Origin of the sequence: Phytohabitans maris (assembly GCF_031085175.1) — a bacterium.
GTDB lineage: Bacteria > Actinomycetota > Actinomycetes > Mycobacteriales > Micromonosporaceae > Phytohabitans > Phytohabitans maris.
Genome location: NZ_JAVHUY010000002.1, coordinates 1 through 226389 on the forward strand (window position 1 = coordinate 1; position 226389 = coordinate 226389).

General features: G+C 71.3%; 215 protein-coding genes, 4 tRNA genes, 7 pseudogenes and 1 riboswitch (1 of these 227 only partly in view). Of the genes and pseudogenes, 62 read left to right on the forward strand and 164 right to left on the reverse strand.

Annotated elements, in window-relative coordinates; translation table 11 throughout:
* Positions 1-521 precede the first annotated feature (521 nt).
* The 6 genes from RB614_RS01735 to RB614_RS01760 all read right to left on the reverse strand — a co-directional run bounded on the left by RB614_RS01735 (position 522) and on the right by RB614_RS01760 (position 8027).
* The gene (locus RB614_RS01735) at positions 522-1769 is read right to left on the reverse strand and encodes a CysS/YqeB C-terminal domain-containing protein (RefSeq protein WP_308710526.1); all 1248 of its coding nucleotides are present in this window, start codon (positions 1767-1769) and stop codon (positions 522-524) included.
* A complete protein-coding gene (locus RB614_RS01740; protein ID WP_308710527.1) occupies positions 1766-2596 on the reverse strand; it encodes an alpha/beta hydrolase in 831 nt (276 codons plus the stop codon). The genes RB614_RS01735 and RB614_RS01740 overlap by 4 nt, the downstream gene beginning before the upstream one ends.
* A 57-nt stretch (positions 2597-2653) precedes the next feature.
* Entirely contained in the window at positions 2654-3691 is a 1038-nt protein-coding gene (gene galT / locus RB614_RS01745) for a galactose-1-phosphate uridylyltransferase (protein ID WP_428982900.1), read from the reverse strand.
* A gap of 5 nt (positions 3692-3696) precedes the next feature.
* On the reverse strand, positions 3697-4467 hold the full coding sequence (locus RB614_RS01750) for a DeoR/GlpR family DNA-binding transcription regulator (RefSeq protein ID WP_308710529.1): 771 nt from the start codon (positions 4465-4467) through the stop codon (positions 3697-3699).
* Positions 4467-6455, reverse strand: coding sequence for a beta-galactosidase (locus RB614_RS01755; RefSeq protein WP_308710530.1), 1989 nt, complete (start codon positions 6453-6455; stop codon positions 4467-4469). The genes RB614_RS01750 and RB614_RS01755 overlap by 1 nt, the downstream gene beginning before the upstream one ends.
* Before the next feature lie 357 nt (positions 6456-6812).
* Entirely contained in the window at positions 6813-8027 is a 1215-nt protein-coding gene (locus tag RB614_RS01760) for an NADP-dependent isocitrate dehydrogenase (protein ID WP_308710531.1), read from the reverse strand.
* Between the two features lie 177 nt (positions 8028-8204).
* Here RB614_RS01760 and RB614_RS01765 point away from each other — a divergent pair, with 177 nt between their 5' ends.
* Together RB614_RS01765 and RB614_RS01770 are read left to right on the forward strand one after the other, a co-directional pair.
* Positions 8205-8978: an MBL fold metallo-hydrolase gene (locus RB614_RS01765; RefSeq protein WP_308710532.1), complete on the forward strand. Its 774-nt coding sequence runs from the start codon at positions 8205-8207 to the stop codon at positions 8976-8978.
* Between the two features lie 103 nt (positions 8979-9081).
* Positions 9082-10587 carry an alkaline phosphatase D family protein gene (locus RB614_RS01770; protein WP_308710533.1) on the forward strand — a complete coding sequence of 502 codons (1506 nt, stop codon included), beginning with the start codon at positions 9082-9084 and terminating at the stop codon, positions 10585-10587.
* Positions 10588-10642: 55 nt separating this feature from the next.
* On the opposite strand, the gene mdh is transcribed toward RB614_RS01770, so the two are convergent.
* Both mdh and RB614_RS01780 read right to left on the reverse strand, forming a co-directional pair.
* Positions 10643-11593, reverse strand: a complete 951-nt coding sequence (gene mdh, locus RB614_RS01775) for a malate dehydrogenase (protein WP_308710534.1) — start codon at positions 11591-11593, stop codon at positions 10643-10645.
* A 55-nt stretch (positions 11594-11648) separates the two neighbouring features.
* Positions 11649-12692, reverse strand: a complete 1044-nt coding sequence (locus tag RB614_RS01780; protein ID WP_308710535.1) for a peptidoglycan DD-metalloendopeptidase family protein — start codon at positions 12690-12692, stop codon at positions 11649-11651.
* Positions 12693-13029: 337 nt separating this feature from the next.
* Here RB614_RS01780 and RB614_RS01785 point away from each other — a divergent pair, with 337 nt between their 5' ends.
* Positions 13030-14019 (forward strand): alpha/beta fold hydrolase, encoded by a 990-nt coding sequence (locus tag RB614_RS01785; protein WP_428982902.1) that lies wholly within the window; start codon positions 13030-13032, stop codon positions 14017-14019.
* Here RB614_RS01785 and fxsT read toward each other — a convergent pair.
* From fxsT to RB614_RS01815, 6 genes are all read right to left on the reverse strand, one after another.
* A complete protein-coding gene (gene fxsT / locus RB614_RS01790) occupies positions 13969-17886 on the reverse strand; it encodes an FxSxx-COOH system tetratricopeptide repeat protein (protein WP_308710537.1) in 3918 nt (1305 codons plus the stop codon). The two genes, RB614_RS01785 and fxsT, sit on opposite strands and share 51 nt — an antisense overlap.
* 48 nt (positions 17887-17934) lie before the next feature.
* Positions 17935-19104: a TIR-like protein FxsC gene (locus RB614_RS01795; RefSeq protein ID WP_308710538.1), complete on the reverse strand. Its 1170-nt coding sequence runs from the start codon at positions 19102-19104 to the stop codon at positions 17935-17937.
* Positions 19101-19742: a TIR-like protein FxsC gene (locus RB614_RS01800; protein WP_308710539.1), complete on the reverse strand. Its 642-nt coding sequence runs from the start codon at positions 19740-19742 to the stop codon at positions 19101-19103. The genes RB614_RS01795 and RB614_RS01800 overlap by 4 nt, the downstream gene beginning before the upstream one ends.
* 73 nt (positions 19743-19815) lie before the next feature.
* The gene (locus RB614_RS01805; protein WP_308710823.1) at positions 19816-22086 is read right to left on the reverse strand and encodes an FxsB family cyclophane-forming radical SAM/SPASM peptide maturase; all 2271 of its coding nucleotides are present in this window, start codon (positions 22084-22086) and stop codon (positions 19816-19818) included.
* A gap of 14 nt (positions 22087-22100) precedes the next feature.
* Positions 22101-22283 carry a hypothetical protein gene (locus RB614_RS01810; protein ID WP_308710540.1) on the reverse strand — a complete coding sequence of 61 codons (183 nt, stop codon included), beginning with the start codon at positions 22281-22283 and terminating at the stop codon, positions 22101-22103.
* 269 nt (positions 22284-22552) lie between these two features.
* Positions 22553-23413: a bifunctional methylenetetrahydrofolate dehydrogenase/methenyltetrahydrofolate cyclohydrolase gene (locus RB614_RS01815; RefSeq protein WP_308710541.1), complete on the reverse strand. Its 861-nt coding sequence runs from the start codon at positions 23411-23413 to the stop codon at positions 22553-22555.
* Between the two features lie 46 nt (positions 23414-23459).
* Here RB614_RS01815 and RB614_RS01820 point away from each other — a divergent pair, with 46 nt between their 5' ends.
* Positions 23460-25100 carry a peptide ABC transporter substrate-binding protein gene (locus RB614_RS01820; protein WP_308710542.1) on the forward strand — a complete coding sequence of 547 codons (1641 nt, stop codon included), beginning with the start codon at positions 23460-23462 and terminating at the stop codon, positions 25098-25100.
* 82 nt (positions 25101-25182) lie between these two features.
* Here the strand turns inward: RB614_RS01820 and purH are convergent, their stop codons facing one another.
* Entirely contained in the window at positions 25183-26742 is a 1560-nt protein-coding gene (purH, locus tag RB614_RS01825; RefSeq protein WP_308710543.1) for a bifunctional phosphoribosylaminoimidazolecarboxamide formyltransferase/IMP cyclohydrolase, read from the reverse strand.
* Between the two features lie 76 nt (positions 26743-26818).
* The gene (purN, locus tag RB614_RS01830) at positions 26819-27430 is read right to left on the reverse strand and encodes a phosphoribosylglycinamide formyltransferase (protein WP_308710544.1); all 612 of its coding nucleotides are present in this window, start codon (positions 27428-27430) and stop codon (positions 26819-26821) included.
* Between the two features lie 108 nt (positions 27431-27538).
* On the opposite strand from purN, the gene RB614_RS01835 reads away from it, so the two are divergent.
* Positions 27539-28093, forward strand: coding sequence for a DUF4190 domain-containing protein (locus RB614_RS01835; protein WP_308710545.1), 555 nt, complete (start codon positions 27539-27541; stop codon positions 28091-28093).
* Between the two features lie 100 nt (positions 28094-28193).
* Entirely contained in the window at positions 28194-28424 is a 231-nt protein-coding gene (locus RB614_RS01840; protein ID WP_308710546.1) for a hypothetical protein, read from the forward strand.
* Positions 28425-28486: 62 nt separating this feature from the next.
* Here the strand turns inward: RB614_RS01840 and RB614_RS01845 are convergent, their stop codons facing one another.
* Entirely contained in the window at positions 28487-29788 is a 1302-nt protein-coding gene (locus RB614_RS01845) for a cell division protein PerM (protein WP_308710547.1), read from the reverse strand.
* A 162-nt stretch (positions 29789-29950) separates the two neighbouring features.
* On the opposite strand from RB614_RS01845, the gene RB614_RS01850 reads away from it, so the two are divergent.
* Positions 29951-30187, forward strand: a complete 237-nt coding sequence (locus tag RB614_RS01850; RefSeq protein ID WP_308710548.1) for a hypothetical protein — start codon at positions 29951-29953, stop codon at positions 30185-30187.
* Positions 30188-30239: 52 nt separating this feature from the next.
* On the opposite strand, the gene sucD is transcribed toward RB614_RS01850, so the two are convergent.
* From sucD to icmB, 4 genes are all read right to left on the reverse strand, one after another.
* Complete coding sequence (sucD, locus tag RB614_RS01855; RefSeq protein WP_308710549.1) at positions 30240-31121, reverse strand: succinate--CoA ligase subunit alpha; 882 nt, start codon at positions 31119-31121, stop codon at positions 30240-30242.
* 2 nt (positions 31122-31123) lie between these two features.
* The gene (gene sucC, locus RB614_RS01860; protein WP_308710550.1) at positions 31124-32302 is read right to left on the reverse strand and encodes an ADP-forming succinate--CoA ligase subunit beta; all 1179 of its coding nucleotides are present in this window, start codon (positions 32300-32302) and stop codon (positions 31124-31126) included.
* Between the two features lie 132 nt (positions 32303-32434).
* The gene (locus RB614_RS01865) at positions 32435-32974 is read right to left on the reverse strand and encodes a hypothetical protein (protein WP_308710551.1); all 540 of its coding nucleotides are present in this window, start codon (positions 32972-32974) and stop codon (positions 32435-32437) included.
* Between the two features lie 422 nt (positions 32975-33396).
* Positions 33397-33801 (reverse strand): coenzyme B12-dependent isobutyryl CoA mutase small subunit, encoded by a 405-nt coding sequence (icmB, locus tag RB614_RS01870; RefSeq protein WP_308710552.1) that lies wholly within the window; start codon positions 33799-33801, stop codon positions 33397-33399.
* A 420-nt stretch (positions 33802-34221) separates the two neighbouring features.
* On the opposite strand from icmB, the gene RB614_RS01875 reads away from it, so the two are divergent.
* The gene (locus RB614_RS01875) at positions 34222-34935 is read left to right on the forward strand and encodes a M23 family metallopeptidase (protein WP_308710553.1); all 714 of its coding nucleotides are present in this window, start codon (positions 34222-34224) and stop codon (positions 34933-34935) included.
* 269 nt (positions 34936-35204) lie between these two features.
* Positions 35205-36011 (forward strand): M23 family metallopeptidase, encoded by an 807-nt coding sequence (locus RB614_RS01880; RefSeq protein ID WP_308710554.1) that lies wholly within the window; start codon positions 35205-35207, stop codon positions 36009-36011.
* A gap of 200 nt (positions 36012-36211) precedes the next feature.
* On the opposite strand, the gene pcrA is transcribed toward RB614_RS01880, so the two are convergent.
* Complete coding sequence (gene pcrA / locus RB614_RS01885; protein ID WP_308710555.1) at positions 36212-38647, reverse strand: DNA helicase PcrA; 2436 nt, start codon at positions 38645-38647, stop codon at positions 36212-36214.
* 195 nt (positions 38648-38842) lie between these two features.
* Here pcrA and RB614_RS01890 point away from each other — a divergent pair, with 195 nt between their 5' ends.
* Positions 38843-40723 (forward strand): bifunctional metallophosphatase/5'-nucleotidase, encoded by a 1881-nt coding sequence (locus tag RB614_RS01890; RefSeq protein WP_308710556.1) that lies wholly within the window; start codon positions 38843-38845, stop codon positions 40721-40723.
* Between the two features lie 236 nt (positions 40724-40959).
* Positions 40960-41274: a chorismate mutase gene (locus RB614_RS01895; protein WP_308710557.1), complete on the forward strand. Its 315-nt coding sequence runs from the start codon at positions 40960-40962 to the stop codon at positions 41272-41274.
* Between the two features lie 258 nt (positions 41275-41532).
* Here RB614_RS01895 and RB614_RS01900 read toward each other — a convergent pair whose 3' ends face one another.
* The 5 genes from RB614_RS01900 to RB614_RS01920 form a co-directional block, all read right to left on the reverse strand.
* Positions 41533-42579: an ABC transporter ATP-binding protein gene (locus RB614_RS01900; RefSeq protein ID WP_308710558.1), complete on the reverse strand. Its 1047-nt coding sequence runs from the start codon at positions 42577-42579 to the stop codon at positions 41533-41535.
* Complete coding sequence (locus RB614_RS01905; protein ID WP_428982903.1) at positions 42572-43609, reverse strand: ABC transporter ATP-binding protein; 1038 nt, start codon at positions 43607-43609, stop codon at positions 42572-42574. The genes RB614_RS01900 and RB614_RS01905 overlap by 8 nt, the downstream gene beginning before the upstream one ends.
* Before the next feature lie 9 nt (positions 43610-43618).
* Entirely contained in the window at positions 43619-44608 is a 990-nt protein-coding gene (locus RB614_RS01910) for an ABC transporter permease (protein ID WP_308710559.1), read from the reverse strand.
* Complete coding sequence (locus tag RB614_RS01915) at positions 44601-45527, reverse strand: ABC transporter permease (protein WP_308710560.1); 927 nt, start codon at positions 45525-45527, stop codon at positions 44601-44603. Before RB614_RS01915 ends, RB614_RS01910 begins: the two co-directional genes overlap by 8 nt.
* A gap of 150 nt (positions 45528-45677) precedes the next feature.
* A complete protein-coding gene (locus tag RB614_RS01920; RefSeq protein WP_308710561.1) occupies positions 45678-47333 on the reverse strand; it encodes a peptide ABC transporter substrate-binding protein in 1656 nt (551 codons plus the stop codon).
* A gap of 450 nt (positions 47334-47783) precedes the next feature.
* Here RB614_RS01920 and RB614_RS01925 point away from each other — a divergent pair, with 450 nt between their 5' ends.
* Positions 47784-48521 (forward strand): PIG-L deacetylase family protein, encoded by a 738-nt coding sequence (locus RB614_RS01925; RefSeq protein WP_308710562.1) that lies wholly within the window; start codon positions 47784-47786, stop codon positions 48519-48521.
* Positions 48522-48697: 176 nt separating this feature from the next.
* On the opposite strand, the gene RB614_RS01930 is transcribed toward RB614_RS01925, so the two are convergent.
* Entirely contained in the window at positions 48698-49366 is a 669-nt protein-coding gene (locus RB614_RS01930; RefSeq protein WP_308710563.1) for a response regulator, read from the reverse strand.
* On the reverse strand, positions 49363-50658 hold the full coding sequence (locus tag RB614_RS01935; protein ID WP_308710564.1) for a PspC domain-containing protein: 1296 nt from the start codon (positions 50656-50658) through the stop codon (positions 49363-49365). The genes RB614_RS01930 and RB614_RS01935 overlap by 4 nt, the downstream gene beginning before the upstream one ends.
* Positions 50659-50786: 128 nt before the next feature.
* Here RB614_RS01935 and RB614_RS01940 point away from each other — a divergent pair, with 128 nt between their 5' ends.
* The 3 genes from RB614_RS01940 to RB614_RS01950 all read left to right on the forward strand — a co-directional run bounded on the left by RB614_RS01940 (position 50787) and on the right by RB614_RS01950 (position 54342).
* Entirely contained in the window at positions 50787-52643 is a 1857-nt protein-coding gene (locus tag RB614_RS01940) for a PspC domain-containing protein (RefSeq protein WP_308710565.1), read from the forward strand.
* On the forward strand, positions 52640-53041 hold the full coding sequence (locus RB614_RS44215) for a hypothetical protein (protein WP_428982904.1): 402 nt from the start codon (positions 52640-52642) through the stop codon (positions 53039-53041). The genes RB614_RS01940 and RB614_RS44215 overlap by 4 nt, the downstream gene beginning before the upstream one ends.
* Before the next feature lie 80 nt (positions 53042-53121).
* Positions 53122-54342, forward strand: coding sequence for a phosphatidylserine decarboxylase (locus RB614_RS01950; protein ID WP_308710566.1), 1221 nt, complete (start codon positions 53122-53124; stop codon positions 54340-54342).
* A gap of 450 nt (positions 54343-54792) precedes the next feature.
* On the opposite strand, the gene RB614_RS01955 is transcribed toward RB614_RS01950, so the two are convergent.
* The 3 genes from RB614_RS01955 to RB614_RS01965 all read right to left on the reverse strand — a co-directional run bounded on the left by RB614_RS01955 (position 54793) and on the right by RB614_RS01965 (position 57057).
* Positions 54793-55683, reverse strand: coding sequence for a CDP-alcohol phosphatidyltransferase family protein (locus RB614_RS01955; protein WP_308710567.1), 891 nt, complete (start codon positions 55681-55683; stop codon positions 54793-54795).
* Between the two features lie 236 nt (positions 55684-55919).
* The gene (locus tag RB614_RS01960; RefSeq protein WP_308710568.1) at positions 55920-56054 is read right to left on the reverse strand and encodes a hypothetical protein; all 135 of its coding nucleotides are present in this window, start codon (positions 56052-56054) and stop codon (positions 55920-55922) included.
* A gap of 58 nt (positions 56055-56112) precedes the next feature.
* On the reverse strand, positions 56113-57057 hold the full coding sequence (locus RB614_RS01965; protein ID WP_308710569.1) for an NUDIX domain-containing protein: 945 nt from the start codon (positions 57055-57057) through the stop codon (positions 56113-56115).
* A 144-nt stretch (positions 57058-57201) separates the two neighbouring features.
* Here RB614_RS01965 and RB614_RS01970 point away from each other — a divergent pair, with 144 nt between their 5' ends.
* Positions 57202-57444, forward strand: a complete 243-nt coding sequence (locus RB614_RS01970) for a PspC domain-containing protein (RefSeq protein ID WP_308710570.1) — start codon at positions 57202-57204, stop codon at positions 57442-57444.
* Here RB614_RS01970 and guaA read toward each other — a convergent pair whose 3' ends face one another.
* The 5 genes and pseudogenes from guaA to RB614_RS01985 all read right to left on the reverse strand — a co-directional run bounded on the left by guaA (position 57445) and on the right by RB614_RS01985 (position 62216).
* Complete coding sequence (gene guaA / locus RB614_RS01975; protein WP_308710571.1) at positions 57445-58998, reverse strand: glutamine-hydrolyzing GMP synthase; 1554 nt, start codon at positions 58996-58998, stop codon at positions 57445-57447.
* Between the two features lie 3 nt (positions 58999-59001).
* A pseudogene (locus tag RB614_RS44220) lies at positions 59002-59101 on the reverse strand (hypothetical protein); the annotation flags it as partial.
* A gap of 24 nt (positions 59102-59125) precedes the next feature.
* Positions 59126-59485 (reverse strand): annotated as a pseudogene (locus RB614_RS44225) (DUF4276 family protein); the annotation flags it as partial.
* Positions 59430-60479 (reverse strand): AAA family ATPase, encoded by a 1050-nt coding sequence (locus tag RB614_RS01980; protein ID WP_308710572.1) that lies wholly within the window; start codon positions 60477-60479, stop codon positions 59430-59432. The gene RB614_RS01980 and the pseudogene RB614_RS44225, both read right to left, overlap by 56 nt.
* 36 nt (positions 60480-60515) lie before the next feature.
* Positions 60516-62216: an FAD-dependent oxidoreductase gene (locus RB614_RS01985; protein ID WP_308710573.1), complete on the reverse strand. Its 1701-nt coding sequence runs from the start codon at positions 62214-62216 to the stop codon at positions 60516-60518.
* Positions 62217-62278: 62 nt separating this feature from the next.
* Here RB614_RS01985 and RB614_RS01990 point away from each other — a divergent pair, with 62 nt between their 5' ends.
* Positions 62279-63391 (forward strand): LCP family protein, encoded by a 1113-nt coding sequence (locus RB614_RS01990; protein ID WP_308710574.1) that lies wholly within the window; start codon positions 62279-62281, stop codon positions 63389-63391.
* 6 nt (positions 63392-63397) lie between these two features.
* Here the strand turns inward: RB614_RS01990 and RB614_RS01995 are convergent, their stop codons facing one another.
* Genes RB614_RS01995 through guaB form a run of 3 tightly spaced genes read right to left on the reverse strand, consistent with a single transcriptional unit; the run spans position 63398 to position 67486 of the window.
* The gene (locus RB614_RS01995) at positions 63398-64819 is read right to left on the reverse strand and encodes a M1 family metallopeptidase (RefSeq protein ID WP_308710575.1); all 1422 of its coding nucleotides are present in this window, start codon (positions 64817-64819) and stop codon (positions 63398-63400) included.
* 45 nt (positions 64820-64864) lie between these two features.
* Entirely contained in the window at positions 64865-65983 is a 1119-nt protein-coding gene (locus tag RB614_RS02000) for a GuaB3 family IMP dehydrogenase-related protein (protein WP_308710576.1), read from the reverse strand.
* A 9-nt stretch (positions 65984-65992) separates the two neighbouring features.
* The gene (guaB, locus tag RB614_RS02005; RefSeq protein WP_308710577.1) at positions 65993-67486 is read right to left on the reverse strand and encodes an IMP dehydrogenase; all 1494 of its coding nucleotides are present in this window, start codon (positions 67484-67486) and stop codon (positions 65993-65995) included.
* 184 nt (positions 67487-67670) lie between these two features.
* Between guaB and RB614_RS02010 the strand changes: the two genes are divergently transcribed.
* Positions 67671-68069, forward strand: a complete 399-nt coding sequence (locus RB614_RS02010; RefSeq protein WP_308710578.1) for a DUF5319 domain-containing protein — start codon at positions 67671-67673, stop codon at positions 68067-68069.
* Here RB614_RS02010 and RB614_RS02015 read toward each other — a convergent pair.
* Positions 68066-68923, reverse strand: coding sequence for a response regulator transcription factor (locus RB614_RS02015; RefSeq protein WP_308710579.1), 858 nt, complete (start codon positions 68921-68923; stop codon positions 68066-68068). The two genes, RB614_RS02010 and RB614_RS02015, sit on opposite strands and share 4 nt — an antisense overlap.
* Before the next feature lie 170 nt (positions 68924-69093).
* On the opposite strand from RB614_RS02015, the gene RB614_RS02020 reads away from it, so the two are divergent.
* Positions 69094-69513 carry a WhiB family transcriptional regulator gene (locus RB614_RS02020; RefSeq protein ID WP_308710580.1) on the forward strand — a complete coding sequence of 140 codons (420 nt, stop codon included), beginning with the start codon at positions 69094-69096 and terminating at the stop codon, positions 69511-69513.
* 27 nt (positions 69514-69540) lie between these two features.
* On the opposite strand, the gene RB614_RS02025 is transcribed toward RB614_RS02020, so the two are convergent.
* The 3 genes from RB614_RS02025 to groES all read right to left on the reverse strand — a co-directional run bounded on the left by RB614_RS02025 (position 69541) and on the right by groES (position 73210).
* Positions 69541-71043, reverse strand: a complete 1503-nt coding sequence (locus RB614_RS02025; protein WP_308710581.1) for a molybdopterin-dependent oxidoreductase — start codon at positions 71041-71043, stop codon at positions 69541-69543.
* A 141-nt stretch (positions 71044-71184) separates the two neighbouring features.
* Entirely contained in the window at positions 71185-72825 is a 1641-nt protein-coding gene (groL, locus tag RB614_RS02030) for a chaperonin GroEL (RefSeq protein ID WP_308710582.1), read from the reverse strand.
* A gap of 70 nt (positions 72826-72895) precedes the next feature.
* Positions 72896-73210, reverse strand: coding sequence for a co-chaperone GroES (groES, locus tag RB614_RS02035; protein ID WP_089012574.1), 315 nt, complete (start codon positions 73208-73210; stop codon positions 72896-72898).
* 274 nt (positions 73211-73484) lie between these two features.
* Between groES and RB614_RS02040 the strand changes: the two genes are divergently transcribed.
* From RB614_RS02040 to RB614_RS02080, 9 genes are all read left to right on the forward strand, one after another.
* Complete coding sequence (locus RB614_RS02040; RefSeq protein ID WP_308710583.1) at positions 73485-73673, forward strand: DUF1918 domain-containing protein; 189 nt, start codon at positions 73485-73487, stop codon at positions 73671-73673.
* A 27-nt stretch (positions 73674-73700) separates the two neighbouring features.
* Complete coding sequence (locus RB614_RS02045; protein ID WP_308710584.1) at positions 73701-74882, forward strand: THUMP-like domain-containing protein; 1182 nt, start codon at positions 73701-73703, stop codon at positions 74880-74882.
* A gap of 78 nt (positions 74883-74960) precedes the next feature.
* Complete coding sequence (locus RB614_RS02050) at positions 74961-75857, forward strand: type IV toxin-antitoxin system AbiEi family antitoxin (protein ID WP_308710585.1); 897 nt, start codon at positions 74961-74963, stop codon at positions 75855-75857.
* A gap of 11 nt (positions 75858-75868) precedes the next feature.
* A complete protein-coding gene (ybaK, locus tag RB614_RS02055; protein WP_308710586.1) occupies positions 75869-76345 on the forward strand; it encodes a Cys-tRNA(Pro) deacylase in 477 nt (158 codons plus the stop codon).
* A gap of 261 nt (positions 76346-76606) precedes the next feature.
* On the forward strand, positions 76607-77713 hold the full coding sequence (locus tag RB614_RS02060) for a sugar ABC transporter substrate-binding protein (RefSeq protein WP_308710587.1): 1107 nt from the start codon (positions 76607-76609) through the stop codon (positions 77711-77713).
* 87 nt (positions 77714-77800) lie between these two features.
* Positions 77801-78604 carry an ATP-binding cassette domain-containing protein gene (locus tag RB614_RS02065; protein WP_308710588.1) on the forward strand — a complete coding sequence of 268 codons (804 nt, stop codon included), beginning with the start codon at positions 77801-77803 and terminating at the stop codon, positions 78602-78604.
* Positions 78601-79860 (forward strand): sugar ABC transporter permease, encoded by a 1260-nt coding sequence (locus RB614_RS02070; RefSeq protein WP_308710589.1) that lies wholly within the window; start codon positions 78601-78603, stop codon positions 79858-79860. The genes RB614_RS02065 and RB614_RS02070 overlap by 4 nt, the downstream gene beginning before the upstream one ends.
* Before the next feature lie 33 nt (positions 79861-79893).
* On the forward strand, positions 79894-81078 hold the full coding sequence (locus RB614_RS02075) for an ROK family transcriptional regulator (protein ID WP_308710590.1): 1185 nt from the start codon (positions 79894-79896) through the stop codon (positions 81076-81078).
* Between the two features lie 171 nt (positions 81079-81249).
* Positions 81250-81543: a DUF1707 SHOCT-like domain-containing protein gene (locus tag RB614_RS02080; protein ID WP_308710592.1), complete on the forward strand. Its 294-nt coding sequence runs from the start codon at positions 81250-81252 to the stop codon at positions 81541-81543.
* 223 nt (positions 81544-81766) lie between these two features.
* On the opposite strand, the gene RB614_RS02085 is transcribed toward RB614_RS02080, so the two are convergent.
* From RB614_RS02085 to RB614_RS02095, 3 genes are all read right to left on the reverse strand, one after another.
* The gene (locus RB614_RS02085) at positions 81767-83506 is read right to left on the reverse strand and encodes an ABC transporter ATP-binding protein (RefSeq protein WP_308710593.1); all 1740 of its coding nucleotides are present in this window, start codon (positions 83504-83506) and stop codon (positions 81767-81769) included.
* Positions 83503-85197, reverse strand: a complete 1695-nt coding sequence (locus RB614_RS02090; RefSeq protein WP_308710594.1) for an ABC transporter ATP-binding protein — start codon at positions 85195-85197, stop codon at positions 83503-83505. The genes RB614_RS02085 and RB614_RS02090 overlap by 4 nt, the downstream gene beginning before the upstream one ends.
* Before the next feature lie 122 nt (positions 85198-85319).
* On the reverse strand, positions 85320-86750 hold the full coding sequence (locus tag RB614_RS02095) for a serine/threonine protein kinase (RefSeq protein ID WP_308710595.1): 1431 nt from the start codon (positions 86748-86750) through the stop codon (positions 85320-85322).
* A gap of 181 nt (positions 86751-86931) precedes the next feature.
* On the opposite strand from RB614_RS02095, the gene RB614_RS02100 reads away from it, so the two are divergent.
* On the forward strand, positions 86932-88701 hold the full coding sequence (locus tag RB614_RS02100) for a substrate-binding and VWA domain-containing protein (RefSeq protein ID WP_308710596.1): 1770 nt from the start codon (positions 86932-86934) through the stop codon (positions 88699-88701).
* A 470-nt stretch (positions 88702-89171) separates the two neighbouring features.
* On the opposite strand, the gene RB614_RS02105 is transcribed toward RB614_RS02100, so the two are convergent.
* From RB614_RS02105 to tsaB, 4 genes are read right to left on the reverse strand one after another with little or no spacing between them, the layout of a single operon-like run.
* Complete coding sequence (locus RB614_RS02105) at positions 89172-89426, reverse strand: hypothetical protein (RefSeq protein WP_308710597.1); 255 nt, start codon at positions 89424-89426, stop codon at positions 89172-89174.
* An 11-nt stretch (positions 89427-89437) separates the two neighbouring features.
* Positions 89438-90481: a tRNA (adenosine(37)-N6)-threonylcarbamoyltransferase complex transferase subunit TsaD gene (gene tsaD / locus RB614_RS02110; protein ID WP_308710598.1), complete on the reverse strand. Its 1044-nt coding sequence runs from the start codon at positions 90479-90481 to the stop codon at positions 89438-89440.
* On the reverse strand, positions 90474-90917 hold the full coding sequence (gene rimI / locus RB614_RS02115) for a ribosomal protein S18-alanine N-acetyltransferase (RefSeq protein WP_308710599.1): 444 nt from the start codon (positions 90915-90917) through the stop codon (positions 90474-90476). Before rimI ends, tsaD begins: the two co-directional genes overlap by 8 nt.
* Positions 90914-91630, reverse strand: coding sequence for a tRNA (adenosine(37)-N6)-threonylcarbamoyltransferase complex dimerization subunit type 1 TsaB (gene tsaB, locus RB614_RS02120; protein WP_308710600.1), 717 nt, complete (start codon positions 91628-91630; stop codon positions 90914-90916). The genes rimI and tsaB overlap by 4 nt, the downstream gene beginning before the upstream one ends.
* Positions 91631-91842: 212 nt before the next feature.
* On the opposite strand from tsaB, the gene RB614_RS02125 reads away from it, so the two are divergent.
* Both RB614_RS02125 and RB614_RS02130 read left to right on the forward strand, forming a co-directional pair.
* On the forward strand, positions 91843-92238 hold the full coding sequence (locus RB614_RS02125) for a DUF7718 family protein (protein WP_308710601.1): 396 nt from the start codon (positions 91843-91845) through the stop codon (positions 92236-92238).
* Positions 92225-92647, forward strand: a complete 423-nt coding sequence (locus RB614_RS02130) for a hypothetical protein (protein ID WP_308710602.1) — start codon at positions 92225-92227, stop codon at positions 92645-92647. Before RB614_RS02125 ends, RB614_RS02130 begins: the two co-directional genes overlap by 14 nt.
* Positions 92648-92657: 10 nt before the next feature.
* Here the strand turns inward: RB614_RS02130 and ung are convergent, their stop codons facing one another.
* The 7 genes from ung to glmS all read right to left on the reverse strand — a co-directional run bounded on the left by ung (position 92658) and on the right by glmS (position 99884).
* Positions 92658-93323 (reverse strand): uracil-DNA glycosylase, encoded by a 666-nt coding sequence (gene ung, locus RB614_RS02135; protein WP_308710825.1) that lies wholly within the window; start codon positions 93321-93323, stop codon positions 92658-92660.
* A gap of 11 nt (positions 93324-93334) precedes the next feature.
* Entirely contained in the window at positions 93335-93805 is a 471-nt protein-coding gene (gene tsaE / locus RB614_RS02140; RefSeq protein ID WP_308710603.1) for a tRNA (adenosine(37)-N6)-threonylcarbamoyltransferase complex ATPase subunit type 1 TsaE, read from the reverse strand.
* Complete coding sequence (locus tag RB614_RS02145) at positions 93802-94938, reverse strand: alpha/beta fold hydrolase (RefSeq protein ID WP_308710604.1); 1137 nt, start codon at positions 94936-94938, stop codon at positions 93802-93804. The genes tsaE and RB614_RS02145 overlap by 4 nt, the downstream gene beginning before the upstream one ends.
* Positions 94935-96053: an alanine racemase gene (gene alr / locus RB614_RS02150; RefSeq protein WP_308710605.1), complete on the reverse strand. Its 1119-nt coding sequence runs from the start codon at positions 96051-96053 to the stop codon at positions 94935-94937. The genes RB614_RS02145 and alr overlap by 4 nt, the downstream gene beginning before the upstream one ends.
* A gap of 47 nt (positions 96054-96100) precedes the next feature.
* Positions 96101-97534: an NAD(P)H-hydrate dehydratase gene (locus tag RB614_RS02155; RefSeq protein ID WP_308710606.1), complete on the reverse strand. Its 1434-nt coding sequence runs from the start codon at positions 97532-97534 to the stop codon at positions 96101-96103.
* Between the two features lie 61 nt (positions 97535-97595).
* Complete coding sequence (locus tag RB614_RS02160; RefSeq protein WP_308710607.1) at positions 97596-97988, reverse strand: holo-ACP synthase; 393 nt, start codon at positions 97986-97988, stop codon at positions 97596-97598.
* A 24-nt stretch (positions 97989-98012) separates the two neighbouring features.
* Positions 98013-99884, reverse strand: a complete 1872-nt coding sequence (gene glmS / locus RB614_RS02165; protein ID WP_308710608.1) for a glutamine--fructose-6-phosphate transaminase (isomerizing) — start codon at positions 99882-99884, stop codon at positions 98013-98015.
* A gap of 175 nt (positions 99885-100059) precedes the next feature.
* Here glmS and RB614_RS02170 point away from each other — a divergent pair, with 175 nt between their 5' ends.
* Both RB614_RS02170 and RB614_RS02175 read left to right on the forward strand, forming a co-directional pair.
* Positions 100060-100692: an MmpS family transport accessory protein gene (locus RB614_RS02170; protein WP_308710609.1), complete on the forward strand. Its 633-nt coding sequence runs from the start codon at positions 100060-100062 to the stop codon at positions 100690-100692.
* A 90-nt stretch (positions 100693-100782) separates the two neighbouring features.
* Positions 100783-101919, forward strand: a pseudogene (locus RB614_RS02175) (pyridoxal phosphate-dependent aminotransferase); the annotation flags it as partial.
* Positions 101920-101969: 50 nt separating this feature from the next.
* Here RB614_RS02175 and glmM read toward each other — a convergent pair.
* The 3 genes and pseudogenes from glmM to rplM form a co-directional block, all read right to left on the reverse strand.
* Positions 101970-103316 (reverse strand): annotated as a pseudogene (glmM, locus tag RB614_RS02180) (phosphoglucosamine mutase); the annotation flags it as partial.
* 89 nt (positions 103317-103405) lie between these two features.
* Complete coding sequence (rpsI, locus tag RB614_RS02185) at positions 103406-103873, reverse strand: 30S ribosomal protein S9 (RefSeq protein ID WP_308710610.1); 468 nt, start codon at positions 103871-103873, stop codon at positions 103406-103408.
* 20 nt (positions 103874-103893) lie between these two features.
* Entirely contained in the window at positions 103894-104337 is a 444-nt protein-coding gene (gene rplM, locus RB614_RS02190) for a 50S ribosomal protein L13 (protein WP_308710611.1), read from the reverse strand.
* A 230-nt stretch (positions 104338-104567) separates the two neighbouring features.
* Between rplM and RB614_RS02195 the strand changes: the two genes are divergently transcribed.
* Positions 104568-105932 (forward strand): MFS transporter, encoded by a 1365-nt coding sequence (locus RB614_RS02195; protein WP_308710612.1) that lies wholly within the window; start codon positions 104568-104570, stop codon positions 105930-105932.
* A 589-nt stretch (positions 105933-106521) separates the two neighbouring features.
* Here the strand turns inward: RB614_RS02195 and RB614_RS02200 are convergent.
* A complete protein-coding gene (locus tag RB614_RS02200) occupies positions 106522-106815 on the reverse strand; it encodes a type II toxin-antitoxin system PemK/MazF family toxin (protein WP_308710613.1) in 294 nt (97 codons plus the stop codon).
* Positions 106805-107050, reverse strand: coding sequence for a hypothetical protein (locus RB614_RS02205; protein WP_308710614.1), 246 nt, complete (start codon positions 107048-107050; stop codon positions 106805-106807). Before RB614_RS02205 ends, RB614_RS02200 begins: the two co-directional genes overlap by 11 nt.
* A gap of 366 nt (positions 107051-107416) precedes the next feature.
* Between RB614_RS02205 and RB614_RS02210 the strand changes: the two genes are divergently transcribed.
* From RB614_RS02210 to RB614_RS02250, 9 genes are all read left to right on the forward strand, one after another.
* A complete protein-coding gene (locus RB614_RS02210) occupies positions 107417-107788 on the forward strand; it encodes a hypothetical protein (RefSeq protein WP_308710615.1) in 372 nt (123 codons plus the stop codon).
* Between the two features lie 5 nt (positions 107789-107793).
* Positions 107794-108222, forward strand: coding sequence for a hypothetical protein (locus RB614_RS02215; RefSeq protein WP_308710616.1), 429 nt, complete (start codon positions 107794-107796; stop codon positions 108220-108222).
* Between the two features lie 25 nt (positions 108223-108247).
* Entirely contained in the window at positions 108248-108829 is a 582-nt protein-coding gene (locus RB614_RS02220; protein WP_308710617.1) for a hypothetical protein, read from the forward strand.
* A 27-nt stretch (positions 108830-108856) separates the two neighbouring features.
* Positions 108857-109270, forward strand: coding sequence for a roadblock/LC7 domain-containing protein (locus RB614_RS02225; protein WP_308710618.1), 414 nt, complete (start codon positions 108857-108859; stop codon positions 109268-109270).
* Positions 109271-109396: 126 nt separating this feature from the next.
* Positions 109397-111478, forward strand: coding sequence for a molybdopterin oxidoreductase family protein (locus RB614_RS02230; RefSeq protein ID WP_308710619.1), 2082 nt, complete (start codon positions 109397-109399; stop codon positions 111476-111478).
* Entirely contained in the window at positions 111475-112914 is a 1440-nt protein-coding gene (locus tag RB614_RS02235) for an FAD-dependent oxidoreductase (protein ID WP_308710620.1), read from the forward strand. Before RB614_RS02230 ends, RB614_RS02235 begins: the two co-directional genes overlap by 4 nt.
* The gene (nirB, locus tag RB614_RS02240) at positions 112911-115454 is read left to right on the forward strand and encodes a nitrite reductase large subunit NirB (RefSeq protein WP_308710622.1); all 2544 of its coding nucleotides are present in this window, start codon (positions 112911-112913) and stop codon (positions 115452-115454) included. The genes RB614_RS02235 and nirB overlap by 4 nt, the downstream gene beginning before the upstream one ends.
* A complete protein-coding gene (gene nirD / locus RB614_RS02245) occupies positions 115451-115792 on the forward strand; it encodes a nitrite reductase small subunit NirD (protein ID WP_308710623.1) in 342 nt (113 codons plus the stop codon). The genes nirB and nirD overlap by 4 nt, the downstream gene beginning before the upstream one ends.
* Positions 115792-116880: a uroporphyrinogen-III synthase gene (locus RB614_RS02250; RefSeq protein WP_308710624.1), complete on the forward strand. Its 1089-nt coding sequence runs from the start codon at positions 115792-115794 to the stop codon at positions 116878-116880. The genes nirD and RB614_RS02250 overlap by 1 nt, the downstream gene beginning before the upstream one ends.
* A 294-nt stretch (positions 116881-117174) precedes the next feature.
* On the opposite strand, the gene RB614_RS02255 is transcribed toward RB614_RS02250, so the two are convergent.
* From RB614_RS02255 to RB614_RS02270, 4 genes are read right to left on the reverse strand one after another with little or no spacing between them, the layout of a single operon-like run.
* Positions 117175-117801 (reverse strand): GTP-binding protein, encoded by a 627-nt coding sequence (locus tag RB614_RS02255; protein WP_173056622.1) that lies wholly within the window; start codon positions 117799-117801, stop codon positions 117175-117177.
* Positions 117782-118150 (reverse strand): DUF742 domain-containing protein, encoded by a 369-nt coding sequence (locus RB614_RS02260; protein WP_371872125.1) that lies wholly within the window; start codon positions 118148-118150, stop codon positions 117782-117784. The genes RB614_RS02255 and RB614_RS02260 overlap by 20 nt, the downstream gene beginning before the upstream one ends.
* Positions 118151-118207: 57 nt before the next feature.
* A complete protein-coding gene (locus tag RB614_RS02265) occupies positions 118208-118615 on the reverse strand; it encodes a roadblock/LC7 domain-containing protein (protein ID WP_173158484.1) in 408 nt (135 codons plus the stop codon).
* A complete protein-coding gene (locus RB614_RS02270) occupies positions 118615-121803 on the reverse strand; it encodes a sensor histidine kinase (protein WP_428982905.1) in 3189 nt (1062 codons plus the stop codon). Before RB614_RS02270 ends, RB614_RS02265 begins: the two co-directional genes overlap by 1 nt.
* 470 nt (positions 121804-122273) lie before the next feature.
* Between RB614_RS02270 and RB614_RS02275 the strand changes: the two genes are divergently transcribed.
* Positions 122274-123443 carry an ABC transporter substrate-binding protein gene (locus RB614_RS02275; protein ID WP_308710626.1) on the forward strand — a complete coding sequence of 390 codons (1170 nt, stop codon included), beginning with the start codon at positions 122274-122276 and terminating at the stop codon, positions 123441-123443.
* Between the two features lie 58 nt (positions 123444-123501).
* Here RB614_RS02275 and RB614_RS02280 read toward each other — a convergent pair whose 3' ends face one another.
* Entirely contained in the window at positions 123502-124326 is an 825-nt protein-coding gene (locus RB614_RS02280) for an ABC transporter permease (RefSeq protein ID WP_428982906.1), read from the reverse strand.
* Between the two features lie 75 nt (positions 124327-124401).
* Positions 124402-125427, reverse strand: a complete 1026-nt coding sequence (locus tag RB614_RS02285; RefSeq protein ID WP_308710627.1) for an ABC transporter substrate-binding protein — start codon at positions 125425-125427, stop codon at positions 124402-124404.
* A gap of 229 nt (positions 125428-125656) precedes the next feature.
* Between RB614_RS02285 and RB614_RS02290 the strand changes: the two genes are divergently transcribed.
* The 3 genes from RB614_RS02290 to RB614_RS02300 all read left to right on the forward strand — a co-directional run bounded on the left by RB614_RS02290 (position 125657) and on the right by RB614_RS02300 (position 129303).
* Positions 125657-126604, forward strand: a complete 948-nt coding sequence (locus RB614_RS02290; protein WP_308710827.1) for an LLM class F420-dependent oxidoreductase — start codon at positions 125657-125659, stop codon at positions 126602-126604.
* A 125-nt stretch (positions 126605-126729) separates the two neighbouring features.
* Positions 126730-127551 carry an ABC transporter ATP-binding protein gene (locus RB614_RS02295; RefSeq protein WP_308710629.1) on the forward strand — a complete coding sequence of 274 codons (822 nt, stop codon included), beginning with the start codon at positions 126730-126732 and terminating at the stop codon, positions 127549-127551.
* Between the two features lie 93 nt (positions 127552-127644).
* Entirely contained in the window at positions 127645-129303 is a 1659-nt protein-coding gene (locus RB614_RS02300; protein ID WP_308710630.1) for a hypothetical protein, read from the forward strand.
* 190 nt (positions 129304-129493) lie between these two features.
* On the opposite strand, the gene RB614_RS02305 is transcribed toward RB614_RS02300, so the two are convergent.
* The 12 genes from RB614_RS02305 to RB614_RS02360 form a co-directional block, all read right to left on the reverse strand.
* Positions 129494-130510, reverse strand: coding sequence for a methyltransferase (locus tag RB614_RS02305; RefSeq protein WP_308710631.1), 1017 nt, complete (start codon positions 130508-130510; stop codon positions 129494-129496).
* 62 nt (positions 130511-130572) lie between these two features.
* The gene (gene thiC, locus RB614_RS02310) at positions 130573-132156 is read right to left on the reverse strand and encodes a phosphomethylpyrimidine synthase ThiC (protein ID WP_308710632.1); all 1584 of its coding nucleotides are present in this window, start codon (positions 132154-132156) and stop codon (positions 130573-130575) included.
* Positions 132157-132173: 17 nt separating this feature from the next.
* Positions 132174-132965 carry a bifunctional hydroxymethylpyrimidine kinase/phosphomethylpyrimidine kinase gene (gene thiD, locus RB614_RS02315; RefSeq protein WP_308710633.1) on the reverse strand — a complete coding sequence of 264 codons (792 nt, stop codon included), beginning with the start codon at positions 132963-132965 and terminating at the stop codon, positions 132174-132176.
* On the reverse strand, positions 132962-133585 hold the full coding sequence (locus tag RB614_RS02320) for a thiamine phosphate synthase (protein WP_308710634.1): 624 nt from the start codon (positions 133583-133585) through the stop codon (positions 132962-132964). The genes thiD and RB614_RS02320 overlap by 4 nt, the downstream gene beginning before the upstream one ends.
* Complete coding sequence (locus RB614_RS02325) at positions 133582-134349, reverse strand: thiazole synthase (RefSeq protein WP_308710635.1); 768 nt, start codon at positions 134347-134349, stop codon at positions 133582-133584. Before RB614_RS02325 ends, RB614_RS02320 begins: the two co-directional genes overlap by 4 nt.
* Before the next feature lie 2 nt (positions 134350-134351).
* The gene (thiS, locus tag RB614_RS02330; RefSeq protein ID WP_308710636.1) at positions 134352-134552 is read right to left on the reverse strand and encodes a sulfur carrier protein ThiS; all 201 of its coding nucleotides are present in this window, start codon (positions 134550-134552) and stop codon (positions 134352-134354) included.
* Entirely contained in the window at positions 134549-135574 is a 1026-nt protein-coding gene (thiO, locus tag RB614_RS02335; protein ID WP_308710637.1) for a glycine oxidase ThiO, read from the reverse strand. The genes thiS and thiO overlap by 4 nt, the downstream gene beginning before the upstream one ends.
* Positions 135571-136194, reverse strand: coding sequence for a thiamine phosphate synthase (thiE, locus tag RB614_RS02340; RefSeq protein WP_308710639.1), 624 nt, complete (start codon positions 136192-136194; stop codon positions 135571-135573). The genes thiO and thiE overlap by 4 nt, the downstream gene beginning before the upstream one ends.
* Positions 136188-136296: riboswitch (TPP riboswitch) on the reverse strand. It overlaps the preceding gene by 7 nt.
* A 54-nt stretch (positions 136297-136350) precedes the next feature.
* Complete coding sequence (locus RB614_RS02345) at positions 136351-136974, reverse strand: Uma2 family endonuclease (RefSeq protein WP_308710641.1); 624 nt, start codon at positions 136972-136974, stop codon at positions 136351-136353.
* 81 nt (positions 136975-137055) lie between these two features.
* Positions 137056-138828: a copper resistance CopC/CopD family protein gene (locus RB614_RS02350; protein ID WP_308710642.1), complete on the reverse strand. Its 1773-nt coding sequence runs from the start codon at positions 138826-138828 to the stop codon at positions 137056-137058.
* Between the two features lie 32 nt (positions 138829-138860).
* The gene (locus RB614_RS02355; protein ID WP_308710643.1) at positions 138861-140459 is read right to left on the reverse strand and encodes an ABC-F family ATP-binding cassette domain-containing protein; all 1599 of its coding nucleotides are present in this window, start codon (positions 140457-140459) and stop codon (positions 138861-138863) included.
* Between the two features lie 32 nt (positions 140460-140491).
* Positions 140492-141091, reverse strand: a complete 600-nt coding sequence (locus RB614_RS02360; RefSeq protein ID WP_308710645.1) for a class I SAM-dependent methyltransferase — start codon at positions 141089-141091, stop codon at positions 140492-140494.
* 108 nt (positions 141092-141199) lie between these two features.
* Here RB614_RS02360 and RB614_RS02365 point away from each other — a divergent pair, with 108 nt between their 5' ends.
* Complete coding sequence (locus RB614_RS02365; RefSeq protein WP_308710646.1) at positions 141200-142003, forward strand: hypothetical protein; 804 nt, start codon at positions 141200-141202, stop codon at positions 142001-142003.
* A 61-nt stretch (positions 142004-142064) separates the two neighbouring features.
* On the opposite strand, the gene truA is transcribed toward RB614_RS02365, so the two are convergent.
* The 55 genes from truA to RB614_RS02640 all read right to left on the reverse strand — a co-directional run bounded on the left by truA (position 142065) and on the right by RB614_RS02640 (position 183552).
* Positions 142065-142874: a tRNA pseudouridine(38-40) synthase TruA gene (truA, locus tag RB614_RS02370; RefSeq protein ID WP_308710647.1), complete on the reverse strand. Its 810-nt coding sequence runs from the start codon at positions 142872-142874 to the stop codon at positions 142065-142067.
* A gap of 67 nt (positions 142875-142941) precedes the next feature.
* Positions 142942-143499, reverse strand: coding sequence for a 50S ribosomal protein L17 (gene rplQ, locus RB614_RS02375; RefSeq protein ID WP_308710648.1), 558 nt, complete (start codon positions 143497-143499; stop codon positions 142942-142944).
* A gap of 33 nt (positions 143500-143532) precedes the next feature.
* Positions 143533-144555: a DNA-directed RNA polymerase subunit alpha gene (locus tag RB614_RS02380; protein ID WP_308710649.1), complete on the reverse strand. Its 1023-nt coding sequence runs from the start codon at positions 144553-144555 to the stop codon at positions 143533-143535.
* Between the two features lie 90 nt (positions 144556-144645).
* Positions 144646-145272 carry a 30S ribosomal protein S4 gene (gene rpsD / locus RB614_RS02385; protein WP_308710650.1) on the reverse strand — a complete coding sequence of 209 codons (627 nt, stop codon included), beginning with the start codon at positions 145270-145272 and terminating at the stop codon, positions 144646-144648.
* A 16-nt stretch (positions 145273-145288) separates the two neighbouring features.
* Positions 145289-145696: a 30S ribosomal protein S11 gene (gene rpsK / locus RB614_RS02390; protein WP_173077318.1), complete on the reverse strand. Its 408-nt coding sequence runs from the start codon at positions 145694-145696 to the stop codon at positions 145289-145291.
* A 71-nt stretch (positions 145697-145767) separates the two neighbouring features.
* Positions 145768-146148, reverse strand: a complete 381-nt coding sequence (gene rpsM / locus RB614_RS02395) for a 30S ribosomal protein S13 (protein ID WP_308710651.1) — start codon at positions 146146-146148, stop codon at positions 145768-145770.
* A 157-nt stretch (positions 146149-146305) separates the two neighbouring features.
* Positions 146306-146419: a 50S ribosomal protein L36 gene (gene rpmJ / locus RB614_RS02400; protein WP_043965539.1), complete on the reverse strand. Its 114-nt coding sequence runs from the start codon at positions 146417-146419 to the stop codon at positions 146306-146308.
* A gap of 43 nt (positions 146420-146462) precedes the next feature.
* Positions 146463-146684: a translation initiation factor IF-1 gene (infA, locus tag RB614_RS02405; protein WP_007073013.1), complete on the reverse strand. Its 222-nt coding sequence runs from the start codon at positions 146682-146684 to the stop codon at positions 146463-146465.
* A gap of 197 nt (positions 146685-146881) precedes the next feature.
* A complete protein-coding gene (locus RB614_RS02410) occupies positions 146882-147379 on the reverse strand; it encodes a DUF1707 SHOCT-like domain-containing protein (RefSeq protein WP_308710655.1) in 498 nt (165 codons plus the stop codon).
* Positions 147380-147422: 43 nt separating this feature from the next.
* On the reverse strand, positions 147423-148265 hold the full coding sequence (map, locus tag RB614_RS02415) for a type I methionyl aminopeptidase (RefSeq protein ID WP_308710656.1): 843 nt from the start codon (positions 148263-148265) through the stop codon (positions 147423-147425).
* A gap of 45 nt (positions 148266-148310) precedes the next feature.
* Entirely contained in the window at positions 148311-148964 is a 654-nt protein-coding gene (locus tag RB614_RS02420; RefSeq protein WP_308710657.1) for an adenylate kinase, read from the reverse strand.
* On the reverse strand, positions 148965-150293 hold the full coding sequence (gene secY, locus RB614_RS02425; protein WP_308710658.1) for a preprotein translocase subunit SecY: 1329 nt from the start codon (positions 150291-150293) through the stop codon (positions 148965-148967).
* 247 nt (positions 150294-150540) lie between these two features.
* Positions 150541-150984 (reverse strand): 50S ribosomal protein L15, encoded by a 444-nt coding sequence (gene rplO / locus RB614_RS02430; RefSeq protein ID WP_173158456.1) that lies wholly within the window; start codon positions 150982-150984, stop codon positions 150541-150543.
* The gene (rpmD, locus tag RB614_RS02435) at positions 150984-151166 is read right to left on the reverse strand and encodes a 50S ribosomal protein L30 (RefSeq protein ID WP_308710659.1); all 183 of its coding nucleotides are present in this window, start codon (positions 151164-151166) and stop codon (positions 150984-150986) included. The genes rplO and rpmD overlap by 1 nt, the downstream gene beginning before the upstream one ends.
* Entirely contained in the window at positions 151166-151786 is a 621-nt protein-coding gene (gene rpsE / locus RB614_RS02440; RefSeq protein WP_308710660.1) for a 30S ribosomal protein S5, read from the reverse strand. Before rpsE ends, rpmD begins: the two co-directional genes overlap by 1 nt.
* A 13-nt stretch (positions 151787-151799) precedes the next feature.
* A complete protein-coding gene (rplR, locus tag RB614_RS02445; RefSeq protein WP_308710661.1) occupies positions 151800-152189 on the reverse strand; it encodes a 50S ribosomal protein L18 in 390 nt (129 codons plus the stop codon).
* Between the two features lie 55 nt (positions 152190-152244).
* On the reverse strand, positions 152245-152787 hold the full coding sequence (rplF, locus tag RB614_RS02450) for a 50S ribosomal protein L6 (protein ID WP_308710662.1): 543 nt from the start codon (positions 152785-152787) through the stop codon (positions 152245-152247).
* Between the two features lie 16 nt (positions 152788-152803).
* A complete protein-coding gene (rpsH, locus tag RB614_RS02455; RefSeq protein ID WP_308710663.1) occupies positions 152804-153211 on the reverse strand; it encodes a 30S ribosomal protein S8 in 408 nt (135 codons plus the stop codon).
* Positions 153212-153282: 71 nt separating this feature from the next.
* Positions 153283-153468, reverse strand: a complete 186-nt coding sequence (locus tag RB614_RS02460; RefSeq protein WP_173041252.1) for a type Z 30S ribosomal protein S14 — start codon at positions 153466-153468, stop codon at positions 153283-153285.
* A gap of 4 nt (positions 153469-153472) precedes the next feature.
* Positions 153473-154042 (reverse strand): 50S ribosomal protein L5, encoded by a 570-nt coding sequence (gene rplE / locus RB614_RS02465; RefSeq protein ID WP_308710664.1) that lies wholly within the window; start codon positions 154040-154042, stop codon positions 153473-153475.
* Positions 154042-154356 (reverse strand): 50S ribosomal protein L24, encoded by a 315-nt coding sequence (gene rplX / locus RB614_RS02470; RefSeq protein ID WP_308710665.1) that lies wholly within the window; start codon positions 154354-154356, stop codon positions 154042-154044. The genes rplE and rplX overlap by 1 nt, the downstream gene beginning before the upstream one ends.
* Positions 154357-154358: 2 nt before the next feature.
* Complete coding sequence (gene rplN, locus RB614_RS02475) at positions 154359-154727, reverse strand: 50S ribosomal protein L14 (protein WP_089244879.1); 369 nt, start codon at positions 154725-154727, stop codon at positions 154359-154361.
* 74 nt (positions 154728-154801) lie between these two features.
* Positions 154802-155092, reverse strand: coding sequence for a 30S ribosomal protein S17 (gene rpsQ, locus RB614_RS02480; protein WP_308710666.1), 291 nt, complete (start codon positions 155090-155092; stop codon positions 154802-154804).
* The gene (gene rpmC / locus RB614_RS02485) at positions 155089-155325 is read right to left on the reverse strand and encodes a 50S ribosomal protein L29 (protein ID WP_173158447.1); all 237 of its coding nucleotides are present in this window, start codon (positions 155323-155325) and stop codon (positions 155089-155091) included. The genes rpsQ and rpmC overlap by 4 nt, the downstream gene beginning before the upstream one ends.
* Complete coding sequence (gene rplP / locus RB614_RS02490; RefSeq protein WP_308710667.1) at positions 155325-155750, reverse strand: 50S ribosomal protein L16; 426 nt, start codon at positions 155748-155750, stop codon at positions 155325-155327. The genes rpmC and rplP overlap by 1 nt, the downstream gene beginning before the upstream one ends.
* Positions 155751-155753: 3 nt before the next feature.
* The gene (gene rpsC, locus RB614_RS02495) at positions 155754-156617 is read right to left on the reverse strand and encodes a 30S ribosomal protein S3 (RefSeq protein WP_308710668.1); all 864 of its coding nucleotides are present in this window, start codon (positions 156615-156617) and stop codon (positions 155754-155756) included.
* Positions 156617-157087, reverse strand: coding sequence for a 50S ribosomal protein L22 (gene rplV / locus RB614_RS02500; protein ID WP_308710669.1), 471 nt, complete (start codon positions 157085-157087; stop codon positions 156617-156619). The genes rpsC and rplV overlap by 1 nt, the downstream gene beginning before the upstream one ends.
* A 40-nt stretch (positions 157088-157127) precedes the next feature.
* Positions 157128-157409 (reverse strand): 30S ribosomal protein S19, encoded by a 282-nt coding sequence (gene rpsS / locus RB614_RS02505; protein ID WP_308710670.1) that lies wholly within the window; start codon positions 157407-157409, stop codon positions 157128-157130.
* A gap of 96 nt (positions 157410-157505) precedes the next feature.
* Complete coding sequence (gene rplB / locus RB614_RS02510; RefSeq protein ID WP_173056657.1) at positions 157506-158345, reverse strand: 50S ribosomal protein L2; 840 nt, start codon at positions 158343-158345, stop codon at positions 157506-157508.
* A 15-nt stretch (positions 158346-158360) separates the two neighbouring features.
* Positions 158361-158663: a 50S ribosomal protein L23 gene (rplW, locus tag RB614_RS02515; protein WP_173056658.1), complete on the reverse strand. Its 303-nt coding sequence runs from the start codon at positions 158661-158663 to the stop codon at positions 158361-158363.
* Positions 158660-159316, reverse strand: a complete 657-nt coding sequence (gene rplD / locus RB614_RS02520; protein ID WP_308710671.1) for a 50S ribosomal protein L4 — start codon at positions 159314-159316, stop codon at positions 158660-158662. The genes rplW and rplD overlap by 4 nt, the downstream gene beginning before the upstream one ends.
* Positions 159313-159975 (reverse strand): 50S ribosomal protein L3, encoded by a 663-nt coding sequence (gene rplC / locus RB614_RS02525; RefSeq protein WP_308710672.1) that lies wholly within the window; start codon positions 159973-159975, stop codon positions 159313-159315. Before rplC ends, rplD begins: the two co-directional genes overlap by 4 nt.
* A 13-nt stretch (positions 159976-159988) precedes the next feature.
* Entirely contained in the window at positions 159989-160297 is a 309-nt protein-coding gene (gene rpsJ, locus RB614_RS02530; protein WP_018347762.1) for a 30S ribosomal protein S10, read from the reverse strand.
* Positions 160298-160581: 284 nt separating this feature from the next.
* Positions 160582-161775, reverse strand: a complete 1194-nt coding sequence (gene tuf / locus RB614_RS02535) for an elongation factor Tu (protein WP_308710673.1) — start codon at positions 161773-161775, stop codon at positions 160582-160584.
* 165 nt (positions 161776-161940) lie between these two features.
* The gene (gene fusA / locus RB614_RS02540) at positions 161941-164046 is read right to left on the reverse strand and encodes an elongation factor G (protein ID WP_428982917.1); all 2106 of its coding nucleotides are present in this window, start codon (positions 164044-164046) and stop codon (positions 161941-161943) included.
* Between the two features lie 107 nt (positions 164047-164153).
* On the reverse strand, positions 164154-164624 hold the full coding sequence (gene rpsG / locus RB614_RS02545; protein ID WP_173158438.1) for a 30S ribosomal protein S7: 471 nt from the start codon (positions 164622-164624) through the stop codon (positions 164154-164156).
* A gap of 1 nt (position 164625) precedes the next feature.
* On the reverse strand, positions 164626-165000 hold the full coding sequence (rpsL, locus tag RB614_RS02550; RefSeq protein WP_014440718.1) for a 30S ribosomal protein S12: 375 nt from the start codon (positions 164998-165000) through the stop codon (positions 164626-164628).
* 463 nt (positions 165001-165463) lie between these two features.
* Complete coding sequence (locus tag RB614_RS02555; protein ID WP_308710675.1) at positions 165464-165937, reverse strand: hypothetical protein; 474 nt, start codon at positions 165935-165937, stop codon at positions 165464-165466.
* Positions 165938-166912: 975 nt separating this feature from the next.
* Complete coding sequence (locus RB614_RS02560; RefSeq protein ID WP_308710676.1) at positions 166913-167260, reverse strand: hypothetical protein; 348 nt, start codon at positions 167258-167260, stop codon at positions 166913-166915.
* Positions 167261-167327: 67 nt separating this feature from the next.
* Positions 167328-171215 carry a DNA-directed RNA polymerase subunit beta' gene (locus RB614_RS02565; protein WP_308710677.1) on the reverse strand — a complete coding sequence of 1296 codons (3888 nt, stop codon included), beginning with the start codon at positions 171213-171215 and terminating at the stop codon, positions 167328-167330.
* An 82-nt stretch (positions 171216-171297) separates the two neighbouring features.
* On the reverse strand, positions 171298-174729 hold the full coding sequence (gene rpoB, locus RB614_RS02570; RefSeq protein WP_308710678.1) for a DNA-directed RNA polymerase subunit beta: 3432 nt from the start codon (positions 174727-174729) through the stop codon (positions 171298-171300).
* Between the two features lie 517 nt (positions 174730-175246).
* A complete protein-coding gene (gene rplL / locus RB614_RS02575; RefSeq protein ID WP_308710679.1) occupies positions 175247-175636 on the reverse strand; it encodes a 50S ribosomal protein L7/L12 in 390 nt (129 codons plus the stop codon).
* A gap of 90 nt (positions 175637-175726) precedes the next feature.
* Positions 175727-176269 (reverse strand): 50S ribosomal protein L10, encoded by a 543-nt coding sequence (gene rplJ, locus RB614_RS02580; RefSeq protein WP_308710680.1) that lies wholly within the window; start codon positions 176267-176269, stop codon positions 175727-175729.
* A gap of 277 nt (positions 176270-176546) precedes the next feature.
* A complete protein-coding gene (gene rplA / locus RB614_RS02585; protein ID WP_308710681.1) occupies positions 176547-177263 on the reverse strand; it encodes a 50S ribosomal protein L1 in 717 nt (238 codons plus the stop codon).
* An 81-nt stretch (positions 177264-177344) separates the two neighbouring features.
* Complete coding sequence (rplK, locus tag RB614_RS02590; RefSeq protein ID WP_308710682.1) at positions 177345-177776, reverse strand: 50S ribosomal protein L11; 432 nt, start codon at positions 177774-177776, stop codon at positions 177345-177347.
* Between the two features lie 132 nt (positions 177777-177908).
* A complete protein-coding gene (gene nusG, locus RB614_RS02595; protein WP_308710683.1) occupies positions 177909-178628 on the reverse strand; it encodes a transcription termination/antitermination protein NusG in 720 nt (239 codons plus the stop codon).
* Positions 178629-178650: 22 nt separating this feature from the next.
* Positions 178651-179049 (reverse strand): preprotein translocase subunit SecE, encoded by a 399-nt coding sequence (gene secE, locus RB614_RS02600; protein ID WP_308710684.1) that lies wholly within the window; start codon positions 179047-179049, stop codon positions 178651-178653.
* A gap of 109 nt (positions 179050-179158) precedes the next feature.
* A tRNA-Trp gene (locus RB614_RS02605) sits at positions 179159-179231 on the reverse strand.
* A 103-nt stretch (positions 179232-179334) separates the two neighbouring features.
* Positions 179335-179733, reverse strand: coding sequence for a MaoC family dehydratase (locus tag RB614_RS02610; RefSeq protein ID WP_308710685.1), 399 nt, complete (start codon positions 179731-179733; stop codon positions 179335-179337).
* Position 179734: 1 nt separating this feature from the next.
* Positions 179735-180181 carry an FAS1-like dehydratase domain-containing protein gene (locus RB614_RS02615; RefSeq protein WP_308710686.1) on the reverse strand — a complete coding sequence of 149 codons (447 nt, stop codon included), beginning with the start codon at positions 180179-180181 and terminating at the stop codon, positions 179735-179737.
* A gap of 105 nt (positions 180182-180286) precedes the next feature.
* Positions 180287-180454 (reverse strand): 50S ribosomal protein L33, encoded by a 168-nt coding sequence (rpmG, locus tag RB614_RS02620; protein WP_167925014.1) that lies wholly within the window; start codon positions 180452-180454, stop codon positions 180287-180289.
* Positions 180455-180553: 99 nt separating this feature from the next.
* Positions 180554-180626: transfer RNA gene (locus RB614_RS02625), tRNA-Met, on the reverse strand.
* A gap of 25 nt (positions 180627-180651) precedes the next feature.
* Positions 180652-180724, reverse strand: a tRNA-Thr gene (locus tag RB614_RS02630).
* A 72-nt stretch (positions 180725-180796) separates the two neighbouring features.
* Positions 180797-183364, reverse strand: a complete 2568-nt coding sequence (locus RB614_RS02635; protein WP_308710687.1) for a putative bifunctional diguanylate cyclase/phosphodiesterase — start codon at positions 183362-183364, stop codon at positions 180797-180799.
* 5 nt (positions 183365-183369) lie between these two features.
* The gene (locus RB614_RS02640; protein ID WP_308710688.1) at positions 183370-183552 is read right to left on the reverse strand and encodes a hypothetical protein; all 183 of its coding nucleotides are present in this window, start codon (positions 183550-183552) and stop codon (positions 183370-183372) included.
* An 833-nt stretch (positions 183553-184385) separates the two neighbouring features.
* Between RB614_RS02640 and RB614_RS02645 the strand changes: the two genes are divergently transcribed.
* Positions 184386-184775 (forward strand): DUF4352 domain-containing protein, encoded by a 390-nt coding sequence (locus tag RB614_RS02645; RefSeq protein WP_308710689.1) that lies wholly within the window; start codon positions 184386-184388, stop codon positions 184773-184775.
* A 57-nt stretch (positions 184776-184832) separates the two neighbouring features.
* On the opposite strand, the gene RB614_RS02650 is transcribed toward RB614_RS02645, so the two are convergent.
* Positions 184833-184913: transfer RNA gene (locus RB614_RS02650), tRNA-Tyr, on the reverse strand.
* A 137-nt stretch (positions 184914-185050) separates the two neighbouring features.
* Between RB614_RS02650 and RB614_RS02655 the strand changes: the two genes are divergently transcribed.
* Positions 185051-185545, forward strand: coding sequence for a YajQ family cyclic di-GMP-binding protein (locus tag RB614_RS02655; RefSeq protein WP_308710690.1), 495 nt, complete (start codon positions 185051-185053; stop codon positions 185543-185545).
* A 21-nt stretch (positions 185546-185566) separates the two neighbouring features.
* On the opposite strand, the gene RB614_RS02660 is transcribed toward RB614_RS02655, so the two are convergent.
* The 8 genes and pseudogenes from RB614_RS02660 to RB614_RS02695 all read right to left on the reverse strand — a co-directional run.
* A complete protein-coding gene (locus tag RB614_RS02660; protein ID WP_308710691.1) occupies positions 185567-186829 on the reverse strand; it encodes an MFS transporter in 1263 nt (420 codons plus the stop codon).
* A 120-nt stretch (positions 186830-186949) separates the two neighbouring features.
* Positions 186950-187828 (reverse strand): zinc metalloprotease HtpX, encoded by an 879-nt coding sequence (gene htpX, locus RB614_RS02665; RefSeq protein ID WP_308710692.1) that lies wholly within the window; start codon positions 187826-187828, stop codon positions 186950-186952.
* Between the two features lie 113 nt (positions 187829-187941).
* A complete protein-coding gene (locus RB614_RS02670) occupies positions 187942-189375 on the reverse strand; it encodes an NADH-quinone oxidoreductase subunit N (protein WP_308710693.1) in 1434 nt (477 codons plus the stop codon).
* Positions 189372-190850 (reverse strand): complex I subunit 4 family protein, encoded by a 1479-nt coding sequence (locus tag RB614_RS02675; RefSeq protein WP_308710694.1) that lies wholly within the window; start codon positions 190848-190850, stop codon positions 189372-189374. The genes RB614_RS02670 and RB614_RS02675 overlap by 4 nt, the downstream gene beginning before the upstream one ends.
* The gene (locus RB614_RS02680) at positions 190847-192592 is read right to left on the reverse strand and encodes an NADH-quinone oxidoreductase subunit 5 family protein (protein WP_308710695.1); all 1746 of its coding nucleotides are present in this window, start codon (positions 192590-192592) and stop codon (positions 190847-190849) included. The genes RB614_RS02675 and RB614_RS02680 overlap by 4 nt, the downstream gene beginning before the upstream one ends.
* The gene (nuoK, locus tag RB614_RS02685) at positions 192589-192903 is read right to left on the reverse strand and encodes an NADH-quinone oxidoreductase subunit NuoK (protein WP_308710696.1); all 315 of its coding nucleotides are present in this window, start codon (positions 192901-192903) and stop codon (positions 192589-192591) included. The genes RB614_RS02680 and nuoK overlap by 4 nt, the downstream gene beginning before the upstream one ends.
* Complete coding sequence (locus RB614_RS02690) at positions 192900-193511, reverse strand: NADH-quinone oxidoreductase subunit J family protein (protein WP_308710697.1); 612 nt, start codon at positions 193509-193511, stop codon at positions 192900-192902. Before RB614_RS02690 ends, nuoK begins: the two co-directional genes overlap by 4 nt.
* A pseudogene (locus RB614_RS02695) lies at positions 193511-194017 on the reverse strand (NuoI/complex I 23 kDa subunit family protein); the annotation flags it as partial. The gene RB614_RS02690 and the pseudogene RB614_RS02695, both read right to left, overlap by 1 nt.
* A 67-nt stretch (positions 194018-194084) precedes the next feature.
* Between RB614_RS02695 and RB614_RS02700 the strand changes: the two are divergent.
* Positions 194085-194666: a Uma2 family endonuclease gene (locus RB614_RS02700; protein ID WP_308710698.1), complete on the forward strand. Its 582-nt coding sequence runs from the start codon at positions 194085-194087 to the stop codon at positions 194664-194666.
* On the opposite strand, the gene RB614_RS02705 is transcribed toward RB614_RS02700, so the two are convergent.
* The 4 genes and pseudogenes from RB614_RS02705 to RB614_RS02720 form a co-directional block, all read right to left on the reverse strand.
* Entirely contained in the window at positions 194638-195057 is a 420-nt protein-coding gene (locus RB614_RS02705) for an ester cyclase (RefSeq protein WP_308710699.1), read from the reverse strand. The genes RB614_RS02700 and RB614_RS02705 overlap by 29 nt on opposite strands.
* An 11-nt stretch (positions 195058-195068) precedes the next feature.
* Positions 195069-196031, reverse strand: a complete 963-nt coding sequence (nuoH, locus tag RB614_RS02710) for an NADH-quinone oxidoreductase subunit NuoH (RefSeq protein ID WP_308710700.1) — start codon at positions 196029-196031, stop codon at positions 195069-195071.
* Positions 196032-196339: 308 nt separating this feature from the next.
* A pseudogene (locus tag RB614_RS02715) lies at positions 196340-196948 on the reverse strand (NADH-quinone oxidoreductase subunit C); the annotation flags it as partial.
* 63 nt (positions 196949-197011) lie between these two features.
* The gene (locus tag RB614_RS02720; protein WP_308710701.1) at positions 197012-197920 is read right to left on the reverse strand and encodes a carbohydrate kinase family protein; all 909 of its coding nucleotides are present in this window, start codon (positions 197918-197920) and stop codon (positions 197012-197014) included.
* Between the two features lie 18 nt (positions 197921-197938).
* On the opposite strand from RB614_RS02720, the gene RB614_RS02725 reads away from it, so the two are divergent.
* Complete coding sequence (locus tag RB614_RS02725; protein WP_308710702.1) at positions 197939-198910, forward strand: isopenicillin N synthase family dioxygenase; 972 nt, start codon at positions 197939-197941, stop codon at positions 198908-198910.
* Between the two features lie 114 nt (positions 198911-199024).
* On the opposite strand, the gene RB614_RS02730 is transcribed toward RB614_RS02725, so the two are convergent.
* A complete protein-coding gene (locus tag RB614_RS02730; RefSeq protein ID WP_308710703.1) occupies positions 199025-199936 on the reverse strand; it encodes a bifunctional helix-turn-helix transcriptional regulator/GNAT family N-acetyltransferase in 912 nt (303 codons plus the stop codon).
* A gap of 82 nt (positions 199937-200018) precedes the next feature.
* Here RB614_RS02730 and RB614_RS02735 point away from each other — a divergent pair, with 82 nt between their 5' ends.
* Positions 200019-201059, forward strand: coding sequence for a glucose 1-dehydrogenase (locus RB614_RS02735; protein ID WP_308710704.1), 1041 nt, complete (start codon positions 200019-200021; stop codon positions 201057-201059).
* On the opposite strand, the gene RB614_RS02740 is transcribed toward RB614_RS02735, so the two are convergent.
* Positions 201048-202034 carry a medium chain dehydrogenase/reductase family protein gene (locus tag RB614_RS02740; protein ID WP_308710705.1) on the reverse strand — a complete coding sequence of 329 codons (987 nt, stop codon included), beginning with the start codon at positions 202032-202034 and terminating at the stop codon, positions 201048-201050. The two genes, RB614_RS02735 and RB614_RS02740, sit on opposite strands and share 12 nt — an antisense overlap.
* Before the next feature lie 73 nt (positions 202035-202107).
* On the opposite strand from RB614_RS02740, the gene RB614_RS02745 reads away from it, so the two are divergent.
* Entirely contained in the window at positions 202108-202779 is a 672-nt protein-coding gene (locus tag RB614_RS02745; RefSeq protein WP_308710706.1) for a TetR/AcrR family transcriptional regulator, read from the forward strand.
* A 64-nt stretch (positions 202780-202843) separates the two neighbouring features.
* Here RB614_RS02745 and RB614_RS02750 read toward each other — a convergent pair whose 3' ends face one another.
* From RB614_RS02750 to proB, 3 genes are read right to left on the reverse strand one after another with little or no spacing between them, the layout of a single operon-like run.
* Positions 202844-204154, reverse strand: a complete 1311-nt coding sequence (locus RB614_RS02750; RefSeq protein ID WP_308710707.1) for a DUF2252 domain-containing protein — start codon at positions 204152-204154, stop codon at positions 202844-202846.
* Between the two features lie 34 nt (positions 204155-204188).
* Positions 204189-205433, reverse strand: coding sequence for a glutamate-5-semialdehyde dehydrogenase (locus tag RB614_RS02755; RefSeq protein WP_308710708.1), 1245 nt, complete (start codon positions 205431-205433; stop codon positions 204189-204191).
* Positions 205434-205448: 15 nt separating this feature from the next.
* Complete coding sequence (gene proB / locus RB614_RS02760) at positions 205449-206558, reverse strand: glutamate 5-kinase (protein WP_308710709.1); 1110 nt, start codon at positions 206556-206558, stop codon at positions 205449-205451.
* A gap of 48 nt (positions 206559-206606) precedes the next feature.
* Here proB and RB614_RS02765 point away from each other — a divergent pair, with 48 nt between their 5' ends.
* Positions 206607-206921: an MGMT family protein gene (locus RB614_RS02765; RefSeq protein ID WP_308710828.1), complete on the forward strand. Its 315-nt coding sequence runs from the start codon at positions 206607-206609 to the stop codon at positions 206919-206921.
* Between the two features lie 69 nt (positions 206922-206990).
* Here RB614_RS02765 and RB614_RS02770 read toward each other — a convergent pair whose 3' ends face one another.
* A complete protein-coding gene (locus tag RB614_RS02770) occupies positions 206991-208445 on the reverse strand; it encodes a gamma-glutamyltransferase (protein ID WP_308710710.1) in 1455 nt (484 codons plus the stop codon).
* A 139-nt stretch (positions 208446-208584) separates the two neighbouring features.
* Here RB614_RS02770 and RB614_RS02775 point away from each other — a divergent pair, with 139 nt between their 5' ends.
* The 3 genes and pseudogenes from RB614_RS02775 to RB614_RS02785 all read left to right on the forward strand — a co-directional run.
* On the forward strand, positions 208585-209931 hold the full coding sequence (locus tag RB614_RS02775; RefSeq protein ID WP_308710711.1) for an MFS transporter: 1347 nt from the start codon (positions 208585-208587) through the stop codon (positions 209929-209931).
* Positions 209900-211294, forward strand: coding sequence for a pyridoxal phosphate-dependent decarboxylase family protein (locus tag RB614_RS02780; RefSeq protein WP_308710712.1), 1395 nt, complete (start codon positions 209900-209902; stop codon positions 211292-211294). The genes RB614_RS02775 and RB614_RS02780 overlap by 32 nt, the downstream gene beginning before the upstream one ends.
* Before the next feature lie 39 nt (positions 211295-211333).
* Positions 211334-211867, forward strand: a pseudogene (locus RB614_RS02785) (NADH-quinone oxidoreductase subunit B); the annotation flags it as partial.
* Positions 211868-212581: 714 nt separating this feature from the next.
* On the opposite strand, the gene RB614_RS02790 reads toward RB614_RS02785, so the two are convergent.
* The 6 genes from RB614_RS02790 to RB614_RS02815 all read right to left on the reverse strand — a co-directional run bounded on the left by RB614_RS02790 (position 212582) and on the right by RB614_RS02815 (position 219816).
* Complete coding sequence (locus RB614_RS02790) at positions 212582-213370, reverse strand: prenyltransferase/squalene oxidase repeat-containing protein (RefSeq protein WP_308710829.1); 789 nt, start codon at positions 213368-213370, stop codon at positions 212582-212584.
* A gap of 70 nt (positions 213371-213440) precedes the next feature.
* Positions 213441-214622, reverse strand: coding sequence for an adenylyltransferase/sulfurtransferase MoeZ (moeZ, locus tag RB614_RS02795; RefSeq protein WP_308710713.1), 1182 nt, complete (start codon positions 214620-214622; stop codon positions 213441-213443).
* Positions 214623-214763: 141 nt separating this feature from the next.
* Entirely contained in the window at positions 214764-215636 is an 873-nt protein-coding gene (locus RB614_RS02800; protein ID WP_308710714.1) for a DUF3152 domain-containing protein, read from the reverse strand.
* A gap of 208 nt (positions 215637-215844) precedes the next feature.
* Positions 215845-216663, reverse strand: coding sequence for a DUF3152 domain-containing protein (locus RB614_RS02805; RefSeq protein ID WP_308710715.1), 819 nt, complete (start codon positions 216661-216663; stop codon positions 215845-215847).
* Positions 216660-217682: an alpha/beta fold hydrolase gene (locus tag RB614_RS02810; protein WP_308710716.1), complete on the reverse strand. Its 1023-nt coding sequence runs from the start codon at positions 217680-217682 to the stop codon at positions 216660-216662. The genes RB614_RS02805 and RB614_RS02810 overlap by 4 nt, the downstream gene beginning before the upstream one ends.
* A gap of 40 nt (positions 217683-217722) precedes the next feature.
* On the reverse strand, positions 217723-219816 hold the full coding sequence (locus RB614_RS02815; RefSeq protein WP_308710717.1) for a hypothetical protein: 2094 nt from the start codon (positions 219814-219816) through the stop codon (positions 217723-217725).
* Between the two features lie 153 nt (positions 219817-219969).
* Here RB614_RS02815 and RB614_RS02820 point away from each other — a divergent pair, with 153 nt between their 5' ends.
* Together RB614_RS02820 and RB614_RS02825 are read left to right on the forward strand one after the other, a co-directional pair.
* Positions 219970-220608, forward strand: coding sequence for a TetR/AcrR family transcriptional regulator (locus RB614_RS02820; RefSeq protein ID WP_308710718.1), 639 nt, complete (start codon positions 219970-219972; stop codon positions 220606-220608).
* 218 nt (positions 220609-220826) lie between these two features.
* The gene (locus RB614_RS02825) at positions 220827-221054 is read left to right on the forward strand and encodes a DUF3107 domain-containing protein (RefSeq protein ID WP_308710719.1); all 228 of its coding nucleotides are present in this window, start codon (positions 220827-220829) and stop codon (positions 221052-221054) included.
* Between the two features lie 108 nt (positions 221055-221162).
* Here the strand turns inward: RB614_RS02825 and RB614_RS02830 are convergent, their stop codons facing one another.
* Positions 221163-221840 carry a ferritin-like fold-containing protein gene (locus RB614_RS02830; protein WP_308710720.1) on the reverse strand — a complete coding sequence of 226 codons (678 nt, stop codon included), beginning with the start codon at positions 221838-221840 and terminating at the stop codon, positions 221163-221165.
* Positions 221841-222107: 267 nt separating this feature from the next.
* Between RB614_RS02830 and RB614_RS02835 the strand changes: the two genes are divergently transcribed.
* Entirely contained in the window at positions 222108-223709 is a 1602-nt protein-coding gene (locus RB614_RS02835; protein ID WP_308710721.1) for a DEAD/DEAH box helicase, read from the forward strand.
* A gap of 108 nt (positions 223710-223817) precedes the next feature.
* Here RB614_RS02835 and RB614_RS02840 read toward each other — a convergent pair whose 3' ends face one another.
* A complete protein-coding gene (locus RB614_RS02840) occupies positions 223818-224624 on the reverse strand; it encodes a hypothetical protein (RefSeq protein WP_308710722.1) in 807 nt (268 codons plus the stop codon).
* 129 nt (positions 224625-224753) lie between these two features.
* On the opposite strand from RB614_RS02840, the gene RB614_RS02845 reads away from it, so the two are divergent.
* On the forward strand, positions 224754-225896 hold the full coding sequence (locus RB614_RS02845; protein ID WP_308710723.1) for a class I SAM-dependent methyltransferase: 1143 nt from the start codon (positions 224754-224756) through the stop codon (positions 225894-225896).
* Here the strand turns inward: RB614_RS02845 and RB614_RS02850 are convergent.
* A protein-coding gene (locus RB614_RS02850) for a hypothetical protein (RefSeq protein WP_308710724.1) crosses the window boundary here: on the reverse strand, positions 225880-226389 show its 3' portion. Its footprint extends 375 nt past the window's final position; only the last 510 of its 885 coding nucleotides appear in the window; the start codon falls outside the window, past its right edge; the stop codon is at positions 225880-225882. The two genes, RB614_RS02845 and RB614_RS02850, sit on opposite strands and share 17 nt — an antisense overlap.

Consider the following 226389-nt stretch of genomic DNA (forward strand, 5'->3'; position numbering starts at 1 on the left):
TAGATGATCTATTCCAAGGGTGGGCTCGCTCAGCGGTACTGGAAGTACGTTATGAGGCCGCCATAACGTACTTCCAGTACCGCTGAGCAGAGACTCGGTCCTTGACCGACGGCCAGTGCCACCTGACGCCTCGGGCGGGCCTGTCGGGGCCGGGTGGGTTGCGGTCGCCTAGCGCGGAGGCTGAGGTCGCGGGAGCAACGGTCCGGACCCAACGCCAGTCAGCTTGAGTTGATCAAGGTCGGCCGACGGTGCATCCCGGGCGACCGCGACGATCCCATGATCGACACTTCGATCGGGATCGTCCCAGTAGATCGTGGTACGGATCGGCCCGCCTGAGGGCAGCTGCGTACCACGATCTCGACGCCCGCCCGGTGCTGTCCCTGACCGATCGCGGGCCGGGCCGGTCAACAGGCTGACACTGCCGACCGTGCCCAGCTCACGGCCTTGATCGAATCAGTATGAGTGGCGTTGGGTTCCGGACCACGACGGGCATCGCGGTACCTCATATTGGAATAGATCGTCTAAACCGACCACTCCGGGCCGGTCGGGGTGTCGCGGACCTCGACGCCCGCGGCGGCCAAGCGGTCGCGGATCTGGTCCGAGGTGGCGAAGTCGCGGTCGGCGCGGGCCTTGGCACGCAGGTCGAGCAGGAGCGACAGGTACGGCCCGAGCACGTCGCGCGGGTCGCGGGCGCCGGCCTGGGCGAGCTCACCGAGCCGGACCACCATCGAGCGGAGCACGGCGCGGGCCTGCTCGCCCTCGTCGGAGATGTTGGTGTCGGCGGCCCAGTCGACGATGATCTGCTCCAGGTCGAGGATCGCGGCCACGCAGCCGTCGGCGTCGCGGCCGGCCAGGGCGGCGTCGAAGCGGGCCGCCAGCGCGCCGGCGGCGGCCTTGAGCGACGACTCGGGCGGCGGGTCGGGTGGCGGCGCGTCCGCCGGCGCGGCCTCGGTGGCGATCGCCCGGGCACCGCCGGACGCCAGCGTCGCGATGCCGATCACCGAGCCGGTCGGGTGGATGGTGCTCTCGCCGCCGCGCCGGATCGTGAAACGCCCGTTGCCCAGCACCGAGGCCGTGCCGGCCGCGAGGTCGAAGAGGACCGCCGTGTGCTCGTCGACGCCGAGGATCAGCGTCTCCTCGGGAAGCTCGGCCTCCATCGCGGCCAGCCGACCCTCGCCGAGGTAGCAGAAGCGGGTGTCGTGGTGGCCGCCCTCGGCGTTGTCGTAGTGCGGGATGATCACGACGGGAAAGCCGAGCAGCGGTGCGAGAACGTCGAGCCCGGGCACCCAGTGCGGCTCGACGCCGGCCTTGTAGATCTCGTACACCGGGATGGCGTGGCTGCCCAGCGTCAGCGCGGCGGCGCTGGCGAAGCAGACCACGCCGCCGTCGCGCAGCTTGCCCGCGATCAGATCGGGCACCGGGGTGTCGCGCCACTGGCGCAACGCGTACGTGGGGCTGCCCGGCCCGGCGAACACCCAGCCCGCCTCGCGGAACGTGGTCAGCGCCCGCTCCCGCTCCAGCGTGTCGGCGGGCGGCCGGCGCCAGGAGAGCACCTCGATCTGCCGCCCGACGCTGGCCGCGAAGTAGGCGACCGCGCGTGCCGAGATGTCGTCGGCGTTGGACTGGAAGCCGTACGGCGTGTCGAGCAGCACGGCCCGCCGCTCGCCGACCCGCTCCAGGATCGCCCGGTGCGGCTTGACCATCGTCGGCGCGGTCTCGCCCGACCCCATGATCACAAGGAGCCCGCCCGCCTGGTGGAGGCCGCTCATGCCAGCCTCAGCAGGTCGGCCGCCAGCTCCCGCGGGTGCTGCGCGTGCAGGTCGTGGTCGCCTCCCGGGTACTCCCGGATGGCGGCGTCGGCCAGCGCCCGCGCCGCGGCCTCGACCCGCGCCCGGCTCCGCGCCGCCCGCTCGGGGTCGGCGGGCACGGCCGGCACGATCAGCACCGGCATCGCGAGTGCCGGGTAGAACCGCTGCGGCGGGTCCTCCCACATGTCGCGGACGATCTCCATGTGCCGCGGGATCGGCAGCCGCCGGCTCATCGTGCCGTCGGGGTTGACCCGCAGGTTGGCCACCGTCGCCTCGACCGCCGCCGCGGACCAGTCGGGGTGCGCGCGCCGCAGGTAGCCCCGCATCTGGTCGACCCGCAGCCCGTCGACGTCCGGCGGGCGCAGCGCCGCCGCGCACTCGTCCCAGGTGGCGAACTGCGTGGACAGGTCCATCCACCCGCCGTCGACCAGCGCGAGCGCCCGGACCAGCGCGGGGTGCTCGGCGGCGAGCCGGACCACGACGTTGCCACCCCACGACTGCCCGGCCACCACCAGGTCGCGCAGCTCCAGCGCGGTGGCGACGGACTCCAGATCGGCGGCCGCGGTGGCCGCGTCGTAGCCGGTGTCGGGCAGGTCGGACTCGCCGTGGCCGCGCAGGTCGACCGCGTAGGACCCGTGGCCGGCCTTGGCCAGCTCGGCGGCCACCTCGTCCCAGAGCAGCGCATTGGACGCGAGGCCGTGCACGAGCAGGAAGGACGGCTCGCGCGCGCCGTCGTGCCGGCGCACCCGCAGATGAACGCCCTCACCCACCGCTACACGCAGGTCCACGCACCGAATCTAGGCTGCGAGTACGACAACATTCCAGCGGTTACCCACCGCCACGGGTCAGAGGGCTTCGCGGAGTTGTTTGGCGGCGTCCTCGGGGACGATGTCGTTGATGAAGACACCCATGGCGGACTCGGAGCCGGCCAGGTACTTCAGCTTGTTGGCGGCCCGCCGGATGCTGAAGAGCTGCAGGTGCAGGTGGCTCTCCTCGCGCCCGCTGCGGACCGGGGCCTGGTGCCACGCGGAGATGTACGGCATCGGCAGGTCGAAGAGGGCGTCGAAGCGGCGCAGCACGTCCAGGTAGAGCGGGCCGAACGCGTCACGTTCGGCGTCGTCGAGGGCGGGCAGGTCGGGCACGCGGCGGTGCGGCGCGACGTGCACCTCGAACGGCCACCGCGCGGCCACCGGCACGAACGCGGTCCAGTGCTCGTTGGCCGCCACCACCCGTACGCCGGCCGCGCGCTCGCCGGCCAGCATCTCGGAGTAGACCGGGCGGCCGCGGAAGGCGGCCAGCATCGCGCGGGTGCGCGGGGTGACGAAGGGGTACGCGTAGATCTGGCCGTGCGGGTGGTGAAGCGTCACGCCGATCTCGACGCCCCGGTTTTCGAAGCAGAACACCTGCTCCACACCGTCCAGCGTGGATAGTGCCAGCGTGCGGTCGATCTGTGCCTCCAGCACCGTGCGCACGCGCGACGGCGGCAGCGTGGCGAACGACGCGCTGTGGTCGGAGGTGAAGCAGACCACCTCGCACCGCCCGTTGGCCGGCCGGGCCACGATGCCCTCCGGCAGGTCCACCGGGCGGTCACTGAACGACGGAAACCTGTTTTCGAAGACCACCACGTCGTAGTCGGAGGCGGGGATCTCGGTCTGCCGCCCGTCCCGCGACGGGTCGAGCGGGCACTCGTCGGGCGGCGGCAGGAAGGTGCGGGTCTGCCGGTGCGCGGCGATCGCCACCCACTCGTCGACCAGCGCGTCGTACCGCAGCTGGGAGGCGGGCGGCGGGGGCGGCAGGTCGCGCTTGTCCACGGACTCGCGTACGACGTCGTCGCGCTCGTCGTAGTAGATCAGCTCGCGGCCGTCGGCCAGCCTGGTGGACACCTTCCTCACGGGACGATCACCAACTCCTCGACGTGCTCGGTCAGGGTGGCCCGGGCGGGCGCGGGCAGCCCGCCGTCGCTCACCACGACGTGGGCCTCGGACAGCTCGGCGATGGACGAGATGCCGACGGTTCCCCACTTGGTGTGGTCGGCCAGCACCACGAGCCGCTCGGCGGCGGCGACCAGCGCGCGGTTGGTCTCCGCCTCCATGAGGTTGGGCGTGGTGAAGCCGGCGCGCTCGCTCATCCCGTGTACCCCCAGGAAGAGCACGTCCAGGTGGAGCGAGCGGATGGCGGTGAGCGCGACCGGGCCGACGAGCGCGTCGGAGGGGGTACGCACCCCGCCGGTCAGCACCACCGTCTGGTCCGGCCGGCCGGCGCGGTAGAAGACGTCGGCGACCGGGATCGAGTTGGTCACCACGGTCAGCTCGGGCACGTCGACCAGGCGCTGGGCGAGCTCCGCGGTGGTCGTACCCGCGGAAAGGGCGACCGCCGTGCCGGGAGTGACCAGCTGCGCGGCCCGGACCGCGATGGCGGCCTTCTCCGCACGCTGCCGGATGGACTTGGCCGCGAAGCCCGGCTCGTCGGTGGAGCCGGGGTGCATGGACGTGGCGCCACCGTGCACCTTGGCGAGCAGGCCACGGTCGGCGAGCGCCTCCAGGTCGCGGCGGATCGTCATGTCGGAGACGCCGAACTCGGCGGCCAGGTCGCTGACCCGTACCCCGCCGGCTGCTCGCACCCGGTCGAGGATCGCGGCCTGGCGCTGTGGCGCGAGCATCAGCCCTCCCGGAGGACGGCGACGCCGCCGGCGTCGAGCGAACCGGTCCAGGTCGCGCCGGTCAGCAGGTCGAGGCCGGCGGCCTCGACCTGGGCGGGGGCGTCGGCGTGGTTCATCAGGAACAGGTACGTGCGGCCGTCGGCGTGCCGGCGGCGGACCGCCTCGATACCGGACGGCACCGGGTGGGTGGGCGCGACACCGGCCGTATCCGCCACGGCGCCGAGCCAGCGGGCCAGGTCGGGGTCGGCGAGGCGGGTGCTCGCGTACCAGGCGGTGCCGTTGCGGGTCAGCGCGGCGCCGCCGGCGAGCGGGCCGGCCGCGTACCGGGCGAGCACCTCGGCGCCGGCCGCGTGGACCGCCTCCGTCCACAGTGTCCCGGTCGAGCCGTCGTCGAGCGGCACCGGCTCGGCCGTCGGGTAGAACTCCTCCACCCGCACGCCGAGCAGGCCGGCGAGCGCGCCGGGCAGCGGTGCCGGGTGGACGCGGTCGTGCTCGTCGACCAGCCCGCTGTACGGCCCCACGGCGAGCGTGCCACCACCCTCCACATAGGAGCACAGGTTGCCCGCGGCCGCGGCGGTGAGCAGGTAGAGGGCGGGGGCGAGCACCAGCCGGTACCCGGAAATGTCGGCGCCGGGGTGGGCGAGGTCGGCGCTGACGCCGGCCCGCCACAGCACCGCGTGCCACCGCATGATCTCGGCGAACGCGGCCATGTCGACGCTTGGCTGGTTGCGCGCCTCCTGCGCCCACGCGCTGGAGTAGTCGAGCAGGAGCGCCACGTCCGCGACGGTGCGCGAACCCTCCACTTCGGACAGGTTGGACAGGTGGGCACCGAGCCGCACCACCTCGCGCCAGATCTTCGAGTCGGTGCCGGCGTGCGGCAGCATCGCCGAGTGCCACTTCTCCGAGCCGGCCCAGCTGGCCCGCCACTGGAAGAACATCGCGCCCTCGGAGCCGCGCGCCACGTTGCCGAGGCTCTCCCGGATCAGCTGACCGGGTCGCTTGGCGAGGTTGCGCGGCTGCCAGTTGACCGCGCTCGTGGAGTGCTCCATCAGCAGCCACGGCGCGCCGCCGCCGAGCGAGCGGGTCAGGTCGGCCGCGTACGCGGACTGCGCCGGCGGCTCGCGAGGGTCGTCGCCGACCAGGTAGTGGTCGTTGGAGACCAGCCGGTCCGGCCCGGTCATCTCCCGGCCCCAGGCCCAGTAGTCGAGGTCGAAGCAGGCGGCGGTCATCAGGTTGGTGGTGACCGGCACGCCCGGCGAGAGCTTGTGCAGCAGGTCGCGCTCGGCGGTGAAGTTGGCCAGGTGCTCGTCCGAGCTGAACCGCTTGAAGTCGAGCACCTGTCCCGGGTTGGACGAGGTGACCGTCGCGCGGGGCGGCTGCACCTGGGCCCAGTCCGTGTACGTCTGCGACCAGAACGCGGTGCCCCACGCCTCGTTGAGCGCGTCCAGGTCGCCGTACCGCCCGCGGAGCCACTCGCGGAACGCCCCGGCGGAGGCGTCGCAGTAGCAGTGGGCGTTGTGGCACCCGTACTCGTTGTGGACGTGCCACATGGCCAGGGCGGGGTGGTCGTGGTAGCGGCGGGCCAGCTGCTCGGCGAGCCGGGCGGCCGCCTGCCGGTAGCGGGTCGAGCTGGGGCAGAACGCCTGGCGGCTGCCGTACGTGAGGCGCCGGCCGCCGGCGTCCACGGGGAGGGTCTCCGGGTAGGCGTGGGAGAACCAGGCCGGCGGCGACGCGGTGGCGGTGGCGAGGTCGACGCGGATGCCGCCGGCGTGCAGGCCGTCGAGGACGCGGTCGAGCCGGTCGAACGCGTACACCCCCTCGGCCGGCTCCAGCCACGCCCAGGCGAAGACGCCGACGGTGGCGAGGTTGACACCCGCCTCGCGCATGAGGCGCACGTCTTCCGGCCACACGCTCTCCGGCCACTGCTCGGGGTTGTAGTCCCCGCCGAACCAGAGCGCCACCAGCCCCTCCTCGACGTCGGCACGCAAGCGACCCGGCGTCCGCCACGAGCAGCTCCCCGGGCGCGGGCAAGCGGCCCGGCGTCCGCACGCAAGCGAACAGAATTGAACAGTACCGCACGCCTGCGTTCCGCGCCGAGCCGTCACCCGGGATCGAAGGAGTCGTTAGTACGTGTGGACGTGGTGCCAGTCACGTCCGGTGAGATCGCCGGTCAGGGCCGCCCACCGCGCCGGCCGTCGGTCTTACGGCTGTGGCGAACAGCCTGCCGTCCCTTCCCAGCGGGGGGCCCTGTCCCGGGCCCCCCGCGCCCCACTTCTCGCGTACTGCGGCACGGAAATGCCCCCCTCCGGCCGCCTCAAACGGCCGAAGAGGGGCACACCGGAAACTCAGGCGAGCTTCTTGGACAGGTTCTGGTCCAGCGCGTTCATGAACTCGTCCGTGGTCAGCCACGGTGCGTCGCGCGAGATGAGCAGGGCCAGGTCCTTGGTCATCTGGCCGCCCTCGACGGTCTCGACGCAGACCTGCTCGAGCTTGTCGGCGAACTCGGTGACCGCCGGCGTGCCGTCCAGCTTGCCCCGGTGGGCCAGGCCCCGGGTCCAGGCGAAGATCGAGGCGATCGGGTTGGTCGAGGTCTTCTCGCCCTTCTGCCACTGCCGGTAGTGCCGGGTGACCGTGCCGTGCGCCGCCTCGGCCTCGACGGTACGGCCGTCGGGCGTCATCAGCACCGAGGTCATCAGCCCCAGCGAGCCGAAGCCCTGCGCCACCGTGTCGGACTGCACGTCGCCGTCGTAGTTCTTGGCGGCCCACACGAAGCCGCCCTCCCACTTCAGCGCGGCCGCGACCATGTCGTCGATCAGGCGGTGCTCGTAGGTGAGCCCGGCCGCCGCGAACTGGTCCTTGAACTCGGCCTCGAACACCTCGGCGAACAGGTCCTTGAAGCGGCCGTCGTACGCCTTGAGGATCGTGTTCTTGGTGGAGAGGTAGACCGGGTAGTTGCGGTCCAGGCCGTACCGGAACGAGGCGCGCGCGAAGTCGCGGATCGAGTCGTCGAAGTTGTACATGCCCATGGCCACGCCGCCGCCGGGAAACTTGGCGACCTCGAACTCCACCGGCGCCGAGCCGTCCTCGGGCGTGAACGTGATCGTCACCGTGCCCGGCCCGGGCACCACGAAGTCGGTCGCCTTGTACTGGTCGCCGTGGGCGTGGCGGCCGATGATGATCGGCTTGGTCCAGCCGGGCACGAGGCGCGGCACGTTCGCCATGATGATCGGCTCGCGGAAGACGACACCGCCGAGGATGTTACGGATCGTGCCGTTGGGCGAGCGCCACATCTTCTTGAGGCCGAACTCCTCCACCCGCGCCTCGTCGGGCGTGATGGTGGCGCACTTGACGCCCACGCCGTGGCGCTTGATGGCGTTGGCCGAATCGACGGTGACCTGGTCGTCGGTCTCGTCGCGGTACTGGATCGAGAGGTCGTAGTACTCGAGCTCGACATCGAGGTAGGGCAGGATCAGCTGCTCCCGGATCTGCTTCCAGATGATCCGGGTCATCTCGTCGCCGTCGAGCTCGACAACGGGGTTCGCTACTTTGATCTTCGCCATCGAGCCGGCGCTCCTCTCCGGGCAGTTATTAAGCAGTACGAGCGTACTGCACAGCCAGGACAGCTTTCGGAGTCGGGGTGAACGGCCGTGATCAAGGCTCCCGCCAAGCCGTTCTAGCGACTTGACGGGAGCCTCGATCACAGGAGGCCGACCCGGAAGCTGCCTAAACTGCCCAGCATGCCAGTCACCCGCACCCTCGGTCCGGCGACGGTCGTCGCCCTGCACGACGGGGAAGGCACCTTCTTCCAGCCGCGCGAAGAGGCGTTCGCGCAGGTCAGCCCCGAGCTGTGGGCGCGGGCCGACGAGCGGGACCGGGGCGCGGTCACGGCGGACGGCCAGTGGCTGCTGCGCTTCCGGTGCTTCGCGATCCGGCACGGCGACCGCGTCACGCTGGTCGACACCGGCATCGGGCCGGCCGACTCGCTCGCGGCCAGCTGGGCCCCCGTCCCCGGCCGCCTCCCGGCGGAGCTCGCCGCCGCCGGCATCGACCCCGCCGAGGTCGACACGGTCGTCCTCAGCCACCTGCACACCGACCACATCGGCTGGGCCGTCGTCCAGACGCCGTACTTCCCGAACGCGACGTACCTGCTCCAGCGCGCCGACGCCGCGGCCCTCGGCCGCCCGGAGCTGGACGAGCGCCTCTTCGCGCCACTCACGCAGACCGGCCAGCTGCGGCTCGTCGACGGGGACGTCCCGATCTCCGCGGGGGTCACCGCGATCGCGACGCCCGGCCACACGCCGGGGCATCAGTCAGTGCTCGTCGAGTACGGCGAGCGGCAGCTCCTCGTCACGGGCGATCTTTTGGTGCACGTGGTCCAGCTCGTGGCGCCCGAGACCCCGTACGCGCACGAGATGGACCCGGAGACGGCGCGGGACTCCCGGACGAAGCTGTTGAAAGCGGGCATCACTCTCGCCACACCACACCTGAGCGAGCCGTTCGTCCTGGTGTAAGGGGCGATTCACCGGCATCTACGAGTGTCAGTGCATGGCTAACCCGTACCCCTTAAGCCGGCGACGCTTCGTCGCCGCAGGCGCTGGCCTCGTGGTCGGACCCATGCTGCTCTCCCCCGACGGCGGCGTCGAGGCGCACATCCCCTCGACCGCCGGCGGGCCGCTCCCGTCCGGCCTCTTCACGCTCGGCGTCGCCTCCGGCGACCCGCTTCCGGACGCCGTCGTCATCTGGACCCGCCTCGCCCCGCAGCCACTGGCCGGGGGTGGTATGCCGGCACGCTCGGTGCTGGTGCAGTGGGAGGTCGCCGAGGACGAGCGCTTCCACCGCGTACGCCGGCGCGGCGTCGCGCTCGCCCACCCGGACCTCGGCCACTCGGTACACGTCGACGTGCGCGGCCTGCGCCCGGACAGCGTGTACCACTACCGCTTCCGCGCCGGCAGCGAGATCTCGCCGGCCGGCCGCACCCGTACCGCACCGGCCGAGCACGCCCGGCCGCGCGAGCTGCGCTTCGCGTTCGCCAGCTGCCAGGACTACCAGGCCGGGCTCTACACCGCCCACCGCCACCTGTCCGAAGAGGACCTGGCGTTCGTCGCCTTCCTCGGCGACTACATCTACGAGGGCCCACCCAACCCGGCGGCGTTCCGGGTGCACGAAGGCACCGGCGAGCCGATCACGCTCACCGACTACCGCAACCGGCACGCACAGTACCGCTCGGACGCCGACCTGCAGCGCTCGCACGCGGCGTTCCCGTGGATCGTCACCTTCGACGACCACGAGGTCGACAACAACTGGGCCGACGAGATCCCGCAGGACCCCGACCAGCAGTCGCCGGAGGCGTTCCGGGCCCGGCGGGCGGCGGCCTTCCAGGCGTACTACGAGCACATGCCGCTGCGCCGGGAGTCCACGCCGCGCGGGCTGGACATGCGCCTGTACCGGCGGCTGCGCTTCGGCGGGCTGGCCAGCGTGCACGTGCTGGACACCCGGCAGTACCGCAGCGACCAGCCGGCCACGATCGAGGCGGCGAACGACCCCGCGCTCAGCATGACCGGCGCCGAGCAGGAGCGGTGGCTGGTGCACGGGTTGCGCAGCTCGGGCAGCACCTGGAACATCCTGGCCAACCAGGTCATGTGGGCTTCCAACGACCGCCGGGCCGGGCCGGAGAAGGTCTACGACCTGGACAACTGGGACGGGTACCGGGTGCAGCGGCGGCGGCTGCTGGAGTTCTTCGGCTCGGGCCAGGTGGACAATCCGGTGGTGCTCACCGGTGACCGCCACTGCACGTGGGTGTGCGACCTCAGGCCGGACTTCGACGACCCGACCTCGCCGGTGGTGGGCGCCGAGATCACCGGTACGTCGATCACCTCGGGCGGCAACGCGGACCCGGTGCCGTTCCACCAGACGTACGACCCGATCATGGCGGAGAGCCCGCACTGGAAGTACATCGACAACCAGCGCGGCTACGTGGTCTGCGACGTCACGCGCGAGCGCATGCTCAGCTCGCTGCGCCTCGTCGACACCGTGCGCGCCGAGGAGTCGACGGTGCGAACGGCCGCCCAGTTCCTGGTGGAAGCCGGGCGGCCGGGCATTTCAGTGGTAACCCGATCGTGATCGAAGCTCCCGCCAAGTCGTTCTAGCGACTTGGCGGGAGCTTCGATCACGGGAGCTAGAGCGTGGCTACGTCGGCCTGCTTGGCGCGGACCGCCTCGGCGGCCTCCTTCAGGCCGGCCAGCTCCGACTCGGTGAGGTCGGTCTCGACCACGCGGTTGACGCCGTTGGCGCCGATCGCGGCCTCGACGCCGAGGTAGACGCCGGAGATGCCGTACTCGCCGTCGACCCACGCGCAGACGGGGAGTACGGCGCCGGAGTCCTCAGCCACGGCGCGGGCCATCCGGGCGGCGGCCGCGGACGGCGCGTAGTACGCCGAGCCGGTCTTGAGCAGCGCCACGACCTCGGCGCCGCCGTTGCGGGTACGGACGACCAGCTCCTCGATCTTGTCGGCGGGGAGCAGCTCGGCGAGCGGCTTGCCGTTGACCGTGCACTTCGACGGCACCGGCACCATCGTGTCGCCGTGCGAGCCGAGCGTCAGCGTCTTCACCGAGGCCACCGGTACGGCCAGCGTCTCGGCGACGAAGTGGGTGAAGCGGGCGGTGTCGAGCATGCCGGCCTGGCCGAGCACCCGGTTCTTGGGGAAGCCGGTGGCGATCTGGGCGAGCGCGGTCATCTCGTCCAGCGGGTTGGATACGACGATGACGACGGCGTTCGGGGCGTACTTCGCGACGTTTTCGGAGACCTGCCGCACGATCTTGGCGTTGACGCCGAGCAGGTCCATCCGGCTCATGCCGGGCTTGCGGGGCAGGCCGGCGGTGATCACGACGACGTCCGAGCCCTCGATGGCCTCGTACCCCTCGCCGTTCGGCCCGGTGGTCTGCCCGACGACCTTGGTCTCGAAGCCCTCGATCGGCCGCGACTGGTTCATGTCGAGCGCGAGGCCCTCGGGCTTGCCCTCGACGATGTCGGTGAGCACAACCGTGTCGAAGATGTCGTATTCGGCTAGCCGCTGCGCCGTCGTGGAGCCGTAGAAGCCGGCGCCGACGACGGTGACCTTCTTGCCCATGGTCGTCTCACTCCTTGATCCGGACGGCACTCTTTTCCGGACCGTATCAGCCGTGCTAAGTGCAGTTTCCGTTGACCGGTGACCCTGTGCCGGTCCACACGTACGCGTCGCTGACCCAACTGCCGTCGGTCAGCCTGTTCCATAGATCGGTGGTGTAGCTGTTCCGGCCGGTGTGCCGGGTGCCGCGGGCCGAGCAGGCGATCGTCACGGTGTCGCCGTCGGCCAGCTTCCCGACGATCCGGTTGTTGGTGCCGGGCCCGGAGCGGCGGTTGAGCCGGGCGCCGCCGTCGGTGTCGACCACACCCTGGGTGAGGCCGAGCGCGCCGTAGTTGTACAGGCCGCCGCCGACCGCCACCCGCTTGGAGCCGTGCAGCGCCGCCCCCTCGTACGCCGCGCCGGTGGAGAGGATCACCCATTTGCCGAACGCATACCTGTCGATCGCCACGTACGCGCCGTCCCGCCGCAGCGAGAAGTGCACGTGCTTGCCGGTGGAGCGGCCGCCGCAGGAGACGTCGTTGCCGATGTTGCCGAGGAACGTACCTTCCGCCACCCGCTGACCGTCCACCTTGATGTTGCCTTCGAGGTGGTAGTAGTCGGTGGCGAAGCCCCGGTCGTGCACCACCCGCACCCAGCCCTTGCCGGACTTGCACATCGTGTACGCCACTCCGGCCCGGGCCGCCAGCACCTTGCCGTCGCCGCCGGCCATGTCGATCGAGCTGCGCACGCTGCCGTTCATCGGGTGCGGGCCGCCGGTGTACCGCCAGGTCTGCCCGAGCGCGAAGGGGAGGCGCATCCCGGTACGCCGGTCGTTGGCGGCCTGGGCCGCGCGCCGGTCGAGCTTGGCGGTGCCGAGCGTGCGCCGCTCGTCGCCGCTCAGGATCGAAGCGCTCGCGCCCAGCGTGGCGAACTCCGCCTCGCCCTCCAGCGCGACCCGCCACCCGCCGCCCTGCCGCTTGGCGACGAAGAGCCAGCCCTCCGGGTACGCGTGCTCGGCCGCCGGCGCCGGCCGCACCGCCGTGCCGAAGCCCCACTGGCTGGTGCTCCGGGCCGCGACGCTGACCTGCACACCCTTTCCGAGCCGTGCGACGACCGCCGCCACGAGCCCGTCGGTAGGCGCCGCTGTTGCCGGTACTGGTACGACTACCAGGGACAACGCCAAAATTGCGATAGGGAGCCGCATGTTACGATCATGGGCAAAAGGTAAGATTTGGTCACGTCGCCGCGCCGTGCCCCGCACCGCGGAGTATCTGCCCCGCTCCCGGCCCGTGTGGGCGGGGAGAGATCGACAGTTGTCGTAGGGGCCCAACAACTTTTCCGGACCGCGACTGTCCTTGGCGATGGTGACTCGTTACCCGCGGGAGCCTAACCTGTTAGGTTGAGGGGGCCCTCCGGTTGTGGCTCGAGGTAGTTCCCTTCTCGATCGAAAGGGAGGCGTAGTGGCCTCGGCGCAGCCGACCCCGACGGTGGTCAAGACCTCCGACGGCCGCAGATTGGCCGTTGAGGTTACCGGCGCACCACACGGGTTGCCCGTCTTCCTTCTGCACGGCACGCCGGGGAGCCGCAGCGGGCCCAAGCCCCGCGGCATCGTGCTGTACCGGATGGGTGTGCGGCTGATCTGTTACGACCGTCCCGGATACGGTGGCTCCGACCGCCACGAGGGGCGCAGGGTGGCCGACGTCGCCGGTGACGTGGCGGCGATCGCCGACCATCTGGGCTTCGACCGCTTCGCCGTCGTCGGCCGCTCCGGTGGCGGCCCGCACGCCTTGGCCTGCGCCGCGCTGCTGCCCGACCGGGTCACCCGCGCCGCGGCGATGGTGAGCATCGCGCCGGCCGACGCGTCCGATCTGGACTGGCACCAGGACATGACCAACCTCAATACCGAGGAGTACCGGTCGGTCGACGCCGACGGCTCGGCGTATGCGGCCCAGCTCGCCGCGAGAGCCCGCGTCACCCGCAAGAATCCGCGGAGCCTCGTCGAGCACCTGCGCCCCGCGCTCTGCGACATGGACCACCGCGTGATCGACGACATCGCGATCCGGCGGCAGCTGACCGCCAGCTACCGGGAGGCGACCCGGCCCGGCCCGGGCGGCTGGATCGACGACGTGACCGCGTTCCGCAAGGGGTGGGGCTTCGACCTCTCGACGATCCGGGTGCCGGTCCGCCTCTGGCACGGCGACGCCGACACCTTCTCGCCGGTGCAGCACACCGAGTGGCTCGCGGCCCGGATCCCCGGCGCCGAGATGCAGGTGCAGCGGGGCGCCGGCCATTTCACCGCGGTCGAGTTCCTCCCGCTCATCCTGGCCTGGCTCGCCGAGGCCCGACCGGCCACTGTAGACAGCGGTCGGCCAGGCGACGGCTCGACGCCCGAGGCCCCGTCAGAATGGGTGCGGGTCCAGCACCCGGTGCACCAGCTTCCCGTCCTGTAGCGTCCGGACTGTCGGGTGGTGGCGCCCGATCGTCTCGATCAGCCGCGCGATCGTCGGCGCCGGAGCGGTGCTGGACGCGGCCGGTCCACGCCACCCGCCGATGATCCCGACGTGTGACTCGCAGCAGAGCGTGTCCGGATGCTCCACGCCGAGCGCCTTCGCCATCCGCGCGCCGACCTCTCGCATGCGGCTGTATGCCAGTTCGAGGTCGCCCGCCTCGGCGTGGCAGCTGGCCAGGTTCATCGCGGCCGCCAGCGTGTACGGATGCTCGTTGTCGAGGGCACGCTCGAACTCGCGGCTGGCCCGCTGGGCGAGGTCGAGCGCGCGCTCCAGGTCGCCCGTGGCGCTGGCCGCGGCGGAGAGGTTCGTGACGCAGACGAGCGTGTGCGGGTGGTTCTCGCCGAGGTACCTCTCGTACGCGTCGGCCACCTCCTCCATCTCCACCAGGGCCCGGTCGACGTCCCCGATCGCCAGGAGGTTTGCCGACCGGCTCAGCCGGCAGGCCAGGGTGTCCGGATTGGACGGACCGAAGCGCTGCTGGAACCGGTCGTACGCGTCGTCGAGCAGGGGTGCCGCCGCCGCCGCGTCGCCGGCGCTGCGCAGGGAGACGGCGAGGTTGGCCTTCGTCCGGAGGGAGTCCGCGGCTTCCGGCCCCAGTACCCGGTGCAGGCTGTCCAGCACCTCCCGGAGCAGCTTCACCGAGTTCTCGTACTCCCCGGCCTCGCGCAGGTCGCGGCCGAGACACGAGGCCGACTGGAGCGTGCTCGGGTGGTCGATGCCGCGCACGATCTGAAACCGTGCGTAGACCTTCTCGTCGCGGCTGCGGGCGTCCCGGAAGTTGCCCACCGCGCGGTACGAGACGGCCAGGTTGTTGGCGGCGACCAGCGTCTGCGGGTGCAGCTCGCCGAACTGGTCGACCCAGTCCCGGTAGGCCTTCTCGTCCATGCCCAGCGCCTCGCTGTAGCTGCCGAGGCCGCGCAGGTCGGCGGCGAGGCCGCGGGCGGTCATGAGCGTGTGCGGATGCTGCGGGCCGAGCAGCTCCCGCTGGGCCTCCAGGACGTCCTCGTTGACCTTCTTGGCCTCCTCGAAGCGGCCCTGCGAGCGGAGGATGTTGCCGATGTGGAAGCGCAGGAACAGCAGCAGGCGGCGGAGCACGTGGGCCTCGTCCGTGTCCGGCCAGCGGTCGAGCTGGGCCTGCCACGCCGCCTCCACCTGGCGGCCGAACTTCTCCCCCTCGGCCAGGTCACCGGCCAGCCACAGGTATCGCACGCGGGTGACGAGCAGCTGCCACATCTTCTCGTCGGTGCTGTCGAGCGCGCGGGATGCCTCGAGGTGGGGCCAGAGCGTCCGGTACCGGGGCCAGGTCGACGGGTTGTCGACCTCGCCGTCCGGCCGTGACGCGTAGAGCACCCGGTGGCTCTGCCGGCGGGCCTCCTGCAGCTCCTGCTCCGACATCCGCTCCCGGACCACCGCCTGCAGCAGCCGGTGGACCGCCATCTGCTGGTTGTGCGGGTCGAGCTTGATCAGGGCCAGCCGGTTGGTGCGCTGGATCAGGGCCGCCCGCACCATCGGCTCGGTGACCGACGGGTCGAACGGCGCCAGCGCGGCCGCCATCTCGTCGCTGTTGACCAGGTCCAGCGCGATCTCGGGCGCCATCACCGAGCAGAGCTGCAGGAGCCGGTACGCCGCCTCGGACTGCGACCGCAGCCGGCTCAGCGACAGGTCCCACGTCGCCTCCACCGCCGAACCGCTCGTGGCGTCCGCGGTGCCCGCCAGGGCCCGCGGGCCGTGCCGCTCGATCTGCCGCAGGTACTCGGCGACCGGTGTGAGCGTCTCCGCGAGCCAGGCACCCGCGGTGGCGATCGCGATCGGCAGGTCGCCGAGGACCTCGGCCACCTGCTCGGCCTCCGGCCCGGTCATGCCCGCGACCCGCTGGCGGAGGTGCTCGATGCTCTCCGCCCGCCGGAAGACGTCGACCTGGATCCCCCGGGCGTGGTTGGTCCAGGCCGGGTTTCGGGAGGTGATGATGATGTGCCCGTTTCCCTCGGGCAGGAACCGCTTGACGTGGTCCAGGTCTTCGGCGTTGTCGAGGACCACCAGCCAGCGGCCGAACGGCTCGCCCCGACGCAGCGTCTGTAGCGCCCAGCGGGCCTTGTCGGCGGTCTTCGACTCCTCCGGTACGCCGAGCCGGTCGGCCAGGTCCGCCAGCGAGGTGTCGATGAACTGGGCCGGCTCGGCCGTGACCCACCACACGATGTCGTACGCGGTGCGGAACCGGTGCGCGTACTCCAGGGCGAGCTGGGTCTTGCCGACACCACCCATCCCCTGCAACGCGACCGGGAGCGTCGCCGACGTCTGGCGCGGCTGCAGGACCACGGTGGTGCCGAGCGAGCGCAGGTTTGCCCGCAGCTGCAGCAGCTCCTCTTCCCGGCCGGTGAACATCGCGTTGCGGGTCGGCGCGGAGAAGATCCGCGGCTCGCTGCCGGGGAAGCGGGCGCCGGCCGGCGAGGACCCCTCGGCCACCGGCCCCTGCCGGCCGAGCAGGCGCAGGATGCGGTCCGCCGCGATCTTTTCAGAGAGGCCGAAGATGCTGGTGGACGTCTCGGGCGGAAACTCCGGCAGCGGGCGCAGGTCGCTGACGTATATCGCCAACGGCGACGGCGTGCCGGGCTGCTCCCGCGCCGGTGGGGAGTCGTCCGCCGCGACGAACGCGCCCGACACGATGACCAGCCGGCGCGGCCTCGCCCGCCGGGCCTCCGCCGGGGCGTCGCTGGCCGCACGGTCGCGGACCCGTACCCCCGCGTCGTGCAGGACCAGCTCGATCCACTCGGCCCAGAGCTGGTCCGCCGGGGCGTGCTCGAGGACGACCTCCTCGTCCAGGTACTCCGGGATCTTGCGAACGAAGCGCGCCTTCTGCTGGAGGCGCACCGACTCCTCCAGCGGCGGCAACGACCGGATCTCGCCGCCGGTGACGTAGCCGGTCAGCGTCTCGAACGCGGCCAGCAGCGAGGTGCGCGACCCGGGCTCGTCGGCGAACGTGGCGAGCGTCTCCTCGTAGGCGTAGTAGGCCTTGTAGGGCACCTCGACCGCCGCCCAGTACGCGTCGCGCTCCTCCTCGTTCATGCCGGAGGGGAGGCCGCCGAAGCTCCGCTTGGCGAAGGCACGGCCGGCGTCGACCTTCTCCTTCTCGGCCGTGTCGACCCGCATGGGCACGGGCAGGATCTGGATCGCGCGCCGGTTGTAGCTGCGGACCCGGCGGGCGACCCGGGCCGCGCCCTCGATGCCCTGGTCGCTGAGGGTGAAGCAGTCGACCAGCAGGTCGGGCAGGTGCATCGTGCAGATGTCCGCCACGTCGCTCAACCCGGTGCGGCTGTCGATCAGCGTGTAGTCGTACTTGCTCTTCATGTGGGCGCGCAGCGCGTCGAGGAACTGCCCGCCGCCCAGCCGGTCGTAGAAGGTGTCCCAGTCCAACCCGCTCAGCGTGGCCGCGTAGTCGCCGTTTTGCCGGCCGGCGGAGAGGAAGTCGAGCGAGCCGCCGCCGGGGAAGGACCAGCTGACGGTGAACGCGCTGCGGATCCTCGCGTACTCCTCGTACCACCCGTCGGGGCGTTCCCGGTACTTCGCCGTCTCGTCCTCGTAGGCCCGGATGAGGTCGATGATGCCCTCGGTGCCGTCGACGACCTTCTGGTCGAGGAACGGCCGGAAGAACCGGTGCAACCCCGGCGACTCCAGATCCCAGTCCGCGACCAGCACCCGCTTGCCGTTCGCCGCCAGGATCCAGGCGGTATTGGCGACCGCCATGGTGCGGCCGGTGCCTCCCTTGTAGGAGTAGAACGTGACGATCTGACCCGCACGTGTATCAGTCATCGATTTTTCCTTGGCTTGCGGAAGGTCTCTTCCTTGGCTTGCGGAAGCTCAGGGTGTCGGATCGGTCAGCCTCGCCCGCTCGGTCGGTTTCCCGTCCGACGGAAACACGGGCGCGTTCTTCAGGTACTGGCGGCGCGCCTTGGCGACGAGGCTCGGCATGATGCGCACGAACTCGCTCACCTGCCCCACCCGCTCCGGTCGCCGCGCGTCGGCCGCGAAAAGGATAGCGGCCGCTTCGTCGGCGAGCCCTTCGCCGCGCGCCGTGTGCTGCGCGTCGTCCTCGTTGACGACGATGAGCGGGACGACCCAGTCGGGCAGGTCCTGCGCCACGGTGCGCAGCGCCTGGGCACCGCCCGAGCCGGCGATCACCCACGGATCGATGAGCAGCACCGCTGGGCGGCCGGCCACCGGCCCGCCCGCCTCGGTGAAGCTGACGATCCGGGTCGGCAGTCCGAGCCGCTCGGCGGTGCTCGCCGCGTCTTCCGCGATGGGCAGCGCCTGCCGGGTGCTGAACGGGCGCCACTGCGCGCTCGTCTCGCCGTAGCTGTCGCCGGTGCGGTCGGGGGGCAGGTCGGCCTTGGTCGGGGCCAGGACGGTCACCTCGAAGGCGACTTCCCGCTCGACCGGGAGGCGGTCGTCGTGCGGGTCGGGCGCCAGCGAGGGCGCGAGCGGGTGCCGCTCGGCCAGGTCGACGATCCGGCCGGCCAGCCGCTCCAGGACCACCTGGTACGGGCCGTCGTAGTAGCTCAGCATGCGCAGGGCACGCATGCCGTTCTCGGCGTACTCCGGGATGCCGGTCCCCAGCTCGCGGGCCCGCTCGACCTCCACTTTGGTCTCCCAGGAGGGGAACGGCACCCAGAGCACCGGGATGACCCGGTCGGACGGCGAGCCGGCGGCGGCCGTCCGGGTGCGGAACGACTCCTGCTCGCGCATGGACCACGAGTTGCCGAAGTAGCCGGGCGAGTAGAGCGGCACGAAGACCTGGGCCGCACCGAGCGCGGCGGCGAGCGCGGCCCGCGAGTCGGAGCCGGGCGGCACCTCCAGGTCCAGGAATCCGATCTCGACACCCGGCTGCTGGCGGGCTCGCTGCCGCACCTCCTGCGACAGATCCCGGAAGAACTCCCGGACCCACGTGTCGGTGTCGGTCCGCGCGTTGTCCGTGGGCGGCGCCGCGCGCGCGTAGCTGAGGAAGAAGTACGTGCCCTTCGTCGGGCTCATGTCACCTCCTCGTCAAAGACGTTGCGCAGCTCTTCGGGGCCGGACGGAATCTGCGCGGTCACCCAGTGGGAGCGGAAGATCCCGACCACATGCTGCGCGAGCCACCAGACGACTGCCCGGTACTCCCGGTCGAGGCCGAGCTTGAGCAGGCCGTAGAGCCCCGCCTGCTCGTACAGCGCGGGAAGCTTCGGGTCGGGAAGCCGGCCGGGCGAAAACCACTGGATCTTTTGCACGACGGCGGGCAGGTCGACGAGCTCGGTCGGCGACCACCGCACGGGGACGATCCCGGTCGCGTTGTCGGCGCGGCGGTCCTGCCGCCGCACCCGCTTGCGGCGGGCGAAGGCGTCCCACTCCATGCCGCACCACGAGCTGCGCACCAGCGAGGCGGAGATGAGCGGCACGAAGACCTGGCAGGTGCCGGTGGCCCGGAGCAGCTCCGGGGACCAGTGCTCGCCACCGCTCATGACGCTGTCCATGAACCCCGGGTCGGCCCCCACCGACCTGCCGACGAGCTCGTTGACGTCGGTCGACAGGTCTTCGAAGAAGCGGTTTACCTCGCCGCGGGTGGCGTTGACATGCGCGTAGCTGAGGAAGAACAGCGGCATTCCCGGCTCGAGCTCGAACTCGTCGCCGTTCACTGTGACGCTCTCCCTGCCGACCGGGCGTGTCGCGTTCCACCATCGTAGGTACTCCCTACAAGCATCGTGCAGGTCACCAGGACTCCGCGTACTCGCGCATCCGGCCGACGAAGCGCTCACCCTCGGCGGTCAGCGCGCCGGTGTCGACAAGGGAGTCGAGCGCCGACCGGACCCAGCCCTGGTAGCGGCGGAAGTGGGCGCCGCCTTCGTCGCGGGACCGCCAGATGTCGGCGACGGCCAGGTGCGCGTACGTGCCCTGGAGCGCCGCTTCGAGCGGTCGCGGATCGTCGCGCCAGCCGACCTCCAGCTGGAGCCCCGCGGCCGGGTCGACCAGGTCGCAGAGGTCGAGCACCGCGCCGAGCTTGAGGTGCTGGACCTCGTGGACCAGCAGGACGGCCAGGGCGTCGCCGTCCGGCACGCCGGCCACGCCCACCGCGCCGAACGCGTGCCGGCTCGTCGCGCTGCGCTGGAGCCCGGTGCCGTCCGGACGCAGCGGCGTCAGCGCCCGCAACGCCACCCGCAGCCCGGGAACGTGCCCAGGCGCGTACTTCCTGACGCTGTGCCAGGCGCCGTCCCGCAGGCGCCGCCACGACTCGACCGCCGCGGGGTCCAGCCGGGCGGCGACGGGCTCGTCGTAGCAGTCCCGGTACGGGTCGACGTCTTCGAGCTCGACCGTCAGGCCGTCGCCGTCGAGGCGCCGTACCGGCTGCCAGCCGGGCGCCACCGCCGCACCGTCCACCGTGGATACCGTGTGGACGGTGCCGCCGGCCCGCACCTCGAAGCCGCCGGGCGTGGTCGTGAGGGCGACGGTCGGCCCGGCGTCCGGGCTCAGGAGCAGCCGGCCGAACGTCGGCAGGTGCAGCATCCCGTCCCGCACCGGGACCGCCACCTCCAGCGGCTCGCCGGCCCACACGGCGGCCGCGGCCGCGAGGCTGGCGAGGTACCCCACGTCGGCCTCGCCCCGCAGGCACCGCACCGCCCAGGCCCGGACGTACGGATGGGCGAACACCCGGGCCACGGCCGCGGGCCGCTCGGCGTCGAGCCGCCCGAGCAGCTGCCACCCCTCGACGGCGACCGGTGCCTCGGTGGCGGAGCCCAGCGCCGCCACCAGCGCCCGGGTGATGGAGACCTGCGCGGCCGCCAGATACTCCATCGTGGACACGTCGCCGTACCCGGAGCCCAGCTCGTCCAGGACGGTCGCGGGCACCGAACCGTTCGCATGTGGGGGTGTGCTGTCCATGCGGGCGATGAACTCCTTGAGATCTGCGCAGTAGACGGAGGGGTTGTCGTACCCACTGCCGGACCTGTACCGGTGCGCGAAGAGCCCGCCACCGCACCGGTGCACCACCTGGCAGTTGCGGCAGGTATCGCTGACCCCTCCGATCCCGAGCTGGCGGACCGCGATGCCCGGGTGGCGGGCCGCCTCGTCGACCGCGTGCCGAAACACGTCGAGCCCGGTCGCGGCGGCACCGTCGAACGCGGTCTTCAGCGAGTCGGCCTGCTCCCACGACCCGTCGGTCTCGATGACGGCGACGTCGGCGGGGTCGAGGCCGACCGCCTCGGTGAAGCTCGGCCCGCCGACCGCCGTCGACAGCAACGAGTCGAAGAGGCGGATCGGCACCGGCCGCCCGTCGTGGACCCAGCGGTCGTAGACCCGGCCGAGCCAGGTCGCGTACGGCGTCGGGTCGGTGCCGGGGCGCGGCGGCGGGTTGTCCCACGTGCCGTGCGGCAGCAGCAGGTCGATCCGGGGCGGCTCCTCGGCGAGCAGCGCCTCGTACACCCGGATGGGGTCGGCCTCGACGTCGATCGTGCAGAGGATCCCCGCGTAGATCTGCCGGTGCCGGCGCAGCAGCGCGAGGGCGCGCAGGGTCTGCGGATGGCTGCTCGCACCGCTGGCGAAGCGGCGGTGCCGGTCGTTGGCCGCCCGGTCGCCGTCGAGCGAGATGCCCACCCCGACCCGGAACTCCGCGAGGACCTCGCAGAACGCCGGCGACAGCAGCACGCCGTTGGACTGCATGTGCAGCCGCAGGTCGGTGACGGGATCGATCGCGGCCCGGAGCGTCGCGAGCACCTCGCGCAGCCGGCCGGCGCCGAGCAGCAGCGGCTCGCCGCCGTGCAGTACGACGTGGACCTGGCTCAACCGGTGGGTTGCCGCGTGCTCGGCGATCCGCCGCGCGGACGCTCGCACGGTGCGTGGCGCCATCGCGTGTGGACGCTTGCGCCAGCCACGGTCGGCGTGCTGGTAGACATAGCAGTGATCGCAAGCAAGATCACAGCGGCTGTGCACCTTGAGTACGTAGTTGGTCAAGGCCGGGGGCCGCAACGGCTGGCCGGCGCCCACCATCGACACGATGGGGGTCAGATACCGGATTGGAAGCGCGTCGGCTCGCTGTCGTCGACGAGTCTGCGGCAGACGGCCGCCATCAGCTTCGGGTGCTCACTGGCGATCTGGGTCAACGGCGTCTGGCTGAGGTGTGCCAGCCGGGTGGGATCGAGGCCTGGTGGACCGAACCCTTGTGGGCGCGAGTCAACACGGTTCACGACGGTTCCCCTTAGTTCAAGCAGCATCGATCCCCCTGGTCAGGATAGGCAATACTAGCCGTGATGTCACGGTTGCAGGTCGGTCAGCTTCGGTAGCGATCGATGCCCGCGACGGGGAAAGACCGGAGAAATTCCGCCGGAACAGCGGCTTGCGAGGAAGGATTGGGGTCCGGGCTCCGGGGCGTCCCGCGCCGCTCCCCCGCCCGTGATCAAAGCTCTTCTCAAGTCGTTCTAGCGACTTGGCGGGAGCTTTGATCACGCTGAGCTGGCTAGCCGCGCTCGGCCCGTTCGACCACATTGGTCAGGAGCATCGCCCTGGTCATCGGGCCGATGCCGCCGGGCACCGGGGCCAGCGCGCCGGCCACCTCGGCCACCTCCGGGGCGACGTCGCCGGTGTAGACACCCTTGCCGTCCGGTCCGACGACGCGGGTGATGCCCACGTCGACCACGACCGCGCCAGGGCGGACCATATCGGCCGTGACCAGGCCCGGCACGCCGGCCGCGGCGATCACGACGCCGGCGGAGCGGGTGTGCGCGGCCAGGTCGCGGGTGCCGGTGTGACAGAGGGTGACGGTCGCGTTTTCGCTACGCCGGGTGAGCAGCAGCCCGAGCGGGCGCCCCACCGTCGTGCCACGGCCGACCACGGTCACCTCGGCGCCGCGCAGCTCCACCCCGTACCGCCGCAGGAGCGCCACGATCCCCCGCGGCGTGCAGGGCAGCGGTGCCTCGTACCCGAGCACGAGCCGGCCCAGGTTGACCGGGTGCAGCCCGTCGGCGTCCTTGTCCGGGTCGATCAGCTCCAGCACCCGCTGGGTGTCGATCTGCGGCGGCAGCGGCAGCTGAACGATGTAGCCGTGGCAGGCGGGGTCGGCGTTGAGCTCGGCGACCACGGCCTCGACCTGCTCCTGCGTGGCGTCGGCGGGCAGCTCGCGCTGGATCGAGGCGATGCCCACCTCGGCGCTGTCGCGGTGCTTGCCCCGCACGTACGCGTGTGACCCCGGGTCGTCGCCCACGAGGACGGTGCCCAGCCCCGGAACTATGCCCCTTTCGGCAAGAGCCTTGACCCGCGCCCGCAGTTCGTCCTTGATTGCGGACGCCGTTGCCTTACCGTCCAGGAGTGTCGCGGTCACGCCGCAAATGGTCTCATAGGTAGCCGAAGCAAGAGTGAGGGACGTTATGCAGGTACGCACGATCGCCGTCTGTGCGGTCCTCCCGGTGGCCGGAGTGCTGGCCCTGACCGCGTGTGACCCGCTCGGCGGCGACTCGGCGAGCGGCACCGGCCCGCGCTCGGTGAGCGTGCAGATCGCCCAGCCGCGGCACCTGCTGCCGACGAACGCCAACGACGCGGACGGCGCCCAGGTGCTCTCCGCGCTCTTCGCGCCGCTGGTCCAGTACGACGGCGAGCGCCGGCCGCGCGAGCTCGCCGCCGAGTCGATCAAGTCGACCGACCACAAGGTATGGACCGTCACGCTCAAGGACGGCTACACGTTCCACAACGGCGAGAAGGTGACCGCCGACAGCTACATCAACGCCTGGAACTACGGAGCGTACGCGCCCAACGAGCAGAGCAACGGCTACTTCTTCGCCAAGATCGCCGGGTACGCCGACACGCAGGCCGCCGATCCCGACGGCCCCGGACCCCGGCCGGTCGCGGAGCCGAAGGCCAAGACGCTCTCCGGCCTCAAGAAGGTGGACGACCGTACCTTCCGGGTCACGCTCTCGACCCCGTTCACCGAGTTCAAGGCGATGCTCGGCGACGTCGCCTTCTACCCGCTGCCGAGCACGGCGTGGAAGGAGCCGGGCGTGCTCGCCGACGGCTTCGAGGACGCGCTCGTGGGGCAGGGGCCGTTCAAGCTCAAGGGCGGCTGGCGAGACAAGTCGACGATCGAGGTCGAGCGGTACGACGCGTACCCGGGTGACAAGCCCAGCGTCGACAGCGCCGCCTTCCGGATCTACGACAACCTCACCAAGGCGTACGAGGAGGTGCGCGACGGCGACCTCGACGTGATCCGGACGATCCCGGCCGAGAAGGTCGGCCAGGCGGCGAAGGACCTCGACGGCCGGGCCGGCGGCAGCCCCGACTCGACGATCCAGTTCCTCGCGTTCCCGGCCTTCATGCCGGAGTTCTTCAAGGGGAGCGTGCGCCGGGCGATCTCGATGGCGATCGACCGGGACGCGATCGTGAAGTCGGTCTTCCACGGCGCGCAGCAGCCGGCCCGCTCGTTCGTCGCGCCGGTGGTGAGCGGCTACCGGGAAAACAGCTGCGGCGCCTCCTGCCAGTTCGACCCGGCCGAGGCCAAGCGCCTGTACACCGAGGCGGAGGGGCCGGCCACGCTGCAGATCAGCTACAACGACGACGGCGGCCACAAGGCCTGGGTCGAGGCGACCTGCGCGCAGCTCCAGGCCAACCTCGGGGTCCAGTGCACGGCGGTTGCCGAGCCTCGCTTCGGCGACGTGCTCGCCAAGGTCGAGGAGCGCAAGGCCGTGGGCATGTTCCGGATGGGGTGGCCGATGGACTACCCGTCGATGGAGAGCTACCTCAACCCGCTGTACTCGACGGCCGGCTCGTCCAACTACGCCGGCTACCGCAACGCCCGCTTCGACAACCTCGTCAACGACGCCATGCAGGCGCCCAACGAGGGCGAGACGATCAAGAAGTACCAGGAGGCGGAGGACATCCTCGCCCGCGACATGCCGGTGATCCCGCTCCGCTTCGGCCAGCTCAACTACGGGTACTCGGCCCGGGTCAAGGGGCTGGAGCTGGACGTCTACGGCCGCGTCGACCTGACGAAGCTGACGGTCAGCGCCGCCGCCTGATGGCCGCGGCCCGCCCCGCCGTGATCGAAGCTCCCTTCAAGTCGTTCTAGCGACTTGAAGGGAGCTTCGATCACGGGCGTCGTCAGTGGAAGAAGTGGCGGGTACCGGTGAAGTACATGCTGATGCCGGCCGCGTTCGCCGCGGCGACGACCTCTTCGTCGCGGACCGAGCCGCCAGGCTGGACGACCGCGCGGACGCCCGCCTCGGTCAGCACCTGCAGCCCGTCCGCGAACGGGAAGAACGCGTCCGAGGCCGCCACCGCGCCGGCCGCCCGCCCGCTGGAACGGGTCACCGCGAGCCGCGCCGAGTCGACCCGGTTGACCTGGCCCATGCCGACGCCGACGGTGGCGCCGTCCGCGGCGATCAGGATCGCGTTCGACTTCACCGAGCGCACCGCCCGCCAGGCGAACGCGAGGTCGCGCAGGTCGTCGAGTGGCTCGCCGGCCACGAGGCGCCAGGTGGCCGGGTCGTCGCCGGGCGCGTCGATCCGGTCGCTGATCTGCACCAGCACGCCGCCGCCGACCGGCCGCCACTCGGCGGGCAGCGGCTGCCACGGCGGGGCGACGAGGATACGCAGGTTCTTCTTGGCGGAGAGGACCTCGACCGCGCTGTCCTCGTAGGACGGCGCCACGATCACCTCGGTGAAGATGTCGGCCACCTGCTTGGCCAGCTCCACGGAGACCGCGCGGTTGACCGCGATCACCCCGCCGTACGCGGAGACCGGGTCGCAGGCGTGCGCCTTGCGGTGCGCCTCGGCGACGTCACCCGCGATCGCGATGCCGCACGGGTTGGCGTGCTTGATGATCGCAACCGCCGGCTCGGCGAAGTCGTTGGCCGCCCGCCAGGCCGCCTCGGCGTCGACGTAGTTGTTGTACGACATCTCCTTGCCGTGCAGCTGCCGCGCCTGCGCCAGCCCGGGCGGCGAGTCCGGGTTGAGGTAGAGCGCGGCCTGCTGGTGCGGGTTCTCCCCGTACCGCAGGACGTCCGCGCGGCGCAGCGCCAGCCCGGCGAAGGCCGGCCACCCCCGCGGATCCGGGTCGAGCGCCGCGGCGGTCCACTGGGCCACCGCCACGTCGTACTCCGCGATGTCCGCGAACGCGCGAGCCGCGAGGGACTTGCGCTGCGCCAGCGTGAAGCCACCGCCGCCGAGAGCGTCCAGGATCATCGGGTACAGGGAGACCGAGGTGACCACCGCGACGGTGCCGTGGTTCTTCGCGGCCGCCCGCACCATCGCCGGCCCGCCGATGTCGATCTGCTCGACGCACTCGTCTTCGCTCGCGCCCGACTCGACCGTCTCGCGAAACGGGTAGAGGCTGGAGACGAGCAGGTCGAACGGGCGTACGCCCAGCTCGGCCAGCTGCGCCTCGTGGGCCGGGAGCCGCAGGTCGGCCAGCAGGCCCGCGTGGATCGCCGGGTGGAGCGTCTTCACCCGGCCGTCGAGGGTCTCCGGAAAGCCGGTCACGTCTTCGACCCGGGTCACCGGCACACCCGCCGCCTCGATGACCGCGGCGGTGGAGCCCGTGGAGACCAGCTCGACGTCGGCCCCGTGCAGCGCCTTGGCCAGCTCGGGCAGGCCGGTCTTGTCGTACACGCTGATGAGCGCGCGCCGGATCGGCCGCCGCCCCTCCTCCGCGGACCTCACGGCCGTCCTCGCTTCGCTGCGGGCGACCCTGAGGCACTTAACGCGCTGAGCCTCACGATTCGCTCGCTTCGCTCGCTCATGGAATTGAGACCTTTCTTCCGGTGATGGTCCAGCCCTCGCGGACCAGGCGGCCGACCGACTCGACGAGCTGGCGCCGCTCGGCCTCCTTGATCCGCTCGGTGAGCGTCTCTTCCGTGTCGTCGGGGAGCACGGGCACCGCGACCTGGGCGATGATCGGCCCGGTGTCGACGCCGGCGTCCACGAAGAACAGCGTCGCGCCGGTCACCCGCACCCCGTAGGTGAGCGCGTCGCGCGGGCCGTGCATGCCGGGGAACGCGGGGAGCAGCGAGTTGTGCGTGTTGATGTAGCGGTCGCCGAAGGCGCCCAGGAACGCGGCACCGACCAGCTTGAGGAAGCCCGCGGAGATGACCAGGTCGGGCTTGTGCTCGGCGACGTGCCCGGTGAGCGCGGCGTCCCACTCCTCGCGGGTCGGGTAGGCGCGGACCGGGTCGACGAAGGTCGGTACCCCCGCCGCGGCGGCCCGGTCGAGGCCCGCGATGCCGGCGCGGGCGCCGCCCCCCGCCACCACCCGGGCGCCGTACGCCGGGTCGGCGGCGGCGTCCAGTAGGGCCTGCAAGTTGCTGCCCGAGCCGGATACCAGGACGACGAGGCGAGCGGGTTGCGGCACGTCGAAACCCTACCGGGACCTCGCGGAGTGGTGTTGACCAGGTACGCTGCCGGTCGCCGTGGGTCACCCGACAGGAGGACCCTGCACTCTCGTCACCAAGGAGCTCCGATGCAGCCCGGCTATCCAGGCCAGGACCCGTACGGCCAGCAGCCCCAGGACCCGAACGCGCAGCCACCCTACGGCCAGCCCCAGTATGGTCAGCCGCCCACCTCCGGCCAGCCCTATGGGCAGCCGACCTCGGGCCAGCCGTACGGGCAGCCGACCTCCGGGCAGCCGTACCAGGACCCGTACGCCGCTCAGCAGCCCTACCAGGACCCGTACGGGCAGCCCGCCTCGGGCCAGCCGTACCCGCAGGCGCCGATCTACCCGGGAGCGGGTTACGGCGCGCCGGCGCCCACCGGGCAGAGCAACACCCAGGGCCTGGTCGGCATGATCCTCGGCATCGCCTCGATCCCGCTCGCCCTGTGCTGCGCGTTCGTCGGCCTGGGCCTGGGCATCGCCGGCGCGGTCCTCGGCTTCATGGGCCGCAACAAGGCCGACCAGGGTCTGGCGAGCAACCGCGGGCAGGCGCAGGCCGGTTTCATCTGCGGCATCATCGGCGCGGTCATCGGTGTCGCCAATGGGATCCTCGGCCTGGTCCTGAACATTGGTTACAACTTCTAGCGATTTGCGCGGTTGATGGGCTTGACGGGCAACTGATCAAAGGCGAGCATCGTCCAGCTACGTAAAACCGACAGAGAAACAAATTGGGGAGGAACAGAAAGTGTCATACCCGCCGCCCGCCGCACAGCCGGCGAACGACAAGACGACCCTCTGGGGGGTCCTGGGCATCGTCATCGGCCTGATCTGCTGCTGGCCCGCCGGCATCGTCTTCGGCATCCTCTCGCTGCAGGAGGCGAAGAAGTCTGGCAAGTCGCCGACGCTGGCCTACATCGCCTTCGCCGCGTGCGCGCTCAACCTGCTCGGTTCGGTCTTCTACTGGACCTCTCGCTGAGTGATCGGTGTTCGGGGCGTTCCGGGACAACCGGGGCGCCCCGAACCGTTTTCGCGGGCCGCTCAGGGTCCGGTGAACGCTCTCGTCCCCGCGGCGCCGATCACCGCGCCCACGGCCACCACCACCGCTGACATCGCCGCCACCTGCCACGCGACCGGCCCGATCTCCGCCATCCGCCCCCCGCCGAGCGGGCCGCCGGAGACCAGCGCGCCGGCGCCCAGCACCAGGCCGGCGACCGGCCCGGAGAGCAGCGCGGCCCCGAGCACCATCCGCCACCGGGCCGACGGGTCGGCCCGCAGCATGCGGCGGGCGAGCAGCCAGCCCGCGGCCATCCCGGCCACGACCGGCACGGCGAGCAGCGCGGCACCGGCCCCGCCCAGCGGCCCGTCCGGCAGGCCGGCCAGCAGCGGTACCGCCGGCAGCGCGCCGACCGACACCTCGGTGGTACGCACCACCGTCTCGGTGCCGACCGCGAACCCGGGGCCGAGCAGGTAGGCGGCGGACCAGACGGCGGCGTTCGGCGCGTACGCGACGCAGACCAGCGTGATGCCGGCCTGGCCGGTCACCCCGGTGCGGTACGCACCGAGCATGTCGGTCGCGTTGCCCGCGCCCAGCGCCACGGCCAGCCCGGCCGCGCCCGCCCCGGCGCCGAGCACCAGGAACGCGGCCACCACACCGGTGCGCAGCCCGTCGCGCAGCACTCCGGGCATCCGGCGGGCCACGAGGCGCAGCGCTCCGGTCGTGCGGAGCGCCCCGACCAGCGCGGCGGCGGCCCCGAACGCGGCGAGCGTCAGGCCGGCCCGGGGTGGCGAGGCGGAGACGCTTCCGGTGTTGAGGATGGCGGCGGCGAGCAGGCCGATCACCCCGTACCCGAGGCCGACCGTGCCCGCGACGGCGAGTGCCTGGGCCGGTGTGCCGCGGTGGCGCGCGCCGATGGCCCGGCTGACGTGTACGCCCGCGCGGGACACCCGCCAGGCCGCGAGCGCCGCGAGCGCCAGCGGGGCGAGGCCGAGCGGGCCGGTCGGGGTGTCCAGCGGCACGCCGTGCCCGAGCAGCCAGCCGGCCAGGCCGAGGCGGGCCGCGCCGGGCAGCGAGCCGGAGTCCTCGGCGAACTGGGCCATGGCCAGGACGGCGGCCACCGGCAGGTACGACAGCAGGGCGGCCCAGAGCGTGGCCACCGCGACGGCCAGCGGGAGCGGGGCACGGCGCGACCGCCGGGCGGAGCCACCAGGGCGGGCGCCGCGGGCCGGGCCGGAGCGCTGGCTGGGCAGCCGGACGGTTTCCTGCTCCCGGACCGTGATGCGCACAGTCTCCCTGTTGGCCGGGTCTTCCGGCTCGGGCTGGTCAGGGGTGGTGGCTGGCATCAGGCCCTACTCTGACACGCGGCGGGCCCGGCTCGATGGCGACACCACCGTCGATCATGGCGTTCTCAGGGCAATATGCGGGCATATCGGGACGTTTTAGCGTTAGCCTCAGCCGAGGACCGCGATCATCGGGGGTCGCGGACGTGACCCGCGGAGATCAGCATGAGCGCACCATATCCGCCCCCCGCGGCGGCGCCGTCCAACGACCGGACCACGCTCTGGGGCGTACTCGGCATCGTGATCGGTCTGATCTGCTGCTGGCCCCTCGGCCTGCTCTTCGCGTTCCTGTCGTTCCGCGACGCGCGCAGGTTCGGCAAGCAGCCGACGCTGGCCTACATCGCGTTCGCCGCCTGCGCGATCGGCATCATCTGGAACATCATCTACGCGGCGAACCGCTGAGACGACGGAAGGGCTCCCCGCGCGGGGAGCCCTTCCGTGCCGGATCGCTGGTTCAGCTCATCAGCTCGCGCATGAGCCGCGCGGTCTCGCTCGGGGTCTTGCCGACCTTGACGCCGGCGGCCTCCAGCGCGACCTTCTTCGCCTCGGCCGTGCCGGAGGAGCCGGAGATGATCGCGCCGGCGTGCCCCATGGTCTTGCCGGGCGGCGCGGTGAAGCCGGCGATGTAGCCGACCACCGGCTTCGTGACGTTGGCCTTGATGAACTCGGCCGCCCGCTCTTCGGCGTCGCCGCCGATCTCACCGATCATCACGATCGCGTCGGTGTCGGGGTCGTCCTGGAACGCGGCCAGCGCGTCGATGTGCGTCGTGCCGATCACCGGGTCGCCACCGATGCCGACGCAGGTGGAGAAGCCGATGTCGCTCAGCTCGTACATCATCTGGTAGGTGAGCGTGCCGCTCTTGCTCACCAGGCCGATCCGGCCGGCGCCGGTGATGTCGGCCGGGATGATGCCCGCGTTGGCGGCGCCCGGCGAGGCGATGCCCGGGCAGTTGGGGCCGATGATGCGCGTCTTCTGCCCCTTGCCGACGTTGTACGCCCACGACGACGCGGTGTCGTGCACCGGGATGCCCTCGGTGATCACCACGGCGAGCGGGATCTCGGCGTCGATCGCCTCGATGACCGCGGCCTTGGCGAACGCCGGCGGCACGAAGATCACCGTGACGTCCGCGCCGGTCTCCTTCATGGCGTCGGCCACCGTCGCGAAGACCGGCAGCGCGGTGCCGTCGAAGTCGACCGTCTGACCCGCCTTGCGCGGGTTGGTGCCGCCGACCACGTGGGTGCCCGCGGCGAGCATCCGCCGGGTGTGCTTGGAGCCCTCGGAACCGGTGATGCCCTGGACGATGACCTTCGAGTCCTTGGTCAGCCAGATTGCCATGATCAGACTCCTGCCGCGGCGAGCTCGGCGGCGCGCTTGGCCGCCCCATCCATAGTGTCCACCCGTTCGACCAGCGCATTCGCCGCTCCGTCGAGGATGGCCCGGCCAGCCTCGGCGTTGTTGCCGTCGAGCCGTACGACCAGCGGCTTGGTGACCCGCTCGCCGCGCTGCTCCAGCAGGCCGAGGGCGTGCACGATGCCGTTGGCCACCTCGTCGCAGGCGGTGATGCCGCCGAAGACGTTGACGAACACGCTCTTCACGGACGGGTCGGAGAGCACGATCTCCAGGCCGTTGGCCATCACCGCCGCGCTCGCGCCGCCGCCGATGTCGAGGAAGTTGGCCGGCTTGACCCCGCCGTACTCCTCCCCCGCGTACGCCACCACGTCGAGCGTGGACATGACCAGGCCCGCGCCGTTGCCGATGATGCCGACCTCGCCGTCGAGCTTGACGTAGTTGAGGTCTTTTTCCTTCGCGCGCTGCTCCAGCGGGTCGACCGCAGCCTGGTCGACCAGCTCCTCGTGCTCCGGGTGGCGGAAGGTCGCGTTGGCGTCGAGCGTCACCTTCGCGTCGAGGCACAGCACCTGGCCGCTGTCGGTCTTGGCCAGCGGGTTGACCTCGACCAGCGTCGCGTCCTCGGAGACGAACGTCTCCCAGAGCTTCACCGCGATGTCCACGACCTGGTCGGCCACGTCCGCCGGGAAGGCGGCGTGGGCCACGATCTCGCGGGCCTTGGCCTCGTTGACGCCCACGCTCGCGTCGATCGCGACCTTGGCCACCTTGTCCGGCGACTCCTCGGCGACCTGCTCGATCTCCATGCCGCCGGCCACGCTGGCGATGCAGAGGAAGGTACGGTTCGCGCGGTCGAGCAGGTACGAGAAGTAGTACTCCTCGGCGATGTCCGCGGTCACCGTCAGCATGACCTTGTGGACCGTGTGACCCTTGATGTCCATGCCGAGGATGTTCGTGGCGTGGGCCACCGCCTCCCCGGCGTCATCGGCGAGCTTGACCCCGCCGGCCTTGCCCCGGCCCCCGACCTTTACCTGGGCCTTGACGACCACGCGTCCGCCAAGGCGCTCGGCGATCGCGCGGGCCTCCTCCGGGGTCGTGGCGACGCCACCGGCCAGCACGGGCAGCCCATGCCGGTCGAACAGCTCGCGCCCCTGGTACTCGTACAGGTCCACGTAGCACCCTCAGCGTGAGAAAACGGTTGACGCCTGTCATCGGAAAGAAACAGGCCATTGGGCGCAGCCTAGCGACACGCGTACGCCTGGCAACCGAGCGGGCGACCGGTGTGCGGTACTGCACACCCGGCCTCAGGTGACGTGCACCCGGCCCGCGGAGAAGTGGGCGACCGCGCCGATGATCTCGGCCTCCGGCCGGTCGGCGAAGTTGAGCGGCGCGGTGAAGCCGGTGCCGAAGACGAGCTGCTGCATGCCGGAGTCGAGCGCGGTGAAGGCGCCGAGGTTGGTGCCGGTACGCGGGTCGCGTGGCTTGACGCAGAGCATCTTGTCGAACGCCCAGCGCCGCCGGTACACCCGCTCGATCGCCTCCCAGGGCAGCCAGATCGCCTGGCCCCGGGTGGGGCGGGTCTTGATCCAGAGCCCTGCCGGGCCGATCGCGAGCACCGGGCCGCCGGAGGCGAGCAGCCAGATCTGCAGCCCGAAGATGAGGCCGAACATCACCGCGAAGCAGCCGAACACGCCGAGCGCGGCGAGTGGCTCCCCCGAGCCGGCACCGATGAGCGCGGCGAAGACGAGCGAGACGCCGCCGCCGATACCGCCGAAGAGGAGCACGCGCTTCTTGACGCTGTGCCGCGCGATGAACGGCTGGTCCTCCGGGATCCGCTTCGTCACCGGTAGCGGTTGCGGTGGCGGCTGCTGCGGGTAGCCCTGGGGATGTGGCGGGTACGGCTGGTAGGGCGGCTGGCCGTACTGAGGGTGAGGGTGAGCCGGGTATGCGCCGGGCGGCGGCGGGTATCCACCCGGCGGTGGCGGCTGCCAACCGCCGGGAGGTGGCTGCGGAGGGACGGTCACGAGCGCACAGGGTACGCCGGAATCTTTTTGCGGGGCCTGCGTAACCCCCTGTGAAGGGCGTCGTTGATTCAAGTGTCTGAGCGATACAGCAACGACGAAGACGGCCGATGCCCTGTCGGTCGAGGGGTGGCGGCGGGGCATCGTGCATAGAGAGGCCGGACGTGTGAGGGGTGCGTCCGGCCTCTCCCTTTATCCATCGTCGTTGTCCAGTGTGGAACGACTAACGACAACGGTGCGTAATGCTATGCCACCGGTTGCGTGACGTTCGCCCGCACCCATTCGACGATCGCCTGTGTTGTCGCACCCGGAGTAAATATCTTCGCGACACCGAGTCGCTCTAGTTCTGGAATGTCGGCGTCCGGAATGATGCCGCCGCCGAAGACGACGATGTCGGTCGCGCCCCGCTCGGCCAGCAGGTCCAGCACCCGCCGGAAGAGCGTCATGTGCGCCCCGGAGAGCACGGAGAGGCCGACAGCGTCGGCGTCCTCCTGGATCGCGGTCTCGACGATCTGCTCCGGCGTCTGGTGCAGCCCGGTGTAGACGACCTCCATGCCAGCGTCGCGCAGCGCCCGCGCGACGACCTTCGCGCCGCGGTCGTGGCCGTCCAGACCCGGCTTGGCGACGACGACCCGTATCCGAGAACCCATCAGCACTGCACCTTCCCGACCGCGTAGCTCACCTGAACGAACGGTAACCCCACGGACGCGCAGCGGAAACATGAGGACCACCACGGGCCACCGAGCGCATCGCGAGACCGTCCTTTGAGGAGAGCAAGCATTTACCGCTGTTGAACAGATCACATAACTATCAGTATTATTCGATGTGACTGAACGCTACTAACGAGTGGGCTCACAAATAGTAACGAATTCCGGCATTCCACAACGGACAGTACGGGGTTCTGTAGGGAATTTGCCCGTTCGGGTTGTGACACGCCTATGGGCTTAGTTACGGTGTCCCACGGCTGTCATCCCGGCCCCCACGGGACGACAGCGCGGCAAACCGAGCGTTCACCCCCCTCACTCGAGACGCTCGTTCGCCGCCAGCCTGACGGATACCGGAGGATGTGCGTGCGCCAGCGCTTGTCGTCTGAGCCCGACCGCTACCGCGGTCGACGACGCGTCCCCACACCACCGCGCAGTCGCTACGCGGCAGTTGTCACCACCGCGTTCGTCGGCGCCGGGATCGTGGCGCTCGGTGCGGGCGCCATGCCGGACGCGAAGACGGTCGACCCGTCGGCGATCGCCGACCTCGACCAGGCATCTACCCAGCAGGACCTCGCCGAGCGCGCGGAGGACGCCAGTAGGGCGTCCCGCGACGGGCGGTCCGACACCGCCGCGCAGCCGGCGTCCGACGACGTCTGGATGCTCCCGCTGCACGGCTACGAGTTCACCTCGGCCTACGGCATGCGCTGGGGCCAGCTCCACGCCGGCGTCGACCTGGCCGCGCCGGAGGGCACGCCCTACGTCGCGGCGCACGCCGGCACGGTAAAGCTCGCCGGCTACTACGGCGGCTACGGCTACGCGGTGATCCTCGACCACGGCAACGGCGTCGAGACCATCTACGGCCACTCTTCGCAGGTCGCCGTCAAGGCGGGCCAGAAGGTGAAGGCCGGCGAGACGCTCGGCTACGTGGGCAGCACCGGCCACGCGTACGGCAACCACCTGCACCTTGAGGTGCATGTCAACGGCCAGCCGCGCGACCCTATCCCGGTCTTCCGCGACCACGGAGCGGACATCAAGCTCGAAGTCGAGGCAATTGCCACCGATGTAGCCGCCTCCTGACCCTGCGTATTGTCCTTCCGACCGCCCGTGCCTCCCGGCATGGGCGGTTTTTTCATGCCCCTGACCAGGCAAAGTTTCCCTGGTCACAGCGGCATTTGTGACCGACGCCACTGCTGAGCCGGGCGGGGCTACCGGGTGGTAGCCCGCAAATCCGGGCAAAGCAGCGCGCGCTCCGGAGAACCCCCGTCGATGGCTTCTCCCACCCCTTCCCGTGGTGAACGGCCGGCAAACAAACATTTCCCGGTCCGACAAACCACGGAGGTCCCCCCGTGCAGAGCACGCCCCCCTACGTACCGACCCACGCCCGCCCCCGCGGTGGTGAGGTCGTCCGGCACCGGGTACGCACCCGGTTCACCGGTCGCGGCCGCTTCGTCGTACCCGCTGCGGTCCTGCTCCTCGGTCTGCCCGTCGCCGCCGTATCCGCGGCGGTGAACGGCGGCGGTTCCGGACCGGACACCACGCTGGCGGTCACCGCCGGCCAGGAGGCGCGCGCCGACTCGGCCGACCGCGCGGACCGGGCGCAGCGCGAGTCGTCACCCACCCCGTCGGCCGCGGCCACCACCACGGCTCCCGCCCAGGCGAATGCGCAGGCGCAGGCGAAGGCCGCTCCGGAGGCGACCAAGACGCAGGCGGCCACCCCGGCCCCGAAGGCGACCACCGCCAAGCCCAAGGCGACCCCTGCCTGGGTCACCCCGATGCCGGGCGGCGAGATCACGTCGTGCTTCGGGCAGCGCTGGGGGGTACTGCACGCGGGCATCGACCTCGCCGCCGACGAGGGCACCCCGATCCACGCCGCGGCCGCCGGCACCGTCCTGGCCGCCGGCTGGATCTACTCCGGCTACGGCATCTCGGTGATGATCGACCACGGTGGCGGCGTACAGACCCACTACGCCCACCAGTCGCGCACCATCGTCCAGCCCGGCCAGAAGGTCAAGGCCGGCCAGGTCATCGGCTACGAGGGTTCCACGGGCGACTCCACCGGCCCGCACCTGCACTTCGAGGTGCACATGGGCCTGTGGAACCAGATCAACCCGGCTCCGTTCATGCGGGCGCGGGGCGTCAACCTGGGCTGCTAACGGCACTTGTGCACTACTTGTCCATTTCTATGCACGCAGCGAGCCATGAAGACCTGGCTGATCACGGGAGCATCGCGCGGCCCCGGTCAGGGCCGCGCTCGGCCGCGGTGCCAACGTCGCCGCGACCGCGCGGGACGTCTCGGCCCTGCGCGACGAGATGGCCGCTCGCTGGCGTCGACCCGGGCTGTGATCGAAGTTCTCTAGATTTTTTCGATCGGGGCGTGGCGGAGCACGATCCACATGATCTGGTCGCCGAAGTCGACCTTGGCTTGGGCTCGGGCGCCGTAGCCCTCGACCTCGACCACGCGGCCCATGCCGTAGCGCTGGTGGTTGATGCGGTCGCCGGCGCTGACGCTCGGGACCTGGGGCAGGTCGCTGGCCGTCGCCAGCTTGGCGCCGTCGACGCCGAGGCGCTCGGCCAGGCGGGCGGCCTTGGCGGTGCCGCCGGTGAATGTGCCACGGCTCGCCGTGCCGGACCCGGAGGAGCGGCCGCCGATGCCGCCGCCGGTGCCGGACCACGACGTGTACGCCGCGTCGGTGCGCTCCCAGCGCACCAGCTCGCTGGGGAGCTCGGCGAGGAAGCGGGAGGCCGGGTTGTACTGCGGCTGACCCCACGCGCCCCGCGTCATCGCCCGGGAGAGGTACAGGCGCTGGCGGGCGCGGGTGATCCCGACGTACGCCAGGCGGCGCTCCTCCTCCAGCTCGTGGGTGTCGCCCAGCGAGCGCAGGTGCGGGAAGACGCCGTCCTCCAGGCCGGTCAGGAAGACGACCGGAAACTCCAGGCCCTTGGCGGTGTGCAGCGTCATCAGCGTGACCACCCCCTGATGGTCGGGGTCGTCGGAGGGCACCTGGTCGGCGTCGGCAACCAGCGCGACCTGCTCCAGGAAGCCGGCGAGCGTGGCACCGGCGCCGTCCTCTCCCGCCTCTTCGGCCTGGGCCTCGGCGCGCTCCGTGTACTCCCGGGCGACGCTCACGAGCTCCTGCAGGTTTTCCACCCGGCCGGCGTCCTGCGGGTCGAGGCTCTCCTCCAGCTCGGCCAGGTAGCCCGAGCGCTGCAGCACCGCCTCCAGCACCTCTTCGGGCGGGGCGGTCTCGGCCAGCTCGCGCACGGTGTCGAGCAGGGCGACGAAGTCGGCGATGCCGTTGACCGCGCGGGTGGAGATGCCCGGCGCCTCGGCGGCGCGGCGCAGTGCGGCGCCGAACGAGATGCGCTCGCGGCTGGAGAGCGCCTCCACGCACGCCTCGGCCCGGTCGCCGATCCCACGGCGCGGGGTGTTGAGGATGCGGCGGATGCTGACCGTGTCGTCGTCGTTGACGATCGCGCGCAGGTAGGCCAGCGCGTCGCGGACCTCCTTGCGCTCGTAGAAGCGCACGCCGCCCACGACCTTGTAGGGCAGGCCGACCCGGATGAACACTTCCTCGAACACACGGGACTGTGCGTTGGTGCGGTAGAAGACGGCCACGTCGCCGGGGCGGGCCTCGTCGGCGTCGCAGAGCCGGTCGATCTCGCGGGCCACCCAGTCGGCCTCGGCGTGCTCGGTGTCCGCGACGTACCCGACGATCTGCTCGCCCTGCCCCTGCTCGCTCCAGAGGCGCTTGGGCTTGCGGGAGCTGTTGCGGTCGATGACCGCGTTGGCCGCGTTGAGGATGGTCTGGGTGGAGCGGTAATTCTGCTCCAGCAGGATCGTGCGCGCGTCGGTGAAGTCGCGCTCGAACTCCAGGATGTTGCGGATCGTGGCGCCGCGAAACGCGTAGATCGACTGGTCGGCGTCGCCGACCACGCACAGCTCGGCCGGCTCCAGGCCGGGCGTGCCGGAGACCAGCTCCTTGATCAGCACGTACTGCGCGTGGTTGGTGTCCTGGTACTCGTCGACGAGCACGTGCCGGAAGCGCCGCCGGTAGGTTTCGGCCACGTGCGGGTGCGACTGGAACAAGTGGACGGTGGCCATGATGAGGTCGTCGAAGTCGAGCGCGTGCGCTTCCTTGAGACGCCGCTGGTACAGCGTGTAGGCCTCGGCGACGGCGCGCTCGGCCGGCCCCTTGGCACGGTCGGCGAAGCTCTCCGGGTCGATCAGCTCGTTTTTCAGGTTGGAGATCTGGTGCGCGAGGCCGCGCGCCGGGTAGCGCTTGGGGTCGAGGTCGAGCTCGCGCGCCACCATCTGCATCAGCCGCCGGGAGTCGTCGGCGTCGTAGATGGAGAATGTGGACTTGAGCCCGGCGTGCTCGTGCTCGGCCCGCAGGATGCGCACGCACGCGGAGTGGAACGTCGACACCCACATCAGCCGCGCCCGCCCACCGACCAGCGCGGCCACCCGCTCCTTCATCTCGCCGGCGGCCTTGTTGGTGAACGTGATCGCGATGATCTGGCCGGGATGAACGTCGCGGGCGGCGAGCAGGTAGGCGATCCGGTTGGTGAGCACGCGGGTCTTGCCCGAGCCCGCGCCCGCCACGATCAGCAGCGGCGACCCGGCGTGCACGACCGCCTCCCGCTGCGGCCCGTTGAGCCCTTCGAGCAGCTTTTCCGGGTCGAGCCGGGGGCGTCGCGGGCGCTTGGGCTGCGCCTCCGGCTCCTGAGCGGCGGCATCGCCGCCCTCCGCCGGGGCGTCTGTATGAGGGGTGTGGAAGAGAGCATGCATCGCGCACCGAGTCTATGCCCGAGCCCCGACGTTTCCGGACGCCGGCGGTCGCGACGCGACCAACGAGGGACACGGTGGCCGCGCCGTATGGCTACTAAACCGTCACCCCGTGGGTCTGGTGCGATCATGCCGTGGCGAGAAACATGACCCCTGTTGTTCTCGCACATGCGCATATGCACATTAGGGAGAGACACCATGACCCCATCGCGCTCGCGCGGCTGGGCGGTGCTGCGTAACCTCGCCGTACCCGCCCTCGCGCTGGCCGTTGTCGCAACCGTGCCGTTCAGTTCTCCCGACTCCGCCGAGTCCGACCAGGCGGCCGCGGCCTGGACGCCGATGTCCCCGGTCTCCGTGTCGTACGACCTGGCCGGCCACGGCAAGGGCGGCCAGGGTGGCAAGACCGTCAAGGGCAACCTGCTGGGCTTCAACGACTTCCACGGCGCGATCGACCCGCCCACCGGCAGCGGTGGCCTGGTCAACGGGACCCCGGCCGGCGGTGTGGAGTACCTGACGACTTGGGTCAAGAAGCTACGCGCCGAGGCCAAGTCGGAGCGGCGCGAGTCGATCACGGTTGGCGCAGGTGACCTGGTCGGCGCGAGCCCGCTGGTCAGCGCGGCGTTCCACGACGAGCCCTCGATCGAGCTGCTCAACAACGCCGGCCTGCAGATCAGCTCGGTGGGCAACCACGAGTTCGACGAGGGTACGACCGAGCTGCAGCGCCTCCAGCGCGGCGGCTGCCACCCGACTGACGGCTGCCAGGACGGCGACGGCTTCAAGGGCGCGAAGTTCAACTATCTCGCCGCGAACGTGGTACGGAAGAACTCCGGCCTCCCGCTGCTGCTCCCGGTCGACATCCGCCTCGTCGACGGCGTACCGGTCGGCTTCGTCGGCATGACGCTCGAGGGCACGCCCGGCATCGTCAACCCGGCCGGCATCACGTCGGTGCAGTTCCGCGACGAGATCGAGACCGCCAACAAGTGGGGTGGCCTGCTCCGCCTCGCCGGCGTCAAGTCGCTGGTGCTGCTGATCCACGAGGGTGGCGCGCAGTCCGCCCCGCCCAACCCGCAGCCGGTCGACGGGTGCGCCAACTTCGCCGGCCCGATCACCGACATCGTGGCGGGGCTCCGTCCCGAGTTCGGCATCGTGGTCTCCGGCCACACCCACCGCTTCTACTCGTGCCAGCTGCCCAACTCCTCCGGCGCGCCGTCGGTCGTGACCAGCGCCGGCAGCAACGGCGTGCTGGTCACCGACATCGACTTCACGCTGGACAAGCGCACGGGCCGGTTCGCCGAGATCGCCGCGCGCAACGTCATCGTCGAAAACGGCGTCCGCAACCCGGACGGGAGCTGGCAGACCGACAGCACCGGCGCGTTCGTGCGCAACCCGGCCCTGGTGGACAAGAGCGCCAAGAAGATCGCCGACAAGTACCGCACGGCGGTCGCGCCGATCGCCAACCGGGTAGTGGGCAAGATCACGGCGGACATCACCAACGCCAACAACGCCGCCGGCGAGAGCGCGCTCGGTGACGTGATCGCGGACGCCCAGCTCGCGTACACGACGGCGGCCGCCGGTGCCCAGATCGCCCTGATGAACCCGGGCGGCATCCGGGCCCCGCTGACGTTCGCCAACTCGCCCGGCGGCGAGCCGGCCGGCGACGTCACGTACGGCGAGTGCTTCACGGTGCAGCCGTTCAACAACCTGGTGGTCACCCAGACGCTCACCGGTGCCCAGCTCAAGGAGGTGCTGGAGCAGCAGTTCGTCGGGTTCGGCGGGCAGACGGTCCAGCGCATTCTGCAGGTCTCGGCCGGCTTCACGTACTCGTACGACTCGACCGCGGCGGCCGGCGCCAAGGTGAGCCAGCTGGCGCTCAACGGCACGCCGATCGACCCGGCCACCACGTACCGCGTCACGACGAACGACTTCCTGGCCAACGGTGGCGACGGGTTCACCCGCCTCACCGGCGGCACGGACCGGGCCACGGCGCCCGGGTTCGACATCGACGCGCTCGTGACGTACCTCGGCGGGGGCACCCCGGTGGCACCCGGCCCGCAGGACCGCATCACGAAGATCGCCTGAAAAACGCTGGGAGGGGCCCCGCACACGTGGGGTCCCTCCTTGCACAGGTCGGGGGGCGCTGGCATACTTCAGCGCGTGATCCAGCAGGTGCGGCGTTACTTTAGCTACGGCTCCGGGAGTCCGGCAGCCGTGGGTCGCGCCTGATCACGAGACCTACAAAGCCCCGGGCTCCTGGAGCCCGGGGCTTTTTGCGCTCTGGACTCCAGGTGACCGGACAAAGACCCAGGGAGTACCCGATGGCCACCGATGTGGCGGAACAGCCCGGCATCCCGTCGAGCGGCGACGATACGGGCACGAACGCCCCAGACGCCGCGGAGAGCATCCTCGCCATGCGGGAGCGCATCGACGAGATCGACAACGCGCTCATCGCCCTCTGGCAGGAGCGCGCCCGCCTCTCCCAGCGCGTGGGCGCCACCCGCCTCGCCTCGGGCGGCACGAGGCTGGTCCTGTCGCGCGAGCGCGAGATCGTCGACCGCTTCCGCTCCGCCCTGGGAGCGGACGGCACCCAACTCGCCCTGCTCATCCTCCGCGCCGGCCGCGGCCCCCTTTAGGGGGCCCACTTCCAATTCGAGCTACCGCGACGCCCGCACCCGTTGCGCCCGGGGCCCCGGGGAAACGTGGAGCGTTTTCTTGGGGTGCATTCCCCCGGCCTCACCCTCCGCGCCCGCAATCTCGGAGACTTCTCGCTGGGCGTTACCCGCTAAGCCCCAAGAGACGGACGACGCCGGACCACGTCAGTTTCTGGGCCAGGGTGACCCCCGCAGGGATCAAGCCTGACCGCCCGGAGCGGGTCGCCCTGGCCCAGAAACTCACAGCGTGCGCGTAGGCAACTCCGTGAGCTCCCCAGCCTCGCGAGTGACCATGATCTCGCGCTTCTCCGCGAAGTGGCAGGCGCTCGGGTGGTCGGAGCCGCTCCGGACCTCCAGCAAAGGCACCTCGCGGGCGCAGACCTCCTGGGCCTTCCAGCAGCGCGTACGGAAGCGGCAGCCGGACGGTGGGTTCGTCGGGCTCGGCACGTCGCCGGTCAGGCGGATGATCGCCTTGTTCTTCCGGCTGTTGGGGTCCGGCACCGGCACCGCGGAGAGCAGGGCCTGCGTGTACGGGTGGGTGGGGCGCTCGTAGATCTCGTCTTCGGTGCCCAGCTCGACGATCTTGCCGAGGTACATCACCGCGACCCGGTCGGCGAGGTGGCGGACCACCGACAGGTCGTGGGCGATGAAGATGTACGACAGGCCGAACTCGTTCTGGAGCGTCTCCAGCAGGTTCATCACCTGGGCCTGGATCGACACGTCCAGCGCGCTCACCGGCTCGTCACAGACGATGATCTCGGGCCGCAGCGCCAGCGCGCGGGCGATGCCGATGCGCTGCCGCTGGCCGCCGGAGAACTGGTGCGGGTAGCGGTTGATGTGCTCGGGGTTGAGCCCGACCACTTCCAGCAGCTCCTGCACCTTTTGCCGGCGGCTGCCCTTGGGCGCCACGTCCGAGTGGATCTCGAACGGCTCGCCGATCAGGTCGCCGACGGTCATCCGCGGGTTGAGTGACGTGTACGGGTCCTGCATCACCAGCTGGATGTTGCGGCGCAGCCGCCGCAGACCGGAGGCGCCCAGCTTGTAGATGTCCTGGCCGTTGAAGGTCACGCTGCCGCTCGTGGGGTGCTCCAGGTGCATCAGCACCTTGGCCAGCGTCGACTTGCCGCAGCCCGACTCGCCCACCACGCCGAGCGTCTCGCCCTTGTGCAGGTCGAACGAGACGCCGTCAACCGCCTGCACGTGCCCGATCGTCTTCTTGAACAGGATGCCGCGGGTGACCGGGTAGTACTTGACCAGGTCGCGGACCTCGAGGATCGACTCAGTCACGGTTTACAAGCTCCTCGGCGAAGTGGCAGGCGCTGGCCCGGGTCGGCCCGAGCTGGAGCAGTGGCGGCAGCTTTTCCGGACACACCGGCTGCGCCATCGGGCAGCGCGGGTGGAACGGGCAGCCGGAGGGGATCTTCAGCAGGCTCGGCGGGAGCCCGCGGATGGTCCGGAGCTGCTGACCCTTTTCGTCGATGCGCGGGATCGACTCCAGCAGCCCGATCGTGTACGGGTGGGCGGGCTTGGCGTACAGCTCGTAGACGTTGGCTTCCTCGACGATGCGGCCCGCGTACATGACCGCGATCCGGTCTGCCACGTCGGCCACGACGCCGAGGTCGTGCGTGATGAGGATCAGGCCCATCTGCCGTTCGCGCTGGAGCTCGCCGAGCAGGTCCATGATCTGGGCCTGCACGGTCACGTCGAGCGCGGTGGTGGGCTCGTCCGCGATCAGCACCTCGGGGTCGAGGGCCAGCGACATCGCGATCATCACGCGCTGCCGCATGCCGCCGGAGAACTGGTGCGGGTACTCGTTGACCCGCTGCTTCGCGTTGGGGATCTTGACCTGGTCGAGCATCTCCGCGGCGCGGATCTTGGCGTCGCGCCGGCTCATGCCGCGGCGGACCCGGAACTGCTCGGCGATCTGGAAGCCGACCGTGAAGACCGGGTTGAGCGCGGAGAGCGCGTCCTGGAACACCATGGCGATGCCCTCGCCCCGGATGCGGCGCCGCTCCTCGGCGGACATCTTGAGCATGTCCTTGCCGTGAAAGCGGATCTCGCCGCCGGTGACGAACCCGGGCGGGGTGTCGAGGATGCCCATGATGGTCTGCGCGGTCACGCTCTTGCCGGACCCGGACTCGCCGAGCACCGCGAGCGTCTCGCCGGCGTCGACGTGGTAGTTGACGCCGTTGATGACCTTGGCAACACCGTCACGGGTGCGGAACTCCACCCGGAGGTCTTCGACTTCGAGGAGGCGGCCGCTCGGCCGCCCCTCACGCGCCGCCGATGGCTGGTCGGCTACGTAGACGTTGGACAACGATGTCTCCTACCGCAGCTTCGGGTCGAGGGCCTCGCGGACCGCCTCGCCGAGCATCACGAAGCTCAGGACCGCGGTGACGAGGAACGCCGATGGGAACAGCAGCCAGTACGGCGCGACCCGGATGTACTGCTGAGAGTCACTGATCATGACACCCCACGACACGACCGGCGACTGGAGACCCACGCCGAGGAAGGAGAGCGTGGCCTCCGCGCCGATGTACGCACCGATGAGGATCGTCGCGTAGACCAGCACCGGGGCGAGGCAGTTGGGGATGAGGTGCTTGAAGATGATCCGGGAGTTGCTGGCCCCCAGCGCGCGGGCCGCCACGACGTAGTCGGCATTCTTGGCCGCCAGGATGCTGGATCTCATGATCCGCATGGCCACCGGCCAGCTCAGCAGGCAGAGCGCCAGGATGACCAGCCCCATGATCTTCCACTCGTTGGAGCCGGCGCCCTCCGGGTTGAACGTGAAGAGGATGACGATCGCGCCGAGCACGAACGGGATCCCGAAGAAGACGTCGGCGATCCGGGACAGCAGCGCGTCGACCCAGCCACCCCGAAACCCGGCGAGCACGCCGACCGACGCGCCGAGCAGCACGGTGCCGAGTGTGGCCGCCACCGCCACGATGATCGAGGCGCGGGCACCGTAGATCGTCCGGGCGAAGATGTCGCGCCCCAGGATGTCGGTCCCGAACCACGCATCGCCGCTCGGGCCCTCCAGGCTCCGGCTGAGGCCGGTGCCGACGGGGTCGTTGGGGCTCCCGCTGGTGAAGAAGAACGGGAACGCCGCCATCACCACGAACAGCGCGATGAGCCCCGCCGAGATCCAGAACAGCGGCTTGCGGCGCAGGTCGTACCAGGCGTCGCCGAGCAGGCCGCGCGGCTGGTCCCGCTTGGTCTCGGGCAGGCCGGCACCGACCGGGGCGGTGTCGCCGACGACACCGGGCTGCTCCGGGGGCGGCGTCGTGACCAGGGAACCGGATGTCGGGTCACTCATAGCGGATCCTCGGGTCGAGTGCGGCGTAGAGCAGGTCGACCAGGAGGTTCATCAGCAGGTAGACCAACACCAGGACGACCACTATGCCGACCACGGTAGCGCTCTCTTTGGTGGTGATGGCCCGGTAGGCCTCCCGGCCGATCCCGTTGATGTTGAAGATCCCTTCCGTGATGATCGCGCCGCCCATCAGGGATCCGAGGTCGGTGCCGAGGAAGGTCAGAACGGGTATCAGCGAGTTTCGGAACAGGTGCACGCCCACCACCCGGCGCTGCGGCAGTCCCTTGGCGACGGCGGTGCGCACGTAGTCGGAGCGGGAGTTTTCCGCGATGCTGGTGCGGGTCAGCCGGGCCACGTACGCCATCGAGATGCTGGCCAGCACGAATCCCGGGACTATCAGCTCGTGGAACGGCACCTCACTGGAGACCGTCGGGTTGATGATCTTAAACTGCGTACCCAGGATGAACTGGAGCAGGAAGCCGCTGACGAAGGTCGGGATGGCCAGCAGGAAGAGCGTGGAGACCAGCACCAGGTTGTCCAGGAAGCCGTTGCGCCGCAGGCCGGTGAGGATGCCCGCGGTGAGGCCGATCACCGCCTCGATGGCGAGGCCCACCAGCGCCAGCTTCAGCGTGTTCGGGTACGCCTGGGCGATGATCTCGCCGATGTCCCGGCCGCCGAACGTCTGGCCGAAGTCGCCGGTCAGCAGGTGACCCATGTAGTACAGGTACTGGAGCGGCCACGGGTCGTCCAGGTGGTACTTCTCGGTCATGAACTGGATGTAGTCCGGCGGGCAGGCGCGCTCGCCGCACTTTCCGGCGAAGGGGTCGCCCGGTACGGCCCAGACGAGTGCGTAGATCAACAGCGTCGTCCCGAAGAACACGGGAATGAGCTGGAGCAGCCGTCTCAAGACGTAACGGCCCATGGGTCCTCCAGACGGGGCGTCCTGTTTGACGCCGGGACAGGGTGGGGGCGACGCACGAGGGGTGGCCGCACGTCACCGGGTGGAAAACCCCAGGGGGTCCGGCCTACCGCTTGATGGTAGGCCGGACCCTGAGGTGTTGATACTGGTGGATCAGACGAGTTCGACCGTGGAGAGGTCGATCGAGCCGACCCAGTTGGTCTTGACGCCAGTCACCCGGTTTGAGACGCCGGACTGCTGCGTGACCGAGACGACGGGGATCGATGGCACCTCAGCGTCGACGATCTTGATCGCCTCGGCGAACTTCGCCTCGGCCGCCTTCTCGTCGGCCAGCCGCGAGCCCTCCTGGTAGAGCGCGTCGACCTGCGGGTTGCTGTACTTGCCGTCGTTCGAGCCACCACCGGTCACGTACAGCGGGCCGAGCCAGTTCTCACCGTTCGGGTAGTCGGCCTGCCAGCCGGCGCGGTACGGGCCGGTCATCTTCTGCCCGTCGATGTTCTGCCGGAAGACAGCGAACGTCGGCATACCCTCGGCGCGCACCTGGATGCCCAGCGTGGACGCGATGCTGGCGGCAGCCGCCTCCATCCAGTCCTTGTGGCTGGCGTCGGCGTTGTAGTACAGCACCATCTCGCCCTGGAAGCCGCCCGCCGCCTGGAGCGCGGCCTTGGCACCCTCGGGGTCGTACTTGCAGGTGGTGCAGTCGAAGCCGGTGGCACCCGGGGTACCCGGAGCGGCCCAGCTGGTGGACGGCTTACGGGTGTTGAAGAAGATCTTCGAAGCGATCTCCTCCCGGTTGATCGCGAGCGAGACCGCACGACGCAGGTCCTTGTTCTGGTACCGCTTGTCGTAGATCGGGAACGCGATCAGCTGCTGCACCGGGATGTCGACGGTCATCGCCCGGTTGCCCAGGTCGGCCTTCCACTTCTCACCGGCCAGCGAGGACGAGGGCACCTGCTGCTGGAAGTCGAGGTTGTTGGCCAGCAGGTCGGCGTAGGCCGCCGTGTCCTCCTGGTACAGCTTGACCGTGACGTCCTTGATCTTGACCTTGTCGTCAAGCGTGTAGTCGTCGAAGCGGGTCAGCTTGATCTCGACGTTGTCGGTCCAGGAGACGAACTTGACCGCACCGTTGCCGATCGGCTTCTTGCCCCACTCGTCCTTGTTGGACGCGGCGAAGAACGAGTCCGGCATCGGGTAGTACGCGCTGTAGCCGAGCTTCACCGGGAAGATCGAGTTGGCCGCGGCCAGCTTCACCGTGAAGGTGTAGGGGTCGACGACCGCCAGGCCGGACATGGTCTGAGCCTTCGGCGCCGGGGCCTTCTGCGGGCCCTCCTCGCCGTCCGGATCCTCGGCGTGGACGTCGGCGTAGCCCTCGATGTCGCTGAAGAAGCTCGCCTGCTGCTGGCCGTTGGCCGAGTTGGCGGTGAAGTTCCACGCGTCGACGAAGTTCTTCGCCTGCACCTCGGTGCCGTCGTGGAACTTGATGCCCTTCTTGATCTTGATCGTGTATGTCTGCGCGTCGGTCGAGTCGATCGACTCGGCGACCGCGTTGACCGGGTCACCGCCACCCGGCGGGTAGTTGATCAGACCGGTCCACAGCCAGTCGAGGACGTCGCCGCCGCCGGTCTCACTGGTGTTGCTCGGCAGCAGCGGGTTTGCCGGCTGGGTGCCGTCGATGGTGATAGCGCCGTTCGCGGTCTTGTCCGCGTTGCCGCTGTTTTCCTCGCTGTCATCTCCGCCGCCGCAGCCTGCCGCGACGAGTGCGACAGCCGCGATTGCGGCCACCGCGCTCGCACGCTTCGAGACTCTCATTTCTCAGGGCCTCCCTTGAGTGATTCGCTGTCGTTCCTCAGTTTTTTCGCACAGCTACGGGTCGGTGCCGCCCGACAGTCCACGGCGTCACGCTGCCAACGGGGGCTATCGCCTGGTACTCGCGATGACCTGGCAGTTTGATGATCCGCTGAGATCGGCCGTCACCACCGCCGACGCGCGGAACGCCAGGGAGGCTAGTGGATCGCGGACAGCCTTGGGTGCGGCGTCTGCGTGCATGACCATGCCTCCTGGGCGCTGGTGCGGGGCGGGTGAGGTGCTGACACTGTGACACCGCCCGCCCACCATCGTGAAGGAGCGTTATCAACCCGATATTCTGCCGGGACGCGGTCGATACTGTGTAAAGATCATGTTTCGCCAAGATCATCAGGCTTTGACCAGGGGCTTTTCGGACGAACGGCCGACACCCGATCCGTCGTACCATCGGTTGTTGTGACGTTCCCTGCCTCCGCTCCCGCACTCTCCGACGTTCGGCGCGTACTGGCCGTGTTCGCGCATCCCGACGATATCGACTTCGGTTCGGCCGGCACCGTGGCCGGTTGGGTGGACGCCGGCATCGATGTGGCGTACCTCATCGTGACCCGCGGCGACGCCGGCGGATTCGACGACACGCCACGAGATCAAATACCGGTGATCCGGGAAAACGAGCAGCGCGCGGCGGCGGCCGCCGTCGGGGTCAAGCAGGTCGACTTCCTCGATGGGTACCGGGACGGCCAGCTCACACCCAGCTACGCGCTGCGCCGCGACATCACCGCGGCGATCCGGCGGTTCCGGCCGGACCGCATCCTCACCAGCAGCCCGCTGCGCCGGTGGGAGCGCCTGGCCGGCCCGAGCCACCCGGACCACCTCGCGGTCGGCGAGGCCACCACGTGCGCGATCTACCCGGACTCCCGCAACCCGTTCGCCCACCCCGAGCTGCTCCAGTCCGGCCTCGAGCCCTGGGTGGTGCGCGAGGTCTGGTACGCCGGCGGCCCCAACCCCGACCACGCCGTGGACGTCACGGAGGCGTACCCGCGGAAGGTCGCCGCACTGCGCGCGCACGCCTCGCAGACCGCGCACCTGGACCTCGACGGCGGCTGGCTCCGCGACCGGATGGTCACGATGGCCGAGATGGCCGGCCTGCCCAACGGCCGGCTCGCCGAGGCCTACACCGTCCTGCGGACCGAGTGACGGCGGCCTCGCCCTTCGCGTCCCGCAATCCGACCCCGGCCCATGCGGGGAGCCAACGGCCTACAGCTGACCCGTCCTGTCCATAGAAACGCCGGGACGCACTTTCGCAGACGGGGTGCTGCTCTGTGATCAAAAGCTCCCCCCACGTCGCTAGAACGACTTGACGGGAGCTTCGATCACACGAGGCGGCGGTCGGCGGCCCAGCGGGAGAGCTCGTAGCGGTTGGACATCTGGAGCTTGCGGAGCACGTTCGACACGTGGGTCTCCACCGTCTTGATGGAGATGAAGAGCTCCTTGGCGATCTCCTTGTAGGCGTAGCCCCGGGCGAGCAGGCGCAGCACCTCGCGCTCGCGGTTGGTGAGCTGGTCGAGCTCGGGGTCGGCCACCGGGGCGTCCGGCCGCGCGGCGAACGCGTCGAGCACGAAGCCGGCCAGCCGCGGGCTGAAGACCGCGTCGCCGTCGGCCACCCGGCGGATCGCGGCGGCCAGCTCGTCCGGGGAGATGGTCTTGGTGACGTAGCCGCGGGCGCCGGCCCGGATCAGGCCGATCACGTCCTCGGCCGCGTCGGAGACGGAGAGCGCGAGGAAACGGACCTGCGGGTGGGTACGGCGCATCGCGTCGAGAACCGCCCGGCCGCCGCCGTCGGGCATGTGCACGTCCAGGAGCACCACGTCGGGCTCCATCGCCGCGATCCGGGAGATCGCCTCGGCCACCGTGCTCGCCTCGCCGACCACGTCGACGTGCACGCCCAGCTCGGCGCGGACGCCGGCGCGAAACATCGCGTGGTCGTCGACGAGGAATACCCGCAGCCGCCGCTGCTGATCGGTCTGGTCGGTGGTGGTCATGACGCGTCCTTCCCAGTGGTGACGCTCTCCCGCGTGGTCGGGAGGAACAGGCGTACCTCGGTGCCGTCGCCGGGCTCGCTGATGATCGTCGCGCGCCCGCCGTGCCGCCGCATCCGCCCGATGATGGAACCGCGGACGCCATGCCGATGATCCTCTACGGTGGACGGGTCGAAGCCGGCGCCCCGGTCGCGCACGAAGACGCTGAGCTGGTCGGGCTCGACCTCGGCGTAGAGGGACACGGTCTGCACCTTGGCGTGGCGGGCCGCGTTGACGAGGGCCTCGCGGGCGGCGGCCACCAGCGCACCGACCCGCTCGTCGGTCTCCCGGTCACCCACCACGACCGTCTCCACCGTGATCGCATACGTATCCTCGACCTCGGCCGCCACCTGCTCCAGCGCGGCGGCGAACCGCTCGGTGGGCGAGGCGACCGGCTTGTACAGCCAGTTGCGCAGGCTCCGCTCCTGCCCGCGGGCCAGCCGCTGCACCGCCTTGACGTCTCCGGCGTTGCGCTGGATGAGCGCGAGCGTGTGCAGCACCTGGTCGTGCACCATCGCGGCCAGCTCGGCCCGCTCCATCTCCCGGATGCGCCCCTCGCGCTCGGCGCGCAGCTGGTTGTACGTCCGCCAGAGCACCGGGCCGGCCACCACCGCCACGCCGGCGAGGCCGACGAGCGCGAAGATGATGCCGTTGACGACGGCGCCGAAGTTTTCCGCCGGGGAGTAGACGGCGACGACGCCGATGATGCCCACCGAGACGAGCACGCCGCCGCCGATGAAGCGGAGCAGGAACGCCCGGCGGTCGCTCTCGTCGACCACCGCGCCCAGCCACGGCACCCGGGGCAACGTCTCGCTCCACTGGCGGCGCCGCTCCGGGTCGGACTCGTGCCAGATGATGCCGGCGCCGACCGCGATGATCGCGACCAGCCATCCGGCCAGGCCGGTGACGCCCATCGCGCCGAAACCGAACACGAGCGTCTGCACCAGCAGCAGGCCCAGCCCGATCGCCACGAACGGGAGCAGGTGCATGAAATTGCGCCGGGGCGGGGCGGCGGCGGTGCGCACCTGGAGCGGCAGCACCGCCCAGAACGCCGCGTAGAGGAGCAGCCCCAGGCCGCTGAGCGGGAGCAGGACCACGAACGCGATGCGCACCCGCACCACGGGAATGCCCAGATGGCGCGCGATGCCCGACGCCACTCCCGCCACGACGCGCTGGTCGCGGGAACGGGTGAGGCGGGGCTGCTGGGTCCCGACGGTGACGATGGCTCTGCGCTCCCTCGCTCGATGCCTGCTCACCGATCGTCACACGAGGAACGTCCCCCTGGCCACGGGGACGCCCCGGACATTGGCGCCGGAGATCTCAGGGTGGCGTCAGGGTTGGCGCCTGAGGCTGTTCGGGTGCGGTAGCGGCGAGGATCGAACACATGACGGATGAAGGTGCCCAGGCCCGCCGACCGGAGGGCGAAGAGACAACCCAGCCCTCGCCCACGCCCTCGGCGGCGCCCGCGCCTTCGGCGGCGGAAGCGGCCTCCACGACGGAAGCGGAAGCGACCCGGGCGGCGGGTGACGAGCCCACGGCCCACGTGGGGCCGGACGAGCCCACCGCGGAGGTGCGGCCGGACGAGCCCACGGCCGAGATGCCATCGGCCGACCGGTGGGCCGCCGACCCGACGCTCCAGGACACCCCGGTAGGGAGCGGCGGCCAGGACGCGCCGCTGGGGAGCGCAGGGCAGGACGCGCCGCTGGGGAGCGGCCGGCAGGAGGCGCCGCTGGGGGGCGGCCGACAGGCACCGCCGCCTCCGCCACCGCCGCCGGGCGCGGGGGTCCCGCCGCCGGGTGCGCAGCCACCGCCGCCGGGTGCCGACGACCCCAGCATGGCGGCCTTCACCTCCCGGTACGGTCTGGTCCGTCCCCGCCAGGGCCGCTACATCGCCGGTGTCTGCGCCGCGATCGCCCGAGCCACCAACACCGACCCGGTGCTGTGGCGGGTGCTCCTCGCCGTGCTGGGCTTCTTCGGCGGCATCGGCATCCTCGTCTACCTCGCCGCCTGGCTCGTCATCCCGGCCGAGGGCGACACGGCCTCACCGGTCGAGTCGATGCTGGGCCGCGGCCGGTCGAGCATGTCGCCGGTCATGGTGATCGTGCTCGGCGTCCTGGTCGTGGTGATGTTCGGTCTGATCGTCACGGACGGCTTCCGGGCGGTGGTGCTGGGCGCCGCGGTGCTCATCGGTGGGGCACTACTGCTCAACCGGAAGCCTGGCCGCTCCGCCCCGGCGGCACACAGCGGGGGTGAGGTGCCGTTCGGGGCGGGGCGGCCGTGGCAGCCGACCCCACCGCCGTACCCGCCCCCGCCGGGACCAGGCCACGCCCAGCCGGCTCGCTCCGGGCCGTACCCGTCGACGGCCACCTTCCCTCCCCCGCCCTCGGCACCCCCGCCGGTGCCCCCGACCCCTCCGGGGCCGCGCATGCAACCGCCCAGCCCGCCGCCGATGCCGCCGCGTCCGCCGCACCGGTCGGGCCCGCCCTTCCCGCCGGCACCGCCCGCGCCGCCGCCGGGTGGATACCGCCCGCCGTTCGCGCCACACGGGCCGTACGCCGGACCGGGTCCCTACCCGCCCAGCTACAGCGGGCCACCGGCCCCACCGCCCAAGCCGCCGAAGCCGCCCAAGGAGCGCTCGCCGCTCGGCGCCGCGACGTTCTCGCTGATCTTCGTGGCGCTCGGCCTGGTGGCCGCGCTCGACCTGGCCAACCTCGTCAGCATCAAGCCCTCGACGTACTTCTTCGGCGTGCTCGCCACGATCGCGCTCGGCCTGCTGATCGGGGCCTGGTTCGGCCGGGCCCGGTGGCTGATCGCGCTCGGCTTCATCGCCGCGGCCGCGCTCGGCATCTCGACGATCGCCGAGAGCCAGGTCGGGCGGTACGAGACTTCGGGCCGCGACGTCTACTGGCAGCCGGTGAACGTGCAGACCATGCCCGAGCGGTTCGAGCACAACTTCGGCAGCGCGGTCCTCGACCTGTCCAAGGTGGACTTCACCAACCAGGACGAGGTGCTCACCGTGCATGTGAGCTTCGGCGACCTCAAGGTGATCGTGCCGCCCAATGTGGACACCACGGTGCACGCCGAGGTGAACGCGGGCGACGCGCAGATCTTCGACAACAAGTCCAGTGGCTTCCAGACCTCGCCCGACGAGATCGTCAACTTCGGTGAAGACGGCGAGGGCGGCGGCAAGCTCGACATCACCATCAAGGTCAACGCTGGCTCGGCGGAGGTGCACCGATGAAGCCGCACCGTACTGATGGCGTCTCCCTGACGTTCGCCCTCCTCTTCCTGGCCATCGCGGCCTGGTGGTTCATCGCCCAGCTGCTCCACCTGTCGCTGCCGGCGGTGGGCTGGTTCGTGGCCGGTGCGCTGATCTTCCTCGGCGCGCTCGGGCTGATGGGCGCGCTCCGCTCCGGTCGGGGCGAAGCACCCCCGCCGGCCGAGCCGGCACCCGCGCCGGAGCCGGCCCTCGCACCGGTCAGCGGCCTCCCCGCCGAACTGCACGCCGACATCGTGCGGGAGCTGCTGGCCGGCCCGCAGACGCCGTACCTGCCGCCGGTCAGCGGGGCGCCTTCGCCGGCGAAGGCGCCGGAGACGACAAAGGCTCCGGAGCCCAAGCGCGACAACAACCCGGGCTGAGCCTGGACCGATCCTCAGGGCGTCCCGCGTGGCATGCGGGACGCCCTGATGGCGTACCGGATGCCGCCTATGCTGGGCGCGTGACCCAGACCCGCACCGCGGCCCGCGCCGCGCGCACCCTCGCCAGCGAGCTGGCCCGCCACAACGGCCCCAAGTCGGGCCTCGTCGTCGGCGCGCACGGCCGCTCCGCCGTGCTGGCGGCCGCCATCGAGGGCATGCTGCCCGGCGACACACTCACCGTCGTTCCGGTGGCGGCGGCCGCGGTGGGCGCCCTCCGCGACCACATCGCGGCCCAGAGCCGGTGGGTGACCGAGCGGGTACGCGTGGCGGACTCGCTCGCCGAGGCGGATCCCGCCGACGTGGTGATCGTCGCGGAGCCGCTGCGGGGCTCGGCCGAGGAGGCCCGGGCGACGGTCGAGGGCCTGACCAAGTACCTCGTGGACGGTGGTGTGCTCTCCGTGGCCACCGGGCTCAACGGTGGTGCCGCGGCCGAGCTCGACCGGCAGGCCGCGCTCTTCGGCGTCGGCTCCGACCTCGTGCTGCGCAACAACCCGCCGCTGCGCGTGCACCGGCTCCGCTTCACGGCGGCGGAGGCAGCGCTGGCCGGCCATGTCGCGCCGGCGTACCGGCCGTCGAGCGTGCCGCTGACCCGCACCATGCACATCGACTCCAACGGTGTGGCCGCCGCCGGCATCGCGCTCGGCCTGGCCGCGCTCACCCGGCTCGCCCGCCCCAAGTCACGCCTGTGGCTGGTACCGGCGCTGGCCGCGGCCCCGGTGGCGGCGTTCTTCCGCGACCCGCAGCGCGACGTGCCGGAGGACCGGTCGGCGGTCGTGGCGGCCAGCGACGGCAAGGTGCTCTCGGTCGAGCGGGTCCGCGACGACCGGTTCGGACCGGACGAGTTCCTGCGGGTGGCGGTCTTCCTGTCGGTGTTCGACGTGCACGTCAACCGCGCGCCGGTGGCCGGCCGGGTGGTCGACTACTTCGACACCGACGGCGGCTTCGCCGCGGCCATGCGGCCGGAGGCCGAGCACAACGTCGCGGCGTACACGGTGCTGGACACCGCACACGGCACGGTGGTGGTCGCCCAGCGCACGGGCCTGGTGGCCCGCCGGATCGTGCAGCGCGCCCCGGTCGGCGCCCTGCTCGCCAAGGGCGAACGCTTCGGCCTGATCCGCTTCGGCTCCAGGACCGACGTCTACCTGCCGGCCGGCGCCGCCGAGCCGCTGGTCGCCCCCGGCGATCGTGTACTCGGCGGCGCATCGGTCATCGCCCGCTGGACCCCTATCTCCGAGACCTGAGCGACCGCGACGATCCCGCCCGAACCTGGTGATCGTGGTATTTGAGTGCCCCGCTGGGGGCAGCTACGTACCACGATCTGATTCCGCGACACGATGTCGATCACCTGCGGCTGGGGCTTACCCCTCGCTACCGCCGCGCGGGTTGTCCAGTGCCCCGTCTGTGCGTGCAGGTCGAGAGCTCCGCGCACGCATGACCGGGCCCGGCGGCGACAGCGCGAGGAACCCGGCGCGGACCCGGGCAGCGGAGAACGGTCGCGTGCGGGACCGACCTGGGCGGGCAGTGTGGTTGTGGAGCGCGGAGGGTGAGGCCGCGGGAACGCACCCCAAGAAAACGCTCCGCTGCGCTCCACGTTTCCCCGGGGACCCCGCGCAACGGTCCGGACCACCGCGGAGATCGCGGTAGCTCAAATATCAAATCGGAGCTGGGGTGGCGGGGGCCGCCACCCGCGGTCAGCTCGACGAGACGGCGCCGGAGTGGCGCTGGCGGAGCCAGAGGACGGGGCCGCTGGCGACGTAGCAGACCACGATCGCGGCGAAGGTGAGGCGCGGGTCGACCAGGGCGCCCACGACCGGCAGCAGCCACAGCCACGGCGGCAGCTTGATCAGGCGGGCGATCTTGGCGTAGGGGAAGCTGGAGACCATCGCGAACGCCAGCAGCGTCACGCCGGCGAGCTGGGCGGCGCCCGACATGGGCAGCTCGATCAGCACGCCGACGGCGAGCACCGCCGCGACCATCGTGGTGGGCACGCCGCAGAAGAAGCGGCCGTCCTTGGGCGAGACGTTGAAGCGGGCCAGCCGGATCGCCGCGCACCCGGCGACCAGCGTGCAGCCGGCCGCCGCGGCAGCGGTGGGGACGGTGCCGGAGAGCGAGGCGTAGACGACCACGGGCGCGGCGAGGCCGAACGAGCACATGTCGGCCAGCGAGTCCATCTGCGCGCCGAACGGGCTGACCACGCCGAAGCGGCGGGCGAGCGCGCCGTCGAGGCCGTCGAACACCACGCAGGCGATCAGGCAGACGGCGGCCGTGCGGACGTCGCCCTGCATGGCCAGGAAGATGGCGAGCAGGCCGAGCGTGAGGCTGCTGAGGGTGCAGACGTTGACGATCACGAACTTGGCCCGGCGGGCGGGAGTGTGGTCGCCCGGCAGCAGCGGGATCGTCCCGCCGCTGGTGGCCGCGCCCGCGGGAGCCGGGCTCACCGGCAGGAGCGACTCGATCTCGTCGTCGGTCACCGGCTCGTAGTGGGTCGGCACGACAACCGTGGAGCCGGCGCTCGAATCCGGCCGGCGCCGGCCGACGCGGACCAGCAGCACCTGCCGGGCGAACGAGCCGCTGCGGCGCAAACGCCCTGCCCAGCGGCGCCCTCCGGGGCGTGGACTGTCTGTCGCACGACGCCGGCGCCAAGGGGCTCTCGGCACGTATCCCTCCATGACCGGGTCGGTCTCCCCGCCGCCTCGACGGCCGCCCGGTCGCATGCGGCCTACACCATCGCACAGTCCGGCTGGCTTGGCGATAGCCGAGCGGATCTCCCGGAACGAACCCCTGGTAGGCGCGCCCGCGAAATTCGCAGCCTCACATTCTAGCCGGTGCCACCCAAACCGGTCGTCATACGCGACACCGCGGCGGCCGCCACGACGGTCAATGGCAGCGCGGCGGCTTCGTCCGGCGAGAACCACCTCGCCGCCACCGTCGAACCGCCGGCCGCTTCGGTCACGCGGGGAGGAGCACCCGCCCGACGCCGTCCCGGCAGACGCCGTAAGCGGCGATCCGCCTCAAAGTCGGGCCGCGCGCATCGCTTCCGCCGTGACCTCGGTGAGCTCGTGCGCGGCCAGTGCGAACAGCTCGTCGCGGCCGAACCAGCGGGCCTCGGACGTCGAGCCGCCCACGTCTCCCACGCTGGGCGGGGCCGGTGCCTCGACGAGCACGCGATAGAACGCGCGCACGCCGTGCCAGTCGATCGGGTAACCCTCGGGGCCGAGCGAGGCGGCGTCGCGGTGGCTCGCCACGCCGAGCAGCTCGACCAGGCGCCCGGTCTGGCCGGTCTCCTCCAGCAGCTCGCGGATCAGCGCCGCGCCGGGCTGCTCGCCGTAGTCGGTGCCGCCGCCGGGCAGGTGCCAGCAGCCGGCGCCCGGGTAGCCCTCGGCGACCCTGGTGAGCAGCACGCGGCCGGCCGGGTCGGTGGCCACCGCGTACGCCGCGAAGCGCTGCGCCCGGTGCAGCCCGTCCGGCCCGGGCACGGCGTAGAACGACGGGAAGTCGGGCGCCGCGTCCGGCCGCAGGTCGACCGCGGCTCCGGGCAGGCCCAGGGCAGCCGCGGTGAACGACCGGAGCGGAAGCCCCTTGGCCGCGTCGAGCGTCTGCCAGCGGGCCAGGTCGGTGGGCTGCCCGACGCGGTCGCAGAGCGTGCCGCCGCGGACGGTCACGTTGTAGATCAACCGGTCGGTGTGGATCGTGATGCCCCGGTGCGGCAGCGCCCGCATGTCGGCCAGCACGTCGCGCAGCCCGGTCACGCTCACCGAGAGGCCGGTCTCCGCGGCGGTCTCGCGGACGACCGTGTGGTTGGGATCCTCACCGTGGTCGACAGCGCCGCCGGGCAGCGACCACACCCCGGGGGTACCGGAGCGTGGCGAGGCGCGCACGAGCAGCACCTGCCCGTCGGAATCGGACACGACGGCGTAGGCCGCGATCCTGCGAAGCGGCTCAAGTGCGGGGGTCACAGGGGGGCATTCTTCCCGAATGAGGTGACAAGTCTGTGACGCCAGTCAGATTCCTGACACATCACTGCCCATCCGGGAGGTATCAGGGTACTCATCCGGGCGCTCACCGAGGTCGCGGAACGTCTCCGGGCGGACCGTTGAGACATGACCGAAAACCCTCCTTACAAGCAGCTCAGGCGCCCCACCACCGACCGCGTCGTCGCGGGTGTGGCGAGCGGCCTCGGCCGGTACTTCAACGTGGACCCGGTGCTCGTCCGCGTGGTCTTCGCGGTGGCGACCGTGCTCACCGCTGGGCTGGCCGCGCTCGCGTACCCGGTGATGTGGTTTCTGATGCCGGAAGAGCCCGCCGACGCGCCGGCCTGGCCGGCCCAGGGACCGACGCCCTGATCACTCCCACTCGATCGTGCCCGGGGGCTTGCTGGTCACGTCCAGCACCACGCGGTTGACCTCGGGCACCTCGTTGGTGATGCGGGTGGAGATCCGGGCGATCAGGTCGTACGGCAGGCGGGACCAGTCGGCCGTCATCGCGTCTTCGCTGGAGACCGGGCGCAGGACGACCGGGTGGCCGTACGTGCGGCCGTCGCCCTGCACGCCCACCGACCGCACGTCGGCGAGCAGCACGACCGGAAACTGCCAGACGTCGCGGTCGAGCCCGGCCGCGGTGAGCTCCGTGCGGGCGATCAGGTCGGCGGCGCGGAGCACCGCCAGCCGCTCGGCCGAGACCGCGCCGATGATCCGGATCGCCAGCCCCGGCCCCGGGAACGGGTGCCGCCACACCATCGCCTCGGGCAGCCCGAGCGAGAGCCCCAGCTGCCGTACCTCGTCCTTGAAGAGCGTTCGCAGCGGCTCGACCAGCGCAAACTTGAGGTCCTCGGGGAGCCCGCCGACGTTGTGGTGCGACTTGATGTTGGCCGTGCCGGTGCCGCCACCGGACTCGACGACGTCGGGGTAGAGCGTCCCCTGTACCAGGAACTCGACGTCACCGGCCGCCGCGACCTCCCGCGCGGCGGCCTCGAACACCCGGATGAACTCCCGCCCGATGATCTTGCGCTTGGCCTCCGGGTCGGTGACCCCGTCGAGCGCGGCGAGGAAGCGGCCGGCGGCGTCGACCACCTTGAGCTTGATGCCGGTGGCCGCCACGTAGTCCTGCTCGACCTGCTCGGCCTCGCCCGCGCGCAGCAGCCCGTGGTCGACGAAGACGCAGGTCAGCTGGTCACCGACCGCCTTGTGTACGAGCGCGGCGGCCACCGCGCTGTCGACACCGCCGGAGAGAGCGCAGATGACCTCCTTGTCGCCCACCTTCTCCCGGATGGCCGCCACCTGGTCGTCGATGATGTTGCCCATCGTCCAGGTCGGCTCGATGCCGGCGATGTCGTACAGGAAGCGGGTCAGCATCGCCTGCCCGTGCGCGGTGTGCGCCACCTCCGGGTGGAACTGCACGCCCGCCCGCCGGCCCGCCACGTCTTCGAAGGCGGCCACGGGAGCGCCCGGCGACCCCGCGGTCACCGCGAAGCCCGCCGGTGCGCCGGTCACGCAGTCGCCGTGGCTCATCCAGACCGAGAGCTCGGCCGGCAGGTCGTGCAGCAGCACACTGGCCCCCGGGCGGACGGCGAGCGTCGTACCGCCGAACTCACGCTGCCCGGTGTGCGCGACGGTGCCGCCGAGCGCCTGCGCCATCGCCTGGAAGCCGTAGCAGATGCCGAGGACCGGCACGCCGGCGTCGAAGAGCTTGGCGTCGACCTGCGGCGCGCCCGGCTCGTACACGCTGGAGGGGCCGCCGGAGAGGATGATCGCCGCCGGGTCCTTGGCCAGCATCTCGGCCACGGGCATCGAGTGCGGCACGATCTCCGAGTAGACCTTGGCCTCCCGCACCCGGCGGGCAATCAGCTGGGCGTACTGGGCCCCGAAGTCGACAACCAGTACCGGACGCGGTGTGCTCATGTATCAAGAGCGTACGTGCTCCTCCAGCCGAACCAACCAGGAGTCCAGGTGAGGGCACTGTGCACGGAGAACGGCCAGGCCGAGTTCTTCGATCACCAGGGGTCCATGAAGTGTCTTCGACGTGCGTCACCCGCTCGTACGCACCGGCCTCCGGCCGGTCCGACATGCCCGGCGCGTCCGACGGAAGTCCGTAGTAGTCGATGAACGTCGTCACGACATCGAAGTTGGATCCCAGTAGAAGCCGCAGGTCGCGCTGGATACGTGGCCAATGGCTGACGCCGCCCCGGTACTTGCCCCCGCTCGCCGGCCGTTTGGTCTCCAGGATCGAAATGCTGACCGAGCCCCCCAGGGATTCGAGGTGTGGCCGCAGCACCCGGTCCGCGATGATCTCCTCGGTCTGGCCCTCGACCAGGAAGTGAACGCGGCGCACCTCAGGCCACCTCGCGCCTGGGCCGCCCCCCGATGAGGTTCTTCTGCCACAGTTCACCGAGGGAGTACTCGTCGAGCCAGGCGGTGAGCCGATCCGGACTCGGACGGCGGAAGACCGAACTGCCATCCTCGCGCTCGACGACTATCAAATCTTCGAGCGACAGCTGGTCGATCAGCGTCACCGACTGTGTCGCGACGACGACCTGGCTCTCCGCGGATGCGGCCCGGAGCATCTCGGCCAGCTGCACGATGGCGAAGGGGTGCAATCCCAGCTCCGGTTCGTCGAGCGCGACGAGGTGTGGCAGATCAGGGGAGAGCAGAAGGGTGGCGAGACAGATAAAGCGCAGCGTTCCGTCGGACAGCTGATGCGCGGAGAAGACCGTGTCCGAGTCGACCTGACGCCACCTGAGGCGAATCTCGTCCGTTCGCTCCGGTTCGAGTACGAAATCACGAAAGAACGGCGCGACTCGCCTGACCGACTCAGAGATCTCGCGATAGACCGCGGGCCGGTTTTCCTGCAGCCGCCAGAGCAGTGCGGCGAGGTTTCCAGCGTCCGACTGGAGACGAAGGTTGTCGGCCGTCGGCCCAAACTGCTTCACCGGCGCACTCGCGCTTGTGTCATGGAAGTGATAGACGCGAACTCCGCGAAGCAGGTGGACGACGTCCCCATCGTCCCGGGCGTCCAATATCGACTCGTAGTGACCACCGCCGGTACCAAGGGTCTCGTCCCGGTTCGTGATCCGTTCGTCCTGGAAGATCAGCCGTTCGTCGACGGTGCGCCGAAGGACTGCTTCATATCGCACTCCCAGCGACTCCACCTTGAGCGTGAGCTTCTCGGCCCGGGGCTTGTGCAGGAGTGCGGATGGTCCCCCGTTGATTCCGACGTAAAGTTGCAGATCTTTGTCGACGATCCTGCCAAGCAACTCCAGCGCTCGTACGAAGTTGCTCTTTCCGGCGCCGTTGGCCCCGACGAGGACGTTCAGCGGGCGCAGCCGTACGTCTGCATCCCGGATGGAGGTGTATCCAGCAACGGTCACGGCGTCGATCCGCATGCGCCCACTGTACGGGCGTCTTTGGCGCCCACTGCCTCACCGGCGCAGCGCGGCGGGGGCGTGTGCCGGCACGGCGGGTGTCGCCGGTGCCACTGGCGCGAGGCGCTCGTACGGCGCGCCGAGCGGGGGGCGGGGGTCGGGGTCGCCCTTGTTGGGCCAGAGCGACACCGCGCGCTCGGCCTGGGCCGTGATGGTCAGTGACGGGTTGACGCCCAGGTTGGCGGCGACCGCGGCGCCGTCGACGACGTGCAGGCCGGGGTGGCCGAAGACCCGGTGGTACGCGTCGACCACGCCGTCGGCGGGGGTGGCGCCGATCGCCGCGCCGCCGAGGATGTGGGCGGTCATCGGGACGTTGAACGCGTCCGTCACCGCGCCGCCCGGGATGCCGCCGATCTCCTCGGCCAAGAGTCGAACCGCCTGGTTGCCGGCCGGGATCCAGGTCGGGTTGGGCGCGCCGTGCCCCTGGGTCGTGCGGAGCCGCCCGCGTTTGTACTGGGTCGTCAGCGAGTTGTCGACCGACTGCATGACCAGCGCGATCACCGTACGGCTGGACCAGTCGCGGACGGAGAGCAGCCGCAGGTACGTGAGCGGGTGTGCGGCCATCGTGGCCAGCCACCGCAGCGGGCGGCGGGGGCCGCCGTCGACCAGCGCGGACTGGAGGAAGCCCATCACGTTCGAGCCGCGGCCGTAGCGCACCGGCTCGATGTGCGTCTGCTCGTCCGGGTGGAACGAGCTGGTGATCGCCGCGCCCTCGGTGAAGTCGAGCCCGCGCCGCCGCGCCGCCGGGCGCAGCACGCCGGCGCCGAGGATCGCCTCGGAGTTGGTACGGGTCAGTGCGCCGACCCGGTCGGAGAGGTGGGGCAGCGCCCCGGAAGCCTTCATCGCGTGCAGCAGCCGCTGGGTGCCGAGCGCCCCGGCCGCGAAGATCACCTGGTCGGCCTCGAAGACCCGCCGGCCCCGGCGCGGCCACGCCCCCGTGCGTACCGTCTCGATCCGGTAGCCCGACCCCGACGGCCGCACCGCTGCCGCGGTGGTCAGGGGGTGCACCTCGACGCCCAGCCGCTCGGCGAGCCAGAGGTAGTTCTTGACCAGCGTGTTCTTGGCGCCGTGCCGGCAGCCGGTCATGCAGGAGCCGCAGTGCACGCAGCCGGTGCGGGCCGGGCCGGCGCCGCCGAAATACGGGTCGGCGACCGTCTGCCCCGGCCGCCCGATGTGGACGCCGACGGGCGTGGCGTGGAAGGTGTGCCCGACCCCCATCCGCTCGGCCACCGCGCGCATCGCGCGGTCCGCGGCGGTCTCATGGGGGTACGTGGTGACGCCGAGCATCCGCTTGGCCTGGTCGTAGTGCGGGGCGAGCTCGGCACGCCAGTCGGTGATGCCGGCCCACTGCGGGTCGTCGTAGAAGGCGGGCATCGGCTCGTAGAGGGTGTTGGCGTAGTTGAGCGACCCGCCGCCCACCCCGGCGCCGGAGAGCACCAGCACGCCCGCGCCGGCCTGCCCGCGGGCCGAGCGGAGCAGCGTGATCCGCTGGATGCCGAAGCAGCCCAGTGCGGGGGCCCAGAGGAAGCGGCGGGCGCGCCACGAGGTCTGCGGAAACTCGCCGTCCGCGAAGCGCCGCCCGGCCTCCAGCACAGCGACCGAGTAGCCCTTCTCCGCGAGGCGCAGCGCGGCGACGCTCCCGCCGAAACCGGAGCCGATCACCACGACGTCGTAGCGCTCAGCCGCATCAAGGCCCATGGACGCATCATTACTCATGAGTAGCTAGCACACCAGAGCACGACCGGGCACGATGCCACTCTATGACGCGGCGACGTTGGATCATGCTCGGCGCGGCGGCCCTTGCGGCCGTCGTGCTGCTCGGCGGCGGCGCGTTGGCCGTGGGCTACGCCCTGCGCGACCGGTACGAGGTGCCGACCGCCGACCTCTTCGGCACGCCCACGCCGTCGATCTCCATCTCTCCCTCGGCCACGCCCAGCCCGACGCCGCCGCCCGGCGCCGACATCACCGGCCCGCTCAACCTGCTCATCGTCGGCGTCGACACCCGCGAGGACGACCCGACCTGGGAGCCGCACGCGGACGCCGTGACGATCCTGCACGTGCCACGGGGGCTCAAGACGGGGTACATGTTTTCGCTCCCCCGCGACCTCGTGGTCGACATCCCGAGGTTTCCCAAGTCCGGGTACCGGGGCGGGCGCACCAAGCTCACCCACGCGATGAGCGAGGGGAGCCGGCGCGGCGACGCCAAGCCCGACGTCGCGCAGGGTTTCCAGCTGCTGGCGCAGACGGTCAGCCGGTACACCGGGATCAAGCGTTTCGACGCGGGCGCGGTGCTCACGTTCACCGGCTTCCGCAAGCTCGTGGACGCGCTCGGCGGCGTGGACATCTACGTCGACCAGCGCACCCCGTCGCAGCACCTGCGCCCCGACGGGCGCGGCCGCTCGGCCGGCGGCGGGCCGGCCGGATACGGCGGCCCCCAGATGGTGTACGAGGTGGGGATGCGCCACCTCGTCGGCTGGCAGGCGCTGGACTACTCGCGGCAGCGCTACCTGCCCGGCGGCGACTACACCCGGCAGCGGCACCACCAGCAGCTCATCCGCGCGGTGCTGGCGAAGGCGTTCAGCCTCGACGTCGCCCGCAACCCGCTGGAGGTCGACCGGGTGCTGCGCGCGCTCGGCCAGACGCTGACGTTCGACGGGCGGGGGCGGCCGGCCCTCGACTACGCGTACGCGCTGAGCGGCCTGCGCCCCGCGGCGCTCACGCTGGTGACCCTGCCCGGCTCGGGCGTGGGCCGCGGCTCCGGGTACCAGGGCGAGCAGCTCACGGCGGAGAGCCGCAAGTTCATCTCCGAGCTGGTGGCCGGCCGGGCGGACGCGTACCTGCGCGGCCACCCGGCCCTCGTCGTGCGTAAGTGATCGAGGTCAGCGGGGGATCGACGGGGCGGACGTCCCGATCAGCCAGTCGTCGAAGAAGCTGTCCAGCGACTCGCCGGAGACCCGCTCGGCGACGGTGATGAAGTCGGCGGTGGTGGCGTTGCCGTTGCGCTTTTCCGCGGTCCAGGTCTTGAGGATGCGGAAGAAGTCGCTGTCGCCGACCTCCAGCCGCAGCGCGTGCACGGCCAGCGCGCCGCGCTTGTACACCGCACGGCCGAAGAGACCCGCGCGGCCGGGGTCGGCGGTCGGGTTCTCCCAGTCCGTGTCGTCGTACTCGCGCTGGAAGCTCTCCCGCACCGAGAGCCCGCCACTCTCCTCGGTCCACAGCCACTCCGCGTAGCTGGCGAAGCCCTCGTTGAGCCAGATGTCCCGCCACTGCGCGATCGAGACGCTGTCGCCGAACCACTGGTGCGCCAACTCGTGCGCGACCACCTCGGTGAACGGGCCCTGGTTGAAGAAGATGCCGCCGTAGACCGGCCGGGACTGGGTCTCCAGCGCGTACCGGATGCGGTCGTCGTCGACCACCACGCCGCCGTACGCCTCGAACGGGTACGGGCCGAACTGGGTCTCCAGGAAGTCGGCGATCCGGGCGGTCTGCGCCATCGCCTGGTCGGCCGAGCCGCCCTTGGCGAGCGTCGACTGGACCGCGGTGAACAGCGGCTTGCCCTTGTGCTCGCCGGTCTCCACCCGGAACTTGCCGACCACCAGGAAGGCCAGGTAGCTGGCCATCGGCACCTTCTCCGACCACTTCCAGGTGGTCCAGCCACCGTCGTCGGCGCTGCCGCCGGGCACGCCGTTGCTGAGCGCGCTCAGCCCGTCCGGCACGGTCGCCTCGACCTCGTACGTGGCCTTGTCGATCGGGTGGTCGTTGACCGGAAACCAGGTGCTCGCCGACTCGGGCTGGCCGAGCGCGATCGCGCCGTCGGCGGTGTGCAGAAACCCGCCCTCGCCGAAGTCGGGGCTCTGGATCGCCTGCGGCTTGCCCGAGTATCCGATCTCGACGGTGAACTCGGCGTCCTTGACGATCCCGTCCGCCGGCGTGATCACGAGCTCGGCGTCGTCGCGCCGGTCGTCCGCGTCGCTGCCGTTGACCTTGACCGAGTCGACGGAGAGGCCGACGAAGTCGAGGTTGAAGCTGGACAGGTCATCCGTGGCGGCCGCGGTGATCGTGGCGGTGCCGGTGAGCTCGTCGGTGCCCGGGTCGTACCGCACCACCAGCTTGTAGTGGCGCACGTCGTAGCCGCCGTTGCCGTACGTCGGGAAGTACGGGTCGCCGACGCCCTCCTCGCCCGGCTGGAAGTCGACCTTCGCCGCCGGCGGCGACCCGGGGCCCGGCGCAGGTGACGGGTCGGTGCATGCGGGAACGACCAGGAGCGCGGCGAGAGCAGCGGCCAGGAGCCTGCGATTCACGTAGGGAGCGTCCTCTCTCGCGCCGAAAACGACACGAAAATACCGCTACCTGTCGAGGACGAGGCCGACCCGCTGGAACTCCTTGACGTCGCGGTAGCCGCACTTGGCCATCGCCCGCTTGAGGCCGCCGAAGAGGTTGAGCTGCCCGTCCGGCGCGTCGGCCGGCCCGTACAGCACCTTTTCCAGGGAGCCGAGCGGCTCGTCGGCCACCCCGAACGCGCCACGCGGCAGGTTGGGGTGGCTGGCGGCCGAGTGCCACCAGGCGCCCATCGCCGGCGCCTCCTCGCTGAGCGAGAGCGGCTCGCCGAGCATCACCGCGTCGGCACCGCAGCCGAGCGCCTTGGCGATGTCGCCCGAGGTCTGGATGTCGCCGTCGGCGATCAGGTGGACGTAGCGCCCGCCGGTCTCGTCGAGGTAGTCCCGCCGGGCCGCGGCCGCGTCGGCGATCGCGGTGGCCATCGGCACCCGGATGCCGAGCACGGTGTCGGTCGTGGACCACTCGTCGGCACCGACGCCCACGATCACGCCGGCGGCGCCGGTGCGCATGAGGTGCAGCGCGGTCTTGTAGTCGGTGCAGCCGCCCGCGATCACCGGCAGGTCGAGGTCGGCGATGAACTCCTTGAGGTTGAGCGGCTCGTCCGTCGTGGAGACGTGCTCGGCGGAGACCAGCGTGCCCTGGATGACCAGGATGTCGACGCCGGCGTCGAGGATCACCGGGGCGAGCGCGAGGGTGTGCTGCGGCGACACCCGTACGGCCACGGTCACCCCGCCCTCGCGGATGGCGCGCACCCGCTCGGCGATCAGCTCCGGGCGGATGGGCTCCGCGTACACCTCCTGGAGCCGCCGCGTGGCGGGTGCCTCGTCGTCGAGCGAGGCCAGCTCCTCCAGGAGCTTGGTCGGGTCTTCGTAGCGGGTCCACAGGCCTTCGACGTTGAGCACGCCGAGGCCGCCGAGGCGGCCCAGGGCCACCGCCGTCGCCGGGCTCATGGTGGCGTCGGACGGGTGCGCCACACAGGGGATGTCGAAGGGGTACGCGTCGAGCTGCCAGGCGGTGGAGACGTCGTCGACGTCCCGGGTGCGGCGGCTGGGCACGATCGCAATATCGTCGAGGTGGTATCCGCGCTGTGCGGTCTTACCCAACCCGATCTCCACCACGTCACGCACGGGTCGCTCCTATCGTGTGTGGTAGTTGGGCGCCTCGACGGTCATCTGGATGTCGTGCGGGTGGCTCTCCTTGAGCCCGGCCGCGGTGATCCGGATGAGCCGGCCACGCGCGTGCAGCTCAGGAATGCTCTCGGCGCCGACGTATCCCATGGCCAGCCGGAGCCCGCCGATGAGCTGGTGGGCGACCTGCGACAGCGGCCCGCGGTAGGGCACCTGGCCCTCGACCCCCTCGGGCACCAGCTTTTCCTCGCTGACCACGTCGTCCTGGAAGTAGCGGTCCTTGGAGTAGGACCGGGCCTGCCCGCGCGACTGCATCGCGCCGAGCGACCCCATCCCCCGATATGCCTTGAACTGCTTGCCGTTGATGAACAGCAGCTCGCCGGGGCTCTCCTCGCAGCCGGCGAGCAGGCTGCCGAGCATCACCGTGTCGGCACCGGCCACGAGGGCCTTGGCGATGTCGCCGGAGTACTGGATGCCGCCGTCGGCGATCACCGGAACGCCGGCCGGACGGCACGCCCGGGTGGCCTCCATCACGGCGGTGATCTGCGGTACGCCGACGCCGGCCACGACCCGCGTCGTGCAGATGGCGCCCGGCCCGACGCCCACCTTGACGGCGTCGGCACCGGCGTCGACCAGTGCCTTCGCCCCCGCGAACGTCGCCACGTTGCCACCGACGACGTCGACCGTCGTGTCCTTCTTCAGCCGGGCGACCATCTCCAGCACCGCCCGCTGGTGGCCGTGGGCGGTGTCGACGATCAGCACGTCGACGGCCGCGTCGACCAGCGTCCGGGCCCGCTTGTACGCGTCTTCGCCCACGCCGACCGCCGCGGCCACCCGCAGCCGGCCGGCCGGGTCCTTGGTGGCGTCCGGGTACTGCTCGCTCTTGGTGAAGTCTTTGACCGTGATCAGCCCGCGCAGCCGGCCGCTGTCGTCGACGATCGGCAGCTTTTCCACCTTGTGCCGGCGCAGCAGGGCCAGCGCATCGTCCTTGGAGACCCCCACCGGCGCGGTGACCAGCGGCATCCGGGTCATGATCTCGCGGACCGGGGTGCTGCCGTCGGTCACGAAGCGCATGTCGCGGTTGGTGACGATGCCGACCAGCGTGCCGTTCGCGTCGGTGACCGGGGCGCCGGAGATCCGGTAACGACCGCAGAGGGCGTCGACGTCCCGAAGGGTGTCGTCCGGGCTACAGGTGATCGGGTTGGTCACCATGCCCGCCTCGGAGCGCTTGACCTGGTCGACCTGCAGCGCCTGGTCTTCGATCGAGAGGTTGCGGTGCAGCACGCCCAGGCCGCCCTGGCGAGCCATCGCGATAGCCATCCGCGCCTCGGTCACCGTGTCCATGGGGCTCGACATCAGCGGGATCGCCACGCTGACGTTGCGGCTCACCTGGGTCGCGGTGTGCACACGGCTCGGGATGATCTCGGACTCGGCGGGCTGGAGCAGCACATCGTCGAAGGTCAGCCCGATCGGTACAGCCTCGGCGGAAGGCAGGTTATCCACAATTGGGTCCTCTCGGTGGCGCGATGGTTCATCGTACCCATCGGTCGGTTCGCCCTTCCGCGCCGACCTGCGGGCCGGAGCTGAGCCGACCCGCGGGCCAGGGACGAGCCGACCTGCGGGCCGGGGGTTACAAGTCGGCACTCGCGGCACACGCGGAGAGCAGGGTTGCGACTACGGTGGAGGGGTGCAGCACGACGAGCCGATCGACCCGTTCAACGGCGATCCCGCTGACCCGTCCGCGGGCCTGGAGGACCTCGGTGAGGACCCCCAGCTCGACCCGCTGTCCGACGCGGAGCGGCAGGACGTGCTGGAGGACCTGGCCGACCTCGAGATCTACCAGGCTCTGCTGAGCCCCATCGGCATCCGTGGGCTCGTGATCGAGTGCGAAGACTGCCACGAGCCGCACTACTTCGACTGGGATCTGCTCCGGGGCAACCTGCGTCACCTGCTCAACTCGGGCCGCCCCCGCGTGCACGAGCCGGCGTACGACCCGGACCCCGACCACTACGTGACCTGGGAGTACGCCCGGGGGTACGCCGACGGCGTGCACGACACCCTCTCCGAAGGCACCGACGAGGACTAGGCCACCAGCCCGGCGCGAAAGCCCGCGGCCACCGCGTGGGCCCGGTCACGCGCGCCCAGCTTGCGAAACAGCCGGCGGGCGTGGGTCTTGACGGTGTCCTCGGAGACGAAGAGCTCGCGGCCGATCTCCGCGTTGCTCTTGCCGTCCGCCATGCCGCGCAGCACCTGCAGCTCGCGCTCGGTCAGCGTCATGCGCCGGGCCACCCCGTCGGGCCGGTCGCCGGCGCGGGGGCCGACCCGCCAGCTCGGGCCGGTGTTGGGGCTCCCGCCGGGAGGTCTGCCCGCGCCGCCCGGGCCCACGTCGAGCTGGTCGCCGCGCTGCACCGGCACCATCGAGGGCGGCTGGGTGCGGGAGATCGGGCCGTTGGTCTGGCGGGTGGCCGGGGCACCGGCGGGGAGCACCGCCTCGGCGACGGGTTCGCCGGCCACGGCCATCGCCTCGCCGGACCGCGACACCGCGGGCCGGGCGGCGGCCGGGCGGGCGGGTTCGGGCAGGCAGAGCAGCAGCGCCTTGGCGACGATGCTCACCAGGTCGTGGTCACCGCCGCCGCGCAGCACGCCGCGGGCGCCGGCGGCGATCGTGGCAGCCGCCACGCGGGGGTCTTCGGCGCCGAAGAGAATGATCACCGCCCCGGGCGCCCGTACTAAGGCTCGCCGGGTGAAGCCGACGCTGTCCCGCCTGGTCAGCGCGGTATCCGCGAGGATTATGTCGGCGGGGCGCTCGGCCAGCCGGAGTAGGGCTTCGGACTCCGACACGGCGGTACGCACGGCGCCGCTCATCCCGAGGCGGGCTGCGGCGGCCGCGACGGTCTGCGCCGCGAGCGGTGTCCGGACACACACGAGGACGGTACGCACTGTGATCCTCCTCTTCCTCTGAGGAGGAGACCACGGAACCAACTGATCATTACGGGCTTTCGGACGAAAGAAGTTGAAAGTTCCCGACAGTAGACACGCCGGTTTCCCTACGAGCGCTCGCGGGTAATTCGTGATTCGCGTGGCCGGAGCGCCTCGTGGGAGGAGTGTCGATGTCGAACGTGAGCAGACTGCCCGGTCCCATCGCCGACATCTGGGACTGGCAGCGGCTGGGCGCCTGCCGGGGCAGAGACAGCGCACAGTTCTTCCACCCGGACGGCGAGCGCGGTTCGTCGCGCAACCGCCGGGAGGCGAAGGCGAAGTCCTTCTGCCACGCCTGTCCCGTGCGGCCGGAGTGCGCCGCGCACGCGCTCTCGGTCCGCGAGCCGTACGGCGTGTGGGGTGGCTTCAGCGAGTCCGAGCGGCTGCGGCTGCTCGCCGTCGGCTGGGAAGACCTCGCCGACCGGCACCAGACCCGGGTCGACGTGGCCCGGCTGGAAGCGCGGCTCGGGCGGCCGCACAAGGCCGTACCGGCTGTGCCTACCCAGCTCCGTCGCTCGGCGCTCGTGCGCCGTCGTGATCAAGGCCCGTAGCCTCGCGACTGCACCCCACGCCGCCTGCTATCCGACTTCAACGTCGACCGAGTGCCACCCGGTAGCGCCGTCCGGGTCCGGTGGCCGCTCCTGCTCCGGCTGCACCTCCCCGGTCGCGTCGGTGGCCCGCACCTGTAGCCGGTGCCGGCCCGGCGTCGCCTCCCACCGCCAGGACCACTGCACCCAGGTGTCGATCGAGACCGAGCGGGCCAGCGTGGCCTCCTGCCACGGCCCGCCGTCGACGCGTACCTCCACCCTGCGGATGCCCCGGTGCTGGGCCCAGGCCACCCCGGCGACGGTCACCGGGCCGGCCGAGAGGTTGTTGCTCGACCGGGGCGCGTCGATCCTGGACTGGGTCTTGATCGGTCCCTGGGCCGACCAGCCGCGCGGCACCCAGTACGCGTCGAAGTCGGCGAAGCTGGTCAGCTCCAGCTCGGTGACCCACTTGCAGGCCGACACGTAGCCGTACAGCCCGGGCACCACCATGCGCACGGGGAAGCCGTGCTGGACCGGGAGGGGCTCCCCGTTCATGCCGACGGCCAGCAGGGCGTCGCGGCCGTCGCGGAGCACCGCGGTGGGCGTGCCGCAGGTCCAGCCGTCGGCTGAGCGGCCCACGACCTGGTCGGCGCCGTCGAGCGGCTGGGCCTCGTCGAGCAGCTCCTTCACCGGTACGCCCAGCCAGCGCGCGTTGCCGATCAGGTCGCCGCCCACCTCGTTGGAGACGCAGGCGAGCGTCACGTACCGCTCGACCATCGGCCGGGCCAGCAGCTGGTCGAAGGTGAGCGTGATCGGGTTGCGTACCCGGCCGTGGATCCGCAGCGTCCAGGTCTCCGGGTCGACCTGCGGAAGTACGAGCGCGGTGTCGATGCGGTAGAAGGAGCGGTTCGAGGTGACGTACGGCGCGAGCTGGGTGACGCCGAGCTCGGCCCCGGCGGGAACGGCCGGCGCGGGGCTGGTCGGGACCGGCAGCCGCACCGCCTTGCGCGCCTCGGAGACGGTCCGCCGGGTGCTCAGCCAGCGCCCGCCCAGCCCGCTGACCGCCGCCGCGCCGGCCACCACCGCCACGCCGGTGAGGAAGCGCCGCCGGTCGGCCGCGTCGCCCAGCTCGGTGGGACCGGAGGTCAGGCGCCAGAGCACCACGCCGGCCACCGCCGCGCCGAGCAGCGCCGGCACCGCGGCCTCGGCACCCGCGTCCGGCCTGGTCAGGGCGGATGCGACACCGATCGCGCCGAAGAGGGCGATGCCGGCCACGCCGTACCAGATGTTGCGGAGCGAAAGCCAGCCGATCAGCGCGGCGAACGCGGCGAGCAGCACCACCGTGCCGACCATGAGGGCGGTCTTGTCATGGGTGCCGAAGGTGTCGATCGCGAACTGCTTGATCGGCCCCGGCACGTGGTCGACGACGACCCCGCCGACCGCCACCAGTGGGGCCGAGCGGGCGCCGGTGAACACCGCCACGAACTCCGCCAGCCCGAGGGCCACCGCGGCCGCGGCGATCCCCGCCAGCGCACCGCGCACGCCATTTCGCATGGGCCCAAGTCTGCCGCGCCGCCGGCCGCGGCAGGAGCCCACGTAAGGCACCCGTAATGGCGGGGGCCGCCGTCGACTCAGGATGATCAAAGCTCCCCTCAAGCCGTTCTAACGACTTGAGGGGAGCTTTGATCACAGGCTCTAGAACCCGGGTCCGTGCTGGTGCCCGTGGCCGTGGCCGTGGCCACCGGCCGGGGCCGGCTCGGGCTTCTCCGGCTTTTCCACCACCAGGCTCTCGGTGGTGAGCAGGAGACCGGCGATCGACGCGGCGTTGGAGACCGCGTTGCGGGTCACCTTGACCGGGTCGATGATGCCGGAACCGGCCAGGTCGACGTAGTCGCCGATGGCCGCGTCGAGGCCGAAGCCCCAGTCGTTGGCGCGCACCTTGTTCACCACGACGTAGCCGTCGTGGCCGGCGTTCTGGGCGATCCAGCGCAGCGGCTCGTCCAGCGCCTTGCGGACGATCGACACGCCGGTCGCCTCGTCGCCGGTCTGGCCCAGCCCGCCGTCGAGCGCCGAGGCCACCTGCACCAGCGCGGCGCCGCCGCCCGGCACGGTACCCTCCTCGACCGCCGCCTTGGTCGCCGAGATGGCGTCCTCGATGCGGTGCTTGCGCTCCTTGAGCTCGACGTCGGTCGCGCCGCCGGCCTTGATCACCGCGATGCCACCGGAGAGCTTGGCCAGCCGCTCGGCGAGCTTCTCCCGGTCCCAGTCGGAGTCCGAAGCCTCGATCTCCTTGCGGATCTGCGAGACCCGGTCGGCGACCTCGGCGCCGTTGCCGCCGCCCTCGATGACCGTGGTGTTGTCCTTGTCGACGACGATGCGCCGGGCGCTGCCCAGCACCTCCAGGCCGACCGAGTCGAGCTTGTACCCGAGCTCGGGCGCGACCACCTCACCACCGGTGAGGATGGCCATGTCCTGGAGCATCGCCTTGCGGCGGTCGCCGAAGCCGGGGGCCTTGACCGCGCAGACCTTGAAGGTCTTGCGGATCGCGTTGACCACCAGCGTGGCCAGCGCCTGGCCCTCGACGTCCTCCGCGATGATCAGGAGCGGCTTGCTGGCCTGGAGCACCTTCTCCAGCAGCGGCAGCAGCTCCTCCACCGAGGAGATCTTCTGCGTCGTGATCAGCACGTACGCGTCTTCGAGCACCGACTCCTGCGCGTCCGGGTCGGTCACGAAGTGCGGGGAGATGAAGCCCTTGTCGAACTGGAGGCCCTCGGTGACCTCGAGCTCGGTGGCCAGGGTGGAGCCCTCCTCGACGGTGATGACACCGTCGCGGCCGACCTTCTCCATCGCCTCGGCGATCAGGTCACCGATCGCGGCGTCCTGCGCCGAGATCGTGGCGACGTGCGCGATGGAGCGCTTGTCGGCGACCTCGATCGCCTTGTCGAGCAGCGCCTTCGACACGGCCTCGGCGGCGGTGTCGATGCCGCGCTTGAGGCCGGCCGGGTTGGCGCCGGCGGCCACGTTGCGCAGGCCCTCGCGCACCATCGCCTGGGCGAGCACGGTCGCGGTGGTGGTCCCGTCGCCGGCGACGTCGTTGGTCTTCGTCGCCACCTCCTTGACCAGCTGCGCGCCGAGGTTCTCGTACGGGTTGGCGAGCTCGATCTCCTTGGCGATCGTCACGCCGTCGTTCGTGATCGTCGGGGCGCCGAACTTCTTGTCCAGCACGACGTTGCGCCCGCGCGGACCGAGAGTGACCTTGACCGCGTCCGCCAGCGCGTTGACACCGTGCTCGAGCTGGTGCCGGGCGTCATCCGAGAAACTCAGGATCTTCGCCATTTAAGTCCCTTCAGGGCAGCACGCCCCGGACCGTGGAACCGGCCCGGGGCGGTGTCAGCGGTTCAGTCAGTCACTTCTCGATGACAGCGAGGACGTCGCGGGCGGAGAGCACCAGGTACTCCTCGCCGGCGTACTTGACCTCGGTGCCACCGTACTTCGAGTAGATGACCGTGTCGCCGACCTTGACGTCAACCGGAATCCGGTTGCCCTTGTCGTCGACGCGGCCGGGGCCGACAGCGAGGACGGTGCCCTCCTGCGGCTTCTCCTTGGCGGTGTCGGGGATCACGATGCCCGACGCCGTGGTGGTCTCAGCCTCATTCGCCTGGACCAGAATGCGGTCCTCGAGCGGCTTGATCGCAACCTTGGTCGCGGTAGTCACGGGCATACCCTCCTGGGGTACTGGTCTGGTAGCCACCCGGATCACTCCGGATGGCGGTCATACTGATGCCTCATGCCACCGGGCGGTGCCGTCGTCGCGGGTGCCGGCGTGCCCGAGAGCTGGCACCCTCAGTTTGAGAGTGCTAACCCGCAGGTTATGCCGGTGGCTAGCACTCCGTCAAGGAGAGTGCCAGCGTGCCCCCGAACCAATGGCGCGCCGGCGCGATTTGCGGCATGGTCGGGGGGAGTACCCCGCAGCCCAACCGCGCGGAGGCGATGACATGCAGGCCACAGTCGGTGACCGCTTGCACGTGCACAGCAACACGGTCGGCGCCAGCGACCGGATCGCCGAGATCGTCGAGGTCCGCGGTGACGACGGCCAGCCGCCCTACCTCGTCCGCTTCCCGGACGGCCACGAGAGCCTGGTCTTCCCCGGCCCGGATTGCGTGGTCGAGCCCACCGCACACTGACCGGCGGCCACGGCCGACAATCGGGCGGTGCACGCTGGACAGCTCGCCGCTCTGCGTACCCCCGACGGGGTGAAGGCCCTGACCACGGCGGCCGAGCTGGCCGGCGGCGATCCACTGGCCGCGGCGGCCGCGCTCCGCTCCTCCGGCGTGCCCGCCGGCCTGGCCGCCGCCGCGCTCACCCAGGCCGACCTGCGGCGGCGGGCGGCCGGCAAGTTCGGCGCGGACGCCGGCCGGATGTTCTTCACCCGCGCGGGGCTGGAGCAGGCGACGCGGTCCGCGGTGGCCACGCGCCGCGCCGCCCGGCTGCGCGCCGCCGGGGTGCGCACGCTCGCCGACCTTGGTTGCGGCATCGGCGCGGACGCGATCGCCGCCGCGCGCTCCGGCATCACCGTGTACGCCTGGGAAGCCGACCCGGGCACCGCGGCGGTGGCCGCCGCGAACGCCGAGGTGCTGGGGCTGGCCGGGATCACGGTGACAGCCGGCGACGCCACGGCGGCCGACCTGTCCGGCGTGGACGCGGTCTTCTGCGACCCGGCGCGGCGGCGGGACGGGCGGCGGGTCTTCGACCCCGCGGCCTACTCGCCGCCGTGGGACTTCGTCGCGGCGCTGCCCGCACGCGTGGCGCGCACGGTGCTCAAGCTGGCGCCCGGGATCGACCACGCGCTGATCCCGCCCGGTGCGGAGGCGGAGTGGGTGAGCGTGCGGGCCGAGGTGGTGGAGGCGGCGTTCTGGTGCGGGCCGCTCGCCGAGGTGCCGCGCCGGGCCACGCTGGTCGGGGCCGGCGAGCTCACCGGCACGGGCGACGCGCGGGCGCCGGTGGGTCCGGTGGGTCGCTACCTCTTCGACCCGGACGGGGCGGTGGTGCGGGCGCACCTGGTCGCTGAGTTCGCGGCGCTCATCGGCGGCCACCTCGCCGACCCGGAGATCGCCTATGTCTACGCCGACACGCCCGTGCCGACCCCCTACGCCCGGTGCATCGAGATCGAAGAAGTGCTGCCCTTCTCCCTGAAACGCTTGCGGGCCCTGCTCCGCGCCCGGGGCGTCGGCCGCCTGGAGATCCTCAAGCGCGGCTCCGCTCTGGACCCCGACCGGCTCCGCCGCGACCTGCGCCTCTCCGGCCCGGCGGCGGCGTCCCTGGTCCTCACCCGGGTCGCCGGCGCCCCGGTAGCGTTGATCGGCTCACCCACCAGCGGTACCACAAGTACCTAATGGCGGCGCCATAAGGTATCTGTGGTACCGCTGGTCGAAGGGGCAGCGCCGGGCGGCGGGATCGGGCATCATCTCGCCGTGGTTCGGCTGCCGCGCGTGCCCGCGCAGTTGCGCTATTCGCCGTTTCGTGGGCGCGACGCCGTGGCGGCCGGCCTGGTGACCCGCCGGATGCTCGCGGGTCCGGCCTGGCAGCCGATGCTGCCCGACGTCTACGTCCACGTCGACGCCTTCCAGCGGGCCGACCACGGCACGTGGTGCGACGCGGCCGCGCTGCTGCTGCCGGAAGGCGGCGCGATCGGCGGGCTGAGCGCGGCATATCTCTGGGGCGCCGGGCTCGTCGACGCGCATGAGCCCGTCACGATGGTCCTGCCCCGTGCGATCAGGCCGAAGCCACATCCGCGGCTGCGGATCGTCCGGTCGAACCTGCCGCCGGACGACGTCGCCCGGCTTGACGGCCTGGCGGTCACCACACCGCTGCGCACCGCCTTCGACGTCGCCCGCTCACTGCCCCGCGTGGAAGCCGTCGTGGCGGTGGATGCCCTGCTGGGCAAGCAGATGGTGACGCTGCCGAAACTGATCGACTACGCCGCCGGACGGTCCAGATGGCGCGGCATGCCGCGACTGCGCGAGGTGCTGGCGCTGGCCGAGCCGCTGACCGAGTCGCCGATGGAGAGCCGGCTGCGGCTGCTGATCGTCGATGCCGGCCTCCCCCGTCCCGTGGCTCAGCACGAGATCTTCAACTCGAAAGGGCGCCTACTCGGCCGCGCCGACCTGGCGTACCCGGGGTGGCGCATCGCGATCGAGTACGAGGGCGACCATCACCGCGAGCGCGACCGCTTCCGGCAGGACGTCCACCGTCTCAACGCGCTGCGCGCCGCGGGCTGGCTGGTCCTGCGGTTTACGGCGGACGACGTGCTGCGCCATCCCGACCGGACCGCGCGGCAGGTCGCCCACGCCATCCGGGAGCGGCGGTAGTCTTCGCAGTCGTGGCAGGTCAGGGCACACCGGCGACGTCGCTTCTGCACAAGCGGAAGGTCGCGCACACCACCCATCCGTACTCGGTGTCGCCCGACTCGCCCAACTACGGTGCCGAGGTGGCGGCCGCGCTCGGCGTACCGGCGGAGCGGGTCTTCAAGACGCTGGTCACCGAGGTGGACGGCGCGCTGACCGTGGCGGTCGTACCGGTCACCGGCGACCTCGACCTCAAGGCACTCGCCGCCGCGGCCGGTGGCAAGCGGGCCGTACTGGCCGACCGGGCGGTGGCCGAGCGCACCACGGGATACGTGCGGGGCGGGATCAGCCCGCTCGGGCAGCGCAAGCGCCTCCCCACGGTCGTCGACGCGACCGCCACCGACCACGAGACGATCTACGTTTCCGCAGGTCGGAGGGGCCTTCAGGTGGAGCTTTCGCCGCACGACCTGGTGCGGCTCACCGCGGCCACCGTCGCCACCATCCGCGACTGATCGGATTTGCCCCTTTTGCCCCAGTAGTGGGGCTAAAGTGGCTGATGATCAAGTCGGACATGATCGGCGAACGGGCACATGTCGATCGCGTTGCTGAATTGTTATCGCCGCCAACAAACTCGTGACGTCGGCGGTCTTGTGCGATCACGCTGTGCCGCAATACGTTGCCGGGCACAACAAAAGTACGTGCCCACGACGCTCACCGCGCCTCGACGCGCGAAAACCCACCACACCCACTTTTTCGATGAAAGGGCCCATGCAATGCGCAAAGGGATCCTCTCCATCGCCACCGCCAGCGTCCTGGCACTGGGGTCGCTCGCCGCGTGTGGCGACGACTCCGGCAGTGACGCGGGCTCCGGCAGCAACGGTGGCGGCAAGACTCCGAAGATCGGCGTGATCCTGCCCGACAGCGCGTCCTCGGACCGCTGGGAGACGGCTGACCGCAAGTACCTCGAAGAGGCCTTCAAGGCCGCCAACGTGCAGTACGACATCCAGAACGCCCAGGGCGACAAGAACACGTTCCAGACCCTGGCCGACCAGATGATCACCAACGGCGCGACGGTCCTCATGATCGTCAACCTCGACTCCGGCACCGGCAAGGCCGTTCTCGACAAGGCCAAGTCGCAGGGTGTCGCCACGATCGACTACGACCGGCTGACGCTGGGCGGCTCCGCCGAGTACTACGTCAGCTTCGACAACGTGGCCGTCGGCAAGCTCCAGGGCGAGGGCCTGGTCAACTGCCTGACCGCCGCCAACGCGCAGAAGCCGGTCGTGGCCGAGCTCAACGGCTCGCAGACCGACAACAACGCGACCCTCTTCAAGCAGGGGTACGACTCGGTCCTCAAGCCGAAGTACGACGCCGGCGAGTACACGCAGGGTCCGGACCAGTGGGTGCCCGACTGGAACAACACCCAGGCCGGCACGATCTTCGAGCAGATGCTGACCCAGACCGGCGGCAAGATCAACGGCGTGCTGGCCGCCAACGACGGCCTCGGCAACGCGGTGATCTCCATCCTCAAGAAGAACAAGCTGAACGGTAAGGTCCCGGTCACCGGCCAGGACGCCACCGTGCAGGGCCTGCAGAACATCCTCGCGGGCGACCAGTGCATGACCGTCTACAAGGCGATCAAGAAGGAGGCCGACGCGGCCGCCGAGCTGGCGATCGGCCTGGCCAAGGGCGAGAAGAAGACCACCTCGCAGACGGTCAAGGACCCCGAGGGTGGCCGGGACGTGCCGTCGGTGCTGCTGACCCCGGTCGCGATCACCAAGGAAAACGTGAAGGACGTCGTCGCCGACGGCTTCGTCACCAAGGAAGAGCTGTGCACGGGCAGCTTCGCCGCCGCCTGCACGCAGGCCGGTATCAGCTGACCTGAGATACGGTCGATCTAGGGCATATCGACGCCACCCAATCGGTCGGCGCCGGTATGCCCTAGGTCAAGCTAAGGAGATGGCACCGTGACACCGCTGCTTGAAGCGCGCGGGATCGTGAAGCGGTTCGGCCCCGTACAGGTCCTGCAAGACGTGGATTTTTCCGTACCGCCCGGCGAGGTCACCGCGCTCGTCGGTGACAACGGCGCCGGCAAGTCGACGCTGGTGAAGTGCATCAGCGGGATCTATCCGAGCGACGAGGGCGAGTTCCTCTTCGAGGGCAACCCGGTCCACATCCACGGTCCGCGGGACGCCGCCACGCTCGGCATCGAGGTCGTCTACCAGGACCTGGCACTCTGCGACAACCTCGACATCGTGCAAAACATGTTCCTGGGGCGGGAAAAGCGCTCCGGCCTCGTGCTGGACGAGCCGACCATGGAGCAGATGGCGGCCGAGACCCTCGCCGGCCTCTCCGTGCGTACGGTGAAGTCGCTGCGCCAGCTCGTCGCCAGCCTCTCCGGCGGCCAGCGGCAGACGGTGGCGATCGCCAAGGCCGTGCTCTGGAACAGCAAGCTGGTCATCCTGGACGAGCCGACCGCGGCGCTCGGCGTGGCACAGACCGCCCAGGTGCTCGAGCTGGTCCGGCGGCTGGCCGACCACGGCCTCGCCGTCGTCCTGATCTCGCACAACATGAACGACGTCTTCGCGGTCTCGGACAACATCGCTGCCCTCTACCTCGGCCGCATGGTCGCCCAGGTACGCACGACCGACGTGACGCACGCGCAGGTGGTCGAGCTGATCACCGCCGGGCGCAGCGGCAACCTCGGCACGCCCCCGGCGGAAAACGGCGCCGAGCTCATGGAACCGACCATCCCGGGAGCCAAGGAATGACCACCATCACGGCGCAACATATAGAGCCGGCGGCCGTGACGCCCAAGCCGACGGTGACGAGCATCGTCCGGGACTACTTCGCACGGATCCGCGGCGGGGATCTGGGCGCGCTGCCCGCGGTGCTCGGCCTGGTCGTTCTCTGTGTCTTCTTCGGCATCATGCGGCCGGCGTTCTTCTCCGCCGGCAACTTCGCCAACCTGTTCACCCAGGGTGCGGCGGTCGCGGTGATCGCCATGGGCCTGATCTTCGTGCTGCTGCTCGGCGAGATCGACCTCTCGGCCGGGTTCGCCAGCGGCGTCTGCGCGGCGGTGCTCGCCCAGCTCGTCTCCATCCACGGCTACCCGTGGTACATGGCGGTCATCGCCGCGCTCGTCACCGGCGTCGTGATCGGCACCGTGCTCGGCTTCCTGGTCGCCAAGGTCGGCATCCCGTCCTTCGTCGTGACGCTCGCCGCGTTCCTCGCGTTCCAGGGCACGGTGCTGCTGCTCATCAAGGGCGGCACCAACGTCTCGATCGGCGACGAAGTGATCGTGGCGATCGAAAACCGCAACCTCCCGCCCTGGCTGGGCTGGCTGCTCGTGCTGCTGATCGCCGGCGGGTACGCGGTGGTCCAGCTGATGAGCCTGCGCCGGCGGCAGCAGCGAAACCTCGTCACCGAACCGGTGCTCGTGGTGCTCGGCAGGATCGCCGGGCTGGCCCTCATCCTCGCCCTCGCCGTGTACTTCCTGAACATCGAGCGCAGCGTCAACCCGGCGTTCAACTCGCTCAAGGGCGTGCCGATCGTGGTGCCGATCATCGCGGTCCTGCTGATCGTGTGGACGTTCGTGCTGCGGCGCACCGCGTACGGCCGGCACATCTACGCCGTGGGCGGCAACCGCGAGGCGGCGCGCCGGGCCGGCATCAACGTCGACCGGATCCGCATTTCGGTCTTCATGATCTGCTCGTTCATGGCGGCGATCGGCGGCATCATCGCGGCCAGCCGGGCCCGCTCGGTCGACCCCAACACCGGCGGCAGCAGCGTGCTGCTCTACGCCGTCGGCGCGGCCGTCATCGGCGGTACGAGCCTCTTCGGCGGCAAGGGCCGGGTGCTCGACGCGGTCCTCGGCGGCGCGGTAATCGCCGTGATCGACAATGGCATGGGCCTGATGAACCTCAGCTCCGGGCAGAAGTTCGTCTTCACCGGTTCGGTCCTGCTGCTGGCCGCCGGTGTGGACGCCCTGTCCCGCAGGCGAGCGGCGGCCACAGGCATCAGGTAACGCCGTACGTCGTCGGGGAGGGCTGGGCAACGGATGCGCACGGGACCAAGCCAGGAGGAGGTACGCCGGCAAAACCTCGGTGCGCTCCTGCGGTACGTGCACATCCACGGCCCCACCTCGCGTGCCGAGCTCACCTCTGAGCTGGGCCTCAACCGCAGCACGATCGGGGCGCTGACCGCCGACCTGGCCGCCGCCGGCCTGGTGACGGAGGCGGCGCCCCGGGAGACCGGCCGGGCCGGACGACCGTCGCTGGTCGTCCGGCCGGAGTCGGAGCGGGTGTACGCCTACGCGTTCAGCATCGAGGTGGACCAGTTGCAGGCGGCCCGGGTGGGGCTCGGCGGCGAGGTGCTCGACCACCGGTCGGACGACCGCCCCTCCGGGCTACCGGCGGTGGAGGCGGTGCCGCTGCTCGCCGAGTTCGTCAAGGACCTGCAGCAGGCCGTGCCGGACACCGCCGTGTATGTCGGCGGCGGCGTCTCGGTGTCCCGGATGATGCGGCGGGCCGACGGCACGGCCGGGCTGAGCGGGGGCACCGACCGGGCCGCGGTGGCCGAGCCGCTGGGCGCGGTGCTCAGCGCCGAGCTCGGTGCCGAGCGGCCGCTCGTCGTCGGCAACGCGGCCGACGTGGCGGCGCTGGCGGAGCACGCCAGAGGCGCGGCGGTGGGTTGCGACAACGTTATCTACCTGCACCGTGATGCCGGCGTCGACGCCGGCATCATCGTCGGTGGGCGCCGGCTGACCGGCCACGCCGGGCACGGCGGCCAGGTCGGCCACATGGTGGTACTGCCCGGTGGGCGGCCGTGCAGCTGCGGCTCGCGCGGCTGCTGGGAGACCGAGATCGGCGACCGCGCGCTGCTCAACGCCGCTGGGCGAGACGGTGACGGCGGCCGGGGCGCGGCGCTGGCGGTGGTCGACGCGGCCTCCCGGGGCGACGCGAGCGCCCAGGCGGCGGTACGGCAGGTCGGCGACTGGCTCGGCTTCGGCCTGGCCAACCTGGTCAACATCTTCGACCCCGAGATGGTCATCTTCGGTGGCACGCTCCGCGACGTGTACCTCGCCGCCGCGGCCCAGGTGCGCAGCCGGCTCAACTCGATGGCCCTCACCGTCGCGCGCGAGCACGTCCGCCTGCGTACCCCGCAACTGGGCGAGGACGCCACGCTGATCGGCGCCGCCGAGCTGGCGTTCGAGCGCCTGCTGGCGGATCCCCTTTCCAGCTGACCGGGTCTACCCTGAGCGGCGTGAGCGAGCGAACCATCAGGCACAGCGCGCTTGGAGTCTCGCGGTCGCCCGCAGCGAAGCGAGGACGGCCGTGAGCGAGCGTAGCGAGCGAACCATCAGGCACAGCGCGCTTGGAGTCTCGCGGTCGCCCGCAGCGAAGCGAGGACGGCCGTGAGCGGCGAGCTGCGGGCGTCCGACGAAGACCGGCACCGCGTCGTGGATGCCCTGCACCGGCACACCGAGGCGGGGCGGCTCTCGCTCGACGAGTTCACCGAGCGGGTCGACAGCGCCTACGCGGCTCGTACGCTCGCCGAGCTCGCCGCGGTGACCCGCGACCTACCCGCCGAGTCCGCCCGCACCGCCCCGGCCGCTCCGGACACCGGCCGCCGGGACCTGCTGGTCATCTTCGCCGTCGCCGGGGTCGCGCTCGTCCTGCTCCTGGCCTTCATGGCCCTGACCCGCTGAGCCGCTCCGCCGCTTCCGTCGCCCGCCCGCACGAGGCGAATCCGCCACCACCGGCGGGTCGAGCACGGCCGCGCCGGACCCGCCCGCCGGACCCGCCGGACCCGGCCGCCGGACGGGGCGAAGGGCTATTGCGGTGGCCACCAACGTTCACCGGGTGACCGGTGGCCTTCGGCCGCTGGTCACCCGGGCCCGGCGAAGCCGGCAAAGGTTAGTGGCCACCGCACTATGAGCCGTGCCAGCTGCGCCACAGCGCGGCGTACGAGCCACCGGCCGCCACCAGCTCGGCGTGCGAGCCCAGCTCGGTGATCCGGCCGTCCTCCACCACGGCCACCCGGTCGGCGTCGTGGGCGGAGAAGAGCCGGTGCGCGATCGCGATGACCGTGCGCCCTTCCAGCACCGCGGCCAGCGAGCGCTCCAGGTGACGGGCGGCCCGCGGGTCGATCAGCGAGGTCGCCTCGTCGAGCACCAGCGTGTGCGGGTCGGCCAGGACCAGCCGGGCGAGCGCCAGCTGCTGCGCCTGAGCGGGTGAGAGCGGGTGGCCGCTGGCGCCCACGACCGTGTCCAGCCCGTCCGGCAGGGCGTCGGTCCACTCCAGCGCGTCGACCGCGGCCAGCGCGGCCCGTACCCCCTCGTCGGTGGCGGAGGGCCGGGCCAGCACCAGGTTTTCCCGGAGCGTACCGATGAAGACGTGGTGCTCCTGGGTGACCAGCGCGACGTGCGAACGCAGCTCGTCCAGCGGCAGCTCGACCAGCGGCGCGCCGCCCACGGTGACCGAGCCGGAACGCGGCCCGTGTATGCCGGCGAGCAGCCGGCCGAGCGTGGACTTGCCCGCGCCGGACGGCCCCACCATGGCCAGCCGCTCCCCCGGCGCCACCGCGAGCGAGACGCCGTGCAGCACGTCGCGTCCCTCCACATAGGAGTACCGGACGTCGCGCGCGGCGATCCCCTCGCCGGCGGGCCGTACGCCGGACGGGGAGCGGTCTTCCGGCACCTCGGAGACGCCGAGGATCCGGGCCAGCGAGGCGCCGCCCACCTGGAGCTCGTCGAGCCAGGAGAGGAAGCGGTCGAGCGGGTCGACGAGCAGCTGCACGTACAGTGTCGCGGCGGTCACCTCGCCGAGCGTGACCCACCCCTCCAGGTAGAACCAGCCGCCCATGACGAGCGTGGCGACGACCGGCACCACGTACGCCACCTCGGTCAGCGGCCACCACACCGTGCGCAGCCGCAGCGTGTACCGCTCGGCCGCGTACTGCCGGCGGATGTCCTCGTCCGTGCGGCGCCGGCGGCGCTCCTGCCGGCCCAGCGCCTCGGTGGTGCGCGAGCCCTCCACGGTCTCGGTGATGCCGTCGGTGATGTCCGAGTACGCCGCGTTCTCCCGCAGGTAGCCCTCGGGCGCGTAGCGCAGGTACCACCGCGTGCCCACCCAGAGGATCGGCACCACGATCAGGCAGGGCAGGCCGAGCAGCGGGTCGACCAGCAGCAGCGCGCCGACCGCGAAGGCGCCCGTGGCGAGCGCGATCAGCGTCTCCGGCACCGCGAAGCGCACCGACTCCGACAGCGCCGCGACGTCGCGGGAGGTACGGGTCAGCAGGTCGCCCGTGCCGGCACGCTCCACAGTAGAGAGTGGGATGGCGAGGATCCGGTCGACGAAGTCCTCGCGCAGCTCGGCCAGCACCCGCTCGCCAAGCCGCGCGGAGGCCATGTGCGCGAACCGGGTGACGACCGCCTGCACCACCACGAAGCCCGCGATGACCAGCGCGATCCGGTCGACGGTCAGCGCGGTGGTGCCCCGCTCGATCGCCTCCACCAGGTCGCCGATGAGGCGGGGTGCGGCCAGGCCGGCGACCGCGGCGAACACGTGCAGACCGATCGCACCGGCCAGCGCGCCGGGGTGCCGGCGCATCAGCGCGCGGGCGTACCGCCGCACCTGCCGCGCGTCCGCGACCGGCAGCGCCCCACTCACGATTCCTCCCCTCGGGTCACCAGCGCGGCGTACCGCGGCTCGGTCTCCAGCAGCTCGCGGTGGCCACCCTCGGCGGCCACCTTCCCGTCCTCGACGAACAGCACGTGGTCGGCGCGGTCCAGCACCAGCGGGCTGGTCGTGCAGACCACCGTGGCCCGCCCGGCCCGCGCCGCGCCCAGCCGCTCGGCGATCCGCGCCTCGGTGTGCGCGTCGACCGCGCTGGTCGGCTCGACCAGCACCAGCACCGGCGGGTCGGCCAGCAGCGCCCGGACCAGCCGCAGCCGCTGCTGCTGCCCGCCGGAGAACTCCCGGCCCCGCTCGGCCACCACCGTGTCCAGCCCGTCGGGCAGCGCGTCCACGATGTCGGTCGCGCTCGCGACCGCCAGCGCGGCGCCGATCCGCTCGTCGTCGCCGCCCAGCTCCGCGCGGAGCGGTCCGGAGAAGAGGCGCCCGTCGTTGTCGGCCACCAGGATCCGCTCGCGCACGGTCGCCAGCGGCAGCTCCCGCAGCGGTACGCCGGAGAGCGTCACCTCGCCGTCCACGTAGCGGCCGAGGCGGTCGGCGATGGCGGTCGCGTCTTCGGGCGTGTTGGCGGCGATGGCGGTGAGCCGGCCGGGGCGGACCACCACGCCGGACTCCCCGTCGACGAGGTCGCCCGCGCCGCCGGGCAACGCCGCCGGGTGGGCCGGCTCGGCCAGGTCGCGCCGCAGCGCCAGCATCGCCACCACCCGGCGGGCGGCCACGTGCCCGCGGGTCACCTTGTCGATCGTCTCCGTGATCGTCCTCAGTGGAAACATCAGGAACGAGGCGTACCCGTAGAACGACACGAGCTGGCCGGGCGTGATCTCGCCGCGCAGCGCGAACCGGGCGCCCAGCCACACGACCAGCACCACGAACGCGCCCGGTACGAACACCTGGGCCGCCTCCAGCACCGACTCGACCCGCGCCACCCGTACCCCGGCGGATCGCAGCGACTGGGACTCGGCCCGGTAGCGCGCCGCGAAGGTCGCCTCGCCACCCACGCCGCGCAGCACCCGCAGCCCGGTGACGATGTCGCCGGCCTGGGTGGTGAGCCTGGCCTGCTGGTCGCGATACGCCTGCTGGCGGCGGTGCAGCGGCCGGATGAGCCCGCCCACGAGGGCCATGAGCAGCGGCACGCCGACGATGACGACGAGGCCGAGCGGCACCGAGGTGCTGAAGAGGATCACGGCGATCGTGACGATGGCGACCACCGCGCCGGAGCCGCGCGCGGTCACGTCCAGCGCGTTGCCGATATGGCTGATGTCGGCGGTGCCGATGCTGACCACCTCGCCGGTCGCCAGCCGCTTGGGCAGCGTGGCACCGAGGCGGTTGGCCTGGACGATGGTGAGCTGGATCGTCCGGTACGCCGCGGCGAGCCAGTTGAAGACGGCGACGCGGTGCCGCAGGATGCCGGTGGCCGCCTGGACCAGGCCGAGTCCGAGTAGGACGGTGCCCCAGGTGAGCAGCGCGCCGCGGTCGCGGTCGGCGAGTCCGGCGTCGACCGCCTTGCCGATCACCGCCGGCATCAGCGCCTGGCTGACCATCCAGACGACGCCCCAGCCGATGCCGGCCACCATGGACGGCCACGTACGCACGGCCAGCCACCACAGGAATCGGGTGGCTGACCGGTGATCGGGCGTGCCGGGATCGGCGACCGGTAAGGAACGCATAGTAACCGCGACATTACAAGATCAATTCGTTGCCACGCTACCGATTTACGCCGCTCCCCTTCGTGATCGAAGCTCCCCTCAAGCCGTTCTAGCGACGTGAGGGGAGCGTCGATCACGGGGGGTCAGCCGACGCAGCCCGCCGTGGGTACGCCGACCACGCGCCAGCGGTTGTCGGTCCAGTCGAGGCTCACCATGCAGTTGGCGACGGTCAGCCCGGGCAGGCTGTCGCGCTCCACGCCGGTACGGTCGAGCGTGGCCCGCGGGCTGCGGTCCACCGTCGCCTCGTAGATCGGGTTGTCGAGCGTGAAGAGCCCGTTGGTGGCCACGTCACGCACCACGTACACGCCACCGCGCATCGAGCCGCCGTCGTCGTACGCGGTGTCGATCGCCTCCACCACCACGTCGCACTCGCGGCAGCCCGGGCCGGCAGCCGCCTTCACCGGCGAGGTGTCACCGGTCTGCTGGGCGTGGTTGAGCAGCGTGAACCAGTACCGGACGTACGCCACCCCGCCGTCCCGGTCGTGCGCGCCGGCGGCGGCCGGCAGGGGTGGCGCCTTCGACGTGCCGGTCGCGGACGCAGCGCCACCGGGCGACCCGCTGGGCGTACGGGTGCCCTCGCCACCCTGGTCGCTCGCCGGTTCCCAGGCGCGGGTCACCGCGAACGCGCCGAGCACCAGCGCCAGCGCCACGCCGAACACGATCGCCATCCGGCCCGGGCTGCCGAAGAGCCAGGCCGGTCCCCGCCGACCGGGCCGGCCACGGGTCCGGGCCGGCCCGGCACCGATCGCCGCGCGCGCCGGCGGCCCCACCGGTACCGGCTCCGACTCCAGCCGGGCGGCCAGCGCGCCGAGCTCGTGGCCGAGCTCCGCCGCCGAGGGGCGCGAGCCCGGGTCGGCGCGCATGCACTCGTCGGCGATCATCCGCAGCCGCGCCGGCGAGTTGCCGGGCAGCATCTCGGCGAGCATCGCGCCGAGCGCGTACACGTCACTGGGCGGCACCGGCACCGCACCGTCCGTCACCTCCGGCGCCCGGTACTTGAGCCGCTCGAAGGGCTCCGGATAGCGGCGCCCCGCGCGTACCAGGAGCATCACGGAGAAGTCGGTGACGCGGGCCGGACCCTGCCCGCGCGCCGGAACCACCACATTGGACGGTTTGACGTCGCCGTGCACGACGCCGAGCTGATGCGCGGCGCTCAGCGCCTCCGCCACCGCGGCCCCCACCGCGGATGCGCTGCCGGCGTCGAGCGGGCCTTCCCGCGCGAGCCGGCGGCCCAGGTCGACCCCGGGCACCAGGTCCGTCACCAGGGCCAGCGTCCCCTCTTCCACCACGATGTCGAGCAGCCGGGCGATGCTCGGATGCCACAACATGGTGAGCTGGCCACGTGCGCGCACGAACCGGTCAACCAGCCGCGGGTCCGCGGCCAGGTCGGGATACAGCAGCTTGACGGCGACGGTACGGTCAGTGCCAAGATCGAGCGCCTGCCACACCTCACCGGTATCCCCACCCGCCACGAACTCATACAGCCGGTAACGGCCTCCCACCGTTCGAGTCACGTACACCGTCCCCCAATATGACCATTGGCCTGCAGGATTGTGACCGTCATGGTCACCAACCCAACCCCCCGGGACCGTATGTTCGTATCACTGTGCAACCAACCCGGCGATAAGTCATCTATCTGTACGCAGGGCGATGGCCGCCTCGCTGGGCGTCATCGCAAAGTGGGGGTGAACAGTCATGGCGGACTCCGTTCTGCGGCACCGGCGCTCCGCCCGTAGCGGCCGGATGGCCGTGACCGCGGGTGCCGTAGCGCTCGCCGTCGGTGGTGGCACGGTCGGCTACTTCCAGCTGACCGGTGGCGAGGAGGGCTGCACCGGCGCGCCCGTCGAGATCAGCGTCGTGGCCTCACCCGACCACTACCCCATCCTCAACGAGCTCACCGACCAGTGGAGCGACGCCAAGCCGTCCGTCGGCGGCCACTGCGTCACCGCGACGGTGCGCGCGATGCCGTCCAGCGCGGTGGCCGCCTCGATCGGACCGGGTTGGGACGACGCCCGCGACGGACCCCGCCCCGACGTGTGGGCCCCGGACTTCAGCGCCTGGCTCTCGCTCGCCGCGGGGCGGCCGGACGCCGCCGAGGTACTGCCGCAGGAGAAGCCGCCGAGCCTCGCCACCTCGCCGACCGTCATCGCGATGCAGCGGCCGATGGCCGAGGCGCTCGGCTGGCCCAAGCGGGCACTCGGCTGGACCGACCTGATCGGCGCGTTTTCGGCGGGCAAGACCTGGGCCGACTACGGCCACCAGGAGTGGGGCGCGATGCGGCTGGGCATGGCCGACCCGACCCGTTCCGGTGCCGGACTGGCCGCCGCGATGACCATCATGGACCCCGACAACGACCAGCAGCAGACCAACGACGAGCTGTACGTCGCGCTCTCCGCCTCGCAGCTGACCACCGCGACCGCCGAGGACCCGGCGGCGCTGCTGCGCCAGTACAACGACGCGGGTACCGACGACGTGCCGACGCTGCCGGCCGCGATCCCCGTGCTGGAGCGGGAGCTCGCCGCGTACGCGGACGACTCGCCGCGCGTGCCGCTCGTGCCGATCTACCCCAAGGAGGGCGCGGCGTACGCGGACTACCCGTTCGCGGTCCTGCGCGCGCCCTGGGTCGACGACGTACGCCGGCAGGCCGCCGCCGACCTGCTCGCCCACCTGCGGGAGGCGGAGAGCCGGCGGGCGTACGAGGCGGCCGGCTTCCGGGACACCGACCACACCACCGGCGACACCGGGCTGCTCAGCGCCGACCACGGTTTCCAGACCGCGGTCGCCGGCCCCGAGCGCACGCCCACCGCGCAGGCGCTCACCCAGATGCTCGCCGTGTGGGGCGTGCTGCAGCGCTCCAACAACGCCCTGCTGCTGCTCGACGTCTCCGGCTCGATGAACGACGTGGTGCCCGGCACCAACCAGACCCGCCTGCAGCTCATCCAGAATGCCGCGATCGCCGGCGCCGGGCTGCTCAACAACGGCACGGTGATCGGGCTGTGGGCGTTCGCGACCGAGCTGACCCCGACCACCGACTACCGCGAGCTCGTCGCGCCCGGCCCGGCCGGCGGCATCGTCGGCGGCGTACCGCGCCGGGTCGCCGTGGCCGGCGCGGTGCAGGGCCTGCGCGCCGCCGGCGGGACCGGCCTCTACGACACGATCGGCGCGGCGTACGACCGGATGCAGAAGGCCTGGAAGCCGAACGCGCAGAACATGGTCGTCGTCATGACCGACGGCAAGAACGAGGACGAGTCCGGCCTGTCGCTCCAGCAGCTGCTCGCCAAGCTCAAGGCCTCAGCCCGCCCCGACCGCCCGCTGCCGATCCTGGCCATCGCGGTCGGCCCGAAGGCGGACGCGTCGGCCCTGGAGCAGATCACCAAGGCGACCGGTGGCCGGACCTTCGTCGAACGCAACGACGTCAGCGCGATCCAGCAGATCATCCTCGCCTTCGCGGGCCGCGTCTCCTGACTCATATGCCCCGGTCCGCCCCAGTCGCAGGCCGTTTGCTCCCGCGGGCACCGCGGAGGTCGGCGGCGAGCTGGCGCTCGCCGAAACCCCCGACCTCCGCTGCCGGGTCCGCGGCTCAAGCCCTCAGGTGGCCAGCCCTTCGGGGACGGCAGTGACCCGTTGCGGAAGCTCCGGGCCGCGCGGTTTGGATACCTCCGGTCCAGCGGTACCAGGTGTACGTTATGGCGGCCTCATAAGGTACCTGGGGTACCGCTGGCCAAAGACTCGGCTTGATCCACGGCCGGCGCGCCCCTGACCCACGCCGCCGGCCCGGCGGGCGCCGGCAGAGGTGGCGCCGGTTGGGCCTTGACCGGCGGGCCTGGCAGCGGGGGTCGGGGTTTCGGCGAGCGTCCACGCGAGCCGCCGACCTCCGCGGTCTCCGGCGGGAGCGGCGGTCCGCAGGTGACGCGGACCCGGGAAATGGCTATGGCTCAGCGGTCGACCTGGGTGAAGTCCCACGAGTGCGGTGGGCGGGCGGTCAGCTCCTTGGGCGGGTCGGGGAGCGGGAGCGGGAAGCTGCGCCACTTCGAGACGACCACGACGCGGTGGTCGGTGGAGGAGAAGACCTCGCTGGAGATGTGGAGCGGCTCGACCTCGATCCGGGGCACGGCCGTGTCGCACACCCACGCGATCAGGTCGGCGAACTTCGCGGGCTCGCCGCGTACCTCCCACATCCGGACGATCACGTCGCCGGACACTACACGCTCACAATCGTCAGTGGCATGGCCGAGTCGGCGGGAAGGTCCAGCCGGCTCGGGGCGACGCCGCGGGCGACCAGGTGGGCGCCGAGTGCGGCCACCATCGCACCGTTGTCGGTGCAGAGCTTCGGGCGCGGCGCGCGGACGGTGATGCCGCGCCGGGCGCAGCGCTCCTCGGCCAGCGCACGCAGCCGCGAGTTGGCGGCGACACCACCGCCGATCACCAGGGTCTCGATGCCGCGGTCGCGGCACGCGTCGACCGCCTTGGTCACCAGCACGTCGCAGACCGCCTCCTGGAACGATGCCGCCACGTCCGCGACCGGCACCGGCTCGCCGAGGCGTTCGCGCGCCTCCACCCACCGGGCCACCGCGGTCTTCAGTCCGGAGAACGAGAAGTCGAAGCGGTGCGCGGCCAGGTCCTTCGGCGCGGTGAGCCCGCGCGGGAACGGGATCGCGCCCGGGTCACCCTCGCGCGCCGCCCGGTCGATCGGCGGCCCACCCGGAAACGGCATGCCCAGCAGCCGCGCCACCTTGTCGAACGCCTCGCCGGCCGCGTCGTCGATCGTCGCGCCCAGCGGGGTCACGCCGGTGGCGAGGTCGTCCACCTCCAGCAGCGACGAGTGGCCACCGGAGACGAGCAGCGCGATCGCCGGCTCGGGCAGCGGCCCGTGCTCCAGCGTGTCGACCGCCACGTGCGCGGCCAGGTGGTTGACGCCGTAGATGGGCTTCTCGGCCGCCAGCGCGTACCCCTTGGCGGCGGCGACCCCGACGAGCAGCGCGCCGGCCAGGCCCGGCCCAGCGGTCACGGCGATCGCGTCGACGTCGGCGAGCGTGACCCCGGCCTCCTTCAGCGCCCGCTCCATTGTGGGCACGATGGCCTCGAGATGAGCGCGGCTGGCCACTTCCGGCACCACGCCGCCGAAGCGCGCGTGCTCGTCCACACTGGACGCCAGCGCGTCGGCGAGGAGCGTGTGGCCGCGCACGACACCCACTCCGGTCTCGTCGCACGAGGTCTCGATTCCCAGTACCAGCGGCTCAGTCATCGTGTCTCATCATCACCAGGGCGTCGGTGTTGCTCGGTTGGTAGTACCCGCGGCGAAGGCCCACCGCCTCGAATCCGTAGGCGCCGTAAAGCTTTTGCGCGGGTCCATTGTCGACAGCCACTTCGAGCAGCACCTTGCGTACGCCGCGCCGGGTGGCCTCGGCGAGCAGCGCCTCCAGCAAGGTACGCCCGATGCCGCGCCGCTGGGCGTCACGGCGCACCGCGATGTTTTGCACCCACGCCTCGTCGGGCGGTTGTACGGCGAGCCCCGCGTACCCGAGGATCTCGCCTTGGTCGCCGGTGGCCACGAGGTAGTACTGGCCGTTGGCCAGCTCGTTCCAGAACATGGCCGCCGACCACTGCTCGAGGCCGAAGAGGTCGGCCTCGATCGCCAGCACCTCGTCGATCTGCCACCAGCGGAGCGGCTCGATCCTCATCGCAGTACCGGTTTGCGCCCCGCCGCCGCCACCGCGTCCGGCCGCCGCAGGTAGAGCGGGGTGAGCCGCTCGCCCGGCCCCTTTGCGAGGACCCGCTGCGCGGCCAGCTCGGCGAGCGCGACCGCCGGCGGGTACCGCGGCTCGTCGCGCACCGGGAGACCGAGCACGTCCGCGTACTTGTGTGCCCCCTCACCCACCGCGGCGGTCACGCCGAGCCCGGCGATCCGCTCGGCGACCGCGGCGGGCAGGTCGACGTCGGGCTCGGTGACCGGCACACCACCGTCGTACACGGCCCAGTAGATCTCCTTGCGCCGCGCGTCGGTGGCGGCGAGGACCCGACCTTTCCGGCCGGCGTTGTCGCCCTGGCCGGCGTTGTCGCCCTGGCCGGCGTCGTCGCCCTGGGCGAGCGCGTCGAGCGAGCAGACGCCGTACGTGGGGATGCCGAGGGTCTGTCCCATGCTGGCCGCGGTGACCAGCCCGACCCGCAGCCCGGTGAACGGCCCCGGCCCGACCCCGGCCACGACCGCGTCAAGGTCGCGCGGCTGGACACCGGCCTCGCCGAGGACCTCGACGACGGCGGGCGCGAGCAGCTCCCCGTGCGCTTTGGCGTCGACGGCCTGCCGCTCCGCGCGCACGGCGACGCCGTGGTCGGCCACCTCCACGAGCGCGGCCGTCACCGCCGGAGTCGACGAGTCCACCACGAGTACCAGCACGATATGCACCCTATCCGGGCGCGGCTCACTCCGTGCCGCCAGCCATTACCACGCAACCGTGCATATGACAGTTGTCGATCATAGCCAAATCGCTGCCCAGGGGGTCAGGAGGGCATCGCGGAGCGGGATCCTTCGGTAGCTTGACGGCGTCTTCGAGAGGTCGCCGAATGGGAAAGACGAAGAGTCGCCCCGAAAAGGGTCGGCTTGCCGACATGACCATCTACCCCTTGGCGGATGACGACTGTTACCAGCCGCCGCCTGACCACGAGTGTGAGGAGTTCCAGCACCACATCGACCTGGCACCCGGCCACCGCATGGGATTTCGACAGGTCTATCGGCGAGGGACCAGCCAGATGGTCTATTTCGCCATCTGGCAGGCCGTCCGGCAGGACGAGGAATGGCACCCGGTAGCGCGAATCGACTGCTCGCACGGCACAGTCCATCGACACCAGTTCACTCAGTTGGGCGAAAACCACCGCATCGTGCTGGTTGAGATTCCAGTTGAGCGCGGTCGCGAGGTCGTGGATCGTTGGTATGAGCCGGCGGAGGCGATGATGCAGAATGATTGGGTGGACAACATCCGGAGGTGGCACGGTGACCAGGAGTGAAGAGAGGCCGGCGACACTCGCCAGCACCTTCGACTTCGCCCGCCGGCAGCGTGACCCTGGGTTTCGCCGATACCTGCACGATATCGGAGTGACGTCCCAGCACGACATCGTGATCGCGTTCGACGACGAGCCGGTCGTGTCGGTCGTAGCGCGCATCATCCACAATCACACAAGCTCGCCCTGCCTGATCGCGATCCCCCACCCCGACGAGCCGTACGGCTTCCGGATGATGTTCGCCGAGGCGGGGGCGGCTAGGACGCACTGGCCGGCCAAGCGCCCCGACCCAGTCCAGCTCGGCAAGGACGCGAGCATCGGCATGCTCTATTCGGCGCTGGCCAGCAGCGGCGAGTTCGTGCCCGGCGAGTGGGTCCGTCCCGTGGTGTTCAAGCAGGTGCCCGCGCAGGCGTAGCGCCGCCTCGTCAGAGGCGGGACCAGTCGATCGGGGTGAGGCCGGCGTCGGCCAGGGCCTTGTTCGTGGCGCTGAACGGGCGGGTGCCCAGAAAGCCGCGCGGGTTCATCGGGCTGGGGTGGCCGGCCTCCAGCACGACGTGGGTCGGGTTGGTGATCAGCGCGCTCTTCTTGCGGGCGTAGCCGCCCCAGAGCAGAAACACCACCCGCTCCGCGCGGTCGTTCAGCGCGCGGATCGTGGCGTCGGTGAAGTCTTCCCAGCCGTGGTTGGCGTGCGAGCCGGGCGTGCCGGCGCGGACGGTGAGCACCGCGTTGAGCAGGAGGACGCCCTGGGCGGCCCAGCCGGTGAGGTCGCCGGAGCGGGACGGTGGCACGCCCAGGTCGGCGGCGAGCTCCTTGTAGACGTTGCGCAGCGACGGGGGCACCGACACGCCGGGGCGGACGCTGAAGCTCAGCCCGTGCGCCTGGCCGGCCTTGTGGTACGGGTCCTGGCCCAGGATCAGCACGCGGCAGGCCTCGGGAGCGCAGAGCCGGTACGCGGAGAAGAGGTCCTCCAGGGGCGGGAAGCAGGGGCCGCCCTGGTACTCGGCATCGACGAAAGCGGCCAGCTCCGCCACCCGGGCCGGGTCCACGTACCCGGCGACCGCCTCACGCCACCCCGCGGGCAGCAGCTCCATCAGGTCGAGCGTCACAGTTCCTCCACGCGTGCCGTCCAGTCCCCACCGTGGGGCACCAAGCTGACCTCGCGGGAGTCGTCGTCTCGGCGGTCGATGCGGACCTGGAGGTGCGTGTCGGACAGCTGCTCCACCACGCCCTCGCCCCACTCCACCACGGTGACCGAGTCGTCCACCGAGGCGTCCAGGTCGAGGTCGTCGATCTCCGCCCGCGGGTCGATCGCCGAGCCTAGCCGGTACGCGTCGGCGTGTACGAGAGCGACGCGGCCACCCTTCGCCGGGTCGGGCCGGTGCACGCGGGCGATCACGAACGTCGGCGAGGTGACGTCACCGCGTACGCCCAGGCCGGCGCCGATGCCGCGGACCAGCGCGGTCTTGCCGGCGCCGAGCGGGCCGGTGAGCACGACCAGGTCACCGGCGCGCAGGATGGCGGCGAGGTGCCGGCCGAAGTCTTCCGTATCCGAGACAGTGGGGAGCGTCGTCACGCGGTCAGCTTCTCCAGAAACGCGACCAGCACGGCGTTGACCTCGTCGGCGTGCTCCAGCATCACCACGTGCCCGCTGTCGGGCACCTGGACGAACTCGGCGTCCGGCACGTGCCGCAGGATCTCCTCGGAGTGGGTGACCGGCGTGATCATGTCCTTGTCGCCGACGATGACCAGCGCGGGCGCGGAGCGCAGCGCCTTGAGCGCCGGGTACCGGGCGTGGGTGTAGAGGGTGCGCAGGTAGCGGGCGACGGTCTCGGTGGAGGTGCGGGCGTTCATCTCCTCCACGTAGGAGACGAGCGCGGGGCTGGGCTTGGGGTCGCCGAAGCCGTACCGCCGGGTGAGCAGCCAGGCCAGGTCGGACGAGGCGTGCCGGGCCCGGTCGATCACGCCGCCGCTGAGCCGGGTGGCGCTGTTGACCAGCGGCATCAGCGGCGAGCCGGCCTTGGCGATCAGCGCGGGCAGCCCGAACTTCGTCTCCTCCAGCCGCCCGCCCGAGGTGGACATCAACACGGTCGCCACGACCCGGCCGCCGAAGTACTCCGGGTGCTGCTCGGCGAAGGCCATGATGGTCATGCCGCCCATCGAGTGGCCGATCAGCACGATCGGGCCCTCGGGCACGGTCTCGTCGAGCACCGTCCGGAGCGCCTCGCCGAGCGCGGGCAGCTCGTACTCGCCGGACTCCAGCTTTCCGGAGCGGCCGTGCCCGGGCTGGTCGTAGAAGACCATCCGGTAGTCGCCGCGGCGGGTCAGCTCCTTGCGCTGGAAGTGGAACGTGCCCATGTCGAGGGCGAAGCCGTGCACGAAGACGAGCGTCGGCTCCAGCGAGGTCATCGCGCCGGTCACCTCGGCGACGAACTCGGCGTCCAGCTCCACGCCGTCGGTCGGCTCGACGATCTCCACGTAGAGGTCGGTGCCGTCCGCGGTGGTGACGGTGAGCGCCTCGTCGTACGCGAGGTTGCCGAAGTCCTCGTCGTCGTAAGGGTCGTCGGACGCGCGCTTGGAGCGGCGCACCAGGGCACGCTCGGCCACCACACCGGCCGCCACGCCGACGGCGGCCACCCCCACGACCGCCCCGAGCAGCCCGGCGCGCTTGCGCATCGACCGGCTGGCCAGCCCTTCGCTCCGGCTCATGCGCGCTCTCCGTCGTACACGCGGGGCACCCGGACGCCGCCGAAGCGGGTCACGATCTCGTAGTTGATCGTGCCGACCGCCTCGGCCCAGTCGTCGGCGGTGGGCTCGCCACCGGCGCCGCTGCCGAAGAGGGTCGCCACGTCGCCGGCGGCCACCGGGTCGTCGCCGCAGTCGAGCACCACCTGGTCCATGCAGACCCGCCCGGCGATCCGCCGCACCTTGCCGCCGAGCTGGACGGGGCCGGAGTTGGAGGCGTGGCGGGGGACGCCGTCCGCGTACCCGAGGGGGACGACCGCGAGCGTGGTCTCCCGCCCGGTGCGGTACGTGTGGCCGTACGACACGCCCTGCCCGGCCGGCACCCGCTTGGTGAGCATGACCCGGGCGCGGGCGGTCATGGCCGGCCGCAGCCCGTGGCGCTCCCCGGCGATCGGCGAGAGCCCGTAGACCGCGATGCCCGGGCGGACCAGGTCGAAGTGGGCGTCGGGGCGGGTGAGGGTGGCGGCCGAGTTGGCGATGTGCTTGTAAGGGGCGTCCACCCCGAGGCGCTCGGCGGTCGCCACGCCCTCCCGGAAGGCGTCGAGCTGGCGGTCGATCGTCTCGTGGCCGGGCTCGTCCGCGTACACGAAATGGCTCCACACCCCGACGACCTCGACCAGCCCGTCGGCCTCGGCCTTCGCGGCGGCCTCGACCAGCGCCGGCCAGTCGGCCGGCGTCGCGCCGCCGCGCGCCAGGCCGGTGTCGATCTTCAGATGTACGCGCGCCGGGCGCCCGGCGACGCGCGCGGCGGTGATCATCTCGCCGAGCTGCGCGAGGCTGCCGGCGCCCAGGTCGATCCCGGCCGTGACACCCTCGTGCAGCGGCAGCCCGGGCGCGAACAGCCAGGCCAGCACCGGCGCGGTGATGCCGCCCCGGCGCAGCGTGAGCGCCTCGTCGAGCGTGCAGACGCCGAGCCAGCTCGCGCCCGACTCGAGGGCCGCCCGAGCCACCGGCAGCATGCCGTGCCCGTATGCGTCCGCCTTGACCACCGCCATGACTTCGGCGGTGGTGCCGGCGCGCAACAGGGCCACGTTGTCGCGTATCGCGTCCAGGTCGACGCGGACCTCGGCCTGCCACATGCGGATCAGCCTACTGGCCCGCCAGCCGGCGACATCCTGTACACACGTCAGAACGACGCGGGCACGACCTCGCGCAGCGCGGCGGCGACGTCGGGCGCGGTCACCGGGCCGCTCCGGGCGGCCGCCCGTCCGGCCAGCCCGTGCAGGTACGCGGCCGCGACCGCCGCCCGCTCCGGCGCGACCCGGGCGGCCAGCAGCGAGCCGAGCAGCCCGGCCAGCACGTCGCCGGTGCCGCCGGTGGCCAGCGCCGGCGTGCCGGTCGGGTTGGCCCAGGCGCGGCCGGCCGGTGTGGCGACGACCGTGCGGTCACCCTTGAGCAGCACGACCGCGTTCATCCAGGAGGCCAGCCGGAGCGCGGCGCCGACCCGGTCGTCGCCGGGCTCGCCACCGGCCAGGCGGGCGAACTCGCGGTCGTGCGGGGTCACCACGATCGGCGCGTCGCGCCCCCGCAGCTGGTCGGCCATCGAGCCGTCGACCAGCAGGGTCAGCGCGTCCGCGTCGAGCACGGCCGGGAGGGAGGTGGCCAGCACGGTACGCAGCTCGGTGGCGGCCGCCTCGTCGGTGCCCAGCCCGGAGCCGCAGACCCAGGCCTGCACCCGCCCCGCCTCGGCCACCCGCTGGGTCGCGATCACGGACGGGTGATGGCGCAGCACCTGGGTGGCGGCGCCGCCCGCGTACCGGACCATGCCCGCCGGGCCGGCCAGCGCACCGCCCACGGAGAGGACCGCCGCGCCCGGGTACATCGCCGAGCCGGTCGCGATGCCGACCACGCCCCGGGTGTACTTCTCCGAGGCGGCGTCCAGGCGGGGCCACCACTGCTCGATGTCCGGCCACTCCGGTACGGCCAGCGCGGCGTCCGCCCGCAGCCACGGCCCGAGCCCGATGTCGACCAGCTCGACCTCACCGGCGTACGGCGCGGCCGGCCCCACCACCAGCGCCGGCTTGAGGCAGCCGAACGTCACGGTCACGTCGGCCCGTACCGCCGGCCCGCTGAGCCCGCCGGTGTCGACCTCGACGCCGCTGGGGATGTCGACCGCCACGATCGTGGTGCCCCGGGCCCGTAGCAGCCGTACGGCGGCCTCGGCGGCGGGGCGCAGGCCACCCGAGCCACCCAGCCCGACGATGCCGTCGACGGCGAGATCCAGGTCGCGCGGGACCGCGTCGACGACCCGGCCGCCGGCTGCCCGGAGCGCCGCCAGCCCGCCCTGGTGTACCCGCTCCGGCACGAGCAGCAGCGCGGAGACGGCGACGCCCCGGCGGGCCAGGAACGCGCCGGCGTAGAGCGCGTCACCGCCGTTGTTGCCGGCGCCGGCGAGCAGCAGGACCCGGGAGCCGTACACGCCGCCCCGCTCGGCGAGCAGGAGCGCGCAGCGGCGGGCGAGCCCGGCCGCGGCCCGCCGCATGAGCGAGCCCTCGGGCACGGTGCGCATCAGCGCTTCCTCGGCCGCGCGCACGTCGCTGACCCGCCAGGCCCGCCTCATCGCCTGACCTTCGATCGGTCGCTCAGCGCCGCTGTGCGCGGCCGCCGCTTCTCCCGCTCCCTCACGAGGCAGCCACCTCTTCCGCCAGTCGCTCCGCTACCACCATGGCGGACGCGATCCCCCCGTCGTGCGACAACGACAGATGCCAGCGGGTGATCCCCCGCTCGGTGGCCACGGCGGCGACCGTGCCGGCGACGGTCAGCCAGGGGCGGCCGTCCGGGTCGGTCACGATCTCGCAGTCGTGCCAGCGCAACCCGACCGGCGCGCCCAGCGCCTTCGCCACCGCCTCCTTGGCCGCGAAGCGGGCGGCGAGCGACTCCGCCGAGCGCGGGTTGCCCGACGCCGTGTGCCGCTCCGCCTCGGTGAAGAGGCGGTCGGCCAGCAGCGGGGTGCGGGCCAGCGCGCCGGTGAACCGCTCGACCAGGACGACGTCGATGCCGACAGCCACGATCACGCCGCTAACCCTAGCGGCGGGAACTCACTCGACCGTGACGGACTTCGCGAGGTTGCGGGGCTGGTCGACGTCGTGGCCGCGGGCGGCGGCGATCTCGCAGGCGAGCACCTGCAACGGCACGGTGGTCACCAGCGGGGCGAGGAGCGTCGGCGTGCGGGGCACCCGGACCAGGTGATCCGCGTACGGCAGGACGGCGTCGTCGCCCTCCTCGGCGATCACGATGGTCTGCGCGCCGCGGGCCCGTACCTCCTGGATGTTGGAGACGATCTTGTCGTGGAGCACGCCCCGGCCGGCCGGCGAGGGCACCACGCACACCACCGGACAGCCCTCGTCGATCAACGCGATCGGGCCGTGCTTGAGCTCGCCGGCCGCGAAGCCCTCGGCGTGCATGTACGCCAGCTCCTTGAGCTTCAGCGCGCCCTCCAGGGCCACCGGGTAGCCCACGTGGCGGCCGATGAACAGCACGCTCTTCGCCTCGGCCAGCGACCGGGCCAGCGCGCGCACCGGCTCCATCGTGCCGAGGACCTCCTGCAGCTTGCCCGGCATCTCCTGGAGCTGGGCGACGACCGCGGCGACCTCGTCCGCGTACTTGATCCCGCGCACCTGGGCCAGGTGGAGCCCGACCAGGTAGCAGGCGACGAGCTGGGTCAGGAACGCCTTGGTCGAGGCGACCGCGATCTCCGGCCCGGCGTGCGTGTAGAGCACGGCGTCGGACTCGCGCGGGATCGTCGAGCCGTTGGTGTTGCAGATCGCGAGCACGCGCGCCTTTTGCTCCTTGGCGTGGCGCAGCGCCATCAGCGTGTCCATCGTCTCGCCGGACTGGCTGATCGCCACCACCAGCGTGGACCGGTCGAGCACCGGGTCGCGGTAGCGGAACTCGCTGGCCAGCTCGACCTCGCAGGGGATGCGGGTCCAGTGCTCGATCGCGTACTTGGCGACGAGGCCGGCGTGGTAGGCCGTGCCGCAGGCGACGATGAAGACCTTGTCGACGTCGCGCAGGTCCTGGTCGGTGAGGCGGACCTCGTCGAGGACGATCTCGCCGCTCTCGGTCAGGCGGCCGAGCAGCGTGTCGCCGACCGCCTGCGGCTGCTCGGCGATCTCCTTGAGCATGAAGTAGTCGTAGCCGCCCTTTTCCGCGGCGGAGGCGTCCCAGTCGATGTGAAAGTCCTTGCCGCTCGCGGGCTGGCCGGTGAAGTCGGTGATCTCGATGCCCTCGGGAGTGATCAGCACAACCTGGTCCTGCCCCAGCTCGACCGCCTCGCAGGTGTGCTCGATGAAGGCGGACACGTCGCTGGCCAGGTAATTCTCCCCCGAGCCGCGGCCCACCACCAGCGGCGAGTTGCGCCGGGCGCCGACCACCGCGCCGGGCACGGCCGAGTCGACGGCGAGCAGGGTGAACGCGCCCTCCAGCCGCTGGCAGACCCGGCGCATCGCGGCGGCCAGCCCTTCCGCGCTGGGCGCGCCCTCCAGGCCCAGCTCGGTGGCGAGCAGGTGGGCGGCGCACTCGGTGTCGGTGTCGCTGGCGAACTCGACGCCGTCGGCCTCCAGCTCGGCGCGGAGCTTGGCGAAGTTTTCGATGATGCCGTTGTGGATCACGGCGACGCGGCCGTCGCGGGACAGGTGCGGGTGGGCGTTACGGTCGGTGGGGCCGCCGTGGGTGGCCCAGCGGGTGTGCCCGATCGCGGTGCTGCCGTCGCCGATGCCGGCGGTGGGCGCCTCGGCCAGGCTCTTTTCCAGGTTGGCCAGCTTGCCGGCCCGCTTTTCGGTCAGGAGGCGGTCACCGGTCACCACGGCGACCCCCGCCGAGTCATACCCGCGGTATTCCAACCGGCGCAGCCCGTCCAGCACGATGCCCAACGCCGGCCGGGCACCGACGTAGCCCACGATTCCACACATGGTCCGCAGCGTAGCCCACTTTCGCTCACGATGCCTGCTCGAAAGCCCCGGTATCGCTCATCCGACATGAGCGTTTGCGGCAATCGGGGGAAGAATCGGACACCGGACTTGCCCAGCGGGGCAATCGTGGAACACCGTGACTCGCCGCAGTCTTCATCCGGGGGGATAACGCTCGATGACCTACCCGCCGCCGTACGAGCAGCAGCCCGGCGCCCAGCCGACCCAGCCGGTCTCGCCGCATCCGCCGTCCTCGTCGCCGCCGACCGCGCCGTACCCCTCGTACCTCGGCGCGCCCACGCCACCGCGCCGCTCCAACGGGCCGATCCTCGCCGTGGTGGTCGCGCTGGCCGTGCTGCTGGTGGGTGGCACCGTGACCGCCGGCGTGCTGCTGGTCAACCGGGGCGACGACCCGGGCCGGGTCACCGCCGACCCCACCCGGGACGCCGAGACGCCGCGGGTGGAGCGGACGACACCGGAGACGGAGCCCACCGGCGACGACGACGGCGGCTACGGCAACGAGGGCGGTGGCGGCAAGGTCGTGTACGAGGTCACCGGCGACGGCCCGGTGAGCATCGTCTACCTCAAGGAGGACGGTGTCACCCCGGAGCGAGCCAGCGACACCGACCTGCCCTGGCGCAAGGAGGTGACCATGACCGAGGACGCGGCCCTGGTCACGGTCACCGCCATCCGCAGCGGAGGCGGCAAGGGCACCATCCAGTGCCGGATCACGATCGACGGCGAGGAGGTGGCGAAGAAGGAGGCCAGCGGCACCTTCGCCACCGCCACGTGCACAAAATTGATCTTGTAGTCGCGCGGTTAGGCTGACCCGGTGACCACCATCGACAGCGATCCCGGCGTACGCCGCATGCGCTCCTTCGGCACCACGATCTTCGCCGAGATGTCCGCGCTGGCCGTACGCACCGGGGCGGTCAACCTGGGGCAGGGCTTCCCGGACACCGACGGTCCGGCCGAGATGCTGGCGGCGGCCGCCGAGGCGCTGCGCGGCGGGCACAACCAGTACCCACCCGGGCCCGGCATCCCCGCGCTGCGGGCCGCGGTCGCCCAGCACCAGCGGCGGTTCTGGGGCCTGGAGTACGACCCGGACGGCGAGGTGCTGATCACCGCCGGCGCGACCGAGGCCGTCGCGGCGGCGATCCTCGGGCTCTGCGAGCCGGGTGACGAGGTGGTCTGCTTCGAGCCCTACTACGACTCGTACGCGGCCTCGATCGCGCTCGCCGGCGCGGTGCGGCGCCCGGTCACCCTCCGCCCCGGGGCCGGTGACCGCCGGTCCGAGGAGCGGAGCGACGAGGGCGGCGGAAGCCGGCTGCCCGGGGCGGCCAGCGAGCGAAGCGAGCGCAGTCAGCAGAGCCCCGGGGCTGACGGGCGGTACGGCTTCGACCCGGCCGAACTGCGCGCGGCGTTCGGCCCGCGGACCCGGCTGGTGCTGCTCAACTCGCCGCACAACCCGACCGGCAAGGTCTTCACCCGGGCCGAGCTCACCCAGGTCGCCGAGCTGTGCCAGGAGTACGGCGCCTACGCGGTGACCGACGAGGTCTACGAGCACCTGGTCTTCTCCGATGCCAGCGATGCGCACATACCGCTCGCCACGCTGCCCGGCATGCGCGAGCGTACGGTCCGCATCTCCTCGGCCGGCAAGACGTTCTCCTGCACCGGCTGGAAGATCGGCTGGGCGAGCGGCCCGGCCGCGCTGGTGACGGCCGTGCTGCGGGTCAAGCAGTTCCTGACCTTCGTCAACGGCGCACCGCTCCAGCCCGCGGTCGCGGTGGCGCTGGGCCTGCCGGACAGCTACTACGAGGGCTTCCGGGCCGGGCTGGAGGCGCGGCGGGACCAGCTCATGGCCGGGCTGGCCGACGCCGGCTTCGGCGTGCTGCCGTCCGAGGGCACGTACTTCGTGACCACCGACATCACCCCGCTGGGCGGGACGGACGGGATGGAGTTCTGCCGCTCGCTGCCCCAACGCTGCGGGGTGGTGGCCGTGCCGACCGAGGTGTTCTACGACGACCCGGAGGCGGGCAAGCGGCTGGTCCGGTTCGCGTTCTGCAAGCGCCCCGAGGTGATCGACGAGGCGGCGGGGCTCGCCTCGCGTACCGCCGCGGCGATCCGCTCGGCCACCGACCGGGCGATCTCCACCGTGGCCGCCTCGACCATGACCCGTACCAGCGGCTCGGTGCCGGAGGGGCGCAGCAGCACCCGCCCGGTCTCGCCCAGCTCGGCCTCGGCCGCGGCGGTCGCCGCCAGCACCGCCGGCGCGCTGGCCCCCGCCGCACGGTCGCCGACCGGCACGTTGACCAGCACCTGGGGCAGCTTGGTGACCACGGAGGCGAGGTCGGCGAGCGAACGGCCGGTGGCGGCCATCCGGGACATGAGGTGCAGGCCGGTGAGGACGCCGTCGCCGGTCGTCGCGTACGCCGGCATCACGATGTGCCCGCTCTGCTCACCGCCGAGCGCGAGGGCCGAGGCGCGCAGCTCCTCCAGCACGTACCGGTCGCCGACCTTGGTCTCGACCAGCCGGATGTCCTCCCGCGACATGGCCAGGCGCAGGCCGAGGTTGCTCATCACGGTGGCGACCAGCGTGTCGGCGGTCAGCGCGCCGCTCTCCCGCATGGCCAGGGCGAGGATCGCCATGATCTCGTCGCCGTCGACCTCCACCCCGTCGGCCGTGACGGCCAGGCAGCGGTCGGCGTCGCCGTCGTGCGCGATACCCAGGGCGGCGCCGTGCTCCAGGACCGCGGCCTTGATCGGCTCCAGGTGGGTCGAGCCGCAGCCGTCGTTGATGTTGAGGCCGTCGGGCTCGGCGTGGATGGCGATCACCTCGGCGCCGGCCTCGCGGTAGGCCAGCGGCGCGACGTCGGAGGCCGCGCCGTTGGCGCAGTCGACCACGACCTTCAGCCCGTCGAGGCGGTGCGGCACGGTGCCGACCAGGTGCTGCACGTAGTGCTCGGCGCCGTCGAGAAGGTCGTGCACGCGGCCGACCCCGCCGCCGGTGGGACGGGCCCACGAGGCGCCAGCCGCGACGGCGGCCTCGATCTTGTGCTCGACGTCGTCGGGCAGCTTGTGCCCGCCCGCGGCGAAGAGCTTGATCCCGTTGTCGGGCATCGGGTTGTGCGAGGCGGAGAGCATCACGCCGAGGTCGGCCTTGGCCTCACCCACGAGGAAGGCCACGCCGGGCGTCGGGAGCACCCCGACCCGCACCACGTTGGCGCCGGCGCTGGCGAGGCCGGCCACCACGGCCGACTCGAGCATCTCGCCACTGGCCCGCGGGTCGCGGCCGACGACCGCGAGCGGCGGGTGGCTGCGGTCGGACTCAGCCAGCGTGCGGGCGGCGGCGACGGCCACCGCCATCGCGAGCTCAGGCGTGAGGTCGGCGTTGGCCCGCCCGCGTACGCCATCGGTGCCGAAGAGACGAGCCATGAGCCCCACTTTCGAGAGCAAACAGAACGGCCGGTGCCGCCCACTTTTCCACAGGGCGGCCCGGCCGTCTTTCAGCAGTACAAAACGCGTCAGCGCTTGGAGTACTGAGGAGCCTTACGGGCCTTCTTGAGACCGTACTTCTTGCTCTCCTTGACGCGGGCGTCACGGGTGAGGAAGCCGGCCTTCTTGAGCGCCGGGCGGTCGTCGATATCGTTGGCGCAGAGCGCGCGGGCGATGCCCAGCCGCAGCGCGCCGGCCTGGCCCGTGATGCCGCCGCCACGCAGGTTGGCGATGACGTCGAAGGCCTCGACCTTTTCGGCGGTCACCAGCGGCTCCTTGATGAGCTGCTGGTGCACCTTGCTCGGGAAGTACTCCTCGAGCTCGCGACCGTTGCAGGTGATCTTGCCGGTGCCGGGCACGATGCGCACCCGGACGATGGCCTCCTTGCGGCGGCCCACGGTCTGGATGGGACGGTCACCACGGGGCACGCGGGCGGCGGGCACCGGGGCGGTCTCGACGGCCGGCGGCGCCGGGGTCGGGACGATGGTGTCGGTCATGCTTGTTCCTTCGCCCGCGCTCACTGCGCGATCTGCTTGATCTCGAACGGCACCGGCTTCTGCGCGGCGTGCGGGTGCTCGGCGCCGGCGTAGACCTTCAGCTTCTTGATGAGCTTTCGACCCAGACGGTTGTGCGGCAGCATGCCCTTGACCGCCAGCTCGATGGCGCGCTCCGGGCGCTTGGTGAGCAGCTCGTCGTAGCCCACCTGCTTGAGACCACCCGGGTAGCCGGAGTGCCGGTAGGCGACCTTGGTGTGCCGCTTGTTGCCGGTCAGCGCGACCTTGCCAGCGTTGACGATCACCACGAAGTCACCGGTGTCGACGTGCGGCGCGAAGGTCGGCTTGTGCTTGCCGCGCAGCAGCGTGGCGGCGTGGGTCGCCAGACGGCCCAGCACGACGTCAGAGGCGTCGATGACGTGCCACTGACGCTCGATCTCACCCGGCTTCGGGCTGTACGTACGCACAGGTTTACCTTGTCTCGTCGTCGGTCTGGGGGCGCACGCCGAGGCCGCCGCTCACTGGCAGCGCGTCCGGCATTAGCACAACAGCAGGCAACGATACCCGGTCGCCCGTGTCCGATGCAAAACGGCCCCCAACCTCACAACGGCCGCCGCCGCCGTGGTGCGGCGCGCTTTACCGCCGGGGTACGCCGAGCGGAATCCTCCGGCAAAGTCGCGTCCGTAACTTCCCCGCCATGAGTACGACACTGACCCCCACCGTGGCCGCCGCCGCGGCTGCCCCGGCCGGTAAGGGCCGGTGGCTCACCCACTGGGAGCCGGAGAACGAGGAGTTCTGGGCCACCACCGGCCGCCGGGTCGCCCGGCGCAACCTGGTGTTCTCGATCTTCGCGGAGCACCTCGGCTTCTCCGTCTGGACCATCTGGAGCGTCGTGGTCGTAGCGCTCCCGCAGACCCTCTTCCCCTACTCCGTGGACCAGCGCTTCTGGCTGGTCGCGCTCCCCAACCTCATCGGCGCGCTGATGCGCATCCCGTACACGTTCGCGGTCACCCGCTTCGGCGGCCGCACCTGGACCATGATCAGCGCGCTCCTGCTGCTCATCCCGCTCGCCGGCCTCATGTACGCGGTGACCGCCCGGCCGCCGTACTGGGTGGTGCTGGTCTGCGCGGCCACGGCCGGCTTCGGCGGGGGCAACTTCGCCTCGTCCATGACCAACATCTCCTTCTTCTACCCGGAGCGGAAGAAGGGCACGGCACTCGGCCTCAACGCGGCCGGCGGCAACATCGGCATCAGCACGATGCAGCTGTTCGTACCCGTGGTGATCGCCGCCGGCCTGGTCTACGGCGGGCTGATGTGGGTGCCGCTCGTGCTGGCGGCCTCCGTCGGGGCGTACCTGTACATGAACAACCTCTCCGTGGCCAAGACGCCGTTCCGGGCCCAGTTCGCCACCGTCAGGCGGCCGCACACCTGGGTCATGTCCTTCCTGTACATCGGCACGTTCGGGTCGTTCCTCGGCTACTCGGCGGCGTTCCCGCTGGTGCTCAAGCTGCAGTTCCCGGACGCGCCGACCGCGCACTGGGGCGCGGCCACGATCACGCTCGCGTTCACCGGGCCGCTGATCGGCTCGCTGGCCCGGCCGTTCGGCGGCTGGCTCTCCGACCGGATCGGCGGGGCGCGGGTCACCGCCGCCTGCTTCACGCTCATGGCCCTCGGGTCGTACGGCGTGGTCACGGCCGCCGGCAGCAAGAACATGGGGCTGTTCCTCGCCTCGTTCTGGCTGCTCTTCACGGCGGCCGGCGCGGGCAACGGCTCGACCTACCGGATGATCCCGGCGATCTTCGCGGCGAAGTCGCCGGACCTGACCGTCGCCAAGCGCGAGTCGGCGGCGACCCTCGGCATCGCCGGCGCGGTCGGCGCGATGGGTGGCTTCTACCTGCCCCGCGCGATCAGCGACTCCTACACCGCGACCGGCGGCATCTCGACCGCTTTCACCTGGTTTGGCGTGATGTACGCCGCCTGCCTCGCCGTCACCTGGTGGTGCTACCTGCGCCGCCGCGTCCTGATCAGCCAGCTGCCGAGCCTGGCCCACGCGTCCATCTGACCCGCTCACCGATCTGGGGGTGTCGCCGCCGCGGCACCCCCAGATCCACAAACACAGAGACTTCGAGCTACCGCGACGCCCGCCGTGGTCCGGACCGTCGCTCCCGCGGCCTCACCCTCCGCGGTCCAACGACCCTGGCCCGGGCCGACGGCCCGGCACGCACGGTGCCCACGTCTCGCTCGCCAGCCCTCGCTCGACGCCACACAGTGGGCGATGTCCGGGACGTCGCCAGCCGTGCCCGCCGGTGAATGTAGATCTAGAACGTTTAGGGCTCTATATCAGCCCTAGATGTTCTAGATCTACTTCGATCCGGTCGTACGCGGCGGAGTTGACGGACAGCGGGCCCGGCCCTCCTCACACTGCCGCGGCGTTCGGGCCTGGACGGGCGGTAGGCGGTCCAGGCGTTGGGCTGGTCGCGCGGAGCCGGCAGCGGAGGCCGGGGAACTCGGCGAGCGCCAGCTCGCCGACGGCCGCAGCGGGGGCCCGCGGGAAAGCACCCCAAGAAAACGCTCCGCTGCGCTCCACGTTTCCCCGGGGACCCCGCGCATGCGGTCCGCAGCTGATGCGGGCCTGGGCAAATCCGCCTAAATCAGAGGTCCTGGATGATGCGGAGCGCGCGGGAGACGCGCTGCATGGTGTCGGTGTCGGCGTAGTCGACGCACTCGGTGAACCACTTCTTCATCGGCGACGAGAGGCGGTCGGGCATCACCACGTACTGGCCCATCGAGACGGCGAGCGGGGAGTCACGCAGCAGCTCCTCTTCCACCACCTCGGCGACGAGGACGATGGGCACGTCGGTGCTGTTGTAGACGTCTGAGCTGATCACCAGGCCCAGCCGCTCGCGGGCACCCTCGACGCGCCAGATCTCGCCCCTACGCAGCACGGAAGATCGCTGCGTCCACCATCGCCACCTCGCGCTCGTCGGCCAGCGCCGCGGCCTCCAGGTCGAAGCCGGCGCGCTGCACGGCGGCGGCGTGCGCGGCGAACACCTCGCGCAGCGCCTTTTCCCGGGCGGCCTGGTCCATCCAGGCGGAGAGCGTCAGGCCGTCGCGCTCGGCGAACCGTCGGGCCTCCTCGATCGTGTCGTCGGGGAACGACAGGGTCACCTTCTTGGTCATGCGCAAGAGCATACCCGCGGTATGACCAGCGGACCTCCGCACAGTAGGGCCTCCCGCACCTATCGCCGATGGGTACGCTCCCATCGATATCGGCCATGCCGGACGTAGCATGACGCGCGTCGCATAGGTCACTACAGCACCTCCAGCCATCACACAACCCATCGTGATGGGCAAAATTTCGGTGCTCGGTCAAGCCTTGACTGACTCCTCAGACAGTATTCGGCGCGGCTGGTGCGTGAAGCCGATCACCGTGCGAGATTTCGGTGGAACCGGCGTCAGGCCGACCGCCGCCCCGGGCACCACTACTACTCGCCGGGGCCGCGGTGACGCTCTCAAACACTTGCGAAGCACCGGAGGCAATGACTCATGGCTGCACTGGACACCGCCCTGAAAGACGCGATGAGCATCGAGGGCGCGATCGGCGCCGCACTCGTCGACTACTCCAGCGGCATGACCCTCGGCATCGCCGGCGGCTCCCCCGAACTGGACCTCGGCATGGCCGCGGCGGGCAACACCGACGTGGTCAGGGCGAAGATGCGCACGCTGGAGATGCTCAAGATCGAAGACTCGATCGAGGACGTCCTGATCACGCTGGACACCCAGTACCACCTGATCCGCCCGCTCAGCTCGCGTGCCGGCAAGGGCCTCTTCCTCTACCTCGCGCTGAACAAGTCGCGGGCCAACCTCGGCCTGGCGCGGCACCAGCTGCGCCTGATCGAGTCCTCGATCGAGATCTGACGCCGATGACCGACATCAGCATCAGCCAAGCCGTCACCAACGTGGTGAAGGACTTCCGGCAGACCGTGCCCGACTGCGTCGCCGCCGGCATCGTGGACATGTCGACCGGCATGCTCCTCGCCGTCGACACCGTCGACTCGCACCCCTCCGAGGTGCTCGACCTGCTCGCCGCCGCGACCTTCGACATGTTCCAGGGGCGCAACGTGGTGATGATCGAGGACATCTTCAAGAAGCGGCGCGGGATCGAGCGGTCCGGGCACTACTTCCGGGAGATCCTGGTCAACAGCGAAAACCTGGTGCACCTTTTCATGCGCAGCGCGGTGACGGAAGACATGGTGGCCGTCGTCGTGTGCCGGCGGACGGTCAACATCGGCATGCTGTTTGCCCAGGCCCGGCTGGTGATGCGGACCCTGGACACCAGCTTCGGTGGCTGATGCCTCGGCGGGGCGGCCGTAGGTCATGTCGATCGAGGACGTCATCTGGGGGGATGCGCTACGGATAACCGGCGCGCGTGCCGTGATCGTGACCGCCATCGACACCCGCAAGCCGCTGCGGACGGCGACCATCGAGGCGTTCCCCGATGGGGAGAGCATCGCGGAGATGGCCGCCGCCATGGCCGAGACGGCGGTGGAGTTGGTGCGGCTGACCGACGCGGACACGGCGATGGACGACCTGCTGGTGACCAGCCACCGCTGGTTTCACGTGCTGCGGATCGTCGACGGCGAGGGGCCCGGTGGGTGCGTCGCCCATCTGCTGCTCGACCGGCGGCAGGCCAACCTGGCGATGGCGCGCCGCGAGTTCCGGGAGCTGACCGTCGGGGTGGAACCGGCCGGTGGGCCCGTCCCGCAAGCGGCGGCACCGGCGGTGGAGCTGGCCGGCGCGCTGCCCCGGCGGACGCCCTCGGCGACCGGGCCGTGGGACCGCGGTACCTCGGGGGAGGATCCGGCGGCCGCCTGGTTCGGCGGGTTCGACGGGCACCCGTTCGCGGCGGACGGCCGGACGGTGGAGCGGGTGCGGGACGGCCTGCACCGGCTGGGCTGACACAGCTATTCACAGAGGGGGACAGGGATGGCGGAGACCTCCGAGGAGGAGGCGTACGGGGCGGCGTACGCCGAGATGGCGGCGCTGAAGCAGGCGGTCAGCGGCGTCGTCGGCTCGGTCATCGCCGGCGTGGACGGGCTGCTGCTCATCCACGACCTCAACAGCGGGCCGGAGCCGCACGACATCGCGGCGCTGGCCGCGGCGACGTTCGGCCTGGGCCGGCAGACCGGCTTGGCGCTGCGGCAGGGCCCGTTTCGGGAGTCGACGGTCCGCAGCCACCGCGGCTACTTCTCGGTGTACGCGGTCGGCGACTCCGCACTTCTCGCCGTGCTCGGCGGTGAGGGGCTCAACATCGCCCGCCTGCACCTGGAGGCCCGCCAGGTGACGGCGCGACTGATCACAATGCTGGACGTACACGTCGCCGCCCAGGCCCGCCTCTAGGGCAGTCCACCAGCGGTGATCAAGCCGCCACCTGTCCCTCTTCCGAGGAGTGGAGTGAACGCCTCTTAGCAGGCCCGAAACAATCGGGACCCGACTGCGAAACGGCCCGTCGGCACGCTTTCCGGCATGGCAGGCGCGGTGGAGAGTCTCGTGGTGACCCGGGAGGTCGCCACGCACTGTCCCTACTGCGCGCTTCAGTGTGGCATGACCCTCCGGGCGGCGCCGGAGGGTCGTGTCGAGGTGACGCCGCGCCAGTTTCCGACCAACCGCGGCGGCCTGTGCCAAAAGGGCTGGACCGCGGCCGAGCTGCTCGACCACCCCGACCGGCTGACCACACCGCTGGTCCGGGAGGGTGCCGAGCTCCGCCCGGCCACCTGGGCGGAGGCGCTCGACCGGGTCACCGAGGGCATCCGGGCCACCCAGTCGGCGCACGGGCGCGACGCGGTGGCGGTCTTCGGCGGCGGTGGCCTGACCAACGAAAAGGCGTACGCGCTGGGCAAGTTCGCGCGGGTCGCGCTCCGCACCAAAAACATCGACTACAACGGCCGCTTCTGCATGTCGTCGGCGGCCGCGGCGGGCATGCGGGCGTTCGGCGTCGACCGGGGGCTCCCCTTTCCCCTCGCCGACATCGGCAAGGCGGACACGCTGCTGCTCGTCGGGGCCAACGTGGCCGAGACGATGCCACCGTTCGCCCGATACCTCACCGAGCAGAAGGCGCGCGGCGGCACGCTGATCGTGGTCGACCCGCGGGCCACCGCGACCGCCCGGCAGGCCACGCTCCACCTGCAGCCCACGCCCGGCACCGACCTGGCACTGGCCAACGCGCTGCTGCACATCGCGCTCGGCGAGGGTTGGGCCGACGAGGCGTACGTCTCGGCTCGCACCAGCGGCTTCGACGAGGTGCGGCGCACCGTGGCGAGCTACTGGCCGGCCCGGGTGGAGCGGATGACCGGCGTGCCGGTCGCCGACCTGGAGGCGGCCGCCCGCGCGCTGGCCACCGCGGAGACGGCGATCATCCTGACCGCGCGCGGCGCCGAGCAGCACGCCAAGGGTGTCGACACGGTCACCGCGTTCATCAACCTGGCGCTCGCGCTCGGCCTGCCCGGACGGCCGGGGTCCGGCTACGGCTGCCTCACCGGCCAGGGCAACGGGCAGGGCGGGCGCGAGCACGGGCAAAAGGCCGACCAGCTCCCCGGCTACCGCAAGATCGACGACCCGGCCGCCCGCGCGCACGTCGCCGGCGTCTGGGGCGTCGACCCCGACGACCTGCCCGGTCCCGGCCCCTCGGCGTACGAGTTGCTGACCGGCGACGAGATGCGGGCGCTGCTGGTCTTCGGCTCCAACCCGGTCGTCTCGGCCCCCCGCGCGGCGCGCGTCGAGGCCCGCCTCAGGAGCCTCGACCTGCTGGTCGTCTCCGACTTCGTGCTCTCCGAGACCGCGGCGATCGCCGACGTGGTCCTGCCCACCGCCCAGTGGGCCGAGGAAGACGGCACGATGACCAACCTGGAGGGCCGGGTGCTGCGGCGCCACGCCTTCCGCGAGCCACCGCCAGATGTGAGGACGGATCTGGCGGTGATTGCCGAGCTGGCCTCCCGGCTCGGCGCCGGCACGCGGTTCACCACCGAGCCACGAGCCGTGTTCGAGGAGCTGCGGCGTGCTTCTGCCGGGGGCGCGGCGGACTACGCAGGCGTGACGTGGGAGCGGGTCGACGCTGAGGACGGCGTGTTCTGGCCGTGCCCATCGGTGGACCGGCCGGGTACGCCGCGGCTTTTCCTCGACACCTTCGCCACCCCGGACGGGCGGGCCCGGTTTCTGCCGGTCGAGCACCGGCCGGTCGCCGAGGAGGTCGACGCGGAGTTCCCGCTCTACCTCACCACCGGCCGGGTCCTCGCGCAGTACCAGTCGGGCGCGCAGACCCGGCGGATCGAGCCGCTGCGCCGCACGGCGCCGAGCGCGTTCGTGGAGCTCCACCCCGACCTGGCCGCCCGCCTCGGCATCGAGGCCGGCGACGAGGTCGTGGTCACCAGCCGGCGCGGTGAGATGCGGGCGCCCGCCCGCCTGACCGAGACGATCCGGCCGGACACCGTTTTCGCGCCGTTCCACTGGGGCGGCGCCGCCCGGGCCAACTCACTGACGAGCGATGCCCTCGACCCGACGTCTCGAATGCCGGAGTTCAAGGTGTGCGCAGTCAAGGTGCAAGCAGCATGAATGTCGTCGTCGTGGGCTACGGCATGGCCGGGTCCCGGCTCGCGGCCGAGCTACGCGACCGGGGTCCCCACATCAAGGTCACGGTGCTCGGCGCCGAGCCACACCGGGCGTACAACCGGATCATGCTGTCGAGCGTGCTCGCCGGCAAGGTCCGCGAGCGCGACGTGGAGATCACCGAGGCGGCCGGGCACGGCATCGACCTGCGCCCCGGCGTGGCGGTCACCGCGATCGACCGGGCCGCCCGGACGGTCACCACCGACGCCGGCGACCGCATCGAGTACCACCACCTGGTACTCGCCACCGGCAGCCGCGCGCTCATCCCGCCCCTGTCCGGCCTCGACCGCGAGCACCTGCCCGAGCGGGTCGCGGTGTTTCGCACGCTCGACGACTGCCGGCGCATCCTCGCCACCGCGTCGGGGGCGCGCACCGCGCTCGTACTCGGTGGGGGTCTTCTTGGTCTGGAGGCGGCGCGCGGGCTCGCGGCCCGCGGCATCGCCACCGAGGTCGTCCACGCGGTCGGCCACCTCATGGAGCGCCAGCTCGACCCGGCCGCCAGCGCGGTCCTGGTCCGCACCCTGTCCAGCCTCGGCATCGCCGCGCACCTCGACGCGATGGCCGCCTCGGTGGCCGCCGACGCCGACGGGGTGACGCTCGGCCTGGCCGACGGGCGCGAGCTCCGCGCCGACCTGCTCGTGGTGGCCTGCGGTGTGCGGCCGGAGACCGGGCTGGCCACCGACGCCGGGCTCGCCGTCGAGCGGGGTGTCGTGGTCGACGACCACATGCGCACCAGCGACCGCCACATCTCCGCGATCGGCGACTGCGCGCAGCACGAGGGCGTGGTGAGTGGCCTGGTGGCGCCAGCCTGGGAGCAGGCCCGGATCGTCGCGCGGGTGCTCGGCGGGGAGGACCCGTTCGCGAAGTACCGGCCGCTTCCGGTGGTCACGCGCCTCAAGGCCGCGGGCATCGACCTCGCCGCCATGGGTACCTCGGCACCGGTCGAGGGGGCCGAGGAGCTGAGCTTCGCCGACCCCGCTCGGGGCACCTACGCCAAGCTGACGATCGTCGGCGAACGGCTGACCGGCGCGATCATGCTCGGCGACAACCCGTCCGTCGGCGCGGTGATCCAGCTCTTCGACCGCGGCACGCCCGTACCGACCGACCGGCGCGCGCTGCTGCTCGGCCGGGCGATCGGCGTACCAGCCACGACGCAGGCGGAGTCGCCGGCGCTCATGCCCGACGCCGCCACGGTCTGCCAGTGCAACACCGTCAGCAAGGGAGCACTGGTGCGCTGCTGGCGCGCCGGTGCCCGGTCCGTCGACGACGTGGTCGCCGCGACCAGGGCCACGACCGGCTGCGGCACCTGCCGCGACGCGGTCGAGGGCATCGTCGATTGGCTATCCACAGTGGATTCTTCTGCGTCGGAGGTCGCCGCATGAAGCACCTCGTCGTCGTCGGCAACGGCATGGTCGGCCAGCGGTTCGTGGAGGCGCTGCGCTCGCGCGACACGAGCGGCGAGTGGCGGGTCACGGTGCTGGCCGAGGAGGGGCGCGCGGCGTACGACCGGGTGCGGCTCTCCGCGTTCTTCGACGGCGTCTCGGCCGAGGAGCTGAGCCTGCACACCGCCGACGACGGTGTCGACCTGCGGCTCGGCGAGCCGGTCGTCCGGGTCGACCGGGAGCGGCGGGTCGCGGTGACCGGCGGCGGCGAGTACCCGTACGACGCCCTGGTCTTCGCCACCGGCTCCTACCCGTTCGTGCCCCCGGTCGACGGCGCCGACCTGCGCGGTGTCTTCGTCTACCGCACGCTGGACGACCTGGAGGCGATCCGCGACCACGCGAAGGGGCGGCGCACCGGCGCGGTCATCGGCGGCGGCCTGCTCGGGCTGGAGGCGGCCAACGCGCTGCGGCTGCTGGGCCTGTCGACGCACGTGGTGGAGTTCGCGCCGCGGCTGATGCCGGTGCAGGTCGACGAGGCCGGCGGCGCCATGCTCCGGCGGTACGTCGAGGAGCTCGACGTCAAGGTGCACACCGGCACCGGCACGACGGCGATCCGGCCGCGCAACGACGGCGACTTCGGCCGGCAGGCCGACTCCAGAGGCTCTGTGTACGGGCTGGTCTTGTCTGACGGCTCGTGGATCCAGGCCGACGTCGTGGTGGTCGCGGCCGGCATCCGCCCCCGCGACGACGTGGCCCGCGCGGCCGGGCTCGACGTGGGCGAGCGCGGCGGCATCCTGGTCGACACCGCCTGCCGCACCTCCGACGAGCGGATCTGGGCGATCGGCGAGTGCGCGGCCGTCGAGGGGCGCTGCTACGGGCTGGTCGCACCCGGATACGCGATGGCCGAGGTGGTGGCCGACCGGCTGCTCGGCGGCCAGGCGACGTTCCCCGGCGCGGACATGTCGACCAAGCTCAAGCTGCTCGGCGTCGACGTCGCCTCGTTCGGCGACGCGCACGGCACCGCCGAGGGCTGCCTCGACGTCACGTTCACCGACCCGGCCACCCGCGTGTACGCGAAGCTGGTCCTCTCCGACGACGCCAAGACGCTGCTCGGCGGCGTACTCGTCGGCGACGCCTCGGCCTACCCGACCCTCCGGGCCAGCGTCGGCGGCCCGCTGCCCGGGCCGCCGCTCGCGCTGCTCGCCCCCGAGTCCGGCGGCATGGGCACCGGCGCGGGTATCGCCGCACTCCCCGGCAGCGCGCAGGTCTGCTCCTGCAACGCCGTGACCAAGGACCAGATCGTCGACGCGATCCACGAAGGCTGCACGGACGTACCGGCGATCAAGGCGTGCACCCGCGCGGGCACCAGCTGCGGCTCGTGCGTACCGATGCTCAAGCAGCTGCTGGCGATCTCCGGCGTGCAGATGTCCAAGGCGCTGTGCGAGCACTTCGACCACAGCCGGCAGGAGCTCTTCGAGATCGTCCGGGTGCGGGGCATCCGCACGTTCTCGCAGCTGGTGACCGAGCACGGGCGCGGGCGCGGCTGCGACATCTGCAAGCCGGCGGTCGCCTCGATCCTCGCCTCGCTGGGCAACGGCTACGTGCTCGACGGCGAGCAGGCCGCGCTGCAGGACACCAACGACCACTTCCTGGCCAACATCCAGCGCGACGGCACGTACTCGGTGGTGCCGCGCATCCCCGGCGGGGAGATCACGCCGGACAAGCTCATCGTGATCGGCGAGGTAGCCCGCGACTTCAACCTGTACACGAAGATCACGGGCGGCCAGCGGATCGACCTTTTCGGCGCGCGCGTGGAGCAGCTGCCGCAGATCTGGCGCCGGCTGGTCGACGCCGGGTTCGAGTCCGGCCACGCGTACGGCAAGGCACTGCGCACGGTCAAGTCCTGCGTCGGCTCCACCTGGTGCCGCTACGGGGTGCAGGACTCGGTCGGCCTGGCGGTAGCGCTGGAGCTGCGCTACCGCGGGCTGCGCGCGCCGCACAAAATCAAGTCGGCGGTCTCCGGGTGCGCCCGCGAGTGCGCCGAGGCGCGGAGCAAGGACTTCGGCATCATCGCCACCGACAAGGGCTGGAACCTCTACGTCGGTGGCAACGGCGGCTTCCGCCCGCGCCACGCCGACCTCTTCGCCAGCGATCTGTCCACAGAGGACCTGGTGCGGTACGTCGACCGGTTCCTCATGTTCTACATCCGCACCGCCGACCGGCTGCAGCGAACCGCCGCCTGGATCGAGGCGATGGAGGGCGGTCTCGACCACCTGCGCGCGGTGATCGTCGACGACTCGCTGGGCATCTGCGCGGAGCTCGACGCGGCCATGGCCCGCCACGTCGAGTCCTATGAGGACGAATGGCGGGCCACCGTCGAAGACCCGGAGCGGATGCGCCGGTTCACCTCCTTCGTCAACGCACCGGACACGCCCGACCCCTCGATCACCTTCGAGGTGGAGCGGGGGCAGCCGGTCCCGGCAATGGGCGAGCGCCGACCCGTGGTGCTCGGTCTACCGACCATGGGAGTACGCCAATGACGGACACTCTGACGGAGCGCTGGGAAGTGATCTGCCCGCAGCAGCGGGTGGAGCCCGAGCGGGGTGTGGCCGCGCTCGTCGGCGGGGCACAGGTCGCCATCTTCCGCACGTACGACGGCGGGCTCTTCGCGATCGACAACCGCGACCCGATCGCCGGCGCGAACGTGATGTCGCGCGGCATCGTCGGCAGCCGCGGCGACGCGCCGACGGTCGCGTCGCCGCTACACAAGCAGGTGTACGACCTGCGCACCGGCGAGTGCCTCGACGTGCCCGGCGTGGCGGTGCGCACCTACCCGGTGCGGGTGCGGGACGGCATGGTCGAAGTGGGCGCCGGCTGATGTCGGACGAACTCTCCGGCTTTACCGTCGGAGTGACCGCGGACCGGCGCCGCGACGAGCTGGCCGCCCTGCTCGAACGGCGCGGTGCCCGGGTCGTGCTCGCCCCGGCCCTGCGGATCGTGCCGCTCGCCGACGACACCGAGCTGCGCGCGGCCACCAGGGCCTGCCTGGAGCACCCGCCGGACGTGGTGATGGCCAACACCGGCATCGGCATGCGCGGCTGGCTGGAAGCGGCCGAGGGCTGGGGGCTGGCCGAGCCGCTCCGCTCGGTGCTCGGCCACGCGTACATCGTGGCCCGCGGCCCCAAGGCCCGCGGCGCCATCCGCGCGGCCGGGCTGCACGACGAGTGGTCGCCGGCCTCGGAGAGCTGCGACGAGGTGATCGAGCACCTGCAGCGCCGGGGCGTCGAGGGTCAGGTGGTGGCCATGCAGCTGCACGGCGAACGCCAGCCCGAATGCACCGCCGCGCTGGAGGCCGCTGGCGCGACCGTCATCGAGGTGCCCGTGTACCGCTGGGCGCCGCCCACCGATCCCGCCCCGCTGCACCGCCTGGTCGACCTGATCACCGGGCGGCTGGTCGACGCGGTCACGTTCACCTCGGCCCCCGCGGCGGGCGCTTTGCTGAGAGCCGCCGGCCCGAGCGGCGACGCGGTGCTGGACGCGCTCCGCTCGGACGTACTGGCCGCCTGTGTCGGCCCGGTCACCGCCGCCCCGCTGCGCCGCCACGGCGTACCGGTGGTGGCGCCCACCCGCGCGCGGCTGGGTGCCCTGGTCCGTACGATCGTCGACGAGCTGCCCCAGCGAGCGGTCAACCTGAAGGTGGCCGGCCACGTCCTCACCCTGCGCGGCCACGCGGCCGTGGTGGACGGCGAGCTGCGCCCGCTGGCGCCGGCACCGATGTCGGTGCTGCGCGCGCTGGCCGCGACCCCGGGCCGGGTGCTGTCCCGGGCGGCCCTGCTGCGCACCCTCCCCCGCGGCGCCGACGAGCACGCGGTGGAGATGGCCGTCGCCCGCCTCCGGGCCGGCCTGGGCGCGCCCGGCGTGGTGCAGACCGTGGTGAAGCGCGGCTACCGCCTCCCCGTCGACTAGGCCCTGTTTCAAAAGAATTGTCGAGGCGAGCCGAGGTCCAGGGAGGCTACGAGCCAGCCGACTAGCCGGCACGTCCGTACGGGCTTCGTGCTCGCGCGGCGCCGGCGACTCGGCAAGCTCGCCGGCAAGTCGGGCGCAAGGTCGCATACCGGTGTTGTATGCGGCCTTACGCCCGACGCCGCCGGTCGTCGTCTGGACCCGGCGCAGCCCGGCAAGGATTTTCGAAACAGGGCCTAGCCGGTCACGACGGCGCGCGACCAGGATGCTGGGGCGCGCGCCGCGTGCTGAGCCGGATCAGCCGACCGGGGTGGGGCGGCGACCGCCGCCACGCTCGGCGCGGAGGGTCATCATCGCGTGTTCAACGACGTTGACCAGCACGTGCTTGACCGAGTCGCGGTGCCGGGCGTCGCACAGCACGAGCGGCACGTGGGGTGCGATGGCCAGGGCCTCGCGGATCTCCTCCACCTCGTACTGCGGGGAGCCGTCGAAGACGTTCAGCGCCACCACGTACGGCAGGTGCCGGTTTTCGAAGTAGTCCAGCGGGGCGAAAGCGTCCGCGATACGGCGGGTGTCGACCAGGACGGCCGCGCCCACAGCGCCACGGATGATCTCGTCCCACATGAACCAGAAGCGGGTCTGGCCGGGCGTGCCGAAGAGGTACAGGATCAGGTCTTCGGCCATGGTGATACGGCCGAAGTCCATCGCCACCGTGGTGGTCTCCTTGCCCGGCACCTTCGAGGGATCGTCGATACCCACGCCGGCCGCGGTCATGACCGCTTCGGTGGTCAGCGGGGTGATCTCGGAAACCGCGCCTACGAGCGTCGTCTTGCCGACGCCGAAGCCTCCCGCGATCACGATCTTGGCAGACGTGATCCCTCGGTTTCGGCGCGCCCCTGCGGCGTTATAGCCTGCGAAGTCCACTCAGCACCCTCTCAAGCAGTTCCATCCGCTCCTCATAGGCTTCGACCGGAGCGGCACTGTGCAGCGTCAGCAAGCCCTCCGCCACCATGTCGGCGACGAGCACCCGGGCAACGCCCAACGGGAGCCGGGTATAGGCCGCTATCTCCGCCAGCGACTGCGCACGGTTTTCGCAGACGGTGGCGATGCGGTGCTTGTCGTGGCCCGCGAACCGTGACTCCTGCACGGCGGCCGGGTCCGCCACGAGCACCGCCTCCAGGGCGATGTCGCGGCGTGGTTCGGTGCGCCCACGGGTGACCGCGTACGGCCGGACCAGCGCACCTCTCGGGTCTTCTCGTGGTTGGTCCACCATGACGCGGTCACCTCCTTCCGTTGTCGTAGCGGCGGCACTGTCATTATCTACTTAGGACTAGCGGGTGACGGCCTCTCGGGTCGCCGGCGACAGGGCCGCACCGACCCGCTCGACGAGCAGCGCCATCTCGTACCCCACCTGACCCACGTCACAGCTGCGCGCGGCCAGTACGGCCATCGACGAGCCGTCGCTGATCGACATGAGGAAGAGGTAGCCGCTGTCCATCTCGATGACCGTCTGGAGCACCCCACCAGCGCTGAACATCCGCGAGGCGCCGTCGGTGAGGCTGACCACACCCGACGTGATCGCGGCGAGCTGGTCTGCCCGGTCGGCCGGCAGGTCCCGCGACGACGCGAGGAGCAGGCCGTCGGCCGACACCGCGACGACGTGGGCGATCCCGGCCACGCTGTCGGCGAAGTTGCTGAGCAGCCAACCCATGTCCTGCATCGCTGCTGGCCTCGTCATCAACTGGTCTCCTTGGTAGAGGTGCTCCCGTTTTCCTGCATGCCGGCCGAGCGGCCCCGCTGCACGCCCCGGTGGTACGCGGAGAGCAGGCCGCGGACCTCGTCGGGCGTACGGCGGGCGCGCTCGCGGGTGGTCGAGGTGTCGACCCCACCAGGCACGAGCTGAGCCTGCGGAACGCGCTTGGGCAGGCCGGAACGCGTCTTGCCGCCGTTCACCGGCTCAGCGGCCCGCTCAGCGCGCCGCCAGCCCTCGTCAGCGGCCGTACGCCAGCTGTCTTCGGCGGCGCTGCGCGGGCGCGGCACGGCACCCGCGCCGGAGTCGCCACCCTGGGTGGCGGCGGGCGGGACCACCGGCGGCGCGTACGCGGCCGGAGGCGGCGCGGCCGCGGGCGGCGGCGTACGGCTCGGGAGTGAACCACCCCCGCCGAGGCCGGAGCCGCCGCCGAGCCCGCCGTTGCCGAGGCTCGGGCCGGTGGAGAGTCCGGAGGACCCGCCGGAGAGTCCCGAGGAGCCGCCGGAGAGTCCGGAAGAGCCGCTGGAAAGCCCGGACGACCCGGGGTAGCCCGACGAGCCGCCGGAGAGGCTGGAGGCGGCCGGTGCGCTGGACGACGTGTAGCTGCCGGTCGAGCTCGCCGCGGCGCTGGGTGCGGCGGCGCTGGGGCTCACCGTGGAGAAGATCTGCGTCGACGCCTGGCCGTGCGACCGGAACCAGACCGCCTCCATCTCCCGGTAGATCGGAACCTCGCCGCCGTCGTCGGGGCGCGGCGAGACACCCGGTGAACCGGCGACCGGCCCGGCCGGCAGGCCGGAGGGGGGCAGCACGGCGGGCGTCATCGGGTGGGCGGTCGCCGGGATCGCGGCGTTCTGGCCGCGCTGCGGCAGCGACGCGGGCTGGACGGTCGGGTACGCCACCGTGGGCGAACCCATGCCCTGCGGCTGGCCCAGCGTGCCGCCGGCCGACTGGCCGACCGTCGGGAACGCGCTGGTCGCGGCCGTCGCGTTGACCGGTACCGCGGACGTGTCCCAGGACGGTGTCTGGCTGCTCGGCCAGGGGTCGGAGAGCGTGGCGGCCGAGGAGCGCGCGGCCGGCTGCGACGACCACCCGCCGGACACCGGTCCGGCCGCGGCCGGGCTGGTCTCCACCGCGAGCGGCGAGCGCGGGCGGGTGAGCACCTGCTCGCGGGTACGCGGCTTGGGCAGCACCACGATGCCGCTCGGCAGCGTCACCTGGGCCACCGTGCCGCCCTCGACGTTGGGGCGCAGCTCGACCCGGATGCCGTACCGGGAGGCGAGGCGACCGACGACCGCCAGACCCATCAGCCGGAACGCGGCCACGTCGACCGCGGGCGGCTGGCTGAGCCGGTGGTTGAGCGCCTCCAGCTGGTCTTCGGTGAGGCCCAGACCGCGGTCTTCGATCTGGATCAGCACGTAGTCGCGGATGCGCCGGGCGTCCGCGACGACCACCGTGTTGGGCGGCGAGAACCGGGTGGCGTTGTCGAGCAGCTCGGCGACGAGCCGGACCACGTCGTTGACCGCGTGCGCCGCGATCGAGATGTCGGTGTCGACGGTGCCGAACTCGATGCGGTTGTAGAGCTCCACCTCGGACTGGGCCGCGCGGAGCGCGTCGACCAGCAGCGCGTCGTCGCGCCGCGGCGCGGTGGAGTCGGCGCCCGCGAGCACCAGCAGGTTTTCGTCGTTGCGGCGCATTCGAGTGGCCAGGTGGTCCAGCTGGAAGAGCTGGGCCAGCCGCTTCGGGTCCTCCTCGCCGCGCTCGATCATGTCGAGCTCGCCGATCATGCGGTCGACCAGCGCCTGGCTTCGGCGGGCCAGGTTGAGGAACATCGCCGAGACGCTCGTCCGCAGCGCGGCCTGCTCGGCCGCGATCCGGACCGCCTCCCGGTGTACGACGTTGAACGCCTGGGCCACCTGACCGACCTCGTCGCGGTTGGGCAACCGGATCGCGTCGCGCACTTGTCGCACGATCTCGTCCGGCCCGCCCTCACCGATGCTGCGCACGTCGCGCAGCTGGGCGACGGCGTCGGGCAGGTCGCGGTTGGCCACCGCGAGCGCGCCTTCCCGGAGGCGGCGCAGCGAGCGGTTGAGCGAGCGGGCCAGGACCACGGCGAGCGCGACGGCGATGAAGAGCGTGATGAGCACGAGGATCGACTCGACGACCGCCTGGCGGACCACGGCCGCCCGGACGTCGTCGGCCTCGGTGAGCGCCCGCTCCTCCAGCTTGACCTCGGCGAAGCGCATGAGGTCGACCACCGCGCCGATCGAGCGCTGAGCGTCGACGGCCTGTGTGGCGCCGGGCCGCTGGCCGACGGTGCGGGTCACCTCCGCCTCGCTGGACTGGGCCAGGTTGACCGCGTCGCCGGTGACCGTGGCGTCCGCGATGGCCTGCTGCTCACTGCTCGCGACCAGCTCGAACGCCTGCTGCGCGGACTCCTGGCTGGTGAGCGTGCTGAGGAACGAGTTGAGCTGCTCCTGGCCCAGGGCCTCGCCGCTGATCAGGGCGGCGTAGACGACCGCCTCCTCCTCGGCCTTGGCCGCCTTGGCCTTGGCGAACGCGGCGACCGCGCGCAACTCTTCGGCCAGGTCACCCTCGCCGGCGAGCTGGCCGAGCACGTCGCCGTACGCCACGAGGTCGGTGAGGATGTTGCCGTAGCGGAGCACCGACTCGGCGACCGAGCGCTGCTGGCGGGCGAGCATGTCCTGGCGGGTGATGTTGAGCGTGGCCAGGTGCTCGTCGATCCGGGCGAGCCGGGCCTCGACCGAGCCGGGCACGTCGCCGATCGACTGCCGCTCGGCCGTGTACGCCGCGACCCGCTCGTCGGTGACGTTCACAGCCTGGTTGTAGAGGTCCTTGTAGTCGACCCTCTGCGCCCCCTGGGGCGGATCGGCCAGGTAGACCGCGGCGGCCATCCGCTCCTTGTGCAGATCCTGCGTCAACGCCGAGACGTTGGCGGACAGAGAGGTCAGATCGCGAATCAGGCTCGCGTCGAGGGCGTCGCGACCGACGTCGACCAGCCGGACCGTGGCGAGCGCGAGCACCGCCGCGACCGGCACGACGAGGATGAGCGCCAGCTTGGACCTGATCCGCGCGTCACGCAGGCGCGGAAACCAACGGCGCGCAGCACGGCGGGCCTGCGCACCTTTTTCGGGCAGGGTCGTAGGTCCCGTGCTCACGACATCGCCTCCGTCGTCGTCTCCGCGTGCGACCCGCTCGACCGACGCCTGGGTGCATCGGTTGGCGCCGCACGCGGCACGGCCGCGATTTCACCAGAAACGGCACCCACTTGGGAAGCCTCAGTCCGGCAGGAAACGGTCGCACCATCCCCAATACAAACTCCGCGCACTCCGCCCCTTCCCAGAAATGTGCCCCTGACCTGCACAAACAGCAGTCTGTAAGGCATTGATGTCAATAAAGTTAACGGGTGCAAACTTCTTCGCAAACCACTATGTGGGATAGCTGTCCCGTGGAACAGGTACTCTCCCGCTTGACCCTGGCGTCCGCCGTTGGCATGGTTTTCCAGGTTCGAACGACTGCGCGTTCACACCGTACGGCAGGCCGGTCCGCGTCGCTCCACAGGGGACGGACAGCGGTCTCCAGCCCTTAAAACACCAGCTCTGCTGGGCCGTCCACATGGAGGACCACATTGAGGCCCATACGCTCCGTGACGCTGTCTGCGCTCACCGCAGCCGCGCTGGTTCTGTCGGCGTCCGCCTGCCAATCGGGCGAGGACGCGGGAGACGTCGAGGAAGTCATCATCGGCGCCGACCTTGAGCTGTCCGGGCCCACAGCGGCCATCGGAGAGGCGTACCGGCGCGCTCTCGAGCTGAAAATCAGCCAGGTCAACGACTCCGGCATCCTCGGCAACCGAAAGCTCCGGCTGGACCCGAAGGACAACCGCTCCGACTCCAGCCGGTCCCTGACCAACGTGGGAGCGTTCGCAAACAACCCCAATGTCGCGGCGGTCGTCATGGGCACCTGCGCCGAGTGCGTCGAGCGGGTGGCGGAGACCGTCAAGGACCGGCGGGTACCCACCATCGCGCTGGCCCCGGCCGGCGGCGTCGTGGCACCGGTGAAGGACCGGCAGTGGGTCTTCAAGATCGGGCCGAACGCGGCCGACAACGCCGCCGCGCTCGCCCGCGAGATCAACGCCGCCAAGAAGAAGCGGGTCGGCCTGCTCTACACCAACGACCTGTACGGCAAGGAGGGCCTGGCCGCCATCCGCGGCGCGCTGGGCGAGTCGAACGTGACGGCCACGGCCGTCCGCCCCACCGACACCGACGTGAGCCAGGCGATGGAGACACTCCTGGCGGAAAGCGCCGAGCCGGTCGAGGCGATCGTCGTGTGGACGTTCGCCGAGCAGGCGGCGCTGGCGGCGGCGAGCGCGCAGCAGGCCGGCTTCAAGGGCCCGATCTACTTCGACGGGGCGGCCGCCGGCGACCTCTTCCTCGCCGGCCAGAAGGCCACCAACGGCGCCACGATGGTCTTCACCCAGACGATGGTCATCGACGACGTCATCGCCACCACGCCAGCCACGGCGGCCCGCAAGCAGTGGTTCCGTGACTACACCGCCAAGTACGGCAGCTACTACGGCTTCTCGTCCTTCGCCGCCGACGCGGTCCAGATGGTCGCCAACGCGTTGCAGCAAAGCTCCACGGTGAGCCGCGACAGCATCCGGTCCATTGTGGAGACGTCACAGTTCGACGGGTTGTCCGGGCCGATCCGGATCACCCCGGACAACCATTCCGGCCTGATGCCGCAGGCACTCACCGTGCTCGTGGCCCGCAACGGCCGCTGGCGGCTGGCCACCGGCTGAAAACCCATCTGGTACGGCGCCGGCACCGCCGGCGCCGTACCGGGCGATCCTTCGGGGTTCAGCGGTCGGTGGTGGCGCGCACCCACGGAAGCAGCAGGCGCTCCAGGCCGACCAGCAGGTAGTAGAACACGATCGTCGTGGCGGCGATCAGGACGAATGCGGCGAAGGCCGTCGCCGACATCCCCTGGCCCAGCGTCTGCACGATGATCGAGCCGAGGCCTGGCCGCTCCGCGTCACCGGCCTGGAACTCGCCGATGATCGCGCCCACCGCGGCCAGCGGCAGCGCCAGCTTGAGGCCGACGAAGACCTGCGGCAGCGCGGCGGGCAGCCGAACCTTGAGAAACATCTTGGCGCGCGACGCGTCGAGCGACCGCGCCATCTCGGCGAGCTCCGCCGGCGTACGGGTCAGCCCCGTCACCGTGGAGAGCACGACCGGGAAGAAACACATCACGAAAATCATGAACTGGATGGGCGGCTGGCCCCAGCCGAGCCAGGCGACCAGCATCGGCCCGAAGGCGATCTTCGGCACCGCGTTGACGGCCACCAGCAGCGGCGAGAACATCCGCTCCAGCAGCGCCGAGCTGGCCAGCACCAGTCCGATCAGGAAGCCGACGACCGAGGAGACGATGAAGCCCACCAGCGTCTCCAGGGAGGTCACCAGCATGCCCTCGAGGATGAACTCCCGATTGTCGAAGAAGCCGCGCACCACGTCCTGTGGCGGCGGCAGCACGACCGGGTGGGCCAGGCCGAACACGCTGGTGATGAGCCACCAGGTGAAGACCGTCACGGCGAAGCCGGCGATGGGATAGACGAAGACCGGCATCCGTATCTGGGACCGGTCGGCGACCGCGACGGGCGGCGCGGCGACGGACGTCTCGCTCATTTTGTCTGGCTCCTTGCGCGTCTGTTCGGGTGTGGTGGCCCGGCCGGCCACCACACCCGTCGCTCTCCTAGCGAATCAGACCTTCGGCAGCAGGTCGACGGAGATGATCTGCTCCGGCGTGATGCCCTGCGGGAGCTGACCCGCGCCCTGCAGGATCGCGATGCTCCGGGCCACCCGCTGGGTGTCGATCGTGCCAATCTTCTCGCCGCTGCCCGCGGAGCGGACGAACGAGGCCATCAGCTCGAGCTCGGCCTTGGCGGCCGCGGGGTTCGCCGTGTTGTCCTTGCTCTGCAGGATCTTCCCGGCCTCCTCCGGGTTGGCCAGCGAGTACTCCAAGCCCTTGAGCAGCGCCTGGGTGAACCGCTTGACCTCCTCCGGCTTCTCCTTGGCGTTCTTGGTCGAGGTGATCAGCACGTTGCCGTACAGGTCGGTCAGGTAGTCGCTGTACGGCAGGAAGGTCGGCGTCTTCTTGGTCACCGCCTCGATCGTCGGCCGGCCGACCACGAACTGGCCGATGCCGTCGACCTTGCCCGAGCCGAGCGTGGCGATCAGCGTCGCGGCCTCGCCGTCCTGCCACTTCACCTTGTTGTAATCGACGTTCGCCAGCTTCGCGTACGTCGGGAACAGGTTGCGCACGACGGAGCCGGGAGTGTCGGCGAGGGTCTTGCCCTCCAGGTCCTTCGGCGTGGTGATCTTCTTGTCCGACGTGGACGCGATGGCGGCCATCGTGCGCTGCTGGATCGCGGCGACCGCGGTGAAGTCCTTCGTGCCCTTGCCGAACGTGAGCAGGCCACCAGTCAGGTCGATCGGGGTGTAGTCGGCCTTACCGGAAACGATGGTGGTGATGTTTCCGCCGGTACCCTGACCTTTCTGGATAGTCACGTCAAAGCCGGCTTCACGGAAGAAACCCTTTTCAAGTGCGACCCAGCCATACGCGTCACGACCGAAGTTGCCGAACGACGTGAGGTACGTCACCTTTGCCAGTTCACCGCCGGAGCCGGCGTTGGTGGTGTCTTCAGGTTCGTCGGAGCTGCAACCGGTCACGACGGCCAGAGCCGTGGCCAGGGCGGCTACCGCGAACGTACGGGTAACCCTTCTCATGAACAGATTCCTTCCAACTGGAGGGGGCGTTGGAGCGACGGCGTCGAGATCGAGGGGTGACCACGAAGCCGGTCATGAATGTCGCGCCACAGCGTAGGCGAAAGCCCGGTTTGCGACGCAAGGCGTATCGGGTTACGAACCGATCCCGGCTGGGGTATCGCGGCGTAACAGGATCCGGCTAACCTGACCGCGACCAATCACCCCCATCACCTTGAGACAGGCGGTTACTGTGCGGGTCTGCGTCTTCACAGAGCCACACCGCGGCGCGACGTACGAGGATCAGCTGCGCCTCGCCCGGCTCGCCGAGGACGCCGGCTTCGAGGGCTACCTGCGCGCCGATCACTACCAGGCGATGGGGCTCGAGTCCGGGCTCCCCGGGCCCACCGACGCCTGGATCACGCTGGCCGGACTCGCCCGCGAGACGTCCCGCATCCGGCTCGGCACGCTGGTCACGTCGGTGACGTTCCGGCTGCCCGCACCGCTCGCGATCGCCGTGGCCCAGGTCGACCAGATGAGCGGCGGCCGCGTCGAGCTCGGCATGGGCACGGGGTGGTACCAGCGCGAGCACGTCTCGTACGGGATACCGTTCCCGCCCACCGGGGAGCGCTTCGACATGCTCGCCGAGCAGCTCGCGGTCATCACCGGGCTGTGGAGCACGCCGGTCGGGGAGCCGTTCAGCTTCAAGGGCGAGCACTACCAGCTCACCGACGCGCCCGCGCTGCCCAAGCCGGTGCAGGTGCCCGGGCCGCCGGTCATCGTGGGTGGCCGTGGCCCCAAGCGCACGCCCGAGATCGCCGCTCGGTACGCGGACGAGTTCAACATGCCGTTCAAGACGGTGGCCGAGACGAAGGGCGCGTTCGACCGCGTGCTCGCGGTCTGCGACCAGGTCGGGCGGGCCGAGTCCGGCAAGGCGCCGCTCGTGCTGTCGGCCGGCATCGTGGTCGCCATCGGCCGCACCGACGCGGAGGCCAAGCGGCGCGCGGCCCCTCTGCACGCGCCCAGCGCGCTCCCGCCGGAGGACCCGGTGGTCGGCTCGCCCGCGCAGCTCGTCGAGCGGATCGGCGAGTTCGCGGCGATCGGCGTCACCCGGGTGCACCTGCGGTTCATCGAGATCACCGACGTCGACCACCTTGACTTGGTGGCTTCCGAGGTGCTTCCACAGGTTGTCGCCCTCTGATCGCGGAGCGCGAAAATGACCATGGCGACGTGTGCCGCGGCAGAGCTTCCCGATAGCCTGGCGTCGGCGCAGTGGCGCCGCGCGAGCGGAGCGCCGACCAACGCAGCCCCGGTAGGGAGCACACGATGATTCGACTGGCCGGAGTTTCGCAGACGTTCCAGGCGCGTTCGGGCGCGGTGGAGGCGCTGCGAAACATCAACCTGACCGTCGCCGAGGGCGAGTTCATCGCGGTCATCGGCCGCTCCGGCTGCGGAAAGTCCACTTTGCTCCGGCTGATCGCCGGGCTCATCAAGCCGAGCGCGGGCGAGGTCGCGGTCGGCGGGGCCCAGGTCAGCAAGCCGCGCAAAGACATCGCGATGATGTTTCAGCGGCCGGCGCTGCTGCCGTGGCGCTCGGTCCTCGACAACGTGCTGCTCCCGGTGGAGATGTTTGGCTGGAAGCGGTCCGAGCACCGCGCCCGGGCCGAGGAGCTGCTCGACATGGTCGGGCTGGGCGGTTTCCACCGCAAGCAGCCGCACGAGCTCTCCGGCGGCATGCAGCAGCGGGTGGCGCTGTGCCGGGCGCTGATCCAGCGTCCCAAGGTGATGCTGATGGACGAGCCGTTCTCCGCCTTGGACGCGCTCACCCGCGAGGAGCTCTCGACCGAGCTGCAGCGGGTCCACATGGACCTCGGCGCCACCACGGTCTTCGTGACGCACTCGATCGACGAGGCCGTGCTGCTCGCCGACCGCGTCGTGGTGCTCAGCCCGCGCCCCGGCCGGCTCCGGCGGATCGTCGACGTCAACATCCCGCGCCCCCGCTCGCTGGGGCACAACGCATACCTGGAAGAGGTCGCCCGTTGCAGTGCCGAGCTGCACGAGCTGCTGCTCACGCCGGACGGTCCGCCCGGGGCTCCGGAGGCCCATCCGGTGCCGCCGCAGACCCAGCGTACGCGGCAGAAGGTTTGATTTCTTAAGGGACTTTCAGCGGGTTCTGGGAAGTCCGTCAAGCCACGACCGGCCGGGTAGCGAGGCGGGTCACGGAGCCGTAACGTGCCTGGCATGGCCATCCGTACGTGGAGCAGGGTGCTCCTCGCCGCGCTCGGCGTCGCCATGCTCGCCGCGGCCAGCCAGCTCGGCGTGGCCTTCGGCCTCGGCATCGTCCGGCTGAGCCGCACCTTCGCGGTCGACCAGGAAAACCAGTGGACCACGCAGATGGCCTGGGTGACCTGGTTCGCCATGGTGGCGGCCGTTGCCGGCGCGGTGGCGGCCGACCGGATGGCCCGGCGCCGCGGCTACGAGGGCGGCACCGGCTCCCGTATCGCGTACTCCGTCTTCGGCGGCATCGGCGCCGCGGTGCTGGTGCCGCTGTGCATGCAGCCGGCCCGCTTCGCGATCGTGCGCGCCACCGATCCGGTGCTGGTCATCGGCCTTTCCGCCGCGCTGGGCGCGGTGGCCGGGGTGCTCGTCGCGGTGGCCGCGCTGAGCCACCAGCCTCTGTTGTGGAACGTCGGCGCCGTCACCGCCGGCGCCTGGGTCCTGGCCCTGGCCTCGGTGGTCCCGTCGCTCGGCCCCGACGACCCGCTGCCCAACCTGCGCCTGGGCGTGCTCGACCTGCCCTCGTTCAGCACGGGCGCCGCACAGAGTTCGGCGGTCGTGACGATGCCGTTGCTGGCGCTCGCGCTGGGCGCCGCCACCGCCGGCCTCGGCCGCTGGCTGGGCCGGCCGCCGGTCACGATCGCCGCCTCCGGCATCGTCGGCCCGGCGATGCTCTGCCTGGCCTACCTGGTCGCCGGCCCGGGCAGCGAGACCGACAAGTTCCAGGCCGCGCCGTACTGGGGTGCCCTGGTCGCGGTCGGCGCCGGCACGCTGGGCTCGGTCCTGGCCACGGTCGCCCGCCGCCCGAGCCTTCGTCCCGCCACCCCGGCCGGGGAGCCGGGTGCGGCCCCGCAGGAGCAGACCCCACCTGCCCGGCCGCCCCGCGAGCCCGCCATCCAGCCGGTCTTCCGCGAGCCACCGACCGGCGAGTGGAGCGTCCCCCTGCCCCGGCACAGCGCGAAGCCGTCCACATCGGCCGCCGACGAGACGACCGACCCGCTGCCCACGATCGAGCCCTCGACCGGCCGGACCGGCAGTGCCTCGGGGGGTGGCGGCCTCTTCGACGAGCCGACCGCCGACCTCTCGCCACAGTCTCCGCCGCAGATCGCCCGCCCGAGCCCGTCGCCGGTGCGCCCGGCTCGCCGCCGGCCACCGAGCGGTCGCGACCCGGGGGCCGCCGGTGCCGCCACCGCCTTCTCCGCCGGCCGCCGCGCCGCCGGCTACTCCACGGGCGAGCTACCCGTCTACACGGACGACGACCGGCCCAGCGACCGCGCCGGGAGTGCGGGCGGTGACCGGGGCCGGCCGGCGGGCGGCGGCCCAGCGGGCGAGGAGCCCACCGACCGCAAGGCCCGCAAGCGCGGCAAGGAGACGCCCGCCGCCGAGGAGCCGACCGCGCGCCAGCGCCGGGGACTGTTCGGGCGCCGCCGCGCGGCCGACCCCGCCCCGGAGTCCCCGGAGCCGGCCGGCACTCTGGACGTCCCGACCCAGCGCGATCTCCCCACCCAGCGTGGCGACCAGCCCCGCCCCGAGCCCGCGCTCAAGCCCCGCGACGAGGAGTACGTCGACTGGGTGAGCGGCCTGTCCAGCCGCGACGCGGACCCCCACGACAAGCTCCGCTGACCCGCGACACCAGCCAGACAAAGCGCGAAGCGGGCCCCGGCCCGCGGCACCAGCCAGACAAAGCGCGAAGCGGGTCCCGGCCCGCGCGAGGCAGAACGCCGGGTCGCGGCGGCAGCCGGCAAAGAGCGAAGCGGGGCCGCCCCCAACCGCGGCCCCGCCCGGCGCGTCCCGCAAAGGCGCGCCTGTCGCGTCAAGGCTTGCGGGCCACCACCACGCCGTTGGCGCCCGGGGCGTCGAAGTGGACCACGTGCGGGTCCACAAAGCCCGCGTCGGTCAGCCAGTCCGTGTACTCGGTCTCCGAGTAGTTGCGCCCGCCCACCGTCTCCACCAGCATGTTCATGCCCATCAGCGCGGCCGAGGCCGGGCCGGTACGGTCGGCGTTGAGCAGCAGCTCCGAGATGACCACAGCACCGCCGGACGGCAGAGCGGCGTAGCTCTTGGCCAGCAGGTCGCGGTTGGTCGGCTCGTCCCAGTCGTGCAGGATCATGCTGAACAGCATCACGTCGTACCCGCTCGGCAGCCCCTCGTCGTGCAGGAAGTTGCCGGCCACGGTGTCGATCCGGTCGGTCAGCTGCGCCGCGGCGGCCTTCTCGGCGGCGATCGGTACGACGTGCGGCAGGTCGAAGACCGTGGCCCGCAGCGCCGGGTACCGCCGGCACAGCTCGATCGGGTACGCGCCGGAGCCGCCGCCCACGTCGAGCAGCCGCGAGTGCGCACCGAAGTCGTACGCCTCGCCGAGCGCCCGGGCGGTGAAGATGGACGTCGAGTACATCGCCTCCCAGAAGAGCGCGAGCAGCTGCGGGTCCTCGGTCTCGAACATCGACTCCTGGGTGTCCGGGTCCCAGGTCAGCGGGCGGTCGGTGCGCAGCGCGTCGCCGACCCGGTGCCAGGCCAGGTAGGTGCGCCGGTCGCAGTAGCGCACCTGGCCGCCGAAGTAGTACGGCTTGCCGGCGACCAGGAACTCCTCGGCCAGCGCCGAGTTGCGGTAGCCGTCGCCATCGCGCTCCAGCAGGCCGAGCGAGGCGCACGCGGCGAAGAGGAGGTCGGCCGGGCGCTCGGCGAGGCCCAGCTCGGCGGCGGCCTTCCCGACGGTGATGCTCTTGCCACCGGACAGCCGGGTGAACAGGTCGAGCTCCACGGCGGCGGCGAACGTCTTGAAGCTCCAGAAACCGGACACGAGGCGCATGAGGGGAGACGGCGTCAGCATTCGGACATGCTACAAAGTTCAACTAACGCCGTCAGCCCCAAGATTGTGAACTTTTCAGGTCGTCACGCCTGTGGCAGGTACACCCGGCCTCCGGCCTCGACGAACTCCTCCGACTTCTCCTTCATCCCCTTTTCCGCGTACGCCTTGAGCTCCTGCGTGATCTTCATGGAGCAGAACTTGGGGCCGCACATCGAGCAGAAGTGCGCGGTCTTGGCCGGCTGGGCGGGGAGCGTCTCGTCGTGGTACGCCCGCGCGGTCTCCGGGTCGAGCGCCAGGTTGAACTGGTCCTCCCAGCGAAACTCGAAGCGGGCCTTGGAGAGCGCGTCGTCCCACGACTGCGCGCCCGGGTGTCCCTTGGCGAGGTCGGCGGCGTGCGCGGCGATCTTGTACGCGATCACGCCGGCCTTCACGTCGTCGCGGTCCGGCAGGCCGAGGTGCTCCTTCGGCGTGACATAGCAGAGCATCGCCGTGCCGTACATGCCGATCATCGCGGCCCCGATCGCCGAGGTGATGTGGTCGTACGCCGGCGCGATGTCCGTGGTCAGCGGCCCGAGCGTGTAGAACGGCGCCTCGTGGCACACCTCCTGCTGGAGGTCCACGTTTTCCTTGATCTTGTGCATCGGCACGTGGCCGGGGCCCTCGATCATGACCTGCACGTCGTGCTCCCAGGCGATCGTCGTCAGCTCGCCCAGCGTGCGAAGCTCCGCGAACTGCGCCTCGTCGTTGGCGTCCGCGATCGAGCCGGGCCGCAGCCCGTCGCCGAGCGAGAACGTGACGTCGTAGCGGGAGAGGATCGCGCACAGCTCGGCGAAGTTGGTGTAGAGGAAGTTCTCCTCGTGGTGCGCCAGGCACCAGGCCGCCATGATCGAACCGCCCCGGGAGACGATGCCGGTGACCCGCTCCACGGCCAGCGGCACGTACCGCATGAGCACGCCCGCGTGCACCGTCATGTAGTCGACGCCCTGCTCGCACTGCTCGACGACGGTGTCCCGGAAGACCTCCCAGGAGAGCTTCACCGGGTCGCCGCCGACCTTCTCCAGCGCCTGGTAGATCGGGACGGTGCCGATCGGCACGGACGCGTTGCGGATGATCGCCTCGCGGGTCTCGTGGATCCGCTTGCCGGTCGACAGGTCCATCACGGTGTCCGCGCCCCACCGGGTGGCCCAGGTCAGCTTCTCCACCTCCTCGGCGACGGAGGAGGTGACCGCGGAGGTGCCGATGTTGGCGTTGACCTTCACCAGGAAGCGCCGTCCGATGATCATCGGCTCCGACTCGGGGTGGTTGACGTTCGCCGGCAGCACCGCCCGGCCGGCCGCGATCTCCTCGCGCACCAGCTCGGACGAGACGTCTTCGCGGATGGCCACGAACTCCATCTCCGGCGTCACCACCCCGGCGCGCGCGTAGGCGAGCTGGGTCGGGCGGGAGCCGGCCAGCGGCGTACCGGCACCCCGCACCGGCGCGACGTCGCCCCGCTCGGCGATCCACCGGCCGCGCATCGGGGGCAGCCCGACCTCCGGGTCCGAGCCGGGGCCGGACGTGTCGTAGAGCCGGACCGGCGGCTCACCACCGGTCAGGTCCACCTCGGCGAACGGCACCCGGATGTCCGGGCGGGAGCCCTCCACGTACACCTTGCGACGAGCTGACATCGTGCCTCCAAACCGAGCTAGATCGCTTTCCAGTCGAGGTGGTCGAGCGGCCCCGTGCCGCCGCCCAGCTTCCAGTCGCGGGCGCCGGCCAGCGCCCGCGCGACGTACTGCTTTCCGAACGCCAGCGCGTCCAGCACCGAGTCGCCCAGCGCCAGCCGCGCCGCGATCGCCGCGGAAAACGTGCAGCCCGTGCCGTGCGTGTTGTGGGTGAGGATCCGCGGGTAGCGCAGGAAGCGGGTGCCCGCCTCGGTCCACACCGCGTCGACCGCCTCGTCGCCGGCCACCATGTCGCCGCCGGTCACCACCACGAACTTCGGGCCGCCCGCCGCGAGCTGCCCGGCCGCGCCCGCCATGTCGGCCGGCGTGGTGACCGGCCAGCCGACCAGCGCCGAAGCCTCTTCGCGGTTGGGGGTGGCGACCAGCGCGTACGGCAGCAGCCGCTCGATCGCCCCGACCACGCCGAGGCGCCGCCCGCTGGACGAGGAGAGCACCGGGTCGACCACGAGGTTGGGGAGCAGCCCCGCCCGGGCCTTGGCCAGCACCGCCGCGCCGACCTCGGCGGTGGCGAGCATGCCGGTCTTGGTCGCGGCCGGCGGCAGGTCGTCGAGGAGGGAGTTGAGCTGGGCGCTGACGACGTTGCCCGGCAACGGGTAGACGTCCTGCACGCCCCGGGTGTTCTGGGCGGTCGCCGCGGTGACGACCGAGGTGCCGTACACGCGCAGCGCCGCGAAGACCTTGAGGTCGGCCTGGATGCCGGCGCCCCCGCCAGAGTCGGAGCCGGCGACGGTGAGCGCTATCGGAGGTGTCATGACCACACTCCACCCCGGCCAGCAGGGGTTTTGACGGACAGCGTCGCACTGAGCAGGTCACGGACCACCGCCGCCGGGTCGTCCGCCCGCATGACCGCGCCCATCACGGCCACCCCGGCGGCACCGGCGGCGAGGCAGCTGGCCGCGTTGCCGGGTGTGATCCCGCCGAGCGCGAGCAGCGGCACCGGCGAGCGGGAGACCAGCCGGGCCAGACCGCCGAGCCCGAGCGGCGGGCCGTACCCCGGCTTGGACGGCGTGGGAAAGACCGGCGACACCATCGCGTACCGCTCGCGGCTGAGCCGGGACAGCTCGGCCTCGTCGTGGCAGGAGCGGCCGACCAGCGGCAGGTCAGGGGGCGGATACGGACCGGCCGCCGGGAGGTGGACCGCGTCGCCGCCCAGCGGGTCCGGCCCGGCCACCACCAACAGACCGCCGACATCCGCGAGCACCGCGCGCAGGGCCTCCGCCAGCGCCGCGCGCTCGTCGGGGGGCATGTCCTTTTCCCTGAGTACGACGCATCGGGCCCCGCCCTCCACGGACGCCGCGACGGTCTCGGCGAGCGGCCGGCGCGCCGTCCGCCGGTCGGTGAGGACCACGACCCCCGACAACTCTGGCCTCACAGGTGCGGCCTGCCTTCGTCCGGGGTGGACGCGAGCGCGTGGAAGCGGCGCGGTATCCGCCCGGCGCGGGACGCCAACCGTCCCGCCTCGATCGCATGGCGGATCGCCGCGGCCATGCTCACCGGGTCGGCGGCCCGGGTGATCGCGCTCGCCACCATCACGGCGTCGCAGCCGAGCTCCATCGCGAGCGCGGCGTCCGAGGCGGTGCCGATGCCCGCGTCGAGGATCACCGGCAGGTCCACCGACTGGCGGATCAGCTGGATGTGGTGCGGGTTGGCGACGCCGAGCCCGGAGCCGATCGGCGAGCCGGCCGGCATCACACCCGCACAGCCGGCGTCGGCCAGGCGGCGGGCGAGGATGGGGTCGTCGGTCGTGTACGGCAGCACCTGAAACCCGTCCGCCACCAGCTCCTCGGCCGCCCGCAGCAGCTCCACCCCGTCGGGCAGCAGCGTGCGCTCGTCGCCGATCACCTCCAGCTTCACCCACGGCGTCTCGAACGCCTCGCGGGCCAGGTGGGCCACCTTCACCGCCTCGCGCGCGGTGTAGCAGCCGGCGGTGTTGGGCAGCACCCGTACGCCGCAGCGGTCGAGCATGTCGAGCAGCCCGCCGTTCATGGTCGCGGCCGCGTCGACCCGGCGCAGCGAGACCGTGACCAGCTCGCTGCCGCTCTCCTTGACCGCCCGCTCCAGGATGTCCAGATTGGACGCGCCGCCGGTGCCGAGGATCAGCCTCGACCGCAGCTCCACCCCACCGATCTTGAGCACGGCTAACCCCCTTGCGCCGCGGTCAGGACCTCGACCTGGTCGCCGTCGCGCAGCGCCGCGCCCGCCCAACCGGCCCGCGGCACCACCTCGCCGTTGACCGCGACCGCGACGCCCCGCGCGACCGACGTCACCACCCGCACCACGTCGGCGACGGTCGCCCCTTCGGGCAGCGCCCGCGGGTTGCCGTTGACGACCACCTTCATGCGAACCTCCCGGGCGCGAACGGTCCCAGCATCGGATCCGGCTCACCCGTCTCCACCAGGTCGGCGACCAGGTCGGCGGTGAGCGGGGTGAGCACGATCCCGTGGCGGTGGTGCCCGGTCGCCACGATCACGCCGTCGCCGAGGGGGCCGATCAGCGGCGCGTTGTCGGGCGTACCCGGGCGGTGGCCGGCGATCGCCTCGGCCAGCTCGTACTCGTAGATCTCCGGGACCAGGTCGGCGGCGGCGCGCAGCAGCTCCACCACCCCACCGGCGGTGACGTGCGCGTCAGCGCGCTCCTCCACGGTGGCCCCGACGACGACCTCGCCGTCGAGTCGCGGTACGAGATAGATGTGCCGGCCATCCGCGTACCCGCGAATGACGCGCGAGAAGCCCGGCGGCTGGTGGCCCGGCGCGCGGAGGCGGAGGATCTGGCCCTTGACCGGGCGGACCGGAAGGCCGGTCAGCGCGGCCGACCCGGTGCCGGCGGCGACGACCTTGACCCGCGCGGGCCCGGCCTCGCGGACCAGGCTCGCGCCCGCGGCGGTCGCGGCCGTCCGCAGCGCGGGGACCAGCCGGCGCGGGTTGACCTGGTGGTCGTCGGGCGCGTGCGCGCCGCCGCGCACGCGCGGCGAGAGGAGCGGCTCGCGGTCGCGCAGCTCCGTGGGGCGCAGCGGGGTGATCGGGAGTCCGAGACCCGTCTGGTACACCCGGAGGCGCTCCGCCTCGGCCAGGTCGTCCCCGGTCAGCGCGACGACGAGCGTGCCCTCGGCGCGGTAGCCGATCTCCTCGGCGCCCAGCTCGGCGGCGAAGGCCGGCCACCGCTTCGCGGACTCGACCAGCAGGGCGGTGAGCTGGGCCTCGCCGAAGTACGCCTCGGCGACCGGCCCGAGCATCCCGGCCGACGCGTGCCAGGCGCCGCGCAGCCCGTCGTCCACCACCTCCACGGCCATGCCCCGCGCGGCGCACCGCCACGCGATCGCCAGCCCGATGGGGCCGGCGCCGACGACGGTGACGTCCTTCATCGGAGGGCTTCCGCCAGTTCCTTGGTGGCCTTGGCCGGATCGGGCGCCTGGGAGAGCGCGCCGATCACCGCCACCCCGTGCGCGCCCGCCGCCCGCAGCTCGGGTATCCGCTCGGCCGTCACCCCGGCTATCGCGATCACGGGTACATCCACCGCGCCGGCCACGGCCGCAACCCCCTCGACGCCGATCGGTGGTGGGAGGCCGTCCTTGGTCGTGGTCGCGTACGCCGGACCGACGCCCAGGTAGCTCGCCCCCGCGTCGACGGCGGCCTTGGCGGTCACCGGCTCGCGCGCGGTCGCGCCGAGGATCGCGTACGGCCCGAGCACTCGCCGCGCCGCGTCGACCGGCAGGTCGAGCGCACCGACGTGACCCCCGTCGGCGCCGACCGCCAGCGCGATGTGCAGGCGGTCGTTGACCAAGCAGGTGGCCCGGGCTTCGGCACAGAGCGCCCTTACCCGCACGGCCAGCTCGTATGCCTCGCGGTCGGTGGCGCCGTCCTCGACCCTGACCTGCACGGCGAGGTGCGGGCCGGCGACGGCGAGGGCCGCCTCGACGACGGCGAGCGGCTCCCGCCCGGGACGGGTGTCGGTGATGAGATGAAGCCGGGGAAACGGCCGCATGCAGCACTCCTCCCTGCGCCGGCATTACCCGGATCAGGTTCGACGGTCGAGGGCTGCATGCCCCCCTCTCAGCCCGGTGCACCGGGCTCCCGTGGGTCACTCCTTCGGCGAGAGTACGACGCCGTTAACGCTCGCGTAAAGAGGCAGCTACTCAGATCACCGGCGGCGACCGAGCAACACGGCGGGGTCGATCTCGATCGGCACGATCGTGGGCGTGCGGTCGACCACCACCGGCAGCCGGTGCGTTTCGCCGGCCGGGTGCAGGGTGGTGTGCCACTCACCGTCGTCACCGAGCAGCCGCACCACGATCGCCGGCACCGGTCCGAAGTGCTCGCGCCACGAGCGCAGCTCCACCCGCCAGTAGCAGGGGATGCCAGCGCCGGCGTACAGCGCGGCCTTCTTCACCCGGTCGTCCGAGGCGTTGGAAGGCGAGACCACCTCGATCACGGTGTGCACGAGGTCGGCCGGAAAGCCACGCGGGTGCTCCGCGGGGTCGCCGGTGGTAACCAGGAGGTCGGGCACCGGGCCGTCGCCGCTGGGCAGGCGCACCGCCGCATTCGTAATCGCCTCGACCTCGACGGCGAGGTAGGACATGAGCCTCTCGCGCAGCCGGTCGGCGGCGAGGTTGTGCGCGGGTTCGGGGGGTGGGACCACGACGAGTGCGCCTTCCAGGACCTCATAGCGCAGCCCGGTGTCGGGCAACTCGAACAGGGTATCCACGGTGAACGGCGGCCGGGGCCACGCCTGCGGCACCGGCTCAACCTCCACTGGCATCGCCATGGCAGGTCACCTCCCGTCTCGCACGAGTATCCCACTGGAAGCGAACGGGTACGACCTGTGGGTGGATCCCGCTGTCTTCGGTTAGTCGACCGATACGGTGGTTTTGACGGTGGCCTGGTTCAAGTCGTCCAGGCGGATCGTGAGGGTCAGGTCCCACTTGCCGGGGTACGGGAAGGTGATCGCGCCGATTCCCTGGTTGCCGCGGATCGATACCACGTCGTTGGGGATGGGTGGGATGCCCTTCTCCGGCAGCGCCGCCGTCACCCGCCACTCGGCCACCTCGACCGGCTTACCCGCGGGCGTGTAGACGAACGCGTGCAGCGTATTGTTTTCGCCGATCTGCACCGGGAAGATCTCGAACTGCACGGAGAAGATCGGGCTGTTCAGCGTCGTGGAAAAGCCGACCGCCTCGGCGGCGGCCTGTGCCTCGATCTCCGCCGACCGGCCGGGCGTGGTCTGTACGAGCACCGAGCTGGCCGCCAGCACGACCGCCGCCAGCCCCAGCTCCGCCGCGACGAGCCGGCCCAGGCGGCCCCTGCGCGCGCGGCCCGCTCCCGCGGACGGCGATCCGTCCGCGCCGGCTCCGAAGGCGCGGCGCAGCACCAGGCGGCGGGAGAGGAACGCTACCGCCAGCACCACGCCGAGCAGGCCGGCCTTGGCGAGGATGAGCTGGCCGTACCGGGTGTCGAAGAGCGCGCCCAACCCGCCGATCTCGATGACCGCCTGGAGCACGCCGCCGAGCACCAGCCAGCACACCGCCACGGCGGCCCAGCGGGACCAGACCGGCAGGATCACGCCGACCACGCGTTGGTCGGCCCAGCCCCGCCGGAGTACGAAGCCGACCAGTACCACCAGGCCGCCCAGCCACACCGCCATGCTGGCCAGGTGGACCACGTCCGCGGCCGCCGACACGGGCGGCACCGGCGAGGCAGCGGCGTGCCCGGCGAGCGGCCAGGTCAGCAGCCCCAGCACGCCGAGCAGCAGCAGTGGCAGTGACGACCGCCGCACCGTGGCCGGGGGCGGTGGCACGGCGGGCGGGCTGGAAAGGACCGGCGGCCCGCCGGAGCCCACGAGCGTGCGGACCCGCGCCCGCGCCGGGACGGAGACGGAGGCGCGCACCGGTGGGCGTACCCGGAGCAGGGCCACGACCGCGACCAGCACGGCCAGCCGTACCCCCGTCCAGAGGCCGAACGGGCTCAGCGCCACGTCGCGCAGCTCCGCCACCGACACGTCGAGCGGGCCGGCGCCCGAGGTGTACGGCGCCTGCAGCCAGAACGAAGCCACGGTGCTCGCGCCCACCAGCCCCAGCCCGACCCGCACCAGCCGCATCGGGCCGCGGGTCGGGGCGCGGCGGGGCCAGAGCACCGAGAGGAAGAGCAGCGGGCCGACCACGAGGGTGAGCCCGACGTAGCCGGCGTACTTGGCGACCGGCAGCAGCGCGCCCACCGTCGGGTCGTCCTCCAGCGCGGACGGGGCGGTCTGCGACGGCGCGCCGACGGAGAACATGAAGCCGCCCGACAGCGGGTGCCCGTCGGCCGAGATGATCCGGTAGCTGACCAGGTACGTGCCGAGCGGGTGGTCGGCGACCCGCACGTCCAGCGAGAGCGTGCCGCCCGACGCCACCGGGTCACCCGTGCTGATCCGCTTACCGTCCGGGGCGATGACCTGCGTCTTGCCGGGGATCACGCCCACCGGCTCGTTGAACGTGAGCGTCACTCTGGTCGGCGACGAGCCGATCACCGAACCCTGCTCGGGTGTGGTCGACACGAGCGCCGCGTGCGCGCTGGCGGGTGCGGCGGGCACGAGCAGGGCCAGGCAGAGCCCGACCAGCAGTGCGCCCGCCCAACGCTTCATGCAAGAAGGTTCGGATTTCGCCGGTGGATGGTTCAATCCCAGACCGGCTCGGCGGACTCCTTCACCTCGCCGTCGCCACCGAAGACCACGAAGCGGTCGAACGACCGGGTGAACCACCGGTCGTGCGTGACCGCCACCACCGTGCCCTCGAACGCCGCGAGCCCCTCCTCCAGCGCCTCGGCCGAGGCCAGGTCGAGGTTGTCCGTGGGCTCGTCGAGCAGCAGCAGCGTCGCCCCGGAGAGCTCCAGCAGGAGTACCAGGAAGCGCGCCTGCTGGCCGCCGGAAAGCGTGCCGAACCGCTGGTCGCCCTGCCCGGCCAGGTCGTACCTGTTGAGCGCCTTCATCGCCGCGTGCCGGTCCATCCCGCTGCGATGGTCGTCGCCGCGCCACAGGATCTCGACGAGCGTCTTGCCGAGCAGCTCGGGATGGTCGTGCGTCTGCGAGAAATGGCCGGGACGGACCCGGGCGCCGAGCCGGGCCACGCCGGAGTGCACCACTGCGGACGGCGTGTCGAGAAGGCGCAGGAAGTGGGACTTGCCGGTGCCGTTGGCGCCGAGCACGGCCACCCGGTCGCCGTACCAGATCTCCAGGTCGAACGGGTAGGTGAGGCCGTCGAGCTCGAGCCGCTCGCACATGACGGCCCGCTTGCCGGTGCGCCCGCCGGCGAGCCGCATGCGGATGTCCTGGTCGCGCGGGGGCAGCGGCGGCGGCCCCGCCTCCTCGAACTTGCGCAGCCGGGTCTGCGCCGCCTGGTAGCGCGAGGCCATGGCGTCGTTGTACGCGGCCTTCTGCTTGTACATGAGCATCAGCTCGCGCAGCTTCTGGTGCTCCTCGTCCCAGCGCCGGCGCTGCTCCTCCAGCCGGTCGTGGCGGGCCGCCCGGGCCTCGTGCCAGGAGGCGAAGCCACCCGGGTGCACCCACGCGCTGCCACCCTCGACCGCGACGACCCGGTCGGCGGTACGGGCCAGCAGCTCGCGGTCGTGCGAGACGTACAGCACGGACTTGCTCGACTCGCGCAGCCGCTCCTCCAGCCACCGCTTGCCGGGCACGTCGAGGAAGTTGTCCGGCTCGTCGAGCAGCAGCACCTCGTCGGTGCCGCGGAGCAGCAGCTCCAAGGCGAAGCGCTTTTGCTGGCCGCCGGAGAGCGTACGCACCGGGCGGTCGCGTACCTCGTCCCAGGGCTTGCCGAGCACGAGCGTGGCCACGGTGTCGAAGAGCACCTCGGCGTCGTACCCGCCCGCCTCGCCCCAGGCGGCAAGCGCGTTCGCGTACGCGATCTGCTTGCGCTCGGTCGGGTCGTCGTGGACGGCGGTCTCGGCGGCGGCGAGCCGCTCGCCCGCGGCCCGCAGCGGCGGCGGGGCGAGCGAGAGAGCGAGCTCGCGCAGCAGGGTCTGATCACCGATCATGCCGATGAACTGCCGCATCACGCCGAGCCCGCCGGCCCGGGCGATCGCGCCGGTCGCCACCGGCAGGTCGCCGGCGACCATCCGCAGCAGCGTCGTCTTGCCGGCACCGTTGGGACCGACGAGCGCGATCTTGGCGCCCTCACCGACCCGGAACGAGACGTCGCGAAACAACTCCCGCCCGTCCGGCAGCGTGTGCCCGACACCGGCGACGTCCGCGTAACCCACGCCGGCATCTTCCCCGACGGGTGGCGTGGCGGTCACCCGACTTTTAAGACGCGGTACCCCTTCTGGCTGGCGTGCCGCTCGACCCGGCGCCCCTGCTCCTCCAGCCATTTCTGGAGCGAGTCACCGCCCAGATGGCGGGCCACGACCAGCCAGGCCACCCCGCCGGGCGCGAGGCGGGGCAGCCACCGGTCGAGCATCGCGTGCAGCTCCGCCTTGCCGACCCGGATCGGCGGGTTGGACCAGATCTCCGCGAACCGCACCTCCGCCGGCACCTCCTCGGGCGCGGCGACCCGGAGGTTGCCGGCGCCGAGGTGGGCCGCGTTCTCCGCGGCGAGCGCCCGGGCCCGCTCGTTGACGTCCACCGCGTAGACGGTCGCGCCCGGTGCGGACATCGCCAGCACGCAGGCGATGGGGCCATAGCCACAGCCCAGGTCGAGGAAGGGACCGGCGGCACCGGCCGCGGGTAGCGGGGCTTTGCGCAGGAGTACGGCGGTGCCGGGGTCGAGCCGGTCGGCGGAGAAGACACCGGCGGCGGTGACCAGCCCGTACTTCCGGCCGCCGGCGGTGAACTCCACGTCGCGGCGGCGCTCACTCACGCTCGGCTGGGCGCTGAAGTAATGCTCTCCGGTCACGCCGAGCATTCTCACACGCGGTCGTTTCGCGCCTGGAAGTTCCCTCTTAAGGGGAACTGTCCACCTATTGCCATAAATTGCGAAACATGGTCTATTAGTCTGTCCTGCATGGTTCAGCGGCGTTGGCACCGCTTCGCCGGTAGACACGCGCACACCGGACCCCGCCACGCCCGGCCCAGCGGCATCTCCGAGTTGCTGGCCCGGCCACAAAAGCGCACCTGGCAGGCGTTCACCACCGGGCTTGGGATCTTCGCGATGCTCGGCGTGTGCGGGCTGAGCTCGTTCTTCATCGTCGCGGACGAGCGGCAGGGGCGAGATGCCCAAGCGTCCGGGGCGCCACCGCAGGTCAGCGTGCTTCGCGACATCAGCTCCCGCGAGGTCGACCCGGAGCCGCTCACCCCGGCCGAGGTGTTTCCCGGCCCGGAGGTGGTGGTCGATCCGGCGCGCCCGGCGTACCGGGTGCTCGCCACCCGCGCCGACCGCCGCTGCGCCACCGCGGCGAGCGGCGACATCGGCGTGCTCCTCACCGACCTGGGCTGCGCGCAGGTGGTACGCGGGACGCTGCGCGCGCCGGCCGGCGGCTACCTGGTGACCGCCGGCATCTTCAACCTGGACGACGTCGCCGGCGCCGACTGGGCCCGCGAAAAGATCAAGTCCATGGTGGACGGCGAGCACGGCCGCTTCCAGGGGCTGCGTGCGGGCAAGGGCACCGAGGCGATCGTGCTCTCGTCGGCCCGGGTGGGGTGGCACGTGCGGGGCCACTTCCTCGTGTACTGCGTGACCGCTCGCGCCGACGGCCGGCCGATCCCGCCGGGCGACGCCGGGGCCGGGCAGATCCTCACCGACATGCTGGAGCTGTACCTGCGCGGGACCGTCCTGGAAAAGCGAGCGGTCGTCTCGCCCTCCCCGTGATCGAAGCTCCCCCCACGTCGCTAGAACGACTGGGGGGGGGCTTCGTTCCCGGGGGGACGGCTCAGCCCCGTAGCCGCCGGGTGAGTTCGGCGCGGCGGGCGTACTCCTCGGGATCCTCGGGATAGCCGACCGCGACCAGCGTGAGGCCGTGCGCCGGCGCGACGGTCACCCCGCTTTCCCGCTCGCGGCGGCTCAGCAGGCCAGCCGGCCAGTCGACCGGGCGGCGCCCGTCGCCGGCGGCCAGCAGCGCCCCTACCAGGCTGCGCACCATCGCCTGGCAGAACGCGTCCGCCTGCACGGTGGCGACCAGCGTCCCGTCCGGGTCACGCCGCCAGTCCAGGCGGCTGATCGCCCGGATCGTGGTGGCGTTCTCCTTGCGCTTGCAGTACGCCGCGAAGTCGTGCTCGCCCAGGAAGCCCTTCGCGGCGGCGTTGAGCGTGTCCACGTCGAGCGGGCGGGGCCAGGCGAGCGTGTCGTGGCGGCGCAGCGGCTCGGCGCCGTACGGCGCGTCGGTCACCCGGTACTCGTACCGGCGGAACGTCGCGGAAAAGCGGGCGTCGAAGTCATCCGGTACCTCCCGGACCGCACGCACCCGGGCGTCCGGCGGCATGACCGCGGCCAGCCGGCGTACCAGCGTCGGCGCCAGCCGGGCCCACGCCTCGTCGGGCAGGTCGACGTGGCACACCTGGCCGGTCGCGTGCACGCCCGCGTCGGTACGCCCGGCCACCGTGAGGCCGCTCGCGCCGTCCGGGCCGAAGAGCCGCGCCAGCGCCTCGGCGAGGACCCCGGCCACGGTGCGCCGCTCCGGCTGGGCGGCCCAGCCGGAGAAGCCCGTGCCGTCGTACGACACGTCCAGCCGTACCCGGGTCATCGCCCCTCCAAAAGCGCCAGGGCGCCCCTCACGTGGTGAGGGACGCCCTGGCCAACGTGCTTTGCGGTCAGTCCTTGACCTTGTCGTCGGCGCCCGGCGCGTCCGCGTCGGAGGCCTCCGGCGTGGCGTCGGTCTCGGCCTCGTCGTCCACCTTGGACGCCGGGGTCGGCTCGTCCTCGGCCGGCGCGAGCGCCTCGACCTTGTCCTGCTGGGCCGCGGCCTTTCGGGCCGTCTTCTTCGCGGCCTTGGCCGGCGGCGCGGCGACCACCAGCTCCTCGACCAGCTCGATGATCGCCATCGGCGCGGCGTCGCCCTTGCGCGGACCGGTCTTCACGATCCGGGTGTAGCCGCCGTTGCGGTTCGCGTACCGCGGCGCGATCTGGTCGAACAGCTCGAAGACCACGTCCTTGTCCCGGACCACGGTCAGCACGCGGCGCCGCGAGTGCAGGTCACCGCGCTTGGCCTTGGTGATCAGCTGCTCGGCGAGCGGCCGCAGCCGCCGGGCCTTGGTCTCGGTGGTGGTGATCTTTCCGTGCCGGAACAGCGACGTGGCCAGGTTGGCCAGCATCATCCGCTCGTGCGCGGGGCTACCGCCGAGGCGGGCGCCCTTCGTGGGCGTGGGCATCGTCTGGTGCTCCTCGTTCGTGCCGGCAGCCGGTTAGAGCTGCTCAGTCTCGCGGTAGTCGTCGGAGTCGTAGTCCACCTCGCCGAAGGAGTCCACGACGTGCGCCGGGTCGAAGTTCGGAGCCGAGTCCTTCAGCCCCAGACCCATCCCGGCGAGCTTCATCTTGACCTCGTCGATCGACTTCTGACCGAAGTTCCTTATATCGAGGAGGTCCGCCTCCGTACGGCCGATCAGCTCGCCGACGGTGTTGATGCCCTCGCGCTTGAGGCAGTTGTACGACCGGACGGTCAGGTCGAGCTCCTCGATCGGCAGCGCCAGGTCGGCAGCCAGCTGCGCGTCCTGCGGCGACGGGCCGATGTCGATGCCCTCGGCGGTCTCGTCCAGCTCGCGGGCCAGGCCGAAGAGCTCGACCAGGGTGGAGCCGGCGGAGGCCAGCGCGGTACGCGGGCCGATCGAGGCCTTGGTCTCGACATCGATGATCAACCGGTCGAAGTCGGTGCGCTGCTCGACACGGGTCGCCTCGACGCGGTACGTCACCTTGAGCACCGGCGAGTAGATCGAGTCGACCGGGATCCGGCCGATCTCGGCGCCGGCCTGCTTGTTTTGCGCGGCGGTGACGTAGCCGCGACCCCGCTCGACGGTCAGCTCCATGTCGAGCCGGCCCTTGGCGTTGAGGGTGGCGAGCTTGAGGTCCGGGTTGTGCACGGACACACCGGCCGGGGGCTGGATGTCACCGGCGGTGACGTCGCCCGGGCCCTGCTTGCGCAGGTACATGCTGACCGGCTCGTCGTGCTCGGAGCTGACGCACAGCTCCTTGACGTTCATGACGAGCTCGACCACGTCCTCCTTGACCCCGGGGATCGTGGTGAACTCGTGCAGCACGCCGTCGACCTTGATGGACGTCACGGCCGCGCCCGGGATGGACGACAGCAGCGTACGGCGCAGGGAGTTGCCGAGCGTGTAGCCGAAGCCGGGCTCGAGCGGCTCGATGGTGAACCGCGAACGGGTCTCGCTGATCGACTCCTCGGAAAGAGTCGGCCGCTGGGTGATGAGCACTGTGTTTTTTCCTTCGGTCGGGGCTGCCCGCTATTTGACAGCCGCCCACGTGGCGGCCGGCGCGCCAGGACGACGCGCCGGCCACGAGCTTTACTTCGAGTAAAGCTCGACGATCAGCTGCTCCTGGACCTGGGTGTCGATCACCTGCCGGGCCGGGAGGGTGTGCACAAGGATCTTCATCTGGCTGGGGATCGCCTCCAGCCACGCCGGAACGGTCTTGGAGCCGGCCTCGGCCTGGGCGACGATGAAGGGCGTCAGCTCCTTCGACTTGCCCCGGACCTCGACGATGTCGTGCTCCTTGACGCGGTACGACGGGACGTCGACCTTCTTGCCGTTGACCACGAAGTGGCCGTGCTTGACGAGCTGGCGGGCCATGTCGCGAGACTTGGCGTAGCCGGCCCGGTAGACGACGTTGTCGAGCCGCGACTCCAGGATCTGGAGCAGCACCTCACCGGTCTTGCCCGGCTTGTGCACGGCCTCGTCGTAGTAGCCACGGAACTGCTTCTCCAGCACGCCGTAGACGCGGCGGGCCTTCTGCTTTTCGCGGAGCTGGAGCAGGTACTCCCCCTCCTTGGTGCGGCCGCGGCCGTGCTGCCCGGGCGGGAACGGCCGGGACTCGAACGGGCACTTCGGACCGTCGCACTTGCTGCCCTTGAGGAACAGCTTCATCTTCTCCCGCCGGCAACGGCGGCAGTCAGCACCGGTGTAACGAGCCATCTCTCTTCGTTCTCCCTCAGACCCGGCGACGCTTCGGCGGACGGCACCCGTTGTGCGGCTGCGGCGTGACGTCGGCGATCTGGCCGACCTCGAGGCCGACGGCCTGCAGCGAACGGATGGCGGTCTCCCGGCCGGAGCCCGGACCCTTCACGAACACGTCGACCTTGCGCATGCCGTGCTCCATGGCCCGGCGGGCGGCCGCCTCGGCGGCCAGCTGCGCGGCGAACGGGGTCGACTTGCGGGAACCCTTGAAGCCCACCTGACCGGCGGACGCCCAGGAGATCACCGCACCGGTCGGGTCGGTGATCGAGACGATGGTGTTGTTGAAGGTGCTCTTGATGTGCGCCTGCCCGTGGGCGACGTTCTTGCGTTCCTTGCGCCGGACCTTCTTGACAGCGGCCCCGGTGCGAGCCTTCGGTGGCATAAGTCTTCTGCGCTCCTAGATGCTTCTCAAGATCAGCACCGCGCGGGGCCCTCCCGGCCCCGGGCGCGGCTTTACTTCTTGCCGGGCTTCTTCTTGCCGGCGACGGTCCGCTTCGGACCCTTGCGAGTGCGTGCGTTGGTGCGGGTCCGCTGCCCGCGGACCGGAAGCCCGCGGCGGTGGCGGATGCCGGCGTAGCAGCCGATCTCGACCTTGCGGCGGATATCTGCGGCGACCTCGCGGCGCAGGTCACCTTCGACCTTGAAGTTGGCCTCGATGTAGTCACGGAGCTGAACGAGCTCTTCGTCCGTGAGGTCCTTGGCGCGCTTGTCGGGGCTGATGCCGGTGGCGGTGAGCGCCTCGATGGCGCGGGTCCGACCGACCCCGAAGATGTAGGTGAGCGCGATCTCCATCCGCTTGTCGCGGGGGAGGTCGACGCCGACTAGACGTGCCATGTGCGGGCGTACTCCTCGTGGTTTCTCGCGGAGGTCTGTGCCCGTCCCACCCCGCCTGCCCAGACGGGCCCCGGCCTCCGACCGGGGGTCAGCCACGAGTCACGCCGATGATCGACGGATTCCGCGGCTGGGACGAGCGTCTTCTGTTGGGGGTGCGTCAGCCCTGGCGCTGCTTGTGGCGCGGGTCACTGCAAATGACCATGACCCGGCCGTGCCGGCGGATTACCCGGCACTTGTTGCAGATCCTCTTGACGCTCGGCTTGACCTTCACGGTTGGCATTCACTTTCAGCAGCGGAGGCTTCGGTCGGCGAAGTCACTTGTAGCGGTAGACGATGCGCCCGCGAGTGAGGTCGTACGGCGAGAGCTCCACGACGACCCGGTCCTCGGGCAGGATGCGGATGTAGTGCTGCCGCATCTTGCCACTGATGTGGGCCAACACCTTGTGGCCGTTGGCGAGCTCCACCCGAAACATCGCATTCGGGAGTGGCTCGATGACCCGGCCCTCGATCTCGATGGCCCCGTCCTTCTTGGGCATGTCCTCCGCTGTCCTGACGTCGGGTTCTTCGGACAGGCTCGCACCGTCTTACACGAGTGAAAGGGAAATCCACCCGCGCCAGCCGCGGCCCCGGGTGCCCACAGAAGCGCGGGGTGGGCATGCCGGAGTGGACGCTGCGCGCCAGCTAGTCAGTGTACGCCGCTTCACGTATCGACAGCAAACCGAGCCGCCCCCGCTCAGCGGTCGCGGCGGCGCCTGCGGTCTCGCCGGCGGGCCTGCTTGTCGGCCCAGCGCTGCGGCTCGCCACTGCTGAGCCCGCCGATGGTGGCCACGACCAGGATGACACCCCACGGACCCGCCACCCACATCGGCCAGAAGTACGCCAGGTCGGCGTTGGAGATGCTCACCAGGAGCCAGATCACCACGTTGATGCCGACGGCGGCGGCCCACGCGCCCCAGATCGTGGCGAGCCACCGGGGCACCGTGCCACGCTCCGGGGCAGCGGCGGCCGGCGGCGGGACCGGGGCAAGCTGGGAACGGCTCGCCGGCGCGACGCCCGGCAGGTCGGTCAGGAGGCGGTCGAGATCGGCGTACGTCTTCGCCCGGTAGGCCTCGGCGGCCCGCTCGTCGAACTCGTGGAGCTCCAGCCGCCCCTCGTTGAGCGCGGTGCGCAGCCGCTCGACCACGGCCTCCCGGTCGCTGTCGGCGGCGCGCATCCGGTCCCGCTGATCCATGCCTACGAGGATCCCACTCCCCGCCGCGCCCGGCTACGCCGCTTTACGCCGGAGCCGGCTCGCGGGCGGTCACGAGCTCGCCGAGCCGCTCGCGGCCGCCGTCCGGGGCGGTGAGCACCCAGACGCCGTCGTCGAGCAGCGCCATCGAGTGCTCGACGTGCGCGGCGACCGAGCCGTCCCGGGTCACCACGGTCCAGCCGTCGTCCAGCTCCTCCGTCTTGGGTGAGCCGATCGTGATCATCGGCTCGATGGCGAGCGCGAGCCCGGGTACCAGCCGCGGGCCCCGCCCCGGCCGGCCGTGGTTGAGCACGTGCGGGTCCTGGTGCATCTCGGTGCCGATGCCGTGGCCGCCGTAGCCGTCGACGATCCCGTACCGCCCGCCGGAGCGCCGGATGGTCGCCTCGATCGCGAACGAGATGTCGCTGAGCCGCCCCCGCCCCGAGGCGGCGCCCCGCGCGGCGGCGGCGATGCCGGCCCACATCGCGTCTTCGGCGACCGCGGCCATCCGGAGCAGCTCCGGCCGTACCGCACCGACCGGCACCGTGATCGCCGCGTCGCCGTGCCAGCCGTCGAGCACCGCGCCGCAGTCGATCGAGATCAGGTCGCCCTCGCGCAGCACCTGCCGCGGCGAGGGGATGGCGTGCACGATCTGCTCGTTGACCGAGGAGCAGATCGACGCCGGGTAGCCGTGGTAGCCCTTGAACGAGGGCACCGCGCCGGCATCCCGGATCACGGACTCGGCCAGCCGGTCGAGGTCGGCGGTGGAGACGCCGGGGGCGACCGCCTCGCGCATGCGGGCCAGGGCGGCGGCCACGACGAGGCCGGCGGCCCGCATCTTTTCGATCTGCGCGGGAGTCTTGATCTGGATCAGCTGGTGGCGCGGCATCCTTCGAGGCTAGCTGTCCATCCGGCGCCGCTCCGCCGGGGCCGCTCAGCCGCCGTACGACCGGAGGGCGTCGATGGCCCGGACGGTCACGTCTTCGACCGGGCCGGTGGCGTCGATGCCGACCAGCTTGTTTTGCGCGCCGTAGTAGTCGACCAGCGGAGCGGTCTTCTCCGCGTACTCCTCCAGGCGCTTGGCGATCGTCTCGGCCTTGTCGTCGTCGCGCTGGAAGAGCTGCCCACCGCACCGGTCGCAGACGCCCTCGCGGGAGGTCGGGTCGAACTCGACGTGCCAGATCTTGCCGCAACCCCGGCAGGTGCGCCGGCCGGAGAGCCGCCGGATCACCTCGTCGTCGTCGACCACGAGTTCCATGACGAGGTCGAGCGCCGTGCCGAGGTCGGCCAGCAGCTTGTCGAGCGCGTTGGCCTGGGGCACCGTGCGCGGGAAGCCGTCGAGCAGGAAGCCGTCGGCGGCGTCCGGCTCGGCCAGCCGCTCGCGGACCATGTTGATGGTCACCTCGTCGGGCACGAGCTGGCCAGCGTCCATGTACCGCCGTGCCTCCACACCCAGCGGCGTGCCCTGGGAGACGTTGGCACGGAAGATGTCCCCGGTCGAGATTTTGGGCACGGCCAGGTGGGCGGCGATGAACTCGGCCTGGGTCCCCTTACCCGCCCCTGGAGGACCGACCAGTACGAGGCGCATCTACCGCAGGAACCCTTCGTAGTTCCGCTGCATGAGTTGGCTCTCGATCTGCTTCACGGTCTCCAGACCCACACCGACCATGATGAGGACGGCGGTGCCACCGAACGGGAAGTTCTGGTACTGGCTGCTGTCCAGCCAGATGAAGAAGAAGTTCGGCAGGATCGAGATCAGGCCGAGGTACATGGCGCCGGGAAGGGTGATCCGGCTGAGGATGAAGTCCAGGTACTCGGCCGTGGGCTTGCCCGGACGGATACCCGGGACGAAGCCGCCGTACTTCTTCATGTTGTCCGCGACCTCGGTCGGGTTGAACGTGATCGACACGTAGAAGTACGTGAAGAAGATGATCAGGAAGAAGTAGACGACGATGTAGACCCAGTCGGCCGGGTTGGCCAGGTGGTTTTGCACCCACGCCTCGAACGAGTTGAGGTCGTTCGGGTCGCCGAACTGGAGGGCCAGCTGCGGCAGGTAGAGCAGCGACGACGCGAAGATGACCGGGATGACACCCGCCTGGTTGACCTTGAGCGGGATGTACGTCGAGGTGCCGCCGTACATGCGGCGACCGATCATGCGTTTCGCGTACTGCACTGGGATGCGGCGCTGTGCCTGCTCGATGAAGACCACCGCGGTGATGACCACGAGGACCAGCGCGAGCACGAGGAAGAACTTGCCCCAGCCCTGGCTCTCCTTGATCGTCCAACCCTCGGAGGGGAGCCGGGCGGCGATCGAGGTGAAGATCAGGACGGACATGCCGTTGCCGACGCCGCGGTCGGTGATCAGCTCGCCGAGCCACATCACCACACCGGTGCCGGCGGTCATCGTGACGACGAGCGCGACCAGCGTGATCCACATGGGCATCCCCGTGCCCTCGGGGATCAGCGGCCACTGGTCGCACTGGTTGTTGAAGAGCTGCCCGGACCGGGCCAGCGCCACGAACGCCGAGGCCTGCAGCACCGCCAGGCCCAGGGTCAGGTAGCGGGTGTACTGCGTGATCTTCGCCTGGCCGGCCTGACCCTCCTTGCGCAGCTGCTCCAGGCGCGGGATCACCACGGTGAGCAGCTGGAGGATGATCGACGCCGTGATGTACGGCATGATGCCGAGCGCGAAGACGGAGAGCGAGAGCAGCGCGCCACCGGAGAAGAGGTTGAGCAGCGTGAAGACGCCGGGCGTGCCCTCCTCCATCGCCTCGATACACCGCTGGGCGTTGCCGTACGACACACCAGGGCTGGGCAGTGTCGCGCCCAACCGGTAAATCGCCACGATACCTATCGTGAACAGCAGCTTCTTGCGCAGATCAGGCGTGCGGAACGCACTGAGAAACGCGGAGAGCAACGTCTTCCTCCTGCGCGAGGCGGCCGCCGGGTCGTGGCGGACGGGTTGGGCGTCGGGCGGTCACCCGACATCCATACTGGCAACGGACTCTAACAGTACGGTGTGAGTTCGGGCAGATGCGCCCGGGGACATACACGCTTCACTATATTGCCGGCGCGAACCCCGATGTACAACTGGGACGAAACGCCAGATACTAGACGTGGCGCCCGTCAGTCGCGAAGGCAACTGGCGGGCGCCACAGTTCGTTCTAGAGCTCGGTGACCGTGCCACCGGCAGCGGTGATCTTCTCCTTGGCCGACGCGCTGAACGCGTGCGCCGACACCTGGAGCTTCACGCCACCAAGTTCGCCCGTGCCGAGCACCTTCACCAGCTGGCCCTTGCGGACCGCGCCGGCGTTGGCCAGCTCGATGGGACCGACCTCCCCACCGTTCGGGAAGAGTTCGGCCAGCCGTTCCAGGTTGACCACCTGGAAGACGACCTTGAACCGGTTCTTGAAGCCCTTGAGCTTCGGCAGGCGCATGTGGATGGGCATCTGACCACCCTCGAACGCCGGCGAGATGTTCTTGCGGGCCTTGGAACCCTTCGTACCACGACCGGCGGTCTTGCCCTTGGAGCCCTCGCCGCGACCCACTCGGGTCTTTTCGGTCTTGGCGCCGGGAGCCGGCCGGAGGTGATGGACCTTGATCGTCATTACTCGACCTCCTCGACCTTCACCAGGTGGTTGACGGTGAAGATCATGCCCCGGATCTCCGGGCGGTCTTCCTTGACCACCACGTCGTTGATCCGCTTCAGCCCGAGCGAGCGCAGCGAGTCACGCTGGTTGCTCTTCGCGCCGATCTCGGACCGGACCTGGGTGACCTTCAGGCGTGCCACTACGCGGTCACCCCCGCCCGGGCCGCCAGCATGGCGGCGGGAGCGACGTCCTCGACCGGCAGGCCGCGGCGCGACGCGACGGCCTCGGGAGCCTCCAGGCTCTTCAGGGCCGCGACGGTGGCGTGCACGATGTTGATCGGGTTGGAGGACCCGAGGCTCTTGGAGAGCACGTCGTGGATGCCCGCGCACTCCAGCACCGCGCGCACCGGGCCGCCGGCGATGACGCCGGTACCGGCGGAGGCCGGCTTGAGCAGCACGACGCCCGCGGCGTCCTCACCCTGTACCGGGTGCGGGATGGTGGCGGCGATCCGTGGCACCTTGAAGAAGTGCTTCTTGGCCTCCTCGACGCCCTTGGCGATCGCCGCGGGCACCTCCTTGGCCTTGCCGTAGCCGACGCCGACGGTGCCGTCGCCGTCGCCCACCACGACCAGCGCGGTGAAGCTGAATCGACGGCCGCCCTTGACGACCTTGGCGACACGGTTGATCGTGACTACCCGCTCGAGGTGGGGGGTCTTCTCGACCGGCGCGTTGCCTTCGCCGCGGCCGCGACCGCGACCTTCGCGACGGCCGCCACCCTCGCTGCCGCCGGACCCGCCGCCTCGGCGCTGCTGACCTGGCATTGGTCTTTCCTTCCTAGAACTCGAGTCCGGCTTCGCGGGCGGCCGTCGCCAGAGCCGCGAGGCGCCCGGCGTACTTGTTGCCACCGCGGTCGAAGACGACCTTGGAGATACCCGCGGCCTTGGCGCGGTCGGCGAGCAGGGCGCCCACCTTGCCGGCGAGGGCGCTCTTGTCGCCCTCGCCACCCCGGATCGACGCGTCGAGGGTCGACGCCGACACGAGGGTGTGGCCCTTCGTGTCGTCGACGATCTGGGCGGTGATGTGCCGCAGCGAGCGGGTGACCACCAGGCGCGGGCGCTCGGTGGAGCCGAAGACGTTCTTCCGGACCCGGAAGTGCCGGCGCGCCCGCCCGACGGCGCGCTTCGCGGCCACGCCGCGGCGGCGCTTGAGCAGAGTGGCGCTCACCGTGTTCCTCCTTCGTTCGTGACTGCGGGGATCCGCTTCGCTACGCTCCTCGCACTCACTTCTTACCGGCCTTTCCAGCCTTACGGCGGATGACCTCGCCCTGGTACTTGATGCCCTTGCCCTTGTACGGCTCCGGCGGGCGGATCTTCCGGATGTTGGCGGCGATCTCGCCGACCTGCTGCTTGTCGATCCCGGCGACGTGGAAGAGCGTCGGGCGCTCCACCGTGAAGGTGATGCCCGCCGGGGCCGGCACCAGCACCGGGTGCGAGAACCCGAGAGCGAACTCCAGGTCCTTGCCCTTGGCGGTGACGCGGTAACCGGTGCCGTTGATCTCCAGGCTCTTCCGGTATCCCTCGGTGACGCCGACGATCATGTTGGCGACCAGGGTGCGGGAGAGGCCGTGCAGCTCCTTGGCGCGGCGCTCGTCGTTGGGCCGGTTGACGTGCAGGTTGCCGTCGTCTCCCCGCTCGGCCGTGATCGGCTCGGCGAGGGTGTGCGACAGCTCGCCCTTCGGGCCCTTGACCCGCACGGTACGGCCGTCGATGGTGACGTCGACACCCGTGGGAACGGGGATCGACTTACGTCCGATTCGCGACATGTCTACTTATCTCCCGTCACCAGACGTAGGCGAGGACTTCCCCGCCCACCCCTCGCTTGCGGGCCTGCCGGTCGGTGAGCAGCCCCTGAGACGTCGAGATGATCGCCACGCCCAGACCGCCGAGCACGCGCGGCAGCTCCGGCGACTTGGCGTACACCCGGAGGCCGGGCTTCGACACGCGCCGGATGCCGGCGAGGCTGCGCTCACGGCTGGTGCCGTACTTCAGCTCGACGATCAGTCGCTTGCCGACGGCGCCCTCCTCGGGCTCCTCGACCGTCCAGGAAGAGATGTAACCCTCGGACTTGAGGACCTCGGCGATGTTCGCCTTGATCTTCGAGTAGGGCATCGTCACCCGGTCGTGGTACGCCTGGTTGGCGTTGCGCAGACGCGTCAGCATGTCTGCGATCGGGTCGGTCATCGTCATCGGTTCAGATCAGCCTTTCTCGCCGGGGTTCCCGGGGCCATCGCCCGCGGGCCTACGGCGAAGAGAGTTGGTTACCAAGAAGCCTTGGACACGCCGGGCAGCTCACCGCGGTGGGCCATCTCCCGGATGCAGACGCGGCAGAGACCGAACTTGCGGTACACCGCCTTCGGCCGCCCGCACCGCTGGCAGCGGGTGTACGCGCGCACCGAGAACTTTGGCTTCTTGGCGGCCTTGAGGATCAGGGCCTTCTTCGCCATGTTGTCAGTTCTCCTTGAACGGGAAGCCCAGGAGCTTCAACAGCGCCCGGCCCTCGTCATCGGTCGTCGCGGTGGTGACCACCGTGATGTCCATGCCCCGGACCCGGTCGATCCGGTCCTGGTCGATCTCGTGGAACACCGACTGCTCGGTGAGCCCGAACGTGTAGTTGCCGTTGCCGTCGAGCTTGCGCGCGTCGAGGCCGCGGAAGTCACGGATACGCGGCAGCGCGATCGACAGCAGCCGGTCCAGGAACTCCCACATCCGGTCGCCGCGAAGCGTGACCTTGGCGCCGATCGGCATGCCCTCGCGGAGCTTGAACTGCGCGATCGACTTGGTCGCCCGGCGCACCTGCGGCTTCTGCCCGGTGATCGTGGCGAGGTCGCGGACCGCGCCGTCGATCAGCTTGGCGTCGCGGGCGGCGTCGCCGACACCCATGTTGACCACGATCTTCACGAGGCCCGGCACCTGCATCGGGTTGGCGTAGTTGAACTGTTCCTTCAGCTTCGCCACGATCTCGCTGCGGTACCGCTCCTTGAGGCGCGGCCTGATCTTGGTTTCGGTCGGAGCAGTCATCACAGGTCCTTACCGGTCCGGCGCGAGACGCGGACCTTCTGGCCGTTGTCGTCGAAGCGGTAGCCGACACGGGTCGGCTTGCCGTCCCCGTCGACGACCATCACGTTCGAGACGTGGATCGCCGCCTCCTGGGTGACGATGCCGCCGGTCTTGGCACCACGCTGGGTCGTACGGATGCGGGTGTGCTTCTTGACGCGGTTGACGCCCTCGACGATGACCTTGTTCTCCCGCGGCAGGGCCTGAATGACCTTGCCCCGGGCGCCCTTGTCCTTACCGGCGATGACCTCGACCGTGTCGCCCTTCTTAACCTTCACGGTTAGAGCACCTCCGGTGCGAGCGAAATGATCTTCATGAACCGCTTGTCCCGCAGCTCGCGGCCCACCGGGCCGAAGATGCGGGTGCCACGCGGGTCACCGCCGTCCTTGATGATCACAGCGGCGTTCTCGTCGAAGCGGATGTACGACCCGTCGGGCCGCCGCTTCTCCTTCGCGGTACGGACGACGACCGCCTTGACGACGTCGCCCTTCTTGACACCCGCGCCCGGGATCGCGTCCTTGACCGTGGCCACGATGACGTCGCCGATGCCGGCGTAGCGCCGACCCGAGCCGCCGAGCACGCGGATGCACAGGATCTCCCGGGCACCCGTGTTGTCGGCGACGCGCAGTCGCGACTCCTGCTGAATCACGTCTATCTCCTATGTCTGCCAGTTCTCCGGCGGCGAGCCCGCCGGAGCTTGGCGGAACGGTCGGCTACTACTTGCTACTTGGCCTTTTCGAGGATCTCCACGACCCGCCAGCGCTTGGTGGCGGACAGCGGGCGGGTCTCCATCAGCAGCACCCGGTCGCCGACGCCGCACGAGTTCTGCTCGTCGTGCGCCTTCAGCTTGCTGGTGCGCCGCAGCACCTTGCCGTACAGGGGGTGCTTGACCCGGTCCTCGACCTCGACGACGACGGTCTTGTCCATCTTGTCGCTGACGACCAGGCCCTCGCGGACCTTGCGCCGGGCCCGAGGCGCGGCTGTGGTCTCCGCCGCAGCGGAATTTTCACTCATGACGCAATCACCTCAGTCGGCGCGGCCGAGAGCCCCAGCTCGCGCTCGCGCATGATCGTGTAAATCCGGGCGATCTCCTTGCGGATGACCTGCAGGCGCTTGTTGTTGTCCAGCTGCCCGGTGGCGCTCTGCACGCGGAGGTTGAACAGCTCCGCCTTGGCCTCCCGCAGCTTCGCGATCAGCTCCTCGTCGGACTGCTCGCGCAGCTCGGCAGCCTTGGTGCCCGCTGCCATCAGACCTCACCCACTTCGCGCGTCACAATGCGGCACTTCATCGGGAGCTTGTGGATCGCGCGGCGCATGGCCTCGCGCGCGATCGCCTCGTTCGGGAACGACATCTCGAACAGGACCCGACCCGGCTTGATGTTGGCGATCCACCACTCCGGCGAACCCTTACCGGAACCCATCCGGGTTTCGGCCGGCTTCTTCGTCAGAGCCTGGTCCGGGAAGACCGTGATCCACACCTTGCCACCACGCTTGATGTGGCGGGTCATGGCGATACGGGCCGCCTCGATCTGCCGGTTGGTCACGTAGGCGGGCTCCAGTGCCTGGATACCGAACTCGCCGAAGACGACCCGGTTACCGCCCTTGCTCGCCCCGGAACGGGACGGGTGGTGCGGCTTGCGGAAGCCCTTCGGGGGCTTACGCGGCATCAGCATGTGTCAGCCCTCCTGCTGCTCACTGGCGGCGGCGGTGGCGGCCGGCGCGGCCTCCACGGGTGCGGACTGCGCCGCCGAAGCGGACTGCTCGGCAGCCGCCGCGGCCGCGGCACGGCCCGCCTCGGTGCCGCCGGCGGTCGTACCGGACGAGCCGGAACGGCCACGGCGCGGGCGCTCGGGACGGTCGCCCCGCTCACGGCGCGGGCGCCCCTGCGGTGCCTCGGCCGGAGCCTCGCGACCCGGTACGGCGTCGCCCTTGTAGATCCACACCTTCACGCCGATCCGGCCGAAGGTGGTGCGCGCCTCGAAGAAGCCGTACTCGATGTTGGCCCGCAGCGTGTGCAGCGGCACCCGGCCCTCGCGGTAGAACTCCGTACGGCTCATCTCGGCGCCGCCCAGGCGGCCCGAGACCTGCACCCGGATGCCCCGCACGATCGGGTTCTTCATCGCGGACTGCATCGCCTTGCGCATGGCCCGCCGGAAGCTGACCCGGCTGGACAGCTGCTCGGCCACGCCCTGCGCGACGAGCTGCGCGTCCGACTCGGGGCTCTTCACCTCGAGGATGTTGAGCTGCACCTGCTTGCCGGTGAGCTTTTCCAGCTCGCCGCGGATGCGGTCGGCCTCCGCGCCCTTGCGGCCGATGACGATGCCCGGCCGGGCGGTGTGGATGTCGACCCGTACCCGGTCACGGGTGCGCTCGATGTCCACCTTGGAGATACCGGCGCGCTCCAGGCCCTTGGACATCATCCGCCGGATCTTCACGTCCTCGGCGATGTAGTCCTTGTAGAGCTTGTCCGCGTACCAGCGGGACTTCCAGTCGGTGGAGATGCCGAGCCGGAACCCGTGCGGGTGAACCTTCTGACCCATTACTCGGTCCCTTCCTCGGCGGTCGTCTCCGCCTTCGTCTCAGCCGGCGCGGCCGCCTTCTTCGCGGGCGCTGCCTTCTTGGCCGCGGCCTTGCGCGGAGCCGCCGGCGCGACCGCCTCCACCGCGACGGTGATGTGGCAGGTGCGCTTGCGGATCCGGTACGCCCGGCCCTGCGCCCGCGGCTGGAACCGCTTGAGCGTCGGCCCCTCGTCGACGTACGCCTCGCTGACGAGCAGCGCGTCGGGGTCCAGCCGCTCGTTGTTCTCGGCGTTCGCGATCGCGCTGGCCAGCACCTTGTAGACCTGCTCGCTGGCCGCCTGCGGCGCGAACTTCAGCACCGTGAGCGCCTCCTGCGCGGGCAGACCGCGGACGAGGTTGACCACACGGCGCGCCTTCGTCGGCGAGATGCGCACGTGACGCGCAACCGCCCGCGCGCCCGGAAGCGCCGGAGCGTCGCCCTTAACTGGCATCGCTGTAACCCCTTGATCCTTTATCCGTAGTCCTGCCGCTTTACCGGCGCCGGCTCTTGCGGTCGTCCTTCTCGTGACCCTTGAACGTGCGGGTCAGCGCGAACTCGCCGAGCTTGTGCCCGACCATCGCCTCGGTGATGAACACCGGGACGTGCTTGCGACCGTCGTGCACCGCGATCGTGTGCCCGAGCATCTCGGGGATGATCGTCGAACGCCGCGACCAGGTCTTGATGACGTTCTTGGAGCCCTTGTCGTTTTGTGCCTCCACCTTCTTCACCAGGTGGTCGTCGACGAAGGGGCCCTTCTTGAGACTGCGTGGCATTGCTTACCTCTCGCTCACGACTGCGGGGCTCGCGCCCTCGCTCAGCGTCGGAGCGGCACGGTCCGCGCCGCTCACTCCTCGCGCTCGCATGGGGAACTAACCCCGCTTCCGGTTGGCGTAACGACGGCGAACGATCAGCCGGTCGCTCGGCAGACCCTTGCGGCGGGTGCGACCCTCCGGCTTGCCCTGGGGGTTGACCGGGTGGCGACCACCGGAGGTCTTACCCTCACCACCACCGTGCGGGTGGTCGACCGGGTTCATCGCGACACCGCGGACGGTCGGGCGCTTGCCCTTCCACCGCATCCGGCCGGCCTTACCCCAGTTGATGTTGGACTGGTCGGCGTTGCCGATCTCGCCGACGGTGGCGCGGCAGCGCACGTCGACGCGGCGGATCTCACCCGAGGGCATCCGGAGCGTCGCGTACGCGCCCTCGCGGCCGAGCAGCTGGATGCCGACGCCGGCCGAGCGGGCCAGCTTGGCGCCGCCGCCCGGGCGCAGCTCCACGCAGTGGATCTGGGTACCCACCGGGATGTTGCGTAGCGGCAGGTTGTTGCCCGGCTTGATGTCGGCACCCGGGCCGGACTCGACCCGGTCGCCCTGCTTGAGGTCCTTCGGCGCGACGATGTAGCGCTTCTCGCCGTCGGCGTAGTGCAGCAGCGCGATGCGCGCGGTGCGGTTGGGGTCGTACTCGATGTGCGCGACCTTCGCCGGTACGCCGTCCTTGTCGACCCGCTTGAAGTCGATCAGCCGGTACTGGCGCTTGTGCCCGCCGCCCTGGTGACGAGTGGTGATCTTTCCACTCGCGTTGCGGCCGCCCTTCTTGGGCAGCGGCACCAGAAGCGACTTCTCCGGCGTCGACCGGGTGATCTCGGCGAAGTCGGCGACGCTGGAGCCACGGCGGCCCGGCGACGTCGGCTTGTACTTACGAATCGGCATGATTTAAACAACCCCTCAGCTGACCGGGCCGCCGAAGGCCTCGATGCGGTCACCGTCAGCCAGCTTCACCAGCGCCCGCTTGGTGGCCTTGCGCTGCCCCCAGCCGGTGCGGGTGCGCTTGCGCTTGCCCTCGCGGTTGGCGGTGTTGACCGTCAGCACGCGGACGTTGAAGATCTGCTGGATAGCGATCTTGATCTGGGTCTTGTTGGCGTCCGGCCGGACCAGGAACGTGTACCAGTTCTGGTCCAGAACGCTGTAGCTCTTCTCGGACACGACCGGCGCGATGATGATGTCGCGCGGATCCGGGATGGTGGTCACTTGTCGGCCTCCGTCTCGTCCGCCGGCGTCCCGCCCAGGAACTCGGCGAGCGCGTCCTTGGTGAACACGACGTCGTCGGCGACCAGCACGTCGTACGTGTTGAGCTGGCCGGCCTCGATGAGATGCACGCCCTGGCCGCCGAGGTTGCGCAGCGACAGCCAGTTGAGCTCGTCGTCGGCGGTGAGCACGACCAGTACGCGCTTGCGCTCGGTCGCGGCGCGCAACGTCTTGAGCGCGGCCTTCGTCGACGGCGTCTCGCCGGTGACGAACGCCTCGACGACGTGCAGGCGACCCTCGCGGGCCCGGTCGGAGAGGGCGCCACGCAGCGCGGCGACCTTCATCTTCTTCGGGGTCCGCTGGCTGTAGTCGCGCGGCACCGGGCCGTGCACCACGCCACCGCCGGTGAACTGCGGCGCGCGGATCGAGCCCTGGCGGGCGCGGCCGGTGCCCTTCTGCTTGTAGGGCTTCTTGCCGCCGCCGGCGACCTCGCCGCGGGTCTTGGCCTTGTGCGTGCCTTGGCGGGCGGCCGCGAGCTGGGCCACCACGACCTGGTGCATCAGCGGGATGTTCGCCTGTACGTCGAACACCTCGGCGGGCAGCTCGACCGTGCCGGCCGTCGTGCCCTCGGGGGTCAGTACGCCAACCGTGGTCACTTCGCGGCACCGCCCTTCGACTTCGCCTTGGCCGCGGTGCGGACCAGCACGAGCGCGCCGGCCGGGCCGGGGATCGCGCCCTTCACCAGCAGCAGGTTGTTTTCCGGGTCGATCGCCTGCACCGTGAGGTTTTGCACGGTGTAGCGCACGCCGCCCATGCGACCGGCCATCCGGACGCCCTTGAAGACGCGACCGGGGGTCGCGCAGGCGCCGATCGAGCCGGGCGAGCGGTGCTTGCGCTCGACACCGTGGCTGGCGCGCAGGCCGTGGAAGCCGTGCCGCTTCATGACGCCGGCGAAGCCCTTGCCCTTGGTCTTGCCGGTGACGTCGATGGCGGTGCCCGCCTCGAACGCCTCGACGGTGACCTCCTGGCCGAGCTCGTACTCACTCGCGTCGGTCGTGCGCAGCTCGACGATGTGGCGCCGCGGCGCGGTGCCGGCCTTCTCGAAGTGACCGGTGCGCGGCTTGTTGACCTTGCGCGGGTCGACGGCGCCGAACGCCAGCTGCACCGCGGCGTACCCGTCCTTGTCGGCGGTCCGCACCTGGGTCACGACGCACGGGCCGGCCTGCACCACGGTCACCGGGACAACCCTGTTGTTGTCCCAGACCTGGGTCATGCCGAGCTTGGCGCCCAGGATGCCCTTCACTTGCCTGTCCATGAGTTCGCAGTCCCTACAGCTTGATCTCGATGTCGACGCCAGCCGGCAGGTCGAGGCGCATGAGCGAGTCGACCGTCTTGGGGGTCGGGTCGATGATGTCGATCAGACGCTTGTGCGTGCGCATCTCGAAGTGCTCGCGCGAGTCCTTGTACTTGTGCGGCGACCGGATCACGCAGTAGCGGTTGATCTCGGTCGGCAGCGGCACCGGGCCCGCGACCTGAGCACCGGTACGGGTCACCGTCTCCACGATCTTCCGAGCCGAGGAGTCGACGACCTCGTGGTCATAGGCCTTGAGCCGGATGCGGATCTTCTGTCCCGCCATGGTGGCTTCGTTTCCTTCTCTCGCGATGCCGCTGTGTTGCGGATGGCTGTCCATCCCTTGGCCGACCCCCGCGGTCGGGCGTGTCGCGCCTACGGGCCAGGCTCCGCCCCAAACCCTGGGGCCGATCCTGGTTGGTTGCGGGGGTCAAGGCACCGGGCGTGTCAACACACCCCCGGCCACCGCGCGGAAGTGGCTGGCCGCCTGGGCAGCCAGCCACCCCACAAAGCGCAACCTGACTAGTATGCCGTACTACCGCACGGCAGGTCTAATCGGGGTTACTCAGTTCACTTGATGATCTTGGTGACCTGGCCCGCACCGACGGTGCGGCCACCCTCGCGGATGGCGAAGCGCAGGCCCTGCTCCATGGCGATCGGCTGGATCAGCTTGACCGACATGGCGGTGTTGTCGCCGGGCATGACCATCTCGGTGCCCTCGGGCAGCGTGACGACGCCGGTGACGTCCGTGGTGCGGAAGTAGAACTGCGGCCGGTAGTTCTGGAAGAACGGGGTGTGCCGGCCACCCTCCTCCTTGGAGAGGATGTAGACCTGACCCTCGAACTCCGTGTGCGGAGTCGTGGTGCCGGGCTTCACGACCACCATGCCGCGCTCGACGTCCTCGCGCTTGATGCCGCGCAGCAGCAGGCCGACGTTCTCGCCCGCGCGGGCCTCGTCGAGCAGCTTGCGGAACATCTCGATACCGGTGCAGACCGTCTTCTGCGACTTCTCGCGGATACCGACGATCTCCACCTCCTCGTTCGGCTTGAGCACGCCGCGCTCGGCGCGACCGGTCACCACGGTGCCGCGGCCGGTGATCGTGAAGACGTCCTCGATCGGCATGAGGAACGGCTTCTCGATCTCACGCTCGGGCTGCGGGATCGCGGTGTCGACCGCGTTCATCAGCTCCATGAGCTTGTCGGTCCACTCCGGGTCGCCCTCGAGCGCGCGGAGCGCCGAGACGCGCACGACCGGCAGGTCGTCGCCCGGGTACTCCTGGGCCGAGAGCAGCTCGCGGACCTCGAGCTCGACGAGCTCGAGCAGCTCCTCGTCGTCGACCATGTCGCTCTTGTTGAGCGCCACGACGATGTACGGCACGCCGACCTGGCGGGCCAGGAGCACGTGCTCGCGGGTCTGCGGCATCGGACCGTCGGTCGCGGCGACCACCAGGATCGCGCCGTCCATCTGGGCGGCACCGGTGATCATGTTCTTGATGTAGTCGGCGTGACCAGGACAGTCGACGTGGGCGTAGTGCCGCGCCTCGGTCTGGTACTCGACGTGCGCGATCGAGATGGTGATACCGCGGGCCTTCTCCTCCGGCGCCTTGTCGATCTCGTCGAACGGCGTGTACGGGTTCAGGTCGGGCATCTTGTCGTGCAGGACCTTGGTGATGGCCGCGGTCAGCGTCGTCTTACCGTGGTCGATGTGACCAATGGTGCCGATGTTGACGTGCGGCTTAGTCCGCTCGAACTTCGCCTTCGCCACTGGTGTCCTCCTGTGGACTTCTTGGTTCGTACGCTTGGTCTTGCAACTGTGCGGCCATCAGGCCCGGTCTGGTGCGGTCCGACTACTCGCCCGTCGCCTCGGCTGAGCCAGCCTCGGCTCGGCCACGAACTCGTGCTCCTCGGTCGCTAGCGCTCCCTGCGGCGTTCACTCGCCCGTGGCTTTCGCGATGATTTCCTTGGCGACGTTGGCGGGCACCTCGGCGTAGGAGTCGAACTGCATGCTGTAGCTCGCCCGGCCCTGGGTCTTCGACCGCAGGTCGCCGACATAGCCGAACATCTCCGACAGGGGAACCAGGGCGCGGACGACGCGGGCACCCCCGCGCTCCTCCATCGCCTGGATGATGCCCCGGCGGGAGTTGAGGTCGCCGATGACGTCACCCATGTTCTCCTCGGGAGTGGTGACCTCAACGGCCATCATCGGCTCGAGCAGCGCCGGGTCGGCCTTACGGGCGGCCTCCTTGAGCACCATCGAGCCAGCGATCTTGAACGCCATCTCGGACGAGTCGACCTCGTGGTACTTCCCGTCCAACAGCGTCAGCTTGAGACCCACCAGCGGGTAGCCCGCCAGCACGCCGTACTGCATGGCGTCCTGCGCACCGGCGTCCACCGAAGGGATGAACTCCTTCGGGATACGGCCACCGGTCACCGAGTTCTGGAACTCGTACGTCGGGGAGTCGTTGTCCAGCGGCAGCGGCTCGAGGCTGACGATGACGCTGGCGTACTGGCCGGAACCACCGGTCTGCTTCTTGTGCGTGTACTCGACCTTCTCCACCTTGCGGCGGATGGTCTCGCGGTACGCCACCTGCGGCTTGCCGATGTTGGCCTCGACGTTGAACTCCCGGCGCATGCGGTCGACCAGGATGTCGAGGTGCAGCTCGCCCATGCCGGAGATGACCGTCTGACCGGTCTCCTCGTCGTTGGCGACGCGGAAGGTCGGGTCCTCCTCGGCCAGGCGCTGGATCGCGGTGCCCAGCTTCTCCTGGTCAGCCTTGGTCTTCGGCTCGATGGCGACCTGGATGACCGGCTCCGGGAACGTCATCGACTCCAGGATCACCGGGTTGGCCGGGTCGCACAGCGTGTCGCCGGTGGTGGTCTGCTTGAGACCCTGCACCGCGATGATGTCGCCGGCCTGCGCGCTGGCACGCTCTTCGCGCTTGTTGGCGTGCATCTGGTAGATCTTGCCGATCCGCTCCTTGCGGTCCTTGGTGGAGTTGATCACCTGGGAACCGGACTCGAGCTTGCCGGAGTAGACCCGCACGTAGGTCAGCTTGCCGAGGTGCTTGTCCGTCTGGATCTTGAAGGCCAGCGCGGAGAAGGGCTCGGTCACCGAGGGCTTGCGCTGCAGCGGCGTCTCGCCGTCGGTCGCCGTGCCCTCGATCGCCGGGATGTCCAGCGGCGACGGCAGGTAGTCGACGACGGCGTCGAGCATGGGCTGGATGCCCTTGTTCTTGAACGCCGAGCCGCAGAGCACCGGGTTGGCCTTCGAGGCGATGGTGGCCTTGCGGATGCCGGCCTTGATCTCCTCGACGGAGAGCTCCTCGCCCTCGAGGTACTTCTCCATCACCGTGTCGTCGACGTCCGCGAGCGTCTCGATGAGCTTCTCGCGCCACTCGGCGGCCTGGTCGGCGAGGTCGGCCGGGATCTCCTCGATCGCGTAGTCCTCGCCCTTCTGCGTCTCGCCGCGCCAGGTGAGCGCGCGCATCCCGATCAGGTCGACGACGCCGATGTGGTCGCCTTCGAGGCCGATCGGGATCTGCAGGACGAGCGGGGTGGCGTTGAGCCGGTCGATCATCATCTGCACGCAGCGGAAGAAGTCCGCGCCCGTGCGGTCGAGCTTGTTGACGAAGCACATCCGCGGTACTCGGTACTTGTCCGCCTGACGCCAGACGTTTTCGGTCTGCGGCTCGACACCGGCCACACCGTCGTACACGGCGACGGCACCGTCCAGGACGCGCAGCGACCGCTCGACCTCGACCGTGAAGTCGACGTGGCCGGGCGTGTCGATGATCTGGATGGTGTGGTCCTTCCACTCGCACTTGGTGGCGGCGGAGGTGATGGTGATACCGCGCTCCTGCTCCTGCTCCATCCAGTCCATGACGGCGGCGCCCTCGTGGACCTCGCCGATCTTGTACGTGATGCCGGTGTAGAACAGGATCCGTTCGGTCGTGGTTGTCTTACCGGCATCGATGTGCGCCATGATGCCGATGTTGCGGAGCTTGGCGAGCGCGTTGTCGGCGGCAGCCACGGTAATCCCTACTTCGTCGTCTCGTCGGGTGCTGGTCGTGCGACCAATTTTCGGCCTCCGCAGGCTCTCGGCCCTGTTGCGGCCTCGCGCGATGCTACGGCCGAAAAGGGTCGTTACCAGCGGTAGTGGGCGAAGGCCTTGTTGGACTCCGCCATCTTGTGGGTGTCCTCGCGCCGCTTCACCGAGGCGCCGAGGCCGTTGCTCGCGTCGAGCAGCTCGTTTTGCAGCCGCTCGATCATGGTCTTCTCCCGCCGGGCCTTCGAGTACTGCACCAGCCAGCGCAGGCCCAGGGTGGTCGCCCGGGACGGGCGCACCTCGACCGGCACCTGGTAGGTCGCGCCACCGACACGGCGGCTGCGGACCTCGAGGGTCGGCTTGACGTTGTCCATCGCGCGCTTGAGAGTCACGACCGGGTCGGTGCCGGTCTTCTCCCGGCAGCCCTCCAGGGCGCCGTACACGACACGCTCGGCGAGCTGGCGCTTGCCGCGCATCAGGATCTTGTTGACCAGCTGCGTGACCAGCGGGGAGTTGTACACCGGGTCGGCGATCAGCGGCCGGCGCGGCGCGGGGCCCTTACGCGGCATGTCAGCTCTTCTCCTTCTTCGCGCCGTAGCGGCTGCGCGCCTGCTTGCGGTTGCGGACGCCCTGGGTGTCCAGCGAACCGCGGACGATCTTGTAGCGCACGCCGGGGAGGTCCTTCACCCGGCCGCCACGCACGAGCACGATCGAGTGCTCCTGCAGGTTGTGGCCGACACCGGGGATGTAGGCGGTGACCTCGATCTGGCTGCTCAGCTTCACACGAGCGACCTTGCGCAGCGCCGAGTTCGGCTTCTTGGGGGTGGTGGTGTACACGCGGGTGCACACTCCGCGCCGCTGGGGGCTCCCCTTCAGCGCCGGGGTCTTGGTCTTGCTCGTCTTGGCCTGCCGGCCCTTGCGGACCAACTGCTGGATCGTGGGCACCGGGTTTCTCCGCTCCCTCTTCCTGTCGTGCGTGCCTTTGTCTGTGTGCCGTACCTCTTCGCCGGCCGGCCGCGGCCGACCTGGCGTTGTCGCCGGGTGGCCCTAGTCCTCCCGGCACCCGCGGTCGGGCGTGTCGTCCGGCACACGGTTGCGGCGCGCGCTGGCACGTGCACCGCGTTTGTCTCGTTGCCCGTGTCGCGGCCCACCATGATGGCGCACGCACGGATTGCCCGGGCACGCCCGGGCACGAGGGGAAAGAGTACCCACCGTGAGCGCACAGGTCAAAACGGGGGACCCGTCTTTGCCTTCTCACCCGCGGCGAACCACTCCAGTGCTCCAGTGTACCCGCTCTCCCGCGGGACTACTCCTGCCTACCGCGGTGGCCGCTGACGTTCACCGGCGGCCACCGGCCACCGGTCACCCGGCGCCGGCGAAAGCCGGCAGAAGGTTGGTGGCCGCCGCGCTAGACGCTCACCTGGATCAGCAGGGAAAGCCCGAGGCCGAGCAGCGTGAGCCCCAGCCCGACCGCGCCGCAGACCAGGCCGGAGATGGCCACACCACGACCGGTGAACCGGATCCCGGCGACCGCCCGCCGGATCTGCCGCATGCCGAGCACCCCCAGCACGACGCCGGCGCCCCCGGCGAGCACAGCGATCATGGCGAACGCGCCAGCGACCCACGCGCCCCAGCCAGCCGAGGCGCCGACGAGGCCGAAGCACCACACCACCAACGACACGGCGATCGAACCAATTCCCGCCACCAGCGAACCGATGGCCAGTCCGGACGTCGCCGGCGGCACATCGAGGTGAATGACCGCGAAGTTGGTGCCCGGGATCGCCTCCACCCGCTGCGGCGCCAGCCACGCCTCGCGCGGCGGTGGCTGTACCCCTGGGGTCCGCCCCCAGGACGCCGCCGCGGCCCCGGCCGGCTGCGGCATCGGGGCGGGGCGCGCACCGGGCGGCCAGCCCGCCGGCCATCTCCCCGGCGGCGGGACAGCGCCCGGCGCGGCTCCCGCCGGCCAGTGGGCGGCGCCCGGCGACCATGGCGCGGCTCCGGGCCGCGATGAGGCCGCTCCCGGCGGGGCGACACCATGTGGCAGGACAACTCCGGGCGGTGGCAGGGCCCCCGGCACGACCGCTCCTGGCAGCGGCACGCCTCCCGGCGGCAGCACTCCCGGCGCTGGGCCACCTCCCAGCGGCAGGGCCGCTCCCGGCGCTGGGCCACCTCCCGGCGGTGCGGCGGCTCCTGGCGGTGCGGCGGCTTCCGGCGCGGGGCCGGATTCCGGTGTTGGGGCGGCTTCCGGCACGGGGGTGGCTTCCGGCGCGGGGCCGGCCTCCGGCGCGGGGGTGGCCTCCGGCGCGGGGCCGTTGAAGGACGGGCCTGGATGTGGTGCCGCTGGCTCGGGTGGCTGGGGCGTCGCCTCGGGCGCGGCGCTCGGCGCCGCCTCGTCGGCGGGCCGCCAACCCGGCGTGTCCTGCGGCTCACTAGACGGCCCGGCCTGCGGCGGGCTGGCGACGTCGTCTGCCGGCGCTCGCTCCGCCGCTCCCGGCGGCGTCTCCCGTCGCGGGCCGGTGGAGTCGGCCGCTCCCCCGGACGGCTCGTTCCCCGCCCCCGAACGCTCCCCCGGCTGCGGGTCCGCGACGCCCTCCGCCGGCTCGGACCGCCACAGGCCCGCAGCCCCGATCGGGCGCCCGGCCTCCCCCATCGGCCGCCCGGCCGCGCCCAGCGCGGAGTCGGCCTCGCCGAGGGGCGAGGCCCCGGGCTCACCGGCCGGGGCGGGCGGATCCTCGGGCCGCGCCGGCCGCGGCACCTCGTCCGTCACTGCGCCCCCTCGCCTTCCACCCCGCCGGTCTCGACGGGCAGCGCCACGCGGGCCCGCCTCATGGCCCCGGCCGCCGGAAACACCGCCACGCTAGTCGATCCCGGGTGCGAAGTCGTGCCCCGCCGGCTGGCCGGCGAAGTCGACGACGCCGATCACCACCGCGACGACCAGCGACGTGGCGGCCAGCGCGACGCCGACCCAGGCCAGCTTTTCACCGCGGCGCAGCCAGGCCGAGCCGGTCAGATAACCCCCCGACCGGAACGCCTCGCGGCGCGCCTGCCCGGCCAGTGCGATCGCGATCGTGGCCGGCACCAGTCCACCCACGAACGGGCCGGTGACCAGCGCGACCAGCCCCAGGGCAAACACCGTGCCGGCCTTGGTGGAGCGCACCGGCTCGGGGTCGAGCGGATGGCGCAGGGCGGCCGGCGAAGTGGTCACGCAACCAGCCTACAAACCGGAAGCGCCCCGCACGTGGTGTGCGGGGCGCTTCGCGACGGACCAGGACTTACCGGTAAGACCCGAAGTCGAAGTCGTCCAGCGGCACGGCCTGCCCGCTGGCCGGCCCGAATCCGTAGTCGGTCTCGGGGTAGCCGGTCATCGAGTACACCTTGGCCTTCGCCTCCTCGGTGGGCTCCACCCGGATGTTGCGGTACCTGCTGATGCCGGTACCGGCCGGGATGAGCTTGCCGATGATGACGTTCTCCTTGAGGCCGATCAGCGAGTCGCTGCGCGCGTTGATCGCCGCGTCGGTCAGCACCCGGGTGGTCTCCTGGAAGGAGGCCGCCGAGAGCCAGGAGTCGGTCGCCAGCGAGGCCTTGGTGATACCCATGAGCACCGGACGACCGGCGGCGGGCTCGCCACCCTCCGACACGAGCCGGCGGTTTTCCGACTCGAAGACGGCCCGGTCGACCAGCACACCCGGCAGGAACTCGGTGGAACCCGAGTCGATCACCGTGACCCGCTTCAGCATCTGCCGAATGATGATCTCGATGTGCTTGTCGTGGATGAGCACACCCTGCGAGCGGTAGACCTCCTGGACCTCCTGGGTCAGGTGGACCTGCACCGCGCGCGGGCCGAGGATCCGCAGGAGCTCGTGCGGGTCGATCGTGCCCTCGGTGAGCTTTTCGCCGACCTCGACGTGGTCTCCGTCGTGCGCGCGCAGGCGCACGCGCTTGGAGATCTTGTCGTGGACGATCTCGTCGCTCCCGTCGTCGGGAACGATGATGATCTTCCGCGAACGCTCGCCGTCCTCGATCCGGATCCGGCCAGGCGTGTCGGCGATCGGCGCCTTGCCCTTGGGCACGCGCGCCTCGAAGATCTCCTGCACACGCGGCAGACCCTGCGTGATGTCCTCACCGGCGACACCACCGGTGTGGAACGTACGCATCGTCAGCTGGGTGCCGGGCTCACCGATCGACTGGGCGGCGATGATGCCGACCGCCTCGCCGACGTCCACGGTCTTGCCGGTCGGCAGCGAACGGCCGTAGCAGGCCGCGCAGACGCCCAGCTTGGACTCGCAGGTGAGCACGCTGCGGACGCGGACCGTCTCGACGCCGGCCGCGACCAGCTTGTCGACGACGATCGAGTTGAGGTCGGTGCCCCGCTCGGCGACCACCGTGCCGTCGGCACCCTTGACGTCGTCGGCCAGGGTGCGGGCGTGCACACCGGTCTCGGCGTGCTCGTGCACCACGAGCTGGCCGTTGATCGTCTCGCCTACCGCCATCGGGATCGCGCGGTCGGTGCCGCAGTCCTCCTCGCGGATGATCACGTCCTGCGACACGTCCACCAGACGCCGGGTCAGGTAACCCGAGTCGGCGGTACGCAGCGCGGTGTCGGCCAGACCCTTGCGGGCACCGTGGGTGGAGATGAAGTACTCCACCACGGAGAGGCCCTCGCGGTAGCTGGACTTGATCGGCCGCGGGATGATCTCACCCTTGGGGTTGGCCACCAGGCCACGGATCGCCGCGATCTGGCGGAGCTGGAGCAGGTTACCGCGGGCACCCGAGTTGATCATCTTCCACAGCGGGTTTTCCTGCGGCAGCGAGGTCTCCATCTCCTTGGCCACCTCGTTGGTGGCCTTGGTCCAGATCTCGATGAGCTCGCCGCGGCGCTCCTCGGCCGTCATCAGACCACGCTGGTACTGCTTGTCGATCCGGTCGGCTTCCTTCTCGTACCGCTCCATGATCTCCGGCTTGCGCGGCGGCGCGATGACGTCCTCCATGCCGATCGTCACGCCGGACCAGGTGGCCCAGTGGAAACCGGCCTCCTTGAGCGCGTCGAGCGTGGCGGCGAGGGCGACCTTCGGGAACCGCTCGGCGAGGTCGTTGACGATCGCCGAGAGCTGACCCTTGCGGATCTCGTAGTTCACGTACCGGTAGCCCTTGGGCAGGGTCTCGTTGAAGAGCGCCCGGCCCAGCGTGGTCTCGACGATGAGCGGCTCGCCCGGCGTCCACTCCTCGGGAGCGGTCCACTTGGGCTGGCCGGCACCGTTGTCGACCTCGACGACGTCGCGCAGCCGTACCTTGATCGGCGCCTGCAGGTCGAGCTCGCCGTTGTCGAAGGCCATCCGCGCCTCGGCGTCCGAGCTGAACTCCCGGCCCACACCCTGCGCCTCCGGCGTGAGGTGGGTCAGGTGGTACAGCCCGATGACCATGTCCTGGGTCGGCATGGTCACCGGCTTGCCGTCGGCCGGCTTGAGGATGTTGTTGGACGACAGCATCAGGATCCGCGCCTCGGCCTGGGCCTCGGCGGACAGCGGCACGTGCACCGCCATCTGGTCACCGTCGAAGTCCGCGTTGAACGCGGTGCAGACGAGCGGGTGGATCTGGATCGCCTTGCCCTCGACCAGCTGCGGCTCGAAGGCCTGGATGCCCAGGCGGTGCAGCGTCGGCGCCCGGTTGAGCAGCACCGGGTGCTCGCCGATGACCTCCTCCAGGACGTCCCACACGACCGGCCGCTGCCGCTCGACCATCCGCTTGGCGGACTTGATGTTTTGCGCGTGGTTGAGATCGACCAGGCGCTTCATCACGAACGGCTTGAAGAGCTCCAGCGCCATCTGCTTGGGCAGGCCGCACTGGTGCAGCTTCAGCTGCGGGCCGACGACGATCACGGAACGGCCGGAGTAGTCGACGCGCTTGCCGAGCAGGTTTTGCCGGAAGCGGCCCTGCTTGCCCTTGAGCATGTCGGACAGCGACTTCAGCGGCCGGTTGCCCGGACCGGTGACCGGACGGCCGCGGCGGCCGTTGTCGAACAGCGCGTCGACGGCCTCCTGCAGCATCCGCTTCTCGTTGTTGACGATGATCTCGGGCGCGCCCAGGTCGATCAGGCGCTTGAGCCGGTTGTTGCGGTTGATCACGCGGCGGTACAGGTCGTTGAGGTCGGAGGTCGCGAAGCGGCCACCGTCGAGCTGCACCATCGGACGCAGGTCCGGCGGGATCACCGGAACGCAGTCGAGCACCATACCGAGCGGCGAGTTGCGGGTGTTGAGGAACGCCGCCACGACCTTGAGCCGCTTGAGCGCCCGGATCTTCCGCTGGCCCTTGCCGGACCGGATGACCTCGCGCAGGTTTTCCGCCTCGGCGTCCAGGTCCATGTTTTCCAGCAGGGCCTTGATCGCCTCGGCGCCCATGCCGCCGTTGAAGTACTCGCCGAACCGGTCGCGCAGCTCCCGGTAGAGCAGCTCGTCGGTGACCAGCTGCTTGGGCTCCAGCTTGCGGAACGTGTCGAGCACCTCGTCGAGCCGGTCGATCTCGCGCTGCGCCCGGTCGCGGATCTGGCGCATCTCGCGCTCGCCGGACTCCTTGACCTTGCGCCGCACGTCGGCCTTGGCACCCTCCGCCTCGAGCTCGGCCAGGTCGGCCTCGAGCTTGGCGGCGCGCTTTTCGATCTCCGAGTCGCGGCTGTTTTCCGACTGCCGCTTCTCGGCGAGGATCTCGTTTTCGATCGTCGACATGTCGCGGTGGCGGGCCTCGGTGTCCACCCCGGTCACCACGTACGACGCGAAGTAGATGATCTTTTCGAGGTCCTTGGGCGCCAGGTCGAGCAGGTAGCCCAGGCGGCTCGGCACACCCTTGAAGTACCAGATGTGGGTGACCGAGGCGGCCAGCTCGATGTGGCCCATCCGCTCACGGCGGACCTTCGAGCGGGTCACCTCGACGCCGCAGCGCTCACAGATGATGCCCTTGAAGCGGACCCGCTTGTACTTGCCGCAGTAGCACTCCCAGTCCCGCTGCGGACCGAAGATCTTCTCGCAGAAGAGCCCGTCCTTTTCCGGCTTGAGCGTGCGGTAGTTGATCGTCTCAGGCTTCTTCACCTCGCCGTGCGACCACTGGCGGATGTCGTCAGCTGTCGCCAGGCCGATGCGCAACTCGTCGAAGAAGTTGACGTCGAGCAATTTATGTCCCTCGAGTCGTGTCGTATCTCTTGCCAGCTCATGGGGTGGGTCGGGGGTGAGGTGTCACCCCCGACCCGCCACCTCAGACTTCCTCGACGCTGCTTGGCTCACGCCGAGACAGGTCGATGCCCAGCTCCTCCGCGGCCCGGAAGACCTCGTCGTCGGTCTCCCGCATCTCCAGCGCCACGCCGTCGCTGCTCAGCACCTCGACGTTGAGGCACAGCGACTGGAGCTCCTTGAGGAGCACCTTGAACGACTCCGGGATGCCGGGCTCGGGGATGTTTTCGCCCTTGACGATGGCCTCGTAGACCTTCACGCGGCCGAGCACGTCGTCGGACTTGATCGTGAGCAGCTCCTGGAGGGCGTATGCCGCGCCGTACGCCTGCATCGCCCAGCACTCCATCTCACCGAAGCGCTGACCACCGAACTGCGCCTTACCACCCAGCGGCTGCTGCGTGATCATCGAGTACGGGCCGGTCGAGCGAGCGTGGATCTTGTCGTCGACCAGGTGGTTGAGCTTCAGGATGTAGATGTAGCCGACCGCGATCGGGTCCGGCAGCGGCTCACCGGAGCGGCCGTCGAACAGCTGGGCCTTGCCCGAACCGCCGACGAGCTGAACGCCGTCACGGTTGGGCAGGGAGCTGGCCAGCAGGCCGCTGATCTCCGCCTCCTTGGCGCCGTCGAAGACCGGCGTCGCCACGTTGGTGTCCGGCTCCGACGTGTCGGCGCCGATCGACTGGAGCGCCCGCTTCCACTCGGCGTCCTCGCCCTCGATCTTCCAGCCGGTCTTGGCCACCCACCCGAGGTGGGTCTCCAGGACCTGGCCGATGTTCATCCGGCTCGGCACACCCAGCGGGTTGAGCACGATGTCGACCGGCGTGCCGTCCTCCAGGAACGGCATGTCCTCGACCGGCAGGATCTTGGAGATGACGCCCTTGTTGCCGTGGCGGCCCGCGAGCTTGTCACCGTCCTGGATCTTGCGCTTCTGGGCCACGTAGACGCGGACCAGCTCGTTGACGCCCGGGGGCAGCTCGTCGCCGTCCTCGCGGGAGAAGGTGCGGACGCCGATGACCGTGCCGGTCTCGCCGTGCGGCACCTTCAGCGAGGTGTCCCGGACCTCACGCGCCTTCTCACCGAAGATCGCGCGAAGCAGCCGCTCCTCAGGGGTCAGCTCGGTCTCGCCCTTGGGCGTGACCTTGCCGACCAGGATGTCGCCGGGCACGACCTCCGCGCCGATCCGGATGATGCCACGCTCGTCGAGGTCGGCGAGCATTTCCTCGCTGACGTTCGGGATGTCGCGGGTGATCTCCTCCGGACCCAGCTTGGTGTCGCGGGCGTCGACCTCGTGCTCCTCGATGTGGATCGAGGTGAGCACGTCCTGCTGCACGAGGCGCTGCGACAGGATGATCGCGTCCTCGTAGTTGTGCCCCTCCCACGGCATGAACGCCACGAGCAGGTTGCGCCCGAGCGCCATCTCGCCCTCGTCGGTGCACGGGCCGTCGGCGATGACCTGGCCGGCCTCGACGCGGTCGCCCTCGAAGACGACCGGCTTCTGGTTGACGCAGGAGCCGGCGTTGGAGCGGCGGAACTTGTGCAGCAGGTAGGTGCGGCGGTGACCGTCGTCCTGGTGCACCGTCACGTAGTCGGCGCACAGGTCCTCGACCACGCCACCGACCTCGGCGACGACCACGTCACCGGCGTCGACGGCGGCCCGGTACTCCATGCCGGTGCCCACCAGCGGCGACTCGGCCTTGACCAGCGGCACCGCCTGGCGCTGCATGTTGGCGCCCATCAGCGCCCGGTTGGCGTCGTCGTGCTCGAGGAACGGGATCATGGCGGTCGCGACCGACACCATCTGGCGCGGCGAGACGTCCATGTAGTCGACCGAGGACGGCGGGACGAAGTCGACCTCGCCACCCTTTCGGCGGACCAGCACCCGGTCTTCGGCGAAGCTGCCGTCGGACTTGAGCGGGGCGTTGGCCTGGGCCTTGACGAACCGGTCCTCCTCGTCCGCCGTCAGGTAGTCGATCTGGTCGGTGACCCGACCGTTGTCCACCTTCCGGTACGGCGTCTCGATGAAGCCGAACGGGTTGACCCGCCCGAACGTGGAGAGCGCGCCGATCAGGCCGATGTTGGGACCTTCCGGGGTCTCGATCGGGCACATCCGGCCGTAGTGGGACGGGTGCACGTCGCGAACCTCGAAGCCGGCCCGCTCGCGGGACAGACCACCGGGGCCCAGCGCGGAGAGGCGCCGGCGGTGGGTCAGGCCCGCCAGGGGGTTGGTCTGGTCCATGAACTGGGACAGCTGCGACGTGCCGAAGAACTCCTTGATCGCCGCCACCACCGGACGGATGTTGATCAGGGTCTGCGGCGTGATCGCCTCGACATCCTGGGTGGTCATCCGCTCGCGGACGACCCGCTCCATCCGGGACAGGCCGACCCGGACCTGGTTTTGGATCAGCTCGCCCACCGTGCGCAGGCGCCGGTTGCCGAAGTGGTCGATGTCGTCGGCCTCGTACCCCTCCTCACCCGAGTGCAGGCGGCAGAGGTACTCGACCGTGGCGACGATGTCCTCGACGGTCAGCGTGCCCGTGGTGATCGGGATGTCGATTTCGAGCTTCTTGTTGAACTTGTAGCGCCCGACCTTGGCGACGTCGTACCGCTTCGAGTTGAAGAAGAGGTTGTCGAGCAGGGTCTGGGCGTTCTCCCGGGTCGGCGGCTCACCGGGCCGCAGCTTGCGGTAGATGTCGAGCAGCGCCTCGTCCTGGCCGGCGATGTGGTCCTTCTCCAGGGTGGTCATCATCAGCTCGGACCAGCCGAACCGCTCGCGGATCTGCTCGTTGGTCCAGCCGATGGCCTTGAGCAGGACCGTGACGGCCTGGCGGCGCTTGCGGTCGATGCGGACGCCGACGGTGTCGCGCTTGTCGATGTCGAACTCCAGCCAGGCACCCCGGCTCGGGATCACCTTGACGCTGGAGAGGTCGCGGTCGGACGTCTTGTCCGGCTGCTTGTCGAAGTAGACGCCCGGGGAGCGGACGAGCTGGCTGACGACCACACGCTCGGTGCCGTTGATGATGAACGTGCCCTTGGGGGTCATCATCGGGAAGTCACCCATGAACACCGTCTGGCTCTTGATCTCGCCAGTGGTGTTGTTGGTGAACTCCGCGGTCACGAAGAGCGGAGCGCAGTACGTCAGGTCCTTCTCCTTGCACTCCTCGATCGAGGCCTTGACCTCGTCGAAGCGGGGGGCGGAGAAGGAAAGGGACATGGTGCCCGAGAAGTCCTCAATCGGACTAATCTCGTCGAGGATTTCCGCGAGACCTGAGCGGGCGTGCGGGTCATCAGCCGACCGGCCCTGCCAGGCCTCGTTGCCAACCAGCCAGTCGAACGACTCGGTCTGGATGGCGAGGAGGTTGGGGACCTCAAGATGTTCGGTGATCCTGCCGAATGAAATCCGGCGGGGAGCAAATGCGCTCGACGTACGACTGGTCTTCGCAGGGCGGGAAGCTGCCAAGATGCGTCCTTCCGAGGACCGGTGCTGCAAAACGGCCGTTGCGCGCGCACCCCGACTGACCCCGATCCGGGCGGCCAGTTTCGGACAAACCGGGCAGGGCTAAAGTCGGAAGGCAGCGCAAACTAGCAGTGTAGCCGAACGGCTAACCGCTGTCCAGCCCACCATGGCAGCGCGACGCGGAACGCACCTCGTGGCACCTCACGGCGCCTCCAGGCCGCTCAGAACGCGGCACGCTAGCCCGGTGCCGGCCGGTCGGCTGCGCTGGTGATCTCACCAATGGTGGACCAACGCCGCCTTACCCCGCCGGTGGCCGTTGCAAGCGCGGAAGGACTTGCTGATGTCAGCGTGCCTGCCAGCAAACGCTGCGTCAAGGGTTCTGGCGCGGGTCGGACTACCGTGATCGCCGCCACGCCCGAAATTCCACTCTGGATGCATGAAATGGGCTCCCCGTCACCACCTTTTCGGGTAGCGGGGAGCCCACTGGAGAGCTCGCGCGGGACGCGCGCGGAGTCACACCTTACTTGAGGGTGACCTTGGCGCCCTCGGCCTCGAGCTTGGTCTTGGCCTTCTCGGCGTTCTCCTTGTTGGCCTTCTCCAGGACCGGCTTCGGCGCGGCCTCGACCAGGTCCTTGGCCTCCTTCAGGCCCAGGCCGGTCAGCTCGCGCACGACCTTGATGACCTGGATCTTCTTGCCACCGTCGGCCTCGAGGATGACGTCGAACTCGTCCTTCTCCTCCTCCACCGGAGCGGCGGCGGCGCCACCGGCCGGGCCGGCCGCGGCGACGGCCACCGGCGCGGCGGCCTGGACGTCGAACGTCTCCTCGAACTGCTTCACGAAGTCCGACAGCTCGATCAGCGTCATCTCCTTGAACGCGTCGAGCAGCTCGTCGGTGCTGAGCTTCGCCATGGTGTCTGGCGTCCTTCCTTGGTTTGTTTCGAATTTCCCGGGGTTGGTCGTCGCGTGCTACGCCCGCACCCAGGGAGCTGACTCGCCGCCTTACTGAGCGGCCTGTTCCTTCTCGCGCTTGTCCTGCAGAGCGGCCGCCAGACGAGCGGTCTTCGTCAGCGGGGCCTGGAGCACGGCCGCGGCCTTGCTCAGGTTCGCCTTCATGGCGCCGGCCAGCTTGGCCAGCAGCACTTCACGGGACTCGAGGTCGGCGAGCTTGTTGACCTCGTCAGCCGAGATCGCCCTGCCCTCGAACACGCCGCCCTTGATGATCAGAGCCGGGTTGGCCTTCGCGAACTCGCGCAGGCCCTTCGCCGCCTCCACCACATCGCCGGAGACGAAAGTGAGCGCGGTAGGACCGGAGAACAGCTTGTCGAGGCCGCTGATGCCCGCGTCCGTCGCGGCACGCTTGGCCAGGGTGTTCTTCGCGACCGAGTACGTCGCGGCCTGACCCAGCGAGCGCCGCAGCTGGGTGAGCTGCGCGACCGTGAGGCCGCGGTACTCGGTCAGCACGGTCGCCTCCGCCTTGCGGAAGTGCTCGGTGAGCTCGGCGACGGCCGTGGCCTTGTCGGCCCGAACCGGCTTGTCCGCCATGTCCCTCCTCTCGTTGCGCCTGGCTGGTGCACCCGGGCCCGGACAACGAAAACGCCCCGGCGCAGGGCGCACGGGGCGGGACATGCTGTCTCGCTGACTCGCACACCGCCCTGCGCGGGTCGCCCGTCGAACGGGACCTTCGACCGCGCCGGAGCGCGGTGACCAGCGGTCTTCGGGTGGTACTTCGCCGGTAAGGGTACGCGGTGGTGCCGTACCCGCCAAATCGAGGGCGGCGCGCTCCCCGACCGGGAAACGCGCCGCCTCTGGCGAAGAGGGATCAGGCCTCCGCGGTGGCCTCGGTGAGGCCGCGGGTCACGTTGGGGTCGACCGGCACGCCGGGGCCCATCGTGGTGGTGACGGTGACCTTCTTCAGGTACTTGCCCTTGGCCGCCGACGGCTTGGCCCGGAGGATCTCGTCGAGCACGGCGGCGTAGTTCTCCACCAGCTTCTGCTCCGTAAACGAAGCCTTGCCGATGATCAGGTGCAGGTTGGAGTGCTTGTCCACCCGGAAGGTGATCTTCCCGCCCTTGATGTCGGTGACGGCCTTGCTGACGTCCATGGTCACGGTGCCCGTCTTGGGGTTGGGCATCAGACCGCGCGGGCCCAGGATCCGCGCGATCCGACCGATCTTGGCCATCTGGTCCGGCGTGGCGATCGCCGCGTCGAAGTCCAGCCAGCCTTCCTGGATGCGGGCGACCAGCTCGTCGGTGCCCACCTCGTCAGCGCCCGCGGCCGCGGCCTCCTCGGCCTTGGCGCCCGCCGCGAAGACGATCACGCGGACCGTCTTGCCGGTGCCGTGCGGCAGGTTGACCGTGCCGCGGACCATCTGGTCGGCCTTGCGAGGGTCGACGCCGAGGCGCATCGCGACCTCGACCGTGGCGTCGAACTTGACCGTGCTGGTCTCCTTGGCGAGCTTGATCGCCTCGGAAGGGGTGTAGAGCTTCGACCGGTCGATCAGGTCGAGAGCCTTGCGGTAGCTCTTGCTGTGCGGCATATCTGCGTTTTCTCCTGTGGTCTCGGCGGGCCCGCGTGGGCCCTCCCACGAGTGCTCTGTCGTGCTCCCTTGACGGTCGCACTACTCCTTGACGGTGATGCCCATGGAACGGGCGGTGCCGGCGATGATCCGCTCGGCGTGGTCGAGGTCGTTGGCGTTCAGGTCCGCCATCTTCTTCTCGGCGATCTCGCGCAGCTGGGCGCGGCTGACCGAGCCGACCTTCTCGGTGTGCGGCGTGCCGGAGCCCTTCTGCACGCCGGCCGCCTTGATCAGCAGGCGCGCGGCGGGCGGGGTCTTCAGCACGAACGTGAAGGAGCGGTCCTCGTACACGCTGATCTCAGCCGGGACGATGTCGCCCCGCTGCGACTCGGTCTGCGCGTTGTAGGACTTGCAGAACTCCATGATGTTGACGCCGTGCTGGCCCAGCGCCGGACCGACCGGCGGCGCCGGCGTGGCCTGACCCGCCGGCAACTGCAGTGTGAACGTCTTGACGAGCTTTTTCTTCGGAGGCATGGCTCTTTCCTGGGCGTGGTGATGACGTGGATGACGGCCCGTGGAGGCGCGCACGGTCAAGCGCAGCCGACAGGCCGACGTTCAAGAGTACCGCGAAGGGGCCCGCCGCCATCCGGCGGGCCGCGACCACCGCTAGATCTTCGCGACCTGGTTGAAGTTGAGCTCGACCGGCGTCTCCCGGCCGAAGATCGACACCAGCACCTTGAGCTTTTGCTGATCGGCGTTGATCTCGCTGATCGTCGCCGGCAGCGAAGCGAAGGCACCGTCGGTGACGGTCACCGAGTCGCCGACCTCGAAGTCAAGCACCTTGACCTCCGGCTTGACCTTCTTCTGCTCGGTCTCGACCGCCGGCGCCAGCCACTTGAGCACCTCGTCGAGCGAGAGCGGCGCGGGGCGGTCGGCCCGGTCGGTCGCACCGACGAAGCCGGTCACGCCCGGCGTGTTGCGCACGCAGGAGTAGGACTCCGGGGTCAGCTCCATCCGCACCAGGATGTAGCCGGGGAAGACCTTGTTTTGCACCTGGAGGCGCTTGCCGTTTTTGACCTCGACCTCTTCGCGGGTCGGCACCTCGACCTGGAAGATGAAGTCCTCCATGTCGAGGCTCGTGATGCGGGTCTCGAGGTTGGTCTTGACCTTGTTTTCGTAGCCAGCGTAGGAGTGCACCACGTACCAGTCGCCGGGTGCGTAGCGCAGCTTTTGCCGCAGCTCGGCCACCGGGTCGTAGTCGCCGTCAGGTTCGGCGACCGGCGTGTACTCCGGCTCGCTGTCGGCCTCGACCGCCTCCGGCTCGGCGGCGGTCGCCACCGCGGACTGCTCGTCGGCCGCCGCAGCGGTCTCGTCGTACTCAGGCACGCTCGCTCACTTCCGTCTTTGTCTATTCCTGGTTGCCGAAGACGAACAACACGCCCTTGGCGAACCCGTAGTCGAGGCCGGCCACGATCGCCAACATGAAGGCGACGAACACGACCACGACCGCGGTGTAGGTCAACAGCTCCTTGCGGGTCGGCCAGATGACCTTACGGAGCTCGGCGACGACCTCGCGGAAGAACCGCACCAGCCGGCCGAAGATCCCCACCCGGGCGACGTCCTTCTTCGCCTTCGGCTTGTCGGCGGGCTCGGTCTTGCGGCGCTCACGGGTGGCCGTGCCGCCGCGCGAGACCGGCTGGTCCTCGTCGTCGTCGGCGTCATCGTCGACAGCGTCGTCGAACGACTCGTCGAGGTCGTCGAAGTCGTCGTCCGCGGGCTCTTCGCCACGCCGCTTGCTCTCGGCCACTTCGCCCTCCGTGGGGGGTGGGTTGACACTTTGCCCCACCGGTCCCGGAGACGAGCCGTGGCCAGCGAAGCCGGCGGGACCTGTCCCGGGGCCGGTCAGGCCTTAGGCGCAGGGGCGACAGGACTCGAACCTGCAACCTGCGGTTTTGGAGACCGCTGCGCTGCCAATTGCGCCACACCCCTGTGGAGGCAGCGATCCCACCCAAGGCACGCCCGGGCAGGGGTAGCTACCCCACGGCGCACCAGTGTACGGGTACGCCCCTGAGATTCCCAACCTGGCACCCGTCTACGCGCGCTGACGGTGAACGATCGCCCGGGCCTGGGAAAGCACCTTTTCGCCGTGGCAGGTCGCGGTGATGTCGATCTGGGTCAGCCCCTCCTCGGTCTCACCCTTGACCACGCCGCGAAACTCGATCTCCGTACCCTCGTCGTCGTCCGGCACCGGCACCGGCCGGCTGAACCGCACGCTGAAGTCGACCACCGCGTCGGCCGCGCCGGCCCAGGTGGTGACCGCCCGGCCGGCCAGCGCCATCGTGAGCATGCCGTGGGCGATCACGCCGGGCAGCCCCACCTTCGTGGCGAGCCGCTCGCTCCAGTGGATGACGTTGAAGTCGCCGGAGGCGCCCGCGTAGCGCACCAGGTCGGCCCGGGTGACCCGGTAGGTCTGTGTGGGCAGCTCTTCCATCTCAGCCCTCCCCGCGTACGACGAGCTTGGACCAGACGCTCACCACCGGCTCGCCGGCCGAGGTGCTGACGTCGGTACGGGTGGTCAGGAAGTCGTGCCCACCCCGGGACATGATCTCCTCGACGCTGTTGACGCAGACCAGCTCGTCACCGGCCACCACCGGCCGCTGGTACGCGAAGCGCTGGTCGCCGTGCACGACCCGGGTGTAGTCGACGCCGAGCGCCGGGTCGTCGACGATCTGGCGGCTCGCCTCCATGGTGATCAACACCGGAAAGGTGGGCGGCGCGACGACGTCCGGGTACCCGGCGGCGCGGGCGGCCTCCGGATCGAGGTGCAGCGGGTCGATCGCGCCGATGGCCTTCGCGAACTCGCGGATCTTCTCCCGGCCGACCTGGTAAGGAGGGGTCGGCGGGTAGGTCCGGCCGACGAAGGACTTGTCCAGTGGCATGCAGCGAACCTACCGTCCGCCGGTGCTCAGAAGCTTGCGCGGTCCTATACGCCGAACGCGCGGGGGGCGAATGCCCACCCGCGCGATCTCAGGCTCTCTGTGGCGTCAGCGCGTCTCGCGGTGCGCCGTGTGCTTGCCGCAACGCGGGCAGAACTTCTTCAGCTCGATGCGGTCCGGGTCGTTGCGACGGTTCTTACGCGTGATGTAGTTGCGCTCCTTGCACTCCACACACGCCATAGTGATCTTGGGACGGACGTCGGTCGCCTTGGCCACGGCAGAGTGCCTTCCTCGTCAACTGGGGTCTTCGCGCTTACCGGCGCACCAGAGTACCCGGACGTGCGAAGCGGACGCCAGTGGCGTCCGTTACGTGCGTAGCGGTGGCCGGACTTGAACCGGCGACACAGCGATTATGAGCCGCTTGCTCTGCCATCTGAGCTACACCGCCGAGGTGGGTCCAGGATGACCCGCTGAGCCCCCTTACGGAATCGAACCGTAGACCTTCTCCTTACCATGGAGACGCTCTGCCGACTGAGCTAAGGGGGCGCGTGCGCCTGGGTAAGAGTACACGTCACGCTTCCCCAGGCGAAATCGGGATACCCGTGTCGGGCTTGGGATTCAGGTCACCGCGCGGAGGCGGCGGACCTCGCCCAGAGGGGTCGGCTCGGCCTCGGTGCGGGCGCCAAACCACGCCTCCAGCCGCTCGTACGGCAAGGGGCGGCTGAAGAGGAAGCCCTGGCCGATCTCGCAGCCCATCTCCTTGAGCAGGTCGAGCGTCAGCTCGCTCTCCACGCCCTCGGCGACCACCGTGAGGCCGAACTGCAGCGACAGCGCCACCACCGCCCGCACGATCGCCAGGTCGCCGGCGTCAGTCGCCATGCCCTGCACGAACGAGCGGTCGATCTTCACCTCGTGCACCGGCAGGCGGCGCAGATAAGACAGTGAGGAGTAGCCGGTGCCGAAGTCGTCGACCGAGAGCCGCACCCCGATCTCGCGGAGCCGCCGCAGCGTGGGTAACGGCCGGTCGGTGGGGCCGGTGACGCCGTCTTCCTTGATCTCGAACGTGACCCGCTCGGGCGACACCCCGTACTCCCGCAGGAGCGCCTCCACGCGACCGGGGAAACCGGGGTCGACCAGCGTACGCGGGGAGAGGTTGACCGCGACGGAGAGCGGGCGGTCGGCGTCGGCCCACTCCCGGCAACGCCGCAGCCCTTCCTTGAGCACCGCCTCGGTGAGCCGGCCGAGCTGGCCGGTGTGCTCGGCCACCGCCACGAAGTCTTCCGGCGAGACCGCACCGTGCGCCGGGTGCTCCCACCGGGCCAGGCACTCCACGCCCACCAGCCGCCGGTCGGTCAGCGTCACCTTGGGCTGGAAGTAGACCTCCAGCTCCTCGTTGTCGAGCGCGCGGCGCAGGTCGCCGGCGAGCTCCAGCCGGCGCACCGACCGCGACTCCAGGCCCGCGCTGAAGAGCTGCACACCCCCGGGCACCGACTTCGCGGTGGTCGCCGCCACGTCGGCCCGCTGCAGCAGCGTCGCGGGATCGGTCCCATGATCCGGGTGTACGACGACGCCGACGGCTGTGTCCACGTCGAGCGTGAGCGTGCCGAACATGATCGGGTCGCGCACCTGCTCGCGCAGCTCGGCGGCGAGCTGGGCGGCCGCCTCGATGCTCTCCGAGCGGAGCGTCACCACGAACTCGTCGCCGCCGACCCGCCCCACCAGCGCCGCGGGCGGCGCGAACGCGCGCAGCCGCCGGGCCACCTCGGCGAGCAGCTTGTCACCGGCCGCGTGGCCGAGCGACTCGTTGACGTCGCGCAGCCGGTCGACGTCGAAGAGGAGCACCGCGACCACCTCGCCGGGCGCCCGCACGACGACCGACTCCTCCAGCGCCTCGGTGATCCGCCGCCGGTTGGCGAGCGCGGTGAGCCCGTCGTGGTAGGCGTCGTAGCGCAGCCGGTCGACCAGCCGCGAGTTTTCCACCGCCACGCCGGCGTGTGCCGCGATCGTCTCCAGCATCCGCACGTCGGCACCGGTGAAGTTGCCCAGGTCGCCGAGGCGGTTGACCACCTCGAGCGTGCCGATCACCGCCGAGCCGGAGCGCAGCGGCGTGACGATGACGTCCTTGACCCCGCTGTCGCGCAGCGCGTCTCGCAGCCCGCCATCGGTCTCGAAGCGGGCGCCGACGGCGACCGTGCGGCCCCCCTCCTCCTGCGAGCGGGCGCGCACCGCGACCGGGGTCGGCGCCACGTCGAGCAGGCCGGAGTCGTCGACGCGGGCGGAGAGCATGACCTCCGGGTGGCGGCCCTGCGCCGGGAGCCAGAGCGTGGCGTACTCGGCTTGCATCATCGCCCGGACCCGCCCGAGGAGCGTGTCGGCGAGCGTGTCGCCGTGGCGGTCACCGCCGACGGCCTGGGTCAGCTCGTACAGATCGGTGAGCATGCGGTGCTGCTGGACGAAGCGCGCGTACGAGCGGTAGACCAGCGCGAGCACGGTGACCAGCACGACGAGCAGCACGACGGCCCACAGTGTCGCCGACAGCACGATGAGGATGACCAGCCCGATCGCCACGTTGACCGCGGTGGTCAGCAGGGTCGGGTTGGCGGTGCGGATGACCTCTCGCCCGGCCTGCGGGCCCTGCACCAGCGAGATCACGCCGATCACCGCGATGAGCGTCACAAGGACGTGGGTCGCGACGGCGGCGAACAGCACGCCCCAGGTGCTGGGACCGACGTCGTCCTGGATGGACGGCAGGGCGAGGAGCACGAGTCCGGCCAGCGAGGTGCCCGCCGCGTTCTTTGCGACGTTGAACCACAGCTTTACCGGGGCGCTGCGCCGCCGGATCTGCGCGATCAGGGTGCTCGCCGAGTAGGCCAGGACGACCATCAGCGGCGGGAGATAGAACAGGGCCAGGACCAACGGGATCTCGTTGATCGTGATGATGAAGCCTTGGCGGCGGATCACGAAATGGAAGACGGCGACCTCGGCACCGACGAACACCGCCAGCAGCAGCGCCGCCACGCCCCAGGTCTGGTAGACGGCGGGGTAGTGGATGCCGGGCGCCTCGGTCCAGTTGGTCTGGGCGAGCGCCAACGTCGCGGCCCAGATCGCAGCTAGCAGGCCCAGGGGACCTGTGATGAGCCAGCCTCGCTCGGCCGCACGTCCCGCTGATCTCCGACGCTTGGCCATCCCAGTCACGGCGCGGTGGTGCTGCCGGCTCCTGATGCGGGCGCGATGTCGACGACCGAGGAGACGGTCGGTGCACCCCAGTCGTAATCCAAGGTCGAGAAGCCGCCGGAAGCGGCGCGGGCCGGTATGCCCAACGCTGCCAGCGCCAGGACCAAGCCGGCGAGGCGGCTCAGCCAACGTGCACGCATCGAACGCTCCCGTCGGGGGGTAACCAGATGTAACTGCACGAACTTCGTGCTGAGCTGATCGTGCCACACCGAGCGGCGCCCGCACATCCTGATCGGCGGCTTAGAACCACACTGCGCGAAAAACATGGCTGAACGGCTGACCGGAAACTTAGCTGGACTTTAGGCGGCCCCACGTTCGTGCAAGATTTCACCGGCCGGCCGGCCCCGCCGATGCCCCACATCTGGTTGAGAAAGGGGCGATTTTCCCGCCTTCACGCAGAGCCATGGATGCTTTGTGTGAGATTTGTGGGCTGTGGCACTCCGTCGCCTTTGTCCACACTTGCTGAGGTCTTCCTCTTCGCCCACCTCGTCCCACCTTGCGCCAGCCCCGCCGCACGTCAGGCACCCACAGCCAGTGGATCTTGCGCCCGGACGGGACCCCGCCGGTCCGGGTTTCCCGGTCCGACGGTTGCATTTGCGTATTCGCTAGCGTTTATCAAACCTTATTTGGTGACCCACGAGTAAGCAACGACAATCATCGACGCATTTTGTGGCACCACTCTTCTGCCACTACGACATACGGCGCTGGAACGCGAATCCACCTCCCGATCCAGCAGTCGGCAGGCGATCCCACGACGCAATCACAAACCGCCGGGAGTAAGAACCGGGCTGAAGCTTTGTCCCAATCGATCCGAATGGCCGATGCGCTAATCAACCTAAAGAACGACCACTCACGGCGTCCCGCGACGTCCCTTTCGTCGAATTCGGTACGCACGACCGACCACCACTCAGCCGACCGTACCCCTGACGCCCGTCCAGCTACCGCCGGTGACCGGCGGTCCTACGTTGAGATCATGAACAATCCACGCCCACCACCAAAATCGTACGGACCGGCGTCGCCGCCCGGGCCGGCCCCGCCACCGCACGTCAGGGGCAGGTCAACGGCGACGATCCAGGGCCAGTTCTGCCTGGTGTCGATGAGCGTCGAGAACATCGGCGACAGCGCCCGGACCCTCGACGCCACCTCGCAGTACGCCTACGACGCCGCGGAGCGAAAGTTCGACGCGGACAGCCTGGCGAGCATGTACGCCAGCGACGACAACGATCTCTTTCTCAACGAGATCAACCCCGGCAACCGGGTCGACGCCGTGCTGGTCTTCGACGTGCCGAAGGAGACCAGCCTGACCAAGCTCGAGCTGCACGACTCGCCCTTCTCCGGCGGCGTCACCGTCGAGCTCAGCTGACACAGACCGGCCCCTGCCAGCAGCACGGCTGGTCAGGGGCCGATTTTTCCCTACGTGTGGCGGGTCCAGGATTCGAACCTGGGTAGCTTTCGCGACGGATTTACAGTCCGCTCCCATTGGCCGCTCGGGCAACCCGCCTAGGGCGTGCCGCCACGGTGATCGCGGCAGCGGAAGCAAGGATAGCGGTTGCGGTGGGCGGTCTCGCAACCGGGTACGGTCGGGGGGTCACTGGCCCCGGAACATCTTCATATCGGCACAAAGCAGGAGCATGACCTATGGCAGCCAACCCGTCGTTCGACGTCGTCAGCAAGGTCGACCGGCAGGAGGTCGACAACGCACTCCGGCAGGCGGAGAAGGAGCTCACCACGCGCTTCGACTTCCGCGGCACAGGCGCGCAGATCTCCTGGTCGGGTGAGGAGGCGGTCAGTCTCCAGGCGGAGACGGAGGATCGGGTCCGGGCGGCGCTCGAGGTGTTCAAGGACAAGTTGGTCAAGCGCAACATCTCGCTGAAGGCCCTGGACGCGGGCGAGCCGCGGACATCGGGTAAGACGTCGAAGATCGACTGCAAGATCGTCCAGGGGATCGACCAGGAGAAGGCGAAGGCGATCAGTAAGGCGATCCGCGACGAGGGGCCCAAGGGTGTGCAGGCGCAGATCCAGGGTGACCAGCTGCGGGTGACCGGCAAGAAGAAGGACGACCTTCAGGCCGTGATCAGCCTGCTCAAGTCGTCGGACTTCGGGATCGCGCTCCAGTTCACCAACTACCGGTAGCTTTCACCGACTACCGGTAGCTCAGGAGCCGCTGGTCGCGGCCAGCGCCTGGTCGATGCGGGCCGTCGCGCGGGCATCGGCTCGCGCGATCGAGCCGGACGGGAGGCCGGCCACCACGGCCGCTACGCCCACCGCGGCGCCGCCGAAGAGGAACGCCCACGGTACGCCGCCGGGCTGGTCGACGATCAGGCCGGAGACCGAGCCACCCACGGCGGTGAACGCGACCGCGACGGTGATGACCCAGGTGTATGCCTCGTTGAGCATGGTGGGCGGCGCGATGCGGCCCACCATGTTGTTTTCCAGCGTGAGGGCCGGCGCGATCGTGGCGCCGCCGGCGACCAGGGCGATGCCGAGCGCGATCGGGTGCGGCATGAGGGCGTACAGGGCGAACGTGGCCGCCAGCGCCCCGAGCAGCAGCGCGAACTGCCTCGCCTGGTTGCGCACCGGCGGCCGGGTGCCGAACCAGAAACCGCCGGTCGCGCTGCCCAGCGCCCAGAGCGCGAGCAGCAGGCCGCCGAGGCTGTCGCCGTCGCTGTGCCGGCTGGCGTACGCCGGCACGATCACGCCGGCAGCGCCGAACGCGGTGCCGAGGCCCGCCACGCAGACCAGCAGCGCCGGGAAGCCGCCGATCCGGAGCGGGCCGAGCCCGCGCGTGTGCTGCTCGGCGGGGTGCGGGCGCCAGCCACGCATCGCCTTGCCACGGGCGACGATCAGCGTGCCGACCAGGGTCAGGACGGCCGCCCCCACGATCGCGGCGGCCGGGCTGGCGAAGAGCACGAAGCCGGCGACCAGCAGCGGGCCGATCACGAAGACGAGTTCGAAGAGCGTGGTCTCCGCCGCCAGCGCCGCGCCGCGGACGTGGTGGCGGTCGCCGCCGGGCTCGGTGAGATCGTTCCAGGCGCCGCGGATGGCAGCGGTCAGCGGCGGGTACGTGGCGCCCGCCACCGCCGAGGCCGCGAAGATCACCGGCATCGTGTCCATCCGGCTGGCGAGCATCAGCGCGCCGAGCGCGACGGGGTGGGCGATGCCGGTCAGCAGGAGTACCGGCGAGGGGCCGATCCGGTCGGCGATGCGTCCCGCCACCGGGCTGAGGGCGGCGCCGGCCACGGCGTAGATGCCGCCCGCGATGGCGGCGGGGGTGTACCGGTCGGTGGCCTGCTGGACGAGGAGCAGCAGCGCCAGCGGCGTCATGCCGATGCCCAGCCGGGCGACGATGCCGACCACGAGGAGGACCGGAGCGCCGGGGATCCGCCAGACCGCCGAGTAATGGCGCAGCGCGGCCACAGCGCACCTCCCATGTAATGACCGACAGACCCATCCGACCCTAACCAAGATCCGCCGGCGGCGGCTACACGATTACGGGCCCGGGGTCGGTGACCCCGGGCCCGTACAGAGAGGTGCGGACTACCGCTGGAACTGGACCGGGCCGGAGTTGGCGGCCATCTGCTCCAAGCGGCGCACCCGCTCGGCCATCGGCGGGTGGGTGGAGAACAGCGACGCGATGCCGCCGCCCTTGAACGGGTTGTCGATCATCAGGTGGGCGGTGCTGGTGAGCTGGCCCTCCGCCGGGAGCGGCAGCCGCTGCGCGCCGTAGTGGATCTTGCGGAGCGCGGAGGCGAGCGCCAGCGGGTCGTTGGTCAGCCGCGCGCCGGAGGCGTCGGCCTGGTACTCGCGGCTCCGGCTGATCGCCAGCTGGATGACCGAGGCCGCGATCGGGCCGAGGATCACCATCAGCAGCAGCACGGCCGGGTTGACGCCATCGTCGTCGTCTCCGCCCAGCGGGAGGAACAGCGCGATGTTGGCGACGAACGTGATGATGGTCGCGAGCGCGCCGGCGACGCTGGAGATCAAGATGTCGCGGTTGTAGACGTGCGACAGCTCGTGGCCGATGACGCCGCGCAGCTCGCGGTAGTCGAGGATCTGGGTGATGCCCTGCGTCACCGCGACCGCCGCGTGACGCGGGTTACGCCCGGTGGCGAAGGCGTTGGGCTGCATCGTGGGGCTCACGTACAGCCGGGGCATCGGCTGGCCCGCCTGGGTCGAGAGCTCCCGCACCATCTGGTACAGAGCGGGGAACTCCGCCTCGCTGACCGGCTTGGCCCGCATCGACCGCAACGCGATCTTGTCGGACCAGAAGTAGCTGACGGCGTTGATGCCCAGCGCGATGATCACCGCGATGACCAGGCCGCCGCTGCCGCCGAACCAGTAGCCGAGGGCCAGCACGATACCGGAGAGCAGGCCGAGCAGAGCGGCCGTCTTGAGACCGTTCCAATGCCTGTGCACGATCACTCACTCCTTCAGGACCCGGGACCGGAGGGCCCGGCATCAGGCGTAACAACCTGATGCCCCTCCTATCATCCGCGCATTCCTGTGACCTTGCTGAGAGTCGGCCCAGGTCAGGAGAGGTCGAGCACCATCTGCGGAGCGAACCCCACCAATACCACCGCCAGCGTGGCCGCGCCCAGCGCCGCCGCCACCGCCCACGGCACCCGGGCGCGCACGCCGGCGGCGGGCGCGGGCCCGTAGAGGGCCGCGGCGACCCGCACGTAGTACGCGAGGCCGATCACCGCGTTGAGCGCGACCACCACGGCCAGCCAGCCGGCGCCGCCGTCGAGCAGCGAGCGCACCACCACGACCTTGGCGAAGAGCCCGGCCAGCCCCGGGGGCAGGCCGGCGAGGCCGACCAGCGCCAGCACCAGGGCGGCGCCGGCCCACGGGTGGGTGCGCGCGGCGCCGCGGTAGTCGGCGATCAGGCCGCCATCCTCGCCGGGGCGCAGCGCCACCACTGCGCCGAACGCGCCGATCTCCAAGAGGACATAAAAGACGGTGTACGCCACGGTGGCGGAAACGGCCACGGACAGCGCCTCGGCGGTGCGCCCCTCCGCCAGCATGAACCCGCCGAGCGGGGCCAGGATGTACCCCGCCTGGGCCACGGACGACCAGGCGAGCAGGCGCACCATGCGGGTCTGCCGGAGGGCGACCAGGTTGCCGACCGTCATCGTGAGCACGGCCAGCACCGCGAGGGCGGGACCGGCCAGGTCGAGCGCCGGGCGGAGGCCGTCGACGACCGCGTACAGGATCGCGATGACCCCGCCCAGCTTCGAGGCGGTGGAGAGGTAGGCGGCGATCGGGACGGGCGCGCCGTCGTACGTGGCCGGGGCCCACGCGTGGAACGGCACGGCGGCCACCTTGAACGCCAGCCCCGACAGCACCAGAACCACCGCCGCGCCGGTGAGCGGGAGGTCGGGCAGGCCGGTGGCGAGCGTGGCGAGGTGGACCCGACCGCTCACGGCGTACAGGAGGGCGGCGCCGAGCAGCGTCACCGCGGTCGCCACGACGCTGACCACGAAGAACGTGACCGCGCCCTCGGCGCTCGCCACGGTGCGGCGGCGGAGGCCGACCAGCGCGTACAGGGGGAGGGTGAGCGTCTCCAGCGCCACGATCAGCGTGATCAGGTCGCCGGCCGAGCCGAGCACCACACCGCCGGTCATCGAGCAGGCGAGCAGGAAGGCATACTCCCCCGGCGGGACGTCCCTGGTGGCGGCGGAGAGGCCGATCACGCCGAGAGTGAGCAGCGCGAAGAGGGCGGCGATCAGGGCAGAACGGTCGTTCGCGACAAAGGAGCAGGCATCGGGCACGCAGAACGTCTGGCGGTCGTCCCCCGACCCGATCCCGATGGCGCCCGCCGCGGTGGCGAGCGCCCCGAGCGCGGCCACCGCGAGCACCGCGGCGCGGCGGGCCAGGACGAGGTCGGTGAGCAGCACGAGTACGGCGGTGCCGGCGGCCAGGTAGGCGGGCAGCAGCGCGAGGTGGTCGACCGACTGCGTCACGACCGCACCGCCTCGACCAGCGCGCCGACCGGGTCACCGGCCATGCCGAGCACCAGCGCGGGCAGCAGGCCGACGACCAGCGCGAGCAGCACGAGCGGCGCCCAGGCGGCCACCTCGGCGCGGGCCAGGCCGGGCGGGTCGAGCGCGCCGGCGGCCGGGCCGTGGGTGACCCGGCGCAGGAGCCGGAGGAAGTACGCGGCGGTGAGCGCCCCGCCCACGGCCGCCACCGCGGCCAGCGTGGTCCAGAGTGGACCGCCCCTGTCCAGCGAGGCCACCACCGCGAACGCCTCGCCCCAGAAGCCGGCCAGCCCGGGCAGCCCGAGCGAGGCGATCGCGGCGAACGCGAGGATGCCGGCCAGCCAGGGCGACTGCTCGCGGAGGCCGCCGAGCTGGGCGAGCTCGCCGGTGTGCGCCCGCTCCTTGATCGCCCCAGCGAGGAAGAAGAGCAGGCCGGTGATCACGCCGTGCGCCACGTTGCCGATCAGCGCGGCCTGGATGCCGGTGGTGGTGAGCGTGGCGATGCCGAGCAGCACGAAGCCCATGTGGCCCACGCTGGAGTACGCGATCAGCCGCTTGAGCTCGGTCTGCGCCAGGCACACCAGCGAGCCCACCACGATCGCGGCGACCGCCAGGATGCCGAGCGCCGGCGCGGCCCACCGCGCGCCCTCCGGCGCCACGCCGACCGCGACCCGGATCAGGCCGTACGTGCCCATCTTCAGCAGTACGCCGGCCAGGATCACGCTGCCGACCGTGGGCGCCTGGGTGTGCGCGTCCGGCAGCCAGGTGTGCAGCGGCCACAGTGGACTCTTCACCGCGAACGCGATCGCCAGCAGGACGAACGCCGCGATCTGGGTGCCCCGCGACAGCTCACCGCCGCCGGTGAGCGCGACGATGTCCGCGGTGCCGGCCGAGACCACGACCGTGAAGACGCCGACGAGGAGCAGCACCGAGCCGAAGAGCGTGTACAGCACGAACTTGCGGGCGGCGTGTGCCCGGTCGTCGCCACCCCAGACCGCGATCACCGCGTACATGGGCAGGAGCACGACCTCGAAGAAGACGAAGAAGAGCACCAGGTCGAGCGCGAGGAACGTGCCGAGGATGCCCACCTCGATCACCAGCAGCAGCGCCACCAGCGTGTGCCCGCGCCCGGGTGCCAGCGCCCGCCACAGCGTGAACGCGCAGCAGAGCAGCGTGAGCAGGGCGGTGAGCACGACCAGGGGGTACGAGACGCCGTCGACGCCGAGGTGGAAGCGCAGGTCGAGGCCGGGCACCCAGCTGAGGTCGACCTCGTGCCAGGGGCGGACGGCGGAGGATCCGTAGGAGAACCAGGAGTCCTTGTAGAGCGGCAGGCTCAGCCCGAGCGCGGCCGCGGCCGCCACCGTCCCGGCGACCTGCCCGGCCTTCGTCGGCAGGAACGCGGCGAGCAGCGCGCCGGCGGCCGGCACCGCCAGCAGGGCGACCAGGAGCCACCTCACAGGATCACCCCCAGGGCGGCGAGCAGGACGGCGGCGGCGAGTACCGCGGTGGCGGCGCGCGGCAGGCCGCTGCGGTGTGCGGTGGCGAGGCGCCGGCCGAGGCCCACGGCGAGACGTCCGGTGCCCTCGACCGCCCCGTCGACCCCCGCCTCGTCGGCGAGCCGGATCCCGTGGGCCAGGGACCGCACCGGGCGTACCAGGAGGAGGTGCTGGACCTCGTCGAGCCAGAACGCGCGGGCGAAGGCCGGGACGGTCGGCACGCCGCGCCAACCCACGACGGCGCCGGCGGCCAGCAGCGCGACCGGGAGCAGCGCCCAGGCGTCGATGCTGGCCTCTTCGAGGCCGATGGCCTCGCGAAACGCCGGCCAGAAGACGGCCAGGCCGAGGAGGGCGCTGGGGACGGCGAGGAGGGCGATCGGCCAGCGCATGAGCGGCGGTGCTTCGTGGCCGTGGGCGTTGGCGGGCCCGAAGAACACGCCGCGCAGCAGGCGGGCGGCGTAGAGGGCGGTGATCGCGATGCCGGCCAGCGCGGCCAGCCAGACCAGCCACCCCACCCACTCAGGCGCCGGGCCGTGCGGGTGGTGGGCGGCGACGACGATGCTCTCCTTGCTCCAGAAGCCGGCGAGCGGCGGGAGGCCGGCGAGCGCGCCCAACCCGATCGCGAACGACCAGAACGTCACCGGCATGTCTCGCCGCAGCCCGCCCATCCGCGACATCAGGGTGCTGCCGACCGCGTGGATCACGCAGCCGGCGGCAAGGAAGAGCAGCGCCTTGAACGCGGCGTGGGTGAGCAGGTGGAAGAGCGCGGCGGAGGTGGAGCCGACCGCGAGCGCACCGGCCATGTAGCCGATCTGGGAGACGGTGGACCAGGCGAGTACCCGCTTGATGTCGTCTTGCGCGGTGGCGGCGAGCGCGCCGAGCAGCAGCGTGATCGCCGCCATGACGCCGAGGACGGCCAGGGCGGTGCCGGTGAAGAGCGGGTACAGCCGGGTCACGACGTAGATTCCGGCGGCCACCATCGTCGCGGCGTGGATGAGCGCGGAGATCGGGGTTGGGCCGGCCATCGCGTCGGGCAGCCAGGTGTGCAGCGGGAACTGGGCACTCTTGCCCGCCACGCCGGCGAGGAGCAGCAGGCCGGCGACGGTGAGCGTGGTGGCGCTGTAGTCGTGGGCGAGCACGCCGGCGATGCGGAACGTGCCCGCGCCGATGCCGAGCACCGCGATCCCGAGCAGGAAGCCGACGTCGCCGACCCGGGTGACGATGAACGCCTTGACCGCGGCGGCCGGGGCCTCGGGGAGGCGGCGGTCGTGGCCGATGAGGAGGTACGAGCAGATGCCCATCACCTCCCAGCCGACCAGCAACATGATCAGGTCACCGGCGACGACGACCAGCAGCATGGCGGCGGTGAAGAGGCTGACCTGGGCCGCGTACGGCGGGTAGCGGTCGTCGCCGGCGAGGTAGGCGATCGAGTAGACCTGCACGGCGAGGGCGACCACGCCGACCGCGACGGCGACGAGGATCGCGGGCTGGTCGACCCGCGCGCCGAAGGTGACGGTGAGGTCGCCGATGTCCAGCCATCTCTGGCTTTCGTCTGATTTATTCAGAAATGGAGCGATGGCGAGCGCGCCGCCCGCGCCGATGACCGCTACCGTGGCCGCCGCTCTTCTGGCTCGCAGGGGCAGCAGGAGACCGACGAGGGCGGCGGCGAACGGCACGGCCGGGAGGAGCACCCCCGGGATCACGCGTCGATCCTTTCCAGCGGTACCTCGTCGACGGCCACGCTCGCTCGCAGGCGGTACAGCTGGAGCACGATCGCCAGCCCCACGCCCACCTCGGCGGCGGCGATCACGATGACGAAGAGCGCGAAGACCTGGCCGGTGTGCGGCAGCGCGGCCCGTACGGTGGTGTCGGCGGTGACCAGGATCAGGTTGACCGCGTTGAGCATGAGCTCGACCGACATCAGCAGCAGCACCGCGTTACGGCGGCGCAGGACTCCGTAGACCCCGATGCCGAAGAGCAGGGCGGCCGTGACGTACGGGATGACCGGCCTCATCGGTCCGCCCCCGCGCCTCGCCGGTCCGCCCCTGCCCCTGCCCCTGCGTCTCGCCGGTCCGCACCTGCCCCCGGGTCTCGCCGGTCTGCCCCTGGCCACGCGTCTCGCCGGTCTGCCCCTATGTCTGGGCGCGAGATCACGATCGCCCCGACGAGCGCGGCGAGCAGGAGCACGGAGAGTACCTCGAACGGGAGCACCCAGGAGCCGAAGATGTCGCTGCCAAGCCGCTCGGCGGTGCCCGCCTCGGGCAGGTCCACTGTGGTCCACCGGAACGCGTCGACCAGCAACGCGGCCAGTCCCAGCCCGGCCCCGCCACCGACCAGCACGGCCGGCCAGCCGGGGCGGTCGAGGTCGTCGGAGGCGCCGATCGGGGCGCGAGTCAGCATCACCGCGAAGAGCAGCAGCACCACGACCGCGCCCACGTAGATCAGCACCTGCACCCAGGCCACGAGCTCGGCGGTGAGCACCAGGTAGAGGCCGGCCATCGCGCCGAGGCAGACCACCAGGTACAGGCCGGCGCGCACCAGGTGCTTGGTGGTCACCACGAGCAGCGCCGAGCCCACCGCCACGGCACCCAGCCCGAGCAGCAGCACGTCGGCGGCGGTCATGGGGTCTGCGCCTTCTTGGCCGCGGTCGCCTCTTCCTTGCTCGGCTCGCCGTTGGGGTCGTGCACGGGCGGCGGCGGCACGGTGGCCATCCACTCCCCGAGCCGTCCCTTGTCGTGGAGGAGGTCACGGATGTCGTACTCGGCGTACTCGAACTCGGGCGTCCAGTAGAGCGCGTCGAAGGGACAGGCTTCGATGCAGATCCCGCAGTACATGCAGAGCGAGAAGTCGATGTCGAAGCGGTCGAGCACGTTGCGCTGGCGGGCCCGGGCCGCGCCGGGCACGACCACCTCTTCCTTGTGCGAGTCGATGTAGATGCACCAGTCGGGGCACTCGCGGGCGCACAGCATGCAGACCGTGCAGTTCTCCTCCAGCAGCGCGATCACCCCGCGCGAGCGCGGCGGGAGGTCGGGCGCCACGTCCGGGTACTGCTGCGTGTGCGACCGGCGGGTCATCGTCTTGAGGGTGACGGCCAGCCCCTTCGCCAGCCCCTCGCCAGGCACGCCCATGCCGCATATCCTGCCCCGTCAGCCGCTGGGGCGCGAGCACCACAACAGATCGGCGTACCGTGAGGGCATGACCGCAGCACTCAGCGAAATCCACCCGCCGCCGGGCGGATGGACCACTGATGACCTGGATGCCCTGCCGGAGGACGGCTACCGCCGCGAGCTGATTGACGGGGTTCTTATCCTGTCGCCGTCCCCGACCGATATCCATCAGATCATCGCCGGGCGCTTGATGGTCACGCTTGAGGAAGGCTGTCCAGACGATCTCCAGGTCGCCCAGGGCGTCGAGGTGCGAGTGAGTAAACGCCGGTCGTTCATCCCGGACGTCCTGGTGACCACCGATGCGGCAGCTCAACGACGGACGTCAAAGTATGAGCCGCACGAGGTGGTGCTGGCCGTCGAGATCGTCTCCGATGGTTCGCAGACGATGGACCGCATCACCAAGCCAGCCCTCTACGCCCAAGCGGGCATCCCGTACTACTGGCGGATAGAGACCGAGAACGGCATCGTGGTCCACACCCACAAGATCGACTCCGCCGACGAGATCTACCAGCCGACGGGGCAGTTCACGGACGTCGTCAAGATCGACGAGCCGTGGCCGATCAGCCTACCGGTCAGCCGGATCACTCCTCGGCACTACCGGGCGGGGTGAACTCGACGCCGAGCTGCTGCAAGACCTGAAAGAGCTCGTTGACGCTCCAGACGTCACTGATCTTGCCGTCGCCGTCGAAGCGGAGGAACGTGGCGCCCGAGTAGCTGACCACCTCGCCGGTGGGTGGCACCGGGCCGAACCGGCCGGTCTGGGTGCCGGCGGCGCGCCAGTGGACGGCCGCGCGCTCACCGTCCACGAGCAGATCGACGATCTTGTAGCGCAGGTCCGGGAACGCCGCGCGGCGCTCACCGTGCCAGGCCAGCACGCCCTGCGGGCCGCTCTCGCCGAGGCCAGGGCAGTCAGAGGCGACCAGGTCGTACGCCGTTTCCACTTGGTTGCCGTTCCAGACGTCGGCAACGAACTGTCGTACCGCGGTGTCCACATCGACCACGGTCGCGCAGCTTACATGAGAACCTTGACAGCCGCGGTCAACACCAGCTGTGCCAGCGCGAGTGGCACGAGTACCAGCCAACACAGGCGCTGGAGCTGATCTTCGCGCAGCCGGGGGTACGAGACGCGGAGCCAAATGATCACAAAGGACACCGCGAAAACCTTGATCAGCGTCCACAGCCAGCCGAGGTAGTCGTCGCCGAACGGGCCCTGCCAGCCGCCCAGGAAGAGCACGGTCGTGAGGGCGGCGATGACCACGATGCCCACGTACTCGGCGAGGAGGAAGAACGCGAAGCGCAGGCCGGTGTACTCGGTCATGTATCCGAAGACGAGCTCGGAGTCGGCGATCGGCATGTCGAACGGCGGCCGCCGGATCTCGGCCACCCCGGCCACGAAGAAGACCACCATCGCGGGCGCCTGCCACAGCAGCCACCACGGCTCCCACGCCTCGACGATGCCGGGCAGCGAGAGGGTGCCGGCGGCCATCGCCACGCTGGCGGCGGCGAGCACCAGCGGCAGCTCGTACCCGAGGAGCTGGGCCGCGGCGCGGAGGCCGCCGAGCAGGCTGTACTTGTTGGCCGACGCCCAGCCGGACATCAGCACCGCCACCACGCCCACGCCGACCACGGCGAGTACGAAGAAGAGCCCGATGTCGAGCGGCTCGCCGACCAGGTCGCCGGGGCCGAGCGGGATGACGAGGAGGGCGAGCAGGTAGGGCACGAGGGCGACCACCGGCGCGAGCCGGAAGACCGGCCGGTCGGCGGCGCTCGGGGTGACGTCCTCCTTCTGCACGAACTTGACGCCGTCGGCGATCAGCTGGGCCCAGCCGTGGAAGGCACCCGCGTACATCGGGCCGAGCCGCCCCTGCATGTGGGCCATCACCTTGTGCTCGGCCTGGCCGACGAGCAGCGGCAGGGTGAGGAAGGCGACGACCACACCGGCGACCCGGATGATCAGCTCCAGCCAGAGCGGCATCAGCGGCCCTCCTCGCCGCCGGACCCCGGGCCGCCCTCGCCGCCAGACCCCGGGCCCGCCTCGCCACCGGACCGCGGACCGCGCGAGGCCCCGGACGCCGGGCCCTCGCCGCCGGACGCCCGGCCCGCCTCGCCACCGGAACCCGGGCCGCCTGAAGCACCGCCGGACGCCGGACCCGCCTCGCCACCGGATCGCGGACCGCGCGCGGCGCCGGACGCCGGGCCCGCCTCGCCGCCGGATCGCGGACTGCGCGAGACGCCGGACACCGGGCCGCGGGGGGCGCCGGACGCCGGGCCGCCTGAAGCGCCGCGGGCCGGGCCGGGCGCTGGAGGCGCCGGAGCGGGTCCCCACTCGCCGGGGGCGGGCACTCCCGGCGGGCGCATCGGGGCGCGCTTGCCGCCGCCGTGCCCGGACTCGCCCGGCTCCTTGGCGCCCGGCCACGGCTTGGCCACGCGGGACGCCAGCACGAACTCCTTGCGCAGCGGATGCCCCTCGAACTCCGGCGCCAGCAGCAGCGGCCGCAGCTCGCCGTGCCCGGGAAAGTCGATCCCGAACATCTCGTGCGTCTCCCGCTCGTGCCAGGCCGCGCCCGGGTAGACCGGCACGACCGACTCGACGGCCGGCGTGTCGCGGGGCACGCGGGTGCGGACGAGCACCCCGTGCCGCTGGCTCGTGGACCAGAGGTGGGCCACGACCGAGAAGCCCTCGTCGAGTTCGTCGACCGCGGAGAGCCAGTCGAAGAAGTCGAAGGCCAGCGTCGCGTCGTCGCGGGCGGCGAGCAGCGCCGCCGCCCAGGAGCGCGGGGGCACGTCGACGGTCGCGCGCGCGTAGGACTGGCCGCCGGAGACGGACGCCACGACGTCCGGGGCGGGCCCGAGCACCTCGACCAGCCGCGCACCGACCTCGTCCGGCGTCATGTTGGGCATTTTAGGGCTACCGGAGGCAGGAGCATGACCGTCGACCGTGCCGAGCCGGCCGGGCTACACGGTGGTCGTGGTGCTCACCGCGGCCGGGAGCAGGGAGTCGACCTCGGCGCTCGGCGGCGGCAGAGCACCGGGGCGGGCGCAGACGGCGGCCGCGGTCGCGCTGGCGTACCGCAACGCGCGGGTGACCGACTCCGGCGTCAGGTCACCGCCGAGATGCCCGAGCAGGCCGGTGGTGAAGGCATCCCCGGCGCCGACCGTGTCGGCCACCGTGACGGGCGGCGCGGCACAGACCGTCACGAGCCCATCGTGTACGGCGATCGCGCCCTCGCCGCCCCGGGTCACCACGACCAAGCGGGGACCCAGCGCCGCCCACCGCCGGGCCACCACGAGATCCGGCTCGCCCGGGCAGAGCCAGCGCAGGTCCTCGTCGCTCACCTTGACCACGTCCGCCGCCCGCACGATCTCCTCGACCCGGGCGAGCGCGCCGGCCCGCTCGCCGACGAGCGCGGGGCGGATGTTCGGGTCGTACGACACCAGCGCGCCGGCCCGTTTCGCCGCCTCGACCACCGCCAGGGCCGACGCGTCGCCGGGTGCGACCGCGGTGGCGAGGGAGCCGGTGTGCACGCAGTCGACGCCGGTGAGGTCGGGTTTGCCCTGGTACGCCCAGGTGAAGCGGAAGTCATAGGTGGCCCCGCCGGCCTTGTCCACCCGCGCGAACGCGACGCTGGTGGCCGGCGTCTCGACGAGCTCGCCGAGCGCGACACCGTACGCCTCCAGGTGGCCGCGGAGCAGCCCGCCGAACAGGTCGGTGCCCACCTCGCTGGCGAACCGCACCTCGTGCCCGCCGGCGGCCAGCCCGACCGCCACGTTGAGCGGGCTCCCGCCCGGCGTGGCGGCAAAACTCCACGAGCCGCCACGGCTGATCAGGTCGACCAGACTCTCCCCCACCACCAGGAACGCCACGAGCGTAAGGATAGGCACATGACCGCGACGCCATCGCTGCCCGTCATCGACATATCCGCGCCCGGTGACGGCCCGGTTCGGGAGATCGAGGCGGCCTGCCGCGACACCGGCTTCTTCTACGTCACCGGGCACGGGGTACCGCCCCGGCTGCTCGCCGAGCTCGACGCGGTGAGCCGGGCGTTCTTCGCGCTGCCCGAGGCGGAGAAGATGCGGATCTCGATGGAGCGCGGCGGCCGGGCGTGGCGCGGGTACTTTCCGGTGGGCGGCGAGCTGACCTCGGGCCGGCCGGACCTCAAGGAGGGTGTCTATTTCGGCACCGAGCTGCCCGACGACCACCCGCGGGTGCGCGCCGGGCTGCCGCTGCACGGGCACAACCTCTTCCCGGAACGGGTACCGGCGCTGCGCCCGGCCGTACTGTCCTACCTGGACGCGCTCACCGGCGTGGCCCAGGCGGTGCTGCGGCTGGTGGCCCGCGCCCTCGACCTGCCCGGCGACTACTTCGCGTCCGGCTACACGGCCGAGCCCACCGTCCTCTTCCGGATCTTCCACTACCCGCCGTCGCCGCCGGACAGCGACGACTGGGGTGTCGGCGAGCACACCGACTACGGCCTGCTCACGCTCCTGGCCCAGGACGGCAACGGCGGCCTGCAGGTGCGTACGCCGGGCGGCTGGATCGACGCGCCACCACTGGCCGGCACGTTCGTCTGCAACATCGGCGACATGCTGGAACGGCTCACCGACGGCTGGTACCGCTCGACACTGCACCGGGTGCGCAACGTGAGCGGCCGCGACCGCCTGTCGTACCCGTTCTTCTTCGATCCGGACTTCACCGCCGAGGTGCCGGCGCTCCCGGCGGCGGCCCGGACCACCGCGGCGGGCGAGCCTCGCTGGGACGGGGAGGATCCACGGGCGTTCGAGGGTACGTACGGCGACTACCTGCTGAGGAAGGTGTCGAAGGTGTTTCCGCAGCTCTCCGGCGAGGTGCTCTGAAGCCCCCGCTCGTGGGTGCCCAGTCGGCGCCGTCACGGCTGTCGACCGTCCACCCCAGCGCCGACGCGACTGCCAGCGCGGCGAAGAACCCGGCGAGTACCAGAAGGTCCATGGCTACAGGTCCCGCGACCAGATCTCTTCGACCATGTCGTGGCCGAAGGCCCGCGACTTCTTCTCCTCGTCGAGCGTGAAGCCCTGCCGCTGGTAGATGCGGTGTGCGTCGACGGTCGCGTCATACGTCCACAGCATGATCCGCTCGTAGCCGGCGCGGCGGGCGAAGCGCAGGCACTCCTCGACCAGCCGGCCACCCACGCCCATCCCCCGCGCGGCCGGCTCGACCAGCAGCAGCCGGAGCTGGGCGGTGGTGTCGTCGCGGCGCACGCAGAGCACGCAGCCGACCGGGGCGCCGTCGACCTCGGCGATCCACGCCGCCTCGCGCCGCGGGTCGTGGTCCGCCGCGTAGTCGGCGACGACGCGGGCCACCAGCGCCTCGAAGGACTCGTCCCACCCGAACTCGCGCGCGTAGATCGCGCCGTGCCGCTGCACGACCCAGCCCAGGTCGCCCGGGGCCGGCGGGCGGAGGACCACCATGCCGGCCGGCGCCTGCCCGCCGAGCAGCGCGCGGATCGTGCCCATCGCGCCGAGCAGCCGCCGCTGGTCGACCTCGCCCAGACCGCCGATCAGCTCGGCGATCTCGGCGTCGCTGCGGCGGTCGAGGTCGGCCTGCAGGTCGCGGCCGGCGCCGGTCAGCTCGATCACCTGCCGCCGGGCGTCCGCCGCCGATCGGGAGCGCCGCACCAGGCCGTCGGCCTCGAACCGGGCCAGGATGCGGCTCAGGTAGCCGGCGTCGAGGCCGAGCACGCGGCGCAGGTCGACCACCTCGGCGGCGGCGCCGTGCGCGAGCTCGAAGAGGACCCGCGCCTCGGTCAGCGTGTATGGCGAGCTCAGCAGCCCCTCCTGGAGCACGCCGATCACGCCGGTGTAGAAGCGGTTGAACGCGCGCACATCCGCCACCGGGTCGCTCATTGCCCACCTCAACTAATCCTTTGACTCCGTCAACTATCTCGTGGTCCTGCGCCGAGCGCAAGAGGCGTCGAGAATGACCCGCATGCGGGCAGTCACCGTCACCCCGGGCACCAAGGACTCGCTGCGACTCGTCGACGACGCACCAGAGCCCCTCGAGGAGGAGGGGCCGGTGCTGGTCGAGGCGCTGGCCGTCGGCGTCTGTGCCACCGACCGCGAGATCATCGCGGCGGAGTACGGCGAAGCGCCGCCCGGCGACGAGATGCTGATCCTCGGCCACGAGTCGCTGGGGCGGGTGCTGGAGGACCCGACCGGCACGTTCCAGGCGGGCGACCTGGTCGCCGGCATCGTCCGCCACCCCGACCCGGTGCCCTGCCCCAACTGCGCGGTCGGCGAGTGGGACATGTGCCGCAACGGGCTGTACACCGAGTGCGGGATCAAGGCGCGGCACGGGTTCGCCCGCGAGCGGTGGCGGGTCGAGCCGGACTTCGCGGTGCCGCTCGACCCGGCCCTCTCCGAGGTCGGCGTGCTGCTCGAACCGACCAGCATCGTGGCCAAGGCCTGGGAGCACATCGCCGCGGTGGGTGCCCGCGCGCACTGGGAGCCGCAGAGCGTACTGGTCACCGGCGCCGGCCCGATCGGCCTGCTCGCCGCCCTGCTCGCCACCCAGCGGGGGCTGACCGTGCACATCCTCGATCGGGCCACGGACGGGCCGAAGCCGGCGCTCGCCGCCCGGCTCGGCGCGACGTACCACACCGGGCAGGTCAAGGATCTCGACTTCGAGCCGGACGTCGTCGTGGAGTGCACCGGGGCGCCGCCGGTGGTGGTGCAGGTGATCGACAAGGTCGGGCGGGACGGCGTGGTGTGCCTGACCGGCGTCTCGGCGATCGGCGGGCAGGTCGCCATCGACGCCGGCGCGCTGGCCCGGGCCGTCGTGCTGGAAAACAACGTGGTCTTCGGCTCGGTCAACGCCAACCACCGCCACTGGCAGGCGGCCGCCGACGCGCTGTGCGACGCCGACCGCGGCTGGCTGGGCGACCTGATCACGCGCCGCGTCCCGGTGGACGGCTACGCCGAGGCGTACGCCCCCCGGGACGGGGACATCAAGGTGGTTCTAGGGTTCTAGAACGATCTTGCCGACCACCGCGCGGTCGTCAAGCATCCGCAGCGCCTTGGGCGCCTCGGCCAGCGGCAGCCGGGCGGCCACCCGCGGCTGGAGCTCGCCCGCGCGGAGCAGGCCGATGACCGTGGCGAGGTCCTCGTCGAAGTGGTTGCGGTGGTTGATCGAGTAGAACCGGCCGCGCCGGCCGTTGGGCAGCAGTGACCACCAGAGCAGGCGCCCCATCGTGCTCACGTACGGCGCCATCCGCCAGCCGGTGTCGTCGAGGGTGGCGGCGCTGCCGTACACGATCAGGACGCCGCCGCGGCCGAGCATCGCCCACGACCGCTTGAGGCCGGGGCCGGCGGCGTGGTCGAAGACGGCCGCCACCCCACCGGGCGCGTGCTGGCGCACCTTCTCCACCAGCAGCGGGTCGCGGTAGTCGAGCGGGATCGCGCCCATCTCCCGCACCTGGTCGTGCTTGCCGGGCGAGGCGGTGCCGATCACCCGCGCGCCGGCCCGCAGGGCGAGCCGGACCAGCAGCGTCCCCACGCCGCCGGCCGCGCCGTGCACCAGCACCGTCTGGCCGGCGGCCACCTTGGCCACGCGATGGACCATCTGGTACGCCGTGACACCGTTCGTGACCAGCGCGACGACCTCGGCGGCATCCAGGTCCGGGGGAACGGGCACCAGGTGCGCGGCGGGCAGCACCACCCGCTCGGCCCACGCACCGGTGCGGGTCATCCCGGCGACCCGGCCGCCGAGCGCGACGCCCGGTCCGGCCGCCTCCACCTCGCCGACCAGGTCGTAACCGGGGACGAACGGAAACTTCGGCTGGGCGTAGTAGCGCCCGCGCAGCATCTGCACCTCGGCGAACGCGACGCCGGTCGCCTCCACTTTGACCCGCACCTGGCCGGGGCCGGGCTCGGGCAGGTCGCGCTCGGCGAACTCCAGCACCTCGGGACCGCCGGCGTGGGGCATGACCACCTGAGTCGTCTTCATAGTTAGATCCTCTCCCTAGAGTTAGAAGATGTTGAGTTAGTTAGAAGCTCTAACTCAGGTTAGACTCTCGTACGTGGAAACCGCAACCCGCCGGGAGAGACTCCGAGCACAGACCCGCGAGGAGGCGAAGGCGGCGGCCCTACGGCAGATCGCCGCCGCCGGGCCGCACTCGCTGTCGCTGAACGCCATCGGCAAGGAGCTCGGGATGACCGGGCCGGCCCTCTACCGGTACTTCGACGGGCGGGACGGGCTGCTCACCGAGCTGATCAGCGACGGGTACCACGATCTGGCGGACGCGGTCGAGGCGGCCGGCGAGGCGGCGGCGGGGGCGGAGCCGGCCGACCGGATCCGGGCGCTCGCGCGGGCGTTCCGGAATTGGGCGATCGCCCAGCCACACCGGTACCTGCTGCTGTTCGGCACGCCGGTTCCCGGGTATCAGGCACCGGCGCACACGATCGAGGCGGCGACCCGGACGCTGCAGGCGTTCCTCGAGCCGATCGCGGCGCTCGGTCCGGGCTCGCGGGCGGCGGTGCTGGAGGAGCAGCTCGCGGCGGGCCTGGCCGACCGGAGCCCGGACCACCCGTGGTCGGGGCCGGTGCTGCGGCTCGGCGTGAGCGGCTGGACCCGCATGCACGGCGTGGTCAGCCTGGAGGTGGAGGGGCACTTCGGCCCGATGGGGTTCGATCCCGGCCTCCTCTTCGAGGCCGAGATCGAATCGTTGATCGAGGAAGCGGCCTCCTCGTGATCGAAGCTCCCGTCAAGTCGTTCTAGCGACTTGGGAGGAGCTTCGATCACGAGGAGAGGGCAGCTCAGAGGCCGGGTAGCTTCCCGTTGCGGAAGAGGTCCACGAAGATCTGGTGGTCCTGGCGGGCCCGGATGCCGTACTCGTGGGCGAAGTCGACCAGGTGCGCCACGAACCCCTCGGGGTCGCGGTCGACCGCCGCCACGATCGTCTCCTCCGTGGAGAAGTCGACCAGGTCGTGGCTGGACTCGTCGTCCGCGACCGAGTGCATGCGGGCCACCGCGCGGCCGAGGTCGGTCACCACGCCGGCCAGCTCGTCCGGCTCGTTCACGTCGGACCAGTCCAGGTCCGCGGCGTACGGCGACACCTCCGCGACCAGCTGGCCCACACCCTGCAGCTCGGTGAAGCCCAGCCAGGGGTCGGCGTGCGCCTGGAGTGCCCGCTGCGACTCGGCCGTACGGTGCCCCTGGTGCCGGAAGTAGCCACGCACCTTCTCGTCGGCGATGTGGCGGGCGACGGCGGGCACCTGGGCCTGCTTCATGTAGATGACGACGTCGTTCTCCAGCGCCTGGGTGTGCCCTTCGAGCAGCAGGTTGTACGAGGGCAGCCCCGCCGACCCGATGCCCACGCCCTTGCGCAGCACCACGTCCTTGATGTGCGCGGCGACCGGCCGCTGGGCCGCGGTGGCCTCGGGGAGCGTGGTGAGGTACCGCTCGAACGCGGCCACCACCGTCGCCCGCGTCTCGGCGTCGATCTCGTACACCCCGTCGCCGAGCGAAAACCGCCGCTCGTAGTTGTCGATCGTCGTCTGCTCCTTGAGCAGGTCGACCCGCGTGTTGAGGCGCGCCTGCTGGAGCACGGTGCGCAGGACGCCGTCCGCGTTCTCCAGCGTGATCGAGCCGATCGCGTCGTCACCCCCGGCGGCGATCGCGCGCAGCTCGGTGAGGTACGCGCTGGCGAACCGGGTCACCAGGTCGCTGATCACCGCGTCGGAGAGCGCCTTGGCGTACCCGATGAGGGCCACGCTCGCCGAGAAGCGCTTGAGGTCCCACGAGAACGGCCCGACGTACGCCTCGTCGAAGTCGTTGACGTTGAAGACGAGCTGCCCCGACGAGTTCATGTAGGTGCCGAAGTTTTCCGCGTGCAGGTCACCGTGGATCCACACGCGGCTGGTCCACTCGTCCAGAAACCGCTGGTCGGCGAAGTCGCCGGTCATGTCCGCGTAGAAGAGGGCGGCACTGCCGCGGTAGAACGCGAACGGGGAGGCGGCCATCTTCCGAAACTTCCGCCGGAACGCCGCCGGGTCCAGCGCCATAAGCTCGCCGAACTCCGCCAGCAGCACGTCGACGATCTTGGCGGGACGCTGATCATTGCTCATAGATCCGCAGGCTAGACCCGTCCCGCCAGCCCGGTTACCGCCGCAGGTGGGCGTCACCCGTTACGACGTACTTGGTGGAGGTCAGCTCGGGCAGGCCCATCGGACCGCGGGCGTGCAGCTTCTGGGTGGAGATGCCGATCTCGGCGCCGAAGCCGAACTCGCCGCCGTCGGTAAACCGGGTCGAGGCGTTGACCATCACCGCGGCCGCGTCCACCTGCGCCACGAACTCGCGGGAGGCCGCCACCGACTCGGTGACGATGGCTTCGGTGTGCTGCGTGCCGTACCGGCGGATGTGCCGCACCGCGTCCCGCAGCGAGTCGACGACGGCGGCCGAGATGTCCGCGGACAGGTACTCGGTGGCGAAGTCCTCCTCGGTCGCCGGCACCACCGCGGAGGAGTGGGCGGCGACCCGGGCGTCGCCGTGGACCGTGACGCCGGCCTCGGCGAACGCCGCCAGCATCCGGGGCAGGAACGCGTCCGCGACCGCGGCGTGCACCAGCAGCGACTCGGCGGTGTTGCAGGTGGAGAGGCGCTGGGTCTTGCTGTTCAGCACGATGGCGAGCGCCTTGTCGAGGTCGGCTGCCGCGTCCACGTACACGTGGCAGTTGCCCACGCCGGTCTCGATGACCGGGACCGTCGACTCCTCGACCACCGCCTTGATCAGCGATGCGCCGCCCCGGGGGATGAGGACGTCGACCAGGCCCCGGGCGCGCATCAGCTCCTTGACCGAGTCGCGGGTGGTGGCGTCGAGCAGTTGCACGGCGTCGGCGGGCAGGCCGACGCCCTCGACGGCGTCGCGGAGGACGGCGGTGAGCGCGGCGTTGGAGCGGGCGGCGGACGACGAGCCGCGCAGCAGCGCGGCGTTGCCGGACTTGAGGCAGATGCCGGCCGCGTCGACGGTGACGTTGGGGCGGCCCTCGTAGACGATGCCGACCACGCCGAACGGCACGCGGATCTGCCGCAGCTCAAGGCCGTTGGGGAGGGTGGAGCCGCGCACGACCTCGCCCACCGGGTCGGGCAGGGCGGCCATCTGGCGCAGCGCGTCGGCCATGGCGGCGACCCGCCCCTCGGTGAGGGAGAGGCGATCGACCATGGCCGCGGTCAGGCCACCTTCGCGGGCCGCTGCCACGTCCGCGGCGTTGGCGGTCAAGACCTCGGCGGTACGGGCCACCAGCGCGTCGGCCATCGCCAGCAGCGCGGCGTCCTTTGTGGCCCGGGTGGCGGTGCCCAGCGCGGTGGCCGCCTCGCGGGCCCGCTGTGCCTGCTCGTTGACGCTCATCGAAACTCTCACCTTCTACAGCAGGACCAGGTCGTCGCGGTGGACAACTTCACGCTCGTAGGCCGGGCCGAGCGCCGCGGCGAGTTCCACAGTGGAGCGGCCGAGCAGCGAGGGGAGCTCGACCGCGTCGTAGTTGACCAGCCCGCGGGCGACCGGCGCGCCCGACGAGTCGACCAGGTCGACCGGGTCGCCGGCGGTGAACGCACCGTCGACCGCGGTGATGCCGGCGGGCAGCAGCGACTTGCGCCGGGCCACGACGGCCTGCACCGCGCCCGGGTCGAGGTGCAGCCGGCCGCGCGGCGAGGTGGCGTGGGCCAGCCAGAAGAGGCGGGCGGTCGGCCGCTGCCGTACCGGATGGAAGAGCGTGCCCACCTCCTCGCCGGCCAGGGCCGCGGGGGCGAGCGGGGCGGCGGTCAGGACCACCGGGATGCCGAATCCGGTGGCGATCCGCGCGGCCTCGACCTTCGTGATCATGCCGCCGGTGCCCACGCCGGCCTTGCCGGGGCGGCCCAGCGTGATGCCGTCGAGGTCGGCCTCGGCGCGCACGTCGCTGACCTTGCGGGTGTCCGGCCGGGCCGGGTCGCCGGTGTAGAGGGCGTCGACGTCGGTGAGGAGCACGAGCAGGTCGGCGTGGACCAGCGCGGCGACGAGCGCGGCCAGCCGGTCGTTGTCGCCGAAGCGGATCTCCTCGGTGGCGACCGTGTCGTTTTCGTTGACGATCGGCACGGCCCGCAGGTCGAGGAGCTTGCGCAGCGTTCGGTACGCGTTGCGGTAGTGCACGCGCCGGGTCACGTCGTCGACGGTCAGCAGCACCTGGCCGACGACGAGGCCGTGCCGGTCGAAGCTGGCCGCGTACCGCCCGATGAGCAGCCCCTGCCCCACGCTCGCCGCCGCCTGCTGGGTGGCCAGGTCGCGCGGTCGCCGCGGGATGGCGAGCGGGGCGAGGCCGGCGGCGATGGCGCCCGAGGAGACGAGCACGACCTCGCGGCCGCCGGCGCAGAGCCCGGCGAGCACGTCGGTGAGGGCGTCGACGCGCGCGGTGTCCAGCCCTCCCGCCGCCGTGGTCAGCGACGACGAGCCGATCTTGACGACGACGCGCCGGGCTGAGGTTACTGCTTCGCGCACCCAACCATTCTGCATAGGCTGTCGTTCCATGGCGCGTTGGTGTCAACCGTGACCCCGGAGGAGTACGTCGAGGAGGTGCTGGCCCTCGTCGAGCGGATACCACCGGGGCGGGTGATGTCGTACGGGGCGATCGCCGACTACCTGGCTGACCGCTCCGGCCGCTCCTCCGCCCGCCTGGTCGGCTCGATCATGGCCCGGTACGGCGGCCCGGTCCCGTGGCACCGCGTAGTCAACAACGCCGGCCGCGTAGTCCCCGGCCACGAGCTCGAGGCCATGGCCCGACTGATCGCCGAAGCCACCCCCCTCCACAACGGCCGGGTGGACATGAAGCGCGCGGCTTGGTCCCCCACCCCACGCGGTTGATCAGGGAGTTGGTGGGGAGACACGCCGCGCGCCACGCCCACCAAGTCCCTGATCAACCGCTTGGGACGGCTAGGCAACCGCGCCTACGCCGCCGCGGCGGGGGTCGCCGGCGGCGCCCGCCAGGCCGACCGCGCTGACGCCGCCGAAGTAGTGGTTCTTGTCGGGCCAGCGGTTGACGTCGTAGCCGGCCTGGGTCAGAGCGGCCAGCTCGTCCTCGGGGTAGCCGAGCTCGGCGTGCACCGTGTCGTCCACCACGTGGAAACGCGGCCTCGCGATCGCGGCCGGCATGTCCAGGCCGTCGACCAGCACGCCGAGCAGGGTGTCGACCAGGGCGGTACGGATGCGTGAGGCGCCCGCGGAGCCGGCGGCGACCACCAGCGCACCGCTGCCGTCGACCACCACGAGCGGGCACATCATCGACTGCATGCGGCGCCCCGGCTCCAGGTCCGGCGTGATCAGTTCGCCCTCGCCGAGCATGGAGTTGAGGTTGATGCCGAGGCCGGGCAGCCACACGCCGGCGCCGATGCCCAGCGTGGTGGTGATCACACAGGCGTCGCCCTCGTGGTCGACCACCGAGATGTTGGTGGTGTCGCCGAGCCGCTGGCGGCCCCAGGTGCGCAGCGCGCCGGCCACCGCCACCGCGCGCGAGGGGCGGGGCATCGCGGCCAGGTCGGCGGGGAGCGCGGCGAGCGTGTCGATGGTGCCGTTGAGGTCGTGCCGGGCGTACACGTGGGCACCGTTGACCAGTGCGTGCCCCACCTCCAGCTCCAGCACCCGGTACGCGGCCAGGTCCTCCGGGCCGAGCGCGCCGCCGGCCGCCCGTACGGTGTCGACCATCAGGTGGCCGAGCCGGCCGGTGTAGAAGGTCGCCGGCCCCTCCTCGGCGAGGATGCCGAGCGCGCGGTCGAGCCCCGGGTGGTGCAGCAGCTCGCCGCCCTGGAGCAGTTCGCCGCCGGGCGCGTAGATGGCGGCGCCCTCGCCGGGCAGCAGCGCGGGCGCGACCGAGACCAGGGTTCGGGCCTGCGCGGCGGGGAGCACGACCCCGCTGCTGGCCAGCGTGATCGCCGGCTCCACGACCCGCTGCCAGGGCAGCCGGCCCCAGCGCCGGTGCACCTCGCCGCAGCCGGCCGGTACGCCGGGCACGCCGACGCTGGCGCCGCCGATCGAGTACGTCTGCGGCACGCCGCCGAAGACGACCTCGATCGGCACCATCGGCCCCGGGACGGTGTCTCCGTCGAGCCCTGGCACCGAGCAGAAGAAGTCCAGACACGTCACGGTCTGTGTCGAGGCGTCGTAATAGGTGGCGAAGCCGCCCCCGCCGATCCCGGTCAGGATGCTCTCGCTCGTCGCGGTGGCGAGCACGGCCGCCACCGCGGCGTCGGCCGCCGAGCCACCCGCGGCGAGGATGCGCAGCCCGACCTCGGCCGTGGCCGGGTGACCTGCGGCTACGCCAGCGGGCACGGGCATCGCCTCCGCTCGGGGCGGGGTGGCGACCGCAGTCGCCGTCGGGACACCAATACTCACGCGCCGCAGCGTAGAACCATCTACCGCCGCGTGCGGGCCGATGGCTAACATCCCCGGCCATGAGCGAGCGCAGCGAGCGAATGATCAGGCTCAGCGCCGCTAGAGCCTCGTGGCCGCCCGCAGCGAAGCGAGGACGGCGATGAGTGCCGGGCTGCCCCGGAGGGTGCACATCGGGTACGCGTCGGGGTCGCTGGCCACCGGCACTTTCGGGACGGTGCCGGGGCTGCTGTTACTTCCGTACCTCACCGACACGATGGGGGTCGCGGCAGGGTTCGCCGGGCTCCTGGTGCTCGTTCCGAAGGCGTGGGATGTGCTCGTCAACCCCGTGGCCGGACGGATATCCGATAGGTGGGGCGGGCGGCGCCCGTACCTCCTGGGGGGTGGTTTTGCCCTCGCCCTGCTCTTCGCGGCGATCTTCGCCGCGCCGGCCGGGACCGGCGCTGGCGCCGCGGCCTATGTCGCGGTGGCCTTCCTGGCGTCCGCGACGGCCTATGCCTTCTTCCAGGTGCCGTATGTGGCGATGCCCGCGGAGATCACCGACGGGTACGCCGAGCGGACCCGCCTGATGACCTGGCGGGTGGCGTTCCTGGCGCTGGCGATCCTGGTCTCCGGCGCGATCGCGCCGCTGGTGGTGAACGCCGGCGGCGACGGCATCCCGGGGCACCGGTGGATGGGGCTCTTCTGCGCCGCGCTGATCGTGCTCGGCGCGGTCGGCGCGTACGCGGGCACCCGTGGCGCCCCCACGAGCCCGGTGCGGGAGAGCGAGCCGAGCCTGCGCGCCCAGCTGCGGGTGGCGGCCGGCAATCGGCCGTTCCGGCTGCTGCTGGCCTGCTTCGTGGTCCAGGCGGCGGGGATCGGCACGATGCTCGCCGGCGTGAAGTACTTCGCCGACCACGTGATCGAACGGCCGGACGACGGCCCGACCGTGCTCTTCGCCTGCTTCGTGGGGCCGGCGCTGCTGGTGATGCCGGTGTGGCGGCGGGTGGGCGCGCGGGCCGGCAAGCCGCGCGCGTTCGGGTGGGCCTCGCTGATCTTCTCCGCCGCCGCGCTCGCGCTGGTGGCCGCGCCCGCGCTGCCACCCATCGCCGTCTACCTGCTGGTGGCCGCGATCGGCTGCGGCTACGCCGGCGAGCAGGTCTTCGCACTCTCCATGCTGCCGGACTGCATCGCCTACGACACCGCACGCACCGGCCGCCGGCAAGCCGGCGTCTTCACCGGCCTCTGGACGGCCGGGGAGACACTCGGCCTCGCGCTCGGACCCGGGATCTACGCGGTGGTCCTGCAAATCTTCGGGTACGTCTCGTCGGCGAGCGGCGAAGCGGCGGCGCAGGACGGCACGGCGCGGCTGGGCGTGCTGCTCGGCTTCACGGTGCTCCCCGCCGTGGTGGTGGGGGCGGCGCTGCTCCTCATGCGCGGATACGACCTGACCGAGGAGCGTCTGTACGGTGATCGGCATGTCGTTGCCGAAGGACGGCCTGCCGGCTGAGCAGGTGCTCGACGAGATCCGGGCCTTGCGGGCGGCCGACCGCCCGACGCACGGCGGGCGCCTCTTCGCGTACGTCTACGACCCGGGACTCGACGGCCTCGACGAGCTGGCCATGTCGGCGTACGCCCTCGCCGCGCACGTCAACGGCCTCGACCCGACCGCGTTCCCGTCCCTGCTGGCGATGGAGAACACGCTGGTCGGCGCCGCGGCCACGCTGCTGGGCGGCGGCCCGGACACGGTCGGAAACGTGACCAGCGGCGGCACCGAGTCGCTGATGCTGGCGGTGAAGGCGGCCCGCGACGGCGCACCGGGAGTCGAGCGGCCGCGCATGGTGGTGCCGGTGACCGGGCACGCCGCGTTCACGAAGGCGGCGCACTACCTCGGCGTGGCGCTCGACCTCGTACCCGCTTCGCCATCCACATTGCGCCCGGCGGCCGAGGACGTCGCGGCGGCGATCGGGCCGGACACGGTGCTGGTCGCCTGCTCCGCGCCGGCGTACGCGCACGGCGTCGTGGACCCGGTGGCGGAGATCGCGGCCGTGGCGTCGGCGGCCGGCGTACGGTGCCACGTGGACGCCTGCTTCGGCGGCTGGACCCTCCCCTACCTGCGGCGGCTCGGTGTGGACGTACCGCCGTTCGACCTCTCGGTGCCCGGGGTCACGTCGATCTCGGTCGACCTGCACAAGTACGCGTACACGCCGAAGGGTGTGTCGGTGCTGCTGCACCGGGACGCCGAGCTGCGCCGGCCGCAGTACTTCGCGTACGCCGGGTGGCCCGGCTACACGATGGTCAACCCGGTGATCTCGTCCACCCGCTCGGGCGGCCCGATCGCCGCCGCGTACGCGGTGCTGCGCCACATCGGCGACAGCGGCTACCTCGCGCTCGCGTCCCGCACGCTGGAGGCGGTACGTTCGCTGGCTCTCGCCGTCTCCGGCGTGGAGGGACTGCGGCTGCTCGCACCACTGGAGTCCACGGTGGTCTGCTTCACCGCCGACTCGTTCGACGTCTTCGTGCTGGCCGACGAGCTCGCCGCGCGGGGGTGGCACACCCAGCCCCAGTTCGCGTACGGCGAGCTGCCGGCCAGCATCCACCTGAGCGTGACCGCCTCGGTGGCACCCCGGGTCGCCGAGTTCGGCCCCGACCTGGCGGCGGCGGCCCAGGCGGCGCGGGCGGCCGGTCCGGTGTCGCTGCCCTCCGTTTCGCTGGACACGCCACTGCCCGAGCTACTGGCCGCGCTCGGCTTCGGCGCCGGGCTGCCGGACCGCATGGCCCCGGTGAACGCGCTGCTCAACGCGGCCCCGCCGGAGGTACGCGAGGCGCTGCTGGTCGACTTCCTCGGCCACCTGCAGCGTCCCGCGCTCTGAGCCCAGCGCAGGTCGCGCGGGCTGTGGTTGACTTGTGTCGTGCAGTTGCCAGGAGTGCTCGGCGAGCCGATCCGCTTCGTGCTCAACTGGGGTCGGCGCTACTCGCTGTGGGTCTTCAACTTCGGCCTGGCCTGCTGCGCCATCGAGTTCATCGCGACCAGCATGGGCCGGCACGACTTCATCCGGCTCGGTGTGATCCCGTTCGCGCACGGCCCCCGCCAAGCCGACCTCATGGTGGTCTCCGGCACGGTCACCGACAAGATGGCACCGGCGATCAAGCGCCTCTACGACCAGATGCCCGAGCCCAAGTACGTGATCTCCTTCGGCGCCTGCTCCAACTGCGGCGGCCCGTACTGGGACTCCTACTCGGTCACCAAGGGCGTCGACCAGATCATCCCCGTCGACGTGTACGTGCCCGGCTGCCCACCCCGCCCCGAGGCGCTGCTGCACGGCATCCTCCGCCTCCAGGAAAAGATCGCCGGCGAGCAGTCCGGCATCGGCGGCGTGGCCCGGCCGGACCCGCTCGCCGCCCCGGAGGCCGAGGCGCTGACCGCACCCCTGGTCACGGCGCCGCCGTCAGAGCACCGGGTGGTCGTACCCGACAACATCGACTGGCACCGCGGCGTCGCGGCGCCACAGCCTCCCCCGCTCCGCCCCGACGGCCGCCTGCCGGTCCACGAGATCACCGGCGACCGCGCCGGGGCGGGCGCCCCGTTCGGCGACGACCGCGAGTTGCCCCTGCCGCCGGACAAGCTCGACTACCAGCACCCCCACCCCGAAGACCGCGACTGACTCCCTCCCGCCGACGATCTATTTCAGACTTTGGGCTACCGCGATGTTCGCCGTGGTCTGGACCGTTGCGCGGGGGTCCCCGGGGAAACGTGGAGCGTTTCTTGGGGTGCGTTCCCGCGGCCTCACCCTCCGCTCCTGGTCACGGTCACCCCGCCTGCCGCGCCGCCGGAACCGCTCCGGCCGCGTGCGCGGCCCGCGCTGGGGCGGTCGATGCGCACGCGAAGCTACCGAGCTACCCCGTCCATGCGTCCGGCCCCGACCCGGAGGACCGGGCCTTGATCGACATCGACCCCGGCTGGCCTCTGAGTAGATCGTGGTACTCAGGTGCCCCTCCAGGGGCCTCCGAGTACCACGATCTGCACCTCCAGCCGACATCAGAGCGCCGATCAAGGGACAGCGGCCACCATTGATCAAGGGCCTGGGGTTACCGGTGTGCCCTCTTCACGCCCAGCGTGATCAACACCAGTTGTGAAGACTCAAATCTTGAAGATTCTCTCAGCGGATGGCGCGGATGGCGGCGAGCGTGGTGTGGACGTCGAAGGCCGAGCCGTCGTCGCTGGGCCAGCCGCCGTCGCTGCGCTGGGTCTCGGCCAGCCGGCGGCGGGCGGCGGTCAGCAGCCACTCGTCCACCGCGATCCCGACGCGGCGCAGGGTCGACGCCATCGACGCCACGTCGGCGGGGCTCATCTGGCCCAGCCGGTCGCCGAGCATGATCTGGATGCGGGCGGACTCGTAGAACATGTCCTGCCGGTGCAGCACCGCGGCGCTCAGCCACGCGCTCGCCAGGAACGACTTCCACGAGCCGTCCGCGCCGATGTGCGCGGCGATCGCCTGGGCTGCCGGTCTGAGCAGGGCGCCGTACTGGCCGCCGCCCCAGCCGGCGTCCAGATCGGAGACGGTGAGCCAGAAGGCGGCGTTCGCGGTCAGATAGAGCCTGGCCTCGGGGTCGCCGGGCGTGGCCCACGACGGTGCCTCGCCGGCCAGCGAGTCGTCTTCCTCCCACATGCTGTTGTGCTGGCGGCCGGCGAGCCAGTCCAACCCGCGGCGGGCCGCCGGGCGGCCGAGCGCGCCGAGGTCGTCAAGCTCGGCCAGCCGGAAGCAGGTGGCGTCGACCGACGCCACCTCGGCGCCCCACGTGGCCGGCCAACCGCCGTCGGGCGCCTGGCCGATCTCCGCGGTGGCGAGGATGTCTTCGGTCGGGATGGCACCGGTGCGCAGGTACGACAGACGGGCGCGATCCACGGCGTCCCCGTGGGCCACCACGAACCCGATCGCGCCGTCCATGTCGACCACGGGCGAAACCATACCGGCGGGCTTGGGGTCACGCCTCGGTAGGACAGCCCCGAAGACCAGGTCAGTAGGCCGGTAGCGAAGGGTCGACCTGCTTGATCCAGGAGAGCACGCCGCCCTGTACGTGCACCGCGTCCTTGAAGCCCGCCGCCTTGAGCGCGGCCAACGCCTCGGCCGACCGGACACCCGACTTGCAGTGCAGCACGATCTGCTGGTCCTGCGGGAAGCGGGACAGCGCCTCGCCGGAGAGGATGTCGCCCTTAGGGATCAGCGTGGCGCCGGGGATGCGCACGATCTGGTACTCGGCGGGCTCACGGACGTCGACCAGGAAGAGGTCCTTGCCGGAGTCCTGCCAGTCCTTGAGCTCGCGGGCCGTGATCGTGGAGTCGACCGCCGCCTCCTGGGCCTCGACCGACACCGCGCCGCAGAAGTCCTCGTAGTCTTCCAGCAGGTCGGTGACCGTCGGGTTGTCGCCGCAGAGCGCGCAGTTGGGGTCCTTGCGGACCTTGATCTTCCGGTACGACATCTCCAGCGCGTCGTAGACCATCAGGCCGCCCACCAGCGGGTCGCCGACGCCGGTCAGCACCTTGATCGCCTCGGTGACCTGGATGGAGCCGATCGACGCGCAGAGCACGCCGAGCACGCCGCCCTCGGCGCAGGAGGGGACCATGCCGGGCGGCGGGGGCTCCGGGTAGAGGCAGCGGTAGCAGGGGCCGTGCTCGGCCCAGAAGACCGACGCCTGGCCGTCGAAGCGGTAGATCGAACCCCACACGTACGGCTTGCCGAGCAGCACGGCCGCGTCGTTGACCATGTAGCGGGTGGCGAAGTTGTCGGTGCCGTCGACGATCAGGTCGTACTGCGAGAAGATCTCCCGCACGTTGTCCCGGTCGAGCGACGTGTTGTGGATGACCACGTTGACGTACGGGTTGATCTCGCGGACCGACTCGGCCGCCGACTCCGCCTTCGGGCGGCCGACGTCCGACTGGCCGTGGATGATCTGGCGCTGCAGGTTGGACTCGTCGACCGTGTCGAAGTCGATGATGCCGAGCGTGCCCACGCCAGCGGCCGCCAGGTACATCAGGGCGGGCGAACCGAGGCCACCGGCGCCCACACAGAGCACTTTCGCGTTCTTCAGTCGCTTTTGCCCGTCCATCGCGACGTCCGGGATGATCAGGTGGCGAGAATAGCGGCGGATCTCGTCGACGGACAGCTCGGCGGCGGGCTCGACGAGCGGGGGCAGCGACACGGTGGACTCCCCGGAGGCTAAGAGAGAGCGCTAACCGCACCATTGTTGCTCGCTGGTGACGGGACGGGGCAATGACGTGGCACACGGCCCACAACGCGGGATCAGGGAATGTCCGGGCCCTCAGGGCAGCGCCGCGCCCGCTTAGGGCATCGCCGGGCCCGAATATCTGCGGCCGGCCAAGTACGGCCACGCGTACGCCAGGCAGCCCTTGAGCCCGAGCGTCTGCTGCTGCATCACCGGAGCGGGCGCGCCGGGCGCCGGGCAGCCCTCGTGGCCGTGGCCGAGCTGGTGCCCGACCTCGTGGTTGATCGCGTACGCCCGGTAGGTCGAGACCGGTGCCCCGTAGTCGGGTACCGCGTTGAGCCAGCGGCCGAGGTTGATGACGACCTGGCCGGGGAGGCGGCACGAGGTGTACCGCTCGGTGGCCAGTCCACCCCGCGCGCACATCCGCTCCGAGGTGGCCGGCGTGGCCAGGTAGATCGTGAACTCGGCGGTCGCGCCCTTGGGCACCCGCTGGAGCCGGAAGCTCTTGGCCGCCACCCAGCTGCGCGGGTCGCCGAGGATCGCGTCCACCTCGGCCGCGAACATGGTGCCGTCCTGCCCGCTCCCGTCCTCGACCGCGACCCGGAAGCGGCGCAGCGTGCCGGCCGTGCCGAGCACCCGCCCACCCTTCGAGACCTCGGCGAACGACCCTTTGCCCCGCTCCGGTACCGCCACCGCGGCCACCGGTTGCGATGCCACCGGGGACGGCGACGCGGCCTGGGTGGGCGAGGGCGCGGGCGACGAGGGAACGGCCGACGGGGTCGGCGGCAGCGACGGGGACCCGGCTGGGGCCGGGACCGGGGAGAGCGACGGCGGGTGCGCGGCCGGCGCGGACGTCGCCAGGGTGGGAGACGCGTCCGGCGCCGCCGCGGGGACGAGCGCGGGCTGGTAGCGGACCGCGTCGACCACGACCAGGCCGGTGCCGGCGAGCAGGAGGACAAGCAGGGCGGTACGCCGCCGCCGGTGCCACATCCGCTCCTCCGCGGCGGTCCGCCCCGCGGCCGCCTCGGCCTCCGGCCGCCCGCGGCGAGGCGTGGAGGTACGCGAGGCGCGTGCCGCTGGCGGAACGGGGGCACGAGGTACGCGCGTCGTCATGGTCCACTCAGCGTGCCAGTGCTCATGCAAAGAGCTATCAAGGCACGCCGGCTTGTCCAGATTTATGCCGCCATTTCCCGGAAGGTTACTTCAGCGGGCCGGCATAACGGTGGCCGCTCACGAAGGGCCACGGGTTGGCCGTGCAGCCCTTGAGGCCGAGCGTCTGCTGCATCATCACCGGCGCCGGCCGCCCCCGCCCCGGGCACAGCTCGTGCCGGTGTCCCAACTGGTGCCCGACCTCGTGGTTGACCACGTAGTCGCGGTACAGCGAGAGCGGCACCTCGGCCGCCACGAAATGGTCGACCGAGAGGCGCCACCGGTCCAGGTTGATGATCACGCCGCCGCCGACCCGGCAGGAGGTGTACGGCCGGCCGCGCACCGTGATGTCGACCCCGCCCGCCCCGCACATCCGGCCGGCGGTCTCCCGGGTGGCCAAGTGGATCGTGAAGTTGTAGGGCCCGCCGCGGGGCACCCGCTGCATGCGCAGCCCGCCGGCGGTCCAGCTCCGGGCGTGGCCGAGCGCCGCGTCGACCACCGCCCCGAACTCGTCGATGTCTTCCCCCGCGCCCCGCTCCACCGCCACCCGGTACCGCAGGAGGGTGCCGGAGCGCCCGCGGACCGGGCCGGCCGTCGCCGCGTACTCGAAAATGCCACTCCCCCTGGTCGGCACCGGCCCGGGGAGCCGCAGCACCGCCGGCGCCGGCCTGGGTGAGGCCGACGGAGATGGCGGCGGGGATGGCTGCGACGGTGATGGCGTCGGCGGCAGCGGGACGGCCAGCGTCTCGGTGGCGGGCGGCGGCACCGGTGCGGCCGGCGAGAGGTCGACGGGTAACACCCCGAGCGCCAGCAGCGCGAGACCCGCCAGCGCGGCGGTCCCGGCGACCACGCCCAGGGCGCGACTCACGCCGGCGCCACCCGCGGATTCGTGCGGCGCGCCGGGCGGACCGCCCGGCTCAGCCGGGGAGCGCGGGCGGTGGGGTGGTGGATCTCGTCCAGGAGCGCGACCGCCGCCCGGGCCACCACCCGGGGCACCTCCATCTGGGCCACGTGCCCGACCTGGTCGAGGATGAGCAGCCGGCTGTCCGGGACGGCCCGGGCCACCGCCGGCGCCACCCGGATGTCGACGAGCTGGTCCTGGCGGCCGCCGATCACGAGGGTGGGTGCGCTGATCCGGGCGGCGATCCGCCACAGCGAGCCGTCGCCCGGCAGGTACGCCCGCAGGAAGCTGGAGACCAGCCCGCGCAGCGAGCGCAGGTAGGCCGGGATGTAGTGGTCGAGCTCGTACCGGATGCGGATCTCCTCGATCGCCTCCAGCCGCCGCCGCTCGCTCACCCGGGTGGGGTCGGCGAAGCAGGTGGCGATGATCTGGTTGGCCATGTCTTCCGGCGTGATCCGGGACAGGAAGCGCATCGCGAGCCGGTCGCCGCGCGGGATGGCGAGCAGCGGCAGCACCCGGCTCTGGCTGGAGCGGCGCGGGTCCAGGAACGGCATGGCCGGCGAGACCAGGGTCAGCGACCGTACGAGGTCGGGGCGGGTGCCGGCCACACGTACCGAGATCGCCCCGCCGAGCGAGTTGCCGAACAGGTGCACCGGGCCGCGGCCGGAGTGCTCGATCCACCGGATCACCCGGTCGGCGAAGGAGGCGACCGTGTAGCTGCGGGCCGGCTCGCTGCGCCCGAAGCCCGGCAGGTCGATCGCCTGCCCGTCGAGGCGGTTGGCGAGCAGGCCGGCGAGGTCGGTCCAGTTTGTCGAGGAGCCGCCGAGGCCGTGCACGTAGAGCGCGGGCTCGGCACCGGGCGCGGTGGCCGGCGTCTCGCGCACGAACACGCTGGAGCCGTCGAGCATCTCCGACCGGCCCGGCCAGGGCGGCGCCTCCCGGTCCGCCGGGAAAATGTCATCCGCTCCGAGCAGCGCACGCTTCATCGATCAATGATGCCCCGGCCGGGGCGGAAGATGCCGCTCCTTACGCGAGCAATGCCTCCAAACGGCGGTTTACGGCGTTGAGTGTCGCACGTACGACAGCTTGCCGCGGGTCGCCCGCCACCAGCGCGGAACCGGCGAGCTGCTCGACCCAGCCGCCGCAGACCAGCAGCACCACGACGACCGCTACCTCGCAGCTGCCGAACGGCACCACGGCCGCGTGCTCGACGAAGCACTTGCCCCGGTCGCCCACCTGCTCGGCGGTGCTCAGCAGGTCGTCGACCGCGGCCGCACCGGCCTCGGCGCAGAGGCGCAACACGTACGCGTCGACGGCCGGGCCGTTGGCCCGCCCGATGGCCCGCCGCTCCTCGGCCGCGAGCTTGACCTCGACGGTGGCGTCCAGCCCGAACGTGCTGACCTGCACCTCGTCGATCACGATGCGGGGGCCGGGCTTGCCCGGCGGCAACGGGCGCGGCGGCGCGGGCTCGACGGGAGCGCTCTGACCCAACGGGCTCTCCTCCCGCGCCCGGCGGGCCCGGCGGCGCGGCGTCTCGGGGGCCGGCCGCCGCTGCTCGGCGACCGGGCCGCCTTGCTGGGCGGGCAGGTACGACCCGGCCGGTGCCGGGAAGGAGCCGGTGGCCGTGGGCTCGGTGCGGGCGCGGGCCGGCTGGGCCGCGGTGGACGGCTCCTTGGGCGCGGCGGCGAGCCCCATCCGGTCTTGGAGGAGGCGGGCGACGATGCGGCTGACCTCGGCCGGGTCGGCGCCGTCGGCGAGGTCGAGGCGGAGGCTGTGCGCCCCGGCCTCGGTGGTGCGCAGCGAGGCGTCCTGCACACCCTCCACCCCGCGCACGGCCGCCAGGATCGCCTGCACGTCGAAGCCCTCGGGGCGCTCCCGCGGCTGCACGTCGTCGCGGCGCAAGTGGCTCCAGATCCGGGTGAGGTCAGGTCCGTCAGCGGGGGACTCGGCGGGCGGCTCGGGCGCGGTGGGCACGTCCGGCTCGGCCGGTACCCGCTGCGGGAGCGCGTCCGGCTCCGGTGTTCGCGGGGGTGGTGGCGGCGCGACCTGGCTGGTGGTGGTCGCCGGGCCCGGTGGCGCCGGTGGCGCGGCCTGGGGCGACGGGCCGGTGCGCGGGTCGCTGGCCAGGTCGGTGGGGCGCCCCGCCGTACGCGGCTCGGCCGGCGGCGGCTCCGGTGCCCGCTCCGGCTGCGGCCACTCCTGTGCCCAGGTGGCGGCCGGGCGGGCCGGCGCCGGGGACGCGGAACGGACCGGTGGCGCCGGGCGGCTCGGTGCCGGCGGGGACACCGGCCGCTCGTAGAGCGAGGTATCGTAGCCGGGCCGCTCGTACGACGGCTGGGGGCGGAACCCGGGCGGCACGTCGGCGGCGGCCGCGGACTTGCCCGCGTCGCGCGCCTCCCGCCACTGCTGGGGCGTCATCGGGGCGCCGGCCTGCGACCGGGAGGCGGTCGGGCCGAACGACGGCCGGGGCGGCACGACCGGCGGCACGCTGGGCGCCTGCGGCGGCTGGCCGGGGGCGGCGCTCTCCGGTGGCGGCGCCGGCCGGCGGGTCGGCAGGGCGTCGGCACCGTGGCGGGCCACCTCGGCGCCGTGGCGGGGTCCCTCCGGCTGGGGCGGGTGCGCCGCCTGGACCGGCGGGGCGGGCCGGTCGACGGCGATCGGCGGGACCGGGGTCACCTCGGACATGCCGGCGACCCGGGCGGCGTCCTCCAGATCCCCCTCGTACGGGTACGGCGGGGCGCTCGACGGCACGCGCAGGGCGACCGGCGTGGAGTCGGCGCCGTTGACCGAGGGGTGCGGCTGGGCCTGCTGCGGTGGCTGCTGCTGGGGGGCGGGGCTGAGCGGGGCGAGCAGGTCGGCGTAGCGCGGGGCGTCGGCCCAGCCGTGCCCCGACCCGCCGTCGGCCGGGCCGTTGCGCCAGGTCGGCTGCACCGGCTCGGGGGCGGGCTCCAGCGCGGCGCCGGCGTTCGACCAGACCGCGTCGACCGCCGCCCAGCCGTTGAGCCGGGCCTGACCAGCGCCGTCAGCCTTACCGCCGCGGTCGGCGCGCTCACCGTGCGGAACTGCGCCGTTGCCGTTGCCTCCCGGCGTGACGCCACCGCCTTGCCCTGTTTCGTCCACCGTGCGCTCCTCGGTTGCCCTCGCTGAGGCTACCGTGTGCTGACAGCAGCGATAAGCCGCAACGTCAGGCTAGTTCGCCGGTAGGTCGATGTTTACCGATCCGTCGGATTGGCCGAAAGTCTTAGGGTGATACGTGAAAGTCGAGGTGACGGCATGGCCGTAGGGTCGGGAAGCGCGCCGGCGACGGGGCGGCCCACGCGCCTGCCGCGTTCCGCGCGTCGCAAGCAGCTCCTGGAGGCGGCGCAGGAGGTCTTCGTGGCGCAGGGGTACCACGCGGCCGCGATGGACGACATCGCGGAGCGGGCGGGTGTCTCCAAGCCCGTCCTCTACCAGCACTTCCCCGGAAAGCTTGAGCTCTACCTGGCGCTGCTCGACACGCACTGCGACGCGATCGTGGCCAAGGTGCAGAGCGCGATGTCCGCCACCAACGACAACAAGGAGCGGGTGCGCGGCGCCGTCCAGGCGTACTTCGACTTCGTCGACCACGAGAGCGAGGCGTTCCGGCTGGTCTTCGAGTCCGACCTGCGCAACGAGCCGGCCGTACGGGAGCGGGTCGAGCGGGTGGAGAGCGGCTGCATCGCCGCCATCACCGACACGATCATCTCGGACACCGGCGTGAGCCGGGCGCGGGCCGAGCTGCTGGCGTCCGGGCTGGTGGGTGCGGCTGAGACGGCCGCGCAGTTCTGGCTGGCCGCCGGCCGCCAGGTGCCAAAGGCGGAGGCCGAGGCCCTCGTGGCGGCGCTCAACTGGCGGGGCATCGGCAGCTTCCCGCTCCAGGGCGAGCCCGCCTGACCCGCTCCGCGGGCCGCGAGCGCAGCGCTCAAGCACAGCGAGCCGCGCGGACCGCAAGCACCGCGCTCCGCGGACCGCAAGCACCGCGCTCCGCGCAGGGTGCGAGCGCAGCGCTCCGCGCAGGGCTTAATGCGAGCCGCGAGGCGCGGCGAGATTCCCGCGCGGCGGTCGGATACCGTTGCACCGGCGGAGCATCCGCCGCGATAGAGGAGGGTCACGTGGAGGTCAAGATCGGCGTGCAGTACGCACCGCGCGAGCTCGTGATCGAGAGCGCGCAGACGCCGACCGAGGTGGAAAAGATCGTGACCGACGCGATCGAGTCCGACGGCGGTGTGCTGTCGCTGCAGGACGAAAAGGGCCGGCGGATCATCGTGCCGGTCTCCAAGGTGGCGTACGTCGAGATCGCCGAGGCGTCTCCGCGCCCGGTCGGTTTCACGGCCCGCTGAGCGGCCGCTCCACGGCCACGCCCGCTCACGCTTGAAGTTGATCAGGGAGTTGGTGGGCGTGCCGCCCGGCGCGTCACTCCATTAGGTCCCTGATCAACCCCAAAGGCGCTAGTTGTTGAGGCCGACCGCCGCCATCCGTGCGGTGTGGGCGGCGGTCAGGCGCTTCAGGAGCGCCTGCACACCCGCCTGGTCCTTCGAGCCCTCCACGATCAGGACGGTAAGCGCGATCCGCTCCCCGGCCATCCGCTGGGCCTGGGAGAGCCCCTCACCCACCAGGCGGCGGGCCCACATCGAGAGCCGGTTGGCCACCTTGGGGTCGGCGGCGATCGCGGCCCGGATCTCCCCCGCGGCAAACTCGTTGTACTGCGAGTCGTGCAGCACCTCGAGCACCAGGTCGCGGTCTTCCGGCACGAGAAACGCGGCGACCTCGCGGAAGAAGTCGTCGGCGATGCCGTCCCACACGTACGCCTTCGTGAGCGCCTCCAGCCAGTCTCTCGGCTCGGTCAGCTCGTGGTACTCCTGCAGGGGCGCCACGTACGGCGTCATGGCCGCGTCCGGGTCGGCGCCGAGCTCGGAGAGGCGCCCGGCGAGGCGGCGGTAGTTGACGATCTCCACGGCGGCCATCTCGCTGAGCACCGCCCGGCGCCGCAGGTCGGGGGCGAGACGGGCGTCGGCGGCCATCCGGTCGAAGGCCAGCAGCTCGGCGTACGCCACCATGCCGAGCAGCTCGACGACGGCGGAGCCCGGCTGGGAGACCTCGGACACGCCCTGGGAGACTTCTGTCACGCCCGCAGGCTACTCGCCCCGACCCCCTTCGCGGTGCCAGCGGTCACCCGGATCCGGGCCCGGTGGACACATTCTGAGCATGGTCCGTCCACGTCAGGTAGCATTGCGCAAGTTGCCGCTGGCCAGAGATCGTTCCTTCCCCAGCCAGCGGCGCGCGTGCGGCCCGCGATCGCATCGATTACCGCGATCGCGCGTGGCCCGCGCCAGACCGGATGAGCGCCCTAGGACGAGACGGGGCGCACCACGAGAGGGCACCCCTAAAACTCCATGAGCGAGATCGAAGAAGAGACAATCACCCGAGCCCCGGTCCGCCCCGACAGCCCGACCTTCGCTGATCTGGGCGTCCGCCCGGAGACCGTCGAGGCGCTGTCGAATGTCGGCATCACCAGGGCTTTCGCCATCCAGGAGTACGCGCTGCCGATTGCGCTGCGCGGCTCCGACCTGATCGGCCAGGCGCCCACCGGCACCGGCAAGACGCTGGGCTTCGGCGTGCCGCTGCTCGAGCGGGTCTTCGCGCCCGCCGAGGGCAGCGACGGCCTGCCCCAGGCGCTGGTCGTCGTCCCCACGCGTGAGCTGGGCCTCCAGGTGGCCAAGGACATCGCGGCCGCCGGGCGCACCCGGGGCGTGCGGGTGCTGCCGATCTACGGCGGCGTGGCGTACGAGCCGCAGGTCGACGCGCTCCGCGCCGGCGTCGAGATCCTGGTCGGCACGCCCGGCCGCCTGCTCGACCTGACCAAGCAGAAGAAGCTCCGCCTCGACCGCGTGCACGCGCTCGTGCTCGACGAGGCCGACCGCATGCTCGACCTGGGCTTCCTCGACGACGTCGAAAAGATCCTGGCGATGCTGCCGGAAGACCGCCAGACCATGCTCTTCTCGGCCACGATGCCCGACCCGATCGTCACGCTGGCCCGGCGCTTCCTGCGCCACCCGGTCGCGATCCACGCCGGCCACAGCGTCGAGACCGGCGCGTCGCCGCTGACCAAGCAGGTCGCCTACCGCACCCACCCGATGAACAAGATCGAGGTGCTCTCCCGCATCCTCCAGTCGGAGGGGCGGGGGCTCACGATGATCTTCACCCGCACCAAGCGGGCCGCCGACCGGGTCGCCGAAGACCTCGACTTCCGCGGCTTCGCCGCCGCCGCCGTCCACGGTGACCTGGGGCAGGGGGCGCGCGAGCGGGCACTGCGGGCGTTCCGGGCCGGCAAGATCGACGTACTCGTCGCCACCGACGTCGCCGCCCGCGGCCTGGACGTCTCCGGCGTCACCCACGTGGTCAACTACGACTGCCCGGAAGACCCGGACACCTACACCCACCGCATCGGGCGCACCGGCCGGGCCGGCGCCAGCGGTGTGGCCGTGACGTTCGTCGACTGGGAAGACATGCCCCGGTGGCGGCTGATCGACAAGTCGCTGGGCATCGAGATGCCCGAGCCGCCGGAGACCTATCACACCTCCCCGTGGCTCTACACCGACCTCGACATCCCCACCGACGTGTCGGGCACCCTGCCCACCGCCGACCGCACCCGGGCCGGCCTCGCGGCCGAAGCCGAGGAAGACCTGGGCGGCCGGGGACGTGGTCGCCGCCGCGGCCAGCCCGCGGCCCGCGGGAGGTCCCGCTCCCGCTCTGGTACGGGCGACGGGCGCGAGCCCACCGGCGATCCGTCCGAGTCCGGAGAGCCGACCGGCCCTCGCCGCCAACGCCGGCGCCGCCGGGCTGGCGAGGTCGTCGCGGGCGTGGAGCAGCAGGAGGCCACGGCCGCCGAGCCCGCCGCGACCACCGTCGAGGTGCCCGCCGCCGCCAAGCCGCGCCGCCGTCGCCGCCGCCGCGGAGGTGGTGGCACCGCCGCCGACACCGCGGACGGCGCCTGACCCACGCGGGTACCCACCCAGATCGCGAAGCTGAAGGAGCCCCTCCGCCAAGCTGGCGGAGGGGCTCCCGGCCCCGGTGCGCTGCGGGTCACACCGGGGAGCCGTGGGTCAGCTGACCGTGCAGGGGGCCAGGGCGTCGAGACCCACGGGACGCGCGTCGATGCGGCCGATGGCGGTCGCGATCCGGTTGATCGTGGCGACGCGCTTGCTCTCCAGCGGTCCGAGGATCGCGTTCTGCACGAAGTTCGGGCCACCCTGGCCCACCGTGCTCACCAGCCGGGCGTTCGCCTCGGCGATCTGGGTCTCCAGGAGCGCGAGGTTGCGGTCGACCTCGGCCTGCGCGCCGGCCGGTACCGCCGGAAGCTCGCTCTCGACGTCCGGGCAGGTGATCGTGCCGACCTCGCCGGCCGGCGGCTCCTCCTGCGCGGGTGGCTCTTCGGCGGGCGGCTCCTCCGCCGGCGGCTCACCCGCCGGGGCCTCCGGATCCTCGGCCGCACCGCCGCCACCGCCGGCGGCGAGCGTGCAGGTGGCGAGGGACTCCAGCCCCTGCGGCCGCGTACCCTGCCGGCCGATCGAGATCGCGATCCGGTCGATGGTGGCGACGCGCTTGTCCTTCAGCGGCCCGAGGATCGCGTTCTGCACGAAGTTCGGGCCGCCCTCGCCCTGGCTGGTGGCGAGGCGGCGGTTCGCCTCGTCGATCTGGGTGTTCAGCAGCGCGAGGTTTCGTGACACCTCGGCCTGCGCGGACGCCGGTACGCCGCTCAGCTTGTCGCCCACCGTGGGGCAGTCGACGGTCGGTGCGGCCGACTCGCCACCGGCGGCGGCGACACCGATGCCCGTGCCGAAGAGGGCGAGCGCCACACCCGCGGTGATGGCGATCTTCGTGCGGCGGCTGATCTCTCTGCTCCTGGACATGCGCGTGCACTCTCCTGTGCGGTGTGGAGAAGCGCCGTCCGATGACTGAGTGCCATCCGCTTCGCACGTCATTACGTTGGGAGTGCTCCCAAGGGTTCAACCGAAGATCCACGGATAGGCTTTTCAACCATGGTGCGCCCGCTCGACGACGCGCTCGCCGAGGTGCGGGCGCTGCTGCTGGACCCGGGGCTCACCCGGGCCGTCGCCGCCGGCCGGCGCCGGGGCCAGGTCCCGTCGGTGGTCCGCGCGGAGGTCCGCCCGGTCACCCTCAAGGGCGGCACCCGGTTGCAGATCGTGACCAGCGACGGCGCTCGCCCGCACACCCGCAACGTGGCGCCCGGCCCCGAGGCCGGTGCGGCGGTCGACGCGCTGCTGGCCGAGCCGTTCGGCAACTGGCACGTGGAGACCGCCGAGGCGACCGTGCAGCTACGGGTGACCAAGAAGGGCGAGGCCCAGGTGCACCGGGCGGCGGCCGAGCGCTCCGCCGAGCCGGGCGCGCACGACCGGGCCAAGGAGTACCTGCTCGACCCCGGCGACCCGCTCTTCGACGAGATCGGCGGCAGCGCGGCCAAGCGGCGGCAGGTGGACGCGTTCCTGCGCGCGCTCGCCGCCTCCGTCACCCCTCTACCGGAGCGGCTGCGCGTGGTCGACCTGGGCTGCGGCAACGCGTACCTCACGTTCGCCGCGTACCGCTACCTCGCCGGGCAGGGCGTCGACGTCGAGGTGGTCGGGGTGGACGTGCGCGAGGACCAGCGCCGCCGCAACACCGAGCTGGCCGAGCGGCTGGGCTGCGCCGACCGCGTACGGTTCGTGGCTGGCACGATCGCCGACGCCGAGATCGGACCGCCGCCCGACCTGGTGCTGGCGCTGCACGCCTGCGACACCGCCACCGACGAGGCGCTCGCCCGGGCCGTCAAGTGGGAGGCGCGGTGGGTGCTCGCCGCCCCGTGCTGCCACCACGACATCGCCGCGCAGCTGCGGGGGCGGGCGGCCGTCGAGCCGTACCCGCTGCTCACCCGGCAGGGGATCCTCCGCGAGCGCTTCGCGGACGTCCTCACCGACGCGCTGCGGGCGGGTCTGCTCCGGCTTGAGGGGTACAGGGTCGAGGTGGTCGAGTTTGTCGACTCCCGCCACACGCCGCGCAACCTGCTGCTGCGGGCGCGCCGCACGGGTACGCCGCCGACGGCGGAGCAACGGGAGGAGTACACCCGGATGGTGGACGAGTGGGGCGTGACGCCGGCGCTGCAGCGACTGCTCACACCCGCAGGGTGAACTCGGCGGTGCGCACCGTGCCGGCGACCTGGAAGTCGAAGTACATCCGGTAGCGCCCCGGGCTCGGCACGGCGAGCCAAAACTTCACCGCGCCGCCCACGAGCTCGGGCTCGGGGTGGACGTGCACGTAGCCGAGGTCGCCCTCGCGGAGCACCACCAGGTGGCCGTACGCGCCGAGGTAGCGCTCCAGCGTGGCGGCCGGCGCGACGGTGAAGAGCAGCGGCTGGACGGCGGCGGTCTGCGGCGTGCCCTGGTAGCCGACCGTGAAGCCGTCGACGGTCGCTTGGGTCGCGGCCTCCGGGAGGGCGCGGGGCGTGTAGTCGCCGCGCACGGTGAGGTCGGTGCCGAGCGTGACGGCGCTCTGGCCGGTGGGGGCGTTGGCGGTGAAGTCCGCGTACGCCCGCCAGACGCCCGGCTCGCCCAGCGTGAGCGGCACGCTCCACCGGCCGTCCGGCGCCATGGTCGGATGGAGGTGCTGGTAGCCGGTCAGGTC

What these genes read in the sequence shown, in the direction of transcription:
- RB614_RS01970 (WP_308710570.1), top strand. Translation starts at nt 57,202, where the DNA reads ATGACCGAAAACCCTCCTTACAAGCAGCTCAGGCGCCCCACCACCGAC.
- RB614_RS01890 (WP_308710556.1), top strand. Translation starts at nt 38,843, where the DNA reads ATGACCCCATCGCGCTCGCGCGGCTGGGCGGTGCTGCGTAACCTCGCC.
- rpsS (WP_308710670.1), bottom strand. Translation starts at nt 157,409, where the DNA reads ATGCCACGCAGTCTCAAGAAGGGCCCCTTCGTCGACGACCACCTGGTG.
- RB614_RS02800 (WP_308710714.1), bottom strand. Translation starts at nt 215,636, where the DNA reads ATGTGGCACCGGCGGCGGCGTACCGCCCTGCTTGTCCTCCTGCTCGCC.
- rpsJ (WP_018347762.1), bottom strand. Translation starts at nt 160,297, where the DNA reads ATGGCGGGACAGAAGATCCGCATCCGGCTCAAGGCCTATGACCACGAG.
- rpsD (WP_308710650.1), bottom strand. Translation starts at nt 145,272, where the DNA reads ATGGCTCGTTACACCGGTGCTGACTGCCGCCGTTGCCGGCGGGAGAAG.
- RB614_RS02075 (WP_308710590.1), top strand. Translation starts at nt 79,894, where the DNA reads ATGCGCACGGGACCAAGCCAGGAGGAGGTACGCCGGCAAAACCTCGGT.
- RB614_RS02820 (WP_308710718.1), top strand. Translation starts at nt 219,970, where the DNA reads ATGGCCGTAGGGTCGGGAAGCGCGCCGGCGACGGGGCGGCCCACGCGC.
- RB614_RS02780 (WP_308710712.1), top strand. Translation starts at nt 209,900, where the DNA reads ATGTCGTTGCCGAAGGACGGCCTGCCGGCTGAGCAGGTGCTCGACGAG.
- RB614_RS02345 (WP_308710641.1), bottom strand. Translation starts at nt 136,974, where the DNA reads ATGGCGATGCCAGTGGAGGTTGAGCCGGTGCCGCAGGCGTGGCCCCGG.
- rplQ (WP_308710648.1), bottom strand. Translation starts at nt 143,499, where the DNA reads ATGCCCACGCCCACGAAGGGCGCCCGCCTCGGCGGTAGCCCCGCGCAC.
- truA (WP_308710647.1), bottom strand. Translation starts at nt 142,874, where the DNA reads ATGACCCGGGTACGGCTGGACGTGTCGTACGACGGCACGGGCTTCTCC.
- RB614_RS02220 (WP_308710617.1), top strand. Translation starts at nt 108,248, where the DNA reads ATGTCGATCGAGGACGTCATCTGGGGGGATGCGCTACGGATAACCGGC.
- RB614_RS02040 (WP_308710583.1), top strand. Translation starts at nt 73,485, where the DNA reads ATGCAGGCCACAGTCGGTGACCGCTTGCACGTGCACAGCAACACGGTC.
- RB614_RS02730 (WP_308710703.1), bottom strand. Translation starts at nt 199,936, where the DNA reads ATGAGCGACCCGGTGGCGGATGTGCGCGCGTTCAACCGCTTCTACACC.
- RB614_RS02125 (WP_308710601.1), top strand. Translation starts at nt 91,843, where the DNA reads ATGACCATCTACCCCTTGGCGGATGACGACTGTTACCAGCCGCCGCCT.
- tsaD (WP_308710598.1), bottom strand. Translation starts at nt 90,481, where the DNA reads ATGACTGAGCCGCTGGTACTGGGAATCGAGACCTCGTGCGACGAGACC.
- nirB (WP_308710622.1), top strand. Translation starts at nt 112,911, where the DNA reads ATGAAGCACCTCGTCGTCGTCGGCAACGGCATGGTCGGCCAGCGGTTC.
- RB614_RS02755 (WP_308710708.1), bottom strand. Translation starts at nt 205,433, where the DNA reads ATGAGCGTCAACGAGCAGGCACAGCGGGCCCGCGAGGCGGCCACCGCG.
- RB614_RS02225 (WP_308710618.1), top strand. Translation starts at nt 108,857, where the DNA reads ATGGCGGAGACCTCCGAGGAGGAGGCGTACGGGGCGGCGTACGCCGAG.
- nirD (WP_308710623.1), top strand. Translation starts at nt 115,451, where the DNA reads ATGACGGACACTCTGACGGAGCGCTGGGAAGTGATCTGCCCGCAGCAG.
- thiS (WP_308710636.1), bottom strand. Translation starts at nt 134,552, where the DNA reads ATGAAGGTGGTCGTCAACGGCAACCCGCGGGCGCTGCCCGAAGGGGCG.
- RB614_RS02195 (WP_308710612.1), top strand. Translation starts at nt 104,568, where the DNA reads ATGAGTACGACACTGACCCCCACCGTGGCCGCCGCCGCGGCTGCCCCG.
- rplF (WP_308710662.1), bottom strand. Translation starts at nt 152,787, where the DNA reads ATGTCGCGAATCGGACGTAAGTCGATCCCCGTTCCCACGGGTGTCGAC.
- RB614_RS01850 (WP_308710548.1), top strand. Translation starts at nt 29,951, where the DNA reads ATGAGCGCACCATATCCGCCCCCCGCGGCGGCGCCGTCCAACGACCGG.
- RB614_RS02775 (WP_308710711.1), top strand. Translation starts at nt 208,585, where the DNA reads ATGAGTGCCGGGCTGCCCCGGAGGGTGCACATCGGGTACGCGTCGGGG.
- RB614_RS02025 (WP_308710581.1), bottom strand. Translation starts at nt 71,043, where the DNA reads ATGCGAAATGGCGTGCGCGGTGCGCTGGCGGGGATCGCCGCGGCCGCG.
- thiO (WP_308710637.1), bottom strand. Translation starts at nt 135,574, where the DNA reads ATGAAGGACGTCACCGTCGTCGGCGCCGGCCCCATCGGGCTGGCGATC.
- RB614_RS02615 (WP_308710686.1), bottom strand. Translation starts at nt 180,181, where the DNA reads ATGCCACTGGACAAGTCCTTCGTCGGCCGGACCTACCCGCCGACCCCT.
- RB614_RS02060 (WP_308710587.1), top strand. Translation starts at nt 76,607, where the DNA reads ATGCGCAAAGGGATCCTCTCCATCGCCACCGCCAGCGTCCTGGCACTG.
- RB614_RS01920 (WP_308710561.1), bottom strand. Translation starts at nt 47,333, where the DNA reads ATGAGAGTCTCGAAGCGTGCGAGCGCGGTGGCCGCAATCGCGGCTGTC.
- RB614_RS02835 (WP_308710721.1), top strand. Translation starts at nt 222,108, where the DNA reads ATGAGCGAGATCGAAGAAGAGACAATCACCCGAGCCCCGGTCCGCCCC.
- icmB (WP_308710552.1), bottom strand. Translation starts at nt 33,801, where the DNA reads ATGGGTTCTCGGATACGGGTCGTCGTCGCCAAGCCGGGTCTGGACGGC.
- RB614_RS01845 (WP_308710547.1), bottom strand. Translation starts at nt 29,788, where the DNA reads ATGCCAGCCACCACCCCTGACCAGCCCGAGCCGGAAGACCCGGCCAAC.
- RB614_RS02410 (WP_308710655.1), bottom strand. Translation starts at nt 147,379, where the DNA reads ATGGATCAGCGGGACCGGATGCGCGCCGCCGACAGCGACCGGGAGGCC.
- RB614_RS02090 (WP_308710594.1), bottom strand. Translation starts at nt 85,197, where the DNA reads ATGCGTTCCTTACCGGTCGCCGATCCCGGCACGCCCGATCACCGGTCA.
- RB614_RS01985 (WP_308710573.1), bottom strand. Translation starts at nt 62,216, where the DNA reads ATGGGCCTTGATGCGGCTGAGCGCTACGACGTCGTGGTGATCGGCTCC.
- nuoH (WP_308710700.1), bottom strand. Translation starts at nt 196,031, where the DNA reads ATGCCGCTCTGGCTGGAGCTGATCATCCGGGTCGCCGGTGTGGTCGTC.
- RB614_RS01765 (WP_308710532.1), top strand. Translation starts at nt 8,205, where the DNA reads ATGCCAGTCACCCGCACCCTCGGTCCGGCGACGGTCGTCGCCCTGCAC.
- rimI (WP_308710599.1), bottom strand. Translation starts at nt 90,917, where the DNA reads ATGAGGATCGAGCCGCTCCGCTGGTGGCAGATCGACGAGGTGCTGGCG.
- RB614_RS01940 (WP_308710565.1), top strand. Translation starts at nt 50,787, where the DNA reads ATGACGGATGAAGGTGCCCAGGCCCGCCGACCGGAGGGCGAAGAGACA.
- RB614_RS02555 (WP_308710675.1), bottom strand. Translation starts at nt 165,937, where the DNA reads ATGCCGCAGCCGGCCGGGGCCGCGGCGGCGTCCTGGGGGCGGACCCCA.
- RB614_RS02690 (WP_308710697.1), bottom strand. Translation starts at nt 193,511, where the DNA reads ATGACCGCCGCCGACGTGCTGCTGCTCGGGCTGGGTGCCGTGGCGGTG.
- rplL (WP_308710679.1), bottom strand. Translation starts at nt 175,636, where the DNA reads ATGGCGAAGCTCAGCACCGACGAGCTGCTCGACGCGTTCAAGGAGATG.
- rplA (WP_308710681.1), bottom strand. Translation starts at nt 177,263, where the DNA reads ATGCCGCACAGCAAGAGCTACCGCAAGGCTCTCGACCTGATCGACCGG.
- rpsH (WP_308710663.1), bottom strand. Translation starts at nt 153,211, where the DNA reads ATGACGATGACCGACCCGATCGCAGACATGCTGACGCGTCTGCGCAAC.
- mdh (WP_308710534.1), bottom strand. Translation starts at nt 11,593, where the DNA reads ATGGGCAAGAAGGTCACCGTCGTCGGCGCCGGCTTCTACGGCTCCACG.
- RB614_RS01760 (WP_308710531.1), bottom strand. Translation starts at nt 8,027, where the DNA reads ATGGCGAAGATCAAAGTAGCGAACCCCGTTGTCGAGCTCGACGGCGAC.
- alr (WP_308710605.1), bottom strand. Translation starts at nt 96,053, where the DNA reads ATGTGGCAGGCCGAGGTCCGCGTCGACCTGGACGCGATACGCGACAAC.
- RB614_RS44215 (WP_428982904.1), top strand. Translation starts at nt 52,640, where the DNA reads ATGAAGCCGCACCGTACTGATGGCGTCTCCCTGACGTTCGCCCTCCTC.
- RB614_RS02610 (WP_308710685.1), bottom strand. Translation starts at nt 179,733, where the DNA reads ATGGAAGAGCTGCCCACACAGACCTACCGGGTCACCCGGGCCGACCTG.
- RB614_RS02700 (WP_308710698.1), top strand. Translation starts at nt 194,085, where the DNA reads ATGACCGCAGCACTCAGCGAAATCCACCCGCCGCCGGGCGGATGGACC.
- thiE (WP_308710639.1), bottom strand. Translation starts at nt 136,194, where the DNA reads ATGCGGCCGTTTCCCCGGCTTCATCTCATCACCGACACCCGTCCCGGG.
- RB614_RS02365 (WP_308710646.1), top strand. Translation starts at nt 141,200, where the DNA reads ATGGTTCAGCGGCGTTGGCACCGCTTCGCCGGTAGACACGCGCACACC.
- RB614_RS02750 (WP_308710707.1), bottom strand. Translation starts at nt 204,154, where the DNA reads ATGAGCAATGATCAGCGTCCCGCCAAGATCGTCGACGTGCTGCTGGCG.
- RB614_RS02735 (WP_308710704.1), top strand. Translation starts at nt 200,019, where the DNA reads ATGCGGGCAGTCACCGTCACCCCGGGCACCAAGGACTCGCTGCGACTC.
- pcrA (WP_308710555.1), bottom strand. Translation starts at nt 38,647, where the DNA reads ATGCATGCTCTCTTCCACACCCCTCATACAGACGCCCCGGCGGAGGGC.
- rplP (WP_308710667.1), bottom strand. Translation starts at nt 155,750, where the DNA reads ATGCTGATGCCGCGTAAGCCCCCGAAGGGCTTCCGCAAGCCGCACCAC.
- fxsT (WP_308710537.1), bottom strand. Translation starts at nt 17,886, where the DNA reads ATGACTGATACACGTGCGGGTCAGATCGTCACGTTCTACTCCTACAAG.
- RB614_RS02100 (WP_308710596.1), top strand. Translation starts at nt 86,932, where the DNA reads ATGGCGGACTCCGTTCTGCGGCACCGGCGCTCCGCCCGTAGCGGCCGG.
- RB614_RS02645 (WP_308710689.1), top strand. Translation starts at nt 184,386, where the DNA reads ATGAACAATCCACGCCCACCACCAAAATCGTACGGACCGGCGTCGCCG.
- RB614_RS02280 (WP_428982906.1), bottom strand. Translation starts at nt 124,326, where the DNA reads ATGAGCGAGACGTCCGTCGCCGCGCCGCCCGTCGCGGTCGCCGACCGG.
- infA (WP_007073013.1), bottom strand. Translation starts at nt 146,684, where the DNA reads ATGCCCAAGAAGGACGGGGCCATCGAGATCGAGGGCCGGGTCATCGAG.
- rplB (WP_173056657.1), bottom strand. Translation starts at nt 158,345, where the DNA reads ATGCCGATTCGTAAGTACAAGCCGACGTCGCCGGGCCGCCGTGGCTCC.
- rpmC (WP_173158447.1), bottom strand. Translation starts at nt 155,325, where the DNA reads ATGGCAGCGGGCACCAAGGCTGCCGAGCTGCGCGAGCAGTCCGACGAG.
- rplO (WP_173158456.1), bottom strand. Translation starts at nt 150,984, where the DNA reads ATGACGATCAAGGTCCATCACCTCCGGCCGGCTCCCGGCGCCAAGACC.
- RB614_RS02235 (WP_308710620.1), top strand. Translation starts at nt 111,475, where the DNA reads ATGAATGTCGTCGTCGTGGGCTACGGCATGGCCGGGTCCCGGCTCGCG.
- rpsM (WP_308710651.1), bottom strand. Translation starts at nt 146,148, where the DNA reads ATGGCACGTCTAGTCGGCGTCGACCTCCCCCGCGACAAGCGGATGGAG.
- RB614_RS02420 (WP_308710657.1), bottom strand. Translation starts at nt 148,964, where the DNA reads ATGCGCCTCGTACTGGTCGGTCCTCCAGGGGCGGGTAAGGGGACCCAG.
- RB614_RS02285 (WP_308710627.1), bottom strand. Translation starts at nt 125,427, where the DNA reads ATGAGAAGGGTTACCCGTACGTTCGCGGTAGCCGCCCTGGCCACGGCT.
- nuoK (WP_308710696.1), bottom strand. Translation starts at nt 192,903, where the DNA reads ATGAGGCCGGTCATCCCGTACGTCACGGCCGCCCTGCTCTTCGGCATC.
- RB614_RS01795 (WP_308710538.1), bottom strand. Translation starts at nt 19,104, where the DNA reads ATGAGCCCGACGAAGGGCACGTACTTCTTCCTCAGCTACGCGCGCGCG.
- glmS (WP_308710608.1), bottom strand. Translation starts at nt 99,884, where the DNA reads ATGTGTGGAATCGTGGGCTACGTCGGTGCCCGGCCGGCGTTGGGCATC.
- rplV (WP_308710669.1), bottom strand. Translation starts at nt 157,087, where the DNA reads ATGCCAGTTAAGGGCGACGCTCCGGCGCTTCCGGGCGCGCGGGCGGTT.
- RB614_RS02230 (WP_308710619.1), top strand. Translation starts at nt 109,397, where the DNA reads ATGGCAGGCGCGGTGGAGAGTCTCGTGGTGACCCGGGAGGTCGCCACG.
- rpsC (WP_308710668.1), bottom strand. Translation starts at nt 156,617, where the DNA reads ATGGGTCAGAAGGTTCACCCGCACGGGTTCCGGCTCGGCATCTCCACC.
- RB614_RS02155 (WP_308710606.1), bottom strand. Translation starts at nt 97,534, where the DNA reads ATGAGGCGGGCCTGGCGGGTCAGCGACGTGCGCGCGGCCGAGGAAGCG.
- RB614_RS02250 (WP_308710624.1), top strand. Translation starts at nt 115,792, where the DNA reads ATGTCGGACGAACTCTCCGGCTTTACCGTCGGAGTGACCGCGGACCGG.
- sucD (WP_308710549.1), bottom strand. Translation starts at nt 31,121, where the DNA reads ATGGCAATCTGGCTGACCAAGGACTCGAAGGTCATCGTCCAGGGCATC.
- rplC (WP_308710672.1), bottom strand. Translation starts at nt 159,975, where the DNA reads ATGGACAGGCAAGTGAAGGGCATCCTGGGCGCCAAGCTCGGCATGACC.
- RB614_RS02790 (WP_308710829.1), bottom strand. Translation starts at nt 213,370, where the DNA reads ATGGACGGCGCGATCGGGTTCGTGGTGGCCCACGGGGACGCCGTGGAT.
- ung (WP_308710825.1), bottom strand. Translation starts at nt 93,323, where the DNA reads ATGGAGCTGCTGCCCGCGGGGTGGCGTGAGGCGGTCGCCGGGTACGTG.
- RB614_RS01820 (WP_308710542.1), top strand. Translation starts at nt 23,460, where the DNA reads ATGCAGGTACGCACGATCGCCGTCTGTGCGGTCCTCCCGGTGGCCGGA.
- RB614_RS01805 (WP_308710823.1), bottom strand. Translation starts at nt 22,086, where the DNA reads ATGGTGGGCGCCGGCCAGCCGTTGCGGCCCCCGGCCTTGACCAACTAC.
- rpsI (WP_308710610.1), bottom strand. Translation starts at nt 103,873, where the DNA reads ATGACCGACACCATCGTCCCGACCCCGGCGCCGCCGGCCGTCGAGACC.
- RB614_RS02740 (WP_308710705.1), bottom strand. Translation starts at nt 202,034, where the DNA reads ATGAAGACGACTCAGGTGGTCATGCCCCACGCCGGCGGTCCCGAGGTG.
- RB614_RS01895 (WP_308710557.1), top strand. Translation starts at nt 40,960, where the DNA reads ATGGCCACCGATGTGGCGGAACAGCCCGGCATCCCGTCGAGCGGCGAC.
- RB614_RS02640 (WP_308710688.1), bottom strand. Translation starts at nt 183,552, where the DNA reads ATGCGTGCACGTTGGCTGAGCCGCCTCGCCGGCTTGGTCCTGGCGCTG.
- RB614_RS02300 (WP_308710630.1), top strand. Translation starts at nt 127,645, where the DNA reads ATGGCCATCCGTACGTGGAGCAGGGTGCTCCTCGCCGCGCTCGGCGTC.
- RB614_RS02840 (WP_308710722.1), bottom strand. Translation starts at nt 224,624, where the DNA reads ATGTCCAGGAGCAGAGAGATCAGCCGCCGCACGAAGATCGCCATCACC.
- RB614_RS02205 (WP_308710614.1), bottom strand. Translation starts at nt 107,050, where the DNA reads ATGACCAAGAAGGTGACCCTGTCGTTCCCCGACGACACGATCGAGGAG.
- RB614_RS01990 (WP_308710574.1), top strand. Translation starts at nt 62,279, where the DNA reads ATGACGCGGCGACGTTGGATCATGCTCGGCGCGGCGGCCCTTGCGGCC.
- RB614_RS02265 (WP_173158484.1), bottom strand. Translation starts at nt 118,615, where the DNA reads ATGACGAGGCCAGCAGCGATGCAGGACATGGGTTGGCTGCTCAGCAAC.
- thiD (WP_308710633.1), bottom strand. Translation starts at nt 132,965, where the DNA reads ATGACACCTCCGATAGCGCTCACCGTCGCCGGCTCCGACTCTGGCGGG.
- thiC (WP_308710632.1), bottom strand. Translation starts at nt 132,156, where the DNA reads ATGTCAGCTCGTCGCAAGGTGTACGTGGAGGGCTCCCGCCCGGACATC.
- rplE (WP_308710664.1), bottom strand. Translation starts at nt 154,042, where the DNA reads ATGACTGCTCCGACCGAAACCAAGATCAGGCCGCGCCTCAAGGAGCGG.
- RB614_RS02145 (WP_308710604.1), bottom strand. Translation starts at nt 94,938, where the DNA reads ATGAGCCGGAGCGAAGGGCTGGCCAGCCGGTCGATGCGCAAGCGCGCC.
- RB614_RS01910 (WP_308710559.1), bottom strand. Translation starts at nt 44,608, where the DNA reads ATGAGTGACCCGACATCCGGTTCCCTGGTCACGACGCCGCCCCCGGAG.
- RB614_RS01735 (WP_308710526.1), bottom strand. Translation starts at nt 1,769, where the DNA reads ATGAGCGGCCTCCACCAGGCGGGCGGGCTCCTTGTGATCATGGGGTCG.
- RB614_RS02020 (WP_308710580.1), top strand. Translation starts at nt 69,094, where the DNA reads ATGTCGAACGTGAGCAGACTGCCCGGTCCCATCGCCGACATCTGGGAC.
- RB614_RS01915 (WP_308710560.1), bottom strand. Translation starts at nt 45,527, where the DNA reads ATGGGCCGTTACGTCTTGAGACGGCTGCTCCAGCTCATTCCCGTGTTC.
- RB614_RS02215 (WP_308710616.1), top strand. Translation starts at nt 107,794, where the DNA reads ATGACCGACATCAGCATCAGCCAAGCCGTCACCAACGTGGTGAAGGAC.
- rpsG (WP_173158438.1), bottom strand. Translation starts at nt 164,624, where the DNA reads ATGCCGCGTAAGGGCCCCGCGCCGCGCCGGCCGCTGATCGCCGACCCG.
- rpsK (WP_173077318.1), bottom strand. Translation starts at nt 145,696, where the DNA reads ATGCCACCGAAGGCTCGCACCGGGGCCGCTGTCAAGAAGGTCCGGCGC.
- RB614_RS02170 (WP_308710609.1), top strand. Translation starts at nt 100,060, where the DNA reads ATGACCTACCCGCCGCCGTACGAGCAGCAGCCCGGCGCCCAGCCGACC.
- rplJ (WP_308710680.1), bottom strand. Translation starts at nt 176,269, where the DNA reads ATGGCGGACAAGCCGGTTCGGGCCGACAAGGCCACGGCCGTCGCCGAG.
- rpsQ (WP_308710666.1), bottom strand. Translation starts at nt 155,092, where the DNA reads ATGAGTGAAAATTCCGCTGCGGCGGAGACCACAGCCGCGCCTCGGGCC.
- RB614_RS02350 (WP_308710642.1), bottom strand. Translation starts at nt 138,828, where the DNA reads ATGAAGCGTTGGGCGGGCGCACTGCTGGTCGGGCTCTGCCTGGCCCTG.
- groES (WP_089012574.1), bottom strand. Translation starts at nt 73,210, where the DNA reads ATGCCCGTGACTACCGCGACCAAGGTTGCGATCAAGCCGCTCGAGGAC.
- RB614_RS02655 (WP_308710690.1), top strand. Translation starts at nt 185,051, where the DNA reads ATGGCAGCCAACCCGTCGTTCGACGTCGTCAGCAAGGTCGACCGGCAG.
- RB614_RS02845 (WP_308710723.1), top strand. Translation starts at nt 224,754, where the DNA reads ATGGTGCGCCCGCTCGACGACGCGCTCGCCGAGGTGCGGGCGCTGCTG.
- RB614_RS01750 (WP_308710529.1), bottom strand. Translation starts at nt 4,467, where the DNA reads ATGCTCGCGCCACAGCGCCAGGCCGCGATCCTCGACCGGGTGCGAGCA.
- rplK (WP_308710682.1), bottom strand. Translation starts at nt 177,776, where the DNA reads ATGCCTCCGAAGAAAAAGCTCGTCAAGACGTTCACACTGCAGTTGCCG.
- RB614_RS01835 (WP_308710545.1), top strand. Translation starts at nt 27,539, where the DNA reads ATGCAGCCCGGCTATCCAGGCCAGGACCCGTACGGCCAGCAGCCCCAG.
- groL (WP_308710582.1), bottom strand. Translation starts at nt 72,825, where the DNA reads ATGGCGAAGATCCTGAGTTTCTCGGATGACGCCCGGCACCAGCTCGAG.
- RB614_RS01930 (WP_308710563.1), bottom strand. Translation starts at nt 49,366, where the DNA reads ATGACCACCACCGACCAGACCGATCAGCAGCGGCGGCTGCGGGTATTC.
- RB614_RS02635 (WP_308710687.1), bottom strand. Translation starts at nt 183,364, where the DNA reads ATGGCCAAGCGTCGGAGATCAGCGGGACGTGCGGCCGAGCGAGGCTGG.
- map (WP_308710656.1), bottom strand. Translation starts at nt 148,265, where the DNA reads ATGCCGCGCCACCAGCTGATCCAGATCAAGACTCCCGCGCAGATCGAA.
- RB614_RS01770 (WP_308710533.1), top strand. Translation starts at nt 9,082, where the DNA reads ATGCTGCTCTCCCCCGACGGCGGCGTCGAGGCGCACATCCCCTCGACC.
- RB614_RS02210 (WP_308710615.1), top strand. Translation starts at nt 107,417, where the DNA reads ATGGCTGCACTGGACACCGCCCTGAAAGACGCGATGAGCATCGAGGGC.
- RB614_RS02305 (WP_308710631.1), bottom strand. Translation starts at nt 130,510, where the DNA reads ATGCTGACGCCGTCTCCCCTCATGCGCCTCGTGTCCGGTTTCTGGAGC.
- RB614_RS02295 (WP_308710629.1), top strand. Translation starts at nt 126,730, where the DNA reads ATGATTCGACTGGCCGGAGTTTCGCAGACGTTCCAGGCGCGTTCGGGC.
- RB614_RS02460 (WP_173041252.1), bottom strand. Translation starts at nt 153,468, where the DNA reads ATGGCGAAGAAGGCCCTGATCCTCAAGGCCGCCAAGAAGCCAAAGTTC.
- RB614_RS02070 (WP_308710589.1), top strand. Translation starts at nt 78,601, where the DNA reads ATGACCACCATCACGGCGCAACATATAGAGCCGGCGGCCGTGACGCCC.
- RB614_RS01980 (WP_308710572.1), bottom strand. Translation starts at nt 60,479, where the DNA reads ATGCGGATCGACGCCGTGACCGTTGCTGGATACACCTCCATCCGGGAT.
- rpsE (WP_308710660.1), bottom strand. Translation starts at nt 151,786, where the DNA reads ATGCCAGGTCAGCAGCGCCGAGGCGGCGGGTCCGGCGGCAGCGAGGGT.
- RB614_RS02810 (WP_308710716.1), bottom strand. Translation starts at nt 217,682, where the DNA reads ATGAAGCGTGCGCTGCTCGGAGCGGATGACATTTTCCCGGCGGACCGG.
- guaA (WP_308710571.1), bottom strand. Translation starts at nt 58,998, where the DNA reads ATGAGCACACCGCGTCCGGTACTGGTTGTCGACTTCGGGGCCCAGTAC.
- RB614_RS02725 (WP_308710702.1), top strand. Translation starts at nt 197,939, where the DNA reads ATGACCGCGACGCCATCGCTGCCCGTCATCGACATATCCGCGCCCGGT.
- RB614_RS02260 (WP_371872125.1), bottom strand. Translation starts at nt 118,150, where the DNA reads ATGGTGGACCAACCACGAGAAGACCCGAGAGGTGCGCTGGTCCGGCCG.